The sequence below is a fragment of the Streptomyces sp. NPDC002935 genome, assembly GCF_040611295.1.
Lineage (GTDB): Bacteria > Actinomycetota > Actinomycetes > Streptomycetales > Streptomycetaceae > Streptomyces.
In genome coordinates, this window is the sequence record NZ_JBEXNW010000017.1 from 1 (window position 1) to 193794 (window position 193794).

The following is a 193794-nucleotide window of genomic DNA, read 5'->3' on the forward strand; positions in this document are numbered from 1 at the left end:
GTGGCCGCGCCCGCGGCAGCGGCACCGCCTCCGGCCGCCGCGGCTCCGGCGCCGCCCGCCGAGCCGCCCGCGCCACCGCCGGCCGGAGTTCCGGCGCCCGCGGACGGCGAGCCCTGCGGACCGGGTGCGCCGCCCCCGCCTCCGCCGCCCGCGGCGATGCTGACGGCGCCGGTGGCGATGTTGTTGGTCGCGTTCAGGGCGACCGTGCCGCCTGAGGTGCCGCCCAGCGCCGCGGTCGCCGGAACGATCAGTTTGAGCAGGGCCGGCAGGGCGAACACGGCCATGATCAGCATGCCCAGACCGGCGATGGTCTGGTCGAGGTTCTTGGTGTCCTCGGTCATCGACGTGGCCGAGTAGATGATGAGCGCGGCCGCTGGTTTGTAGAGCAGCCAGGCCGCGAGCCAGCCGACGTGTTTCTTCCACCAGCCCTCGCCCCACCCGGTCATCGAGGAGGCGGCGGCCAGCGGCAGTGTGCCGACGAGCATGATCATGACGCCGATGCGGATGTACATCAGACAGATCTGCACGAAGCTCGACAGCATCACCAGCAGGCCGAAGATGAGGATGAGGCCCGGCTGGTTGAGGGTCAGCACACCGAGCATCGTCGACGCCGTGTTGCCGAGGTCGGACTTCGCGTACACATGCTGTGCGTACAGGTCGGAGGCCCGGGTGAGCGCCTGGACCACCGGCACGGCGACCGCGCCCACGAGGATGACCTTCCACATCCCCATGAACGCCTGCTTCATCGGCTGGCCCTTGCGCTCCAGCGCCATGCGGATCGCCGCGATCAGCAGCGAGGCCACGGCCACATAGGCGACGATCCAGTCGACCTGCTGGTCGATCAGGCCGATGGGTCCGGAGGGGTCCTCCACGTCGACGTTCATCCAGACGCCGTTGAGCGCCTTGAGCACGTCCGCGGTCGCGTCGCCGATGGCCTTGGCGAAGGCCACCACGGCACTGTCGGTGAACTGCGTACCGATCTCGTCGATCACACAGTCGTACACCCGCCAGGAACAAGCCATCTCATGCCTCCCAGGTGACGAAGCCCTTGGTGCCGCTGATCTGCGACATCCCCGAATAGACGGTGCCGTCGGCGTCGGGCGCGAGCTTCCAGTCGCCGTCCAGCCACCGCAGGGTCACCGACGCGGTGCCGTAGGCGTCCTTGCCGGGGACCCGCACCACGAACATCACCGTCGACTTCCCCTTGTCGTACGACAGGACGGTGAAGCCGGCGTAGCCGCCCCCGTCGGGTGTGCCCGAGGTCGGCTTGTCGCCCGCCGCGGCACGGCTCTCGACGAGCGCGTCGCGGCCCGCGCCGGGGACGACCTGACGGTCGACGACCTTGCGCCAGCCCGGGTAGCTGAGGTGGTCGGTGATGGCGTGGGCGGCCATGACGGAGCCCATCGGCGTACGGGCGTAGCAGGACCACACCGGTCCGTCGAACGTGAGCGGGCCCACCGTCCGGGACACCGGGACCAGGCCCGTGCCGTCGGCCTTCCAGGTGAAGTCCTTCGGGGCCCGGGTGGGCTTGGCCTGGTCGCCGTCGTCGGTGCGGCAGCCTGCGGGGCGGGTGTCCGGCCTGCCGCCCCGGTCCGGGCCGGCGGTCGAGGTGGGCTGCCGGCCGGGATCACCCGATGCGTCCGCTGGCTTCCCGTTGCCTCCGCTCATCATCGTGAAGCCGGCGAGCACGAGCAGCACCAGCAGGAACCCGGCCGACAGGATCCAGCCTCGCTGCTGCCAGAACGGCTGCTCCCACTCCCCGCTGCCCCCTTGGGGCCGACCGGAGTTCAGCATGGTTGCGCTCCCTTCGCATCAGGTTCTGACGGGGCGTGGGTCAGGCGAAGACGAAAGTGACGACGGGGCCGGCGGTGGCCACCAGGACACAGCCGCCGAGCACCATGCCGAGCCGGCCCATGTGCTCCGAGCCCTCGCCGCGGCGCATCGAGATCGCCATCATGGCGCCGGTGATGAGCACACCCGCGACGCCCGCCGCGGTGCCGGCCCAGGCGAGGATGCCGAGGACGGTGTCGACCTTCCCGGTCAGCGCGCCCGGCGCGTCGCGGTTGGGGTCGGGGACCTTTCCGTCCGCCAGGTAGATGTACTGGTGGGCCTTGGCTGCTGTCGCCTTGAACATGGCTTCTCCCCGATGTGGCCGACTGCCCGCGGACACGTGCTGGACGTGCGCGGAACCTGCCGGGCTGAGCGGCACTTGCTGTGGTCGAGCGGCACCTGCCCGCTGTGAGCGGTACGTGCTTGCCGTGAGCGGAACGTGCTTGCTGTGAGCGGTACTTGAGGGCGGTGGAGGATCGTGGGACGCCCGGGTTCCCGGTTGCACAGTGAGCTTGGCGACAACTGTGAGTCCGGGCCAAGCGATGTAGTGATCCAGCACCTGTCGGTGACGTGTCCGTGACAGACGGGAAGAGACCGTCATGAAATACGAGGTGGGGGACCCGGAAAAAAACTGAGGCACCCTCAGATGTGAGGGTGCCTCGGAGGATCTTCGATGGACGCCGTGCGTCGGGTGCGGCGTGCGGCGTGCGGCGTGCGGCGTGCGGCGTGCGGCGTGCGGCGTGCGGGGCGCGGGGCGCGGCGTGCGGCGTGCGGGGCGCGCGGGGCCGGTCGGAGCGTGGGTGTGTCAGAGCACGAAACCGACGATCGGCCCCGCCGTGGCGCCGATGACGCAGGCGCCCATGACCATCAGGAACTGGCTCAAGTGCTCATCCCCGTCACCGGACTTGACGGCGAGCGCCATCCGGGAGCCCACGATCATCAGGCCCGCCACGCCGGCAGCGGTGACGAGCCACGCGATGATGCCGAGGACCTTGTCGAGCTCGGCGGCGACGCCCTGCGGCGGGCCTTCGGCCAGCGCGGCGGCGGCGATCACGTGCAGAGCGGTCATGGCGCGGTCCTCCCGGTCAGTCGGGCCAGTGACGCGATGTCGCGCGGCAGCGGGACGGTGAGCTCGCCGGTGCGCCACGCGGGTATCCATGGCACCCGGTAGACGTCTATGACCGAGTTGATCACCTTGACGCGCTGGGTGAGTTGACGCGGCAGCCGGCCGGGCGCGTCCGCGACCAGGACTATGGCGTCGAGATCGAGTCCCGGCGGCGCGTCGCCGCGACGGAAGATGTCCAGGGTGTGCGAGACGGCGTCCAGTCCCGCCGCGTGCGTACGCCCGACGAGCAGGACCGAGCCAGGCTCGCCCTGGTCCGGGCGGGGCCAGTTGCGGCCCGCGTCATGGCCGCCGAAGACCGTGGCGAGCGTGGAGGCGCCGGCTCCGCCGTGGGTGGCGACCCAGGAGAACTGCCGTGCGCTCACGACGAGTTGCCGGTCCTCCTCGTACGGCTGCCGTGGTGGTTCCGGTTCGCCGACCGGTCCGCGAACCCATACCTCGGGCCCGCCCGGCCCGCGCGGTTCGTTCCCGCGCGGCGCCGTTCCGTCGCTCGCGTGCATCGGCAGTCCCTCGTTCCCGCGCACGGCCACCCCTTCGTCTCCTCGCATCGCCACCCCCTCGATCCCCCGCATGGGCGCTCTCTGCCCTCGTCGGTCCACAGATCTTCCCGGCGCCCCTACGAGTTGGGTAACGGGGCGTGAGTTCCTGGGACGAGTCTGTGACGCCGTGGTGACGCGGGAATCGCGTGGGAGCCGAGAGACTCAATTGCATGTACACGACCGGATCTTGAGGCCGAGGGGGGCCGATGTCCAACGGGGGTGGATCCACCATGACCTGGGTGGTCGGCGGCTGTCTCGCCGTGGTGATCATGCCGCTGGTCATGATGGTCGCGGTGAGCGGAGCGCCGAGCGAGGCGGACACCGGGTCGGGCGGGGGCGGCGGGCTGAAGGACGGCGCCGTTCCCCAGCAGTACGTGCCCTGGGTGCTCAAGGCGGGCGCCCTGTGCGATGTCATCAAGCCGGCGGTCATCGCCGCGCAGATCGAGGCCGAGTCGGGCTGGAATCCCAACGCCCGTTCGCCGGTCGGCGCCGAGGGGCTGTCGCAGTTCATGCCCGGAACCTGGCAGACGTGGGGCAGGGACGACGACGGCAACGGCCGGACCTCCCCGTACGACCCCGGGGACGCGATCATGGCCCAGGGCCGTTACGACTGCGCCCTCGCCCAGCAGGTCGAGGGCTACAAGAGGCGCGGCGAGGCGAGCGGCGAGACCCTCGACCTCACGCTCGCGGCGTACAACGCGGGACCCGGCGCGGTGCACCAGTACGGCGGCATGCCCCCGTACACCGAGACACGGGACTACGTCGCCCGCATCAAGTCCCTGATATCCAAGTACGAGTCGGTGGACGATCCCCCGGGCAGGATTCCCGACGGGCAGCAGATGGCCATGCCGCTTCCCGGCACGCCGCGCATCACCTCCCCGTACGGCATGCGCATGCACCCGATCCTGCATGTCAGAAAGCTGCACACCGGCATCGACTTCGCCGCCGCGGCGGGTACGCCGTTCAAGGCGGCCCGGGACGGCACGGTCACCTTCGCCGGCTGGTCCAACGGTTACGGCAACCGTGTGGTCATCTCCCACGGAACCATCGACGGCGACCGGATCTCGACGACGTACAACCACATGAGGGGCCGCCCCAGCGTGAGCGTCGGCCAGCACGTGCGGGTCGGCCAGCGGGTCGGCGAGGTGGGATCGACCGGCCTCTCGACCGGACCGCACGCGCACTTCGAGGTCCAGCAGAACGGCACGTACGTGGACCCGGCACCCTGGCTGGGGCTGAAGTGAGGAGGGAGGCGAGGATGAGGACGACGCGTACGGGCACGGGTACGGGCACGGGTACGGGTACGGGTACGGAGTCGCGAACGGGGATACGAACCCGAATGCGTGCGGGGGACCGTACGGGTGTGCGCAGGAGGACGGTCGCCGCGCTGGCGGTCGTGTCCGTGACCGGGGTACTGGCGTTGACGGGCTGTGGCTTGCGGGACCATCGTGATGCGGTGGGCGTGCCGGGTTCGTCGCCGTCCGCGGTGCCGTCCGTGGCACCGAAGGCACCCCTCCCGTCGGGCAGACCGCTGGGCGCGGACGCACATGTGCCGAACCCGTCGGGCGTCGACGGGACGGACGCGACGGAAGTATCGGAGGCGTGGGCGGAGGTGGTGTACGGCCATGACACGAAGTACGACTACGGTCCGCACGATGCCCTGCTGCGCTCGGCCCGCTGGTTCACCGCGCCCAAGGCCGCGGCCGAGCGGTCGTACCACCCCGCGAGCGGGGCGGGCGACCAGTGGAACACCTGGGCCGGCCACCGGGCGTGGACCACGGTGGCCGTGAGCGCTGACGACGACGCCGACGGCCCCGCCGACACCGCCGTCCTGGCCTATCGCGCCCTCTTCGTGGAGGGCACCGCCCACGGCCGCGACGGCTGGACCGGCACGGGCCCGCGCGCGAGTGTCTACCTCAAGCTCACCCGGTCGGGTGGCGGCCGCCCCTGGCGCGTCGCCGACGTGGAGACGGTGGAGGCGGCGACCCCGCCGTGGCCGTCACCCTCTTCGACCTCATTCTCGTCCTCGTCCGCGACCACCCCTTCGTGAGGGAACCGATGTCTCGACTCAGCCGCGAACAGAAGCGGGAACTCAAGCGGCAGCGCTCGGCGGTCGGTGCCGGGGGGCAGCCGACCACCGGAACGACGCCGATCGAAGTCCACGTACCGGCGTCGGCGGACGGCGCGGTGGGGGCCGCGGGCCAGGGCGCCGCGGCGACCGCAGGTGGTGCCACGGTCGGCGGGATGCCGATCGTGGCCGCACCCGGTGAGACGGTGCAGGGCGCGGTCCTGAACTACCTCCACCGCCTCGCCCTCGCCACCGGCCACCCGGTCCTCGCCACCATCCACGACGAACGCATCGGCTTCGTCGTACCGCTCCAGGTGCACGTCGACGGCTCCAGCCGCTACACGGGCGAGCCGGTACGCGTGGCCCCCCAGGCGTCGCAGCCGCCGCACGAGCAGCGGGCTCAGCGACAAGCGGGGCCCCCGGCGCAGGAGCACCGGCACGCGCCCGCCGAGGGACACTCCCAGCCTCCGGCCCGGAACTTCTCACAGCCCCCGCCTCAGGAGCGCCCGCAGCCTCCGGCCCGGGAGATCCCACAGCCGTCGGCCCAGGAGCGTCCGCCCGCCCCGGCTCAGGAGCGCCCGCACTCCGGGCTTCAGGAGCGTCCGCCCGCCCCGGTTCAGGAGCGCCCGCACTCCGGGCTTCAGGAGCGTCCGCCCGCCCCGGTTCAGGAGCGCCCGCAGCATCCGGTCAGGGATGTCCCGCTGCCTCCGGCCCAGGAGGTTCCGCTGCCGCCGGTCCACGCGCCGCAGCCGTCGGCGCAGCGGCGTCCGGAGCCGCCGGCTCCGCCGCTTCCGCCCGCCCCGGTGTCCGCCGAGCGGTCGGCGGAGGCCCCGGAGACACCGGGTGCTCCGCGCCGGGACAAGGCGACTTACGTCCTGCGGGCGGTACCGGAACCGAATACGTCCGCACCGGCGCCTACACCTACACGGGCACCGGCACCTGCACCTGCACCTGCACTTCCGCCCACGGCGGCGCCGAAGCCCGACCCGCTCGCAGCCCAGGCGCCCGCGCCCGCGCCTGCGCGGAGGCCCGAGCCTGCGGTGACGGCGGAGTTCGTGCCGCAGCCTGCGCCGGTGGCGCCGCCCGAGTTCGCTCCCGCCCCGCAGCCCGCGCCTGCGCGGAGGCCCGAGCCTGCGGTGACGGCCGAGTTCGTGCCGCAGCCGCAGCCGCAGCCCGCGCCGGTGGTGGCCCGGGAGTCCGCGCACGCGACTCCGCACGCGACCGCCCCCGCGGCGATGTCCGAGCCGGTCGTGGCGGCGGACGCCGGCAGGGCGGCCGACACGGGAGCTGCTCCGGCGAGTGGGGCCCTGGCTCCTGTCTCCGGCCAGGAACCGTTGCCCGCGGCCGGGCCCGCTGCGCCCGGCACGCCCACGCCGTCCACCTTCGTGCTGCGAGCGGTACCGGAGCCGAAGCCGTTGCCCGGAAGCGCGTCGACGCATGTGCTGCGGGCGGTGCCGGAGTCGGCGGCCACCGCGGCGCCCGCTCCGGCGGGGGAGTTCGGGCCGGCCCCGCTGGCCGACCCCGCCTCCGAGCCGACGGCCGCCCCCGAGCGGATGTCCGCGCCCGAGCCCAGGGCCGCCGCTCCCGAGCGGAAGCCGGCCCCCGCGATGGAGGCCTTGTCCCTGCTGGCTCCGGAGCCGGAACCTGAGCCGAAGCCCGCTCCCGTGCGCGGCTTCGACGCCGTCGCCGAGGCGGTGCTCGCGCCGAGTACACAGGAGTCGGCCCCGGAGCGGGACGCCGCGGCGGCGTTCCTCGCGGAGCCCGTCGCCCGGATCAACGAGGCCGTGAAGATGGGCCGCATCGAAGCCGCCGCGGGGATGGCGGAGCGCGCCGTCGCGGAGGCGGGCCACTCGCTGGGCCAGGAACACCCCGAGGTGCTGAAGCTGCGCGAACTGACCGCGTACATCGCCTACTTGGCGGGTGACCCCCTCAGGTCGTTCCACCTGTCGCTCGACCTCGCGAGGGTCCGCCGACGCCACCGGGACGCGCGTGCCGCCTACGGCAACGTCCAGAGCGCGGCCGCCGCGTGGCGCGCGGTCCGCGACCCCCTCCAGGGTCTGCACCTCGGGCGCGATCTGATCGGCGTGTGGACCGAGCTCGCGGCCGACGACGGTCCCGCCGCCGACGACCTCGAACAACTCGAATCGGCCCGCACCCGCATGGGCCGCCTCGCCGAACGCGCCGGTGTCATGGCGGACGACCGTCACACCCGCCCGTCCCGCGCCCATGGCGAGTGACGGCACGGCGACCGGGCTGCCGCGGCTCCCGGCGTCAGTGGACGCAGAATTCGTTCCCCTCGGGGTCCGCCATCACCACCCACGCGCCCGCCGGTTCCTTCACCTCCCGGAGCACGCTCGCCCCCAGCTGCGTCAGACGCTCGACCTCGTCCGCACGTCGCCCCTCGCCGGGGTGCAGGTCGAGGTGGAGACGGTTCTTGCCGGTCTTGGGTTCGGGGACGCGCTGGAAGAGCAGGCGCCGCCCGAGGCCGGTGCCGCGTTCCTGGTCGTAGGGGTCGTCGGGATGCCGTACGGCGATGAGATCCCGGAAGGCCGGGCGGCCGTGGAAGTCGACGGTGGCCTCGGCCGGCAGGGCGCCGAGGCTCAGCAACTGCTCGATGAAGGCGCTGTTGTCCTCGACCGCGTAACCGAGCGCGGCGGACCAGAAGTCGGCCTGCGCATGCGGATCGGCGGAGTCGATGACGAGTTTCCAGTGGACGGGCGTGGGTGCGGGCACGGGATTCGGCGTCATGAAGCCACTCATAGTGGTTCCAGGACCGGGCGGGCAACGGAATCGCCGAGGCCGACCCCCGTGTCGTACGAGGGCAGGCCCTGCCGCATCGCCCCGGACGCGCTCTGCCGAGACCTGCTGACGACGGACAACAGGACCGTAGGCCGGAAGCCAACAGGACCGTAGGGCGGACGACTGCCCGAGTCCGCCCGTTACGAGGTCCTGCGCGAACCTTCCGGCCTGGCGGCGGCACCCGCGGCGATCGCGGCGGAACCCGTGCCGTCGGCGGCGGCACCCGCGGCGATGACAGCGGCACCCGTGCTGTCCCCGGCGGCACCCGTGACGGTGGCGGAGATGTCCACCGCATCGGTGGCGGCCTCGGCCCCGGTGGTGCGGGCCGACTCCCTCAGGGCTCGGGCACCCTGCCGTGCGGCGCGCAGCGCGTCGAACGTCAGCAGCGACAGCGCGAGCCACACCAGCGCGAACCCGGCCCACCGCTCGGCCGGCATGGCCTCGTGGAAGTAGAAGATGCCGATGAGGAACTGGAAGACCGGGGCCATGTACTGGAGCAGGCCCAGGGTGGACAGCGGCACGCGGATCGCGGCGGCGCCGAAACAGACCAGGGGGACAGCCGTCACCAGGCCGGTCGCCGCGAGCAGCGCGGCGTGACCCGGCGCCTGCGCACCGAACGTCGCCTCGCCCCGCGACCCCAGCCACAGCAGATAGGCGAGCGCCGGCAGGAACTGGATCGCGGTCTCGGCGGCGAGGGACTCGATGCCGCCGAGGTTGACCTTCTTCTTCACCAGGCCGTACGTGGCGAAGGAGAAGGCGAGGCAGAGGGAGATCCACGGCGGGTGGCCGTAGCCGATCGTCAGGACGAGGACGGCCGCGAAGCCGATGCCCACCGCGGCCCACTGCACGGGCCGCAGCCGTTCCTTGAGGAGCAGCACGCCCATCGCGATGGTGACGAGGGGGTTGATGAAGTAGCCGAGCGAGGCCTCGACGACGTGCTCGGAGTTGACCGCCCAGATGTAGACGCCCCAGTTGACCGTGATGACCGTCGCCGCGATCGTGATCAGAGCCAGCTTGCGCGGCTGCCGCAGCAGTTCGCCCGCCCAGGCCCAGCGCCGCATCACCAGCAGTACGACACCGACGACCACCAGTGACCACGCCATCCGGTGGGCGAGGATCTCGACCGCTCCGGAGGGCTTCAGCAGCGGCCAGAAGAGGGGGACGAGCCCCCACATCCCGTACGCCGCGAAGCCGTTCAGCAGACCTATCTGCTGCTCGCCCCTCGACTTCCCGGCCACCGGCGTCTCCTTCTTCCGCGATCTCGGACGCCTGTCGCGCCCGCCGGCGCTCCGGACGCTCCCGTGCGGTCGGGGAACTTCCGTGCAGCCTGGAAGAAGGTAGCGCCTGCACCCCCGCCTGTCATGCCCGTATCGCCATACGGTCATGACAGGTGAGGCGGGTGGGATCGGCCCCCGGATCTGGCGGGGACGTCAGTCCTTCAGCGCCGCCGCGACGGCCTCGGCGATCGGAGTGGTCGGACGGCCCGCCAGGCGGGACAGGTCCCCGGTGGTGACCGCGAGCTCGCCCTTCTCGATGGAGGTGTCGACGCCCGCGAGGATTCCCGCGAAGACCTCGGGCACTCCGGCGCCGGTCAGAATTCCGGTGAAGGCCTCGACGGAGACGGGGTTGTAGACGATCTCCTTGCCGGTCTGGCGGCTCAGCTCGGCGGCGTACTCGGCGAAGCCCCACGCCTCGTCGCCGCTCAGCTCGTAGGTCTTGTTCTCGTGCCCCTCGCCGGTCAGTACCGCGACGGCGGCGGCCGCGTAGTCGGCGCGCGAGGCGGAGGCGATCCGGCCCTCACCGGCGGCCTGGACGACGGCGTCGTGGGCGAGCACCGGGGCGAGGTTCTCGGTGTAGTTCTCGTGGTACCAGCCGTTGCGCAGCAGCGTGTAGGGCAGTCCGGAGGCGAGCAGGACCTCCTCGGTGGCGCGGTGGTCGTCGGCCAGCGCGGCCGTCAGGCTGCCGGGGGCGCTGGTGTAGGCGAGCAGGGAGACGCCGGCCGCCTTGGCCGCGTCGATGACGACGCGGTGCTGCTCGACGCGGTTCTTGTCGAACTCGTTGCCCGAGATCAGCAGCACCTTGTCACCGGCTGCGAACAGGCCGTCGAAGGTCTCCGGCGTGTTGTAGTCGGCACCCGCGAGCCGTACGCCGCGGGCCGCGAGGCCGGCGGCCTTGGCCTCGTCCCGCACGACGGCGGTGATCTGCTCGGCCGGGACCTTCTCCAGCAGCTGCTCGACCACGAGACGGCCGAGGTGTCCGGTGGCTCCTGTGACGACGATGCTCATGGCGTACATCTCCTTGTGGGGTTCGGATGTCACTCACCCTAGGAGCTGCACTAACTGTTGGAAAGTACCCACCTTGAAGTAAGGTACTGGTATGGCCGTAAGCAACAAGGCAGCGGACGGGTACGACGCCGGCGAGGCGATGTGCCCCTACCGTCTGGTCCTGGAACATGTCACCAGCCGCTGGGGTGTCCTCGTCCTGATCGAGCTCCTGGAGCGTCCGTACCGCTTCAGCGAGCTGCGCCGGGCGATCGGCAGGGTCGGGAGAGGGGTCAGCGAGAAGATGCTCACCCAGACCCTGCAGACCCTGGAGCGCGACGGGCTCGTCCATCGCGACGCCAAGCCGGTCATCCCGCCGCGCGTCGACTACTCGCTCACCGACCTGGGCCGCGAGGCCGCCGAGCAGGTACGGTCGCTGGCGCTGTGGACCAGCGACCGCATGGCCGACGTCGAGCGGGCCCGCAGCGCGTACGACGAGGCCCGGGCACTCAGGGCCCGGGCCTCCTAGGACCTGTAAACCGCCTGCTCACGGACTCAGCCGACGACCGTCCAGGTGTCGCCGCCGGCGAGGAGCGCCGCGAGGTCGCCCTTGCCGTTCTGTTCGATGGCGGCGTCGAGCTGGTCGGCCATCTGCGTGTCGTAGACCGGCCGGTCGACCGAGCGGAACACCCCGATGGGGGTGTTGTGCAGGGTGTCGGGGTCGGCGAGGCGGGACAGCGCGAACGCGGCGGTGGGGGACGCGGTGTGCGCGTCGTGGACGAGGATCTGCGACGCGTTGTCGGGGGTGACGGTGACGACCTTGAGGTCGCCGGTGTGCGGGTCGCGGACCACACCGCGGGCGCCGTCGGTGCCGAAGCGGATGGGCTGTCCGTGCTCCAGGCGGATGACGGCTTCCTCGGCCTGCTGCCTGTCCTTGAGGACCTCGAAGGCGCCGTCGTTGAAGATGTTGCAGTTCTGGTAGATCTCAACCAGCGCGGTGCCGGGGTGGGCGGCGGCCTGTCGCAGCACGTCGGTGAGGTGCTTGCGGTCCGAGTCCACGGTCCGGGCCACGAAGGACGCCTCGGCGCCGATCGCCAGCGACACCGGGTTGAAAGGCGCGTCCAGGGAGCCCATCGGCGTCGACTTGGTGATCTTGCCGACCTCGGACGTCGGGCTGTACTGGCCCTTGGTGAGGCCGTAAATACGGTTGTTGAAGAGCAGGATCTTCAAATTGACGTTGCGGCGCAGGGCGTGGATGAGGTGGTTGCCGCCGATGGACAGGGCGTCCCCGTCGCCGGTGACGACCCATACGGACAGGTCGCGGCGGGAGGAGGCGAGTCCGGTCGCGATGGCCGGGGCGCGGCCGTGGATGGAGTGCATCCCGTAGGTGTTCATGTAGTACGGGAAGCGGGACGAGCAGCCGATGCCGGAGACGAAGACGACGTTCTCCTTCGCCAGGCCGAGTTCGGGCATGAAGCTCTGGACGGCGGCGAGGATCGCGTAGTCACCGCAGCCGGGGCACCAGCGCACTTCCTGATCGGACTTGAAGTCCTTCATGGATTGCCTGGCCTCGGCCTTGGGGACGAGAGAAAGCGCCTCGATCGTGCCCGAGCCTTCCGTTGACGTGTCAGCCATCGATGGCCTCCTTGAGAGCGGTGGCGAGCTGCTCAGCCTTGAACGGCATACCGTTGACCTGGTTGTACGAGTGCGCGTCCACCAGATACTTCGCCCGTACGAGCGTGGCGAGCTGACCGAGGTTCATCTCGGGGATCACCACCTTGTCGTAACGCTTCAACACCGCGCCCAGATTCCGCGGGAAAGGGTTGAGGTGGCGCAGATGGGCCTGCGCGATGTGCTCCCCGGCGGTGCGCAGCCGGCGTACCGCCGCGGTGATGGGTCCGTAGGTCGAACCCCAGCCCAGGACAAGGGTGTCGGCCGCGTTCTCGGTGTCCGCGGTGGGGTCGTCGACGTCGAGGTCGGGCACGTCGATGCCGTCGATCTTGGCCTGGCGGGTGCGGACCATGAAGTCGTGGTTGGCGGGGTCGTAGGAGATGTTGCCGCTGCCGTCCTGCTTCTCGATACCGCCGATGCGGTGCTCCAGGCCGGGTGTTCCGGGAACGGCCCAGGGGCGGGCGAGGGTCCCGGGGTCACGCTTGTAGGGCCAGAAGACCTCGGTGCCGTCGTCCAGGGTGTGGTTGGGCCCCTGGGCGAACTGCACACGCAGGTCCGGGAGTTCGTCGGTCTCCGGGATGCGCCACGGCTCGCTGCCGTTGGCCAGGTAACCGTCGGAGAGCAGCAGTACGGGCGTCCGGTACGCCAGCGCGATCCGGGCCGCCTCCATCGCCGCGTCGAAACAGTCGGCCGGAGTCCTCGGCGCGACCACCGGCACCGGGGCCTCGCCGTTGCGCCCGTACATCGCCTGGAGCAGGTCGGCCTGCTCGGTCTTGGTCGGCAGGCCGGTCGACGGTCCGCCGCGCTGGATGTCGATGACGAGCAGCGGCAGTTCGAGCGAGACGGCGAGCCCGATGGTCTCCGACTTCAGCGCCACGCCGGGACCGGACGTCGTCGTCACGGCGAGGGAGCCGCCGAACGCCGCGCCCAGCGCCGCGCCGATCCCCGCGATCTCGTCCTCGGCCTGGAAGGTCCGCACCCCGAAGTTCTTGTGCTTCGACAGCTCGTGCAGGATGTCGGAGGCCGGGGTGATGGGGTAAGACCCCAGGTAGAGCGGCAGATCGGCCTGCCGGGAGGCGGCGATTAGACCGTACGACAGGGCGAGGTTCCCGGAGATGTTCCGGTAGGTGCCGGTCGGGAAGGCCTTCGAGGCCGGCGCGACCTCGTAGGAGACGGCGAAGTCCTCCGTCGTCTCGCCGAAGTTCCAACCGGCTCGGAACGCGGCGAGGTTGGCGGCCGCGATGGCGGGCTTCTTGGCGAACTTGGTCCGCAGGAACTTCTCGGTGCCCTCGGTCGGCCGGTGGTACATCCACGACAGCAGACCCAGCGCGAACATGTTCTTGGAGCGCTCGGCCTCCTTGCGGGAGAGCTCGAACTCCTTGAGCGCCTCGACGGTCATCGTCGTGAGCGGGACGGGATGGACGTTGTAGCCGTCCAGTGAGCCGTCCTCCAGCGGGTTGGTCGCGTAGCCGACCTTCTGCATCGCCCGTTTGGTGAACTCGTCCGTGTTGACGATGATCTCCGCACCGCGCGGCACATCGGCGATGTTCGCCTTCAGGGCCGCCGGATTCATGGCCACGAGGACGTTGGGCGCGTCGCCGGGGGTGAGGATGTCGTGGTCGGCGAAGTGCAGTTGGAAAGACGAAACGCCCGGCAGGGTGCCTGCGGGCGCGCGGATTTCGGCAGGGAAGTTCGGCAGGGTCGAGAGGTCGTTGCCGAAGGAGGCAGTTTCCGAGGTGAAGCGGTCGCCGGTGAGTTGCATACCGTCACCGGAGTCCCCCGCGAACCGGATGATGACCCGGTCGAGCCGGCGGACGTCCTTCGCCCCCGGCGGTTTGCGCTGTACTCCTACGACGGCTTCGTCGGCCTGTTCCGTTGGGCTGCTGACCTTGCTCGTCACTGAACTGGACCTCCTTTGAGGCGGCTGTCCGGGATGGGCCTTCCCGTAGACCCTTCCTTTTTCAACCCTACGTCGGTAAGGGTCGCCTTCCTTAGGCCATTCGCATAATGGACACTAATTTGAGACGGTCTGACGCCCTGACTTGTCACGATTTTTCCCGCCCCCGGTTCTTTCTTCGAATGACGCTCCTGGCCCACCCTTTGGTTCTGTTCAACAACTGACACAGTGTCAGCCGGTCAGGAGTTCAGGTAGGTGAGGACGGCCAGAACACGCCGGTGATCCCCGTCACTCTGTGACAGGCCCAGCTTCTGGAAGATGTTGCTGACATGCTTCTCGACGGCACCGTCGCTGACCACCAGCTGGCGGGCGATGGCGGAGTTCGTACGGCCCTCGGCCATGAGCCCCAGCACTTCCCGCTCCCGCGGGGTCAGCCCGGCCAGCACGTCCTGCTTGCGGCTGCGGCCGAGCAGCTGCGCCACGACTTCCGGGTCGAGCGCGGTACCCCCCTGGGCCACCCGCACCACCGCGTCCACGAACTCGCGCACCTCGGCGACCCGGTCCTTGAGCAGATAGCCGACGCCGCGACTCGAACCGGCCAGCAGTTCGGTGGCGTAGCGCTCCTCCACGTACTGCGACAGCACGAGCACCCCGAGTCCGGGATGGGCCTTGCGCAGCTGTACGGCCGCCCGCACGCCTTCGTCGGTGTGTGTCGGCGGCATCCTCACGTCCGCGACCACGACGTCCGGCAGCGCGTCCTGCGCCGCGAACTCGGTGATGGTCTTGATCAGCGCCTCGCCGTCCCCGACCCCCGCCACCACGTCGTGCCCTCGGTCGGTCAGCAACCGGGTCAGGCCCTCCCTGAGCAGCACTGAATCCTCGGCGATGACCACTCGCACCCTGTCCTCCACGATTTCTCGGCCCCCCAGAGCCCACCCCGGACCGTCCCCGGTCCGGCCGGGTTCGTCCCCGCTCGTACGACAGACCCCAGCATTCCAGCATTCGGACCGGGATGCGCCCGGGCGACGTGAATACGCGACGTGAATAGGGGTGTGGCTCGGAGGATTGATCTTTCCGTCATGGATGCCCGACCGATCCCGACCGACCTCTGGTGGGCACCCCCGGGCCTCGCGGCGGGGTGGGGCATCGCAACCCGGGTGGGGTACCGCACCCCGGGTGGGGCATCGCACCCCGGGTGGGGTACCGCTGCGGGCCTCCACCCGGTGTACCCCGCACCCCGGTGGGGTACCGCCGTACCGCCATGGACACCCCGGGTGGCGTACCGCTGTACCGCCGCGGGCACCCCTGTGAGGTACCCGTGACGGGCACCCCGGGTCTCGTGGCAGGGGCGGTGCCCCCACCCGGAGTGGGGGCACCGCCCCGGAGCCAGATCTCTCCCCCGGCAGGGCGACTCACCCCCGCCAGGGCAGCTCCGCCGTGACCCGGGTGGGACCGGCCACCGGCGAGTCCACCACCAGGATTCCGTCCACCGCGTCGAGCCGCTCCGCCAGCCCCGCCAGGCCCGACCCCTCGGAGACATCGGCCCCGCCGACCCCGTTGTCGCCGACCTGGATCATCAGCCGGTTCTCCACCCGCCACACATCCACGGTCGCCCGCGTCGCACGGGAGTGCTTGCTGATGTTCTGGAGCAGCTCGGAGACGGTGAAGTAGGCGATCCCCTCGATCGCGGGCGCCGGCCGTGCCGGCAGATCCACCTCCACCTGCACCGGCACCGTGCACCGCGAGGCCACCGCGGACAGCGCGGCGTCGAGCCCGCGGTCGGTCAGCACCGCCGGATGGATACCGCGCGCGAGGTCCCGCAGCTCCTGCAGCGCCGTCTTCACCTCGCCGTGTGCCTCGTCCACCATCCGCGCCGCGGCCTGCGGGTCCTCGGTCAGCTTCTCCTTGGCGAGCCCCAGGTCCATCGCCAGGGCGACGAGCCGGGCCTGTGCCCCGTCGTGCAGATCGCGCTCGATACGGCGCAGGTCGGCGGCGGCCGTGTCGACCACGACCCCCCGGTCGGACTCCAGCTCCACCACGCGCGTGGCCAGCCGCGAGGGGCCGAGCAGCCCGTGCACCATCAGCCGGTCCACAATCGTCAGCGCCCGCACGATCCACGGGGTCGCCAACGTGAAGAGCAGCCCCACCAGCGCGGTCACCGTGATCTCGAACGGATTGTCGAGATAGACGGAGTGCGACCCGTCGCCGTACAGCTGGAGTCCGCCCTGACCGCCGTACATCGGGAAGACCCAGAACCACAGCGGATACGTCAGCAGCGCCCACCCGTACGCCCAGAAGTTCAGCGCCACGACGAAGGAGAACACCGACCACGGGAACTGGACCACCGCGTACAGCAGGTGCCGCCACGACGTGCCGCTCTTGAGCACGGCGCCCATCCACGCCATCGCCCCGTGCTTCTTCATCCGCAGCGGCTCGGGCTCGGCCACCTCGAGACCGAGCAGCCCGCGCGCCCGCGCCCGCTCCAGCGACCCGAAGCCGCGGCAGCCGGCCAGCGCGGCGGCGAGCACCGGAATGCCCAGGAAGGTGATCAGCAGGCCCGCACCGAGCGAGACCATCGTGACGGCGAACGTGAACATGATGATCCCGAGCGGCAGGCCCAGCATCACGTAACCGAACTCACGCCAGCTGCGGGCCTCGATCGGCGCCCGCAGCGGGGCCGGAAGACGGTGACGCCGCTCGCCGGCACCCGCCTCGTCGAATCCGGGCCCGCTCCGGTGCCCGTATCCGTGTCCGTACTCCGTGGCCATCGGTTCGTCCGTTCTCTCGTCTCGTCCTGCGCCCCGCCTCGTCCTGCGCGTCGGCTCCTACCTCAACCCTGCCGTCCGGGACGCCCACCGGACATGGAGCGGATCGGCGTCTTGGACCGGGGGTTTTCCCTACCCCGTGGACATGGGCGGGCCCATTTACTGCGCGGGCTCGTTCTGCCTGTCCCGCCACGGCAGTTCGGCCGTGATGACCGTCGGGCCGCCCACCGGCGACTCGACGACGAACAGCCCGTCCACGGCGCCGAGCCGGTCGGCGAGCCCCGCCATGCCCGTACCGCCGTCGAGACCGGCCCCGCCGTGGCCGTCGTCCGCGACCTGGATGAGCAGCCGCTCGTCCGTCCGCCAGACCTCGACGGACGCGGACCGCGCCCCGCTGTGCTTGCTGACGTTCTGGAGCAGCTCGGAGACGGTGAAGTACGCGATGCCCTCGATGGCGGCGGCCGGCCGCGTCTCCAGTTCGGCGGTCACCTTCACCGGAACCGTGCACCGCGAGGCGATCGCGGACAGGGCGGCGTCCAGACCCCGGTCGGTGAGGACCGCCGGGTGGATACCGCGGGCCAGATCACGCAGCTCCTGAAGGGCGAGCTTCACCTCGCCGTGCGCCTCGTCGACCATCACCGCCGCGGCGTCGGGGTCCTCCAGGAGCTTCTCCTTGGCCAGGCCGAGCCCCATCGCGAGATTGACGAGCCGGGCCTGCGCCCCGTCGTGCAGATCGCGTTCGATGCGGCGCAGATCGGCCGCCGCCGTGTCGACCACGACCCCGCGGTCCGACTCCAGTTCGGCGATGCGCCGCTCCAACTCGTCGGAGGGCGACAGCAGTCCGCGCACCAGCGCCCGGTCCACGTTCGTCAGCCCCCGTGCGATGAACGGAAGCACGGGCCACAGCACGAACAGCGATACGAGCGTCACCGTGAAGGTGACGATGCCCCAGGGCAGCCGTATGAGGTCGTACAGCACCGCCCGCCAGCCCACCGGGTCCTTCAGGCTCGACCACAGCCAGCCGAAGAAGCTGGTCCGGCGCACCGGCAACGGGCTCGGCTCGTCGATCCGCAGCCCCAACAGCTTCCGCGCCCGCGCCCGCTCCGCCTTGCCCAGCTGCCGCGCCCCCCGCAGCCCGGCCGCGAGCAGCGGCAGCCCGACCACCGTCACCGCCAGCCCCGCGCCCGTGGCCAGCATCACCACCACGTACACGAAACCGATGATCGAGGCGGGCAGATTCACCAGGAGATGGGCGATCTCCTTCCAGGTCTGCGCGTCGAGGGCGAGGCGAGCGGCGGGCAGCCGGTCACCGTCGGACGGATCGTCCGGCGGACTGGCGGGCGGGATGCGTTCGGTCATATCCGCTAGCCTGCCCGGCGGCGCGCCGCCGCGCCATGAGGTGGGCCGCCGGGATGCACTGGGGAAAACCCCACCCTCAGGGGTGAGCCGGACGTGACGGCGACCTGGCACAGGACCTGACGGCGACCTGGCACAGGATGTGACGACGAGGTACCGCCGGGACACGTTCACACCGTGAGACGTGAACGAGTCCACGGTGGTCGAGGGATGGTCGAGGCGTGACGGGCTGCTTACGCTCTCTTTAGCAGGCCCTAGACTCCCGTCCGTACAGATCGTCGAACATGGCGCATCACAGAGTGCGCGACGGCGCACGACGGGGCGCGCAACGAGGTCAGGGAGTGAGGGGCTGTCGTGCCGGAACCGACCGTTGTCACGGCGACCGGGGCTGTCGTCGCGGCGGACTACTTCCAGTCCTACTCGGTCGTCGGGCTGCTCGTCGTCGTGGGCGTGCTGTTCGTCGCCGTCGCGTTCGGGGCCGGGCGCCTGCTGCGGCCCGTGGTCCCCACCCCCGAGAAACTCCTGACGTACGAGTGCGGCGTCGACCCGGTCGGCGAGGGCTGGGCCCACACCCAGGTCCGCTACTACGTGTACGCGTTCCTCTACGTCATCTTCGCCGTCGACTCGATCTTCCTCTTCCCCTGGGCCACGGTCTTCGCCGCTCCCGGCTACGGCGCCGCGACGCTCGTCGAGATGTTCATCTTCCTCGGCTTCCTGGCCGTGGGCCTGCTGTACGCATACAAGAAGGGCGTCCTGACATGGACGTGACCCCCTCCGCCCCGGACCAGCCGGTGCTGCTGCCCGAGCCGAAACGGCTCGGCGCGCTCGCCCGGCTCGCCCCCGAGCCCATGAAGGTGGTCCTGAACTGGGGCCGCCGCTACTCGCTCTGGGTCTTCAACTTCGGCCTCGCCTGCTGCGCGATCGAGTTCATCGCCGCGTCGATGGCCCGCCACGACTTCATCCGGCTCGGTGTGATCCCGTTCGCGCCGGGCCCCCGCCAGGCCGACCTGATGGTGGTGTCGGGCACGGTCACGGACAAGATGGCGCCCGCCGTCAAGCGGCTGTACGAGCAGATGCCCGAACCGAAGTACGTCATCTCCTTCGGCGCCTGCTCCAACTGCGGCGGCCCCTACTGGGACTCCTACTCCGTCACCAAGGGCGTCGACCAGATCATCCCCGTCGACGTCTACGTCCCCGGGTGCCCGCCCCGCCCCGAGGCCCTGCTCCAGGGCATCCTCAAGCTCCAGGAGAAGATCGCCCGGGAGTCGCTGGGGGAGCGGTACGGGTCCGACGCGCCGCGCCCGTCGGCCGCCGCACTCCAGAGCGGCCTGGTGAAGCCTCCGGTCCCTTCGGCGACGAGTGTTCCGGGGACGGATGCGACCGCCCCCGGTGAGGAGGACCGATGACCGTCGGCTGGCTCCCCAGCCCCGCCGAGGAGCTCTTCGGCCCCGACGCCACGGCCGAGGAGTCGTACGAGGTCCTGACGGTCGACGTGCCACCGGCGTCCTGGATCTCGGCCCTGGAGACCGCCCGCGACACGCTGGGCTGCACCTACTTCGACTGGCTGAGCGCCGTCGACGAACCCGGCACGGGCTTTTACGTCTCGGCCCACGTCGTGGCCCTGTCCCCGGTACGCCGCCTCCTCGTCCGTACGACCGTCCCGCACGCGACCCCGGTCCTGCCGTCGGCGGTCTCCGTGTACGCGGGCGCCGCCTGGCACGAGCGCGAGACGCACGAGATGTTCGGGGTGACCTTCGAGGGCCACCCCGGCCTCGACCCCCTGCTTCTGCCGGAGGGCTTCGAAGGCCACCCCCTGCGCAAGGACTTCGTCCTGGCCGCCCGCGTCGCCAAGGCCTGGCCCGGCGCGAAGGAACCCGGCGAGTCCGAGCACGGCGGTCCGAAGCGCCGCCAGATGCTGCCGCCCGGCGTCCCCGACCCCAACGAGTGGGGCCCCCTCAAGGGCCAGCTTCCCCCGGCCCCGTCCCGCCCGGCCCGTGGCGCGGCCCGCCCGGCCGGCGACCGCCCGGTGCGCCGGGCCCGCACGGCGGGGGAGGGCTCAGCCAGCCAGGTACCTGCCGCCGCCGCAGGTGCTACTGGCGCGGGTGCGGCTTCCGCGGAGGCGGATGCCGCCTCCGGTGCGGATGCCGCGCGCCCGGCACGCCGAGCCCGCAGCGCCAGCCAGGGTTCCGCGACCCAACGGGCACAGAGCCCCACTCCCACAGACCCGACGGCTCCCACAGACCCGACGGCTGCCACCGACCCGACGGTGGCTCCAGCAGACCCGACGGTGGCTCCCACAGACCCGACGGTGGCTCCCACAGACCCGACGGTGGCTCCGGCGGTTCCTACCGAGCCGACGGTTCCGGCGGCTCCGAGCGCTCAGAGTGGGCCAACGGCGCCGACCGAGCTGACCTCCCCGGCGAGTGCCCAGCAGGCAACCGGTTCCGACGCCACGACGGGGCCTGCGGCAGGGCCCGCGCCGACACCCGAACCCGCCCCAGCGGCAAGGCCTGCCGCGCCGCGCAGTTCTGACGCTCCGTGGCACCACGCCAAGCCCGCGTTCGAGGAGGCGCCGCCAAAGGCGCAGCAGGCGCCGAAGCCCACGCCGACGCCCGTGCCTGAGCCGGAACCCGAGCCGTCGGCGAAGCCGGACGCGGAGGCTGAGCCCGAGCACGTGCCTGAGCCCGAGCACGTGCCTGAGCATGTGCCTGAGCCGGAGTCCGGGCGGGAGCCCGAGCCCCAGCCGGAGGCGACGTCCGAGCCGGAGGCGACACCCGAGCCCCAGCCGGATGCAACGTCCCAGCCGGAGGCAACGCCCGAGCCGGAAGCAACGTCCGAGCCGGAGCCCCATCGCGGGCCGAAGGCGAAGCCCAGCCCCGACTCGACATCCGGCGACTCGACATACGCCGCCACTCCCGAGTCGAAATCCGCACCCACCCCCGACGACCCCTCCGGAGGCACGCAGTGAACGACGCTCTCGACGTCGCCCTACGCCTCCTCGTCGTCTTCGCCGTGTTCCTGACGTTTCCCCTGATCGTCGGCCAGACCGAGCACAAGGTGATGGCCCACATGCAGGGCCGCCTCGGCCCGATGTACGCCGGCGGCTTCCACGGCTGGGCCCAACTCGTCGCGGACGGCGTCAAGTTCGCCCAGAAGGAAGACATCGTCCCCGCGGGCGCGGACCGGCGTATCTTCCAGCTCGCCCCCGCCGTGGCCCTCCTCCCGTACCTCCTGGTCCTCCTCGCCATCCCCATCGGCCCGGGCGAGGGCGCGGTCGGCGAGGTCGTCGACGCGGGCATCTTCTTCGTCCTCGCCGTCATGGGCGTGGGCGTCCTCGGCTCGCTCATGGCGGGCTGGGCATCGGCCAACAAGTTCTCCCTCCTCGGTGGCCTCCGCACCGCCGCCCAGCTCCTGGCGTACGAGCTCCCGATGCTCCTGACCGCCGCCTCGGTGGCGATGGCGGCCGGCACGGTCTCGCTCCCGGGCATCGTGGACGCCTTCGAGTGGTGGTGGCTGCCCTGGCAGATCGTCGGCGCGATCGTGTTCTTCGTCGCCGGCCTCGCCGAACTCCAACGGCCCCCCTTCGACATGCCCGTCGCCGACTCCGAGATCATCTTCGGCGCCTACACCGAGTACACCGGCCTGCGCTTTGCCCTGTTCCTGCTCGCCGAGTACGCCGGAATCGTCGTCCTGTGCGGCCTGACCACCGTCCTCTTCCTGGGCGGCTGGCACGGACCCTGGGGCGCCGACGGCCTCGGCTGGGTCTGGACCCTCCTGAAGGCCGCGATCCTCGCCTTCGTCGTGATCTGGCTCCGCGTCACCTACCCCCGCCTGCGCGAGGACCAGCTCCAGAAACTCTCCTGGACCCTCCTCGTTCCCCTGTCCCTCGCCCAGATCGCCCTCACCGGCATCGTCAAGGTGGTGATCGCGTAACCATGGCTCCCATCCCTGGCTCCGGCCTCGCCAAGGGCCTGGCCGTCACCCTCCGCACGATGACGAAGAAGACCGTCACCGCGCAGTATCCGGACGCCCAGCCCGAACTCCCGCCCCGCACCCGTGGCGTCATCGGCCTCTTCGAGGAGAACTGCACGGTCTGCATGCTGTGCGCCCGCGAGTGCCCGGACTGGTGCATCTACATCGACTCCCACAAGGAGACGGTCCCGCCCGCCGCCCCGGGTGGCCGCGAGCGCAGCCGCAACGTCCTCGACCGCTTCGCCATCGACTTCTCCCTGTGCATGTACTGCGGTATCTGCATCGAGGTCTGTCCTTTCGACGCGCTGTTCTGGTCCCCGGAGTTCGAGTACGCGGAGACCGACATCCACGAACTCACCCACGAACGCGACAAGCTCCGCGAGTGGATGTGGACCGTCCCGGCCCCGCCCGCCCTCGACCCCGGCGCCGAGGAACCGAAGGAAGTCGCCGCCGCCCGCAAGACCGCCGACAAACTCGCCACCGAACAAGCAGCTCAAGCCGAGGCAGCAGAGCAGGCAGCACAGGCCGAAGCAGCTCAGGCAGCACAGGCAGCTCAAGCTGGGCAGGCCGAGCGGGCTGGGCAGGCAGCACAGGCAGCACAGGCCGAGCAAGCTGGGCAAGCTGGGCGGGCAGGGCAGGCGACTCCGGAAGCGCAGGCCGACTCCTCGGCTTCCGCTCCGACCGATCCCCTGGCCACACCCTCCTCCGGTCCGCAGGAGGGACAGTCGTGACCTTCGCAGCAGCTACGGCCACGGCGGCCCACGCGACCACCGTCGCCGCCGGAGACCACGGCTTCCTCTCCCCGACCGGCGTCGAGATCGCCTTCCTCCTCGTCGGCCTGGTCACCTTCGGCGCCGCGATCGTCACCGTCACCACCAAGCAACTGGTGCACGCCGCCCTGTGGCTGGTGGTGGCCCTCGGTGGCCTAGCCGTCGAATACCTGCTGCTGACGGCCGAGTTCATCGCCTGGGTGCAGGTCCTCATCTATGTCGGTTCCGTCGTCGTCCTCCTCCTGTTCGGTCTGATGCTCACCAGGGCCCCGATCGGCCGCTCCCCGGACGCCGACTCCGGCAACCGCTGGGCCGCCCTGACCGTGGCCGTCGCCTCGGCCGGCGCCCTGGTCTGGGTCGTCGTCGACGCCTTCCGTACGACCTGGGTCGATCTGAACGGCGCCGCCGCCGGCTCCACCGAGGTGACCGGAGCGAGCCTCTTCCAGAACTGGGTCCTTCCCTTCGAAGCGCTCTCCGTCCTCCTCCTCGCCGCCCTGGTCGGCGCGATCGTCCTCTCCCGCAAGGCGAAGACGGACGCGGCCGCGACGACCACCCCGCACGTCCCCGGCAGCCGCAGCGGCCGGCAAGGCACGGACGACAAGGAAGGAGCCCGCTGATGCACCTCGCCTATCCCGCCGTGCTCGCCGCCCTCCTCTTCTGCACGGGCCTGTACGGAGTCCTCGCGCGCCGCAACGCGATCCTGGTCCTGATGTCGGTCGAGCTCATGCTCAACGCCGTCAACCTGAACCTCGTCGCCTTCGACGTCTGGCTCTCCAAGGCCGCCCGCGACACGCTGCACTCCGGCCAGGCCTTGACCCTGTTCACCATCGCCATCGCCGCCGCCGAGATCGGCATCGGCCTGGCGATCGTCCTCGCCGTGTACCGCAACCGCGGTACCTCGGACATCGACAAGCTCCGTGACACCGCCGAGGGCCACGGCCCCGACAGCGACGACCCCGACAGCGACGCCCCCGCGGCCGAGAAGGCTGAGGCCACCGCGTGACCACGACCACCCTCGCCGTCCTCGTCCCCCTCCTTCCGTTCCTGGGCGCCGCGGCCGGACTCCTCCTCGGCCGAACGGCCCCGGGCTTCGTCCGCCCGCTCGCCGTACTGCCCACTCTCGCGTCGCTCGTTCTCGCCGTGCTGGTCGCCGTGCGCCAAGGCGGCGGCCAGGCCATCGACTCGCGCACCGAACTCACCCCGACCGGCTCGGTCCCCATCGAACTCGGCCTGCACATCGACGGCTTCGCCGCCCTCGTCGCCGTACTCGTCGGCGTCGTCGCCACCTGTGTGCAGATCTACTCGACGGGCTACCTGCGCGACGACCCGCGCTACCCCTCGTACGCCGCTCTCGTCTCCCTGTTCACCTCCGCGATGCTGCTCGTCGTCTACTCCAGCGACCTGATGGTGCTTCTGGTCGGCTGGGAGGTCATGGGCATCTGCTCGTACTTCCTGGTCGGCCACTACTGGGAGACACCCGAGGCCCGTGCCGCCTCCATCAAGGCCTTCCTGGTCACCAAACTCGGCGACGTCCCCTTCCTCATCGGCCTGTTCGCGCTGGCCACGGACGCCGGCTCCTTCCGGATCACCACGGTCCTCGGCACCGTGGCGAGCGGCGGACTCCACCACCCGACCGTGGTCGCCCTGCTGCTCCTCGCGGGCGTGGCGGGCAAGTCGGCGCTGTTCCCGCTCCACACCTGGCTGCCCGACGCGATGGCAGGCCCCACACCCGTATCCGCGCTGATCCACGCCGCGACGATGGTCGCCGCCGGCATCTACTTCGTCGCCCGGCTCCTCCCCGTCTTCCAGGCCTCCGCGGCCGCGATGGTCGTCCTCGCCGTCATGGCCGGTGTCACGATGGTCGGTTCGGGGCTCGCCGCGCTCGCCCAGGACGACATCAAGCGCGTCCTCGCCTACTCGACGATCGGCCAACTCGGCTACATGGCCGGCGCCCTCGCCGTCGGCGACCGCGGTGCCGCCGTCTTCCACCTCCTCGCTCACGGTGCCTTCAAAGCGCTGCTCTTCCTCGCGGCCGGCGTGATCATCCACGCCTCCGGCACCAACTCGCTGGCCGTCATGTCCCGTATGAAGGACCTGCGCACCCGCGTCCCCGACGCGTACTGGACGATGACCGTGGCCCTGCTCGCGCTCGCCGCGATCCCTCCGTTCAGCGGCTTCTTCTCCAAGGAGGCCGTCCTCGGAGCCGCCGAGCACGTCGCCACCGGCCACACCGAGCAGGCCCCCGGCGCCTCCGGCTGGATCGTCCTGGTGACCGGTCTGATCACCGCCGTCCTCACCGCCGCGTACGCCGCCCGGCTGTGGCTGCTGGCCTTCCGCGGGCACGGAGCCGAAGCACCCGACCACGGCAGGCAGCCGGTCACCATGACGGCGGTGCTCTGGGTGCTCGCCGTCCCGTCGCTCGTCTTCGGCCTGGCGATCGGTCCGCTGCCCGACTGGTTCGACGGCCGTGACCTGACGCCGGTCCTCACCACCTCGGTGCTCGGCACAGGGCTCGCCCTGGTCGGCGTGATCGTCACCTACGGCGCCTGGCGGCACACCACCCCCCTGGCGGCCCGCAGACCGATGGGCGCGGTCGCGGCCCACCCGGGCGCCGATGCCGGACAGGTCGAGGCCGAGGCCATCGCCGCCCACGAACCCGCCTTCGGAGACGTGGCCTACGTCCCCGACCCGGCGGACCCGGGCCGACTGCTGCTCGGACCGCTGCACCGCCACGCGGCCGTCGGCTTCCACCTCGACGCCGTGTACACCGCGCTGTTCGTCCGCCCGGTGCAGGCCGGAGCCTCGCTCGTCCGGTTCCTCGACCGTGAGGTCGTCGACACCTATGTACGCGGCGCGGGCGCCCTACCCCGCTGGCTGGGCACGGCCGTACGGCGTGCCCAGACCGGCAATGTGCAGACCTATGTGAGCGCGCTGCTCGCCGGCACCGTCGTCCTGGTGGTCGCCGCCCTCCTCGTCGCCACGGGAGCGTGAGCACGCGTGATCGATATCAGTGAATCCGTGATGCAGATTCTTCTCGCGTTGATCGTCGTCGGCCCGCTCATCGGGGCCGCCGCGGCCCTTCTGCCGGCTCCTCCCGGGCTGAAGGGGAAGTCGCCCGAGCAGGCGGTGCTGCGGCACGGCGTGATCGTCACCGGCGTGGTGCTCATCGCCGCGATCGTCCTCGCCCTCGGCTTCGACCACGACCATCCGTCGAGGATGCAGGCCAAGACGGACATCAGCTGGATCCCCGCACTCGACGTGCGGATCCACCTCGGCATCGACGGCATTTCCCTCCCCCTTCTGGTCCTGACCGCTCTGCTGACCTTCCTCTGCGCGCTGTACTCCTACTTCAAGATGCCCGCGGGCCCGACCCCGAAGGCATTCGTCGCGCTGCTGCTCGTCCTCGAGTCCGGCACGCTCGCGACCTTCGCCGTCCTCGATCTGCTGCTGTTCTTCCTCGCGTTCGAGATGGTGCTCATCCCGATGTACTTCCTCATCGCCCGGTGGGGCGGTGCCCAGCGTCAGGCCGCGGCCTGGAAGTTCATCCTCTACACCCTGCTCGGTTCGGTCGTCATGCTGCTCGGCCTGCTCCTGATCGGAATCAATGCGGGCACATTCGACATGGTGGCACTCGCCACTGACAACGGCCGGTCGCTGAGCACATCCGTGCAGGTCATCGCCGTTCTGGCGATCGGGCTCGGGCTCGCGGTCAAGACGCCGATGTGGCCGCTGCACAGCTGGCTGCCGGACGCCCACACCGCCGCTCCGACCGTCGGCTCGGTCCTGCTGGCCGGCGTCATGCTGAAGATGGGCACGTACGGGTTCGTCCGGATCCTGCTGCCCATCACCCCGGACGGCTTCCGGACCTTCGCCCCCTACCTGGCCGCCTTCGCCGTGGTCGGGATCATCTACGGTTCCCTGGCCTGCCTGGCCCTCGCCAAGCAGGGTGCGAAGGGCGACCTCAAGCGGCTCATCGCCTACTCCTCCGTCGGCCACATGGGCTTCGTCCTACTCGGCATCTCGACGATGACCCCGACCGGCGTGAACGGCGCGCTGTTCGCCAACATCGCCCACGGCCTCATCACCGGCCTCCTCTTCTTCCTCGTCGGAGCGCTGAAGGACCGCACGGGCACCACCGACCTCGACACCCTCGCCGAGGAGACGGGCGCCGCTCTCTACGGCAAGGCCCCGCGCCTCGGCGGCCTGTTGGCCTTCGCCGCGGTCGCCTCGCTCGGCCTGCCGGGCCTCGCCGGGTTCTGGGGCGAGATGCTGGCGCTGTTCGGCGCGTTCGAGCCCGCCGCAGGCCTCAGCCGTCCCGCCTACCTGACGTTCATGGCCATCGCCGCGCTCGGCACGCTGCTCACCGCCGCGTACATGCTCATCGTGGTACGCCGGGTCTGCATGGGCGCGGCGTCGCAGGAGTCTCCGCAACTCGCCGACGTCCAGAACTACGAGTTCGCCGCCTGGACGCCGCTCGTCGCCCTCACCGTCGCCGCCGGTCTGTGGCCCCGGGCCCTGCTCGGCCTGACCGACCCGGCCGTACAGCAGCTCCTCGCAGGAGGCACCCGATGAGTTCCCTGGTCCAGTCCGTCGACTGGCTCGCCATCGCGCCGCCCACCCTCGCGGCGGTCGTCGGACTCGTCGTCCTCGTCGCCGATCTCTTCATCGGCGACGCGAGGAAGTCCGTACTCGGCTGGATGTCCGTGGCGGGCCTCGCCGCGTCCGCGCTGTTGCTGCTCCCCCTCCTGGACGGCGACCGGGCGACGTTCTGCCTGACAGGCGACGCGAACACCTGCAGCTACGTGGCGGACCCCTTCACCCTGGTCATCCAGCTCCTGGTTCTCGGCGGCGCGCTCCTCGTCGCCCTGCTGTCGGTCACCGCACTGAAGGACGCCGACCGGCAACTCCCCGAAGGGGAGTATTGGTTCCTGCTGCTCTCCTCGGCCGCCGGCGCGGCCCTGCTGCCCGCCTCCCGCGACCTCGCGACCCTCATCGTCGCCCTGGAAGTCGCCTCGCTGCCCGCCTTCGCACTCGTCGGCATCAAGCGCGGCGACAAGAAGTCCTCGGAAGCGGCCCTGAAATTCTTCCTGTCCTCCGTCACCGCGACCGCGGTGAGCCTGATGGGCGTCAGCTTCGTCTACGCGACGACCGGCACCCTCTACCTCACCCAGATCGCGGACCGGATCCAGCACGTCGACGGACAATTCCACACCCTCGCCCAGACCGGCGTCGTTCTCACCCTCGTCGGCTTCGCCTTCAAAACGGCCGCCGTGCCCTTCCACTTCTGGGTGCCCGACACCTACGTAGGGGCGCCCCTGCCGATCGCCGCCTACCTGTCGGTCGTCGGCAAGGCGGTCGGCTTCTCCGGGCTGATCCTCGTCACCGTCATCGCCTTCCCGTCGTACGCGGACGTCTGGGGCCCGGCACTGGCAGCGCTCGCAGCCCTCACCATGACGGTCGGGAACGTCGGCGCCCTGCGGCAGCAGGCCACGCGCGCGTACAGCGCGGTACGGCTGCTCGCCTGGTCCTCCGTCGGACAGGCCGGCTACCTCCTGGTCCCGATCGCGGCAGCCGCCTATTCCAAGGACGCCGAGAAGGCCATCGGCTCCACGGTCGCGTACGCCCTGATGTACGCCGCCGTGAACCTCGGCGCCTTCGCCGTGGCCGCACTCGTGGCCCGCAGACACCCCCTGAACCGGATCAGCGACTACCGGGGCCTGTACGCCGAGAGCCCCCTCTCCGCGCTGATCCTCGGCTTCTTCCTGCTCTGCCTCGCCGGTCTGCCGCCGGGCATCATCGGCCTCTTCGCCAAGGTGACCGTCTTCTCGGCGGCCGTCGACGCGGGGCTCGGCTGGCTGGCCGTCGTCATGGCCGTCAACGTGGTGATCGCGCTCTTCTACTACCTCCAGTGGACGACGCTGCTCTTCCGCGCCCCCGAGGGCGAACCGGGCACGCACCGCGTCCCCGCCCCGCTCACCGCGGCCATCGCCCTGACGGCCGTACTGGGCATCGTCCTGTCCGGGGCACCCCAGCTGATCCTGCGCTTCTCGGAGACCGGCCTCTTCTGAACCGGCGACCGGTTCGCCGCCCGGGCCAACCGGTTTCTCCGCCCCGTCCAAGAGGCACGCGCGCGCGTGGAACGCCGTTCGATTCACCCGGACGGCGCACGCGTCGGGCAGCGCGCACAAGGGAACTAGAGCTCTCCGTCTGGCGTTGACCAGTACGGGAGGGTCCACTGAAGAGTGGAAGCAGAGCATCAGCAAGCAAAGGGTTCCCCTGCCGCACCACTTGGAGGGCGTACCGTGCACCGCCGGCACAACGGGCTCAGGACAGCCGTACTCCTCGGGGGACTGTCCGCACTCATCATCGTCATCGGCAGTTTCTTCGGGCGCACCGGCCTGATCGTCGCGCTGTTCATCGCGATCGGGACGAACGCGTACGCGTACTGGAACAGCGACAAACTGGCTCTACGCGCGATGCGTGCCCGCCCGGTGAGTGAGTTCGAGGCCCCGGCCCTGTACCGCATGGTCCGCGATCTCTCCACCCAGGCCCGCCAGCCCATGCCGCGCCTGTACATCTCACCGACGGAGGCGCCGAACGCGTTCGCGACGGGCCGCAACCCCCGCAACGCGGCCGTGTGCTGCACCGAGGGGATCCTGCGCATCCTGGACGAGCGCGAGTTGCGCGGTGTCATCGGCCACGAGCTCAGTCACGTCTACAACCGCGACATCCTGATCTCGTCCGTGGCCGGCGCCCTCGCCTCCGTGATCATGTTCCTCGTCAATTTCGCCTGGCTGATCCCGATCGGCCGCTCCAACGACGACGACGGTCCCGGCATTCTGGGGATGCTCCTGGTCATGATTCTGGGCCCGCTTGCCGCTTCCGTCATCCAGCTCGCCATCAGCCGCTCCAGGGAGTACGAGGCGGACGCGTCCGGTGCCCAGCTCACCGGCGACCCCCTCGCTCTCGCGAGCGCGCTGCGCAAGCTCGACGCCGGCACGAAGCAGCTGCCGCTGCCCCCCGAGCCGCGCATCGAGACCGCGAGCCACATGATGATCGCGAACCCCTTCCGCCCGGGAAAGGGAATGTCGAAGATGTTCTCTACGCATCCGCCGATGGCGGAGCGCATCGCCCGGCTCGAGCAGATGGCAGGTCGTCAGCTGTGAAGACAATTCTGAACGTCATTTGGCTCATCCTGAGCGGCTTCTGGCTGTTCCTCGGGTACCTGGTCGCAGGCATCATCCTGTGCATCACGATCATCGGCATCCCGTTCGGAATCGCCGCGTTCCGTATCGGCGTCTACGCCCTGTGGCCGTTCGGCTATACGACGGTGGAGCGCCACGACGCGGGCGCGCCGTCCTGCGTGGGCAACGTCCTGTGGCTGGTCCTCGCGGGCTGGTGGCTCGCCCTGGCCCACATCGTCACGGGCATCGCCATGTGCATCACGATCATCGGCATCCCGTTCGGCATCGCCAACTTCAAGCTCATCCCGATCTCGCTGTTCCCGCTGGGACGCGAAATCGTGCCCACGGACCAGCCGTTCGCCTCCCGCTGACCGCTGACCGCTGACCGCTGACCGCTGACCGCTGACCGGTGAACCGGTGACCGGTGGGCGCGGGGCGTCTCGCACGAGGGTTGTCCACAGGCTGCCTGATTGTCAGTGGCGCGCTGCATGATGAACCCATGACCGAAATCGAGCAGTTGCTGGCACGGGTCGCTACGGAGGCTCGCAACACCCGCCCGTGGGGCTGGCCTTCGCTGCCCGAGCCCGTGGGCACGGCTGAGGTCGCCCGCGCCGAGGCGGTACTGGGCTTCCCGCTCCCCGCGCTGCTCGCCTCGCTGTACCTGCGGATCGGGGACGGCGGATTCGGTCCGGAATACGGTCTGTTGCCCCTGCTCGACGGCCCGCCGGCGGGTGAGCCCGCGGTCGTTCCGCAGTACCTCGCCAGCCGCGAGAGCGGCCGCAAGGACCCCGAATGGCCATGGCCCGAGGGTGTCCTGCCGATATCCCACTGGGGCTGCGGAATGTACGCGTGCGTGGACTGCCGAAGCGCCGACGGCACGGTCCTGCTCTACGAGCCGAACGCCGACGAGGCCGACCACGCCTGGTACGTCGACGCACCCGACCTCGCGAGCTGGCTGCGCACCTGGCTCGACGGAACCGGCTGGTACGAGGAGTCCAACGACGGCGCGGACCTCCCTCCCTGGCCCGACTTCCGCATACGCACGACCGTGACGGCTTCCTGACCCGCTAGCGCGAAGCCGCCCACAGCCGTACGCCGTACGCCGCCGCTCCCACCGCCAGGACGGTCGCGCCCACCACCACCGAAACCACCGGCAGGGCGAAGGCCAGCGTCACGCAGCCGAGAAGTCCGAGCGCCGGCATGATCCGCGACGCCGGGGCCGAACTCAGTGTCCAGGCGGAGGCGTTGGCGACCGCGTAGTAGGCCAGCACACCGAAGGAGGAGAAGCCGATCGCGCCGCGCACGTCCACGGTCGCGGCCAGCGCCGCGACCACCACGCCCACGGCCAGTTCCGCCCGGTGCGGGACCTGGAAGCGCGGATGCACGGCGGCCAGGGCGCCCGGCAGATGACGGTCGCGGGCCATGGCCAGCGTGGTCCGCGAGACACCCAGGATCAGGGCGAGAAGAGAGCCGAGCGCGGCCACCGCGGCCCCCACCCGCACCACTGGCACGAGCCATTGCAGCCCGGCTGCCCGTACCGCGTCCACCAGCGGTGCCGGGGCAAGCCCCAGCCCAGTCGATCCGAGCACCGAAAGAACAGCGACCGCGACCGCCGCGTACACCACGAGCGCGATGCCCAGGGCCAACGGGATCGCGCGCGGAATGGTCCGCGCCGGATCCCGTACCTCCTCACCGAGCGTCGCGATCCGCGCGTACCCGGCGAACGCGAAGAACAACAGACCGGCAGCCTGAAGCACCCCGCCCGCGCCGGACGACAGTCCGATGCCCAGCCGACCGGCATCGGAGACGTCCGAGCCGAGACACCCGACCACCACGCAAGCGAGGACCGCCAGGACCACCGCCACGATCGCCCGCGTCAGCCACGCCGACTTCCGCATGCCGCCGTAGTTCACGGCGGTCAGCGCGACCACGGCCGCGACCGCCACCGCGTGCGCCTGCGCCGGCCAGACGTACGCGCCGACGGTGAGCGCCATCGCCGCGCAGGAGGCCGTCTTGCCGACGATGAACGACCAGCCCGCCAGATAGCCCCAGAAGGCGCCGAGCCGCTCCCGCCCGTAGACGTACGTGCCGCCGGAAGCGGGGTACAGGGCGGCGAGCCGTGCAGAGGACATCGCATTGCAGTAGGCGACGACGGCGGCGACCGCGAGTCCGAGAAGCAGTCCGGATCCGGCCGCGCGCGCCGCGGGGCCGAGCGCGGCGAAGATCCCGGCACCGATCATCGAGCCGAGCCCGATGAGCACGGCGTCCCCGACGCCCAGGGTGCGGCGCAGCTCGGCGCTGGACTCAGTCATGGGCCGCACCCTACTGATCACCGCAACCGGAGGGAGCCCCGGCGACGTCCTGTTCATCGACACGGCACCGAACACACGCGTGACCCGCACCGGAGACGGACGGCTCGGGCACGGCCCGGCAGGACCGAGATCACAGGGCCGGGACAGCGTGGACACAGCGCGGAAGGGCAGGTTCAGGACATGGGCATCATCAGCTGGATCATTCTGGGGCTGCTGGCCGGCGCCATCGCCAAGTTCCTGCTCCCCGGGCGCGATCCGGGAGGCTTCATCGGAACGACCGTCATCGGTGTGGCGGGCGCGTTCATCGGCGGCTGGATATCGGCCCGCTGGCTGGACCACCCCATCACCAAGCAGTTCTACGACGGTGCCACTTGGGCCGCCGCCATCGGCGGTGCGCTCGTGCTGCTGGTCGCCTACCGCATCCTGTTCGGCGACTCACGCCGCTAGCGCGGATCCCCGAGGCCGCGGCCGACGGGCGAGCAGGGCGGGCGCGCTGGGGTGCCCACCCTGCTCGTACCGTCGGCCGATCCGAGGGCCGCTGCCCGGTACACGCGGCGACGCGATCCCGGCAACGCCACGCCCCGCCCCGCCAAGAACCGGCCCGCGGCGACCCGGCCGCTGAGCCGGGCCGACGACGTACTGCCGGTGCTGGTCGGCGCTCGTCGTGCCAGGGGTTCTACCGGTAGTTCACGTACTGCAGGGCGAAGTCGAAGTCCTTGCCCTTGAGGAGAGCCTGAACGGCCTGCAGGTCGTCACGGCTCTTCGAGCTGACGCGCAGCTCGTCGCCCTGCACCTGGGCCTTCACGCCCTTGGGGCCCTCGTCGCGAATGATCTTCGCCACCTTCTTCGCGTTGTCCTGGGAGATGCCCTCCTCGATCGTCGCGAAGATCTTGTACTCCTTGCCGGAGAGCTGGGGCTCACCGGCGTCCAGCGACTTCAGCGAGATGCCGCGCTTGATCAGCTTGGTCTCGAACACGTCGAGGATGGCCTTCACCCGCTCCTCGGAGTTCGCCTCCATGAGGATCTTCTCGCCGGACCAGGAGATGGAGGCGCCGACGTTCTTGAAGTCGTAGCGTTGCGAGATCTCCTTGGCGGCCTGGTTGAGGGCGTTGTCGACCTCCTGCCGCTCGACCTTCGAGACGATGTCGAAACTGGAGTCGGCCATGTCCTGTGGCTCCTTGTATCGGGGTGCGTAGGGGCGGCCGTCGAGCCCGGCGTAGGCCTCCGGCCGCATCCGCATAAGCCTAGCCACCCCCCTCCCCCCAAGCGTCGATCAATTGGGTGGCGAAGCATCCCCGAGCATCAGGTATCGTTTACGTCGTTGCCAGGGAGCACCGCCGAAAAGCGGGGCTCAGGGGCAGCAATCTTGGCGGTGTGCCCGAGCGGCCAAAGGGAGCAGACTGTAAATCTGCCGGCTTCGCCTTCCGTGGTTCGAATCCACGCGCCGCCACACGACCGAAAGGGTCTGTGACCAGCAGCAATGCTGATCACAGACCCTTTCGTCGTTCCGGGCTCGCGAGAAGTTGTTTTAGCCGCTTTCTCCCACTGTGTCTCACCCTGACTCGCGTGTTGACCGGCCCGCGTGGGGCAGGCGTGGGGCAGCTTTCCGGCTCCCTACCTGCCGTTTCTCAGCATGGCTTCAATGCGGGCGTTCGCCGTGGCCGCGGCACCGGCGAGGCACTTTGCGTAGACGCGGAAGAGCACGGCCACGCTGTGTCCCGCACGCGCGGCGACCACCTGTGGCTCCACGCCGGAACTGAGCCATATGGAGGCAGTAGCGTGGCGCAGGTCATACGGGCGCTTGGCGGGCTGCGAGGCGTGCTGGGAGGGCGTGAGGGCGCGACGCGCCTGTGCCCGCACTTCGCCGTATCCGGTGTCCTGGATGAGCCCGCCACGCTGCGTACGAAACAGCCGTCCGTCCGGGGCGACGCCGTAAGCGACCGGGTCAGGCGGAACCGGCACCGTTCGCACCGACTTTCGAGGTCGATGCTTGAGCCCTCGTTTGTCGTGCTCCTCACCGCTGTCCGTCCATGCGGAACCCGTCCGAGGACGCGTCTCACGGAGCCGCAGAGCGCCCCAACCGCACCGCGGTAAGTCGCAGTCCTGCATCTGGAGCCCGATTACCTCCGCCGACCGTGCCGCCGCGTAGTACATGCACCCGAAGAACGCCACCAGATGCCGCCCTCGGGCGCTCTGCGCACGTACGGCATCGAGCAGGGCGAGAGCCTGGCGCGGATCTGGCACACAGGCTGGGTCCAATTCTTCGTCCACCTGTTCAGGCGCCTTCCACTGGACCTGAGGCAAGGGATTGTCCGGCAGACGTCCGGCGTCGACCGCGTAGCCCGGGGCGTTGTAGAAGATGGCGCGCTTCCTGTGGATGGTGGACGCGGACGCCGTGGTGCCGTCGAGCTTCTTTGTCAGCGCGTCGAGGGCAGCGCGCACCTTCATGCGATCGGCGAGCGCTGACGTGGGCAGAGATTTACGCTCGAACCAAGTGTCGCCTGCCGCCCTGACCCTTTCTGTCGAACCGGTCATCCTGTGGCCGTCGAGTGCCCGGACGAATTTCCGTGACCGGAACTGAGTCCCGCGATCGGTGTGAAGAATGCAGCCGGCGACGTGTCCACGCCGGGCGACGGCGTTGTTCAACTCCCCGGGCCCGCTGCGGTCTGTTGACCAGGAAGTTCTGCGGCATGCCCGATGGTCCCAAACGGCCCTGACGGCAGGGGTTTGTGCGACCCTCTCCTTGAGAATCAGGTGCCAGAGTTGTCGACGAACCCCACGATATCGAGGTATTCGATTTTGGGCGGGACGCCATAGATCCCCGTCACCTTGTCGACGATCTCCTCCGTGAAGAAGGCACGGGCTTTCTCCTCGTCATCCCACACGTAGAAGTTCCTTGCCTGAACGCCGTCTTCGTCGAGCGTGAAGCCCTTGAAGCGAAGGCCGGCCATGCCTTCGAACGGTCCTCGGAGTTCGTCGGCAATCTTTGCGAGAGTTGAACGATCGAACTTGTCGGTCTGCGTGAAAGTCACGAGCACGCCGATCATCGGGCCTCTTATCGATTGTGTGAGCAACGGTCGATCGAGTGACACTAGCGGCGGATCCTAGTACACGCGGCCGGAAGTTCTGGTCATTAAGCCGCGAATGTCGGCGAACTCGGATAGATCGTCCGGGTGACCGCAGACAGCTCGGTGATGCTGCGGTCGGCGAGCCGCTGGGCGAACATCGACCAGTGGTGGACGGTCTTGAAGATCCGCCGGATGGGGGCACCACGCCGAGCGGAGCGTCTCGCTGAGACCATGACCAACCCGGACGCAAAGCTATGGATGAACATCCTGGCGGCCGCGATCCTCGCCAGCAACTGGAAGGGCCTCCAGACTCCCGCGCCTCGGATCCTGGCGGACTATGGCGCCGGGAGCCGCGAGTCTGGTTTTGCGGCGGACAGGAACTGGTTGAACGGTGGGCTTGTGATTCTTGCTGTGCAAGACATCATCGCGGAGCTGAAGCGTCGTCAACGATTTCCCCGCGCCTGGGGTGTGGAGTCCGCCGTTGGAAAGAGTTGCCGATCTGGTTTCGCGGTCGCTTTCTGGCGTCATCCAGGCGAATCGCAATGAGTCGCGACTCCGGAGTAATTCCAACCCCGCTCAGGAGTCTATGGTCTTCCTCCGTGCCGTTTCGTTCAGACCAGAGGGATCCCAGGTTCCCGAGCCTCTTCTTGCTTCCCGCGTCCAGAAGGATCCAATCTCGCCCATATCGAAATGGTGGAACGGATTCGCTGATATACCCCCATAGGGAGTCGAGAAAATTGCTCACGGTCTGCGTGCTGAAGGTCGTGCACTCGAACATGTCGTCGGGAATTTCAGTGATTGCACTCACGTCGACAGTCAGAGTGCGTTCGGCGAGAACCCTTTTGGCGTTGTCGAGTGTCTCCTCCAATACGTTGGAAGGATCCGAAGGATTGTCCAAGGCTGGAGGCAGCACGGTACGTAGCATGTCATTGACGACCACCTGGATGGTATCGGGATCCGGTGTTGATCGGCGACGCATGCCATCCACATAGGTGCCAATCGACACGTGTTCTGGGAAATCCCCCGGTGCGTAGAGCACCTCGGGTCGTTGCCACAGGATGAGGAAGAACACCGTGGATACCAGTACGGGGAACACGACGGCGAACACTGCAAGCAGCCCTTGGACCCAGCCGCTTGATTGGGCAGCCGCAATACCTACGGTCGTCTCGGAGAGTCCCAGAAAGAGGGCGATGATCCAGAGAGGGTTGAGGACTCTCGGTGGATGGCCTGGTGGAGGTACTTCGGTTCCCATGGTGCCAGCGTGGCACTGAGCGGGTGTCGTTGGGAGCGAAACGGGCTTGCCCGGCGGTGGTGGCTACTAGGTCGTGGGCCAGGTCCCGCCAGGCGAGAGCCGAAACATGTCTGACCAGGCCGTTCCTCCAGCAAATTTGACGCCTTTGGCATCCGCGGGCGGGAGGGACCGGCTGCGGGGCGGTGAGCTGGGCGGTCGGGGCCAGGGGGCATGAACTCGTCAGCTAGGCTGCCGCCTCTTGTCATGGAGTTTTCCTGAAGAGGTGTGAATGAAGACAGGCAGACGAACCGTCGCGGTGGCCACGCTCGTGGGGGCGTTGGGGCTCTCGGTGCTGAATGCGCCGACGGCTCAGGCGGCGGACACCGGTATCACCGTGTCGGACATCGTCATCAACAACGGCAAGCCGATCGTCGTCGGCACGTCGAAGGAGGTGGAGCCGCCCATCACTTTCAACATCGCGCTGCCTTCCGGGTACAGCACCGCCGACCCCTTCCGCTACGACGCGTTCCCCTTCCTCTACCGCGGCAGCATGACGACGGCGGCCGACACCGGAGAGAACTGGATCGGGCCGGGCGGCTACACCTGCTTCGAGGTGGACTCCAAGCACGCTCGCTGCGAGGGCAACCTCTACATCGACCCGCACCCGAGTCAGGACCACGTCGACTCCAACAGCGACGCCACGACCTGGAAGGTCGGCGTCTCGCTGAAGCTGTGGAAGGCCGACGGCGGCCTCAAGACCGGGGAACTCGAGACGCGGTCCACGACCACTCAGCTGAAGCGCGCGGCCAAGGCCACCACCAACGCCTCGCCGGAGCCGGTCACCAAGGGCAAGTCGATCACCGTCACGGGCAAGGTGACCCGGGCGAACTGGAGCACGAAGAACTACGACGCCTACAGCGGCCGTACGGTCAGCCTTCAGTTCCGCGCCAAGGGCGCCGACACCTTCAAGACGGTCAAGAAGGCCACCACCAGCAGCACCGGGGGTCTGAAGGCCACGGTCACCGCCTCGGTCGACGGCTACTACCGCTGGGTGTACTACGGCAACTCGACGACCGGCGTCGCCACCAGCGCGGCCGACTACGTCGACGTGAGCTGACGCCCTCGGTACAGGTTCGGGATCTCGCCGCCCTCGCCCCCTCGTCAGCGTGACCCCTTCAGCGTGACCCCCGTCAGGCCGCGTAGCCCGTGTTCCGCCACGGCGGTCAGCTCGGTGGCGGTCGGTGGGGTGCCTGGGGGCAGCTGGGCGGCAGGCCGGACAAGAACCAGGCCAGGCGGATCACCTCACGCGGCCTGTAGATCTTGGAGCAGGCGGCCGCCGCACAGACCGTGCGGCGGCCGCCTCCTCCGGGGTCACCGGGGTACACGCCCCGAGGCCTCAGCCCTTGACGCGTTCGCTGTCCAGCGTCGACCTGGCGTTCCGCTGTGTCGGGATGACCGGGAGCGCTCGTGCCGCCATACCCGCCCGGTGTTGGTCGGCCGCCGCGCACAGCGCACGGGCAGCCTCGTTGAAGCGGGCGACGGACGGCGGGTCGGAGGGGCCCAGCAGATGCAGCTTGAGTTCGCTGCGGGCCTCGGCGTAGGTGTCCTTCTCGGGGTGGCGTACGGACTCCAGCAGGGCCGGTATGCCGGAGCCGTCCGACGTGAGGACGGCGCCTGCCCGGACGGTGGGGAAGGCGTCGCGGAAGTCCTGCTCGCAGAGGCCGCTGGTGTTGGCGACGGCGTAGGGCTTCTCGCTCGCCAGATAGTCGGAGATGACGCTGGAGACATCGCTGACCAGCAGATCGGCGACGTTGAAGCAGGCATAGACGGTCGGCCGCGCCCCGACGACGATCTGGTGCTCCCACGCGGGGAACGAGGCCCAGTACGCGGCCTCCCAGGCGGCGGTAGCGGCGGCCACCGCCGCGGCACGATCGGGTCCGGAGACCGTCTGCAGCAGCATCCGCTCCACGTCGTCCGCGCTCGCCCGGAACGAGGACGTGGTCAGCCGGTCGAGTTCGGCGGTGCGGTGGGCCAGTTCGGCAGCCGCGGCGGGCGCGGGTCCCTCAGCGGGGTGTTCCGCGGCACGGCGAGGGTTCGCGGCGCGGATCATCTCCTGGATCCGGGCGTCCGCGGCTCCCGCGCGGGGTTCGACCGAGCCGGTCAACGGGTGCGGCTTGTACAGGAGCCGGACCCCCGGATCGGCCAGGAGGGCGCGGACCATGTTCTCGCCGGCCTCGATGATCGAGGTGTTGCCCGGGTTGCCGTCCCAGCCCTCCCAGGTGGGAGCGTAGAGAACCGTGGTGTACGGGCCCGCGGGAGCACCGGCGTACGGCTCGATCGTCTCCAGCTGAGGGCGTCCGATCTCCACGACGTCCCTGTCGTCGATCCCCACGTCCGCCAGGGCGTACCGCTCGCGCGCCGCGGGACCGGCCACCCACACCTCGTCGTACGCCTTCGCGTACGGATTGCAGCTCGACAGCTTGTCGCTCTCGCCGTGGTTGACGAACGCGTGCTTGATGGTGGGGATCCGCAGCACCTGCGAGGTCTTCCCCGAGTTCGACGGGTGGATCAGCATCTTCAGCGTGGAGTGCTCCAGCCTCATCAGGTCGGCGACCCTCGGCAGACACACGATCGGGATGTCGGTGGAGGCGATGTGCTTCACCATGAAGCGTTCACGCAGCACGATCAGCGGACGGCCCTCGATCCGGGCCAGCGGCTCCAGCCACATGTTCGCCTGATAGGCCGAGCTCGTGCCGCCGGAGAAGTACATGCCCACGGTCGGCCGGTACTCGGCGAGCCAGGCCTCGAACCATTCCAGCGCCTGCTCGCTCGTCACCGGCCTGCGTGCCGGCAGCAGCCGCAGCAGCAGCATGCCGAGCGCCACCGCCCCGAAGGCGGCGGACAGGGCGATTCCCGCGGCGGCCCACCGGGCCGAGCCGGTCGCCGCGGTGATCAGCAGACCGGCCGTCGAGGGCAGACCGAGCGTGAGGAGCCGCTGCCCGGCGCGCTGCATCAGCAGCAGCTCCGGGAGAGCGGGGCTCAACCGCAGGGGCGAGGCGTCGATGTTCCGGGTCACCACGGGCAGGGTGCGGGTGCGGCGCACGACGATCGCGAGCGCCTGGCACGCGAAATGCAGGGCGTAGAAGAGCAGCAGACCGCAGACGAGAGCCAGGTACCGCTTCTCGTAGTCCTGGTCCTCGATGCGGATCAGTCCTGCCACCAGCAGAAAGTCCCGGACGACTTGGCGCACGAACACGGTGGCGTGCAGCTTCCCGAGGGCGGTTGCCGTGTTCCGCTGCCACCGGTGCAGTGCGCTGTCCGCCGCCAGCCCGACAGCGGCGGAGGCCACGAGCAGGGGGACGCTGGGGAGGAGAGCACCCACTGCTTGAACGGCGAACGACAGGGCGAGCACCGTGGGGAGGAGGAGACGTATCGCTGCGGTGCGCAACCGAGCGGGCAAGGGCGATGCTGACACTTCGCGGGCTCCAGACAGCTCAAACATCCTCGGGCACGGACTCGTTGCCCGGCGCGATCGGATGGCCGAGGGGCCGGAAGCCCGGTGGGTACGGATGTTCTCTTCAGGAAGGTGGCCGGACTTTACCTGCCGGGTGCCGGGAATCTATAGGGCATGGGGCCGGACGTCACCTACCCCGTCGCATCCTCGGTTCCGGGGGTGCGCCGGAGTGGAGGAACGGACGGGTTTCCAGCCGGTTCGAAGCCGGGTGCGTCGGCCTCGGTGGCGCGTCGGCCCCACCCGCCGGCCCGGGTTGTGGCGTGGCCGGCGGGGCTGAGACCGGAGGCGGGCCGCGCCCCAAGGGCGGCGCGTGCCTGTGCCCTGCGCGGGTCCGGAAACCAGGAGCGAGACGGCGAACGGCAGACGGCGGGCGGGCCGAACGGCCGACGACGTGCGCACCGAACGGCCGACGACGGGCGGGCCGATGGGATCCGGCACCCACGGGGCACACTGATCCCATGTCATCGCGTCGCAGGAACTGCCCCGAGTGCCGTCGGGAGATCGCTGTCGTCGCGGGCCGGTTCGCTCGGCACGATCCGCGCGGCGTGCGGGGGAGCGGGGAACTGATCTCGTGCCCCGGTTCGCGCCGGCAGGCGCATCTCGGGGCGGCCCAGCCCGCGCTGGACGGCTATACCGTCCCGGAATTCCCCGGCCAGCTCCCGTTGTTCTGAACCGGTCCACCAAAAGGGTCGGGTCCTAGTTTCCCGCCACCGACTTCACCGCCACCGAGATCGGTGTCGAGCCGCTGACCGCTTCCAGGGTCAGACCGTTCGTGGCGGGGGTGTCGACCAGTTCCGCGAGGATGGCGGCGACGTCGTCGCGGGGGATCATGCCGCGCCCGGTGGAGGCCTCCAGGCGTACCAGGCCGGTCCCGGCGTCGTCGATCAAGCCTCCGGGACGCAGAATCGTCCAGTCCAGGCCCGTACGACCGCGTACGTACTCGTCGGCCTCGCCCTTGGCGCGCAGATACGCGTCGAAGACGTCGTCGCCCGGGTGGGCAGGGTCCGCGCCCATCGAGGAGACGACCACGTGCCGGCGTACGCCCGCGCGCGCCGCGGCGTCCGCGAACAGGATCGCGGCGCCCTTGTCCACCGTCTCCTTGCGGTCCACCCCGCTGCCCGGACCCGCGCCCGCCGCGAAGACGGCCGCGCCCGCGCCCTGCAGATGCGCGGCGACCTCCTCCACCGACGCCGACTCCAGATCGCACAGGACCGGCTCGGCACCGGCAGCCCGCAGATCGTCGCCCTGTTCGGCGCGGCGGATGATCCCCGCGACCTCGTCCCCGCGCGAGGAGAGCAGCCGCTCCAGCCGCAGCGCGATCTGACCATGACCACCAGCGATGACAATGCGCATGTTTCCGACCGTACGCCCGGATGAGCGCGTTCGCCGCACAACCCTGTGGGCAACTCGTGAGTCACATGGGTGATCACTGTGGACGTACGAGTGTCACCGCGAGAGCGAGTGAACACGCGAACGAAGGAACGCCGTGCGGGCTCGTACGGCGTCATAGAGGAGACCATCATCACCGCCATACGCAAGACCGTCACCGCGGCCGGCTGCACCGCTGTCCTGCTCGCCACGGCGGCCGCCTGCGGCACGGTCCAGAACCTCACAGCCGGGCAGAAGGTGGACCACGCCGTCGACCGGCTCGGCGAACAGAAGTCCCTCGCCTTCCAGTTGGACCTCGACGCCGACGCCGACGCGATCAACGCGCTGGCGGGCGAGGCCGGTCCTGACGAGGCCCTTCCGCCGGAGGCCGCGAAGTTCTTCAGCGGGCTGCGCGTCGATGTCTCCGTCAAGTCCAAGAAGCCGCTGGCGGATTCGGGCGAGAAGGACATCATCGGGACGAGCATGAAGATCACGGGGAGCGACGGGGTCCTGGTCGAGTACCGGGTCGTCGGCGACTTCACGTACTACCGCGCCGACATGAAGGCCGTCGGTGCCGCGATGGGCGTTCCCATGCCGTCGGCCGACGATCTCCCCGCCGGCGAGAAGGAGATGAGGAAGGTCCTCGAAGGCGACTGGGTGAAGGTCGACACCAAGAAGCTGGAGAAGGCCCAGAAGGCCCAGAAGGCCGCCGGAGGCGCCTCGAAGGGGGACGGTGCCGACGACATCGACGCCAAGACCCAGAAGAAGATCCTCGACGCCGTAAGCCGTGTCATCGCCCACGAGGTCACCTTCCGGACCAAGAACGGCGCCGACGGCGTCGAGCACGTCGTCGCCACGGGCAACTTCCGTGACCTGCTCACCGGCGTCTTCGACAAGCTCCGGCCGCTGCAGGACGAGCTGCCGGAGGGTGCGGAACTCCCCTCGGCCAAGGACCTCAAGGACGCTCCGAACAAGAAGGTCGCCGTCGACTTCACGCTGAAGAACGGCGACCTCCGGCAGATCAGGGTCGACCTGTCCGTCCTCGCCGACGGCCCGAAGAAGGCCAAGCTGCCGCTCGTCCTGAAGTTCTCCCGGGCGGGCGACATCAGCGCGCCGTCGGGGGCCACCGAGATGCCCGTGGACAAGGTTCCCGGGGGCGGCGCGCTTGGCGGTGCCTTCCTGGGCGGCGGCGAGTTCTAGGACCGACCCGCATGCGCGCGGCGGGTTCGAATCACCCAGCGCGCGGCGAGTTCTGGATACGCCCTCCACGCGCGCGTGGAGGGCGTACGACGACCTCTCACGCGCGCGGGCCGTCATCTCCTGCCGTGTGAGACCGCCGGACCCGCTTCGCCGGCGCTACGACGGCTCTCCCCGCCCTTGCCGGGGCAGCTCCGGCCCCGAAGCGGCCTCCGAGTTGCAGTACTCCCGCACCGCGTTGGTCCGCGCCACCACGCGCCCGCGGTGCACCACGATCCGGCTGTACGAGAGGGACAGCGCACCCGCGAGCCGGTCCCCGCGTACGGCGAGCAACTCGGCCGGGAATCCGGCCTCCACGCGCACCTCGGGCAACCCGAGGGCGGCTCGGGCGGTACAACTCACCGCGTCGTAGGCGTCCTCGGGGCGCAGCCCGTACCCGGAGGCCAGCAAGTAGGCGGCCTCCAGCGGGTCCCCGCGTCCCACCGGGTTGGACACGTCGCGCAGGGCGCCGCTGCCCGCCGCGACCCGTACGCCGGCCGACCGCAACAGCCGTACGGGAGCCGTGCCACGCCGGTCCGCCGAGCCGCAGCCGCCCTGCGGCAGGCACACCACCGTCACTCCGGCCGCGGCGAGTTGGTCCGCGGCGCGGGAGGCCACCTCGGCGGGCAGCCGGCCGAGCCCCCCGCACGGGCCGAGCGTCACCCCGGGCCGCAGCCCGCCCGCCATCGCCGCGAGGCGGGCGAGCCGGGCGGGATCGGCGGCGTCCGTGTGCAGATCGACCGGACAGCCGTGTTCGGAGGCGATCTCCAGGACCGCCTCCACATACCCCGTCGGATCGGGGTCCGCGTCCGGGCAGCCGCCCACCACGGAAGCGCCCATCTTCAGGGCGTCCCGCAGCATCGCGAGCCCGTCGGCGCCGGCCGCTCCGGTCAGTACCCGCGGCATCGCCACCGTCGCGAGCTCCGCGAGCCCCCGCAACGACCGCCGCACCTGAAGCACGGCCGCGAGCGCGTCCAGCCCCTGGACGTCGCCCACGCGCACATGGGACCGCAACGCCGTGGCGCCGTGGCCGAGTTGCAGCAGCGCGGCCTCGGTGGCCCGGCGCTGGATCTCCTGGTCGTCGTACGCGAGTGGGCCGTCGCCGTCGGCGGTCAGGGCGGTGTCGCTGTGCGCGTGGGCCTCGGCGGGGGCGGGCAGAAGGAGGTAGCCGTCGAGATCCACCTTCGCGGCGAGAGCCCCCGAGGCTCCCGCCGCCAGGCTCCCGGCGGTACCGACCGCCTCGATACGCCCACCGCCCAGCCGTACGTCCACGGATCGGCCGTCGGTGAGCCGCGCCCCGCACAGCAGGAGAGCGGCCGTGTCGGTCTGCCCCGACGGGGAGTGGGGCGGCTGCTGCTGACTGTCGGGCATCGCGCTCCTGGGGCTCGGGGGCGGCTGCGGGAGGGACGACTACGGAGCGTGGGGACACAAGATCACGCAGCGTGAGTCGAGCCTAGGGTGGCGACCCGTCAACGTCGGGGAGGAGCGCAATAGTCGTACCGGTGTGGCCCGTCGGCGGGGCGGGGCCCGGGCGCCGCGGGCCGGGTCGGGGATCAGCCGTTCACCGCCCGGTGCGGGAATCCGCTCTCTCGTCTGCCCGCCCCTCGTCCGCCCGTCCACCCCGGTGCCCGTCCCCGCAGGTGCGCAGGGGTGGCCAGGTGCCCGTCACCCCGTGTGATCCAGGGGGCCGGAGGGGCCGGTGAGGGCTTCTGGGAACGCCCGGGGAAGGGCGTGGGAACAGGCCGGGGCGGGTGCCGCGAAACGGATTTGGGCGATCGGCGGCGGACCGTGTAATGTCTTCATCGCTCGCCCCAATAGCTCAGTCGGTAGAGCGTCTCCATGGTAAGGAGAAGGTCTACGGTTCGATTCCGTATTGGGGCTCTGGTGCGAAAGGTTCCCGTCGCAAGGCGGGACCCGATCGCATCTCAGCGGTGTAGCTCAGTCGGTAGAGCAAGCGGCTCATAATCGCTGTGTCACCGGTTCAAGTCCGGTCACCGCTACTGACAGTAGCCGATTGTGGGGTCGGTCCTTCGATCGGCTACTCTTCTATGCGTTAATGTCCCATCCGTTCGTCAAGGAGCACTCCTGTGGCTGCCACCGACGTCCGCCCCAAGATCACGCTGGCCTGCGTGGAGTGCAAGGAGCGGAACTACATCACCAAGAAGAACCGGCGTAACGACCCGGATCGCCTGGAGATGAAGAAGCACTGCCCGCGTTGCAATGCGCACACCGCGCACCGCGAAACGCGTTAGTTTCAGGCTCGTACACGAGGCCGTCCCCTTCACGGGGGGCGGCCTCGCGTCGTTGTGGACCCGATGTCCGGCGCGCGACCAGGCGTCATACGTGGACCCGGCGTTTAGAGCGAAGATAGGCCGTCCGGCCAAGACGGTCGGTCCAGCTGTGACAACCAGTGCAGCGAAGACAACCAGGAGGTTCCGAGCCATGGCGCTCGACCAGTCCTTCGTGGGGCGGACCTACCCGCCCACCGACCCCTACGAGGTCGGCCGGGAGAAGATCCGTGAGTTCGCGGAAGCCGTGGGGGACGACAACCCCGCGTACACGGACCCCGAAGCCGCCCGGGCGCTCGGGCATCCCGATGTGATCGCCCCGCCGACCTTTGTGTTCGCCATCACGTTCAAGGCCGCGGGCCAGGTCGTCCAGGACCCGCAACTGGGTCTCGACTACAACCGGGTGGTGCACGGTGACCAGAAGTTCGCGTACACCCGCCCGGTGCGCGCGGGTGACCGGCTCACGGTCACCTCGACCATCGAGTCGATCAAGTCCCTCGCGGGCAACGACATCCTGGACATCCGTGGCGAGGTCCACGACGAGGCGGGCGAGCACGTCGTGACGGCGGTCACGAAGCTTGTGGCGCGCGCGGCGGAGGTGGGCTGACATGGCGGCGAAGATTTCCTACGCGGAGGTCGAGGTCGGCACCGAGCTGCCGGCCCGGGCGTTTTCCGTGACGCGTGCCACGCTCGTGCAGTACGCGGGAGCCTCCGGGGACTTCAACCCGATCCACTGGAACGAGAAGTTCGCGGTCGAGGTGGGCCTTCCCGACGTCATCGCGCACGGCATGTTCACCATGGCCGAGGCGATCCGCGTGGTCACCGACTGGGCGGGTGACCCGGGCTCCGTCGTCGAATACGGCGTCCGCTTCACCAAGCCCGTCGTCGTCCCGAACGACGACAAGGGCGCGACCATCGAGGTCAGCGGCAAGGTCGCGGCCAAGCTCGACGACAACACCGTCCGCGTCGACCTCGTGGCGACCTGCGACGGACAGAAGGTCCTGGGCATGTCACGAGCGGTCGTACGGCTCGCCTGAACCCGAGACATCGACGTGCCCGAGGTCACGGAGTAAGGGGCGCCCGCCACTGTGGGCGCCCCTTACGCGTTCCTCCAGAAGCCCCGGACTCTCCCCTTGACGTAGTTAGTGATTGAGTACTAACTTAGTCGCATGGTCAGGATGAGCGCAGAGGAGAGGCGCGAGAGCGTCATTCGCGCGGCGATGAGCGAGTTCGCTCATGGCGGCTACTACGGCACGTCCACCGAGACGATCGCCAAGCGCGTGGGTGTGTCGCAGCCGTATCTCTTCCGGCTCTTCCCGGGCAAGAGGGCGATCTTCCTGGCGGCTGCCGAGTACTGCATGGAGCTCGCCCGGCATACCTTCGAGGAGGCCGCCGAAGGGCTGGAGGGCGAAGAAGCCCTGCATGCCATGGCGAGTGCCTACATCAAGGTCATCGCGGAGCACCCGGAGCGGCTGCTCATGCAGATGCAGACGTACGTCGCGGTGGCGGCCGCCGAGGAGGCCGGCGATCGCGAGCTGGGCGAGGTGGTCCGGGCCGGCTGGATGCGGCTCTGGGACACGGTTCACGTGCCGCTCGGGGCCGACGTGGGCGAGACCACGACCTTCATGGCGTACGGAATGCTCGTCAACTGCCTGGTGGCGATGGGATTCCCGCCCGAGCACCGGGTCTGGGAAGGGCTCTATCCGTCGGCGCGGGTCACGGGCCGGCTGGAGAAGTAGCGGGACGGCGTGGGCGGAGTTCGGCGCCTTTTCATGAGCGCAAAAGTTAGTCATCAATAACTAACCACCGATAGCGATCACATCACCTTCTGGGGGAGCGATGTCTCAGCGGACGGCACGGACAGAAGAGAACGGATCAGCGGCACCCACCCCGACAGGGGTCACGGGATCGCCCGAGGGACCGGCCCCGGCGGCCGAAGAATCGGCTGCGGATTCGGCCACGGCATCACCCGGGCGTCGCGGCGGAGCCGGTTGGGCCCTTGTCATCACCAGCGTCGCCGGATTCATGGCGGCCCTCGACAATCTCGTCGTCACCACCGCCCTGCCCTCCATCCGCAAGGACCTCGGGGGAGGGCTGGACGACCTGGAATGGACCGTGAGCGCCTACACGCTCACCTTCGCCGTCCTGCTGATGTTCGGCGCGGCGCTCGGCGACCGGTTCGGCCGCCGCAGGCTCTTCCTCGTCGGCCTGAGCGTCTTCACCGGTGCCTCCGCCGCCGCGGCCATGGCGCCCGGTATCGACTCGCTGATCGCCGCCCGCGCGATCCAGGGCGTCGGCGCGGCGATCATGATGCCGCTGACCCTGACCCTGCTGACGGCCGCGGTTCCGGCCGCCAAGCGCGGGATGGCGTACGGGATATGGGGCGCCGTCAACGGACTGGCGGTCGCCTCGGGTCCCCTCATCGGCGGCAGCCTCACCGAACACGTCTCCTGGCACTGGATCTTCTGGCTGAACGTTCCGCTGGGCCTCGTCGTGCTCCCGCTCGCCCGGCTGCGTCTGTCCGAGTCGTTCGGCGCCGGCGCCCGGCTCGACTTCCCGGGCACCCTGCTCGCCAGCGGCGGCCTCTTCGGGATCGTCTACAGCCTGGTCCGCGGGCCCGCCGACGGCTGGACCAGCCCGTTCGTCCTGACCGGCCTCCTCGCGGGTGTCGCGCTGCTCACCGGTTTCGTCGTCCACGGCACCCGGGCCAAGAACCCGATGCTCCCGATGCGGCTCTTCCGCTCCCGTGCCTTCGCCGGGATCAACGCGGCCAGCCTGCTGATGTTCCTCGGGATGTTCGGCTCGATCTTCCTGCTCAGCCAGTACATGCAGGGCGTGCTCGGCTACTCGCCCACCGAGGCGGGGCTGCGGATGCTCCCCTGGACCGGCATGCCGATGCTCGTCGCGCCCATCGCCGGCTACCTCTCGGACCGCATCGGCGGGCGGCCCGTCGTCGCCACCGGGCTCTTCCTCCAGGCCGCCGGGCTCGCGTACTACGCCTCCGTGGTCGCCGCCGACGCCTCGTACGCCTCTCAGCTGCCCGCACTGATCATCAGCGGTATCGGGATGTCCCTCTACTTCGCCCCGGCCTCCAACCTGGTCATGTCCAGCGTCCGGCCGCAGGAGCAGGGCATCGCCTCCGGCGCCAACAACGCGCTGCGCGAGGTCGGCGGCGCGCTCGGTATCGCGGTGATGTCCTCGATCTTCTCGGCGCAGGGCGGCTACGCGACCGCGGAGAGCTTCATCGACGGCCTGCGGCCCGCGCTCGTGGTCGGCGCCTCGGTCGTCGCCCTCGCGGGCATCGCGGCCCTGCTCATCCCGTCCGCCCGGCGTGCGGCGCGTACCCGGACCGTCGAGCCCTCGGCGCACGCCCTCGAAAGCGACCTGAGCGAAGCCGATCCGGTCGAAGCCGATCCGGTCGAAGCCGATCCGTTCGAAGGCGACCGGCCCGCGACCGCCTCGCTCGAAACCGCCTCTCGCTGACGCCCGGAGCGAAGCGCCGATCGGCATCGCTTCGACCGAGCCCCCAGGACGGTCGTTTCGATCGAGCCCTGGAAAAGAGAGCGGCCCCGCCCACCGGCGGGGCCGTTCGCCTGTCCGGAACGCACCGGTGGCCGGGCGCCCCCGGCCCTTCTCGTAGTCTTGAGCCCGTGCAGGAACTCCACGATGCCCCCCTCGCCCCGCTGACCACCTTCCGGCTCGGCGGCCCGGCCGCCCGGCTGATCACCGCCACGACCGACGCCGACGTGATCGCCGCCGTGCGCGAGGCCGACGACGCCGGTACGCCGCTGCTGCTCATCGGCGGCGGATCGAACCTGGTCATCGGCGACAAGGGCTTCGCCGGGACCGCCCTGCGTATCGCCACCGAGGGCTTCTCGCTCGACGGTACGAGGCTGGAGCTGGCCGCGGGCGAGGTGTGGACCGACGCGGTCGCCCGCACCGTCGAGGCCGGGCTCGCCGGGATCGAGTGCCTCGCCGGCATCCCCGGCTCCGCGGGCGCGACACCGATTCAGAACGTGGGCGCGTACGGTCAGGAAGTGTCGTCGACGATCACCGAAGTGATCGCCTATGACCGGAAGACGCGGGAAACGGTCACGCTGACGAACGCGGAGTGCGCCTTCTCGTACCGGCACAGCCGTTTCAAGGCCGAGCCCGAGCGCCATGTGGTGCTGCGCGTGCGCTTCGAGCTGGAGGACGCGCAGGGACTGTCGGCGCCGGTCAAGTACGCCGAGACGGCCCGCGCGCTCGGTGTGGAGCCCGGCGACCGGGTGCCCCTCGGCGCCGCCCGCGAGACCGTCCTGAAGCTGCGTGCCGGTAAAGGCATGGTGCTCGACCCCGAGGACCACGACACCTGGTCGGCCGGGTCGTTCTTCACCAACCCGATCCTCACGGACGAGGCGTTCGCGGCGTTCCACGCGCGCGTGAAGGAGCGGCTCGGCGCCGACGCCGTACCGCCGGCGTACGCGGCCGGCGAGGGTCACATCAAGACCTCCGCGGCCTGGCTGATCGACAAGTCGGGCTTCACCAAGGGCTACGGAACCGGGCCCGCCCGCATCTCCACCAAGCACACGCTGGCCCTCACCAACCGGGGCGGGGCCACCACCGAAGACCTCCTCGCGCTGGCTCGCGAAGTCGTCGCCGGTGTCCACGACGCCTTCGGGATCACCCTGGTCAACGAGCCGGTGACGGTGAACGCCGGCCTCTGAGAGGCCCCGAGGGGCTGTGAAGAACTCCCGGCACAGGTAGGGCGCGCCCTAGTAGGCGACGCCCACGCCCTGCTTGACCGTCCCCGGGTCGTCGATCATCGCCAGCATCGCGTGGGCCACGTCGGCGCGCCCGATGAAGCGGCCCTTGGGCGGGAAACCTCCCACAGCCGTGCGATAGGAGCCGGTCACCGGCTTGTTCTGGAGCCGGGGCGGGCGGACGGCGGTCCAGTCCGTGGCACTGGCCGCCAGTTCGTTTTCCGTCTCCCGCAAGTCGGCGTAGATGTCCTTCAGGATGCTGGAGATCAGGCTCCGCATGGCGCGGTCGACGAGGGTGTCGTTCGCGGCGGCGGGGCCGACCGGACTCGCGCTGACCACCAGCAGCCGGCGTACCCGCTCCTCTTCCATGGCGCTCAGCACCGTACGGGTGAGCCGGGCCGCGACCCCGGCGTCCTTGCGGCTGCGGGCGCCGAGGCCGGACAGGACGGCGTCCCGGGCCGCGACGGCGGGGCGCAGCGCCCGCGGGTCGGTGAGATCCGCGCGGAACACCTCCAGACCCGCGCCCGTGACGGTGAGCCGCGCGGGATCCCGCACCACAGCCGTGACCTGGTGACCCGCGCCGAGGGCCTGGCGGACGATCTCCTGGCCGATGCCTCCGGTGGCACCGAGAACGGTGAGTTTCATGACCTGCTCCGCATGGATGGAGATGGGGTGGGTGAGTGTTCACTCACCCGTGCTCCTTCTAGAGTGGGTAAGTACTCACCCACCCGTCAACCCCGAGAGGATGTGCCATGGAATCCTTGGGCCCCATGCAGCAGAAATCCGCCCCGGAGTCCACGCCGTCGAAGCCGGCCAGGGTCCGCATCCTCGACGCGGCGCACGAGCTCATGCTCACCCTCGGCCTCTCCCGCGCCACCACGAAGGAGATCGCCAGGGCGGCCGGCTGCTCCGAGGCTGCGCTCTACAAGTACTTCGCGAGCAAGGAAGAGCTGTTCATCCGCGTTCTTCAGGAGCGGCTGCCCAAGCTGGGGCCCCTTCTGGAGCGGTTGACGGCCGAACCGGGGGAGCACCCCCTGGAGGAGAACCTCACCGAGATCGCCCGCCGGGCCGCCCTCTTCTATGAGCAGAGTTTCCCGATCGCCGCCTCCTTGTACGCGGAGACGCAGCTCAAGCGCCGCCACGACGAGGCCATGCGCGCCATGGGCGCGGGCCCCCACATACCCATCCGGGGGGTCGCCGCGTATCTGCGGGCGGAACAGCGGGCCGGGCGTGTCCAGCCGGACGTCGACACCTACGCGGCCGCGTCCCTCCTCCTCGGCGCCTGTGCGCAGCGCGCCTTCGCCTACGACGCCACCCAGGAGGGCGCGCCCCCGCCCCTGGACACCTTCGCGCCGGCGCTCGCCCGCACTCTGCTCGCCGGGATCGAGCCCAGGAACACGGCGGAGGCGGCGGAGGCGGCGGGGGCCTGAGGCCGGGGCTAGGAGGTCAGCCAGTCGTCGACCCCGGCCAGCAGCTTCGCCCGGATGTTCTCCGGTGCGGCCGAGGCGCGGATGGACTGCCGTGCCAGCTCGGCCAGTTCCGGGTCCGTGAAGGCGTGGTGGCGGCGGGCGATCTCGTACTGGGCGGCGAGCCGGGAACCGAAGAGCAGCGGGTCGTCGGCTCCGAGGGCCATCGGCACACCGGCTTCGAACAGAGTGCGCAGGGGGACGTCGGCGTGCTTCTCGTAGACGCCCAGGGCGACGTTCGAGGCGGGGCAGACCTCGCAGGTCACCCCGCGGTCCGCGAGACGCTTCAGCAGCCGCGGGTCCTCGGCGGCCCGCACCCCGTGGCCGATCCGTGAGGCGTGCAGGTCGTCCAGGCAGTCGCGGACCGAGGCTGGCCCGGTCAGCTCGCCGCCGTGCGGCGCGGACAGCAGCCCGCCCTCGCGCGCGATGGCGAAGGCCCGGTCGAAGTCCCGCGCCATGCCCCGCCGCTCGTCGTTGGAGAGCCCGAAACCGACGATGCCCCGGTCGGCGTAGCGCACGGCGAGCCGGGCCAGTGTGCGGGCGTCCAGCGGGTGCTTCATGCGGTTCGCGGCCACCAGGACGCGCATCCCGAGTCCGGTCTCCCGCACGGCCGAGTCGACCGCGTCCAGGATGATCTCCAGGGCCGGGATCAACCCGCCGAGGCGAGGGGCGTACGACGTCGGGTCGACCTGGATCTCCAGCCACCCGGAGCCGTCCTTCAGATCCTCCTCGGCGGCCTCGCGCACCAGGCGCTGGATGTCCTCGGGGTCTCTCAGGCACGACCGCGCCGCGTCGTACAGGCGCTGGAAGCGGAACCAGCCGCGCTCGTCGGTCGCCCGCAGCTTCGGCGGTTCGGCGCCGGTCAGCGCATCGGGCAGATGGATCCCGTGCTTGTCGGCCAGTTCCAGCAGGGTGGTGTGCCGCATCGACCCGGTGAAGTGCAGGTGCAGATGGGCCTTCGGCAGTTCACTCACATCACGTACGCGCTCCATCCATGGATCCTGCCGTACGCGCATGTCGTGCCGGTAGCGCTTTCGCTGATCGGAGGCTTGCTCGAACGAACGAACGGGGGCCGACCACTCCCGTGAGTGGCCGGCCCCCGTTACGCGCGCGTGGAGCGCGAAGACGTCACCGGTGCCCCGAAGGGCGAGAGAGAACGGAGGAGGTCAGTCCCTCGCCTCGGCCAGCAGCTTCTGGATCCGGCTGACGCCCTCGACGAGGTCCTCGTCACCGAGGGCGTACGACAGGCGCAGATAGCCCGGCGTGCCGAAGGCCTCGCCCGGAACGACCGCGACCTCGGCCTCCTCCAGGATGAGCGCGGCCAGCTCGACCGTGTCCTTGGGGCGCTTGCCGCGGATCTCCTTGCCGAGGAGTCCCTTCACCGAGGGGTACGCGTAGAAGGCGCCCTCGGGCTCGGGGCAGAGCACGCCGTCGATCTCGTTCAGCATGCGCACGATGGTCTTGCGGCGGCGGTCGAAGGCCTCGCGCATCTTCGCCACGGCCGTGAGGTCGCCGGAGACGGCGGCGAGCGCGGCGACCTGGGCCACGTTCGAGACGTTCGACGTGGCGTGCGACTGCAGGTTGGTCGCGGCCTTGACGACGTCCTTCGGGCCGATGAGCCAGCCGACGCGCCAGCCGGTCATCGCGTACGTCTTGGCGACGCCGTTGACGACGATGCACTTGTCGCGCAGCTCGGGCACCACCACGGGCAGGGAGTGGAATTCCGCATCCCCGTAGACCAGGTGCTCGTAGATCTCGTCGGTCAGGACCCACAGGCCCTTCTCGGCGGCCCAGCGGCCGATCTCCTCGATCTGCTCGCGGGAGTAGACCGCGCCCGTCGGGTTGGACGGGGAGACGAAGAGCAGCACCTTGGTGTTCTCGGTGCGGGCGGCCTCCAGCTGCTCGACCGAGACGCGGTAGCCGGTGGTCTCGTCCGCGACGACGTCCACCGGGACACCGCCGGCGAGACGGATGGACTCCGGGTAGGTCGTCCAGTAAGGCGCGGGGACGATGACCTCGTCGCCCGGGTCGAGGATCGCGGCGAAGGCCTCGTAGATGGCCTGCTTGCCGCCGTTGGTGACCAGGACCTGGGCGGCCTCCACCTCGTAGCCGGAGTCGCGCAGGGTCTTCGCGGCGATCGCGGCCTTCAGCTCGGGGAGCCCGCCGGCCGGCGTGTAGCGGTGGTACTTGGGGTTCGAGCAGGCCTCGATGGCGGCCTGGACGATGTAGTCCGGGGTCGGGAAGTCGGGCTCACCGGCGCCGAAACCGATCACCGGACGTCCGGCGGCCTTGAGTGCCTTGGCCTTGGCGTCCACGGCGAGGGTGGCGGACTCGGAGATCGCGCCGACTCGGGCGGAGACCCGGCGCTCGGTGGGAGGGGTTGCAGGGCTCATGGCACCCATCGTTTCAGACCGGAAACGCCCCCGGCACGCGGGTTTCACAGACTGAACACGGCAGAACATCCGTCCGGATCCACGGGCCCCACCAGTCGATCTTCAGCGGAGGAAGCCCGTACGGACACTTTCTGTTCGACGCCCGGCTCAGGAGCACGTACACTCTCACCTCGTTGGCCTTCACCGGCCGCGCCTTACCGGTGCACACCGAGCACCCGGTCGGATGCGGTACGTTGGGGGAAATCAAAGGGTCGTAGCTCAATTGGTAGAGCACTGGTCTCCAAAACCAGCGGTTGGGGGTTCAAGTCCCTCCGGCCCTGCTACACACACCTTTCGCCAGGATGTGTGCGCATGTACATACGTACCGCAATGCACCGCCGTGCGGCTCAACCGGGCGCGGCACGGCCACGACCCGGAATCAGGTGAGGACGAGTGACGGACGCCGTGGGCTCCATCGACATGCCTGATGCCGAGGCGCCGGAGTCCAAAAAGAAGGCCCGCAAGGGTGGTAAGCGTGCCAAGAAGGGCCCGCTGAAGCGCCTCGCCACCTTCTATCGCCAGATCGTCGCGGAACTCCGCAAGGTCGTCTGGCCGACTCGCAATCAGCTGACGACGTACACCACAGTGGTGATTGTGTTTGTCGTCATCATGATCGGCCTGGTGACCGTGATTGACTATGGGCTCAACCACGCCGCCAAGTACGTCTTCGGCTGAGCCGAGAGCGAAGGGCGCCGTCACCGGCGCCCCTTTCGCGTGTTCCACCCCCATGTATCCAGGAAGAAGCAGCCACCGTGTCTGACCCGAACCTGAACGACGCCAGCGAGTCGGTCGAGTCCGTTGACGACGAGCTCGAGATCGTCGAGGGAGCGGACGTCGTGGACGAGTTCGAGGCTGCTGATGCCGCCGCCGGCGAGCCCGCCGAGGACGCGGCCCTGCACGTCGAGGACGAGTCCGGTGAGGACGTCGAAGACGTCGAGGACCAGGCCGTACCCGCCGAGGCACTCGCCGACGAGGCAGAGGCCGAAGAAGCCGAAGTCGAGGCCGAGCCCGTCGACCCCGTCACCGCCCTGCGCGAGGAACTGCGTCTGCTCCCCGGCGAGTGGTACGTCATCCACACGTACGCCGGTTACGAGAACCGCGTGAAGACCAACCTCGAGCAGCGTGCCGTCTCGCTGAACGTCGAGGACTTCATCTTCCAGGCCGAGGTGCCGCAGGAAGAGGTCGCGCAGATCAAGAACGGCGAGCGCAAGACGATCAAGCAGAACAAGCTCCCGGGCTACGTCCTGGTCCGCATGGACCTGACGAACGAGTCCTGGGGCGTCGTCCGCAACACCCCCGGCGTCACCGGCTTCGTGGGCAACGCCTACGACCCGTACCCGCTGACCCTGGACGAGATCGTCAAGATGCTCGCCCCGGAGGCCGAGGAGAAGGCCGCCCGCGAGGCCGCAGAGGCCGAGGGCAAGCCCGCCCCGCAGCGCAAGCTCGAGGTCCAGGTGCTGGACTTCGAGGTCGGCGACTCGGTCACCGTCACCGACGGCCCGTTCGCCACGCTGCAGGCCACCATCAACGAGATCAACGCCGACTCGAAGAAGGTCAAGGGCCTCGTCGAGATCTTCGGCCGCGAGACTCCGGTCGAGCTTTCCTTCGACCAGATCCAGAAGAACTAGCACCTTCTGGACGTACGTCTTCCGAACAGGTCAGACGGGCTCTCGCAGCCGGTCTGACCTGCTCGGTTTTTAGCCGCGCACAGATACCCGTTATCGTTGTGCGGTATGCCTCCATCCGGATCATCACCTCGGTTGAAGGCAGCCGTCCGGGGCGACTCGGACGTAGGAAGGCGAAAACGAAAGAGGACCCGGAATGCCTCCCAAGAAGAAGAAGGTCACGGGGCTTATCAAGCTCCAGATCAACGCCGGTGCGGCGAACCCGGCCCCGCCGGTCGGCCCCGCGCTCGGTCAGCACGGCGTCAACATCATGGAGTTCTGCAAGGCCTACAACGCCGCGACCGAGTCGCAGCGTGGCTGGGTCATCCCGGTGGAGATCACGGTCTACGAAGACCGCTCCTTCACCTTCGTGACCAAGACTCCGCCGGCCGCGAAGATGATCCTCAAGGCCGCGGGTGTCGAGAAGGGCTCCGGCGAGCCGCACAAGACCAAGGTCGCCAAGATCACCCAGGCGCAGGTCCGCGAGATCGCCACGACCAAGATGCCCGACCTCAACGCCAACGACCTGGACGCCGCGTCGAAGATCATCGCCGGCACCGCCCGTTCCATGGGCATCACGGTCGAGGGCTGACACCCACCTTCGTAGGAACCATGCGGCTTCGGCCGCACGTGGCAGGGCCTGCTCGGTCCGTACCACGACTCCTCAGAACACATCAGGAGCAGTAGTGAGCAAGCGCAGCAAGTCTCTCCGCGCTGCGGACGCCAAGATCGACCGGGAGAAGCTCTACGCCCCGCTCGAGGCCGTCCGTCTCGCCAAGGAGACCTCCACGAGCAAGTTCGACGGCACCGTCGAGGTCGCCTTCCGCCTGGGTGTCGACCCGCGCAAGGCCGACCAGATGGTCCGTGGCACCGTGAACCTCCCGCACGGCACCGGTAAGACCGCCCGGGTCCTGGTCTTCGCGACCGGTGACCGTGCCGAGGCCGCACTCGCCGCAGGCGCCGACATCGTCGGCTCCGACGAGCTCATCGACGAGGTGTCGAAGGGCCGTCTGGACTTCGACGCCGTCGTCGCCACCCCGGACCTCATGGGCAAGGTCGGCCGCCTCGGCCGCGTGCTCGGTCCCCGTGGTCTCATGCCGAACCCCAAGACCGGCACCGTGACCCCGGACGTCGCCAAGGCTGTCACCGAGATCAAGGGTGGCAAGATCGAGTTCCGCGTCGACAAGCACTCGAACCTGCACTTCATCATCGGCAAGGTGTCCTTCGACGACGCCAAGCTGGTGGAGAACTACGGTGCGGCCCTCGACGAGATCCTTCGTCTGAAGCCGTCGGCCGCCAAGGGTCGCTACATCAAGAAGGCCGCGATCAGCACCACGATCGGCCCCGGCGTTCCCGTCGACTCGAACCGCACCCGCAACCTCCTCGTCGAGGAGGACCCGGCCGCCGTCTGAGCCTTCCGCTCACCCCGGTGACCGCGTCGCGCACGCGTATCTGAACGGGCCCCGCAACCTTTCGAGGTGCGGGGCCCGTCCCCATTCCCGGAGGCGTTCTCCGGGCGAGTGACCCGGGGCGAATCCGGACACGTGTGTCAGTGGCCTGCGCTAGCGTGCAGTGCACATAATTCGCATAGGGGTGGGACGAATGAAGAGCACCATGGTGCGCCGTGTGACTCTCCCGATCGTGCTGACGGCCGCGCTGGCGGGGGTGACGGCCTGCAACTCCTCGGATTCCTCAGGGAGTTCGGGCAAGGACGACAAGGCCGGGCACAAGGGCACCACGCACGTCAGCCCGTTGGCCGCCCTGCGCTCCGCGGAGAAGTCCACCGACGGCGCTGACTCCGCCAAGGTCGAGTCCACGACCACCATGGGCACGCTGATGTCCATGAAGGCCGACGGCGTCATGGGCTGGGCGGACGGCCTCACCGGCACCATGACCATCACGTACACGGGCGGCACGCTCGCCGACACCATGCGCCAGACGGGCAGCACCTCGATGCAGGCCCGCTATCTGCCCGACGCCTACTACGCGAGGATGAGCGACAAGTTCGCCGGGCAGGCGGGCGGCAAGCACTGGATCCGGTACGGGTACGACGACCTCGCCAAGTTCGGCGGCAGCTCGGGCGCGTATCTCAAGGACCAGATGCAGAACACCACGCCGAACCAGTCGGTGAAGCTCCTGCTGGCCTCCGGTGACGTCGAGAAGGTCGGTGCGGAGACCGTGCGCGGCCGCCAGACCACGCACTACTCCGGCACGGTCGACGTCGCGGACCTGGCGACCAAGTCCTCCAACCTCAGCGCGAGCCAGCTCGCGGACCTCAGGAAGCAGCTCACCGCGGCCGGTGTCAGCACCGAGAAGGTCGACATCTGGGTCGACGGCGACAACCTGCTGGTCAAGAAGGTGGAGAAGGGCGAGCTGACGAGCGGCACGATGACCTCGACGGCGTACTACAGCGACTACGGGACGAAGGTCTCCGCCGAGGAGCCCCCGCCGGGCGACACCGCCGACTTCAAGGACCTGCTGAAGGCGCAGGGGGCGACCGGCGGCATCACCTCCTGAGCCGGCCCCGCCGCTCGGCTCCTGAACCGGCCCGCCGCCCGGCGCCTGAGCCCCGCCCCGCCGCCCCGCTTCCGAGCCCCCGCCGTCCTCCTCCCGAGCTTCGTTTCGGCCCCTCCCGAGTCCCGCGCCGGCCTGCCTCCCGAGTCCCGTCGTCCCCTCCCGAGTCCCGCGAAATTCAGATGATCACTTGGGTCCCTTCGGATACGCTCGCGCCGAATCTGTGAATCGCTCATCCGTTCCTTGGGGGGAATCATGAGACTTTCTGTGCGCAACCCGGTACGGCACCGAGCGGCCGCCGCGGCCCTCGCGGCACTGGTCCTCGGCGGGGGAGCGGTGGGCTGCACGAAGGACGCCAAGGACGCCGCGGGGGAGTCGCCCGCGCTCACGCCCGCCGCGGCCGTGGCGAAGGCGGCGAAGAAGACCGACGACATCACCTCGCTCCGCTACCGGATGACCGGCAAGGTCCCGGGGGAGGGCCGCGTCAGCGGCGAGGCGGCGATGAGCATGAAGCCGCTGGCCATGAGCATGAAGATGACCGCCGAGGACCAGGCCGCCGACGGCCCGGTCGAGATCCGGCTCGTGGGCAAGGCGATGTACATAGGCGGGGGCGCCAAGGCCGCCAAGGAGATGGACGGCAAGAGCTGGATCAAGTTCGACATGTCCGCCCTGGGCGCGGACAAGGAGCTGAACGCGAGCCAGCTGGGAGGCGGACAGGCCGACAAGAACCCGGCCACCGAGTCCACCTTCCTCACCGGCTCCAAGGACGTGAAGAAGGTCGGGACCGAGACCGTCGGCGGCGTGAAGACCACGCACTACAAGGGGTCGATCACCCTCGACGAGTACCGCAAGTCGCTCAAGAGCGAGGACAAGGCCACGCGCGAGAAGCGGGAGAAGGCCCTCGACCAGTACACGAAGATGGGCGTCGACGCGATCACGATGGACATGTGGGTCGACGGCGACGACCACACCAAGCAGTTCCGTATGCGCGGGACCGCCGACAAGGGTCCGCTCGACATGACCATCACCTTCCTCGACTTCAACAAGCCGGTGACGGTGACGGCTCCGCCCGCCAAGGACACCGTCGACCTCGCCGAGATGATGAAGGGCGCCCAGTCGGGCTGACCCCTCCGACCGGATTTGCTTGGCGACGTCCCGTTCACGTACTCTCCTCGAGAAGCCAAAGACCGCTGGTCGTTGCCTCGTGCTCGCAAGAGGGCGTGGTGACCGAAGGATCCGCTGAAACTGCGGACGACCCGCGTAGGTGTTCGTGGATGTGTTCCCGGAGTTCGCACGCCCAGCGTGCGGAGGAATCCGGTTGAGCTACGCCCCGTGCGCTTGCGCCGGGGCGTTTCGTTTTGTCAGTCCCTTCTGAGCGGTCCTCATCACCCGGAAGGAGGCCGACGCTCTATGGCAAGGCCCGACAAGGCTGCCGCGGTAGCCGAGCTCGCGGACCAGTTCCGCAGCTCGAACGCCGCCGTGCTGACCGAGTACCGGGGTCTCACTGTGGCGCAGCTCAAGACGCTGCGTCGTTCGCTCGGTGAAGACGCCCAGTACGCCGTGGTGAAGAACACGCTGACCAAGATTGCGGCCAACGAGGCCGGGATCTCTACGCTCGACGACCTGTTCAACGGTCCGACGGCGGTCGCCTTCATCACCGGTGACCCGGTGGTGTCGGCGAAGGGTCTTCGTGACTTTGCCAAGGACAACCCGAACCTCGTCATCAAGGGCGGTGTCCTTGACGGTAAGGCGCTGTCCGCCGACGAGATCAAGAAGCTTGCGGACCTTGAGTCCCGCGAGGTTCTGCTCGCCAAGCTGGCGGGTGCCTTCAAGGGCAAGCAGACGCAGACTGCTCGTCTCTTCCAGGCGCTCCCCTCGAAGTTCGTCCGCACCGCGGAGGCGCTTCGTGTCAAGCAGGCCGAGCAGGGCGGTGCCGAGTAATTCGGCTCGCGCATTGACCGCCGCCTGAGGCGACGGTCGTAGCGGGCCGAAAGTACGCCCGCCTCACCAGTACATCCCGGCACCTGCCGAATTAGTGGAAGGACGCCATCATGGCGAAGCTGTCCCAGGAAGAGCTGCTCGCGCAGTTCGAGAACCTCACCCTCATCGAGCTCTCCGAGTTCGTGAAGGCCTTCGAGGAGAAGTTCGACGTCACTGCCGCCGCCGCGGTCGCCGCTGCCCCGGTCGGCCCCGTCGCCGTCGAGGCCGCTGAGGAGCAGGACGAGTTCGACGTCATCCTCACGGGTGCCGGCGAGAAGAAGATCCAGGTCATCAAGGTCGTGCGTGAGCTCACCTCGCTGGGCCTGAAGGAGGCCAAGGACCTCGTCGACGGCGCTCCGAAGCCCGTCCTCGAGAAGGTCGCCAAGGAGGCCGCCGAGAAGGCTGCCGAGTCCCTCAAGGGCGCCGGCGCCTCCGTCGAGGTCAAGTAACTCGACGAGTCCCCCGAGGACTCCTGTGAAGCTGTGACAGCCGCTCAAGAAGCGCTGTAACGCTGACGCACCGAAGAGCGATCACCCAACTGGGTGGTCGCTCTTCGGCGTTCCAGGGGGTCCCCGAAGCGGCAGCCTTGCGCTGCAGGTCGCGACGAGTATGGTGATCTTCGTAGTGCCTCCGGCCACCCTGTGACAGGCAGAGAGACGGGTTGCAAGACGGGCCGCACGTGACGATCGCGGCACTCGCTCGGGCATGGGGGGCCTTGACGAACCGCACGCAGCGCGCAATTCTCAGGACGCGTCGTCACAACGATCCGTATCCGAGGCATGGATCGCTGACGAAGAGGGCAGTATCGATGTGCATTGAGGGCGTGGCTTGCCGCAGGTGTTGAGAACAACGAGGGTCTCAAGAAACCGGGACTGGACATCAGTGGGCCTAGTGGCTACACTGACCCTTTGCGCTGCCTGTTAGCTGCCTCCTGCCCGTCACCAGGGGCATCCCCGTGTTTGAGCAACGACAGTTGGACTATCCCTGACCTGGCCTTATCCGGCCGGATCGGAAACGGCCCGACGCTTTGTCCGACATGGGACCGGTACGCGCGTAGTGAGTCCGAGCCCTCGGAAGGACCCCCTCTTGGCCGCCTCGCGCACTGCCTCGACCGCGAATACGAACAACGGCGCCAGCACCGCCCCGCTGCGCATCTCCTTTGCAAAGATCAAGGAGCCCCTCGAGGTTCCGAACCTTCTTGCGCTGCAAACCGAGAGCTTCGACTGGCTGCTCGGCAACGACGCGTGGAAGGCTCGTGTCGAGGCGGCTCTGGACAGCGGACAGGACGTCCCCACCAAGTCCGGTCTGGAGGAGATCTTCGAGGAGATCTCCCCGATCGAGGACTTCAGTGGGTCGATGTCCCTGACGTTCCGCGACCACCGCTTCGAGCCCCCGAAGAACTCCATCGACGAGTGCAAGGACCGCGACTTCACGTACGCGGCCCCGCTCTTCGTCACCGCCGAGTTCACCAACAACGAGACCGGCGAGATCAAGTCCCAGACGGTCTTCATGGGCGACTTCCCGCTCATGACCAACAAGGGCACCTTCGTCATCAACGGCACCGAGCGTGTCGTCGTGTCGCAGCTGGTCCGCTCGCCGGGTGTCTACTTCGACTCCTCCATCGACAAGACGTCCGACAAGGACATCTTCTCGGCCAAGGTCATCCCGTCCCGGGGCGCCTGGCTGGAGATGGAGATCGACAAGCGCGACATGGTCGGTGTCCGCATCGACCGCAAGCGCAAGCAGTCCGTCACCGTTCTCCTGAAGGCTCTCGGCTGGACCACCGAGCAGATCCTCGAGGAGTTCGGCGAGTACGAGTCCATGCGCGCCACCCTGGAGAAGGACCACACCCAGGGCCAGGACGACGCGCTCCTGGACATCTACCGCAAGCTGCGTCCGGGCGAGCCGCCGACCCGTGAGGCCGCGCAGACGCTTCTGGAGAACCTCTACTTCAACTCGAAGCGCTACGACCTCGCGAAGGTCGGCCGCTACAAGGTGAACAAGAAGCTGGGCGGCGAAGCCCCGCTGGACGCCGGGGTCCTGACCGTCGAGGACATCCTCTCGTCGATCAAGTACCTGGTGAAGCTGCACGCCGGTGAGACCGAGACCGTTGGCAACAACGGCACCTCGATCGTCGTCGAGACCGACGACATCGACCACTTCGGCAACCGTCGTCTGCGCAACGTCGGCGAGCTCATCCAGAACCAGGTCCGCACGGGTCTGGCTCGTATGGAGCGCGTCGTCCGCGAGCGCATGACGACTCAGGACGTCGAGGCGATCACGCCGCAGACCCTGATCAACATCCGGCCGGTCGTCGCCTCCATCAAGGAGTTCTTCGGCACCAGCCAGCTGTCGCAGTTCATGGACCAGAACAACCCGCTGTCGGGTCTCACCCACAAGCGCCGTCTGTCGGCGCTTGGCCCGGGTGGTCTCTCCCGTGAGCGGGCCGGCTTCGAGGTCCGTGACGTGCACCCGTCGCACTACGGCCGCATGTGCCCGATCGAGACCCCTGAAGGCCCGAACATCGGCCTGATCGGCTCGCTCGCCTCCTACGGCCGGGTCAACGCGTTCGGTTTCGTCGAGACCCCGTACCGCAGGGTCACGGGCGGCTTCGTCACCGACGAGGTCGACTACCTGACGGCCGACGAAGAGGACCGATTCGTCATCGCGCAGGCCAACGCGCCGCTGACGGAGGAGTTCCGCTTCGAGGAGTCCCGCGTCCTGGTCCGCCGTCGTGGCGGAGAGGTCGACTACGTCCCCGGTGACGACGTCGACTACATGGACGTCTCCCCGCGCCAGATGGTGTCGGTCGCGACCGCGATGATCCCGTTCCTGGAGCACGACGACGCCAACCGTGCCCTCATGGGCGCGAACATGATGCGTCAGGCCGTTCCGCTCATCAAGTCCGAGGCGCCGCTGGTCGGCACCGGCATGGAGTACCGCTGTGCGGTCGACGCCGGTGACGTCCTGAAGTCGGAGAAGGACGGTGTGGTCCAGGAGGTCTCCGCGGACTACATCACCACCGCCAACGACGACGGCACGTACACCACGTACCGCCTGCACAAGTTCTCCCGGTCGAACCAGGGCACCTCCGTCAACCAGAAGGTTGTCGTGGACGAGGGCGCCCGCGTGATCGAAGGCCAGGTCCTGGCCGACGGTCCCGCGACCGAGGACGGCGAGATGGCGCTCGGCAAGAACCTGCTCGTGGCGTTCATGCCGTGGGAGGGTCACAACTACGAGGACGCGATCATCCTGTCGCAGCGCCTCGTGCAGGACGACGTCCTCTCCTCGATCCACATCGAGGAGCACGAGGTCGACGCCCGTGACACCAAGCTCGGCCCGGAGGAGATCACCCGGGACATCCCGAACGTCTCCGAGGAGGTCCTCGCCGACCTCGACGAGCGCGGCATCATCCGTATCGGTGCCGAGGTCGTCGCCGGCGACATCCTCGTCGGCAAGGTCACGCCCAAGGGCGAGACCGAGCTGACGCCGGAGGAGCGCCTGCTGCGCGCGATCTTCGGTGAGAAGGCGCGTGAGGTCCGTGACACCTCGCTGAAGGTCCCGCACGGCGAGATCGGCAAGGTCATCGGCGTCCGTGTCTTCGACCGTGAAGAGGGCGACGAGCTGCCGCCGGGCGTGAACCAGCTGGTTCGTGTCTACGTGGCGCAGAAGCGCAAGATCACGGACGGTGACAAGCTCGCCGGCCGTCACGGCAACAAGGGTGTCATCTCGAAGATCCTGCCGATCGAGGACATGCCGTTCCTGGAGGACGGCACCCCGGTCGACATCATCCTCAACCCGCTCGGTGTCCCGTCCCGAATGAACCCGGGACAGGTCCTGGAGATCCACCTCGGCTGGCTCGCCAGCCGCGGCTGGGACGTCTCCGGTCTCGCGGACGACTGGGCCCAGCGCCTGCAGGCCATCGGGGCCGACAAGGTCGCCCCGGGCACCAACGTCGCCACCCCCGTCTTCGACGGTGCGCGTGAGGACGAGCTCGCGGGTCTCTTCGAGCACACCCTGCCCAACCGCGACGGTGACCGTCTGGTCCTCCCGTCCGGCAAGGCGAGGCTGTTCGACGGCCGCTCCGGTGAGCCGTTCCCGGACCCGGTTTCGATCGGGTACATGTACATCCTCAAGCTCCACCACCTGGTCGACGACAAGCTCCACGCCCGCTCGACCGGTCCGTACTCGATGATCACCCAGCAGCCGCTGGGTGGTAAGGCTCAGTTCGGTGGCCAGCGCTTCGGTGAGATGGAGGTGTGGGCGCTGGAGGCGTACGGCGCCGCTTACGCCCTCCAGGAGCTGCTGACCATCAAGTCCGACGACGTCACCGGCCGCGTGAAGGTCTACGAGGCCATCGTCAAGGGCGAGAACATCCCCGAGCCCGGCATCCCCGAGTCCTTCAAGGTGCTCATCAAGGAGATGCAGTCTCTCTGCCTCAACGTGGAGGTGCTGTCCAGCGACGGTATGTCCATCGAAATGCGTGACACCGACGAGGACGTCTTCCGCGCGGCGGAGGAGCTCGGCATCGACCTGTCCCGGCGCGAGCCGAGCAGCGTCGAAGAGGTCTGACGGGAGTTCGGCGGGCCCTTGGCCACCTGTGGAAAAGGTGACCAAGGCCCGCCGGCCCCAGGACCCCCGTATCAGACCCCTAAGACTTACAACCCTGAGAGGGATTGACGCATAGTGCTCGACGTCAACTTCTTCGATGAGCTCCGGATCGGTCTGGCCACCGCTGACGACATCCGTCAGTGGAGCCACGGCGAGGTCAAGAAGCCCGAGACCATCAACTACCGCACGCTCAAGCCCGAAAAGGACGGACTCTTCTGCGAGAAGATCTTCGGTCCGACCCGGGACTGGGAGTGCTACTGCGGTAAGTACAAGCGAGTCCGCTTCAAGGGCATCATCTGTGAGCGCTGCGGCGTCGAGGTCACTCGCGCCAAGGTGCGTCGCGAGCGGATGGGTCACATCGAGCTGGCCGCTCCCGTCACCCACATCTGGTACTTCAAGGGCGTTCCGTCGCGGCTGGGCTACCTGCTCGACCTCGCCCCGAAGGACCTCGAGAAGGTCATCTACTTCGCCGCGTACATGATCACGTACGTCGACGAGGAGCGCCGCACCCGCGACCTGCCCTCGCTGGAGGCCCACGTCTCCGTCGAGCGCCAGCAGGTCGAGAACCGTCGCGACGCCGACCTCGAAGCCCGCGCCAAGAAGCTCGAGACCGACCTGGCCGAGCTCGAGGCCGAGGGTGCCAAGGCCGACGTGCGCCGCAAGGTGCGCGAGGGTGCCGAGCGTGAGATGAAGCAGCTGCGCGACCGCGCGCAGCGCGAGATCGACCGTCTCGACGAGGTGTGGACCCGCTTCAAGAACCTCAAGGTCCAGGACCTGGAGGGCGACGAGCTCCTCTACCGCGAGCTGCGTGACCGCTTCGGCACGTACTTCGACGGATCGATGGGTGCCGCGGCGCTGCAGAAGCGCCTGGAGTCCTTCGACCTGGACGAGGAGGCCGAGCGCCTCCGCGAGATCATCCGCACCGGCAAGGGCCAGAAGAAGACCCGTGCGCTCAAGCGCCTCAAGGTCGTCTCCGCGTTCCTGCAGACCAGCAACAGCCCCAAGGGCATGGTGCTCGACTGCGTGCCGGTCATCCCGCCGGACCTTCGCCCGATGGTGCAGCTGGACGGTGGCCGCTTCGCGACCTCCGACCTGAACGACCTGTACCGCCGTGTGATCAACCGCAACAACCGTCTGAAGCGCCTTCTCGACCTCGGTGCCCCCGAGATCATCGTGAACAACGAGAAGCGCATGCTCCAGGAGGCCGTCGACGCGCTCTTCGACAACGGCCGTCGTGGTCGCCCGGTCACGGGCCCCGGCAACCGTCCGCTGAAGTCGCTGTCCGACATGCTCAAGGGCAAGCAGGGTCGATTCCGTCAGAACCTGCTCGGCAAGCGTGTGGACTACTCCGCGCGTTCCGTGATCGTCGTCGGTCCGCAGCTGAAGCTGCACCAGTGTGGTCTGCCCAAGGCCATGGCGCTGGAGCTCTTCAAGCCGTTCGTGATGAAGCGCCTGGTCGACCTGAACCACGCGCAGAACATCAAGAGCGCCAAGCGGATGGTCGAGCGCGGCCGCACGGTCGTGTACGACGTCCTGGAAGAGGTCATCGCTGAGCACCCGGTTCTGCTGAACCGTGCGCCCACGCTGCACCGCCTCGGCATCCAGGCCTTCGAGCCGCAGCTGGTCGAGGGCAAGGCCATCCAGATCCACCCGCTCGTCTGCACCGCGTTCAACGCGGACTTCGACGGTGACCAGATGGCCGTCCACCTGCCGCTCTCCGCGGAGGCGCAGGCCGAGGCCCGCATCCTGATGCTGTCCTCGAACAACATCCTCAAGCCGGCCGACGGCCGCCCGGTCACGATGCCGACCCAGGACATGGTCCTCGGTCTGTTCTTCCTGACCACCGACGGCGACCTGCGGAACGTGAAGGGCGAGGACCGCTCCTTCGCTTCCGTGGCCGAGGCGATCATGGCGTTCGACGCCGGCGAGCTCTCGCTGCAGTCGCGCGTGGACATCCGCTTCCCGGTGGGCACCATCCCGCCGCGCGGCTGGACCCCGCCGGTGCGGGAAGAGGGCGACCCGGAGTGGCAGCAGGGTGACACCTTCCGCCTGCGGACGACCCTGGGCCGCGCGCTCTTCAACGAGCTGCTGCCCGAGGACTACCCGTTCGTCGACTACGAGGTCGGCAAGAAGCAGCTCTCCGAGATCGTCAACGACCTCGCCGAGCGCTACCCCAAGGTCATCGTGGCGGCGACGCTCGACAACCTGAAGGCGGCCGGCTTCTTCTGGGCGACCCGTTCCGGCGTCACCGTGGCCATCTCCGACATCGTCGTTCCGGATGCGAAGCGCGCGATCGTCAAGGGCTACGAGGACCTGGACGAGAAGGTCCAGAAGCAGTACGAGCGCGGTCTGATCACCAAGGAAGAGCGCACGCAGGAGCTCATCGCGATCTGGACCAAGGCGACCAACGAGGTTGCCGAGGCGATGAACGCGAACTTCCCGAAGACCAACCCGGTTTCGATGATGGTGAACTCGGGCGCACGAGGCAACATGATGCAGATGCGTCAGATCGCCGGTATGCGTGGTCTGGTGTCGAACGCCAAGAACGAGACGATCCCGCGCCCCATCAAGGCCTCCTTCCGTGAAGGCCTGTCGGTGCTCGAGTACTTCATCTCGACCCACGGTGCCCGTAAGGGTCTGGCGGACACCGCCCTGCGTACCGCCGACTCGGGTTACCTCACCCGTCGTCTGGTCGACGTCTCCCAGGACGTCATCATCCGCGAGGAGGACTGCGGCACCGACCGTGGCCTCAAGCTGCACATCGCGGAGCGCGGCGCGGACGGCATCCTGCGCAAGGCGGAGAACGTCGAGACCAGCGTGTACGCACGTGCGCTGGCCGAGGACATCACCGTCGACGGCAAGGTGCTGGCCCCGGCCAACACCGACCTCGGCGACGTCCTCATCGACGAGCTCGTCAAGCACGGCATCGAGGAGGTCAAGACCCGCTCGGTCCTGACCTGTGAGTCCGCCGTCGGCACCTGCGCCATGTGCTACGGCCGCTCGCTGGCCACCGGCAAGCTGGTCGACATCGGTGAGGCGGTCGGCATCATCGCCGCCCAGTCCATCGGTGAGCCCGGTACCCAGCTGACGATGCGTACCTTCCACACCGGTGGTGTGGCCGGTGACGACATCACCCAGGGTCTGCCCCGTGTCGTCGAGCTCTTCGAGGCTCGTACGCCGAAGGGTGTCGCCCCGATCTCCGAGGCCTCCGGCCGCGTGCGGATCGAGGAGACCGAGAAGACCAAGAAGCTCGTGGTCACCCCGGACGACGGCAGCGACGAGACGGCGTTCCCGATCTCGAAGCGTGCCCGGCTCCTGGTGTCCGAGGGCGAGCACGTCGAGGTGGGCCAGAAGCTCACCGTGGGTGCCACCAACCCGCACGACGTGCTGCGCATCCTGGGTCAGCGTGCCGTCCAGGTCCACCTGGTCGGCGAGGTCCAGAAGGTCTACAACTCGCAGGGTGTGTCGATCCACGACAAGCACATCGAGATCATCATCCGGCAGATGCTGCGCCGTGTGACGATCATCGAGTCGGGCGACGCGGAGCTGCTGCCCGGCGAGCTGGTCGAGCGTTCGAAGTTCGAGACCGAGAACCGTCGTGTGGTCCAGGAAGGCGGCCACCCGGCCTCCGGCCGTCCGCAGCTGATGGGTATCACCAAGGCCTCGCTGGCGACCGAGTCGTGGCTGTCGGCGGCGTCCTTCCAGGAGACGACCAGGGTTCTGACGGACGCGGCGATCAACGCCAAGTCCGACTCCCTGATCGGCCTCAAGGAGAACGTCATCATCGGTAAGCTCATCCCGGCCGGTACGGGTCTGTCCCGCTACCGCAACATCCGGGTCGAGCCGACCGAGGAAGCCAAGGCCGCGATGTACTCGGCCGTCGGCTACGACGACATCGACTACTCGCCGTTCGGCACGGGCTCCGGCCAGGCCGTCCCGCTGGAGGACTACGACTACGGTCCGTACAACCAGTAAGCGGTAGGCAGTAGGTAGCAAGCAGTTCGAAGGGCGGTCACCCCCGACGGGGGTGACCGCCCTTCGGCGTTCCCCGGTCCGCCGGGGACCCGTTCTAGCGCGGGAGCTGGAGATACGGCTCCAGGGCGCGCAGCCGGGTGTAGTTGTCGGGGTGGGTGGACAGCAGCTTGGCGAGGCCGCCCGGCTCCTGGAGCTTCTTGCCCTGGGTGACGGCGGCCGCCTTCGCGGCGTCCTCCTCGGCCTGGAAGTGATGCAGGACCTGGGCCATCTCGGGCGCGAAGCCGAGGGCCGCGGCCTGCTGGTCGGCGCGGAGTTCGCCGAGGCGGCCCGCGTAGGCGAGCAGATAGGGCGCGACGACGAGCGGGATCGTGATGTACCAGGCGATGAGGAACCCGGCGATCACGAACATCCCCATGAAGAGGATCAGGAGCCCGGTCGCGGCCGCCGAGAAGACCCCCGCGACGGCGAGCGCGATGCGGGCCATCCCACGGGTGAACGCCCAGGCGAGTCGGCCGGGCAGGGAGTACCAGTAGCCGAGGAGTCCGGCCCAGGCGTGTCCCCCGGTGTGGTGGCCGAGCTCATGGGCGAGTACGGCGGCGAGGTTGCTGCTGGGAATCCGGTTGAGTGAGTAGGTCGTGACGCCGACGACATGGCCGGCGGCCGCGACCGCGTTCAGGTCCTCGCTGTTCTCCACCATCAGCTCGTAGGTGTTCGCCTCGATGCCCGCCCGGGCCGTGACCTCGCGCCAGATCGGCTCCAGCCGGGCCCGTTCCTCGGCCAGCGGCATCCGCAGTTTGAGCACGTGCCGGGCGAAGCGCAGCTCGGTGGGCCGGTGGAAGACGAGCGCACCGGAGGCCAGCCAGGCCACCACTACCAGCCAGCCCACGGCCGTACCGAGCAGCCCGAGTGCGAGGGACGACACCACGGCGAGGCTCACCAGGAACCCCGGGATCTGTGTCGCGAGCTGCCCGATGGCGGTGGCGTCGGCACCCCGTTGATGGCTCGCCAGATGAACGCGTGAGCCCTGGTGGCGGTAGTCGAGGTCGTCGGGCGCGGTGGCCGGCCGCGGGACGAAGGGCGCGGGCTGCGGCGACTGCTGACCCGGGTACCGCGCGTCCGGACCCGGGTACTGCGGCTGCTGCTGACCCGGGTACTGCGGAGGAGGGGTCGCCGTCTGCTGCTGGGCCGTCTGCTGGTGGGCGGCGGACGGAGTGGCGGATCCCGGGTACTGGGGTGCTGGGCCGCCTCCGGCTCCGGGGTACTGGGGTGCGGCGCCTCCGGCTCCGGGGTACTGCGGCGGATGGCCTCCGGCACCCGGGTACTGAGGTGCGGGGCCTCCGGCGCCCGGGTACTGCGGGGGGTGGCCTCCCGGGCCCGGGTACTGCGGTCCCGGCCCGCCGGTCCCGGGGCTTGCGGGGTACTGGGGTGGAGGAGCGGAGGACGCCGGGTACTGGGGTGGCGGGGAGGCGGCTCCCGGGTAAGGGGGCGGCTGAGTGGCGGCTCCCGGGTACGAGGGCTGCGAGGAGGCGGCGTCCGGGTAGGGGGGCGGCGGAGTGGCCGCTCCCGGGTACGGGGGCTCGGGGGACGCGGGGGCCGGGCCTGGGGGCTGGGACATGAGGGCTCCTTCGATATGGCTGTGCGGAGACTTCAGCCGATGAGCAGCGCGGTCGGCAGCAGGGCGGTGCCGGCGCAGAACGCGATCAGGCCGGTACGGATCCACTGGTGCTTGCGGGCGGCGATACGGCTGGTCTCGATGAGCGCCGCCGTGAGTCCGGCGGCGGGGTCGCGATCGGTGTCGGCCAGCGCGGCGGCCAGTCGGCCCTCGCGTACGGCCTGCTGGATGTCGCCGAAGTAGCACAGCGGCCGGCCCGGGGCCCAGGTGCCGCTGTAGCGGGGGAGCACGGCGAGCAGCAGCGCGAACAGGGACAGCCCCAGCGCCGCCGCCCCGGCCCACCACAGGCCCGTCCCGGCCCAGGACAGCTCACCCGGCGTCCAGCCGCGTCCCGCAAGGAGCGCGCTGAACACGCCCGCCGTCATTCCGAGCGCCGCCACCAGCACGGAGGCCTTGCTGTCGGCCCGGGCGATCTCGCCGCGCAGCTCGGTCAGGAGCCGATCCGCGGTGCGGCCACCGGCCCCTGAAGGGGGCGGGGAGGGGTCCGGGAGCGCGGCGGAAGGCGCCGGGGCGCCGGATGTCGGTGCGGTCGCGGGCGTGGTCACGGGCGTGGGTGGCGGTGCTGTGTCGGGCGTGGTCACGCGGGCTCGCCCTCCGGAGCGTCCGTCGGCGTCGCGGCGGGTGCCGGGAACGGCGTGGCGGGCGGCACGGCGGCCCGGGCGCCCTCGGGGCTGCCAGGCACCGGAGGCACGGCGGGAGCCGGTCCAGCGGCGGCGTAGGGCGTCGTGGAGGGCTGTCCGTAGGGGGCGGCGCTGTCGGGCTGCCCCGGTGCCGCGGAGGCACCGGCGTCCGGACCTCCGGTGTACGGCGGCTGAGCGCCCGCGTACGGGGACTGCCCGGCGTACAGGGTCCGGTCGTCGGCGTACGGCGCCTGCCCGCCCGCGTACGGTGCCTGTCCCGCGTACGGCGGCTGAGCGCCCGCGTACGGCGGCTGAGCGCCCGCGTACGGCGGCTGAGCGCCTGCGTACGGGGGCTGTCCGGCGGACGGAGGCGGCCCACCCGCGTACGGCGGCTGACTCCCCGCGTACGGAGGCTGCCCTGTGTACGGAGGCTGCCCTGTGTACGGGGGCTGCCCGCCGTACGGTGTCTGACCGGCGTACGGAGGCTGTGGTGACTGGCCGGGGTAGGGCGACTGGCCCGGGTACGGCGGCTGGGGCGGCGTCTGCGGCTGCCCGGGCGCCGCCCCGGCCGGGAGTGCCCCCTGCCCGCCCTGGGGCGCCGGAGGCGTCTGCTGCTGGATCAGCTCGTCGACGGCGCGCAGGGTCGAACGGGCCGACTCCGCCTTCTGGAAGTCCTCCAGGGTGTCCCCGGCGATGACCTGGAGCTGCCCTCTGATGGCGGAGAGCTGGTCCTTCTGGATGGACCCGATGACCATCTTGGTGTCCTCGGGGTGCTGGGAGAGGTGCAGGGCCCAGGCGGCGACGCCCCCGTGCTGCAGGTGGTACTGGTAGAAGTTGATCTTCTCGGTGATCAGATGGTGGTCCTGCTGCTGGCGCAGCACCTCCAGCTCGTGCTGCTGCCGGGCGAGCCGGAGCCGGAACTCGTGCTCGGGGTCGAGCATGTCGGACTCGTAGCGCAGGCTCCGCTGCCGACGCCGGTGCGCGATCGCCTCGTCGTCCAGCCGCAGCCGTACGACACAGGTCACGGCGAGTCCGATGCCCGCCGCGAAACCGCCCGTCTCCACGGCCTGCTGGACCGCGCGCTCGGCGGCCGGACTGTCCTCGATGGAGAAGGCGCGGCTCACCGGCCGCGCGAGCTGGTGCAGTTCACGGGTGAGCCGCGTCGGCACATCGCGCTCGCCGCTCGCCACGTACGCGATCGGGTCCGCGACCCGCCAGGTCAGATCGGCCGTGGCGCCGAAGGAGAACGCGTCGTCGTCGCTCGGCACCTCCAGGGCGAGCTGTACGGGGTGGCTGCCCATGTCCACCTCGTAGACGGAGGTGTAGCGGCGGGTGGCCGCGTCCGCGCGGCTCGGCCGGTGCGGCGGCATGTAGACGTCGTACGAGCCCTTCGCGGTGACGAAGACCAGCGCGTGGTCGATCGCGTTGACCGCGCGGCGGACGGTGTAGTCGAAGCGCGCGATCGGCCGCACGGTGAGCACCGGGTCGATGAGCGTGGTGTGCCGGTGGGCGTCCTGCTGCCACTCCGGCTGACGGCGGAACTCCGCCATGGTTCAACTCCTCGATGGATCTGGGGTGGAGGGGATCAGGAGGCCGAGCAGGCGGTCGGCCACCGGTGGGCGCGGGCCGCCGTCCGGGGCGCGCAGGTTGAGCAGTTCGTGGCGGAGGCGTTTGCGGTCGTCCGCCGTGACGAGCAGCGCGGGCAGCAGCAGCTCCAGGGCCTGGGCGACGTCCGCCCGGCGCTCGGCCAGATGCACCCAGGTGTGCAGGGCCAAGAGGGCGCCCCGGGTGTGCCCGCGGTCGCCGAGCGCGGTCCGCCAGAGGGTGGCCAGGTCCCGGGCCGAGTCCTCCTCGTACATCCCGGTGTCGGCGTACCACTCGACGAGCGCGCCCTCCTCGGCGTTGTCGCAGGCCCGCACGAACGCGGCCAGCGCGAGCGCGCGGACCGAGGCCGTGTCGTGGTGGAGCAGGCGCACCAGCTCGGAGAGCATCTCGCCGCGCCGGGCGCCCACCGACAGGAGCAGGGCCGTCGAGTCGATCAGGTTGTTCGCCTCGGTCTCGCCGCTGCCCCCGGCGCGGGCGCGGGCGGCGAGCGCGCTCAGTGCCGGGCCCGCGAGGTCCGGGCGCAGCGGGGTGAGCAGGCCGAAGGCGCGGATCGCCGTCCAGCGGCGGGCCCAGTGGGTGTCCGTGCACCACTGGGTGAGCAGGCGCAGCACGACGGGCGCGTCGAGGAGCTGGGCGAGCGTGAGCGTGTTCGCGGCGGTGACGCGGGGGCCGAAGGCCTTCGACACGGCCCAGCCGTCGATCAGCAGCGCCACGGCCGAGGGCAGGTCGGCGCGGGCCAGCAGGGCGGCGGCCGCGGCGGCCCGGGTCCGGACGACCGGACGGCTGTCGCGGGCCAGCTCCTTCAGCCAGGAGACCAGCGCGGGCCGCGCCGACGGATGGCCCGTCCACACCTCGCCGAGCAGGAGACGCGGGGTGTTCTCCTTCTTGAAGTACGCGGTGAACTGCGGCACCGAGCCCCACTCGGTGGCCTCGTCCCGTACTTCGCCCTCGGCGCGCGCCCGTTCCAGCCGGGTCTCGGCGGCGAGCCCGAACACCGGGATCTCCGGCGGCTGTTCGGGATGCTGGAGGCGCTGGAAGTGCACGTACAGCTGGTCGGCGTGTTCGGCGGCGAGCACGTACGGCGCCTGGTCGAAGACGGCGAGCGAGATGAGGAACGCCTTGTCGCGCAGGGTGGCCTCGGGGTCGCTGAGCCACTCCCGGCACTGCTGCTCGACCGCCGCGTGCCCGAAGTCGGCGAGGCGGGCCGCCGCTTCCGCGCCGCCGTCGAAACGGGCGACCTCCACGGCGAACCGGGCGACCTCGGAGGGGCGGTGGGCGCCCCGCGAGAGGAAGTCGCGCACGGGGCCGAGGGCGAGCAGGCCGGTGCTGTCTCCCGGCTCCTTCCGCAGGTCGGCCAGGTGGGCGCGCAGCACGTCGGCGGCCTCCGGCGGCTCCCAGGCGGAGGGGGTGACCCCCAGCAGGAACGGGGAGTTCTCGACGGTCACCACCAGATACCCGTCGGTCTTCCTGAGCCGGTCGCGGGCGGCGTACAGGTGGGTGTCCCGCAGCGGGCGGTTGCGGCTCAGCGGGAGATCGCGCAGGACGTGGCCGCCGGGCGCGGAGAGCTGGGCGCCCAGGTTCGCCGGACCGGTCTCGGCGGACAGGGCGTGCACGGCGGGAACGCCCAGGTGGTGCAGGAGCATCAGCGCGGCGGCGTAGCGGCCGGTGGAGTGGGCGCCGGCGAGGACGAGGACGCGCTCGTCGCGCAGCCGGGCCAGGGCGGCGGCGAAGGAGGGGCCCTGGACGAAGACTCCGGCGAGCGCGTCGAGTCGCTGCCGGGGGATCTCCCCGGAGGCGTACGCGGCGCCGGCCGCCGTCCCGTGGTGGTGGATCTCCGTCTTGCCGCCCATGAACACGTCACGGGCCGAGCCGCCCGCCGACACCCCGTGCTGGGCCCCGCCGACCAGGCTGCCGCCGAAGGACGCGGCCTCGCTGAAGATGAATCCCGGGGTGTGCGCGACGAGCTCGCGCTGCGCGGCCCTGGCCTCCTGGGTCCGTTCCTCGGGCTCACCGAAATCGGTGCGCGCCTCGGGTGCGGGGCGTGGGTCCCTCAGGCCTCTCGGTCCCTGCGGATCCGCTGGTGGTACGTCGTCGGGGGTGTCCGGCGTCACGGGCGGAGCCGCCGTCACGCCGACTCACCGCCGCTTCCGCCCAGGTGGACGTCACCGGTGACCTGGCCGCCGGACACGCCGTGCTGGTCACCCGCGACGAGGCTGCCGCCGAAGCTGGGGGTGCCGCCGGTGAAGTTGAAGACGACGTTCCCGGGAGCGGCGGCGGGCTGCGCGGGCTGCTCGGTCGGCTCGGGTGGGGCGGTCGGCTCGGGTCGGGCGGGCCGGTCCGGGCCCGGGGTCTCCGCCGCCGCACCCGCGTCCGTTCCCCTCACCGTTCCCGCTCCCGCTCCCGCTCCCGTTCCCGCCTCCGGCGCCGGGCTCTCCCCCGAGCCGCCCGGCGCCGGGGCTCCCCCTCTCTCACTGTGGTCGTCCGCCCCGTACGGGACCGGGCCGTGCAGCCATGCCCCCAGGGGTCCGTTCTTGCTGTCCACCGTCACCGGGTGGAAGTCGTCCGCCGGGATGCCCGGGTGGCTGTGCCGCACGATCCCCGCGTGCACGCTCTCCGAGACGCACAGCGCGAAGTCGTTCGGCCGTTCCCGCAGGGCCGCGCGCAGCAGCCGGGCGTCGAGGAGGCGGCAGGCGTGGTTGAGGTCGGAGCCGACCCAGCCGTCGTACGCGTCGACGGCGACGTATCCGGTGGCGACGACACCGCGCAGCCGGATCTGGGCCGAGCTGGACGCCATCCGGTTGACGGCGCGGAGCTGGGCGGGCACCTCGGTGAGCAGGGCGCGCAGCAACGCGGTGACCGGGGCGTTGGCGTCGATCAGCTCCATCACCGAGTCGCCGCGGTCCGCCCGCTGGCGCAGGCGCTCGTCGATGCCGGCGCTCTCCAGCGCGCGGTCCGTGATGTCGTACAGCATCCGGCGCAAGTAGGCCTGCTCGACGTCGTCCCGGTCGCTGTACTTCTCGATGTCGAGCAGGAGGATCGTCCGGCTCACGGGGTCGGTCATGGTCGCCTTTCGGTGGGTGCCTCGCCTGGCAAGCAGGGTGGCGTCACCGGTGGGCCGGGTGTGAGGGCGGATGTCCCACTCGAAGTGTGACCGTGTGCACAGAAGCGATCCGGAGCCACGGGGGGCTCAGCCGCCCGGGGGGTCCCGCACGCCCCCAGGGCCGCGACCTGCCGTGGCGGCCCCCGGCGCGGGTTCTGTGTGTGGGCGCCCTCCCGGGGCGGCTACGTAGTCGGCGATCCGTGCGGTGCCCGGTGCCCGGGGCGGTCCTCGGGGCCGCGATCCGTGCGGTGCCCGGTGCCCGGGGCGGTCCCCGGGGCGCGTTCCGTGCGGTGCTCGCCCTCCCGGGAGAGGTCCCGGCGGAGGGTGCGCATTTCTCGCGGGGCTCGCTCAGCCTCGGGCGATCCGCCGCAGTACGTCCATGCGCAGGATCACCATCGTCCGCCTGCCCGTCAGCACCGCGTCCCGCTCCCGGAGTTCCTTCAGGAGGCGCTGGACCATCTCCCTGGACGCCCCCACCGAGCCCGCCAGCTCCTGCTTGCTCAGCGGGACGGAGAGTTCGATGCCCTCGTCCGTGCGGCGGCCGTTCGTGCGGGCCAGGTCGAGGAGGAGCGCGGCGAACCGCTCGCGGACGCTCATGGAGGCGTACTCCAGGCGGCGGCGGTCGGCGGCCCGGGTGCGGTCCGAGGTGAGGCCGAGGAGAGCGAAGGAGACGGCGGGGGAGCGGGCGAGGAAGTCCGTGAAGTGTTCGCGTACGACCGCGACCGTGCGGACCGGTTCCAGGGCCGTCACCGTCGCGGAGCGCGGCCGGCCGGTCAGCGCCGCGGACTCGCCCACGATGTCGCCGGGCCCCCGCAGCGCGAGCAGCGCCTCGTAGCCGTTGGCGGCGGACGCCGTCACCTTCGTCCAGCCGTGCGTCACGATCAGCACGTGCGACGAGGGCTCGCTCTGGCGCAGGAGCACCATCCGGGGCGTGAAGGACAGCTCGCGCCCGAGGGACAGCAGCGCGGAGCGGTCCTCGGTCTCCAGACGTGCCAGGAACGGCACCCGGTCGTCCAGGCTCTCGTCCCCCGGTAAGGGCGCAGCCATCATGAGTCCATCCCCCGTCCCCCGATCGGCACCGTGGCCGACGCACAGTGACCGATGCACAGCAACCGGTCAACGTACTCACCCAGTGTGTGCCGTGGGCACGGAATCCGGGACATTCACCGGTGAGAAGCTGCGCGAGGCGTGAACAGCCCCGAGAATGGATCGGGAGAAGTCCGGCGTGTCGGGCACCACGGCATTTGTTTTGACCGAAGTCCGTGAGGTAGGTACGCTCTTACCTTGTGCCTGGGGTGTGCCCTGGCTCTCGTGCGTGCCTTCAGACCGCAAGGAGAGCCGTAAGCGGCCACCGCAATCTGCGCCCTTTTCGCCTTGCGGCGAGAGTCTGCAGTATTCGACACACCCGACCGCGTGGGTCGGTGGCGTTCCAGGTTAGCTCCACCATTCGGCACACAGAAACCGGAGAAGTAGTGCCTACGATCCAGCAGCTGGTCCGGAAGGGCCGGCAGGACAAGGTCGAGAAGAACAAGACGCCCGCACTCGAGGGTTCGCCCCAGCGTCGTGGCGTCTGCACGCGTGTGTTCACGACCACCCCGAAGAAGCCGAACTCGGCCCTGCGTAAGGTCGCGCGTGTGCGTCTGACCAGCGGGATCGAGGTCACGGCTTACATTCCGGGTGAGGGACACAACCTGCAGGAGCACTCCATCGTGCTCGTGCGCGGCGGCCGTGTGAAGGACCTGCCGGGTGTTCGCTACAAGATCATCCGCGGCTCGCTCGACACCCAGGGTGTCAAGAACCGCAAGCAGGCCCGCAGCCGCTACGGCGCCAAGAAGGAGAAGTAGAAAATGCCTCGTAAGGGCCCCGCCCCGAAGCGCCCGGTCATCATCGACCCGGTCTACGGTTCCCCTCTGGTGACCTCCCTCATCAACAAGGTGCTGCTCAACGGCAAGCGCTCCACCGCCGAGCGCATTGTCTACGGCGCCATGGAGGGTCTGCGTGAGAAGACGGGCAACGACCCGATCATCACGCTGAAGCGCGCGCTGGAGAACATCAAGCCCACGCTCGAAGTCAAGTCCCGCCGTGTCGGTGGTGCGACGTACCAGGTTCCGATCGAGGTCAAGCCCGGTCGCGCCAACACGCTCGCGCTGCGCTGGCTCGTCGGTTACTCCCGCGCCCGTCGCGAGAAGACCATGACCGAGCGTCTGCTCAACGAGCTTCTCGACGCCTCCAACGGCCTTGGTGCCGCTGTGAAGAAGCGTGAGGACACCCACAAGATGGCCGAGTCCAACAAGGCCTTCGCGCACTACCGCTGGTAGTCGTAACCCACATCGAGACCGAGAGAAGACTGAAGCCTTATGGCTACCACTTCACTTGACCTGGCCAGGGTCCGCAACATCGGGATCATGGCTCACATCGACGCGGGCAAGACGACCACCACCGAGCGGATCCTCTTCTACACCGGCGTCAGCTACAAGATCGGTGAAGTCCACGACGGCGCCGCCACCATGGACTGGATGGAGCAGGAGCAGGAGCGTGGCATCACGATCACCTCTGCTGCCACCACCTGTCACTGGCCGCTTGAGGACAACGACTACACGATCAACATCATCGACACCCCGGGGCACGTCGACTTCACGGTCGAGGTGGAGCGTTCGCTCCGCGTCCTCGACGGTGCCGTCACGGTGTTCGACGGTGTCGCCGGTGTCGAGCCGCAGTCCGAGACGGTGTGGCGTCAGGCCGACCGTTACGGCGTGCCGCGCATCTGCTTCGTGAACAAGCTTGACCGCACCGGCGCCGAGTTCCACCGCTGCGTGGACATGATCAGGGACCGCCTTGGCGCCGTTCCGATCATCATGCAGCTGCCGATCGGCGCCGAGATGGACTTCAAGGGCGTTGTGGACCTGGTCCGCATGAAGGCGCTCGTGTGGTCCGCCGAGGCGGCGAAGGGCGAGATGTACGACGTCGTCGACATCCCCGCCACGCACGCCGAGGCTGCCGAGGAGTACCGCGGCAAGCTGGTCGAGACCGTCGCGGAGCACGACGACGAGATCATGGAGCTGTTCCTGGAGGGCCAGGAGCCCACCGAGGAGCAGCTGTACGCCGCGATCCGTCGCGTCACCATCGCGTCCGGCAAGTCCACCGACGTCACGGTCACCCCCGTGTTCTGCGGTACCGCGTTCAAGAACAAGGGCGTCCAGCCCCTGCTCGACGCGGTCGTGCGCTACCTTCCGACCCCGCTTGACGTCGAGGCCATCGAGGGCCACGACGTGAAGGACCCCGAGGTCGTCGTCAAGCGCAAGCCGTCCGTCGACGAGCCGCTGTCCGCGCTCGCGTTCAAGATCATGAGCGACCCGCACCTGGGCAAGCTCACCTTCGTCCGGGTCTACTCGGGCCGCCTGGAGACTGGCACTGCCGTGCTGAACTCCGTCAAGGGCAAGAAGGAGCGCATCGGCAAGATCTACCGCATGCACGCGAACAAGCGTGAGGAGATCGAAGCGGTGGGCGCCGGCGACATCGTCGCCGTCATGGGCCTGAAGCAGACCACCACCGGTGAGACGCTGTGCGACGACAAGAACCCGGTCATCCTGGAGTCCATGGACTTCCCGGCGCCGGTCATCCAGGTCGCCATCGAGCCCAAGTCCAAGGGTGACCAGGAGAAGCTGGGTGTCGCCATCCAGCGTCTCGCGGAGGAGGACCCCTCCTTCCACGTCCACTCGGACGAGGAGACGGGCCAGACCATCCTCGGCGGTATGGGCGAGCTGCACCTCGAGGTGCTGGTCGACCGTATGAAGCGCGAGTTCCGGGTCGAGGCCAACGTCGGCAAGCCGCAGGTCGCGTACCGTGAGACGATCCGCAAGGCCGTCGAGCGTCACGACTACACCCACAAGAAGCAGACCGGTGGTACCGGTCAGTTCGCCAAGGTGCAGATCGCGATCGAGCCCATCACCGAGACCGACGGTCCGGCGTACGAGTTCGTGAACAAGGTCACCGGTGGCCGTATCCCGCGGGAGTACATCCCGTCGGTGGACGCCGGTGCGCAGGAAGCCATGCAGTTCGGCATCCTGGCGGGCTACGAGATGACGGGCGTCCGCGTCACTCTTCTCGACGGTGGCTACCACGAGGTCGACTCCTCCGAGCTCGCGTTCAAGATCGCCGGTTCGCAGGCCTTCAAGGAGGCCGCGCGCAAGGCTTCCCCCGTGCTCCTCGAGCCGATGATGGCCGTCGAGGTCACCACGCCCGAGGACTACATGGGCGAGGTCATCGGCGACATCAACTCCCGCCGTGGTCAGATTCAGGCCATGGAGGAGCGGATGGGCGCCCGGATCGTCAAGGGTCTGGTGCCGCTCTCGGAGATGTTCGGCTACGTCGGAGACCTCCGCAGCAAGACCTCGGGTCGCGCAAGCTACTCGATGCAGTTCGACTCCTACGCCGAGGTTCCCAGGAACGTCGCCGAGGAGATCATCGCGAAGGCCAAGGGCGAGTAACACACCCCGTTTGCACGCTTTAGGCTTGACACCGACCGCCGGGGCTCACCCGGAAGGGAAAACCCCGGCGGGCGGCATCCCAGCAAAGATCACCTGGCGCCGATGAGTAAGGCGTACCAGAACCACTCCGCAGGAGGACCCCAGTGGCGAAGGCAAAGTTCGAGCGGACTAAGCCGCACGTCAACATCGGCACCATCGGTCACATCGACCACGGTAAGACGACCCTCACGGCCGCCATTACCAAGGTGCTGCACGACGCGTTTCCGGACCTGAACGAGGCTTCGGCCTTCGACCAGATCGACAAGGCTCCCGAGGAGCGCCAGCGCGGTATCACGATCTCGATCGCGCACGTCGAGTACCAGACGGAGGGCCGTCACTACGCCCACGTCGACTGCCCCGGTCACGCGGACTACATCAAGAACATGATCACGGGTGCGGCGCAGATGGACGGCGCCATCCTCGTCGTCGCCGCGACCGACGGCCCGATGCCGCAGACCAAGGAGCACGTGCTCCTGGCCCGCCAGGTCGGCGTTCCGTACATCGTCGTCGCCCTGAACAAGGCCGACATGGTGGACGACGAGGAGATCCTGGAGCTCGTCGAGCTCGAGGTCCGTGAGCTCCTCTCCGAGTACGAGTTCCCGGGCGACGACCTGCCGGTCGTCAAGGTCTCGGCGCTCAAGGCGCTCGAGGGCGACAAGGAGTGGGGCCAGACCGTTCTGGACCTCATGGCCGCCGTCGACGAGGCGATCCCGACCCCCGAGCGTGACGTCGACAAGCCGTTCCTCATGCCCGTCGAGGACGTCTTCACGATCACCGGTCGCGGTACGGTCGTCACCGGCCGTATCGAGCGTGGTGTCCTGAAGGTCAACGAGACCGTTGACATCATCGGCATCAAGCAGGACAAGACCACGACCACGGTCACCGGCATCGAGATGTTCCGCAAGCTGCTCGACGAGGGCCAGGCCGGTGAGAACGTCGGTCTGCTCCTCCGTGGCATCAAGCGCGAGGACGTCGAGCGCGGCCAGGTCATCATCAAGCCGGGCTCGGTCACCCCGCACACCGAGTTCGAGGCGCAGGCCTACATCCTGTCCAAGGACGAGGGTGGCCGCCACACGCCGTTCTTCAACAACTACCGTCCGCAGTTCTACTTCCGTACGACTGACGTGACCGGTGTTGTGACCCTCCCCGAGGGCACGGAGATGGTCATGCCGGGCGACAACACCGAGATGACTGTCTCGCTGATCCAGCCCGTCGCCATGGAAGAGGGCCTGAAGTTCGCCATCCGTGAGGGTGGCCGGACCGTGGGCGCCGGCCAGGTCACCAAGATCAACAAGTAATTGTTGACCGTATGACCTGGTAGCTCCTTCCAGAGCTCCAGAGAGGGCCCGTACGACTTCGGTCGTACGGGCCCTTTCGTCGTTCCTTCAGGTGGCGCCGGTCCTGCGCCCTCGCCGCTGATGGTCCTCGTCACCCGGGACGGCCGGGAAGAGACGACCTGCCTACGGTTCGAGGGGAAGCGACGTCTGCTCGGCGGCCGGACCGATGTAGGTGTATTCCGTTGATCGTGCGATGCCCATGGAGTCCAGCTGCTGTCGGAAACGGACGCGGAAGTGGACGTTGTCACCAAGGCCGGGGCGCATGCGCAGCAGTTCCCCGGGATCCTCGAAGCGGACGTCGTAGGCGGGTGAGTTCTTGGCCGTGCCCGTCTTGACCTTCACCAGGCCGCTTTCCCGCAGCTCCGTGACACGGCCGGAGATGGTGATCTCCTGGTCGCGGTCCTTGGTCTCCCGAAGCCGCTTCACGTAGCGCCTCCCCCGCTCGGTCAGCCGGGCGCGGCGCATCCGGCCCTCGGCGTCGTACCAGGTCACGCCCAGATCCAGTTCGTACCGGCTCAGTGCCCGGGACACCGCTTCGACCGCGTCGAAGAGCCGTGCCCATTCGCGGATGTCGTGCTCCGACTCCACAGCGTCGAGCAGTGTGGTGAGGGTGCCGAGACCCATAGCCGCGGCTGACGTGGCGGGGGCGCCCAGGGCGTCCGGTTGGCTGGAGTCGGTGGGCGCGGTGACGGGGCGGGCGTGTACGACGGTGCTGCCTGCGGAGATCCCGGTGAGTTCCAGCTGGACCGGAGTGCCTGCGGCAACGGAGATCATGTGCTCCACCGGCTCGAGCAGCGCGTCGCCCCACTGGAAGCGGAGACCACCGCCGTCGGTGTCCGGTCCGGTCAGTCGGAGCTGAAGCTCCTCGTCGAGCCGGGCGTCCGGTGCGTACTCACGTGCCGCGGCCAGCCGGCTCGCGCGGTGTTCCGCCTCGATCTCCTCGTCGTCCCGGTCCTCGGTGCCGAGCATGTCCAGGAGACGTGCGGCGCGTCGGGTTTCGGCAGGGTCGCCTTCCTGGAGCGCGCGCCTGCGCTCGCGCCAGTTGTCGCCCGTCACAGTCGCACCTCCAGGTAACCGCGTGCCGGTGCGGCCCTTTCTTCGGACGGTGAGTGGTCGTTCTGGTCGGGCAGTCTGCAGCGCTGCCACCAGTCGTCCCACACACCCCGTTGCGTGAAGTATGTCCGTTCTTCCGAGGTGAGGCGCTCCGGCTCGAAGATATGCGCAACGGGCTGGTATCCGATGCGAAGCGGCGAGACGCCGAACTTCTCTCTCATCCTGGACCGACTCTGGAAGGCGGTGGTCAGCCACTTCGACCCGGGCTTTCCGCGTAGGGCACGCTCGGCGCGTGTGTCGATCAGGAGCGTGGCATCGATGTTCCCGGGATCGAGCTTGACACTGACGAAACTGCCGCCGAGCCACAGCCTGTGGACGAGCGTAAGACCGTCGAGGGCGGTCGTGTACGCGTTTTCCAGCGTGAGGAAGGGGTCGAGATATTCGTGGAGACCGTCCCACAACCCTGTGCGTGTCGAGGAGTCCTCGAACTCCGGGGCACTGACGAGCATGGCTTCTGCCTCGTCGAATGAGACGGAGTATCGACCCAGCGGAAGGAATCCGTTCGCGGCGAAAGCGGGCAGCACGTGAGGTCCTGTCGGGTGAAGAGGGGTTCAGCCTGTTGAGTGGAGGCGATGGCCATGGAGCTCGCTCCTTGTCTGCCGTTTCCAGGGGGAAGAATCGTCACGCTTATATCGCCTGACCTGCAGGGGAACGGATCGGCAGTCGCGGCAGCGGCCGGGGTCTGGGGAGCGGAAGGCGCGGTCGCAGCCGTCGCAGTTCTGGAGGGGGTGCGGTTGCGAGGGTTGCGACTGCTGTGGGTGTGAGCGCGCGACCGACGGGACGGTGGCGGGCAGCCGCGGTGGCAGCAGTTCGGTGAGGCGGTGGGCCAGGAGGGACGCCGGGTGGTGCAGGCGGTCGCGGGGTAGCCCGCCCGTCAGGGTGAGGCGTACGGCTTCGGGGGCGGCGCCGCGTTCCAGCCAGGCGGCGACGGCCGGGGCGAGACGACGTACGTCGCGCTCCGCGAGCAGCAGGCGCGGGTCCTCGCGGTGCAGGCTCGCGAGGAGGACGGTGGCCGCGCGGTCCCGGTCCGGGGTGTCGGTGTCGGGGGTGGGGAGGGGGCGCTTCGGCGCGGGTGCTGGCGTGGGTGGGGCCGCCTGCGGCGCGGGGCTTACGGGGGTGGAGTTCGGCGCGGGCGCTGGCGCCGGTCCTGGCCTTGAGCTGGGAAGGGGAGCAGGGGTGAGGGGCGGCTCATGCACCGGGCCGGACGCGGAAGGGAGTTCGGGCGCATGGACAGTGCCGGGCGTCGGGACGGGGTTGGCTGCCTGGACCGGCTCAGTAACGGGGCCGTGTGTGGTGAGTCGGCTAGGCGCGGAGGCCTGCACTTCTGGCTCGACGAGCCCGTGCGGCTGGTTGTACGACACCGTGTGCGTGACGATCTGGCCACTCGGCAGCCGCTCCCGCCTGCGGGACAGGTAGCCGTGCGCTTCCAACTCCCGGAGGGCTGCCGCGATCCGCATCTCGCCTTCGGGCAGACGCGCGGCGAGCGACTTGATGTCCACGCGGGCGCCCTCGGGCAGCGACTGGATGTGCAGGGCGAGCCCTCTCGCGCTGAGTGTCAGCTCGCGGTGCTGGGCGAGGTGGTTGCCGACCACCGTGAAACGGGTGGAGTGGCGGACGTTGATGTGAGTGACACCCCGCGGAATACGGGGCTGGGCGCACGAGGGCGCGCTAAGGTTTTGGGAGCCCATCGGGAACCTTCGATTCCTCGTTGGTCAGGCCCTCGATCGGGATGCCAGTCCCGGCCGGGGGCCGTCGCATGTCTGCGGTTGCTGTGGTGACAGCGCGCTGGAGCGAAGCCGTGATGCCGTGGGGGCACTCGTACGCTGTCGCGGCGAGCATATGCCTGCCAACGGGCGCAAAATCCAGCTCAGTTAGCAATCGTCACCCTTGCGAGTGATGCGCTACCTGTGGGTGGACAGGTGGGGTTGGGGGTTTTCTTCTTCCTCCGGCTTTAAAGGCTTTTGATGTCGTGCGGCGCCGAGACGTCGATCACCGGGACGTTGAAAACCGCGATCCGGCGGTGGGGATGGCCAGTTCGGCCCAGACGGTCTTGCGCGGGGCGGGTCCGGGCGTCACGCCCCAGCGGTCGGCGAGGGCCGCCACGAGAAGCAGGCCACGTCCGCGTTCGGCGCCGGCGTCTGTCGCGCGGGCCCGTGGCAGCCGGTCTTCCCGCGTGTCGGTCACCTCGATACGGAGGGTGTCGCCGACGACGTACAGCGTCAGCCGGAAGTCCCGCCCCGGAACGTGAGCAGCACGCTGAAGTTGCGGACGGGCTCGACGAGTTGGTCACCCGGACCGGCGGTTTCTCGATTCATGTCACTCAGCGTGTCGAACCGTGCCTACTGTGAGCTGCGATGACGCCTGTGCGTACAGGGATTGTCCGGTCGCTGTCCTGCTCTGTCCCGGCTGTCCCGAGTGCCGTAGGGAACGGTGGGCGTTGGAGGTGGGTGGGCATGAACAGCGAGAGCGCGGACGAGCCCGGGTGGGACGTCAGTCCCGAGGACGAGATCGCCCCGGTGGTGGAGGCGACCGGCCGCCAGGTCAGGCTCTGGCGGGAGGCCGCCGGGATGCGGGTGGTCGAGTTCGGGCGGGCGATCGGGTACGGGGAGGACCTGGTCCGCAAGGTGGAGCGCGGGGCGCGGATTCCCAAGGCGGACTTCCTGGACCGGGCGGACGAGGTCCTGAACGCCGGCGGCCATCTCAGGGCGTTCAAGGAGGACATGGAGAAGGCCCGCTACCCGAAGAAGGTGCGCGAGCTGAAGATGCTGGAGGAACGGGCGGTCGAGCTGCTGCTGTACAGCAACCACAACATCCATGGGTTGTTGCAGACGGCGGAGTACGCACGAGCGTTGTTCGGTACGTGGAGGCCCACGCTGTCGCAGGATGAGTTGGAGCGAGCGGCGGCCGCACGATTGGCCAGGCAGACCATTTTCGACCGGTCGCCCGCACCGGAGCTCAGCTTCGTCCAGGAAGAGGTGACGCTGCGGCGCCCGGTCGGAGGCACAATGGTGCTGCGCCGTCAGCTCGAACACATGCTGGAGATGGCACAGTTGGCACACGTCGAGCTCCAGGTGATGCCCACTGCTCGCGCTGACCACCCTGGTGCGGCCGGGCGTATCCAGGTGTTGAAGTTCGGGAACGGCACGGCAGTGGGACGTACCGACGACGAGTTCAGCGGGCGCCCGGTCTCCGACCCGAGGCAGCTCCGGATCCTTGAACTGCGGTACGGCATCATCCGGGCCCAAGCTCTCTCACCGGGGGAGTCGCTGGCGTTCATCGAGCAAGCGCTGGGAGAGACATGACCAGGGAGACCTTTTCCGGGGACGCTTCCGACCTGTACTGGTTCAAGAGCAGCTACAGCGACAGCAGTAATCCCAGTGACTGCGTCGAGGTTGCGCTGGGATGGTTCAAGAGCAGCCACAGCAGCAGCAGCGAAGCCGGTGACTGCGTCGAGATAGCCCCCACCCCCACCAAGATCCACCTCCGCGACTCCAAGAACCCCCAGGGCCCGCGCCTCACTTTCGCCCCCACCGCATGGACCACGTTCCTCCCGTACGCCACTCAGGTATGAGCCAGGACAACAGCTCGCGGTGGTCTGCGGAGACGGATCGCGTCCATGCGCCGATCTCGGAAACGGGACTCGGCTATGACGTGTTCGCCCCGCTGTGGGGAATTCTGGAGCTCGGCGCGGTAACGGAATCGGCGGCGAGGGTCCTGCGGGATGTGTCACTCGCCGACTTCGTGGCGGCTCACCGCGACGAGGTCGATCGGCTCCTCGCACTGGTTCGAACCATCGGCGACTTCTCTCCCGAGACGATGGCCATCTTCGAGTGCCAGGGAGGATGGAACGAAGGCCATGAGGTGACAGCCGAGTATTTGACGATGTACTCGGGATGCATCGAGAACTACCCTCCCGAGGTCGATGACCCAGCCGTACTGCGGCGCATGGTTCGCATGGGCGGGGACCTCCAACTGGTCACCTTCATAGACGCTTTGTTGGGAACCGCCACAGTGAGAGGCCCTGGTCCTGACACGGCTGTGCCCCTGGTCGTCGATGCCGTGCGGACGGCGGGATCCTTGCTGGGTGTCCAGAGCGACCGGGCCGCGGCGGACGCCTTCCGGATGTGGCGCGTCAAGTTCCTGCCGGACATCCTGCGCCCCGACTCACCTTCGAGCACTGAGGACAAGGCCCGGCTGAGGGCGTACGCCCATGGCCTGGAGGACGTGATCGATCCGTATGCGTGAGCCGCGTCCGACGTCGAAGTGATGGGCAAGCCACCTGAGTTGGTCATCCGGGCCGACGGCGCCCAGATCCACGCATGTCGTCGTCCTCGGGTAAATTCGCTGATGCGTACGAGAGTTACTGAGGCGAACGTGACGGGGGTTGCGGCGTGGCGGGGAACCGGCCGACGGATTGGCACGTCCTGGACCTGGACAAGGACCCCACTCCCGGGGACCCGGACCGGGTGCGTCATCTGTCCAAGAATCTGCATGACTTCGCGGATGACGTGTCGGATGCGCTTCGTCTGATCAAGGGGATGGCGGACGAGGACGCGGTTCTGCGGTGGGCGGGGAAGTCGGCGAAGGCGTTCCAGGACGAGTTCTCGGGTGTTCCGAAGCAGCTGAAGAAGCTGAAGAAGTCGTACGAGATGGCGGGGGACGCGCTCGCCGATTACTGGCCGAAGCTGGAGCGCGCCCAGGCGTTGGCGGACAAGGCTCTCGCCAAGGGCCGCGAGGCGCAGGCCGATCTGTCGTCCGCCAAGTCCCGTCTGTCGTCGGCTGATTCGTGGGTGACGAAGGCCGGCAAGGAGGCGGACAAGTACAAGGACGATCCGACCGGCAGCAAGGACGCGGAGAAGCCGGACGAGGCGAAGGTGCGGGCCGCGACCCGGGACGCTCAGCATGCGAAGTCGGCGCAGACCTCGGCTCAGTCGGATGTGACGAACGCGAACAGTGCGTTGGACGCGGCGAAGAAGATGGCGGCGGATGCCCGCAGGATGCGGGAGGAGGCGGCGCGGGACGCGAAGTCGAAGATCGATGAGGCTTCGGATGCGGGAATTCGCAATCGGAAGTGGTGGGAGGAGGTCGGGGACTGGTTCTCCGACAACTGGGACACCATCGTCACGGTCTGCAAGGTCGTCGTCGCGGTAGTCGGGATCATTGCGATGATCATCGGGGGGCCGATCCTCGGCGCGATCGTGCTGATCGCCGCCCTGGTCGTCCTCGCCGACACGCTCTACAAATATTCCAAAGGCCAGGCGTCCCTGTGGGACGTGGCCTTCGCGGCGCTGGACTGCATACCCGGCATGAAGGGGCTGACCACGCTCGGTGGGCTGGCGAAGGGGCTCAAGGGCGGTCTGGGGGCCTTGAAGGGGCTCAAAGGTGGCTTGAAGGTCATGGGGCCGGCTGTTCGCGGGCTGGTGAAGAACGCCAGGGGGTCGATCGCCGACGGAGCGAAGGGCGCATTCAACCGGGCCAAGAGCGTGGTGCGCTCCAAGGGAAGCGACCCGATCGACATGGCCACCGGTGCGATGTTCCTACCGCAGACCGACGTGGAACTCCCCGGCGACCTTCCGCTGACCTTCACTCGACGGGTCGCCTCGGACTACCGCTGCGGATGGTGGTTCGGCCCCACCTGGGCCTCCACCATCGACCAGCGTCTGGAAGTCGACGACCTCGGCATTGTCTTCGTCACCGAGGAAGGTCTGCTCCTTGCCTACCCCCACCCGGCCGGTCCGGACACCTCGGCTCTGCCGGAAGCCGGGCCGCGGTGGCCACTGACCCTCCTCCCTGACCGTGGCTACCGCATCGACGATCCGCTCTCCGGTCATGCTCGCTACTTCGCCGTTCCCGCCGACGGCATCGCCCGGCTCAGCCGCATCGCCGACCACAACAACAACACCATCACCGTTGACTACGACGCGGACGGCATCCCCGTGGCCATCCGTCATTCCGGCGGATATCACCTCAAACTCGCTTCCCACGGTGGCCGCGTCACCGCCCTGGCTCTGGCGGGCGCGGCCGACGACGGCTCGGACATCGCCATCAGGCGCTACGGCTACACCGCGGACAATCTCACCGAGGTCATCAACTCCTCAGGCCTTCCGCTGCGGTTCACGTACGACGAACGTCTCCGCATCACGTCATGGACCGACACCAATCACAGCCGTTACGAGTACGAGTACGACGACCACGACCGTTGCGTCGGCGAAGGCGGCGAGGCCGGCCACATCACCGTCACCCTCGACTACGACGGAACCGACTCGGCCTGGCCGGACTGCCGCATCACGACGCTCACCACACCCGAAGGCGCCACCACACGCTTCGTCATCAACGAAAACAGCCAGGTCATCGCCGAAATCGACCCTCTCGGCGCAACAGTTCGGACCGCGTACGACGCGCATCACCACGTTGTGTCCCGTACGAACGAACTGGGCGACACCACACGACTTGCTGTCGATGAGAGGGGTTCCGTCACGGAGGTCGTCCGTCCGGACGGTGCGGCGATGCGCATCGCGTACGACGATCTGAACTGCCCCAGGACCATCCGCATGCCTGACGGCGCGTGCTGGCACAGGGAATACGACGCGTACGGAAATTGCACGTCCATGACCGATCCCGCAGGGGCGACCACGCGGTTCGCCTATAGCGCTGCGGGGCACCTCGTCGGAGTGACGGACGCCCTGGGCAACGTCAGGACCGTGCAGTGCGACCCGGCAGGACTTCCGGTTGCGGCAACCGACCCGCTCGGCGCGACGACCGCCTGGAAGCGTGACGCGTTCGGCCGGATCGTCACCTACACGGATCCGGCGGGCCACACCACTCGGATCACGTGGACAGTCGAAGGCCGGATCGCTGGCCGTACGACCTCAGACGGTGCCGTCGAGACCTGGTCGTACGACGGTGAGGGCAACTGCACCAGCCACACCACACCCGCGGGCGCCACCACGGTCTTCGAGTACACCCACTTCGACCTGCCGTCCGCCCGGACCGGTCCCGACGGGGCGAGGTACGAGTTCGTCCACGACCGGAATCTTCGACTGGCCACCGTCACCAACCCGCAAGGCCTGATGTGGAGGTACGGACACGATGCGGCCGGGCGTCTGATCTCGGAATCCGATTTCGACGGCAGGGAGGTGACGTACGCCTACGACGACGCGGGACGCCTGACCTCCCGAACCGACGCGCTCGGCCACACCATCCACTATGCACGCGACGTTCTCGGCAACGTGGTCAGGAAAGTCAGCGACGACGGTGTCACCGAGTTTGCGTACGACCTGAATCGAAGGTTGATCGACGCGACCGGACCGGATGCGTCGATCGCGATGGAGCTCGACCCGAACGGTCTCGTCATCCGCGAGACCGTCAACGGCCGGAGTACGACCTACCGACGTGACCCGCTGGGGCGTCTGACGCATCGGGCGACTCCCTCCGGGGCCTCAACGGCATGGACGTACGACGCGACAGGGAACCGCACACAACTGGACGCCTCCGGCCGCACCGTGCTCTTCGAGCGCGACTGGTCCGGCAACGAGATCTGTCGCTCCATAGGGCGACGCAACACGCTCACGCATGCCTACGACGGTCTCGGTCGCCGCACCTCACAGTCCCTGCACGTCGACGGTGAGAGTCCTACGCTGCACCGCGCCTACAGCTTCGGCGAGGACGGAAACCTGGTGGGTGTCGATGACCAGTCGTACGGCAGTCGTCGATTCGACCTTGATCTCGCCGCCCGTGTCACCGCTGTTCATGCCCACAACTGGACCGAGCGCTATGCATACGATGCGGCGGGCAACCTCACAGACGCCTCCTGGCCCACCAAATATCTTGGCGAGGACTCCACCGGAGGCCGCGTATACGCCGGTACCAGGGTCAGCGATTCGGGCAACACCCGCTACGAATACGATGCACTGGGCCGTACGGTTCTCCGACGGAAAAAGCGTCTTTCGCGCAAGCCCGATATCTGGCGCTACACATGGGATACCGAAAGTCGGCTGACATCGGTCACGACACCGGACGGATCTCTTTGGCGATATCTGTACGATCCGCTGGGTCGGCGCACCGCCAAGCAGCGCATCGCCGACGACGGGCGAACGGTCGCGGAACGAATCGATTTCACCTGGGACGGAGTCACCCTTTGCGAGCAGACTGCTCGTGAACAGTTCCTGCCTCGTCTGGTGACGGTCACCTGGGACCATGATGGCCTCCATCCGATAACGCAGACAGAACGCATCGTCACGGATGAAGCGTCTCGGGAGGAAATAGATTCCCGCTTCTTCTCCATCGTCACGGACCTGGTCGGAACGCCGACAGAACTCGTCGATGAGGACGGCGAAGTCGTGTGGCGTATGCGGTCCACTCTCTGGGGAAAGACCATATGGAATGCCAACGCAACGGCCTACACGCCGTTGCGCTTCCCGGGTCAGTACTTCGACCCGGAATCCGGTCTCCATTACAACTACTTCCGGCAGTACGACCCCGAGACCGCCCGCTACTTGACGCCGGACCCTCTTGGCCTGGCTCCCGCGCCGAACCCGGTTGCCTACGTTCACAACCCTCACACAGGAGCAGACCCCCTTGGGCTGAGCCCCTACTACAGTGAAATCGCACCGAACGGGCAGCGGGGTCCTGCCTACGCGGAGGTCACTCCACAGACATTGGACGACGCGGCGAACAATTTGATCGGAAGTCCACCGGGCCGGGGTGCCCGGTATGCGACCCCAGGGTTCCAGGGCGGTGCCGCCGGCCATTCGCGGGGCCACTTGATCGGGCAGCAGTTCGGGGGTGATGGACGAGATATGCGGAACATCGTCACGCAAGGAGCCACACAGAACAACGGCCCGATTTCCGATGCCGAAAACCTCATTGCCGACCACGTGAGATCGTCCCGCAACACGGTCATCATGAGTGTGACTCCTGAATATACTCACGGGGGAAATGTTCCCAGCCATGTCCTCATCGAGGCCGTGGACGACTTCGGCTGGTCGTTCAGCCGACGACTTTCCAACATGTAGAAAGGCAATCCGAATGGCCGACTTGAACCATGCGGACGCGGGTGATCTGCTGGGGCTCACATCGCTCTGCCCGCCTCCGGCGGAACCCCGGGAGCCGCTCTGCGATCCGTCGCGGCCGGAGACCCCCATGATTCCCGGGAGCCACCACGACCTGGTTCGCGCTTACGGCACCGGATGCTTCGACGAATTCTTGTGGATCTTCGCGGCGGGCGCAGACAATGTGAACCTCGAGATCGGGGCTGCCACCAGCGCGACGCGGTCGATCCTGAAGGGCAAAGCCGCACCCGATCTCCGCGAAGCCCTTGCCCGACACCGGGCGGCCCCGGAGGAACTCGTCCAGTGGGGCGCAACGGACAACGGGGACTCGTTGCTGTGGATTCCTGACGGAGACCCCGCCGACTGGCCGACAGTTGTCGTCCAAGCCGGGCAGCTCGATTTCACCATCTCGTCGAGAAGCTCGACGGGAGTCGTGCTGGACCTGATGACCGGAGAATTCCATCCCCGCTTCTTCCCTGATGACTTTCCGAGCGGTCACCCCGAATTCTCGCCGAACCCGTATGCGTAGACGACCGTCGCTGGGATATCGGGGAGGCCGGCGGGTGGGGCCGTTCGCGCCGCAGTCCACGTTGTGTACCGAGCGTCGTCCATGACGCCCGAGCCTGACTGGGAGACCGGCAAGGGCCTGCTCGGTCTCGACGACCCCGGCGAGTGGGACGCCGCGTTCGAGCGCGGCGAGCAGCGTCTCGGTACGGCGGTGATCGGCTTGGCCTTCAATTGCACCCTGGCCGAGGCCTCGCCGCGGATCGTCAGGGCGATGCGGTTGCCGGACCTCGCTCAGCGCGGGTTCGCGTTCACGGCGGCCGGTGCCGCGGCGCGGATCAACGGCCGACTGACCCCCGAGCTGTACGCGGCGCTGCGGGCGGAGGGGCCCAAAAGCATTGCCGAGTACGCCATCAAGGACACCCTGACCTTCGTGCCGTTCCGGCAGCTGCCTCCGTGGTTCAAGTGGTGGAAGGTCGTGTCAGGGGTGCGGAACAAGCTGGAGAGCTGGTGGCTGCGGTCCGCGGAATCGGTCGAAGACGCCTGGCGGGCTCTGCGTCGACGGCACTGACACGGGGGGAGTCGGACATGGCACCGGAGTGGAACTGGGAAAGCGGCGAAGGGCTGTTGCGCATCGACGACCCCGCCGATTGGGACGCGGCGTACGAGCGCGGCGAAAGTTGTCTTGGTACGGCGGTGATCGGCCTGGCCTTCAATTGCACCCTGGCCGAGGCCTCGCCGCGGATCGTCAGGGCGATGCGGTTGCCGGACCGTGCTCAGCAGGGGTTCGCGTTCACCGCGGCCGGTGTTGCTGCCCGACTCAACGGCGCGTTGACGCCGGAGCTGTACGCCGCGCTGCGGGCGGAAGGCCCGGGTTGCATGAGCATCGCCGTGAACGCCATCGACGACACCCTCGACTACGTGCCGTTCCGGGATCTGCCGCTGTGGCTCAAGTGGTGGAAGGTCGTGTCGAAGGTGCTGGACAAGCTGGAGACCTGGCGGCTGGAGTCCTCGTACGCGGTCAGTGACGCCTGGAAGGCCCTGCGCCGACGGCGCTGATGGAAGGGGAGAAGGGGATGTTGGTCATCTGTTCCGGGAGTCAGCGGTACACCGACGGACTCCTCATCGCCGGCCAGGGATATGTCGGCCGGGAGAGGGCGGCGGAATGGGCGGCAGCGGTTCCCGAGTCACGCACCCGCATCCTCGATTGGCTGCGGTGCGCCTCCGACTCCGGAGACTGGCGGAGGTTCGAGCGGCTCGCAGGTGCGGCTGTTCATCTGCGTCCCGAGGGGCTTGCCCCGACCCTGGCGGCGGTGCTTGCGTCGGGCGCACAAGGGGTGAACGCAGAGGATCTGGTCGACATGCTCGGCGAACTGCGCGCCCCCGAGGCGGTGGACGCGATCAGCGCTCTCGTTCGGGAGAGGAAGGGCTCCGACGGGCCGTTCTTCCCTCTGTGCGTGAAAGGGGTCCAGTCACTCGGAGAGATCGGTACTCCTGGCGCGCTGGTATTCCTCAGAGGCATCGCCACGAGCGCGCCGGACGAATGGCCTGACCCGCTGAGGTGGCACGCGGCGGAGCAACTGGGAATCGAGGAGGAACTCGGATTCGACGAGGACGAGATGCTGGGGGGCGGGTAGCCGTCGTGGGGAAGCCAGATTCTGGCGCTGCCGGGGGCCGGCGCGTCGCCGGCCCGGACGAACATGTCGCCCCGCTCACCGAGCAGGCATACGCGCGGGAGGTTTTCGCAGCCCTCGGCGGGATCGTGGAGATCGGCTCGGTGGTCGCCACCGGTACCTGGGCCGTCGCGGACGCCTCGGTAGGGGGTCTGGTGCGTGCGCGGCAGGCCGAGGTGGGCCGGTTGCTCGCCGTCGTCCGCACGCTCGGCGGGTTCAGCGACGCGTCCATGGCCATCGCCGACGAACTGGGCTATCTGCGCGACTACCCGGTGACCGCGCCGTCCCTGCTCCTGTGGTCCGGCTGCATCGAGGAGATCTCGCCACGGCTCACGGAACTCGAACGCCCGTCGGCTGTGCGGCGCATGTGCCACATGGGGGCGGATCTCCAACTCGCCCGTTTCCTGCAGGCGTTGGTCACGGCCGCCATCGCCGGGGGGACCGAAGTGGAGCGGGGCGCGGTATGGGTGGCTGAGGCTCTCGCCGCCGCCGTTGCCCTGGCGGACGATGCGGGGAGAAGCAGTACCGCCGCCACCTTCCGGGCCTGGCGGGTCGCCTTCCTCCCGGGCATCCTCCGCCCCGACTCCAGCGCTCCGGACTACGGCAGGGCAGGCTTCCGGGCCTACGCCCACGCCCTGGAGGACCTGCTGGAGCGGGTCGACGGAGGCGCCGGGCCGCGGTGCGGCGACGGGTCGGAGCAAGGCTGAGGCAAGCCGTTCGCGCGGGGCTGCCAGACCGCGCCCGGCAGAAGCAGGGGTGGCGGGCCCGGCTCGGGCACTCCGGGAGGGGTGGCGGGCCCGGGGGAGAGGCTCGGTGGACCGGCGTCGGGAACCAGGTCGTGCCGGGGTTTGACCTTCGTCACCTTAGGGGTACGATCTCCGGCTCGATTGGCCAGCCCCCCGTCCGGTATGGCAGACTAGCGGGGTTGCTCGGTCGAGTGCCGATGCTGCGCGCCTCCCGTCGGGAGGACTGGAAGCGAGTCCCACAGTACTCGTCGCCCCATCTGTCGTAAGGCAGCGCTGGGGCGGACGTACGGGAATCTTCCGGGAAGTGTCAGCGGGGTGCAGACCAGGCACCCGGTGGGTGTTCTCACCCCCGGTCCTGCGGTTGCTTTTGGGCGGAGCCGCGTCCCTCGTAGGGAAATCCATAACGGATATCCCTGTCGGCAGGAGCGCGACACACCCGACCGCGTGGGTCGGAGGACAGGACGCGAACCCCCGGGTTCCGGAGCGTTTCACTAGACAAAGGACTACTGAGTAGCCATGGCGGGACAGAAGATCCGCATCCGGCTCAAGGCCTACGACCACGAGGTCATCGATTCCTCGGCGAAGAAGATCGTCGAAACGGTGACCCGCACTGGTGCGTCGGTCGCAGGCCCGGTGCCGCTGCCCACTGAGAAGAACGTGTACTGCGTCATCAAGTCGCCGCACAAGTACAAGGACTCTCGCGAGCACTTCGAGATGCGCACGCACAAGCGCCTCATCGACATCCTCGACCCCACGCCCAAGACCGTTGACTCCCTGATGCGACTCGACCTCCCGGCCGGTGTCGACATCGAGATCAAGCTCTAGGGATCGGTGATCTGAGAATGGCTAAGCAGATCAAGGGCATCCTCGGCGAGAAGCTCGGCATGACGCAGGTGTGGGACGAGAACAACCGCGTTGTTCCCGTCACCGTCGTCAAGGCCGGCCCGAACGTCGTGACCCAGGTCCGTACGAATGACTCCGACGGCTACGAGTCGGTCCAGATCGCCTTCGGCGAGATTGACCCGCGCAAGGTGAACAAGCCCCTCAAGGGTCACTTCGCCAAGGCCGACGTCACCCCCCGCCGCCACCTCGTCGAGATCCGTACCGCTGACGCCAGCGAGTACACCCTCGGCCAGGAGATCACCGCTGAGGTGTTCGAGGCCGGCATCAAGGTGGACGTGACCGGCAAGAGCAAGGGCAAGGGCTTCGCCGGTGTCATGAAGCGTCACAACTTCAAGGGCCTCGGCGCCGGACACGGTGTCCAGCGCAAGCACCGCTCCCCCGGCTCCATCGGTGGCTGTGCCACCCCGGGCCGTGTGTTCAAGGGCGTCCGCATGGCGGGCCGCATGGGCAACGAGCGGGTCACCACCCAGAACCTGACCGTTCACGCCGTTGACGCGGAGAAGGGCCTGCTCCTCATCAAGGGAGCCATCCCGGGTCCGAACGGCGGCCTCGTCCTGGTCCGTACCGCGGCCAAGGGGGCTTGAGGACATGAGCACCATTGACATTCTGTCGCCCTCCGGCGACACCGCCGGGACCGTTGAGCTCCCGGCCGAGATCTTCGACGTCGAGAAGATCAGCATCCCGCTGCTTCACCAGGTTGTCGTCGCGCAGCTGGCCGCGGCCCGTCAGGGCACGCACAAGGTCAAGCGTCGTGGCGAGGTCCGTGGTGGTGGCCGCAAGCCTTACCGCCAGAAGGGCACCGGCCGCGCCCGTCAGGGTTCGACCCGCGCGCCGCAGTTCGCCGGCGGTGGCGTCGTTCACGGCCCCACCCCGCGTGACTACTCGCAGCGGACCCCGAAGAAGATGAAGGCCGCGGCCCTGCGCCACGCCCTCACCGACCGGGCCCGCAACGCTCGCATCCACGTCATCACCGGCGTGATCGAGGGCGAGACCCCCTCCACCAAGGCCGCGAAGAGCTTCCTCGGCAAGGTCAGCGAGCGCAAGAACGTGCTCCTGGTCATCGAGCGCTCCGACGAGGCCGCGCTGCTCTCCGCGCGCAACCTGCCCCAGGTCCACATCCTGGAGCCGGGCCAGCTGAACACGTACGACGTTCTCGTCTCGGACGACGTGGTCTTCACCCAGGCCGCTTTCGAGTCCTTCGTGTCTGGCCCCCAGGCCGCTGACACCGAAGGGAGCGAAGCCTGATGGCTACGCGTCACCCGAGCATTGCCTCGAAGGCCGCCAAGGCCAAGAAGGTCGCGCGCGTCGCCAAGGCGAAGCGCCACGAGGCCGAAGGCAAGAACACAGTCGAGACCCCGCTGAGCAAGAGCTTCACGGATCCCCGTGACGTCCTCCTCAAGCCGGTCGTCTCGGAGAAGAGCTACGCGCTGCTCGACGAGGGCAAGTACACCTTCGTCGTGGACCCGCGGGCCAACAAGACCCAGATCAAGCAGGCCGTCCAGGCGGTCTTCTCGGTCAAGGTCACCGGGGTCAACACGATCAACCGTCAGGGCAAGCGCAAGCGCACCAAGACGGGCTTCGGCAAGCGTGCTGACAGCAAGCGCGCGATCGTGACCCTCGCTGAGGGCGACCGTATCGACATCTTCGGCCAGGCCTCCTAACGGAGTGCCCTGGTCCGAATATCGGACGAGGACTGAGAAATGGGAATCCGCAAGTACAAGCCGACTACGCCGGGCCGTCGTGGCTCCAGCGTCGCCGACTTCGTCGAGGTCACGCGGTCCACGCCGGAGAAGTCGCTGGTTCGCCCCCTGCACAGCAAGGGCGGCCGTAACAATTCCGGTCGTGTGACCGTTCGCCACCAGGGTGGCGGACACAAGCGCGCCTACCGAGTGATCGACTTCCGTCGTCACGACAAGGACGGCGTGCCGGCGAAGGTCGCGCACATCGAGTACGACCCCAACCGCACCGCGCGCATCGCGCTGCTGCACTACGCGGACGGCGAGAAGCGCTACATCCTCGCCCCGCGCAACCTGTCGCAGGGTGACCGCGTCGAGAACGGTCCTGGGGCCGACATCAAGCCGGGCAACAACCTGGCGCTCCGCAACATCCCGGTCGGTACCACGATCCACGCGATCGAGATCCGTCCCGGTGGCGGCGCCAAGTTCGCCCGCTCCGCCGGTGCCTCGGTGCAGCTGCTCGCGAAGGAGGGCACCATGGCCCACCTCCGCATGCCCTCCGGTGAGATCCGCCTGGTCGACCAGCGCTGCCGCGCCACGGTCGGCGAGGTCGGCAACGCCGAGCAGAGCAACATCAACTGGGGTAAGGCCGGCCGTAAGCGCTGGCTGGGCGTTCGCCCGTCCGTCCGCGGTGTGGCGATGAACCCGGTTGACCACCCGCACGGTGGTGGTGAGGGCAAGACCTCCGGTGGTCGCCACCCGGTCTCCCCGTGGGGTCAGAAGGAGGGTCGTACTCGTTCGCCGAAGAAGGCTTCGAACAAGTACATCGTCCGCCGCCGCAAGACGAACAAGAAGCGCTAGGAGCGGGTTTAGATGCCGCGCAGTCTCAAGAAGGGACCCTTCGTCGACGGACACCTTGTAAAGAAGGTGGACGTACAGAACGAAGCCGGTACCAAGAACGTCATCAAGACCTGGTCCCGTCGCTCGATGATCATCCCGGCCATGCTCGGCCACACGATCGCGGTGCACAACGGCAAGACCCACATCCCGGTGTTTGTCACCGAGTCGATGGTCGGCCACAAGCTCGGCGAGTTCTCGCCGACGCGCACCTTCCGGGGTCACGTCAAGGACGACCGGAAGTCGAAGCGCCGCTAACGCGGGGTGGAATCGACCATGACAGACACTGGAAGGACAACCATGGAAGCCAGGGCCCAGGCGCGGTACATCCGCGTTACGCCCATGAAGGCCCGCCGAGTGGTGGACCTTATCCGTGGCATGGATGCCACGGAGGCTCAGGCGGTCCTGCGTTTCGCCCCGCAGGCCGCGAGCGTGCCGGTTGGCAAGGTGCTTGACAGCGCCATCGCCAACGCCGCGCACAACTACGACCACACCGACGCCGGCAGCCTTGTCATCTCTGAGGCGTACGTCGACGAGGGTCCGACCCTGAAGCGGTTCCGGCCGCGCGCCCAGGGCCGTGCCTACCGGATCCGCAAGCGGACCAGCCACATCACCGTGGTCGTCAGCAGCAAGGAAGGAACCCGGTAATGGGCCAGAAGGTTAACCCGCATGGGTTCCGGCTCGGCATCACCACGGACTTCAAGTCCCGTTGGTACGCCGACAAGCTGTACAAGGACTACGTCAAGGAAGACGTCGCCATCCGTCGGATGATGACGTCCGGCATGGAGCGCGCCGGCATCTCGAAGGTTGAGATCGAGCGCACCCGTGACCGCGTGCGGGTGGACATCCACACCGCGCGTCCGGGCATCGTCATCGGCCGCCGTGGCGCCGAGGCCGACCGCATCCGCGGTGACCTCGAGAAGCTCACGGGCAAGCAGGTCCAGCTGAACATCCTCGAGGTCAAGAGCCCCGAGACCGACGCTCAGCTGGTTGCCCAGGCCGTTGCCGAGCAGCTGTCCTCCCGCGTCTCCTTCCGTCGCGCCATGCGTAAGAGCATGCAGGGCACGATGAAGGCCGGCGCCAAGGGCATCAAGATCCAGTGTGGTGGCCGTCTCGGCGGCGCCGAGATGTCCCGCTCGGAGTTCTACCGCGAGGGCCGTGTGCCCCTGCACACCCTCCGCGCGAACGTCGACTACGGCTTCTTCGAGGCCAAGACGACCTTCGGCCGTATCGGCGTGAAGGTCTGGATCTACAAGGGCGACGTCAAGAACATCGCCGAGGTTCGCGCCGAGAACGCCGCTGCCCGTGCGGGTAACCGCCCGGCCCGTGGTGGTGGCGCGAGCGACCGTCCGGCCCGTGGTGGTGGCCGTGGTGGCGAGCGTGGCGGCCGTGGCCGCAAGCCGCAGCAGCAGTCCGCGCCGGCTGCCGAGGCCCCCAAGGCCGAGGCTCCCGCCGCCGCTGCCGCTCCGGCTGAGAGCACCGGAACGGAGGCCTGACCGACATGCTGATCCCCCGCAGGGTCAAGCACCGCAAGCAGCACCACCCGAAGCGCCGTGGTCAGGCCAAGGGCGGTACGCAGGTTTCGTTCGGCGAGTACGGCATTCAGGCCCTCACGCCGGCGTACGTGACGAACCGCCAGATCGAGGCCGCTCGTATCGCGATGACCCGCCACATCAAGCGTGGCGGCAAGGTCTGGATCAACATCTATCCGGACCGCCCGCTCACGAAGAAGCCCGCCGAGACCCGCATGGGTTCCGGTAAGGGTTCCCCCGAGTGGTGGGTCGCGAACGTGCACCCGGGCCGGGTCATGTTCGAACTGTCCTACCCCAACGAGAAGATCGCCCGTGAGGCCCTCACTCGCGCAGCCCACAAGCTGCCGATGAAGTGCCGGATCGTCAAGCGCGAGGCAGGTGAAGCGTGATGTCGGCCGGTACCAAGGCGTCCGAGCTGCGCGAACTGGGTGACGAGGAGCTTCTCGCGAAGCTCCGCGAAGCCAAGGAAGAGCTGTTCAACCTCCGCTTCCAGGCGGCGACCGGTCAGCTCGAGAACCACGGGCGGCTCAAGGCCGTCCGAAAGGACATCGCGCGGATCTACACCCTGATGCGTGAGCGCGAGCTGGGCATCGAGACGGTGGAGAGCGCCTGATGAGCGAGAGCAACGTGACTGAGCAGAAGACCGACCGCGGTTTCCGCAAGACCCGTGAGGGTCTGGTCGTCAGCGACAAGATGGACAAGACCGTCGTCGTCGCTGTCGAGGACCGCGTGAAGCACGCGCTGTACGGCAAGGTCATCCGCCGTACGAACAAGCTCAAGGCCCACGACGAGCAGAACGCCGCCGGCGTCGGCGACCGCGTCCTCCTGATGGAGACCCGGCCGCTGTCCTCGACGAAGCGCTGGCGCATCGTCGAGATCCTCGAGAAGGCCAAGTAACCATCTGAGGCCCTGGGAGGAATTCCCAGGGGCCCCTCAGGTTCGTTCCGCCAGGCTCGGGGCGGGACCGTCCTTCGACGGTCCCGCCTCGGGAACCGGCAGACAAACAGGAGATAGACGTGATCCAGCAGGAGTCGCGACTGCGTGTCGCCGACAACACTGGTGCGAAGGAAATCCTTTGCATCCGTGTGCTCGGTGGCTCCGGTCGCCGCTACGCGGGCATCGGCGACGTCATCGTCGCCACCGTCAAGGACGCGATCCCCGGCGGCAACGTGAAGAAGGGTGACGTCGTCAAGGCTGTCATCGTTCGCACCGTCAAGGAGCGCCGCCGTCCGGACGGCTCGTACATCCGCTTCGACGAGAACGCCGCCGTCATTCTGAAGAACGACGGCGACCCTCGTGGCACCCGTATCTTCGGCCCGGTCGGCCGGGAGCTGCGCGAGAAGAAGTTCATGAAGATCATCTCGCTCGCGCCGGAGGTGCTGTAAGCATGAAGATCAAGAAGGGCGACCTGGTTCAGGTCATCACCGGTAAGGACAAGGGCAAGCAGGGCAAGGTCATTGCCGCTTACCCGCGCGATGAGCGCGTCCTGGTCGAGGGTGTCAACCGGGTCAAGAAGCACACGAAGGCCGGCCCGACCGCCAAGGGTTCGCAGGCCGGTGGCATCGTCACGACCGAGGCGCCCGTCCACGTCTCCAACGTCCAGCTGGTCGTTGAGAAGGACGGCAACAAGGTCGTCACGCGCGTCGGTTACCGCTTCGACGACGAGGGCAACAAGATCCGCGTTGCCAAGCGGACGGGTGAGGACATCTGATGGCTACCACCACTCCGCGTCTCAAGACGAAGTACCGCGAGGAGATCGCGGGCAAGCTGCAGGAAGAGTTCTCCTACGAGAACGTCATGCAGACCCCGGGCCTCGTGAAGATCGTGGTCAACATGGGTGTCGGCGACGCCGCCCGTGACTCGAAGCTCATGGACGGTGCCGTCCGTGACCTGACCACGATCACCGGTCAGAAGCCGGCCGTCACCAAGGCCCGCAAGTCCATCGCGCAGTTCAAGCTGCGCGAGGGTCAGCCGATCGGTGCCCACGTCACGCTCCGTGGCGACCGCATGTGGGAGTTCCTGGACCGCACCCTGTCGCTCGCGCTTCCGCGTATCCGCGACTTCCGTGGTCTGTCCCCCAAGCAGTTCGACGGCCGTGGCAACTACACCTTCGGTCTCACGGAGCAGGTCATGTTCCACGAGATCGACCAGGACAAGATCGACCGCACCCGGGGTATGGACATCACCGTGGTGACCACGGCGACCAACGACGCTGAGGGCCGCGCGCTCCTTCGTCACCTCGGCTTCCCCTTCAAGGAGGCGTAAGCGAGATGGCGAAGAAGGCTCTGATTGCCAAGGCTGCTCGTAAGCCCAAGTTCGGTGTGCGTGGCTACACGCGCTGCCAGCGCTGCGGTCGTCCGCACTCCGTGTACCGCAAGTTCGGCCTGTGCCGCATCTGCCTTCGTGAGATGGCTCACCGTGGCGAGCTGCCGGGCGTGACCAAGAGCTCCTGGTAGTCCCTGTAATTCAGGGATCCAGGACTCTCGGTAAGTAAAGGGTCCTGTCAGGTGCCCACCTCTCCATGGCTTAGGCTAGGAGGGTTGGGCGCCTGACGCCCAGACGACTTACTACGCCGTAGGTCCCCGCACCGCACCCGTCCCGCCACTGAGTGGGGAGAGGGATGGCGCATACAGGAAACCCCGGCGAGAGAGGCCGAAGGCCAATTCATGACCATGACTGATCCCATCGCAGACATGCTTACCCGTCTGCGTAACGCGAACTCGGCGTACCACGACGATGTCGCGATGCCGCACAGCAAGATCAAGTCGCACATCGCAGAGATCCTCCAGCAGGAGGGCTTCATCACCGGCTGGAAGGTCGAGGACGCCGAGGTCGGCAAGAAGCTCGTCCTCGAGCTGAAGTTCGGCCCGAACCGTGAGCGCTCCATCGCGGGCATCAAGCGGATCTCGAAGCCGGGTCTGCGTGTGTACGCGAAGTCCACCTCCCTGCCCAGGGTGCTCGGTGGCCTCGGCGTGGCGATCATCTCCACGTCACACGGTCTCCTCACCGACAAGCAGGCCGGCAAGAAGGGCGTAGGCGGAGAAGTCCTCGCCTACGTCTGGTAGAAGGGAACGGAGGAAACAGCTATGTCGCGTATTGGCAAGCTCCCCATCACGGTTCCCGCCGGCGTGGACGTCACCATCGACGGCCGTACGGTTGCGGTGAAGGGTCCCAAGGGCACCCTCTCTCACACCATTGCGGCGCCGATCGAGATCGCTAAGGGCGAGGACGGCGTTCTGAACGTCACCCGCCCGAACGACGAGCGTCAGAACAAGGCCCTCCACGGCCTGTCCCGCACGCTGGTGGCGAACATGATCACCGGCGTGACCACGGGTTACGTGAAGAAGCTCGAGATCAGCGGTGTCGGTTACCGCGTCCTGGCGAAGGGCTCCAACCTGGAGTTCTCGCTCGGCTACAGCCACTCGATCACTGTCGAGGCCCCCGAGGGGATCTCCTTCAAGGTCGAGAACCCGACGCGGTTCTCGGTCGAGGGCATCGACAAGCAGAAGGTCGGCGAGGTTGCGGCCAACATCCGCAAGCTGCGCAAGCCCGACCCGTACAAGGCCAAGGGCGTCAAGTACGAAGGCGAAGTCATCCGCCGCAAGGTCGGAAAGGCGGGTAAGTAAGCCATGGCATACGGTGTCAAGATTGCTAAGGGCGACGCTTACAAGCGTGCTGCCATCAAGCGTCGTCACATCCGGATCCGTAAGCACATCTCGGGTACGGCTGAGCGTCCGCGCCTGGTCGTGACGCGCTCCAACCGTCACATCGTGGCCCAGGTCATCGACGACGTTAAGGGTCACACCCTCGCGTCGGCGTCGACCCTGGACACCACGGTCCGTGGTGCCGAGGGCGACAAGTCCGCGCAGGCCAAGTCGGTCGGCGCCCTGGTCGCCGAGCGCGCCAAGGCCGCCGGTGTCGAGGCTGTCGTATTCGACCGTGGTGGTAACCAGTACGCCGGGCGCATCGCCGCCCTGGCGGACGCCGCCCGCGAAGCCGGACTCAAGTTCTGAGTCGCCCGTCGCGCAGTGACTTCATTGACGCTGCGTAGCTAGCGGAAAAAGAGAGAGGTAATCCAATGGCTGGACCCCAGCGCCGCGGAAGCGGTGCCGGTGGCGGCGAGCGGCGGGACCGGAAGGGCCGTGACGGCGGCGCAGCTGCTGCCGAGAAGACCGCGTACGTTGAGCGCGTTGTCGCGATCAACCGCGTCGCCAAGGTTGTGAAGGGTGGTCGTCGCTTCAGCTTCACCGCGCTGGTCGTGGTAGGCGATGGTGACGGCACCGTGGGTGTCGGTTACGGCAAGGCCAAGGAGGTGCCGGCCGCGATCGCCAAGGGTGTTGAAGAGGCCAAGAAGCACTTCTTCAAGGTCCCCCGTATCCAGGGCACCATCCCGCACCCGATCACGGGCGAGAAGGCCGCGGGCGTCGTCCTGCTCAAGCCTGCTTCCCCCGGTACCGGCGTTATCGCCGGTGGCCCGGTGCGTGCAGTGCTCGAGTGCGCCGGCGTTCACGACATCCTGTCGAAGTCGCTCGGCTCGTCCAACGCGATCAACATCGTGCACGCGACCGTGGCGGCCCTCAAGGGCCTGCAGCGTCCCGAGGAGATCGCGGCTCGCCGTGGTCTGCCTCTCGAGGACGTCGCCCCCGCGGCTCTCCTTCGTGCACGTGCCGGGGCGGGTGCGTAATGGCTCGCCTCAAGGTCACGCAGACGAAGTCGTACATCGGCAGCAAGCAGAACCACCGTGACACCCTGCGCTCCCTTGGTCTCAAGGGCATCAACACGCAGGTCGTCAAGGAGGACCGCCCCGAGTTCCGCGGAATGGTTCACACCGTCCGCCACCTCGTGACGGTCGAGGAGGTCGACTGATCATGGCGGAAAACAACCCGCTCAAGATCCACAACCTCCGTCCCGCCCCGGGCGCCAAGACCGCCAAGACCCGTGTCGGTCGTGGTGAGGCGTCGAAGGGTAAGACGGCTGGTCGTGGTACCAAGGGCACGAAGGCCCGCTACCAGGTTCCGGAGCGCTTCGAGGGTGGCCAGATGCCCCTCCACATGCGTCTTCCGAAGCTGAAGGGCTTCCGTAACCCGTTCAAGACCGAGTTCCAGGTCGTGAACCTCGACAAGCTGGGCGCGCTGTACCCGGAGGGTGGCGAGGTCACCGTCGAGGGTCTCGTCGCCAAGGGTGCCGTTCGCAAGAACAGCCTCGTCAAGGTCCTCGGCCAGGGCGAGATCTCCGTGGCGCTGCAGGTGACGGTCGACGCCGTCTCCGGCTCCGCCAAGGAGAAGATCACCGCCGCCGGCGGTACCGTCACCGAGCTCGTCTGATTTCAGCAGGCGTCTCGATGACCTGAGCGATCCCGACCGGGGATGCCCCACAAAAGGGGCATCCCCGGTTGGTCGTTCCTAGGGGGGCAGTGTCGCCGGTAAGGTGGCCTGCACTGTTAATTTTCGTCCGGTGTGCCTCATGGGAACTCCGGACGGGCTTTGACTGTTGGTTAGCTGTCAGTCATCCGTCGAACCTCAAGACCGTCACCTCTGACGCAGTAGCGCGGGGGTCGCAGGAGGCACCGTGCTCACCGCGTTCGCCCGGGCGTTCAGGACGCCCGACCTGCGCAAGAAGCTGCTCTTCACGCTCGGCATCATCGTGGTCTACCGCGTCGGTACCCACGTTCCGATCCCCGGTGTGGACTACAAGAACGTCCAGTCGTGCATGGACATGGCCGACACGAACCGCGGGCTGTTCAGCCTGATCAACATGTTCAGTGGCGGTGCGCTGCTGCAGATCACGGTCTTCGCGCTCGGCATCATGCCGTACATCACGGCGAGCATCATTCTCCAGCTGCTCACCGTGGTGATCCCGCGACTGGAAGCCCTCAAGAAGGAGGGCTCGGCCGGTACGGCGAAGATCACGCAGTACACCCGTTATCTGACGGTCGCGCTCGCCGTCCTGCAGGGCACGGGCCTGGTGGCCACCGCCCGCAGCGGCGCCCTGTTCTCGGGCTGCCCCGTGGCCAACCAGATCGTGCCGGACCAGTCGATCTTCACCACCATCACGATGGTCATCACGATGACCGCCGGTACCTGTGTCGTCATGTGGCTCGGTGAGATCATCACCGACCGCGGCATCGGCAACGGCATGTCGATCCTGATGTTCATCTCGATCGCCGCGACCTTCCCGAGCGCGCTGTGGACGGTCAAGGTCCAGGGCAAGCTGGCCGGTGGCTGGATCGAGTTCGGCACGGTCATCGCGGTGGGTCTGTGCATGGTCGGCCTGGTGGTCTTCGTCGAGCAGGCGCAGCGCCGGATTCCCGTCCAGTACGCGAAGCGCATGATCGGCCGCCGTTCCTACGGTGGCACCTCGACCTACATTCCGTTGAAGGTCAACCAGGCAGGTGTGATCCCTGTCATCTTCGCGTCGTCGCTGCTCTACATTCCGAGCCTCATCGCGCAGTTCTCGAAGAGTGATTCCGGGTGGAAAACGTGGGTCACGCAGAACCTGACCAAGGGTGACCACCCGATTTACATCACGATGTACTTCCTTCTGATCGTTTTCTTCGCGTTCTTCTACGTGGCGATCTCGTTCAACCCCGAGGAAGTAGCCGACAACATGAAGAAGTATGGTGGCTTCATCCCGGGCATCCGGGCTGGCCGGCCGACCGCTGAGTACCTCAGTTACGTACTCAACCGGATCACCTGGCCGGGTTCGCTGTATCTGGGGCTGATCGCTCTCGTGCCGACAGTGGCGTTGGTTGGTTTCGGGGCAAACCAGAACTTCCCGTTCGGTGGTACCAGCATCCTGATCATCGTGGGTGTCGGTCTCGAGACGGTGAAGCAGATCGAGAGTCAGCTTCAGCAGCGCAATTACGAAGGGTTCCTCCGCTGATGCGAATCGTCCTCGTCGGGCCTCCCGGTGCCGGGAAGGGAACGCAGGCCGCGTTCCTCGCCAAGAATCTGGAGATCCCGCACATCTCAACGGGCGACCTGTTCCGTGCCAACATCTCTCGGCAGACGGAGCTCGGCAAGCTGGCGAAGTCCTACATGGACAAGGGCGAACTGGTACCGGACGAGGTCACCATCGCCATGGCCAAGGACCGCATGGAGCAGCCCGACGCGGAGCACGGCTTCCTGCTCGACGGCTTCCCGCGCAACGTCTCGCAGGCCGAGGCGCTCGACGAGATGCTGAGCACCGAGGGCATGAAGCTGGACGCGGTGCTGGACCTTGAGGTCCCCGAGGACGAGGTGGTCCGCCGTATCGCGGGCCGTCGCATCTGCCGCAACGACTCGTCGCACGTCTTCCACGTGTCGTACAAGGCGCCGAAGCGGGAAGGCGTCTGTGACGTCTGCGGCGGCGAGCTCTACCAGCGCGACGACGACTCCGAGGAGACCGTCCGTACGCGGCTGGAGGTCTACCACACGCAGACCGAGCCGATCATCGACTACTACATGGCCCAGGGCCTGGTCGTCACGATCGCGGCGCTCGGCAAGGTGGACGAGGTCACGGCGCGCGCGATGGAGGCACTGTCCCGCGAGGCCGCCTAGGTCTCCGCGGGGTTCGCTCCGTGGTACGTGCGTACCGCGGGCGCGTGAAGCAGTACGTCGCATCGGCCGCGGCACCCGGAAAGGGTGCCGCGGCCGACGTGCGAGGCGAGGGGCCGAGGGCCCCGTGCGCCGCGGGGTCCAGGACCCCGGGCGGGGTGGGCGCAGTCCCCCGTATCGTTGGAGTAGTCCGTCGTTCCGGTCCAGAAAGGCCGCAGCCACCATGGTGCAGATCAAGACCCCCGAGCAGATCGCCAAGATGCGTGAGGCGGGGCTGGTCGTCGCGGCCATCCATGCGGCCACGCGGGAAGCGGCCGTGCCGGGTGCGACGACCCGCGATCTGGACGAGGTCGCGCGCAAGGTGCTCGCGGAGCACGGCGCCAAGTCGAACTTCCTCGGGTACGGCGGTTTCCCCGCGACGATCTGCACCTCGGCCAACGAGGTCGTCGTCCACGGCATCCCGGACGACAAGACCGTCCTGAAGGACGGCGACATCATCTCCATCGACGCCGGCGCGATCGTGGACGGCTGGCACGGAGACGCCGCGTACACCGCGTTCGTGGGCTCCGGCCACGCTCCGGAGCTGATCGAGCTCTCCCGGGTGACCGAGGAGTCGATGTGGGCCGGTATCGCGGCCATGAAGCTGGGCAACCGGCTCGTGGACGTCTCGCGGGCCATCGAGACCTACATCCGCCGCCAGCCGAAGCCGGGCGGCGGCAAGTACGGGATCATCGAGGACTACGGCGGCCACGGCATCGGCACCGAGATGCACATGGACCCGCACCTGCTGAACTACGTCGAGCGGAAGCGGGGGAAGGGGCCGAAGCTGGTCCCCGGCTTCTGCCTGGCGATCGAGCCGATGGTGTCGCTCGGCACACCGCGGACCGAAGTGCTCGAGGACGACTGGACCGTGATCACCACGGACGGGACCTGGTCCTCGCACTGGGAGCACTCCGTGGCGCTGACGGCGGACGGGCCGCTGGTCCTCACGGCACCCGACTGCGGCAGGGCGAAGCTCGCCGAGTACGGGGTCACGGCGGCGCCGGATCCCCTCGCGGGCTGAGGCACCGCCCGCGCGTACGTTCGTAAGATCCTTTAAGATCGATCTTACGTTCGATTTCTCTCTTCACTTTCGCCCGCTCCACCTCTCCGCCGACCGTGCAACCGGTCAGCCCTGCCCCTCGCGCATACCGCGTCGACGGGTGGGGCATCGTCATGAATGGCGGAGGAGGCCGGAGGCGAATTCGTCTTTCCGGGAGCCCTGACGTAGACTGACTCGTCGGCTCTCGTGCACCCGCATGTCTGCATGCGGTTCGCGCGGAGTCGATCAAGGTAGTCGATTCGAAGGGCAAAGCGTGGCCAAGAAGCAAGGTGCCATCGAGATCGAGGGCACTGTCGTCGAGTCTCTCCCGAACGCCATGTTCAAGGTAGAGCTCCAGAACGGCCACCAGGTCCTGGCGCACATCAGCGGCAAGATGCGCATGCACTACATCCGCATCCTCCCTGACGACCGGGTCGTGGTGGAGTTGTCTCCGTACGACCTGACGCGCGGCCGGATCGTCTACCGCTACAAGTAGATCTTGCCTTGCTCCGTGTTCCCGGTTCCGGGTACGCGGGGGGTGGCACTGACCCGGAGAACCTCACCTAATGAAGGTCAAGCCGAGCGTCAAGAAGATCTGCGACAAGTGCAGGGTGATCCGCCGTCACGGTCGGGTCATGGTCATCTGCGAAAACCCGCGCCACAAGCAGCGCCAGGGCTGACGCACGACCGCACCTTCTGCACCCGCAGATACTTCGCGCGACGCAGTAGTACATGTTCATACGCAGGATCCAGGGCTGAGTCTCATCAGTCCTGACACCCCCGGTCGGAGGCCGGGGACCCGGCCCGTACCGAATTCCCGATCCTTCGGATCTGGGGACGACGGCGGGCGGGATCCGGTTCTGCGGAAGACCTCCGAACGACAACTGGAGCCATTGAATGGCACGCGTTTCCGGTGTTGACATCCCGCGCGAAAAGCGTGTGGAGGTCGCCCTCACCTACGTGTTCGGCATCGGCCGGACCCTTTCCCAGCAGACGCTGGCCGAGACTGGCGTGAACCCCAACACGCGCGTTCGTGACCTCTCCGAGGAGGAGCTGGTCAAGATCCGCGAGTACGTGGACGCCAACATCAAGACCGAGGGTGACCTCCGTCGCGAGGTTCAGGCCGACATCCGCCGCAAGGTGGAGATCGGCTGCTACCAGGGTCTGCGTCACCGTCGTGGCCTGCCCGTCCACGGTCAGCGCACCAGCACGAACGCTCGTACCCGCAAGGGCCCGCGTCGCGCCATCGCCGGCAAGAAGAAGCCGGGCAAGAAGTAGTCCTCAGCGGACAACGCTTCACCAGCGGTCTTCGCTGTAGGACCGACCACCTCCCCGTAGGAGAAATAGATGCCCCCCAAGGGTCGTCAGGGCGCTGCCAAGAAGGTGCGCCGCAAGGAAAAGAAGAACGTCGCTCATGGGCACGCTCACATCAAGAGCACGTTCAACAACACCATCGTCTCGATCACGGACCCCGCGGGCAACGTGATCTCCTGGGCCTCCGCCGGCCACGTCGGCTTCAAGGGCTCGCGCAAGTCCACCCCCTTCGCCGCGCAGATGGCCGCCGAGTCGGCCGCCCGCCGCGCGCAGGAGCACGGCATGCGCAAGGTTGACGTCTTCGTGAAGGGCCCGGGCTCCGGTCGCGAGACCGCGATCCGCTCCCTCCAGGCCACTGGCCTCGAGGTCGGCTCCATCCAGGACGTCACCCCCACCCCGCACAACGGTTGCCGTCCGCCGAAGCGCCGCCGCGTCTGACGCACGGCCGCTCGGTCGTCGTCCTCGACGGCCACGTGTCGGTTCGAGGTTTCCGGGCGGTACGGCTCCGTAAAAGGGCCGTATCGCCCGTACCCTTGCTATACCCGGCCTCTCGCGAGGCGCGGTTCCGTCGGGCGTCAAATAGCGGGCGTCCACGAAAAAAAGGATTGATCCACACATGCTGATCGCTCAGCGCCCCTCGTTGACCGAAGAGGTCGTCGACGAATTCCGCTCCCGGTTCGTGATCGAGCCGCTGGAGCCGGGCTTCGGCTACACCCTCGGCAACTCCCTGCGCCGCACCCTCCTCTCGTCGATCCCCGGCGCTGCTGTCACCAGCATCCGCATCGACGGTGTCCTGCACGAGTTCACCACCGTGCCGGGCGTCAAGGAGGACGTCACCGACCTGATCCTCAACATCAAGCAGCTGGTCGTCTCCTCGGAGCACGACGAGCCGGTCGTGATGTACCTGCGCAAGCAGGGCCCGGGTCTGGTCACCGCCGCCGACATCGCGCCCCCGGCCGGTGTCGAGGTCCACAACCCCGACCTCGTCCTCGCCACGCTCAACGGCAAGGGCAAGCTGGAGATGGAGCTGACCGTCGAGCGCGGTCGCGGCTACGTCTCCGCCGTTCAGAACAAGCAGGTCGGTCAGGAGATCGGGCGCATCCCGGTCGACTCGATCTACTCGCCGGTGCTGAAGGTCACGTACAAGGTCGAGGCGACCCGTGTCGAGCAGCGCACCGACTTCGACAAGCTGATCGTCGACGTCGAGACCAAGCAGGCCATGCGTCCCCGTGACGCCATGGCGTCGGCCGGTAAGACCCTGGTCGAGCTGTTCGGTCTGGCCCGCGAGCTCAACATCGACGCCGAGGGCATCGACATGGGCCCGTCCCCCACGGACGCCGCCCTTGCCGCCGATCTCGCGCTGCCGATCGAGGAGCTGGAGCTCACGGTCCGCTCGTACAACTGCCTCAAGCGTGAGGGCATCCACTCCGTGGGTGAGCTCGTCGCCCGCTCCGAGGCCGACCTCCTGGACATCCGCAACTTCGGTGCGAAGTCCATCGACGAGGTCAAGGCGAAGCTGGCCGGCATGGGCCTGGCCCTCAAGGACAGCCCGCCCGGATTCGACCCGACCGCCGCCGCCGACGCCTTCGGCGCCGACGACGACGCGGACGCGGGTTTCGTGGAGACCGAGCAGTACTGAGCCAGTACTGGGACGGCTTCCGTCCTCCGGGGTCCTTCGGGACCCCGGATCTTCGACGGGCAATCGCCCGCTCGGACACTGTCCCCGGTACCTGATACGGCCGGGGCAGACACCTAGGAGAAACCATGCCGAAGCCCGCCAAGGGTGCCCGTCTGGGCGGCAGCGCCGCGCACGAGAAGCTGCTCCTCGCGAACCTCGCGAAGTCGCTCTTCGAGCACGGCCGCATCACCACCACCGAGGCCAAGGCCCGTCGCCTGCGTCCCTACGCGGAGCGTCTGGTCACCAAGGCGAAGAAGGGTGACCTTCACAACCGCCGTCAGGTGCTCTCGGTGATCACGGACAAGAGCATCGTGCACACGCTCTTCACCGAGATCGGCCCGCGCTACGAGAACCGCCCGGGTGGCTACACCCGTATCACCAAGATCGGTAACCGCCGTGGCGACAACGCGCCCATGGCTGTCATCGAGCTGGTGGAGGCCCTGACCGTGGCCCAGCAGGCCACCGGTGAGGCCGAGGCTGCCACCAAGCGTGCCGTCAAGGAGACCGAGGCCCCGGCCAAGGTCGAGGACACCAAGGTCGAGGACGCCGCTGAGGCTCCCGCCGAGGAGTCGAAGGACGCCTGAGGCACTGCCTTGCTGTGAGCGGGTCCGTCCCTTCGGGGGCGGGCCCGCTTTCGCGTTGCCGGGCAGAAGCCCGGTGCTGAGAGGATCTAGGTGTGAGTGACGAAGCGGAGCCCGGGTTCGTACGGGTGCGGTTGGCTCTGTCGTACGACGGGAGCGAGTTCTCCGGGTGGGCCAAGCAGGCCGGGGGGCGCAGGACCGTGCAGGGCGAGATCGAGGACGCGCTGCGGACGGTGACGCGGACGAAGGACACCACGTACGAGCTGACCGTCGCCGGGCGGACCGACGCCGGGGTGCACGCGCGCGGCCAGGTGGCCCATGTCGACCTGCCCGAGGAGTTGTGGGCCGAGCACCGCGAGAAGCTGCTGAAGCGGCTGGCCGGGAGGCTGCCGAAGGACGTACGGGTGTGGACCCTCACCGAGGCGCCGGCCGGCTTCAACGCGCGGTTCTCGGCGATCTGGCGGCGCTACGCCTACCGCGTCACCGACGAACCCGGCGGCGTCGACCCGCTGCTGCGCAGTCATGTCCTGTGGCACGACTGGCCGTTGGACGTCGACGCGATGAACGAGGCGGCCGGGCGGCTGCTGGGGGAGCACGACTTCGCGGCCTACTGCAAGAAGCGCGAGGGCGCGACGACCATCCGTACGCTCCAGCAACTGAGCCTGGTACGCGGGGAGGACGGCGTCATCACCGCCACCGTGCGGGCCGACGCCTTCTGCCACAACATGGTGCGGTCGCTGATCGGGGCTCTGCTGTTCGTGGGGGACGGGCACCGTGGGCCCGACTGGCCGGGGAAGGTGCTCGCCGCCGGCGTACGGGACTCGGCCGTTCATGTCGTACGGCCGCACGGGCTGACGCTCGAAGAAGTCGGTTACCCGGCCGACGAGTTGCTGGCCGCACGGAACAAAGAGGCGCGGAACAGGCGGACGTTGCCGGGTGCGCCGGGCTGCGACACCTGCTAGCACCCGGGGCGGCGGCCGGTGGTCCCGGACGCCGCCCGGGGCCGCTACTGGTTGGCCGCGGCCGACGCCTGGGCCTCGCCCCGGCGGCGGATCTGCCGGAAGGCGAACTCGGCGAGGTCGTCGCCGGTCGTGAACACCTGGGTGTCCTTCGTCGTCACGTCCTTGCCGTTGGTGAAACCGGCGATGGTGAAGTAGGCGTAACGGCCGTAGGAGTTGGTGGTCGAACGGCAGACGGCCGAGTCGCAGAACGACTTGATGCCGTTGCCGGGGAGTGAGGCGATGATGCTCTTCTTGTCCGCGTCGCCCTTGGCCTTGAGCGCCTTGGCCTCCGTGTCGAAGACCGCGACGCCGACCGTCACCGCCACACCGTCCTTGATGTAGGTGACCCGCAGGAAGCGCGTGCAGCCGTCCTTGGTGAGGACCGGCGGGAGCGTGCCCTTCGCGGCCGAGGCGCAGTTCTTCGTCTCGGACGTCGGACCCTTGCGGTAGACGCGGTTGCCCATGGTGAGCTGCGTACCGGGGAAGAGGATGTCCGGGCTCAGCGGTGCCGTGTCCTTCTGCGCGCTGGATATGAACTCCTTCGGATCCAGCGGCGGTGGAGCCGAGGTCGGCTCGAAGGACGGTGCCGGCGCCGTGCTGGAGCTCGGGATGTCCGAGGCGGCGGGGAGATTGGACGGCTGGTTCGACGCCTGGTTGTTCCCGTTCGCGTTGACGACGGCCATGGCGACGGCCGCGCCGACCGCGACGGTGGCCAACGCCCCGCCCACGATGAACAACACCTTGCGGCGCTTGTTGCGCGTTTCGGAAGCCTCTGCCAGCGCAGCCCAGTCGGGATTCCCGCCGGATCGCTGATTGCCCCACTGAGGCGGTTGCTGAGACCCTGGCTTCCAGGGATCCCACGGGGGCTGCCCCTGCCCACCCTGCCCATAACTCATGCGCCGCATCTTAGACGTGCGTTGGGGGGTGCCGGTCCGCTCCACCGGTCACTTGAGCCCCTAGCGTGATCTGAATGCGTGCGGGCAAAAGTGACATCTCCGGGTGGTTGGTACGTCGGGCCTCCTGGCACGCGTGGACGGTGTCGGTCGTGGTGCTGTCCGCGCACGTCGTGGGCGTCGCCCGCGGCACCTCGGTGGGGGTGGTCCGGCGTGGTCATCGGCGCGTCCCTCGCCCTCAAGCCGCTGCTTGCGCCGGTGGCGCTGCTCTTCGTCTTCGCCCGCCGATGGCGGGGGCCGGCCGCGGTGGTCCTGGTGCCGGCCGTGGCGTCCGGCGGGGCGGCGCTGCTGATGCCCGATCCTGCGGGATTCGTCACACGGACGCTGCCGTTCCTGCTGCGCGGCCACGATGAATTCGTACGTCTTTACGAGGCTTCTCCGGTGGCCGTGCTGCCGCGGCTCGGGGTGCCGTCGTGGGTGGCGGTCCCGCTCTCCGGCGCGGCGGCCGGTGCCGGGGTCCTGGGCGCGTACCACCGCTGGTCGCGCGGTGTTCCCGGGCCGCTGCGGCTTGTTGGGACCGCGGTGCTGCTGATGCTCTCGGCGTTCCTGGTGTCCCGGCCGTCGTACGACCACTGTCTGCCGGCCGTGGTGCCGCTGCTGCTCGCGGGGCTGCCGTACCCCGGCTCGGTGGCCCGGAGGCCGTGGTTCTGGATGGCGCTGGTGTCGCAGACGCCGGGTGTCGACTGGCCCGGGCTGGAACCGGTGACCCGGCGTTCCTTCCGTGACTGCTTTACCCTGTGTGTATTGACTGCATCGGTGGCGCTTCGGCGCCCCCGGCATCTGCCGCTCGGCGGCCCCGACCACTTCGTCGCTCCGCGACAGGGACGACGGGTCACGGGGGTGTGAGCACTCGCGTTTTGACCCTTCCGGGCCACCGCGGGTAAGCTTGCAGTTCGTTATGTGTATTGGCTTGCTCATTCTCACGTGAGGGGCCCTTACACCGGTCCACCGGGGCTGATGACCAGCGACCAGCACGCGGTATGCGTCACCGCAGTGCGGTCAGGGCTGTCGTGATCGTCCGTGGTGGCCATGTCAGGACCCACTCACTGAAGAAGCGAAGGCTACGACCGTGCGTACGTACAGCCCCAAGCCCGGCGACATCACTCGCCAGTGGTACGTCATCGACGCCCAGGATGTCGTCCTGGGCCGTCTGGCGACCACTGCTGCGAACATTCTGCGCGGCAAGCACAAGCCGATCTACGCGCCCCACGTCGACGCTGGTGACTTCGTCATCATCATCAACGCCGACAAGGTGCACCTCTCCGGCAACAAGAAGACCCAGAAGCTGGCGTACCGCCACTCCGGTTACCCGGGTGGTCTGCGCTCCGTCCGTTACGACGAGCTGCTGGCGAAGAACCCCGAGAAGGCCGTCGAGAAGGCCATCAAGGGCATGGTTCCCAAGAACACCCTGGGCCGTCAGGTGCTCTCGAAGCTGAAGGTCTACGCGGGCGAGAACCACCCGCACGCTGCGCAGCAGCCGGTCCCGTTCGAGATCACCCAGGTCGCGCAGTAGTTCCGGCCACCCCCTAAGACGAAAAAGAATCTGAGGAGAATCGTGGCCGAGACCACCGTTGAGCAGCCGGTCGAAGAGACTGAGACCGAGCTTGTCGACATCGAGAGCTACACCAGCGAGTCCGAGGTCCCCGTCGAGGGCGAGTACACCTCGGAGTCCCTCGCCGGCCGCTTCGGCGACCCGCAGCCGGCCGCCGGCCTGGGCCGTCGCAAGAACGCCATCGCCCGCGTCCGGATCGTCCCGGGCACCGGCAAGTGGAAGATCAACGGTCGCACCCTTGAGGACTACTTCCCCAACAAGGTGCACCAGCAGGAAGTCAACGAGCCCTTCAAGGTGCTCGAGCTCGACAACCGCTACGACGTCATCGCCCGTATCTCGGGTGGCGGCGTCTCGGGTCAGGCCGGTGCCCTGCGCCTCGGCGTGGCCCGTGCGCTGAACGAGGCCGACGTGGACAACAACCGCGGCGCCCTCAAGAAGGCCGGCTTCCTCAAGCGCGACGACCGTGCGGTCGAGCGCAAGAAGGCCGGTCTCAAGAAGGCCCGTAAGGCCCCGCAGTACAGCAAGCGTTAATCTTCGCTGCTTGCTTCTGCGCGTATGTACGCGTAGCTCCGAACGCCCCGGCGGCACGCCACAGTGCCGCCGGGGCGTTCGTTTATCACAGTGGTTGGGCGTATAACGGCACAAGGTGCTCAAAGGCTCATGTGATCGGATGGCCTCCGTATTCTGCGGGGGACTTCCGTACTCTGAAGCTTTCTCAGGAGGACAAGTGGGACGACTCTTCGGCACGGACGGCGTGCGCGGTGTCGCCAACGCGGATCTGACGGCCGAGCTCGCGCTCGGGCTCTCCGTGGCAGCGGCACACGTACTCGCCGAGGCGGGCACGTTCGCAGGCCACCGGCCCGTGGCCGTGGTCGGGCGGGATCCGCGCGCGTCCGGGGAGTTCCTGGAGGCCGCCGTGGTCGCCGGCCTCGCCAGCGCCGGCGTGGACGTCCTGCGCGTCGGTGTGCTGCCCACCCCGGCGGTGGCCCACCTCACCGGGGTACTGGGCGCCGACCTCGGTGTGATGCTCTCCGCCAGCCACAACGCCATGCCGGACAACGGCATCAAGTTCTTCGCCCGCGGCGGGCACAAGCTCGCCGACGAGCTGGAGGACCGGATCGAGGGCGTCTACGAGGAGCACCGCACCGGCGCTCCCTGGGACCGTCCGACCGGCTCCGGCGTCGGCCGGGTCAACTCCTACGACCAGGGCTTCGACCAGTACGTCGCCCACCTCATCGGTGTCCTCCCGAACCGCCTCGACGGTCTGAAGGTCGTCCTCGACGAGGCGCACGGCGCGGCCGCCCGTGTCTCGCCCGAGGCCTTCACGCGGGCCGGTGCCGAGATCGTCACGATCGGCGCGGAGCCCGACGGGCTCAACATCAACGACGGTTGCGGCTCCACCCACCTGGAGCTCCTCAAGGCCGCCGTCGTCGAGCACGGCGCCGACCTCGGCATCGCGCACGACGGCGACGCCGACCGCTGCCTCGCCGTGGACCACACGGGCGACGAGATCGACGGCGACCAGATCCTGGCCGTCCTCGCGCTGGCGATGCGGGAGCGTTCCGCACTGCGCTCCGACACCGTTGTCGCGACGGTCATGTCCAACCTGGGCTTCAAGCTCGCCATGGAGCGCGAGGGCCTCGCCTTCGTCCAGACGGGGGTCGGCGACCGCTACGTCCTGGAAGAGATGAAGCGGCACGGCTACGCCCTCGGCGGCGAGCAGTCCGGGCACGTCATCATCCTCGACCACGCCACCACCGGCGACGGCACGCTGACCGGCCTGCTGCTCGCCGCCCGGGTCGCGCAGACCGGCCGTACGCTCCGGGACCTCGCCTCGGTCATGGAGCGGCTGCCGCAGGTCCTCATCAACGTGCCCGACGTCGACAGGTCGCGGGTGAACACCTCCGCCGAACTGGCCGGCGCCGTGGCCGACGCCGAGCGTGAACTCGGAACCACCGGACGGGTGTTGCTGCGCCCCTCCGGCACCGAGCCGCTCGTCCGCGTCATGGTCGAGGCCGCCGACATCGACCACGCCCGCTCGGTGGCCGCCCGGCTGGCCGACGCCGTGAAGTCGGCGCTCGGATAGTCCCTCCGCCTGCATCCGTGAGGCCCGGCACCCCAGGGGTGCCGGGCCTCACGGCTGTCCGCGGCGGTGTCTTCGCCGGGCGGCCCGTTACCGGGCGAGGTCCGGCCGGACGACCTGGCGCCTGCGCTGCATCGCCCAGAACCACTTCTGGGCGAGCAGGGTGAGCGTGCCGGCGACCACGATGCCGAGCAGGTTGAACAGCAGCTGCTTGGTGGATCCCCAGGTCTGGGCGTAGTCCGTGTAGCTGAGGGCCACGGCGGCGTTCGCGGCGGCCGGGACCGTGGTCACCGAGATCGCGACGCCGATCAGGGCGCCCGACTTGGCGGACGTGAGGGACAGCACCCCGGCGATGCCGGCGAGGAACGCCACCACGAACGACATCCAGTCCGGCTTCCAGATGAAGGCCGTGTTCGGCCGGGGCGCCTCCACCATGGACTTCTCGAACAGTCCGAAGACGTCCATCAGCCAGCTGAAGCCCGCGGTGATGACCATCGCCGCGGCGAAACCGGCCAGCAGTGCCCACAGCGACCGCCACACGAGATACGGGGCGCGCTGCACCAGCGCGGTGCAGATGCCCGCCAGCGGTCCGAACTCCGGGCCCACGGCCATCGCGCCGACGATCAGGATCGCGTTGTCGAGCATCACACCGCAGGCCGCCAGCATCGTGGCCACGGTGAGGAACGCGAGATAGGTGACGTTGAGCGTCGACTCCTCGTGCGTCGCGTCCCGCAGCTGCTCCCACAGCACCGCGTCCGCGCCCTCGCCCGGTGCCTCCTCCTCCGCCTTGTCGGCCCGCTTCGACAGCGAGAGCTCGATGGTCTCGACGGCGATCGATCCGGTCCGGTCGAGCCCCGACTCCCGGAGCGCGCCGATGAGTTCGTCGCCCGCCTCGCGCGCGACGTCGCACATCACGACATCGCCGACCGGGTTGCGGGCGGCACCCGGGAGCACGACGAGGTGCGTGGTGCCGACCGTCTTCTCGATGAGACGTACCACGTCGTCGGTCCGGTCGGCGGGAGTGATCAGGCGCAGGTGCAGCATGGCCGCAGACTAGTCGTATGTACGGGACGGCCGTACGGGACTACAGCTTGCGCAGGCTCAGGCGTTGCACCTTGTGGTCCGGGCCCTTGCGCACGACGAGGGTCGCCCGGCCACGGGTGGGGGCCACGTTCTCCAGCAGATTGGGCTTGTTGATGGTGCGCCAGGTCGTACGGGCGTAGTCGAGGGCCTCCTCCTCCGAGACCTGGGTGTACTTGCGGAAGTACGAGTCGGTCTTCTGGAAGGCGGTCGCGCGGAGCTTGCGGAACCGGTTCAGATACCAGCGCTCGATGTCCTCGGGGCGGGCGTCGACGTACACACTGAAGTCGAAGTAGTCCGCGAGGCCGACCCGCGTGCGGCCGTCCTTGCCGGGCAGGGCCGGCTGCAGCACGTTCAGGCCCTCGACGATGAGGATGTCGGGGCGGCGGACCGTGAGCCGGTCGCCGGGCACGATGTCGTAGATCAGGTGCGAGTAGACGGGGGCGGTCACCTCGTCCTTGCCCGCCTTGATGTCGGCGACGAATCGGGTCAGGGCCCGGCGGTCGTACGACTCGGGGAACCCCTTGCGGGACATCAGCCCGCGCGTTTCGAGTTCCTTGGTGGGGAGCAGGAAGCCGTCCGTGGTGACCAGCTCGACGCGGGGGTGCTCGGGCCAGCGGGAGAGCAGCGCCTGGAGCAGCCGGGCGACCGTGGACTTGCCGACGGCCACGGAACCGGCGACGCCTATGACGAACGGCGTGCCGGACTGCGAGCCCTTCTCGCCGAGGAAGGTGTTCAGAGCGCCTCGGAGCCCGTCGGTGGCACCGACGTACAGATTCAGCAGCCGGGAGAGCGGCAGGTAGATGTCCCGCACCTCGTCGAGGTCGATGACATCGCCCAGGCCGCGCAGCTTCTCCAGCTCCTCGGCGTTCAGCGTGAGCGGCGTCTTTTCACGCAGCGCGCTCCACTCGGCACGAGTGAGATCGACGTAGGGAGTCGCCTCCGGCTTGGACCGGTGGGCGCTCCGCGGCAACGGGGAGACCGGAGAGATCACAGTCCATTGTTACGGGAGTATGGACGGGATGGAGGGTGGGGTCCGTCACGCCGGGTGACGCCGGACGGAGCCGAGGAGCCCCGCGGCCGCCGTTAAGGGCGCCAGAATTTCCGATATCGGGCACGCTAAGCCTGATTCGGACGGGCGGGGGACCGTACGCTGCCGCCATGTGCGGAATCGTGGGTTATGTGGGGTCGCAGTCGGCGCTCGACGTCGTGATGGCCGGACTGAAGAGACTCGAGTACCGGGGATACGACTCGGCGGGTGTCGCCGTCCTGGCGGACGGGGGACTCGCCGTCGCGAAGAGGGCCGGGAAACTGGTCAACCTGGAGAAGGAGCTGGGCAGCCGGCCGCTGCCGGCCGGAACGACGGCGATCGGGCACACCCGCTGGGCCACCCACGGGGGACCCACGGACGCCAACGCCCATCCGCACCTCGACAACGCGGGCCGGGTCGCCGTCGTCCACAACGGCATCATCGAGAACTTCGCCCTGCTCCGCGCCGAGCTGGCCGACCGGGGCCACGACCTGGCCTCCGAGACGGACACCGAGGTGGTCGCCCATCTGCTCGCCGAGGAGTTCTCCTCGTGCGCGGACCTTGCGGAGGCGATGCGGCTGGTGTGCCGGCGTCTGGAGGGCGCGTTCACGCTGGTCGCGGTGGACGCCGATGATCCGGACGTGGTCGTGGGGGCGCGCCGGAACTCGCCGTTGGTGGTCGGCGTCGGCGAGGGCGAGGCCTTTCTCGCCTCGGACGTGGCGGCGTTCATCGCCCACACCCGGTCGGCGATCGAGCTGGGGCAGGACCAGGTGGTCGAACTGCGCCGCGACGGCGTGACCGTCACCGGCTTCGACGGCAGCCCCGCCGAGGTCCGCTCGTACCACGTCGACTGGGACGCTTCGGCGGCCGAGAAGGGCGGCTACGACTACTTCATGCTCAAGGAGATCGCCGAGCAGCCCAAGGCGGTCGCCGACACCCTGCTGGGCCGGATCGACGCGGCCGGCTCGCTGACGCTCGACGAGGTGCGCATCCCGGTCCAGGTGCTGCGGGAGGTGGACAAGGTCGTCATCGTCGCCTGCGGGACCGCCTTCCACGCCGGGATGATCGCCAAGTACGCCATCGAGCACTGGACGCGCATCCCGTGCGAGGTGGAGCTGGCCAGCGAGTTCCGTTACCGGGACCCGATCCTGGACCGCCGTACGCTCGTCATCGCGATCTCGCAGTCCGGCGAGACCATGGACACGCTGATGGCGCTGCGGCACGCCCGCGACCAGGACGCCAAGGTGCTGGCGATCTGCAACACCAACGGCTCGACGATCCCGCGCGAGTCCGACGCCGTGCTGTACACGCACGCAGGACCCGAGGTCGCCGTCGCCTCCACCAAGGCCTTCCTGACCCAGCTGGTGGCCTGCTACCTGGTGGCGCTGTACCTGGGCCAGGTGCGCGGGACCAAGTGGGGCGACGAGATCCAGGCCGTGATCCGCGAGCTGTCCCGCATCTCCCGCGAGGTCGAGCGGGTCCTGGAGACCATGGAGCCGGTACGGGAACTCGCGCGCTCCCTCGCCGACAAGGACACGGTGCTGTTCCTCGGGCGGCACGTGGGCTATCCGGTCGCGCTCGAAGGCGCGCTGAAGCTCAAGGAGCTGGCGTACATGCACGCCGAGGGCTTCGCGGCGGGCGAGCTCAAGCACGGCCCGATCGCGCTCATCGAGGACGATCTGCCGGTCGTCGTCGTGGCCCCCTCGCCGCGAGGGCGCTCGGTCCTGCACGACAAGATCGTCTCCAACATCCAGGAGATCCGGGCCCGGGGCGCCCGCACGATCGTCATCGCGGAGGAGGGCGACGAGGCGGTCGTCCCCTACGCCGACCACCTCATCCGCATCCCGGCCACACCGACGCTGTTGCAGCCGCTGGTGGCGACGGTGCCGTTGCAGGTCTTCGCCTGCGAACTGGCCACGGCCCGGGGCAACGAGGTGGACCAGCCGCGCAACCTGGCGAAGTCGGTGACGGTGGAGTGAGCGGGGCCGCGGGGTGAGTCCGTGGCACGGCCCCGCCCTCTAGGGTGCGGGCATGAGCATCATCGGGGTCGGTATCGACGTGGCCGAGATCGACCGGTTCCGGGCGTCGCTGGAGCGGACGCCCGGGCTGGCCGAACGCCTTTTCGTGGAGCGTGAGTTGCTGCTGCCCAGCGGCGAGCGGCGGGGTATCGCCTCGCTCGCGGCCCGGTTCGCGGCGAAGGAGGCGCTCGCCAAGGCGCTGGGCGCCCCTGCGGGGCTGCACTGGACGGACGCCGAGGTCTTCGTCGAGGACAGCGGTCAGCCGCGGCTGCGCGTGAAGGGCACGGTGGCGGCCCGGGCGGCCGAACTCGGCGTGCGTTCCTGGCATGTGTCGCTCAGTCATGACGCCGGGGTGGCTTCGGCGGTGGTGGTGGCGGAGGGGTAGTCGGGGCGGCGGTTCGGCGGTCCGGGACGGTCGGTCGTGGCCGGGGCGTGCGGCGGTCCGGGAGGGTCGGTGGTGGCCGGGGCGGTACGGCGGTTCCGGGGAAGCCCGTTGTGGGCGGGGCGGGTACGGCGGCCGGAAGGGCCCGCGCCCCAGCGGGGTGGTTCGGTGGTCCGGGTGAGCCCGCTCCGGCCGGGGCGGGCGCGGTGGGCGCCGGGAGTGCCTGCGTCGCCGGGGGCGGGCGCGGTGGGTCGGGAGGGCTCGCTCCGGACGGGGCGCACGGTGTGCGCCGGTGCGGGAGACTCGGCAGCATGCGTACTGCGTACAGCGTGGAGACCGTAAGGGCCGCCGAACGGGAGCTGATGGCACGGCTTCCCGAGGGGGCGTTGATGCAACGGGCGGCCGCCGGGCTCGCCGCCGCCTGCGCGGACCTGCTGGGCCGGGTGTACGGCCGCCGGGTGGTGCTGATGGTGGGCAGCGGCGACAACGGGGGCGACGCCCTGTACGCCGGGGCGCGGCTCGCCCGGCGCGGCGCCGGCGTCACCGCGGTGCTGCTCGCCCCCGAACGGACCCACGCCGGAGGACTGGCGGCGCTGCTGGCCGCGGGCGGCACCTCGGCAGCGCCCGCCGCCGCCGAACCCCTCGTGCGGCGGGCCGACCTCGTCGTCGACGGCATCGTCGGGATCGGCGGCAAGGGCGGCCTGCGGCCGGACGCCGCGCGGCTCGCCGAGCTCGCGCACGCGTCCCGTGCCGCCGTCGTCGCCGTCGATCTGCCGAGCGGTGTCGAGGCGGACACCGGAGAGGTGCTCGGCGCCGCCGTCCGCGCCGATCTGACGGTCACCTTCGGCACCCACAAGCCGGGGCTGCTCATCGAACCGGCGCGCGGGTACGCCGGGTCCGTACGCCTCGTCGACATCGGGCTCGACCTGCCGGACCCGGCCGATCTGGAGGCTCTCCAGCACGCCGACGTGGCGGCCCGGCTGCCCCTGCCGGGGGCGGAGAGCGACAAGTACCGGCGCGGTGTCGTCGGGATCGCCGCGGGGTCCGCCCGCTACCCCGGAGCCGCGGTGCTAGCCGTGTCCGGGGCGCTGCGCGGCGGGGCCGGGGCCGTGCGGTACGTCGGGCCCGCGGCGGACGCCGTCATCGCACGCTTTCCCGAGACGCTGGTGTCCGACACGGGGCCGTCGAAGGCGGGCCGGGTGCAGGCCTGGGTGGTGGGCCCCGGCGCCGGGGACGACGCCTCGGCGGTCGCGGAGGTGCTGGACGCGGATGTGCCGGTGCTGGTGGACGCGGACGGGCTGCGGCTCGCCGAGCGGGGGACCGTACGGGCCCGCAGCGCGCCGACGCTGATGACCCCGCACGCCGGGGAGGCGGCCGCGCTGCTCGGGGTCGCGCGGGAGGCGGTGGAGGCGGCCCGGCTCGCTTCCGTGCGGGAGCTCGCGGGGCTGTACGGGGCGACCGTGCTGCTCAAGGGGGCGACGACCCTGGTCGCCGATCCCGCGGGCGGGGCGGTACGGGTGAACGCGACGGGGACGGCGTGGCTGGCCACCGCGGGGAGCGGGGACGTGCTGTCGGGGCTGGCGGGGTCGCTGCTGGCGGCGGGGCTGAGCGCGCTCGACGCGGGGAGCGTCGCCGCGTATCTGCACGGGCTCGCGGGGCGCTTCGCGGCGGACGGAGCGCCCGCCGGTGCGCACGACGTGGCCGCCGCGATCCCGGAGGCGTGGCGGGACGTACGCGACTGACCGCCGGGCGGCCCCGTTCCCGCACGTGCCTCCTGACCGGGCGAGCCCGGGAGCCGCTGCGCGCGGGCACCGGCTTCGGGCTGAAGAGCCTGAGGGGCCTGAGGGCCCTAAGGGACTAAGGGGCCGGGAGGCCGGAGGGACCACAGGGCCGGGGAGGGTGGCCGGACGGGTCTGAAAGGTGTCGTCCGCACGCGCCGGACGGGCCGGACCTCGGCCCCCCCGGACGCGTTGCCCAGATCGGGCGACCCTTTCCGCGCGGCTCACCCGGGGGCTTCGCGTCGTTGCGTATGGCTGATCTCATGATGAGCAGACGAAGCGTGTGCCGGGGGATCGCGGTGCTGCTGGCGGTGGTGGCGGCCGTGCCCGCGGGGACGGTGGCGGCCGTGTCCGCGCCGCCGGTACCCGCCTCCGGTTCCGTCGGCGCGTCGGCGCCCGCCGCGGTGAGAGGTTCCCGTCCGCCCTGGCAGGACGGGAACCCCGGCCCGGTGCGGCCACCGGCCGTGGACACGCCAACCGCCGGGGAGGACGCGCGGGATCCGCGGGACGCGCCCGCGGACGAGCCGGTCGATCACGTGCCGTTCGGCGACGCGGGCGCCCGTCCGGCGGTGGCGTGCGGCGGGCGGACGGGCCGGTACCAGCGGCGGGTCGAGCGGTGGCTGAAGCGGAGGGTGGACGGGAAGCAGTCGGCGGCCGACTGCCGGGCCATCCGCGCCTTCCAGATCAAGCAGGGCATCGAGCCGGCCAGTGGATTCGCCGGACCGCTGACCTGGGCCCGTATGCGGCTGCTCTCCGCCCGGAGCGCCCCGGACGCCTCTCCCGCCTGTCCGGCCCGCTCCTACCGGGTCGCCTGCGTCGATCTCACCCGTCGGCTCACCTGGGTGCAGCAGGGCGGCAAGGTCCTGTACGGGCCGGTGCCGATGCGCAGCGGCGGGGCCGGGCACCGCACCAGAACCGGCTGGTTCACGATCTACCTGAGGCACCGGAACCACTGGTCGACCCTGTACAACACCCCCATGCCGTACGCCCAGTTCTTCAGCGGCGGGCAGGCCTTCCACGCCATCCACGGCAGCATCCGCACGGTCGGCGGTTCGATGGGCTGCGTCAATCTGCGGCTCACCGACGCCCGCGGCCTCTGGAAGGTGCTCAGGACCGGTGACCGCGTCTACGTCTGGGGCCGAAGGTCCGGCGGCTAGTGCCGGAGCACCGGCCCGTGGCACCGGCCCCCGGCCGTCCCGGGGCCGTCCCCGGCCCGTCCCGGGGACCGGCGCCGGAAGGCTGTCCCGCCGCTCTGAGAGACTGGGGCGCGATGACAGAGACACCACACCCGCGGACGGCACCCCTGCGCGCCCGCGCCGAGATCGATCTGGCCGCCCTGCGAGCCAACGTGCGGACCCTGCGTGCCCACGCGCCGACCGCGGCCCTGATGGCCGTGGTCAAGTCCGACGCGTACGGCCACGGCGCGGTCCCGTGTGCCCGCGCGGCGCGCGAGGCGGGCGCCACCTGGCTCGGCACGGCCACCCCGGAGGAGGCGCTCGCCCTGCGGGCGGCCGGCCTGCCGGGGCGCATCATGTGCTGGCTCTGGACCCCGGGCGGCCCCTGGGCGGAGGCCATCGAGGCCGATGTCGACGTGTCGGTCAGCGGGATGTGGGCGCTGCGGGAGGTCGTGGTGGCCGCCGAGGCCGTCGGCGCGCCCGCCCGGGTGCAGCTCAAGGCCGACACCGGCCTCGGGCGCGGCGGCTGCCAGCCCGCCGACTGGCCGGAGCTCGTCACCGGGGCCCTGGCCGCCGAGGCGCGCGGGCTGATCACCGTCACCGGGCTCTGGTCGCACTTCGCCTGCGCCGACGAGCCGGGGCACCCCTCGATCCAGGCCCAGCTCGCGCTCTTCCGCGAGATGGTCGCGTACGCCGAGGAGCAGGGCGCGCGCCCCGAGGTGCGGCACATCGCCAACTCGCCCGCGACGCTGACCCTCCCCGAGAGCCACTTCGACCTCGTACGCACCGGGATCGCGGTCTACGGGATCTCGCCGAGCCCGGAGCTCGGCACCCCGGCCGACTTCGGACTGCGCCCGGTGATGACGCTGAGCGCGTCGATCGCGCTGGTGAAGCACGTTCCGGCCGGCCACGGCGTGAGCTACGGCCATCACTACATCACCCCCGGCGAGACCACGCTCGGCCTCGTCCCCGTCGGCTACGCGGACGGCATCCCGCGGCACGCCTCCGGCACCGGCCCCGTCCTGGTCGGCGGCAAATGGCGTACGGTCGCGGGCCGGGTCGCCATGGACCAGTTCGTCGTCGACCTCGGCGGTGACGAGCCGGAGCCCGGCGCCCCGGCGGTCCTGTTCGGGCCCGGCGACGGCGGTGAGCCGACGGCCGAGGACTGGGCGCGCGCGGCGGGCACGATCGCGTATGAAATCGTCACGCGCATCGGAACCCGTGTTCCACGCGTCTACGTGAATGTGAAAGAGGAACAAGACGGGTAACACCCCTTAGTCGAACAGGCGCGCGGGGCCCGGCGAGCGGAGAGCGGCGGGCGGCACACGGCGGACGGGAGCCGGACCGAAGCGCGCACGGCCGACAGCGCACAGCCGCAGAACACAGCCGACAGAACACAGCCGAGAGCCGGCAGCCGGAGCGAAGAGGAGCGGGACGTGAGCGAGAGCAGCGCGGAGGCCGTCGTGAGCACGGCCTCGGCGGCCGCCGCCTCCGCCGGGAACTGGCGCAAGGCCGGAGTCGCCGGCGCCGCGATAGGCGTGGTCGCGGCGGGCGCCGCGGCCGGAGTCGCGATCGAGCGGCTCACGGTCGGCCGCGGCATGCGCATGAAGGCGCGCCTCGCCCTCGACTCCACCGGCCCGTACGGCACGCTGCGCGGCACGCCCGGCAAGGCGTACGCCGACGACGGCACCGAGCTGTACTACGAGGTCGACGAGGCCGAGCCGGAGGCCTCGCTCGCCCCGCGCCGGCGCAGGCTCTTCGGCCGAAAGGCCCCCGCCCCCGTCACCGTCGTCTTCAGCCACGGCTACTGCCTCAACCAGGACTCCTGGCACTTCCAGCGCGCCGCGCTGCGCGGTGTCGTGCGCACTGTGCACTGGGACCAGCGCAGCCACGGGCGGTCCGGGCGGGGCGTGGCCCAGCTGGAGGACCGGACGCCGCTCACCATCGACCAGCTCGGCCGCGACCTGCTGGCCGTCATAGAGGCGGCGGTGCCCGAGGGCCCGATCGTGCTCGTCGGGCACTCCATGGGCGGCATGACCGTGATGGCTCTCGCCGACCAGTTCCCCGAGCTCATCCGCGACCGGGTCGTCGCCGTCGCCCTGGTCGGTACGTCGTCGGGGCGACTCGGCGAGGTCAACTTCGGGCTGCCCGTCGCGGGCGTCAACGCCGTGCGGCGCGTGCTCCCCGGTGTGCTGAAGGCGCTCGGGCAGCAGGCCGCCCTGGTGGAGCGGGGACGGCGGGCCACGGCCGACCTGTTCGCCGGGGTCATCAAGCGGTACTCGTTCGCGAGCCGGGACGTCGACCCGGCCATCGAGCGGTTCGCCGAGCGGATGATCGAGGGCACGCCGATCGACGTGGTCGCCGAGTTCTACCCGGCGTTCACCGAGCACGACAAGACGGCCGCGCTCGCCCGTTTCACCGAGATGCCCGTCCTCGTCCTCGCCGGGGTCAAGGACCTGGTGACGCCGAGCGAGCACAGCGAGGCCATCGCCGACCTGCTGCCGGACGCGGAACTGGTGCTCGTCCCCGACGCGGGACACCTGGTCATGCTGGAGCACCCCGAGGTCGTCATAGACCGCCTCGCCGACCTCCTGATGCGCGCGGGAGCCGTGCCGGCAGGGGCTACCGTTGGCGGCTATGGAAGCACCAGCAGCAGCGCACAACCCGGCTGAGCCCGCCCAGGACGGCGTCGGCGTGCAGATCACCGTCAACTCTCCCGAACAGATGCAGGAGTTGGGCCGCAGGCTGGCCAAACTGCTGCGCGCGGGCGACCTCGTGATGCTGAACGGGGAGCTGGGCGCGGGCAAGACCACGCTGACCCGCGGACTCGGTGAGGGTCTCGGCGTCCGCGGCGCGGTCACCTCGCCGACCTTCGTCATCGCCCGCGTGCACCCCTCGCTGGGTGACGGACCGCCGCTCGTGCACGTGGACGCGTACCGCCTCGGCGGCGGGCTGGACGAGATGGAGGACCTCGACCTTGACGTCTCGCTCTCCGACTCCGTGATCGTCGTGGAGTGGGGCGAGGGCAAGGTCGAGGAGCTGACCGAGGACCGGCTGCACGTCGTCATCCACCGGGCCGTCGGGGACACCACGGACGAGGTGCGGCACGTGACGGTCACGGGACTCGGGACGCGCTGGGCCGCGGCGGATCTGACCGTGCTCGCGGCCTGAGCGCATCCCGAGCGCATCCCGAGTGCGGCCCGGGCGCTTCTGAGCGCGGTCTGAGCGGGGCCTGAACTCGGCTTGAGCGCGGATTTCGTGGCGCGGGCCCCTTTTCGCTCGTACATTCGGCCAACGTTCCGACAGGACGTCGGCAAGATATTGCGTTCGGCGTCCCGGCCGTGGTCACATGGACATCACTTCGTAGTTAGGTCTACCTAACCGCGCTTGCCCCCGAAGCCCGAGGAGGCGTCCATGGCGGCTTCAGAGCCGGCCGCAGTGCCGGCTTCAGAACGTGACGTGCCGGCGGCGCCGCGCGCGACGGCCGGGGTGTCGATGCGGGATCTGCTGGCGGCGTGCGCCGCGGCGGAGGCGGTGTCCAGGCCGCCCCGTGCGCCCCTGAGTGAGCCGCGCGTCACCGAGCACCCCCGCAAGGCCGCCTGACGCCGCTGCGGCGGGGGAGGATCATGGTCCCGCGAGGCCGCCCGACGGGATCGCACCCGTGCGGGGATCCTGGTCCCGGGATGTCGCGCGGGGCCGCGCGAGGGCGGCGTGGCCGGGCGTGGATCGTGGCCGTGCGGGCCGTCCCGCGAGGCCGCGCCGCGTCGGCGCGGCCAGCCGTCGTTACTTGACCACGACGACCTTCGCGCCCACGGTCGCGAACGCCCACATCGCGTCGCCGTCGGCACGCGACGCGCGGATGCCGCCGAGCTTCTTCTCGGGATCCGGGGCATCGGTGGAGCCGTCCACCGCGGCGCTGAAACCGATCACGACACCCTTGACCAGCGTGAACCGTACGACGTGCTCGATCTGCGTCCCGTCGGACCCGGTGACCGAGCCCGCCCGCGTCGTGACGGCGTAGGTGCCGGCGGCCGGGTCGACCGTGCCCGGGGTGACCTTGAAGGTGCGCCGCACCTTGTTGCCCGCGCCGACCAGCCACACCCGGTCGTCGGCGGTCGAGTAGACGACCCGCACACCGGTGCCGGACAGGGCCGGCAGCGCGTTCGGGTTCTTCTTGCCCTGGGGTGCCTTGGGGACGGACGACTTGGCCGACACGCTCGCGCTCGGCTTGCCCAGGGTGTCCGGAACGTTCGCGGACGCCTGGAAGGCGAGGAAGCCGACTGCGGCGATCGCCGCCACGGTGAGCCCGGCCACGAATCCCGAGCTGCTCCTAGCCACGTTGTACGCCACCTCTCGACCTTCGTACGTCCTTGCTGTGACGGTAGCAGCCGAGGGACGGGAGTCCCGGGCGGCCTTGCGTCAGGCTCCGGCGCCGTAGGCTGTTTGCGTGCTCTTGCTCGCTCTGGATACCGCCACCCCCGCCGTGACCGTCGCCCTGCACGACGGCACGTCCGTCATCGCCTCGTCGAGCCAGGTGGACGCGCGCCGGCACGGGGAGCTGCTGCTGCCGGCCGTCGACCGGGTGCTCACCGAGGCAGGCCTCAAGCTGGACGCCGTCACCGGCATCGTCGTGGGCGTCGGCCCCGGCCCCTACACGGGGCTGCGCGTCGGCCTCATGACAGCCGACACCTTCGGGCTCGCGCTCGGCGTGCCCGTGCACGGCCTGTGCACCCTCGACGGGCTCGCGTACGCGGCCGACATCGAGGGTCCCTTCGTCGTGGCCACGGACGCCCGGCGCAAGGAGGTCTACTGGGCGCGGTACGCCGACCCCCGCACCCGGGTGTCGGAGCCCGCCGTGGACCGCCCGGCCGAGATCGCCGAATCGGTCGCCGGACTGCCCGCCGTCGGCGCGGGCGCGCTCCTGTACCCCGACACCTTCCCCGACGCCCGCGCGCCCGAGTACGTATCGGCCGCCGCGCTCGCCTCCCTGGCCGCGGAGAAGCTGGCCGCGGGCGAGGAACCGGAGCCGCCCCGGCCGCTGTACCTGCGCCGCCCGGACGCCCAGGTGCCCAAGAACTACAAGGTGGTCACCCCCAAGTGACCGCCGTGCTGCGCGAGATGCGCTGGTGGGACATCGATCCCGTCCTGGAGCTGGAGAAGGAGCTCTTCCCCGTCGACGCCTGGTCCCGGGGCATGTTCTGGTCCGAGCTGGCCCACTCCCGCGGACCCCAGGCGACCCGGCGCTATCTGGTCGCCTGCGACGGCGACCGGCTCGTCGGATACGCCGGGCTCGCCGCCTCGGGAGACCTGGGCGACGTGCAGACCATCGCGGTGCGGCGGGACCAGTGGGGCACCGGCCTCGGCTCCCGGCTGCTCACCGAGCTGCTGCGGGCCGCGAGCGCCTTCGACTGCGCCGAGGTGATGCTCGAATGCCGCGTGGACAACGTCCGCGCGCAGAAGCTGTACGAGCGCTTCGGCTTCGAGCCCATCGGCTTCAGACGCGGCTACTACCAGCCGGGGAACGTGGACGCCCTCGTGATGCGCCTGCACGACCCCTCCGCCTCCGTACAAGGAACAGAGACCCATGGCTGACGAACCTCTCGTCCTCGGCATCGAGACCTCCTGCGACGAGACCGGTGTCGGCATCGTCCGCGGTACCACCCTGCTCGCGGACGCGATCGCGTCGAGCGTCGACGAGCACGCGCGCTTCGGCGGAGTCGTGCCGGAGGTCGCCTCCCGGGCGCACCTGGAGGCGATGGTGCCGACCATCGAGCGGGCGCTGAAGGAGGCGGGGGTGTCGGCCAGGGACCTGGACGGCATCGCCGTCACCGCCGGACCCGGGCTCGCCGGGGCGCTGCTCGTCGGGGTCTCGGCCGCGAAGGCGTACGCGTACGCGCTCGGCAAGCCGCTGTACGGCGTCAACCACCTCGCCTCCCACATCTGTGTGGACCAGCTGGAGCACGGCGCGCTGCCGGAGCCGACGATGGCCCTGCTGGTGTCCGGCGGCCACTCGTCGCTGCTGCTGTCCACCGACATCACCTCCGACGTCCGGCCGATGGGCGCGACCATCGACGACGCGGCAGGCGAGGCCTTCGACAAGATCGCGCGCGTGCTGAACCTCGGCTTCCCCGGCGGCCCGGTCATCGACCGGTACGCGAAGGAGGGCGACCCGAAGGCCATCGCGTTCCCGCGCGGACTCACCGGACCGCGCGATCCGGCCTACGACTTCTCCTTCTCCGGTCTGAAGACCTCCGTGGCCCGCTGGATCGAGGCCAAGCGGGCGGCGGGGGAGGACGTGCCGGTGCGTGACGTGGCCGCGTCCTTCCAGGAGGCCGTGGTGGACGTGCTCACCCGCAAGGCCGTCCGGGCCTGCAAGGACCAGGGTGTCGACCACCTCATGATCGGCGGTGGCGTGGCCGCCAACTCGCGGCTGCGCGTGCTCGCGCAGGAGCGCTGCGAGGCGGCCGGGATCCGGCTCAGGGTGCCGCGCCCCAAGCTGTGCACGGACAACGGCGCGATGGTCGCCGCGCTGGGCGCCGAGATGGTCGCCCGGAACCGGGCCGCCTCCGACTGGGACCTGTCCGCGGACTCGTCGCTGCCGGTGACGGACCCGCACGTGCCGGGGCGCGGGCATGCGCACACGCATGATCACGTGCACGAGGTAGCGAAGGAGAACCTGTACTCGTGAGCGTCGCGCTGATGTGGGAGGCCCGGGCCGTCGCCGGCCGGGGCGAGGAACTGCTCGCCTGGGTGCGGGGGCAGGAGATCCCCGGAGAGCCGGTGCGGCGGGAGATCCTGCGGGCACCCCAGGACCGGGTCCTCGTCATCACCTGGTGGGACGCGGCCTACGACGCCGAGTTGCCCGAACTGCCGGAGCCCGACGGGGAGTTGGTGACCCGGGCGGTGCACAGGTGGCGCTTCGAGTCGGTGGGCTGACGGCGGCCTGAGCCGAGCCGCCCCGCCGCTCCGCCCCCGGCCTCGGGCCGCTCCGCTTCCGGCCTCCGGTCACTCCGCCCCCGGCCGGGCTTCCCGTCGACCTGGGTTTTCCGGAAGACTCCTGCAAAGTTTCGTACGGGTGTGTGGAACCGTAGGGGAGTCTTGGACACGTCGACGGAGGTGGGCGCAGTGGCCCGGGAGAGCATCAAGAACAAGGTGACGATCACGGAGATCGCCCGGGAGGCCGGGGTCTCGGTGCCCACCGTGTCGCGTGTCGTCAACGGCCGCTCCGACGTGTCGCCGGAGACACGGGCCCGGGTCGAGGACCTGCTGCGCCACCACGGCTACCGGCGCAAGGCGTCCGCGCCCGGCGACCGGGCCGCCCTCATCGACCTGGTCTTCAACGACCTCGACAGCCCCTGGGCCGTGGAGATCATCCGCGGGGTCGAGGAGGTCGCGCACGCGGCGGGTGTCGGCACCGTGGTCTCCGCGATCCACGGCGCCTCCGGGTCCGCCCGGCAGTGGATGACCAACCTGCGGGCCCGCGCCTCGGACGGCGTGATCCTGGTGACCTCGGTCCTCGAACCCCGGCTGCACGAGGAGTTGCGGCGGCTCGGGGTGCCGCTCGTGGTGGTCGACCCGGCCGGCTCCCCGTCGCTGGAGGTGCCGACCGTCGGCGCCACCAACTGGGCGGGCGGGATGGCCGCGACGGAGCATCTGCTGGGCCTCGGCCATCGCCGGATCGGTTTCATCGCCGGACCGCCGCGGCTGATGTGCTCGCGGGCGCGGCTGGACGGGTACCGGGCGGCGCTGGAGGGCGCCGGTGTCGGTGTCGACGACGGTCTGATCGTGCCGGGGGACTTCTACCACGCGGCCGGCTTCGAGGGCTGCAACGCACTGCTCGACCTGGCCGAGCCGCCCACCGCGCTGTTCGCCGCGAGCGACCAGATGGCGCTGGGGGCGATCGAGGCGCTGCGGCGGCGGGGGCTGCGGGTGCCGGAGGACATGAGCGTCGTGGGGTTCGACGACCTGCCCGAGGTGCGCTGGTCGGCCCCGCCGCTGACCACCGTGCGCCAGCCGCTCGCCGACATGGGCAAGCTGGCGACCCGTACGGTCCTGCGGCTGGCCCTGGGGGAGGAGCCGGCGTCCCCCCGCGTCGAACTCGCCACCGAACTGGTGGTCCGAGCGAGCACGGCGACGCGGTCCGTCTGACCCGGCCGGTCCGACACAGGCGGTCCGCCTGAGCACGGCCATGCCTGAGCACAGCCACGCGGGGCATCCGTCGCGGGCCGTCCCCCGCCTGAGCGCGGCCGTACGGCCCGTCCGGCGCCTGCGGGCCCTCAACTCCGATATTTGTCAGGAGCGTTGACATACCTGTCCTACGCCCGTAACTTCCGTGCGCACTCGACCGATAATTTTCGGCACTCTTCCGGAAGGTGTGCGATGCGAGCGTTGGGCAACACCTCTCTTTCCCGCCGTGGGTTTCTGGCGGCCTCCGCCGCGACCGGACTGGGGGCGGCCGCCCTGAGCGCGTGCGGCTCGTCCGACAGCGGGAACAGCTCGGGCAAGACCACGATCGAGTGGTGGAACATCACCACCACACAGCCGGCGAAGAAGATCTGGGCCCAGCGCGCCAAGGACTTCGAGGCCGCGCACCCCGACGTGAAGATCAAGATCGTCACGCTGGAGAACGAGGCGTACAAGGCGAAGATGACAGCGCTGACCACCTCGGGAAAGCTGCCGGACATCTTCCACACCTGGGGCGGCGGAGTCCTCCGGCAGCAGATCGACGCGGGCCTCGTCGAGGACCTGACCGGCAAGGTCTCCTCCTGGACGAAGGACTACCTCCCGGCGGCGCTGGCGGCCTACCGGTTCGACGAGAAGACGTACGCCGTCCCGTTCGACATCGGCATGGTCGGCTTCTGGTACAACAAGGCGCTCTTCAAGAAGGCCAAGATCGACACCCCGCCCACCACCTGGTCCGGCTATCTCGACGCGGTCAAGGCGCTGAAGAGCGCCGGTGTCACGCCCATCGCCCTGGCCGGCAAGGAGAAGTGGCCCGGCATGTACTACTGGGCGTACCTCTCGATGCGCGTCGCCGGGCTCGACGCGATGCAGAAGGCCGCCACCGACGCCGACTTCACCGGCGACGGCTTCGTCAAGGCCGGTCAGCACCTCAAGGACCTCGTCGCCCTCGAACCCTTCCAGAACGGCTTCCTCGGCGCCGCCTACTCCACGCCGAACGGCGAGGCGGCCACCATGGGCAACGGCAAGGCGGCCATGGAACTGATGGGCCAGTGGGCGCCCGTCGTCGAGAACGACTCCGGCAAGGGCATAGGCAAAGACCTCGGCTTCTTCTCCTTCCCCGCCGTCGAGGGCGGAAAGGGCGCGCTCACCGAGGTGTTCGGCGGAGGCGGCGGACACGCGGTGCGCAAGGGGGCACCGGACGCGGCGGTGGAGTTCCTGAAGTTCTTCGCCGAGCGGGAGTTCGCCGCCAAGCTCGTCAAGGAGACCGGCCTGGTGCCCGTGTCCAAGGACGTGCGCTCCGCGCTGACCGACCCCAACCTCAGCGCCGTCTCGGACGCCCTCGCCTCGTCCACCGGCTTCCAGCTCTATCTCGACCAGGCGTACGCGCCCGCCGTCGGCCAGGAGATCAACGACAGCGTCGCCGGACTCATCGCCGGCTCCAAGTCCCCCGAGCAGGTAACGCGTTCGGTGACCCAGACCGCCAAGAGCGAGAAGAGCTAGCGGCCCCCCGATGACGCACTCGACGACCTCGACGTACCCACCGGTCATCGGCAAGCCCTCCGGGCCGGTGACCGGGTCCCCCGGTCCCACGGCGACGCCGCCCGCCCGGCGCCGGGTACGCGCCTGGCTGGGAGCGTTCGTCTTCACCGTCCCGGCGCTCGCGCTCTTCGGGCTGCTCGTCCTCGTCCCGATGGGCTACGCCTTCTACGTCAGCTTCTTCAACTGGGGCGGTTTCGGGGCGCCTTCGGACTCCGTGGGGTTCGCCAACTACACCCGGCTGCTCGACGACCCGGTGTTCCTCGGCGACCTGTGGCGCGGCTTCCTGCTCATCGTCTTCTCGATCGTGCTGCAACTGCCGTTCGCGCTCGCCATGGCCGTCCTGCTCAACCAGCGGCTGCGCGGCCGGGCCGTCTACCGGATGCTGTTCTTCGCGCCGTACGTCCTCTCCGAGGTCATCACCGGCGTGCTGTTCGGCATGATCTTCGCGCCGGACGACGGTCTCGCCGACAAACTGCTCGGCTCGATCGGTCTCGACGGCGTGGGCGGGCTCTGGTTCGCGGGCCAGAACACCGTGCTGCCGACCCTCTTCCTGGTCATGACCTGGAAGTACTTCGGCTTCCACATGATGCTGTACCTGGCCGGCCTCCAGGGCATTCCGGCCGAGCTGCACGAGGCGGCGCGCATCGACGGCGCCGGCGCCTGGCAGCGCTTCCGGCACATCACCCTGCCGCTGCTCGCACCGACCCTGCGGATCAGCGTGTTCCTGTCCGTGATCGGCGCCATCCAGCTCTTCGACCTGGTGTGGGTGATCTCCGCCGGGGGACCCGACCATCACTCCGAAACCATGGTCATCAGCATGTTCCAGTACGGCTTCAAGCGCTACCAGATGGGCTACGCCAGCGCCATCAGCGTGGCGATGTTCCTGATCAGCCTCGTCTTCGCCCTCGCCTACCAGCGCTTCGTGCTGCGCCGCGACACCGAAGGAGCCATCACCAGCATGCGAGCCAACCGATGAGCGCGCCGAAGGATGTCGTACGCCGCCGACGGCTGCGCAGCATCCCCGTGTACGTCGTCCTGTGGCTGGTCGCCGCCGTCATGGTGACGCCGCTGCTGTTCGCCCTCGTCTCCGGCTTCAAGACGACCGACCAGCTCTCCAGCAACGCCTTCGGCCTGCCGCACCCGTGGGTGACCTCGAACTACACGTCGCTGCTCGGCTCCGGCCCGTTCTGGCGGGCGGTCGGCAGCAGCACGCTGATCGCGGTGGCGACCGCCGTCCTGACCGTGGGTGTGTCGGCGCTGGCCGCCTACGCGCTGGCTCGGTTCGCCTTCCGGGGGCGGGAGGTGCTGTTCACCGTCTTCACCATGGGGCTGATGTTCCCGTTCGCCGTGGCGATCCTGCCGCTGTTCATCCTGCTGCGCACCGTCGGGCTGCTCGACAACCCCTGGGGCGTGATCCTGCCCCAGGCGGCGTTCGGACTGCCGCTGACGATCGTCATCCTGCGCGGCTTCTTCCGGGAGATCCCGGGAGAGCTGGAGGAGGCGGCGACCCTCGACGGCTGCTCCGCCTTCGGCTTCTTCTGGCGCATCCTGCTGCCGCTGGCCCGCCCCGCGCTCGGCACGGTCTCGGTGCTGGCCATCGTCGGGAGCTGGAACAACTTCCTGCTGCCCCTGCTCGTCTTCAGCGAACCCACCTGGTGGACGGTCCCCGTCGGAATCCAGCAGTTCCAGGGCCAGTACGCCTCCGACGTGGCCCGCATCTTCGCCTACCTGGTGCTCGCCATGGCACCCGCCCTGGCCTTCTACGCGGTCGCCGAACGACAGCTGATCGGCGGCATCACGCTCGGCGCGACGAAGGGCTGAGACAGCGCACGGGTCCGGTCGCGGTCCTCGCGGATTCCCGGACACCCCGGGTCCCCCGGACCACCCGGACACCCACGCCGCCCCCGTCGCCCGGGATGCCCACGCCGCCCATGACGCCCGGGACGCCCCGGATTCCCTTACGGATGCGAGGAGTTACATGACCCACCTCTGGCAGGACCCCGCTCTGCCCGCAGGCGTCCGCGCCGCCGACCTGCTCGCCCGGATGACCCCGAGCGAGAGGACGGCCCAGCTCTACAGCGTCTGGCCCGGCTCGAACGAGACGCCGGGCGGCGACATGGCCCCCCTACAGCACGCCCTGTCCGAGGACCTCGACCTGGCCGCCCTGCTGCCCGACGGGCTCGGCCAGCTGACCCGCCCCTTCGGTACGAGGCCGGTCGAGCCCGCAGAGGGCGCCGCCCGCCTCGCCTCCCTCCAGGAACGCATCCGTTCCGCCAACCGCTTCGGGCTGCCCGCCCTCGCCCACGAGGAGTGCCTGACCGGTTTCACGGCCTGGCGGGCCACCGTCTTCCCCACCCCGCTGGCCTGGGGCGCGACCTTCGATCCGGCCCTGGTGAAGGAGATGGCGTCGGCGATCGGCGCCTCGATGCGCTCGGTCGGCATCCACCAGGGCCTGGCCCCCGTCCTCGACGTCGTACGCGATCCCCGCTGGGGCCGTACGGAGGAGTCGATCGGCGAGGACCCCTACCTCGTGGCGACCGTCGGCACCGCCTACGTCCAGGGCCTTCAGTCCGCGGGCGTGGTCGCCACGCTCAAGCACTTCGCCGGGTACTCGGCCTCGCGCGGCGCCCGCAACCACGCGCCCGTCTCCATCGGCCCCCGCGAACTCGCCGATGTGATCCTGCCGCCCTTCGAGATGGCCGTACGGGAGGGCGGCGCCCGCTCGGTGATGGCCGCCTACAACGACCTCGACGGACTGCCCGCCCACGCCCACCACCAACTCCTCACCCAACTCCTCCGAGAGGAATGGGGATTCGCCGGAACGGTCGTCGCCGACTACTTCGGGGTGTCCTTCCTGGAGTCCGCGCACGGGCTCACCGACTCCCCGGCGGGTGCGGCCGCGCTCGCGCTCGCCGCCGGCGTCGACGTCGAACTCCCCGCGGTGCGCTGCTACGGGGCCGGGCCGCTCGACGAGGAGACCGTGGACCGGGCCGCGCTGCGCGTGCTGACACAGAAGTGCGAACTGGGACTGCTGGACCCCGACTGGGCCCCGCCCGCCGCCGACGGTCCGGTGGATCTCGACCCGCCTCACATGCGCGCACTGGCACGGCAGTTGGCCGAGGAGTCGGTCGTACTGCTGGCCAACGACGGGGGGCTGCCGTTCGGGCCCGAGACACGGCGGATCGCGGTGCTCGGACCGCTCGCCGACGACCCGGCGGGCCTGCTCGGCTGCTACACGTTCCCCCGCCATGTCCTGCTGGACCACCCCGAGGTGCCGATGGGCGTGGCCGTGCCGACGCTGCTCGAAGCGCTGCGCGCGGAACTGCCCGGCGTGGAGTTCACGGACGACGCGGTGGGGGCCGACGTGTGCGTGATCGCGGTCGGCGACCGGTCCGGGCTGTTCGGGCGGGGCACCTCCGGCGAGGGCTGTGACGCTGCGGACCTCGAACTTCCCGATGGTCAGGGCGAGTTGGTGGACAAGGCGCTGGCCTCCGGGACACCGGTCGTGCTGGTGCTGCTCTCCGGACGCCCCTACGCGCTCGGCCGCTGGGCGGACCGGTGCGCGGCGGTGGTGCAGACGTTCTTCGCCGGTCAGGAGGGCGCGCCCGCGGTCGCCGGGGTCCTCTCCGGGCGGGTCAACCCCTCGGGGCGGCTCCCGGTGAGCGTGCCGCGCGACCCGGCGGGCCAGCCGTGGACGTACCTCGCCCCGCCGCTCGGCCGGCGCGGTGAGGCGAGCACCCTCGACCCGACCCCGCTGTACCCCTTCGGGCACGGCACCTCGTACACCTCGTACGCCTGGCTGCCGCCGGTGGCCGACGACCGCGTGTTCGCGACGGACGGCGAGACGACGCTGCGGCTGACCGTGCGCAACACGGGGGAGCGGGCCGGTACGGAGGTCGTGCAGCTCTATCTCCACGACCCCGTCGGCAAGGTGGCCCGGCCCGTGGCCCGGCTCGTCGGCTTCGCGCGCGTCCCGCTGGAGGCGGGCGCGTCGGCCGAGGTCCACTTCACGGTCCCGGCCGATCTCGCCGCGTACACCGGACCCGACGGGCAGCGGATCGTCGAACCCGGCGAACTGGAACTGCGGTTGGGGGTGTCCAGCGCCGACGACGACGTCCGGTACGCGGTACCGGTGACGCTGACCGGACCCGAGCGGGCGGTGGGTCCCGGACGGCGGATGCGGTGCGAGGTCCGGGTGAAGTGAGGAGCGAATCTTTCGGGCCACACGGAGCGGCTACGAGGAGGTGTTTGGCGCCAATGAGGGGTTCGACGTTCCGGTGGGCGAAGCTACGATCCGGCCCATGACTCCCGCGAACGCGTCGAATCCGCCACCGGCCGGCAGGGACAACGGGTCGAAACCGCCGAGCGCGCGGTCGACACAGACCGCGACGCTCGCCGAGATCGCCCGCGAGGCCGGAGTGTCGGCTCCGACTGTTTCGAAGGTGCTCAACGGCCGCGCCGATGTCGCCCCCGCGACCCGCACTCGCGTCGAGGAGCTGCTGCGCGACTACGGATACCGGCGGCGCAGGGCCGAGGCGACCCGGTCGCCCCTCATCGACCTGGTCTTCCACGAGCTGGAGAGCGCCTGGGCGATGGAGGTCATCCGGGGGGTCGAGAACGTCGCCCGGGACGAGGGGCTGAGCGTCGTGCTGTCCGAGAGCGCCGGCCGGCTGACCCCCGGCCGCACCTGGGCCGACCAGGTCGCGGCGCGCCGCCCGTACGGCGTGATCCTCGTCCTTTCCGGGCTCGACGAGTCCGGGCGGGCGCTGCTGACCAGCAGATCCGTCCCGTTCGTCGTGATGGATCCGGCGGGCGACCCGGGCGACGACGTGCCGTCCATCGGCGCCACCAACTGGCACGGCGGGCTCGCGGCCACGCGCCATCTGATCGAGCTCGGCCACACCCGGATCGGCGCGATCACCGGGCCCTCGCGGATGATGTGCAGCCGCGCCCGGGTCGACGGCTATCGCGCGGCGCTGGAGACGGCGGGGCTGCCCGTCGACCCCGCCCTGATCCGCCCCGGCACCTTCCATCACGACAGCGGCTACCGGGCCGGGCTCGAACTCCTGCGGGTGCCCGACCGGCCCACGGCCGTCTTCGCCGGCAACGACCTCCAGGCGCTCGGCCTGTACGAGGCGGCCCGTGAGCTCGGCCTGCGCGTTCCCGAGGACCTGAGCGTGGTCGGCTTCGACGATCTGCCGGTGGCGCGCTGGGTGGGTCCGCCGCTCACGACCGTACGGCAGCCGCTCACCGAGATGGCCGAGGCGGCGGCGAAGCTGGTGCTCGAACTGGGCCGCCAGGAAAGGCCGTCGGCCGGAACGAGGATGGAGCTGGCGACGAGCCTCGTGGTGCGCAGCAGCACGGCGGCGCCTCCGGCGTGAGCGGCAAGCGGCACGCGGTAAGGGGTAAGGGGCAAGCGGTGTGTTGTGCGCGCTGAGCCGTGGGGCGGGCGTGTCCGCGTGGTCCGGAGTCGGCTGTGCGGCCAAGGCGCCCGGATTGGCTCGAAGTTGGCGCAGGGACAGTGTTGACGGGTGAGGTATCCCCCTCCACACTCCTCCGAAGTCAATCGGTTGTACGACCGAAACTTTCGGAGGCACCCGCCATGAGAACCTTCCGAACCCCCGGAACCACTTCCTTACGGCGCCGCGTCGCCGCCCTGTTCACCGGCGCCGTGACCGTGGGCGCCCTGCTCGCGGCCGGTACGACGGCGCACGCCGCGGACACCCCGCTGCGCGATCTCGCGGCCGCCAAGGGCAAGGCCATCGGCACCGCCGTCACCGGCTCCAAGCTGACGGGAACGTACGGCGACATCGCCGGAGCCCAGTTCAACTCGCTGACACCGGGCAACGCCATGAAATGGGGCACCGTCGAGCCCACCCGGGGCAGCTTCAACTGGGCCGAGGCCGACCAGATCGTCGCCTTCGCGCAGGCCCACAACCAGCAGGTACGCGGTCACACCCTGGTCTGGCACAGTCAGAACCCGAGCTGGCTGACGAACGGCACCTGGACGACCGCCGAGCTGAGCGGCCTGCTCCAGAACCACATCACCACCGAAGTCACCCGCTACAAGGGCAAGCTGGCCGCCTGGGACGTGGTCAACGAGCCCTTCAACGAGGACGGCACCTACCGCTCGACCCTCTGGTACAACGGCCTCGGCGCGGACTACATCGCCCAGGCGCTGACCTGGGCGCACGCCGCCGACCCGAGCGCCAAGCTCTACATCAACGACTACAACGTCGAGGGCGTCAACGCGAAGAGCACCGCCCTCTACAACCTGGTCAAGTCCCTCAAGGAGCGCGGCGTCCCGATCGACGGCGTCGGTCTCCAGGCCCATCTCATCCTCGGCCAGGTACCCGGCACCCTCCAGCAGAACATCCAGCGCTTCGCCGACCTCGGCGTCGATGTCGCGATCACGGAGCTGGACATCCGGATGCAACTCCCGTCCGACAGCACCAAGCTGGCGCAGCAGGCGGCCGACTACAAGGCGGTGTTCGACGCCTGTGTCGCCGTGACCCGCTGCTACGGCGTGACCGTCTGGGGCTTCACCGATTCCGACTCCTGGATCCCGGACGTCTTCCCGGGCTACGGCGCGGCGACACCGTACGACGAGAGCTACGCGCCCAAACCGGCGTACTCCGCGATCGCGGCCTCGCTCGGCGGAACCACGACACCGCCGCCCACGGGCGCCTGCACGGCGACCTACAGCGTCCAGAGCCAGTGGAACACGGGCTTCACGGGGCAGGTGCGCATCGCGTGTTCCGGGGCCGCGCTGGCGTCGTGGAAGGTGAGCTGGACGTACGGCGCGGGCCAGCGGATCACCCAGGCCTGGAACGCGACCTGCACCCAGACCGGCACGGCGGTGAGCTGCGCCAACGCCTCCTACAACGGGACCGTCCCGGACGGCGGCTCGGTGACGTTCGGGTTCAACGCCTCCTGGAGCGGAAGCAATCCGGTGCCCACGGTGACGCTGGGCTGAGTCCCAGGCTGAGTCCGGGCTGAGCGCTGGGCTGAGTTCAGGCTGAGAAGCGTGAGATTCTCCCAAGAAAATCGTTTCGAGCCTCTTTCCCTAACAGTCCCCTAATAATTCGGACTTACGTTCCTCCTCGTGACGGGACACAAGGACATCGGGGACGGGGTCGGGGTCGAGGTCGGGCCGGTGGGCCGGCGGTCGCGGGTGCTGATGGCCGTCGGCCTCACCCTGGCGGGACTGCTGGTGCTGGGCATCGGCACGGCGGGCTGGGCCTACTGGCATCTGAACCAGAACATCAAGAGCGTCGACATCAACAGCGCGCTCGGCGACGACCGCCCGGCGAAGGCTGTGTCGACGCCCTCGTCCCCGGCGTCCGCCTCGGCGTCCGCCTCCCCGCTTCCCAGCGGCGCCCTCAACATCCTGGTCCTCGGGTCCGACTCGCGCAGCGGCAAGGCGAACGCGAAGCTCGGCGGCGGTGACAGCTCCGGCGCCCGTTCCGACACGGCGATGGTCGTGCACATCGACGAGGGGCGCACCCGCGCGACCGTGGTGAGCATCCCGCGGGACACCCTGGTGACCCGGCCGGCCTGCCCCACCTCCTCCGGGGGGACGACGGCGGTGGCGTACAACGCGATGTTCAACAGCGCCTACTCGGTCGGCGGCCCGGTCTGCGCGGTGAAGACGGTGGAGTCGCTGACCGATGTCCGCATGGACCACTACATCGAGATCGACTTCTCCGGCTTCGCGGCCCTGGTGGACGCGCTCGGCGGTGTCACCGTCACCACGGACGAGGACATCGACGACGACAAGAGCCATCTGCACCTCACCGCCGGCGAGCACCACCTCGACGGCACGAAGGCGCTGGCACTCGCCCGCACCCGGCACGGCATAGGCGACGGCAGCGACCTGGGCCGCATAGGCCTCCAACAGAAGCTCGTAAAAGCCCTGTTGGCGCAGATCTCGTCGGCCGGCCTGCTCACCGACCCGGCCAAGCTCTACAACGTCGCGAACGCGGTGACCGGCAGCCTGACGACGGACACCGGTCTGGACTCGCTCGGCGAGCTGACGAAACTCGGCCAGAGCCTGAAGTCCCTCCCCTCCGACGAGGTCACGACGATCACCATGCCGGTGGTGACGGCTCCCTCGGACCCCAACCGCGTGATCCCGAACGAGCCGGAGGCGAGCGATCTGTGGGCTTCGCTGAAGTGACGCCACTGCTCAAGTGACACCGCGGTGTCGGCTCGCGGGACTTGAGCTTCGGGAGCCGGGATTCGAGCCTCTTTTATATGGATTGGGTGGGAGGTCCAACCCACCCACCCTCCCTTGCCGACGGCCGAAGTGCCGTCCGGGCCAGGGGATATGACTTTTCGTGATCGGGTCGCGGCGGAGCGTGGCAGACGTGTAGCGTGCGCCGGGAAAACTTCGACCCCCGTGGGTGTTGGCGCACCGCGCGGGGGTCTGACCACGTTGATCGAAAGCGAGTCGATCCATGGCTGTCACTCAGCCTAGTGCTGCCGCGCGCCCGTCCGCCCATCCCCTCGCCAATCCGGGGTACGGAAAACGGTCGGCGCCCGACCAAACCCCACGGACGGGTCGCGACTTCGCACATCTGCCCACACGCGAGGCATCGATCGCGACGTACATCGACCGGCTCGCCGACGAGTCGGACCTCTCGATCAAGACCCTCGCCAAGCACCTCCCGTACGGCCAGTGCGCCCTCTCCACCGCCCTCAACAACCTTTCCGCTGCAGGCCATTTGCGCAGGGTGCGCCGCCCCGTCACCGTCGACGGCTGCCCCCGCTGGGTCTGGCACACCTTCTTCTCGCGCACCGCGCACGACGACACCTGGTGGGACTCCTTCCTCGCCGGGGAGACGCCTGTGACCGAGCGGCCCGTGGCAGCGGCGGCGCGATCGACCGCCTACGGCGTGCTGGCCCGGCTCGGCCGGATCGACGCCCGGCTGACGCTCTCGGCGGGGGAGTGCGCGGCGCTGGAGGGGGAGGCCGCCGAGTGGTTCGCGCGGGGCGCGGGTGAGGCGCAGCTCGTCCAGGTGCTGACGGCGGGGCTCCCGGACCGTGTGGCGCACGCGTACGCCTTCGTACGGGCCCGCCTTCTCGCCAAGCTGCCCCCGCGGCCCGAGCCGCAGCCACCGGCGCCCCGCTACGAACTGGTCTGCACGGCGTGCGGGGAGCCGGGCGGGGACGGTCACGCGCTGCGGGGCGGGTTGTGCGGGGGGTGCTGGGGCGGCCGGCCCGCCCTCGCGGCCCATGAGGTGCGCGCCCATGCCGGACGACTGCGCGCCGCGTTGCGTGCAGGGGCACCTACGAACACGGGGATGGAGAAAGGAGCAGGCACATGACGACCTTGCAGCACGGTCCGCCGGCGACCGGGGCAGGATGGAGGGGAGGAGGCGACGCCATGACCCGCAGCCCCAGCACAGCCGACCGGCCCCAGATGCTCGTCGAGGAGTTCGAAGAACTCGCCTGCAACGCGCCCGAGCTTGTGCGGTTGGAGTTCATCAACGGAAAGGTCGTGGTCAAGCCCGTGCCGGACGGCAATCACGGCGAGATCGTCGCCTGGCTCCTCAAGCGGTGCATGCAGCACCGGCCTGAGCTGTTCCTCTATCCGGAGCAAGGGCTGAAGGTCGAGGCCTACCGCAAGGGGCGGGCCAAGCCGGACGGGGTCTTGGCGCCCGAGGAGTACTTCGCCGGACAGGGTGAGTGGTCCGAGCCCGCGGGTGTCCTGATGGTCGTCGAGGTCACCTCGCACGACCGGGACGCCGACCGGCGTGACCGGATCGAGAAGCCCGACGGATACGCGGCCGCCGGCATCCCCGTCTACCTCCTCGTCGACCGGGACACGGACAGCGTGACCGTGCACTGCGATCCCGAGGGAGGCGTCTACCGCTCTCTCACCACCCGGGCGTTCGGAGCGGTGATCGAGCTGCCTGATCCGGTCGGGTTCACGCTGGACACACAGAAGCTCAAGGACTTCGCCGACTGACGCGATCGACCCGTCTGACCCCGCCCGGGGAAAGAAAACAAAGAAATCCGGGGACGGTGTCGAAACCGGTGTCTCCCGTTCGACGCACGGGTGAGAGGCAGGGAGAAGCCCCGCCTCCGAGGCACCACAGACACGAGGAGTCACCATGCCCCGCTACCTGTCGCTGGTCCAGATCGACGAGCGCACCGCGCCCGCCGAGGGCCCCAGCCCCGAACTGATGCAGCGGATGGGCGAGCTCATCGAGGAGATCACCAAGGCGGGCGTCATGCTCGAGACCGCGGGTCTGACGCCCTCCGCACAGGGCAAGCGCGTCCACTGGACGGGTGGAAACCTGTCCGTCACCGACGGGCCCTTCACCGAGTCCAAGGAGGTCGTCGGCGGCTACGCGATCATGCAGTGCAAGGACATGGCCGAGGCCGTGGAGTGGACCAAGCGGTTCCTGAAGGTGCACGAGGAGCACTGGACGGTGACCTGCGAGGTGCGGGAGATCGCCGAGGGCTGAGCGGTCTCCTTGGCCTGACGCCGCCGTGGGTGTCTGATGGTGGGTTGTGGAACAGCAGCCCACCCCAGCCCCCGCCGGCGGTGTCGACACGGCCGTCGAGACCATCTTCCGCATCGAGTCCCCCCGCATCATCGCGGGTGTCGCCCGGATCGTCCGCGACGTCGGCATCGCCGAGGAACTCGCCCAGGACGCCCTGGTCGCGGCGCTGGAGCAGTGGCCGCGGGACGGCGTGCCGGACAACCCGGGCGCCTGGCTCATGGCCACGGCCAAGCACCGGGCGATCGACCTCGTACGCCGCCGGGAGCGCTACGCGCGCAAGCTGGAGGAGGTCGGGCGGGACCTCTCGCTGTCGGCGCCGCACCATCTCGACGAACCCGCCGATCCGGACGACATCGACGACGACCTGCTCCGCCTGGTCTTCACCGCCTGCCACCCCGTCCTGTCCGCCGAGGCCCGCATCGCGCTCACCCTGCGGCTCCTCGGCGGTCTGACGACGTCCGAGATCGCCCGCGCCTTCCTCGTCCCGGAGGCGACGATCGCCCAGCGGATCGTGCGCGCCAAGCGGACGCTGGCGACGAAGGGGGTCGCCTTCGAGGTCCCGTACGGCCCCGAACGCGAAGCCCGGCTCGGGTCCGTCCTGGAGGTCATCTACCTCGTCTTCAACGAGGGGTACGCGGCCACGGCGGGCGACGACCTGCTGCGTCCGGCGCTGTGCGAGGACGCGCTCCGGCTGGCCCGGGTGCTCGCCGAGCTGATGCCCAAGGAGCCCGAGGTGCACGGCCTCGCCGCCCTGCTGGAACTCCAGGAGTCCCGGGCGGCCGCGCGCACCGGACCCGCCGGCGAACCCGTCCTCCTCAAGGACCAGCAGCGCCGTCGCTGGAACCGCATGCTGATCCGCCGGGGCTTCACCGCGCTCGGCCGCGCCAACGCCGTCGCCACCGGCAGCCCGGGGCCGTACGCCCTCCAGGCCGCCATCGCCGCCTGCCATGCGCAGGCCTACACGTACGAGGACACGGACTGGCGGCAGATCGCCACCCTGTACGGCCTGCTGGCGGCCCGCACGCCCTCCCCGGTCGTCGAGCTGAACCGTGCGGTGGCCGTGTCCATGGCCGACGGACCCGGCCCCGCCCTGGAGATCGTGGACGCCCTCGCCGACGAACCCGCCCTGCGCGACTACCACTTGCTGCCCAGCGTGCGCGGCGACCTGCTCGCGCGGCTGGGACGTACGCAGGAGGCGCGGGCGCAGTTCGAGCGGGCCGCCGCGCTGGCCCGCAACGAGCGGGAGCGGGAGCTGCTGGCGGCCCGGGCCCGTGAGCTGCGGGGTTCGTGAGATTCCCGTTCGGCAACTCCGTTCCCAACGTGATCGGCAAGGGCTTACAGTGGCGCCGCTGCCGTACGCGGGAATGACACTCTCCGTTCACCCGTAGGCCCCCGCGAGGCGTGGTCCGGCAGCCATCGCACCTACCCTGGGGGGGTACACCCTTGAAAATCTCCGCGCGCCACAGACTCGTGGCGTTCACCGCGGCGACGGCCCTGGCCGCCGGCACCGCGATAGCCCTGGCACCGGGCGCGTCGGCCGATGTCGCCGGGTGGCCGGCGGCCGACGGCAGGATCGCCCTGGCCAACAACGGCATCACGTCGACCGACGCCACGGGCGGCGACGTGAAGCGCATCACCAGCGGCACGGAGAACCAGTCGCCCGCCTGGTCGCCCGACGGCAGCCGCCTGGTCTTCGAGGACGTCGGCTCGCTGAACACCGTCAGTGCCACCGGCACCACCAAGACGCAGGTCTACGAGGGCATCGAAAGCGGTGCCTCGGCGTCGCACCCGACGTACTGGACCTACGGCCGCAAGATCGTCTACTCCGCGGCCAAGAAGCTCTACTCCATTCCGGCCGGCGGCGGCACCCCGGTGCGGCTGCTGCCCAGTGGCGGCTGCGACACCCTGCCGAGTGGCGACGCGACCGGTAAGTTCCTGGCCTTCCAGCGCAACGGCACCGGGTGCACCACGACCACGCCGTCGGTCGTGCTCTACGACGCCACCACCCAGACGCAGACCACACTGGCCCCGGGCGGCCGCTCGCCCGCTCTCTCGCCCGACGGCACGAAGGTCGCGTTCGTCCGCACCGTCGACGGCCACCGCCAGCTGTTCTCGATCAACACCGACGGCACCGGGGAGCGCCGCCTGACCGATGACGCCGGCGACTACGACACCCCCTCCTGGGCGCCCGCGAGCAACCGGCTCGTCGTGCACTTCGAACGGCCTGTCAGCGCCGGCACCCAGGAAGGCACCGTCGTCATGACGATCACCGCGGACGCGGTGACGGAGGGTGAGCCCTTCGCCTTCGGCGGCGTTTCGCCCGCGTGGCAGCCGCTGCGCAAGAACACTGTCTTCCGGGTCTGGGGCGCCGACTCCAACGGCAGCAACATCGCCGGGTCCCGCTGGACCTGGAACACGGTCGGCAAGAGCGAGCCGGGCCTGATGAACGCCTCGTCCGCCGTGCTGGTCTCCCAGGACAGCCCGTCGTACGCGCTGACGGCCGCCGCCCTCGCGGGCAAGAAGCACGGCCCGGTCCTGCTGACGCCGGAGACCTCGGTCTCCTCGTCCGTGCAGGCGGAGCTGAAGCGGGTCCTCAAGCCCGGCGCCACGGTCTACCTGGTCGGCGGTACGTCGATCCTCAGCGGCTCCGTCGCCTCGAAGATCACCTCGCTCGGCTTCACCCCGAAGCGGCTGGCGGGCACCTCGCGCTACTCGACCTCGGTCGCCGTCGCGAAGTCCGTCACCAGCGCCCCCGACTACGTGTTCCTCGCGACCGGTACCGACTACCACTCGGCGCTCGCCGCGGCGTCCGCCGCGGGCTCCCTCGGGACCACCGGCAAGGCCGTCGTCGTCCTGAACGACGGGAACACGCTGACCTCCTCGGTCAAGTCGTACCTGAACACGCTCGACCCGGACGACACCTACATGATCCCGGTCGGCGCCTCGGCGAAGTACGCGCTGACCCACACGAGCTTCTCCAACTGGCCCTCCACGTACACCTATTACCCGGTGGTGGCGACCGGCCACGACGGCACAGCCGCCGCGCTGGCCACTATGTGGTGGGGCGCGCCGGGCACCGTGGCACTCGCGTACACCGACAGCTGGCGCGGCGGCACCACGGCGGGTGCCGCGATGAACGTGTTCGGCCCGCTGCTGTGGACGGACGTCACCACCCTCTCCTCCGCGACCAAGTCCTACCTGGTCAAGGGCGCCGCGAACATCAACGGTGCGGCGGTCTTCGGAGGCACCGGCTCGGTGTCGACGACGGCGCTGAACTCCGCGGGCGCGGCGATCAGCGCGAGCAGCAGCCAGTGGAAGTACGCGCCGTACTACAACGGCGTGGAGCCGATGGCGAGCTCGTACTCCTCGGCCGGGTCGGCCGAGAGTGCTCCGGCGGCGCGTCCCGGCGTGGCGCCGCGGCCCCTCGCGGAGCCGGACCTCGGTCCGCTCAGCACCCGCCACCAGCAGTAGGCGGCTTCGCGGGTGCCCCCACCAGCATGGTCGGGGCACCCGCCACCCGCGTCAGGAACACCGTGGCCGACCGGGGGCCCTGCGGCTTCACCTTCCGGCGCAGTTCCTCGGGCTCGACGGCCGATCCGCGCTTCTTCACGGTCAGGACGCCGACCTCCCGCTCCCGGAGCAGCGCCTTCAACTTCTTCACGTTGAAGTGGAGTTGATCGGTGATCTCGTACGCGGAGGCGTACGGCGTCGGGCGCAGTTCGTCGGCCGTGACGTAGGCGATCGTCTCGTCGACCAGTCCGCCGTCCAGGTCCTCGGCCACCTCGGCGACGAGGTGGGCGCGGATGACGGCGCCGTCCGGCTCGTACAGATAGCGCCCGACCGTCCGTACGGCCGGATCCGGCAGCCCGCGTCCGCGCAGTTCGCGCGGGCCCGGCAGCAGGGTGGCGCGCACCAGGCCGGGCTCCGTGCCGAACCACAGCACCGCCTCCTTCACGTCCCCGCCGTCCGAGATCCACTCGGCCTCCGCCTCGGCGGGGATCGCCTCGTGCGGGATGCCGGGGGCGATCTTCAGCGCGGCGACCGGAGATTTCACGGCGGCCCCGACCGCCCACGAGAGCGGCGGCGAGTACGCCTCCGGGTCGAAGATCCGGCCCCGGCCGCCCCGGCGCGCCGGGTCCACGAAGACCGCGTCGTACGAAGAGGTGTCCACCTCGGTGACGTCGGTCTCGCGCACCTCGATCAGGTCCGCGAGTCCCAGCGCGTCGGCGTTCGCCCGGGCGGCGGCGGCCGTCAGCGGATCACGGTCGACGGCGAGGACGCGGATTCCGGCGCGGGCCAGCGCGATCGCGTCGCCGCCGATGCCGCAGCAGAGATCGGCGACGGAACGGACTCCCAGCGCGCGCAGCCGCTCGGCGCGGTGGACCGCCACGCTCGTCCGGGTGGACTGCTCGACCCCGTTCGGGGTGAAGAACATCCGTCCGGCGTCCTCGGCCCCGAACTTCGCCGCCGCCCGCTGCCGCAGCCGTGCCTGTCCGAGGGCCGCCGAGACGAGTTCGGCGGGGTGCTCGCGGCGCAGCCGGGTGGCGACGGCCAGTTCCTGTGCCGGTTCGGTGGCGCGGACCTCGTCGAGCAGGGCGCGGCCCTCGTCGGTGAGGAGGGAGGCGAAGGAGACGTCGTTCACCCGGCCATTGTGGGCCAGTCGGTGGACGGTGTGCTTCCAGCGGCGGTGTCGGGGCCCTCGTAAGGGCGGTGACCTGGGAGGATCCGGCTCCATGCGACCCGTACGACAAAATGATAAAAACGGCACAAACGGGGCCGGTGCGTGCTGGGGAGTCGGCGTCCTCGCCCTCGCCCTCCTCGTCTCCGGCTGTGCCGAGACCGGCTCGGGGTCGGGCTCCGGCTCAGGCTCCGGTTCCGGCGCGGGCTCCGGCGCCGGTGCCGCCGAGCCGGCCCACGGCCGGCGGGCCGAGCTCCGGGCGGCCCCCGCCCGCGCCCTCGACGCGTACGCCACCCGGCTCCGCGTGGCGCAGGCCCGGCGCGTCGCCGCCGCCAGGCGCTGGGGGCTGGCCGAGGTGCCGCTGACACCCCCGGCACCGCCCGCCAGGAAGCCGGTCATCGAGGCCCGCAAGGGGTTCGAGGTCGACGACCAGGAGGAGCTGGGGCTGCCGCCGGTCTTCACGACCGTCCCCACCAAGGACAAGGTCGTCTTCCTCACCATCGACGACGGCGAGGAGAAGGACCCCGCGTTCCTGCGGATGATGAGCGACCTGAAGATCCCGTACACCGCCTTCCTCAGCGACTACCTGGTCAAGGACGACTACGGGTACTTCCGGAAGATGCGCGACCGCGGCATCACGCTCAACAACCACACGCTGCACCATCCCTATCTGCCCGCCCTGTCCTACGCGCGGCAGAAGCGCGAGATCTGCGGCATGCAGGACGTGATGAAGAAGCAGTTCGGCAAGCGCCCGACCGTCTTCCGCCCGCCGTACGGCAACTACAACCAGGACACCCTGCGCGCCGCCAAGCACTGCGGCGTCAAGTACGCGCCCATCTGGGACGAGGAAGTCTTCGTCGACCACTGGGAGTACCGCGAGAGCGACCAGGACCTGCACCCCGGCGACATCGTCCTCACCCACTTCCGGGGCCGGAAGGACTGGAAGGGCACCATGCCCGACATGGTCCGCCGCTTCCTGAGGACCGTCACGGACAAGGGGTACGCGGTCGCGCGGCTGGAGGACTACCTGTGAGGCCGCGGACGCCCGTCGCCTGGCTGCTCGCGGCGGTGCTGCTGACCGGCTGCGCGCAGTCCGTCGACCCCATCGAGCGACTGGGCAAGAAGGCGGCCCAAAGGGTGCACCCGCAGGAGTCGGCGTACCGCCGCTGGGGGCTGGCCACCCCGCTCGCCGCGGCGCCGAAAGCGCCCGCCCGGACCACCGCGCGCACCGCGGGCCCGGGACTGCCCCCCGTCGTGGACCATGTGCGCACCCACGACAAGGTGGTCTTCCTGACGTACGACGACGGCGCCGAGCGCGATCCGCGGTTCGTCGACATGGTCCGCGAACTGCGGCTGCCGGTCAGCATGTTCCTCACGGACAGTGTCGTCGGGCCGGGGTACGGGCACTTCGCCCGGCTGCGCGCGGTCGGCGCGAGCGTCCAGAACCACACCCTCGACCACGCCTCCCTGCGCGGCCTGCCCTACGCCGGCCAGCGCGCCGAGATCTGCGGACAGCAGGACAAGCTCAGACAGCGTTTCGGCATCCGGCCCCGGCTGCTGCGGCCCCCCTACGGCAGGTACGACAGCACCACCCTGCGCGCCGCCGCCGACTGCGGGGTCGCCGCGATCGTCCTCGGCCGGGCGGCCGACGCGCACCGGCTCCGGCCGGGCGACATCCTCTCCGGCTTCGGCGAACCCAATCTCACGGACGCCACGCTCCGGTTGCTCCGGCGCATCCAGGCGGAGGGCTTCACCCCGGCCCGGCTGGAGAACTACCTCTGAGGTGCCGCCGTTCGGCGCGGTCCGGCACCGTTCGGCCCGCGCCACGCCGACGCCTTTGGCACTCCGCTTGACCGAGTGCTAATCGCAGTCATAGTCTCAGGTCTGGCACTCCCCCCTGGAGAGTGCCAATAGCGACAGGGCAGATCCGGCACCCGCGACGACGGATCCACCTGGTCGCCACCTCAGACAGTTAACCCCGTGAGATCTCCGAAGGGGGAGGTCGGATCGTGACGACCACCAGCTCCAAGGTTGCCATCAAGCCGCTCGAGGACCGCATTGTGGTCCAGCCGCTCGACGCCGAGCAGACCACGGCCTCTGGCCTGGTCATCCCGGACACCGCCAAGGAGAAGCCCCAGGAGGGCGTCGTCCTTGCCGTGGGTCCGGGTCGCTTCGAGGACGGTAACCGTCTTCCGCTCGACGTCACCGTCGGCGACGTCGTGCTCTACAGCAAGTACGGCGGCACCGAGGTGAAGTACAACGGCGAGGAGTACCTCGTCCTCTCGGCTCGCGACGTGCTCGCGATCATCGAGAAGTAATTCACCCGGTAAGGGCGTTCGGGGACTTCCCCCGGACAACCCCGCACCAAGCATTGCAGTGAACTGCGCCCCTGGCCCCCGCTACCTTTGATGAACCGGGCGCTGGGGGCGCCGTTCGTTTCTCCCAAGTTTTCCGAGAGGGCTGAACCGCTCCCATGGCGAAGATCCTGAAGTTCGACGAGGACGCCCGTCGCGCCCTCGAGCGCGGCGTCAACAAGCTTGCCGACACGGTGAAGGTGACGATCGGCCCCAAGGGCCGCAACGTCGTCATCGACAAGAAGTTCGGCGCCCCCACCATCACCAACGACGGCGTGACCATCGCCCGTGAGGTCGAGCTCGACGACCCGTTCGAGAACCTCGGCGCGCAGCTGGTGAAGGAGGTGGCGACCAAGACCAACGACATCGCGGGTGACGGTACGACCACCGCCACCGTGCTCGCCCAGGCGCTCGTCCGCGAGGGCCTGAGGAACGTCGCCGCCGGCGCGTCGCCCGCCCTCCTGAAGAAGGGCATCGACGCCGCGGTCAAGGCCGTCTCCGAGGAGCTCCTCGCGACGGCCCGCCCGATCGACGACAAGTCCGACATCGCCGCCGTGGCCGGGCTCTCCGCCCAGGACAGCCAGGTCGGCGAGCTCATCGCCGAGGCGATGGACAAGGTCGGCAAGGACGGTGTCATCACCGTCGAGGAGTCCAACACCTTCGGTCTGGAGCTGGACTTCACCGAGGGCATGGCCTTCGACAAGGGCTACCTGTCCCCGTACATGGTGTCCGACCAGGAGCGTATGGAGGCCGTCCTCGACGACCCGTACATCCTCATCCACCAGGGCAAGATCAGCTCCATCCAGGACCTGCTGCCGCTGCTGGAGAAGGTCATCCAGTCGAACGCCTCCAAGCCGCTGCTGATCATCGCCGAGGACGTCGAGGGCGAGGCCCTGTCGACCCTGGTCGTGAACAAGATCCGCGGCACGTTCAACGCCGTCGCCGTGAAGGCCCCCGGCTTCGGTGACCGCCGCAAGGCCATGCTCGGCGACATCGCCACCCTCACCGGTGGTCAGGTCATCGCCGAGGAGGTCGGCCTCAAGCTCGACCAGGTCGGCCTGGACGTGCTGGGCAGCGCCCGCCGCGTGACCGTCACCAAGGACGACACCACCATCGTCGACGGTGGCGGCAGCTCCGACGAGGTCGTCGGCCGCGTCAACCAGATCAAGGCCGAGATCGAGAACACCGACTCCGACTGGGACCGCGAGAAGCTCCAGGAGCGCCTCGCGAAGCTGGCCGGCGGCGTGTGCGTGATCAAGGTCGGCGCCGCCACCGAGGTGGAGCTCAAGGAGAAGAAGCACCGTCTCGAGGACGCCATCTCCGCGACCCGCGCCGCGGTCGAGGAGGGCATCGTCTCCGGCGGTGGCTCCGCGCTCGTCCACGCCGTGAAGATCCTCGAGGGCAACCTCGGCAAGACCGGCGACGAGGCCACGGGTGTCGCGGTCGTCCGCAAGGCCGCCGTCGAGCCGCTGCGCTGGATCGCCGAGAACTCCGGCCTGGAGGGTTACGTCATCACCGCCAAGGTCGCCGAGCTCGACAAGGGCCAGGGCTTCAACGCCGCCACCGGTGAGTACGGCGACCTGGTCAAGGCCGGCGTCATCGACCCGGTCAAGGTCACCCGCTCCGCCCTTGAGAACGCCGCCTCCATCGCCTCCCTGCTCCTCACGACCGAGACCCTGGTCGTCGAGAAGCCGGCCGAGGACGAGGGCGACGCCGGCCACGGCGGTCACGGGCACTCCCACTGACGTCCGACGTCATGAGTGCGGACACGCCCACCGAGGCGTGACGACGTGAAGAGGTCCCCGTTCCCGACAGGAACGGGGACCTCCCGCGTTTCCGTGAGGCTGTTCCCCGGTGCTGTCCCTCCGGCGCGCCGAGCGGTCAGCCCTCCAGCGCGTCCAGCGCGCCGAGCCCGGCCATCAGACCCAGCCGGTCGTACTGCCACCAGCCCTCGACGATCTTTCCGTCCTCCCCGCACCGGAAGATGGTCGTGCCGGTCATGGAGGCCTGCTTCCCGGACGCCGGGATCCCCATGAAGTCGCCCGTGTGCATGCCGTTCCAGGTCCACCGCGTGCAGACGCGGTCGCCCTCCGTGATCTGGTCGTCGACGGTGAACTTGAAGTCGAAGCCGCCGCGCCACATCTCGATCTCGCGCCGTACCGCGTCGAGCCCGATGGTGTCCTGTTCGTTGGCGGGATCGTGGTCGTGATAGCTCTCCGCCATCAGTCCGTTGAGCGGCTCCAGCTCACCCGGGCCCGCCAGCATGTCGAAGTAACTGCGGATGTTCGCCGCGTAGAGCTGCTCGTCGCGCACGATGTCCAGGTCCGTGAACGTCGGCATCCCGTCGCAGAGCGCCACCATCTCCTTGAAGATCGTGTCGGTCTCGGGAAGTTTCGAGTTCCGCATCGCCTCTTCGTACGACGGGAACTCCACGATCTCCACGAAGTGGCTCGCGTCCGCTCGGTCCTTGCCGATGACGTTGTGCGTCGCGGTCCGTTTCCCCTTGGTCTGCTCGACCCATGTGTCCATCAGCCGGTTCATCTCGTCGAACCGACTGGTTCTACAGTCAATCAGCTGTACGAATGTCATCGCGCCGCCTCCGGCCCCCTGGTCCGGTTGATCCACCCTCAATCCTCCCACCGGAGGGGCGACACCACCCACCGCACGATCCGCGCGCGCCCGCCGCACGACCCGCAGGACCGCGCGACCCGCGTGATCGCCCTTACTGGGGGCCGTACTTCCGCCCGGTCTTCGACGTGATGCCGCCGAGCAGCGCCCTGGGCGTCACCTTCACCACGCCCATCAGCATCTTGTAGCGCGCGTCCGGGATCGACAGGGTTCTGCCGCGCGCCAGATCGGCGAGCGCGGCCGCGACCAGCTTGTCGGCGTCGAGCCACATCCAGTTCGGGATGTTGTCCGTGCCCATACCGGCCCGCTCGTGGAACTCGGTGCGCACAAAACCGGGAGCCAGCGCCATCAGCCGTACGCCGCTGCCCGCGAGATCCTTCGCCGCGCCCTGCGTGAACTGCACGACCCACGCCTTCGACGCCCCGTACGTGCCCCGCGGCACGAACGCCGCCACCGACGCGACGTTGACGACGCCGCCCCGGCCGCGCTCCCGCATGGCCTCGGTCGCCGCCGACGTCAGCCGGAGCACGGCCTCGCAGTGCACCTTGAGCATCTTCAGCTCGTCCGCCATCGATACGTCCAGATAGCGGCCCTTGTTGCCGAACCCGGCGTTGTTGACCAACAGGTCGACGGGGTTCCTGCGGTCGGAGAGGCGGGCGGCCACCGCTTCGATGCCCTCGTCCGTCGCCAGGTCCGCCGTGAGCACCTCCGCCTCGATGCCGTGCCGGTCGTGCAGCTCGGTCGCCTGCTCCCGCAGCCGCTTCGTGTCCCGCGCCACCAGCACGAGGTTGTGCCCGTCCGCCGCCAGCCGCCGCGCGAAGGCGGCACCGATTCCCGCGGTCGATCCCGTAATCAGAGCCGTTGTCATGGCGCAAGGTTAGTGACCGGCCCAGCCGCCCGGCGCCCGGTGTCGCCCAACGCCCGACCGCACTCCACGACTTCTCCGCACCCGTCCCGGCCGAGGCCGGGACGGCCCCTACCCGCCGTACTTCGCCACGTACTCCCGCGCCGTCGCCCGCACCTCCGGGTGCAGTGCGTCGCCCGCCGCCAACAGCCTTGGCAGCAGCTCCCGTTCGGTCGTCGAGGCGCGGAACGCGACGGCCACGGTGACATCGTGGCCGGGCCGGTGCACGATCTCGATCGGGTCCCCGGAGCTGATCTCGCCGGGCTCGATCACCCGCAGATAGGCGCCGGGCGCGCCCCGCCGCGTGAATCGCTTCACCCAGCCCTTCTCGCCGAGATGCCCCTGGAAGGTGCGGCAGGGGATGCGCCCGGAGGTCACCTCCAGGACAAGCTCGGAACCGATCCGCCAGCGCTCGCCGATCAGCGCGCCGGACACATCGAGACCCTGCGTCGTGAGGTTCTCGCCGAACACGCCGTTCGGCAGCGACCGGCCGAGCTCGCGCTCCCAGTCGTCGAGGTCCTGGCGCGCGACCGCGTACACGGCCTGGTCGTCACCGCCGTGATGACGCAGGTGGCAGATCGCGTCCCCGGCGAGCCCGCTCCCGCCGACGCCCTTGGGCCCCGGCGCCGTCACACGTACCGGCCCGTCGACCGGTCGCTTGTCGATGCCGGTCACGCCCTCCGGCTGGTCCGTGTACTCGACGGCCCGCGCCCGGCCCATATTGAGCGACAGAAGCTTCATGCCACCAAGCTAGGCGATACGACCCAAAGCGGCGACGCGATATTCGCCGCCGCATCCAAGACTCGCTTATGCTCGACGGGTGATCGAGGCTCGTCATCTCCGTGTCCTGCGCGCTGTCGCCACCACCGGATCCTTCTCGGCGGCGGGCCGCGAGCTGGGCTGCACCCAGCCCGCTGTCAGCCAGCAGATGAAGGCCCTGGAGGCGTCCGTGGGCACCCCCCTGCTCATCCGGACGGGACGCGAGATGCGCCTCACCCAGGCAGGTGAGGCCCTGGTCAAGCACGCGGCGAGCATCCTGGCCGGCCTCACGGCCGCCGAGGAGGAGGTCGCCGCGATCGCCGGTCTGCGCGCGGGCCGCGTCCGTCTGGTCTCCTTCCCCAGCGGCAGCTCCACCCTCGTTCCCACCGCTCTCGCCGCGCTGCGCGCCGCTCACCCCGGCACCCGTGTCTCCCTGGAGGAGGCCGAACCGCCCGAGTCCGTCGAGAAGCTCCGCGACGGCGACTGCGACATCGCGCTCGCGTTCCGCTACGAGGGCGCGCCGGGTGTCGAGGAGTGGGACGACCTCGTCGTGCGGCCCCTGCTGATGGACCGTCTTGTCGGTCTGGTGCCCGAGGGGCACCGGCTCGCGCGGGCGGAGTCCGTCGCGATCGGCGAGTTCGCCGGTGAGCCGTGGATCGCGGGCTGCCCGCGCTGCCGCGGCCAGCTCGTCGAGGTCTGCCGCGCTGCCGGCTTCGAGCCCCGCATCGACTTCGCCACCGACGACTATCCCGCCGTGGTCGGGCTGGTGGGCGCGGGACTCGGCGTCGCCGTCCTGCCGGAGCTCGCGATCGAGTCCGTACGTCCGAAGGGGGCGCGCACCGTGACGGTGGAGCCCGCGGTGCGCCGCGAGATCGTCGCCCTCACCCTCCCCGACCTCGCCGAGGTGCCCGCGGTGGCCGCGACGCTGGACCGGCTGGCCACGGCGGCGGCCCGCTAGCGGAGCTCCCCGCAGGGAGCTGTGCGGTCGGCGGACAGGGGGCTGAAGAGGACGTACAGCTCCCGTCGCGCCGAGAAGCGGGAACACGCCTGTGTGCCCGACGCGTAGGTGCCCGACGTGTACGTGCCCGACGTACGTCTCCGCCGTGCGCCTGCCTCCGGTGCGCGTGTCCGCCGTGTACGCGTATCCGGTGCGAGCGTCCGCCATGCACGGGGCCTCCGCCGCACCTGCCTCCGGTGCACGCGTCCGCCGCGTACGCGCGTCAACGCAGAAACGTTCCTTCAGTTGTTCGAAGCGGGACTGCTTCCGGTGGCCGATGCCGAGACCAGTCGGTTGCGTGCCCGTCCCATGAGCTCTTCGCGCTCGTCCTCGGTCAGTCCGCCCCACACGCCGTACGGTTCGCGCACCGCCAGCGCGTGTGCCGCGCACTCGGCGCGCACCGGACATCTCATGCAGACCTCTTTGGCCGAGTTCTCACGAGCGCTCCGTGCCGCACCACGCTCGCCCTCCGGGTGGAAGAAGAGCGAGCTGTCGACCCCGCGGCAGGCCGCGAGGAGCTGCCAGTCCCAGAGGTCCGCGTTCGGACCGGGAAGGCGGGAGAAATCTGCCATTGCGTGTCCCCTTGTTGCCGTTCTGGGCTGCTCTGTGCCCACCGACCGTACATCTACGATCTAAGGAGATGAAAATATGACTCATTGCGAATCTAGCCTCAGACACCAGCAAATGGGAAGAAAACAGGCTAAATGGGGCATGGGTTGTGATGAAACGTTGAGGGTCGGCGCGCATGTCTGCACCGTGTCCGCCCCCTCACGTACAGTGCCGATGACGGCCGACTGCCCCGTAACTCTTTCGAGTGACCATCGTTGAGATGGCTGAGGCGGTTGAAGGAACAAGCGCTCGGGCAGGCGGTCATATCCGTCGGCGAGTATCGACCGCACAGGTGACGATTCGTAACAGCCTGGAGGCTCAAGGTGACGCGCATCAGCTGCGGAGGACGGCCATGACATCCGTCCTCGTCTGCGACGACTCCCCGCTTGCCCGAGAGGCGCTCCGCCGTGCGGTCGCGACCGTGCCCGGTGTGGAGCGTGTGACGACGGCGGCCAACGGCGAGGAAGTCCTCCGCCGCTGGGGTGCCGACCGTTCGGATTTGATTCTGATGGACGTACGCATGCCCGGATTGGGCGGCGTGGAGACGGTCAGGCGGCTGCTGTCCGCCGACCCCGGTGCGCGCATCATCATGCTCACCGTCGCCGAGGACCTGGACGGTGTGGCACTCGCCGTCGCCGCCGGCGCCCGCGGCTATCTGCACAAGGACGCCTCACGGGCGGAGCTGCGCGCCACCGTGACCCAGGCGCTCGCCGACCCCACGTGGCGACTCGCGCCGCGCAGACTGCGTTCGGCGGAGATGGGCGCAGCGCCCACGCTCACCGCTCGTGAGATCCAAGTGCTCGAGGGCATGAGTCACGGCCGCTCGAACGCGGAGATCGGCCGTGAGCTGTTCCTCTCGGAGGACACGGTCAAGACCCACGCCCGGCGACTGTTCAAGAAGCTCGGCGCCTCGGACCGGGCGCACGCGGTCGCGCTCGGATTCCGGTGGGGCCTGGTCCGCTAGGTGAGCCGCCTCGAGGGTATGACGGAAGTAGTCCCTGCCCGCCGGACGGCGGGCAGGGCCGGGCCCTCGGAGAGAGCCTCTTCGGTGTCCGATCCCCGTTTCCCGGCGGATGCCGCATCCTTGAGGTGTGGAGTTCCTTGGGGACAAGTCGGTCGAGCGGAAGGGGAGGGCGCAGGAAATGAGTTCCGGCGCACCTGCTCATAACGCTTCGGTGCACAACTATGGACGCGGTGCCACGGACAGGACGACGCCAAGGCACCATGGACCGATGCGTGAAGACGAGACGACGGGGATCGGTGCGCTCGTCCATCGCGCGGTCGACGGCGACGAGCAGGCCACACACGACCTGCTCGCCCACGTACATCCGCTCGCGCTGCGTTACTGCCGTGCCCGTCTGTCCCGGCTTCCGGGGGACGCGCGGCACTTCGTGGAGGACCTGGCGCAGGAGGTCTGCGTCGCGGTGCTCCTCGCGCTGCCGCGCTACAAGGACACCGGGCGCCCCTTCGAGGCGTTCGTGTTCGCGATCGCGGCGCACAAGGTCGCCGACCTCCAGCGCGCCGCGATGCGCCATCCGGGGTCCACGGCCGTTCCCTCCGACGAGATGCCGGAGCGGCCCGACGACTCGCTCGGCCCGGAAGAGCGCGCGCTGCTCAGCAGCGACGCCGAATGGGCCAAGAAACTCCTGGCCAACCTCCCCGAGAACCAGCGCGAGCTGCTCCTTCTGCGCATCGCGGTGGGCCTCACGGCCGAGGAGACGGGCCAGATGTTGGGAATGTCACCGGGCGCCGTCCGGGTGGCTCAGCACCGGGCGCTGAGCCGGCTGAGGGCGCTCGCCGAGCAGTAGGAATTCCGATCGGTCGCGGTGACGCGAGGAGACGGCGTGGTCCCGCCGTGCGGGTCGGATTCCGGCCGGATCGGAGTGTTCGGGTGGCGTCGGCCGACCCTCGGCCGGGCGGCTCGGTCCTCCGCGCCGCGACGGCGCATCCTCTCGCCTCCATTTCCCTGCGCAAATTCCAGGCAGGCAAATTGCAGGCAAAAGGTGGCAGACCCCGGCGCCGCCGTACCGGCTCGGCCGGCCCCGACGGCGGGTTCCCTCCACCACCGCGGCGCGGAGCCGTCCGGCGAAGACATGCCTGGGCGCGGCGGTCCGGCGGCGCCCCGGCGCCCTCTCCGGGTACGGGTCTGAACGGTGGCGACATCCATCCCGTACGAACATACGAAGCCGAAGCCCACCCGCAACCGTGGAATGAGAGCGCCATGCTTCCCGTTAGCATGGACATCCGCACCGATCAAGGCCATTTGGGGAAGGTGTCATGACTGCCAACGTCGACGGAGTGCCCGCCAAGTTCGCGACACTCGGGCTGACCTACGACGACGTGCTGCTGCTGCCGGGCTCGTCGGACATGGCGCCCGACCAGATCGACACCGCCTCGCACATCTCGAAGAACGTCCGGGTCAACATCCCGCTGCTGTCCGCCGCCATGGACAAGGTCACCGAGTCGCGTATGGCGATCGCCATGGCCCGCCAGGGTGGCGTCGGTGTTCTGCACCGCAACCTGTCCATCGAGGACCAGGCCAACCAGGTCGACCTCGTGAAGCGCTCCGAGTCCGGCATGGTGACCGACCCGATCACCGTTCACCCGGACGCCACGCTCGGCGAGGCCGACGCGATCTGCGCCAAGTTCCGCATCTCCGGTGTGCCGGTCACCGACGGCGGCGGCAAGCTGCTCGGCATCGTCACCAACCGTGACATGGCCTTCGAGACCGACCGCTCGCGCCAGGTGCGCGAGGTCATGACGCCGATGCCGCTGGTCACCGGCAAGGTCGGCATCTCGGGCAACGACGCGATGCAGCTGCTGCGCCGCCACAAGATCGAGAAGCTTCCGCTGGTCGACGACGCGGGCGTCCTCAAGGGCCTGATCACGGTCAAGGACTTCGTCAAGGCCGAGAAGTACCCGAACGCCGCCAAGGACGCCGAGGGGCGTCTGCTGGTCGGCGCGGCCGTCGGTGTCGCGGGCGACGCCTTCGAACGCGCCCAAGCGCTGATCGAGGCGGGCGTCGACTTCATCGTCGTCGACACCGCGCACGGCCACTCCCGGCTGGTCGGCGACATGGTCGCCAAGATCAAGTCGAACTCCTCCGGCGTGGACGTCATCGGCGGCAACATCGCCACCCGTGACGGCGCGCAGGCGCTCATCGACGCGGGAGTCGACGGGATCAAGGTCGGTGTCGGCCCCGGTTCCATCTGCACCACCCGCGTCGTCGCCGGCATCGGCGTACCGCAGGTGACGGCCATCTACGAAGCGTCCCTCGCCGCCAAGGCGGCCGGCGTCCCGGTCATCGGCGACGGTGGCCTCCAGTACTCCGGTGACATCGCGAAGGCCCTGGTCGCGGGCGCCGACACGGTGATGCTCGGCTCGCTGCTCGCGGGCTGCGAGGAGTCCCCGGGTGAGCTGATGTTCATCAACGGCAAGCAGTTCAAGTCGTACCGCGGCATGGGCTCCCTGGGTGCCATGCAGTCCCGTGGCGAGCAGCGCTCCTTCTCCAAGGACCGCTACTTCCAGGAGGGCGTCGCCTCCGACGAGAAGCTCGTCCCCGAGGGCATCGAGGGCCAGGTGCCCTACCGCGGCCCGCTCTCCGCGGTCGTCCACCAGCTGGTCGGCGGTCTGCGCCAGTCGATGTTCTACGTCGGCGGCCGTACGGTGCCCGAGCTCCAGGACCGCGGCCGGTTCGTCCGGATCACCTCGGCGGGCCTCAAGGAGAGCCACCCGCACGACATCCAGATGACGGTCGAGGCGCCGAACTACAGCCGCAACAAGTAGTCACCCGAATACGTGATCGGGCTCCGCGCGCGCGTGGAGCCCGACGGCAAGGGCGGTCCCGGAGCCTCCGGGGCCGCCCTTGCCGTGGGCGTCGGGGATACTGGGAGGCGCAGAAGCGAAGACGGAAAGGCCACAACGTGACTGAGATCGAGATCGGGCGCGGCAAGCGCGGCCGCCGGGCGTACGCCTTCGACGACATCGCCGTCGTCCCGAGCCGCCGTACGCGAGACCCGAAGGAGGTCTCGATCGCCTGGCAGATCGACGCCTACCGCTTCGAGCTGCCCTTCCTGGCCGCCCCGATGGACTCGGTCGTCTCCCCGGCCACCGCGATCCGTATCGGTGAGCTGGGCGGCCTGGGCGTCCTGAACCTGGAAGGCCTCTGGACGCGGTACGACGACCCGCAGCCGCTGCTGGACGAGATCGCCGGGCTGGACGTGGAGACCGCGACCCGCCGCCTCCAGGAGATCTACGCGGCTCCCATCAAGGAGGAGCTGATCGGGCAGCGCATCAAGGAGGTGCGCGACTCCGGAGTCGTCACCGCCGCCGCCCTGTCCCCGCAGCGCACGGCGCAGTTCTCCAAGGCCGTCGTCGACGCGGGCGTGGACATCTTCGTCATCCGCGGTACGACGGTGTCGGCCGAGCACGTCTCCGGTGCCGCCGAACCGCTGAACCTGAAGCAGTTCATCTACGAGCTCGACGTCCCGGTGATCGTCGGCGGCTGTGCCACGTACACCGCGGCCCTGCACCTGATGCGCACCGGCGCGGCCGGTGTCCTCGTCGGTTTCGGCGGCGGCGCCGCGCACACCACGCGCAACGTGCTGGGCATCCAGGTCCCGATGGCCACTGCCGTCGCCGATGTCGCCGCGGCCCGCCGTGACTACATGGACGAGTCCGGCGGCCGGTACGTGCACGTCATCGCCGACGGTGGTGTCGGCTGGTCCGGCGACCTTCCCAAGGCGATCGCCTGCGGCGCCGACTCCGTGATGATGGGCTCCCCGCTCGCGCGCGCCACCGACGCGCCCGGGCGTGGCCACCACTGGGGCATGGAGGCGGTGAACGAGGAGCTGCCGCGCGGCAAGAAGGTCGACCTCGGCACCGTCGGCACCATCGAGGAGATCCTCACCGGCCCGTCGCACATCCCGGACGGCTCGATGAACATCTTCGGCGCTCTCCGCCGCGCCATGGCCACCACCGGCTACAGCGAGCTCAAGGAGTTCCAGCGCGTCGAGGTGACGGTCGCGGACTCACAGCACAAGCGCTAGTCCGAACGCCGGTACGTTCTCGTACCGGTCTGCACGTCCGTACAGGTGAAGGGCCCGTCCACCGAGTGGTGGACGGGCCCTTACGTGCGAGGTCGTTCCGTCAGCCGCCCGTCACGGGCATCCTCAGAGCCCGGCCTTGCGGGTGCCCTGGAAGGCCACGTACGCCGCGATCGCGAAGAAGACGAAGGTCAGCGGGTCGGCGTTGGCCTTCCACGCCTCCTGGACCACGTCGAAGTGGTCGAAGAAGACCTCGCTGAAGCCGACGCCGAGTTCCTTGGCGCCGATCATCGCCTCGCCGATCAGCTGGCCGAGGTAGACCGAGGCGACGGACACGATCACGCTGACCACCGGCAGGGTCTGGCTGCGGCCGCCGACGCGGCCCGCGGCGATGCCGACGAGGAAGCCGACACCGACGGCGGCGTAGCCGATCTCGTGCTTGGTGAGGCCGATGATCAGGCCGTACAGGACGGCGGAGACCACGCCGGCGCCGAGGGCGGCTACGAGGCCGAGCGCGAAGTTGTCGCGCGACGGGGCGGCCGGGGCGACGGGCGCGACCGGGAAGCTCGGCTGGGGCGCGCCCTGCGGGACACCCTGCTGCGGGACGGGCGGCTGGTCGGCGGGCTCGCCCGCGTACGGGTTGCTGTCGACCGGTGGACCGGACGGCGGCGTCGACTGACTCATGTGGTTCCCCCCAGGGATGCGGGCGCACCCTTGGAGTGCGCGTGGGACTGCGGCGCACAACTGAGGGCACCCGGGACGCGGGCGCACGTGTGTGCGAGAGCTGCCGCAGGTTAGCAGGGGGGAGTGACAATAAGTGAAGGGATTTCATCGGATCAGAGCCGCTGCGCCGCCCCGGTCGGGGTCGCCCCCCTTGTGTCCAGGAGGAGCTGGGCCTTCACGGACAGCCCCTGCAGGTCGTACGTGCGGTGCTGCTGGAGAAGGATCGTCAGGTCGGCGTCGGCCGCGGCCTCGTAGAGGGAGTCCGCGCGCGGCACGGGCCGCCCGAGGACGCTCCAGGCCGGGACGTGCGGGTCGTGATAGCTGACGGACGCGCCGAGTTCCATCAGGCGTACGGCGATCTCGTGGGCGGGGGCGCCCTGTTGATCGGCGATGTCCGCCTTGTAGGTGACGCCGAGGAGGAGCACGCGCGCGGCACGGGCGGACTTCCCGTGCTCGTTGAGCAGCGCGGCGGCGCGCTGGATGACGTACTGCGGCATGTGGCTGTTGACCTGCTGGGCAAGTTCGACCATCCGCAGGGTGCGGGGGCCGCCGAGGTCCTGGGCGATCCCGTGCCCGCCGACTCCCGGGCCGGGCCGGAACGCCTGGAAGCCGAACGGCTTGGTCTCCGCGCAGCGGATGACGTCCCACAGGTCCACGCCCAGGTCGTTGCAGAGCACGGCCATCTCGTTGACGAGCGCGATGTTGACGTGCCGGAAATTGGTCTCCAGGACCTGCACGGTCTCCGCCTCGCGGGGGCCACGCGCGCGTACGACCTTGTCGGTGAGCCTTCCGTAGAAGGCGGCGGCCGACTCGGTGCACGCGGGGGTGAGGCCGCCGATGACCTTCGGTGTGTTGGCGGGGGTGAAGTCGCGGTTGCCGGGATCGACCCGGCTGGGCGAATAGGCGAGGTGGAAATCGCGCCCCGCGCGCAGTCCGGACCCCGTTTCGAGGAGCGGGCGCAGAAATTCCTCCGTGGTGCCGGGGTGCACGGGCGATTCCATGATCACTGTGGTGTGCGGGCGCAGTCGTGCGGCCAGGGTGCGGGCCGCCCCTTCCACCTGGCTGAGGTCCAGGGTGCCGTCGGCGCCCCGCGGGGTCGGCGCGCAGATGACGGCGGTGCGTACGCGGCCGAGCTCGGCCGGGTTGGTGGCCGGCCGGAAGCCCCCCGAGAGCATCCGGCGCAGTTCTGCGGGGGTGAGGGAGCCGCCCTCCGGCCCAGTTTTGTAGCCGAGGGTGGAGATGCCGACGGCGACGGCGGCCTGGGCCAGGGGCAGGCCGAGATGACCGAGTCCGATGACGGCGAGGTCTGCGGGCATGGAGTGGGCCGTCCTTCCCAGTAACCGATGCGGGACAGGTGCGCAAGCCCTGTGGACAGGATGGGCGAGAGCAATGTCAGACTAGGAGTAAATATGACCGATTTGCGGGATTGTCCGATCAAGATTCCTTACGCGTCGCCGAGAGTTGTCCACAGGCTGCGGACGGACGGTGGCCGATGAGGGGCAAGGCGGTCAGACTTTGGGCAGGGGGGATGTGAGCCGGGCGTCGCCGGACAGGTGCGGCCAGCGCGACAACAGCGGGAGGCAGCGGTGAGGACAGCGACACTGGGGCCGGCGGAGCGCGCCGAGTCACTTGCGGGAATGGCCGAGCGTGAGCTGGACGTGCTGGTCGTGGGCGCGGGCGTGGTCGGCGCGGGCACCGCGCTGGACGCCGTGACACGCGGCCTGTCCACCGGACTGGTCGAAGCGCGTGACTGGGCGTCGGGCACGTCGAGCCGGTCCAGCAAGCTGATCCACGGCGGCCTGCGGTATCTCGAGATGCTCGACTTCGCGCTCGTCCGCGAGGCACTGAAGGAGCGCGGCCTGCTGCTCGAACGGCTGGCACCGCATCTGGTGAAACCCGTCCCGTTCCTCTACCCCCTCCAGCACAAGGGCTGGGAGCGGCTGTACGCGGGCTCCGGCGTCGCGCTGTACGACGCCATGTCGATGGCCCGCGGCCACGGACGCGGACTGCCCACCCACCGCCACCTGACCCGCCGCCACGCCCTGCGCGTCGCACCGGCCTTGAAGAAGGACGCGCTGATCGGCGCCCTGCAGTACTACGACGCGCAGATGGACGACGCCCGCTATGTGGCGACGCTGGTGCGCACGGCCGCGGCGTACGGCGCGAAGGTCGCCAACCGCGCGCGGGTCACCGGTTTCCTGCGCGAGGGCGAGCGGGTGGTCGGCGCCAAGGTGCGCGACGTCGAGGGCGGCGGCGAGTACGAGGTCCGCGCCAAGCAGGTCGTCAACGCCACGGGCGTGTGGACCGACGACACCCAGGCGCTGGTCGGGGAGCGGGGCCAGTTCCATGTGCGGGCGTCCAAGGGCATCCATCTGGTCGTACCGAAGGACCGGATCAACTCCACCACGGGCCTGATCCTGCGCACCGAGAAGTCCGTGCTGTTCGTGATCCCGTGGGGCCGCCACTGGATCATCGGCACCACCGACACCGACTGGGACCTCGACAAGGCCCACCCGGCGGCCTCCAGCGCGGACATCGACTACCTGCTGGAGCACGTGAACTCGGTGCTTTCGGTGCCGCTCTCCCGCGACGACGTCGAGGGGGTGTACGCGGGCCTGCGGCCACTGCTGGCCGGAGAGTCGGACGCCACCAGCAAGCTGTCGCGCGAGCACACCGTGGCCCACCCGGTGCCCGGACTCGTGGTCGTGGCCGGCGGCAAGTACACGACCTACCGGGTGATGGCCAAGGACGCGGTGGACGAGGCGGTGCACGGCCTCGACCAGCGGGTCGCCGAATGCGTCACCGAGGAGACCCCGCTGGTCGGTGCCGAGGGCTATCACGCGCTGTGGAACGCGCGAGCGCGGATCGCGGCGCGCACCGGACTCCATGTGGTGCGGGTGGAGCACCTGTTGAACCGGTACGGGTCGCTCGCGGAGGAACTCCTCGACCTCATCGTGGAGGACCCGTCGCTCGGCGAGCCCCTGCCGGCCGCCGAGGACTACCTCCGGGCCGAGATCGTCTACGCCGCCTCGCACGAGGGCGCCCGCCACCTGGACGACGTCCTGACCCGGCGCACCCGCATCTCCATCGAGACCTTCGACCGGGGCACCCGCAGCGCCCGCGAGGCCGCGGAGCTGATGGCGCCGGTCCTCGGCTGGGACAAGGACCAGATCGAGCGCGAGGTGGAGCACTACGAGAAGCGGGTCGAGGCCGAGCGGGAGTCCCAGCGCCAGCCGGATGATCTGACGGCGGACGCGGCACGGCTGGGGGCGCCCGACATCGTGTCGTTCTGACCGCCGGTTCCCGCTCATCTCACTCGAACGGGTGCGGTGAGCTGGGATCTCTGCTCGCGGCCCGGCCGTTCTACTGGGTGCGGGGACAGAACTCGGCGGCGAGCACGGCCGGTTCGAGCGTCGGGTCCGTGACCCCGTCCGTGTTCACGCGGAAGGTGAGGACACGACGACCGTCGAGGGTGGCCGCGCTGCGCACGTAGCTGCCGGAGATACGGCCGTTGTGCCCCCACACCGTGGTCCCGCACGGCAGCTTCACCGGGAACAGACCCATGCCGTACGAGCCATGCGCGGCACGGGTGTCGAGCATCTCGCGCAGCCAGTGCGAGGGCAGCAGCTCGCCGCCGAGCAGGGCCGCGTAGAAGCGGTTCAGGTCGGCCAGCGTGCTCACCAGCTCACCCGCCGCGCCGGCCACGCGCGGGTCGAGCTCGGTGACGTCGGAGCCGTCGGCGGCGTACGCGCGGCCGTGCGGTGCGGGAAGCGACGCGCGGGCACCCGGGAACGAGGTGCCGGTCAGACGGAGGGGAGTGATGACGCGGCGCTCGGTCTCGGTGGCGTACGAGTGGCCGGTGACCTCCTCGACGACCATGCCGAGCAGCACGTAGTCGGTGTTCGAGTAGGCGTAGCGGCCACGTTCGGCCGGGGGATGGGTGAGCGCGATGCGTACGGCCTGAAGCGGGGTCAGGGGGACGGTGCCCCGGGTCGCCGAGGTGAAGTCGTGGAGGCCGCTGGTGTGGCGGAGCAGGTCGCGCAGGGTGATGCGGCGGCCGTCGTTGCCCGCGCCGCGCACCAGGCCGGGCAGGTGGTCGTCGACGGAGTCGGACAGGGACAGCCGTTGTTCGGCGGCGAGTTGCAGGACGACCGTCGCGATGAACGTCTTGGTGATGCTGCCGGCCCGGAAGTGATCGGAACGGGCTATCTCGTTTCCGGTGCTCGCGAAGCGTGGACCCGACTCCTCGTCGGCCAGCAGGGCGGCGGCCGGGGCGCCGCCACGGGTCACGAGAAGGGCGAGCGCGGTGTCCGAGGCCGGGGTGACGGGGCCCTGGGAGGCGACCAGGGTCCGCCCCAGCAGGCCGGTTTGGGCCATGCCGAGGAGCGCCAGGGACATGGGTATGGCCAGGAGTGTCCGAGGTGTCCGGGGCTGTGGCATCGGCGGGTCCTTCCCTGTCGCGGCCCATCATGGGGCACGTCTCTGTGCCGCGGGTCGAGCAGGGGGGCGGGTGGGGCGGAGGGGTGGGAACACGGTCGCCGGGTGGTCGGCGTGCGCGGAGTGTGCCTGGCGGTGAACTGTCGGTGGGGGCCGGGCGTCTCACTGGCTGAGCTGTTGCGGTTCCAGGGGGCCCCTGGGCGTTGGGCACTTGTCGGGTGAGGGACAATGAAGGCTCTGTCAGGGCGGGTTGCTTGAGGGGACGCATGTCGGAGGCGGAGCGGGCGGGAGCATCCCGTCAGGACAAGAGCGAACGTCTCCTCGCCGGGCGGTACCGGCTGGGGGATGTTCTCGGCCGCGGCGGCATGGGCACGGTGTGGCGCGCGCAGGACGAGACCCTGGGCCGCACAGTCGCCGTGAAGGAGCTGCGGTTCCCGTCGGCCATCGACGAGGACGAGAAGCGCCGGCTCATCACGCGCACGCTGCGGGAGGCCAAGGCGATCGCGCGGATCCGCAACAACGGCGCGGTGACGGTCTTCGACGTGGTCGACGAGGACAACCGGCCATGGATCGTGATGGAGCTCGTCGAGGGCAAGTCGCTCGCCGAGGCCATCCGCGAGGACGGCCTGCTCACGCCGAAGCGCGCCGCCGAGGTGGGCCTGGCCATCCTCGACGTGCTGCGCTCGGCGCACCGTGAGGGCATCCTGCACCGTGACGTGAAACCGTCGAACGTGCTGATGTCCGACGACGGCCGGGTCGTGCTCACCGACTTCGGCATCGCGCAGGTGGAGGGCGACCCGTCCATCACCTCGACCGGCATGCTCGTCGGCGCGCCCTCCTACATCTCGCCGGAGCGGGCGCGCGGCCACAAGCCCGGTCCCGCGGCCGACCTGTGGTCGCTGGGCGGTCTGCTGTACGCGTCGGTGGAAGGCGTGCCGCCGTACGACAAGGGCTCCGCGATCGCGACGCTCACCGCCGTGATGACCGAGCCGGTGGAGCAGCCGAAGAACGCGGGTCCCCTGGAGAACGTGATCTACGGCCTGCTCGCCAAGGATCCCGAGCAGCGGCTCGACGAAGCGGGCGCGCGGGCGATGCTCAACGAGGTACTGCGCGCGCCCGAGCCCGAGCAATCCGTACCGGAGCCGGTGGACGCGACGAAGGTCGTGGCCATGCCGCCGCTGCCGGAGGGCTCGGGGCGGCGCGGTGCGGGCGGCTCCCGCGCAAAGAAGGGCGAGGAGCCGGCGGAGCGGCTGCGCGGGGCGCTGCGTTCGGTGCGCAAGGCCGCGACGGCGGCCGGGGCCGCCACGGCGGCGGCCACCTCGGCGGCGACGGCGCGTGCGAAGACGGCCGGCGACTCGGACTCCTCCCGGGCGGCGGGAGCCGCCGGGACGGACACCCCGCACACGGGTGCCGGGTCCGGTGGGGCCCCCGGCACGGTCGGCGGCACCTCCGTGTCGTCCGGCTCGGCGGGTTCGTCCGCACCGTCCGCGCCGCCTGCGCCCGGGAAGCCGGGTGGTCGTGACAGTACGTCGGTGAACTCCAGTTCGGCCGAGGGTGCCGGAGCTGCGGGTGCCGCCGGTTCGCGGAGCGGGGCGGGGTCCGGGTGGCCGGTGGCCCCCGAGCGGCCGCAGCGGCCGGCGCCGAAGGCGTCGCTGACGGATGTCGTGCCGCGCCGCACGCTGGTGATCATCGCGGTGGCCGTGGCGCTGGCCGTGCTCGGCACCGTCCTGGCCCTCACTCTCGGTGGCGGGGACGACAGCGGCGCCAAGGACAGCAAGAGCGGCGGCGGCAAGGCGGCCGCCTCCAGCGGGGCGACGTCCGGAAGCGGGAACGGCGACGACACCAAGAAGGACGACGACGGCGCCCACACCGACAACGGCGACAAGTCGGGCTCCGGTTCCGGATCTGGCGAGGACGGGACCGCGGACGCCTCTTCGGGCGCGAGCGCGTCGGCCGGTTCGAGCGGTGACGGCAAGAAGTCGGGCTCCGGTTCGGGTTCCACGGCCGTGAAGACGTACAAGAGTGGCCAGGGCTTCTCGATCGGGCTGCCGAAGGGGTGGAAGTACCAGTCCCAGGACATCGCGGGAGCCAGGTTCACCGGTCCCGACGGGCAGAAACTCCTCATCGGCTGGACGACGACGCCCAAGGACGACCCGGTCGCGGACTGGAAGAACCAGGAGCGGTACATGGTCCGCTCCCAGTACGTGAAGCTGCGCATAGAACAGGTGGAGTACCGCGGCTGGAACACGGCCGACTGGGAGTTCACCTATGTGGACGGGGGCACGAAGTTCCGTTCGATCGACCGCGGTTTCGTTGTGAACTCGCATCAGGGGTACGCGCTGATGTACACGGCGAAGTCGTCCGCGTGGGACAGCGCTCTGCGCAAGAACACGTGGAAGACGCTGACCGAGACGTTCCAGCCGAAGTCGTGACGTACCGCTCGCCGAGGTGACGTTCTGCCACGGACGGGTGCCCGAGATCTCGCATCACCGCTCTGCGGGTTGCCTCGGGCACGTATCGTGAGTGGTTGCGGACCGTACGAAGCCACAACGGAACGCAAGGCGAACGGAATTGACCAACCGGTCGGCTGGGGGAGGCATCGTGGACGACTATGCGGGACGGGTACTCGCCGACCGCTACCGCCTGCCTCTGCCACCGGCCGACGAGTACGAACTCGCCGAGAGCCGGGCCTTCGACACCTACAGCGGACAGGAAGTCCTCGTACGGCAGGTGCCGTTGCCGGAGGTCGTCGAGGCCGAGGTGCTCGACGCGGACGGGTTGCCCGACGGGTTCGTGGCCCGGGACGGCGGGGTGCGGAGGGCGTCCGCGCGGACCACGCGTCGGCCCACCGAACCGGCCGTGCGACGTGCGATCGAGGCCGCGCAGGCCGCCGCGCAGATCCCCGACCATCCCCGGCTCGACCAGGTCTTCGACGTGTTCGCCGAGGGCGGGTCGCTGTGGATCGTCAGCGAGTTGGTGCCCGCGAGGCCGCTGGCCGCCCTGCTCGCCGAGAAGCCGCTCAGCCCCTACCGCGCCGCCGAGGTCGCCTCCGACGTCCTGACCGCGCTGCGGGTCCTGCACGCGCACGGATGGGTGCACCGGAACATCACCGCGCGTACGGTGCTCGTCTGCGACGACGGCCGCGTCCTGCTGACCGGACTCGCGGCCGGGGCCGCCGAGGAGGCGCTGTGCGGGTACGACCCGGTGCCCGCGCGGGAGGACGACTTCACGCATGAGCCCGGCTCCGGCCCCGGCGGCGCCGAGGGCGACGTCGCGCGGCCCGGCTCAGGCCGGGCTGCCGGACAGCCGGGCAGCGGTGCTTCGGCCGGGGCGGGCGCAGGTGCTCCTCGGGGTGCCGGCGCCGGTGGGCCGAGCGGCACGGGCGGGCGGGGTCCCGCCGGTGGCATCGGGTTCGGCGGCGGTCCCGCGCGCGGTGTCGCCGTGGCGGCCACGTCCGGTGCCGATGCCGAAGCGGCCCGTCGGGCGGCGATCGAGGCCCGGGCGGAGCAGGGAACACCGGTTCCGGGGACGCCCACGGCGGGTGCGGCGGGCCGAGGCCCCCGTGCTCTCGAGGCGGGCGGCCCGGCAGGTCAGGGCGGTCCGGCTGGACACGCCGGGCCGCCCGGCGGACCGGACGCCGACGGGGCGGCGGAGGCCGCCGAGGGCGACATCCGGGCCGCGCGCGCCGGAGCCATCGCCGCGTACCGCGCCGGAGCACGCGCCGCCGCCCGCGTCCAGGGGGAACAGCGGGGCGACCCGCTCGCCCTTCCGGCACCCCGCCCCGCGACACCGGGCGAGCAGAACGGACAGGCGGGCCAGGGCAGCCCGTACGGCACCTCCGCGCACTCCCCGCAGACCCAGGCCTACGGCCCGCCGCAGCTGCCCGGCCAGGGCGGGCAGCAGCGCCCCCACACCGCGCCTCCGGGCCAGATAGCCGACCCGTACGGAGTCGGCGGCACCAGCTGGCACGGGGCTCAGCCCCGCCCTGCCGGACCCGTCGGCGGGGACCGCGGCCAGGGGCGCCCCACACTCCCCCCGGGAGCGGGCGGCAGGCATGCCACGGGGACCACGGGGGCCACGGGTTACGACAATCCCGCGCTCGGGCCCGGACAGCAGCCCTTCGGCACAGGACACGGCGGCCGTCCCGGCGTCCCGGCCCCCGGAGGGACTCCCGGAAGTGACCGGGTTCCGGACCAGGACCACAACAGGCTCACCGGCGGCTTCCAGGCGTCCGGTCACACCCAAGCCCCGGGACTTCCGGGCGGTTTCACGCAATCCGGCCTCGCCCGCGTGCCCGGCGCCTCCCCGGCCCCCGATCACACCCGGATTCCCGGCACCCCGCAGAGCCCCGCCTCCGCTCCGCACAACCCCGAGGGCCGCAGCGGCGGTTGGGGTGCCCCGGCCGTCGGGACATCGCCACGGCGAGGCCCGGCCACCGCGCTCGCGGCGGAGCGGGCGCGGCAGGCGAGGATGGCCGTGGTCGGGCCGGTGACCGAGCGCTGGGCGCCGGAGCAGGCCGGACCGGTGCACGAGAACTGGCAGTTGGCCGCCCCGATCGGTCCGGCGACCGACCTGTGGGCCCTGGGCGCGCTGCTCTTCCGCGCCGTACAGGGGCACGCGCCGTACCCGGAGGAGAACACCGCCGAGCTGGTGCAGCTGGTGTGCGCCGAGCCGCCCGCCTTCGCCGAGGAGTGCGGGCCGCTGCGGCCCGTCGTCGAGTCGCTGCTGCGCCAGGACCCCACCGAGCGGCTCGACTTCGAGGAGCTGCGCGGCTGGCTGCGGTCCCTGGTGCGGTCCGCGCCGGAGCCCGAGGCCGGGACGCATGTCGTGCCCGTGCCGCCCGCCGACCCGAGCCGGCTGCCGATCGTACGGCGCCGGGGCGAGCTCGTCCGCAGGCGTCGCGCCGGGCTGCCCGCGACCAGCCCGCACGCCCGGCACAAGCGTGCCAAGCGGGAGAGCTCGGCCCGGCCCCGCCGACTGGGCCGCAATCTGCTCCTGCTGGTCCTGCTCCTGCTGGCCGCGGCGGTCACGTACGCCATGGTCTTCATGCCCAAGGCGGACCGGAGCGGCACGGGTGACGAGCGCACCGGCGCCGCCGGACAGGCCGGTCCCGCCCCCGACACCAGCGGCGACGCGAAGGCGAGCAGCGAGCCCCGGCCCGACCAGACCTCGCCGGACCCCGGCAAGAGCCCCTCGGGGAAGTCCAGTTCGACCTCCTCGCACACCACCACCGATCCCGATGTCGCCCAGGGGTTCACGCTCCGCAAGGACCCCGAGGGATTCCGGGTCGCCGTGGCGAGCGGCTGGGACCGTTCGCCGAAGAACGGGAGCGGCCAGATCGTCTACTCCCAGGGGGACTTCGAGCTCATCGTCGTCCCCGGGCGGGACGGCACGGCCACGTACGGCAGTGACCCGATGACCTACCAGCGGGAGAACGAGAAGGAGTTGCAGCCCTTCCGGGACTCGACGTGGGCCACCTCCAGTGGGATGCGGCGCATCGACGTCGGGGGCCGCGTGATGGCCGAGGGCCAGTTCACCTGGCAGGACTCCGCGGGGCGTTCGCTCTATGTGCGCAACCTCGCGATCCTCGTCGGCGGGCACTACCACGTGGTGCAGGTACGCGGTCCGGAGGCCGAACGCGACGAGGTCACCCGGCTGTACGAGCAGGCTTCGGCGACCTATCAGGTCACCGGCTGAGCAAGGCCCGTGACCCGCCGGTGCCGGTCGGGCAAGCCTCCCGCGCACCGGAGGCAACCGTTTCAGCAGGCGAGGGCACCTGAACACCGAACGGTTCCCTCCCGTACAGGGAAGGGAGAACCGTCACAGTGCGGTCTCCGTACGACCCCGCTTGTTCCCTGGGTGGGGACCGCTCTTTAGTCTGACCCTGTCAAGACCATTGCGGGGAAACGTGAATCAGATGCAGGGCCTGCTCCTCGCGGGCCGCTACCGGCTTGTCGATTCGATCGGCAGCGGTGGCATGGGCCGGGTTTGGCGCGCCCACGATGAGGTGCTGCACCGCGCGGTCGCGGTCAAGGAGCTGACCGCCGCGCTGTACGTCTCCGAGAGCGACGTCGCCCGGCTGCTCGCCCGCACCCACGCCGAGGCGCGGGCCGCGGCCCGGATCAACCACTCGGCCGTCGTCACCATCCACGACGTCCTGGAGCACGACAACCGGCCGTGGATCGTCATGGAGCTGGTCGAGGGCAACTCGCTGGCCGACGAGGTCAAGGAGCAGGGACGCCTCGAACCGGCCGAGGCGGCACGGATCGGCCTGTGGGTCCTGCGCGCGCTGCGCGCCGCACACGCCGCCGGAGTGCTGCACCGGGACGTGAAGCCCGGCAACGTCCTTCTCGGAGGGGACGGCCGTGTCCTGCTCACCGACTTCGGCATCGCCCAGATAGAGGGCGACACCACGATCACCCGCACCGGAGAGGTTGTCGGCTCGGTCGACTACCTCGCCCCCGAGCGGGTACGCGGCCACGACCCGGGCCCGGCCTCCGACCTGTGGGCGCTCGGCGCGACGCTGTACACGGCGGTCGAGGGCAGGTCGCCGTTCCGCCGCACCTCGCCCATCGGCACCATGCAGGCCGTCGTCGAGGAGGAACCCGCCGAACCGGTCAACGCGGGTGCGCTGGGGCCCGTCCTCGCCGCGCTGCTGCGCAAGGATCCGGCCGAGCGGCCCAGCGCGGCGCAGGCCGAGCAGATGCTTGCCGAGGCGGCGGCGGGACGACTGTCGAGTGAGGCGCAGTCGTATGCGCCGACGGGGCAGGCGCGGTACGGCACCACGGAGACGGGGACCGGCACCGGTACCCGCGAGCAGACGGCAGCCGCCACGCCGTATCCGCCCCAGACGATCGTGCCCGCGCCGCAGAAGCGGCACCGCCTGCGTACGTTCGCCCTGGTCGTCGCCCTTGCGGCGATCGTCGGCGGGGGTGTCGCGGTCGCGCTGCAGCAGTTCGGCACAGGCAGCCCCGGCGACTCCGCCTCTGCATCGTCGACTCCGAGTGCCAGCGCCACGCCGAGCGACGAGGGCAGTCAGCGGGCGGTTCCCGCCGGTTGGCAGCGGCGCAACGACCCGGTGGGATTCAGCATCTCCCTGCCCAAGGGGTGGAAGCGGTCCGTCTCCATCGACCAGGACGGCCTCCGGCAGGTCGACTACTCGCCGGACAAGGGCAAGCACCTCGTGCGGGTCGCCGTCGACACCGCGCCGGACTTCAGCTCCTCGTACGAGCACATGAGCAACCTGGAGCAGGGGGTCTCACGGCGGCTGCTGGACTACAAGCAGCAGAGCCTCAAGAAGGAGCTCTTCCGCGACCTGCCGGGTGTCCGCTGGGAGTACACGTGGAACGCCCTGGCCAAGGATGCGCCGCACTACTTCCCGGGGCCCTACCGTGCGATCGACGTCGGGTACATGAAGAGTGACGGCACCGAGTACGCCATCTACGAGGCCTCGCCGGCCGCCGACTGGGCCACCACCAAAAAGCAGTTCGACCGGATCCTGCGGGGCTTCCAAGAGGGTTGATCCGAGGGGAACACCCCGGTGACTCTGCTTCCCGCCGTCCGAACGCCAGCAGGTGTGGGCGTTGCTGGAGACGGCCGCGCATCCGCCTGCTCCGGCCGGCGGGGCAGGCGGCCGGGGGCTCAGGCGTAGTCCGTGCAAGAACGGACTATCGTATTCCCTTCGATGACCGCCACCTGCGCGCCGATGTAGTCGAGGTCATCGCCGGAGGGCGCCGCGTAAGTGGTGAAGGAGTTAGTCGACCCGTTTCCGTCGTATTCGGAATGCCAGGCCCACTCCGTTACCCATCCAGTGCCTCCGTCTATGGAAACGAGTCGAATGGCCACATGGTGACCATCGGCAGCGGTGTCCTTCACCCAACCGCTGATGTTCACGTGGTTGGCTGTCCAGTTGGTGAACGCGAGACTCCCCGAGGCGCCGGTCACCGAGCATGCGGCTCCGCCACTCGCCGCGCTGGCATTGGTCACTGTGGCTGTGGCGAATATTGCCACCGCCGCGACGCTCGTGACGGAAAGGCGCTTCAATGTGTTTCCCATAAGGAAAAGCGTAAGGCTTCCATGATTCACATGGCAGCGTGATTCCGGCCGCCCGTTTTGCCCTGCATAGTGTATATCGCTTGGCGATTTTCCATGCCTTGTGTCTTTTTCGAAACAGGCTGTGGCCGAAAATGATCGCCCCTGGCTGCCCGGCCCGCTCTGGTCACGCACGCCGACGAACTGGCCGAACTCACCGGCTCCCAGGAGCCGTCGCGCGCCACCGGGCCGCTCGTGTGCCTGAGTTCCCCGGAGCGTGCCACCGGGCTGTCCTGGGGCGGCGGTCTACTTGGCCGGTCGCCGCCACGGAAGGCGTCCGTCCGGTGCGGCATGATGGGGCCCATGGGGACCGAGGGGGAGAACGTCCGTGTGATCGCGGGGCGTTACCGGCTGGAGGCCAGGATCGGCCGGGGCGGCATGGGGGTCGTCTGGCGTGCCACCGACCAACTGCTCGGCCGCCTGGTCGCGGTGAAGGAACTGGCCCTCGACGACTCGCTCTCGGCGGAGGAGGCCCGGCTCCAGCGCGACCGGACCCTGCGCGAGGCCCGTGCCGTGGCGCAACTGCACCACCCGCACATCATCGTCGTCCACGACGTCGTCGTGGACGACGAACGCCCCTACATCGTCATGGAGTTGATCGTCGGCGGCTCGCTCGCCGAACGCATCTCCGCGGACGGACCGGTCGACGCCCGCGAGGCCGCCCGTATCGGCATCGACCTGCTCGGAGCGCTGCGCCGCGCGCACGACGCGGGGGTCCTGCACCGTGACCTCAAGCCCGCCAACGTCCTCGTCGAAGCGGGCACCGACCGTATCGTGCTCACCGACTTCGGGATCGCCCAGGTCGCGGGCGCGACGACGCTCACGGAGAGCGGGGCGTTCGTCGGCTCGCCCGAGTACACCGCGCCCGAGCGGATGTCCGGGGCGCGGACCGGTCCCGAGTCCGACCTGTGGTCCCTCGGCGCGCTGCTGTGCACCGTGCTGAGCGGCGCGTCGCCCTTCCGCCGCGACTCGCTCGGCGGCATCCTGCACGCGGTCGTCGTCGACGAGATCCGTCCGCCGGCCCAGGCGGCACCGCTTCTGCCCGTCGTACGAGGGCTGCTGGAGCGCGATCCGGAGCGGCGGCTCGACGCGGCGGAGGCGGAGCGGATGCTGCGCGCCTTCCGGGACACCGGCCGCACGCCCCGGCTGTCGGTCCCGTACACGCCCACGCGGCGGGACCTCCCCCTGCACAGACCCGCGCCCGCGCCGTCGCCGTCCGGTTCCGGCACGGCGGCGGACCGCCCGCCCAAGCAGTCCACGCGGAGCCTCCTCGTCGCCGCCGCGCTGGTCGCCGCGATGACCGGCGCCGGGGTGTCGGCGGCCGCGCTGCTGATGAACGACGGTGGAGGCGGGGACGGCAGACCGCCCTCGTCGAGCACGCCGGGCACGTCACGGACACCGGGTACGCCGTCCTCCGCATCCGGCACGTTCTCGGCCCCGCCCGCGAGCGCCGCCCCCACCGTCACGGTGACCCGGCGGCAGTCGCCGGCCGCCTCCGCCCGCACAGCACCCTCGGGATACCGCACCGCGTCGGACCCGTACGGCTTCTCGCTCGCGGTGCCCGACGGCTTCACGCGCGATCCGCAGGGGGAGCGGGTCTTCTACATGTCACCGGGGCAGACCTTCCGCCTCGGCATCAAGGTGGCCGAACCCGAGACCGGCGGCCCGCTCGCGGTGATGCGCAGGGCGGACGCCGAGGGGGCCGCCAACAACCCCGGCTACCGCGACGGCACGGTCGCGCGGACCACGCACGACGGACACCCCGCCGCTCTCTGGGAGTTCACCTGGAACGGCTTCAGCAAGGCGGAGGGCGCACGGCACACCTACGACCTGTGCTGGGAGCAGGGCGGCCGGATGTACGACGTGTGGGTCTCGGCGCCGGTCGGGCGGGTGACGGAGGCGAAGGAGTACTTCGACGTGGCCGTGGACACCTTCGTACCCTCGTAGTGGATCCCTTCGTACCCTCGTAAAGGGGAGATAAGGGATGGCGTGCGTCACGGGTCTGTGACCGGTCGGCGACGGGACTGGATGGCGAAGGGCCCGCCGCGATAGAGATGGACCCATGAGCGACAACGGGGGAGTCCCTCACGGGGGAGACGAGCCGACGAGTTTCGGTCTGCAACCGCCGAGACCTGTGGTGCCCGGCCTGCGGTCGGCGGCCCCGGCCGCTGTCCCGTACCCGGGCAATCCGTATGCCACGCCCACCCGGATCGTCCCGGACCAGCCACAGGCTCCCGCGCCCGAACCCCCGCTGGAACCGGGGGCGGGGCGGCTGATCGCCGGGCGCTATCGCCTGCTCGCCAAACTCGGGCACGGCGGCATGGGCACGGTGTGGCGGGCCAAGGACGAGACCGTGGACCGCGAGGTCGCCGTCAAGGAGCCACGCGTTCCGGATCATCTTCCCGAGCGCGAACGTGCCAACGCGTACGAGCGGATGCGGCGCGAGGCGCGCGCGGCGGCGCGGCTCGACCACCCCGCCGTGGTGAACGTCCACGACGTCGCGGTCGTGGACGGGCAGCCCTGGATCGTCATGGAGCTGGTGCGGGGCCGCTCGCTCGGCGACGCCCTTCAGGAGGGCATGCTCGGCGTCCGCGAGGCCGCGCGCATCGGCCTGGAGATCCTCGGCGCCCTGGAGGCCGCGCACGCGGCGGGCGTTCTGCACCGCGACGTCAAGCCCGACAACGTGCTCCTCGGCCGTCACGACCGGGTCGTGCTCACCGACTTCGGCATCGCCCGGATCGAGGGCGAGACCAGCCTGACGGACACCGGCGGCTTCGTCGGCTCGCCCGAATACATCGCCCCGGAAAGGGTGGTGGGCCAGAGCGCCGGTCCCGCCTCCGACCTCTGGTCGCTCGGCGTGGTGCTCTACACCGCGACCGAAGGCGTCTCCCCGTTCCGTCGCAGCAACACGCCCGCCACGCTGCAGTCGGTTCTCAACTCCACGCCGACCGCGCCCGCTTCGACGAGCGGCCCGCTCGCGGAGGTGATCAACGGCCTGCTCGCCAAGGAGCCGTCCCACCGCCCCGGAGCGGCCGAGGTCCGGCGCCTCCTGGCGGAAGCCGCACAGCCGCCGGCCCCGGCGCCCACGCAGATCGTGCGGATCGAGGGCCCGGACGGCCCCGGAGGGTCCGGCGCCACGGGCATCCGGGTCGGCCGCAAGGCCCTGATCGGCCTCGGGGCGGCGGTCGTCGCGGCCGCGGTGGCGGTGTACCTGGTGATCGCGGACCCGTTCGCCGGTCCGCTGCCGGACGGCTGGCAGAAGAGACACGTGCCGGACGTCGCCGCGACGCTCGCGGTGCCCGACGGCTACGAGAAGGGGACCCCGGACCGTACGTCGGACAAGGGTCACTGGGTCACGTACACCGACCGGAGCGGGAGCATCTCGATCGGTCTGAGCCTCGCCAAGAAGTCCGAGGACACCAGCAAGGAGATCAAGGACTCCGCGCGGGCCGAGATGTACGCGGACGACGGCGGGTTCAAGGCGAGCGGCTCGTACCCCCTGGCCATGCCCGAGGGTCCGAAGACGATCCCGGACGCCAAGGCGACGTATCAGGGCAGGGAGTCCGCCGAGAACACGGTGCGGTACAGGACCACCGACAGCCAGAACCCCCGTCCCCGCGAACTCCGGCTCTTCTACTACAAGTCGAAGGCGGGCGACATGTACAAGCTCACGATCAGCTATCCGGGCGACGGCGACTTCACGGCGCGGGGCCGTGAAGTCGCCGAGGCGGCGATCGCGAACCTGGACATCGACAAGCCGTGACCGACCGGGACGGTGCCGTGTCGGCGGAGGCGGTCCCGCTCCCGGTGACCGGACTGTGACCGGAAAATCGAGCCCCCGGTGATCGCGGGATCGACAACGCCCTGATCAGCGTATTTGCTGCCAGTGATCACTGGCGGTGTGTGAGCACTCCGTGAAAGGCCATTACCGACGGGTACCCAAAGGGAGCGAGCAGGCATACCCTGCGGCTCATGACGGACTCGCAGGCCGCGGAGCAGGCCACGGAAAAGACCGGCACCGACGAGACGGCCGGTACCGACGCAACGGTCGGCGCGGCCGCCGTGACCGGCGCGGACCTGACGTCCACCGCCGACGCGACCACCGATGCCGACGCCACCAGCGAGGCCGAGGCATCGGCATCGGCAGTGGCAGTGGCAGTGGCACAGACAGTGGCCGGTCCGGATGACACCGACGGTTCCGACGCCACCGCGGGCGCGGACGCCACCGCGGTTCCCGATGCCGTCGGTACCAACCCCCTCGCCCCCGCCCCGGCCGGCGCCCGCACCGCCGCCGATGTCGTCACTCCCGAGCTCGTCGCGCAGCTCACCAAGGGCGTGGCCGGGTCCGGGCGGACCGCCAACCACACGCCGTTCACCGGCGAGAAGCTGGCCGACCTGCCCGAGTCCACCCCTCAGGACGTCGAGAAGGCCTTCGAGCGGGCCCGTGCCGCCCAGATCGCCTGGGGCGCCACCCCCGTACGGCAGCGCGCCGCCGTCCTGCTCCGTTTCCACGACCTCGTGCTCGCCCGCCAGGCCGAGGTGCTGGACCTCATCCAGCTGGAGACCGGCAAGGCCCGTCTGCACGCTCACGAAGAGGTCCAGGCCGTCGCGGTCGCCGCGCGGCACTACGGACGCAAGGCACCCTCGTACCTGCGTCCCAAGCGTCACGCCGGCGCGGTCCCGACCCTCACCAAGGTCACCGAACTGCGTCACCCGCGCGGTGTCGTCGGACAGATCGCGCCCTGGAACTACCCGCTGGAGCTGTCGGTCGGCGACGCGCTGCCCGCCTTCGTCGCGGGCAACGCGGTCGTCATGAAGCCCGACACCGAGACCTGCCTCACCGCCCTGTGGGCGCGTGACCTGCTCATCGAGGCCGGGCTGCCCGCCGAGGTCTTCCAGGTCGTCCTCGGGGACGGGCCGGTCGTCGGACCCGAGGTCGTCAAGCACGCCGACTACGTGTCCTTCACGGGGTCGACGCGCACCGGCCGCGAGGTCGCCCAGGGCGCGGCCGCCCGGCTCGTCGGCGTCTCCCTCGAACTCGGCGGCAAGAACGCCATGGTGGTCCTCGAGGACGCCGACCTCGACAAGGCCGCCGCGGGCGCCGTCCGCGCCTGCTTCTCCTCCGCCGGTCAACTCTGCATCTCCATCGAGCGGTTGTACGTCCACGAGTCGATCGCCGACGCCTTCGCGGAGCGGTTCGCCGCCCGGACGAAGGCCATGCGACTCGGCACGTCCCTGGCGTACGGGGCCGACATGGGGTCGCTGGTCGGGGAGCGGCAGCTGGAGACCGTGACACGGCACGTCGAGGAGGCCGTGGCGAAGGGCGCCAAGGTCCTCGCGGGCGGAGTCGCGCGCCCCGACATCGGTCCCTACTTCTACGAGCCCACCATCCTCGACGGAGTGGAGGCCCCGATGGCCGTCTGCGCCGAGGAGACCTTCGGACCGGTCGTCTCCCTCTACCGGTTCACCACCGAGGACGAGGTCGTCGAACTCGCCAACTCCACGGCGTACGGGCTCAATTCGTCCGTCTGGACGAAGGACGGCCGACGTGGCCGCGCGGTCGCGGCCCGGCTGCGGACCGGCACGGTCAACGTCAACGAGGGCTACGCGCCCGCGTACGGCAGCGTCCAGTCGCCCATGGGCGGCATGAAGGACTCCGGCCTCGGCCGCCGGCACGGCTCCGAGGGCATCCTCAAGTACACCGAGGCACAGACCGTCGCCCACCAGAGGCTGCTGCCGATGGCGCCGTCCCTCGGCATGGACGACGAGAAGTACGCGGCGTTCATGAGCCGGAGCCTCAAGGTCATGAAGGCGTTCCGGCTGCGCTAGCCCGCGGCCCTTCGCACACCCCGACAACGATCGACGGTTCTCAACCGGTTCTCGACGAGGAGAGCGGCACGTGTCACAGGAGAGCTCTGTCCAGGAACAGCCGGACGAGGGAACGTACGACTACGACGTGATCGTCGTCGGATCCGGTTTCGGCGGGTCCGTCACCGCCCTGCGGCTGACGGAGAAGGGATACCGCGTAGGTGTCCTCGAAGCGGGCCGGCGCTTCACCCGCGACACGCTTCCCAAGAACTCCTGGGACATCAAGAACTACCTCTGGGCCCCGCGGCTCGGCATGTACGGCATCCAGCGCATCCATCTGCTGGGCAATGTGATGGTGCTCGCGGGGGCGGGTGTCGGCGGCGGTTCGCTCAACTACGCCAACACCCTCTACGTACCGCCGAAGCCCTTCTTCGAGGACCCGCAGTGGAAGGACATCACCGACTGGGAAGGGGAGTTGAAGCCGTACTACGACCAGGCCCGGCGCATGCTGGGTGTGCGGCTCAACCCGACCATGACCCCGTCGGACGTGCACCTCAAGGCCGCCGCGGAGCGGATGGGGGTCGGCGACACCTTCCACATGGCGCCCGTGGGCGTCTTCTTCGGCGACGGACAGGACGCCGACGGGGCGGCCAGGGCCGAGCCCGGCGCGGAGATCGCCGACCCGTACTTCGGGGGTGTCGGCCCCGCCCGCAAGGCCTGCACCGAGTGCGGCGAGTGCATGACGGGCTGCCGCCACGGCGCCAAGAACACCCTCAACGAGAACTACCTCCACCTCGCCGAGAAGGCGGGCGCCGCCGTCCATCCCATGACGACCGTCGTGTCCGTCACCGACGACTCGCGGGGCGGGTACGCCGTCCAGACCCTCCCGACGGACGAGCGGCGCAAGGGAGCGGGCCGGACTTTCACGGCGCACCGGGTCGTCCTCGCGGCCGGCACCTACGGCACCCAGACCCTGCTGCACCGTATGAAGGCGGGCGGCCAGCTGCCGTACCTGTCGAACAAGCTGGGCGAGCTGACCCGCACCAACTCCGAGGCGCTGGTCGGCGCGCAGACCGACAACCGCCGCTACCGGAAGGCGCACGGCACGCCCAAGGCCGACTTCACCCAGGGTGTCGCGATCACGTCCTCGATCCACCCGGACGAGAACACCCACATCGAACCCGTCCGCTACGGCAAGGGCTCCAACGCGATGGGCGGCATGTCCATCCTCCAAGTCCCTTACGCGGAGGGCTCGTCGAGGGTGGCCGGATGGCTGGTCAACGCGGCCAGGCACCCGCTGCTGGTGCTCCGCTCGCTCTCCAACCGGCGCTGGTCCGAACGCACCATCATCGGGCTGGTCATGCAGTCCCTCGACAACTCCCTGACGACCTACCTGAAGCCGAAGGGCGCGGGCAAGGGGCTGTTGACGGCACGTCAGGGGCACGGAGCTCCCAACCCCAAGCAGATCAAGGCCGCTTCGCAGGCCGCCTCCGCCATCGCCGAGGAGATCAACGGCTTCGCGGGCAGCAACGTCGGCGAGCTGATGGGCACCCCGCTCACGGCCCACTTCCTCGGCGGCTGCCCGATCGGCGCCGGTGCGGACGAGGGCGTCATCGACCCCTACCACCGCCTCTACGGCCACCCGGGCATCTCCGTCGTCGACGGCGCCGCCGTCTCGGCGAACCTCGGCGTCAACCCGTCGCTCACCATCACCGCGCAGGCCGAGCGGGCCATGTCGTTCTGGCCCAACAAGGGCGAGGCGGATCCGCGTCCGGCGCCGGGAGCCGCGTACGAGCGTCTCAAGGCGGTCGAGCCGCGCCGGCCCGCCGTCCCCGCGGACGCCTTCGCCGCACTGAGGCTGCCGTTCCTCGGCATGCCGACGATGCCACCGAAGCCGTAGCCCCGGGCGGCCCTGGACGGAACCCGGGCCCGGACGTGAAGAAGGACCTGCACCCCCCTCCGAGCGCAGGTCCTTCTTTTCTTGCGAGGCTGATGCCCGCGTCAGTCGTGCAGGCGCGTGTTACGCGGTCGCGCCAGCGGACTTGCGGCGACGGACGACGACCAGCGCACCGGCACCGGCGACGACGGCGATACCGCCGGCGAGGCCGATCATCGGCAGGGCGGAGCTGGAGCCCGTCTCGGCGAGGCTGCCGTCGACCTCCGGCGTGTTGCTCTTGTCGGCCGGCTTGTCCGAGACCGGAACCTTGCCGCCTTCCTGCGGCTTGGTGCCGCCGGTGTCCGTGCCGGCCGCGACGATCTGGAACTTGTACGCGACCTCGCCGAAGCCGGTGCACTCCGCGTCGGCGTCACCGTAGATGCTGGCGCCGAGGGAGAAGCCGGCGCCGACCGGGGCGCTGGACTTCACGTTGATGCGGAGCGGGATGTCGACCTCGTAGTCGGGCTTGAGCTCGTCGGTGTAGCCGACGAAACCGACCGCGTACCCCTCGGAGTCGACGTCCTCCCAGACCTTGTCGGCCGGGTTGTACGCCTGGAGCTGGACCTTCTTGCTCTGGAAGAGGTCCTCGCCCGCCTTGTCGGAGGACGCGCCGGCGAAGAAGCCGAGGTCGCTCAGGGTGGAGTCGGAGTTGTTCAGTACGTCCAGGGAGAACTTGTGCCAGCCGCTGCCCGCCGCGATCTTGCCGGGCAGGCCGCTGATGGACACCTGGACCTTGGAGTCCTCGCACTCGGAGGGCTCGGGGTCCGGGGACTCCGACTCCTCGGGCTCGGAGGTGCTCGGCGCCGGGGACGACGCCGGAGCGGAGTCGCTGGGCGCCGGAGCGGAGGCGCTCGTGGACGCGGAAGCGGAAGCGGAGGCCGACGCTGTGTCGGACGGCTCGGGGGTGGTCTCGGACGGGCTCGGCGACGCCGACTCGACCGGGGACTCGGACACGCTGGCGCTCGGGGAGGGGCTATCGTCCGCGAACGCGGCCGGCGCGACCGACAGCAACGCGAGCGGGGCTATGACAGCCGTCGCGGCCGCGGTGGCCATGGCACGGCGAAGCTTCATGAAGACCTCGGAAGTCCGGTGCGCCACGAACTCGCGGCGCGCATATGGCATGTATGGGTGAGGCCTCCGCGTGTGGGGCGCGGGTGTGGCCGTTGGTTCTGCAGGTGTGACCGGCGAACGCTGAGAATGGTTGTCCTCCAACTCATGGAATCTTTATGTGGGCTGAGTCACATTCAGGTCCGCCTTGTGTACATCCTTTCGAACCGCTTAGAAATGTTCTTCGTGTCTGACATACAGCCCGAGGAAACCGGGGAGCCCGCGGTCCCCGACGACGTGTGGGAACGCTTCGCGCGCGACAGCGAACGCGACATCCGCAGTTCCGCCCCCAAGGAGCCGTCCGCGCGGGCGCGCATGGTCACTGAGCGGCTGCGTCAGCAGGACGCGCGGGAGGCGGAGCGGGCCTCCCGTCGGGGCAGGAAGGACGCGCGGCGGGCTGCCCAGCCCGAGGGCTGGCGGACGGGTCCCGCGTGGCGCGAGAGGGACGGGCGCGCCGCCCGGCGCCGCCGGCTGTGGGCGATCGTCGGAGTCCCGCTCGCCGTCGCCGCGGCGGTCGTCGCGATGAAGCCGTCCCTGCTGCCCGGCGATCCGTTCGGCACCTCGGCCAGGGGCTCCTCGGACGCCACCCAGCTGCCCGCCGAGACCGCGGCCCCGACCGTGCCGCCCTCCGCCGCGGACTCCGGATCGCCCACCAGGGAACGGCCGTTCGCGGGATCGCCCGCCGAGCGCTGGGCCGACGGCGCGGCCGGCATCGTCGTCCCGAAAGCCGCCCCGGTCGGCTCCCTCACGAAGGAGCAGGTGGCCACCGCGCTCCGGCAGACGAAGAACCTGCTCGTCGGGGCGAACCTCGACCCGGCGACCCTGCGCGGCGAGCGTCCCGAGGCGGCGATCGGCGTCCTCGACCCCAAGCAGCCGCGGATGGTCGACGACGTGAACCGCCTGCTGCGCGCGCCGGACAAGAAGCACGATCCGCTGACGCTCTTCAGCCGGTTCGACCCCGACGAGGCACGCCTGGTCGGCGACGTGGTCAAGACCCGCGGCCGGATCACCTTCAAGGCGGGCGAGGACGCGTCCGTCGCCATCCACGCCGACTACACCTTCGTCTATCCGGTGTCCCCGGCCGGGAGCGAGTCGACCGAGGTGACCCGCACCATCGTGCGCCGCGTCCTCGACGTCTCGTTCTCCGATCCGAGGAAGTTCCGGGTCACCCCAGGTAAATTGACGGTCCGTCAGTACACCGAGAACATCGGCAACTCCGCCTGCGACGTCTACGACGGCTTCCTGCACCCGCAGTTCGTGTCGACCACCCCCACCGGCGCGCCGCCGACGGGCCCGACCACCGACCCGTACGACCGCAGTCGCGACCTCCAGGAATCCGCCTCGGTCGGCTGCGGCACGGTGTCCCGCACCTGACCGCGTGCGTGCCCCGGCACGGCGAAGGGCCCCGCTGGACGGATGTCCGCGGGGCCCTTCTTCCGTCAGCACCGACGTCAGGGCAGCGCCGGTGCCTGGGAGCGGCGCCGGGGGTGCGCCGCTGGTCACAGGGGTGGCCGCCGGGTCGTGCGCCGCGGTGCGCGAGGAGCGCGCGCGGGGTGCCGAACCTGGGCGGCCGCGCCGCGGCGGTGTGGCTCCGCGGCGACGGATTCAGTTGTCCGGTGAAGGTCGACGGGGGCGTCCGGAACGGGACTGGGGGCCGTCCCGCGGGCCGGCCGCACCATGTGGGCCGTGCGGTGTGCGCTGTTCTCGCATCGTGTTTCGATGGGCGACGGCCTCCGCAACCGCCGCGACACCGCTGAACAGTTTCCGTCGGACGGCCCCGGGCGTCCCCGGAGCCGACCGTTCTCTTGAGTGACCGGGCTGCTGTCCCCTGCCGTCCGGTCACACCACCTGGAGCGAGGTCCCACGACGCACGGCACGATCCGTGCGTCTCATCGCTCCAGCGGAGCCACGCGTGGTTCTTTCGGGCCCGCCCCTGGCTGACACGGACATCAGGAGAAACGAAGTCCGCGGCGACCCGGTCACGCGCCGTACGGGTGAGACGGAATGCGTACGTGCGTACGCCGGGTACGGGGCCCTGCGGCCCGGACGCCCCGCTCCCTCGCCGTACCCGGGCCACGGGTTTCAGACACGGCCGCGGCACAGTTCGAGGAGGGTCATGGCCAGCGAGGTGCCCGGCTTGCCGAGCGCCTCCCGGTAGTGGCCGAGGATCTCCATCTCGCGGGAGAGGTTGACCCGCCGGCCGCCGGAGGTGATCCGGGCCTCCTGGATCACGGCCGAGACGGCCATCCGTTCCTGGACGAGACCGATGATCCGGTCGTCGAGGGCGTCGATGCGCTCACGGGCGCCGGTGATCACATCAGCGGCCTCGTCGGTGCGGGCGCCGGTCTTGTCGAGTACGTCGGTCATGGCGGGGCTCCTCGGTGGAAGGGGTGCCCCGGAGCGGCATGGCCCGGAAACGGCAGACGCCCCGGGCCTTGTCGGCCCGGGGCGCCTGGGAAGTCGCTTGTCAGTTGCTCAAGCAGCACGACCATGGCAGCCGGTGGGCCGGTTGCCATAGGTAAACAGGAAGGTCGTGTGCGTGAGCATGACGGCAGTATGCACCCCCGCGGAGGCGCCGGCCAAGCAGGTTCGGATGGTGAGACCCGGGCCGGGAACCCCGGCGGCGCCACCCCCACCGCGGCCCCCGGTAGAATCGGCCGTACACACCCTTTTGCTCACCGCCGGAAGGCAGACCGTGCCAGAAGCGTCCCCCGCCGCCCCCGACACCGTCCTGGTCGTCGATTTCGGTGCGCAGTACGCCCAGCTCATCGCCCGTCGCGTCCGTGAGGCCCGGGTATACAGCGAGATCGTGCCGAGCACCATGCCGGTCCAGGAGATGCTCGCCAAGAACCCGGCCGCGATCATCCTCTCCGGCGGCCCCTCGTCGGTGTACGCGGAGGGCGCCCCGCGCCTGGACCGCGAGCTCTTCGAGGCGGGCGTCCCCGTCTTCGGCATGTGCTACGGCTTCCAGCTGATGGCGACCACCCTCGGCGGCACCGTCGACAACACCGGCGCCCGCGAGTACGGCCGTACGCCGCTGCACGTCTCGAAGTCGGGCTCCACCCTCTTCGAGGGCACCCCCGACGAGCAGCCGGTGTGGATGTCGCACGGCGACGCCTGCTCCGCCGCTCCCGAGGGCTTCACCGTCACGGCCTCCACGGACGTCGTCCCGGTCGCCGCCTTCGAGAACGACGAGAAGAAGCTCTACGGCGTCCAGTACCACCCCGAGGTCATGCACTCCACGCACGGCCAGCAGGTCCTGGAGCACTTCCTGTACCGCGGCGCGGGTCTCACCCCGTCCTGGACCACCGGCAACGTCATCGACGAGCAGGTCGCCCTGATCCGCGAGCAGGTCGGCACCAAGCGCGCGATCTGCGGTCTGTCCGGCGGAGTGGACTCGGCGGTCGCCGCGGCCCTCGTGCAGAAGGCCATCGGCTCCCAGCTGACCTGCGTGTACGTCGACCACGGGCTGATGCGCCAGGGTGAGACCGAGCAGGTCGAGAAGGACTTCGTCGCCGCGACCGGCGTGCAGCTGAAGGTCGTGGACGCGGAGGAGCGCTTCCTCACCGCGCTCAAGGGCGTCTCGGACCCCGAGGAGAAGCGGAAGATCATCGGGCGCGAGTTCATCCGCGTCTTCGAGCAGGCCCAGGCGGAGATCATCGCCGAGGCCGCCGAGGGCGAGGACGTCGCGTTCCTGGTCCAGGGCACGCTCTACCCGGACGTCGTCGAGTCCGGCGGCGGCACCGGCACCGCCAACATCAAGTCCCACCACAACGTGGGCGGCCTCCCCGAGGACCTGGAGTTCCAGCTCGTCGAGCCGCTGCGCAAGCTGTTCAAGGACGAGGTCCGGATGGTCGGCCAGGAGCTCGGCCTGCCGGACGAGATCGTCCAGCGCCAGCCGTTCCCCGGCCCCGGACTCGGCATCCGGATCGTCGGCGAGGTCACCAAGGAGCGTCTGGACCTGCTCCGTCACGCCGACGCCATCGCCCGCGAGGAGCTCACCGCCGCCGGTCTCGACCGGGACATCTGGCAGTGCCCGGTGGTCCTGCTCGCGGACGTGCGCAGCGTGGGCGTCCAGGGCGACGGCCGGACGTACGGCCACCCGATCGTGCTCCGTCCGGTGTCCAGCGAGGACGCCATGACGGCCGACTGGTCGCGGCTGCCGTACGACGTCCTGGCGAAGATCTCGACCCGGATCACCAACGAGGTCGCGGACGTCAACCGCGTCGTGCTCGACGTGACGAGCAAGCCCCCGGGCACCATCGAGTGGGAGTAGTCCCCCCGGGGTCACTCTCCCTGGGGGAGTGACCCTCCCCCTCAGGTCCGCTTGAGCGTGCGCACCGGCGCGCCGGGCTTCCAGACCTGGACGACCAGATACGTGTCGTCCTCGACGTAGGTCCGCGTGACCTCCGCCAGTTCGGTGCGGAAGAGGTGGAACGGCTGCGGCGGTTCCACCTCTTTCACGTACGCCGCCTTCGCGGGGGCGTCGTCGCCCACCTCGACCGCCCGCCCGCTGATCCGTACGTCGCCGCCGCCCATGTCGGTACCGGCACCCGGGTTCGCCTGGAGCGCGAAGCGCGGGTCGCGGCGCAGGTCGAGGACCTTGAGGGAGTCCGGCATCATGCCGAGCCACAGCTCGCCGTCCAGGAAGCGCACCTCGATACCGGACGTGCGGGGCGAGCCGTCCTTGCGGAGGGTCGCGAGAATGTGGTGGGTGAAGGCGCCGAAGCGCTGCTCGACGGTCTCGGCGAGGACCGGTTCGGCCAGGGAGAGAGCTGCCCAGTTCATGACCCGAGTCTTACGCGTATACCCGACATCTCCTGTCGGGTTTTATCGGTGTCCCTCTTTGTTCCTCTTTTTTCTCTCACGGAACACCCCTGTTCTCCTGCGCTGACCCCGGGTAACTTCCGCTCCGTACCGAACACGCCAGTGCTGGAGGACCTATGCACGGGCCCACCCCGCCCCTGCCCCGCCCCACCGACCAGCTGCGGTTCGCCATGCCGCCGATGCACGAATCGATGGACGACGAACGGCGGCACCGCAAGGAGCGGCTGGCCGGCGCGCTGCGGCTGTTCGGACGGCTCGGCTTCGAGGACGGCGTCTCCGGGCACATCACGGCGCGCGACCCGGAGTACAGCGACTGCTTCTGGGTCAACCCGTTCGGCATGCCGTTCAAGCACGTCACCGTGGGCGACCTGGTCATGGCCAACCAGGACGGGCAGGTGATCCAGGGCCGCTACCACGTGAACCAGGCGGCGTTCACCGTGCACTCCCAGGTCCACGCCGCCCGCCCCGACGTCGTCGCCGTCGCCCACTGCCACTCCGTGCACGGCCGCGCCCTCGCCGCCCTCGGTGACCTGCTCGACCCGATCACCCAGGAGAGCTGTGCCTTCTACGAGGACCACGCTCTGTACGACGCCTATACCGGGGTCGCCGTCGACGCGGAGGAGGGCCGCCGGATCGCGTCCGCGCTGGGCAGCCGCAAGGCGCTGGTGCTGCGCAACCACGGACTGCTCACCGTCGGGGACTCGGTCGACGCGGCGGCCTGGTGGTTCCTGTCCATGGAGCGGTCGAGCCAGGTCCAGCTCACCGCGAAGGCCGCGGGCCGGCCGCTCCTCATCGACCACAAGCAGGCGGTCGCCACCCGCGAACAGCTCGGCGGCGACCTGGTGGCGTGGATCAACTACCAGCCGTTGTGGCAGGACATCAGCCGCAGCGAACCTGATCTCCTCAGCTAGGGGCTGTCCGGTCGGTCACGGTGGAGGATGCCAACAGCGCCTGGTCGGTGCAGATGTGCGTGCCACACCCCGCGTCTCCGCCGTGAACGACCGGACAGGTCCCAGGGGCTGCCGTTCGGATCGGGTCTGTCGCGGTGCGGACGGCGCTCTGTTCGGCGAGGGTGGCCGATTCCTGCGACGTCACTAGAAGCCCCGCAGAACTGCCGCCTTCGTCATCGCGAACTCCTCGTCCGTCAGGACACCGTCGCTGTGCAGCTCACCCAACTCCCGCAGACGGCGCAGCAGTACGTCGTGATGGTCGGACCGCGGCGGTACCACCGGGGACGGTTGAGGACGGTCGACGTACTCGCCGACGCGCGTGGAGGGATGCGGCAGCCGTGCCGTGACCGCGGTGGCGACCAGCGCCGTGAGCAGGTCGCGGCGGGTGCTGCCCCACAGATCGAGGGCGTACGGGTCCTTCTCGGGCGGCAGTTTGGAGAAGACCGCCTCGCGCGTCACGAACCGCAGGAAGCCGTCTTCGTAGCCGGAGTTGGGCAGCCACTCGACCTGTACGAGGTCGCCCAGGGCGATGATGCGCGGACCCGTCGCCCGCTTGACCCGGTCCGAGGTGTCCGCCCAGTCGATGCGCACCTGCGTCCCGTCGAAGGAGACCGTGCCGTCGCTGGAACGGACGGACACCGGGACGGGCGGTCCCGGGAGCAGATACGTCTTCGCCGGTTCCTTGGGGATCTGGTCCAGGAGCAGTGCGCGGCGGATCTCCTCGGCGACGTACTCGGCCACTCCGGAGCGGTCGATGTCGATCGCCAACCGGTAGGGGTCCGCCGTGTCGGGCAGTCGGCCCCCGGTCGCCTGAAGCAGCGGGTCGGCGCCCTCGCGCAGGCGCAGGCGGCCCCGCTTGCGTTCGGGTTCGTACACGATGCCCGACACCGCCTCCAGGGGAACGGAGATCTCCCCGTACGTCTGCCGGAACAGCGGCACGGTGCGGTGCAGTCCCGGCGTGATCCTGACCGCTGCCGTCGAAGGCCCAGGTCCCGTCGCGCTGGATGATCTCGGCCATGGAGAAATTCTCGCAGCCGGGTCAACACGGGGTCCGGCACTTCACCCGCGCTGACCCGACCTGACGCATGCGCGCCGCACTTCGTACGGCACAATTCGCTGTCGTCACGGGGCAGTTGTCAGGCAGGTGTGCGGCAGTCAGGCGTACGGTCGCCAGGCGTACGGACGTCGGGTGCACGTGACGCCTCGGCGGTGGGGCGGTCGGGCGTATCTGATGCCTTGGCTGTGGGACGGTCGGTCGGGCGTGCGTGATGCCTTGGCTGTGGGACGGTCGGTCGGGCGTACGTGAAGCCTCGGCTGTGGGTCGGTCGGTCGGGCGTACGTGATGCCTCGGCTGTACGGAGTTTTCTGGCGCGGGAAGGCGGCAGTGGGCGTGGCGGTGCAGGAGGCGAGACACGGTGCGGGGCACGGTGCCGGGTCGGGTGCCGGGTCGGGCACCGGACCGGGCGGCGGGCGGAGCGGTGGTCCGGGCAGTGGTCCGGGTGGAGGCCCGAGCGGTGGCCTGGGCGGGGGGTCGGGTGTGCACGAGGGTGGCTGCACCTGCGGGGACTGCCCGCACGGGGCGCGTACGGGGCACCGGCGGGCTGTCGCCGCATTCCTCGCCAAACGCGACGAGTTGGCGTCCGGGCAAGGACTGCCCGCCGCCGTCGCGCACTCCGCGTCCGCGTCCCGGCAGTGGGTGTCCGACGAACTCACCCAGTCCGCGGACCTCGTCGCCGAACGCGGCCGCCTCGAAGGCGAGGCATGGCTGGGGCGGCTGTGGCGGTACACCGCGTACACCGTCTGGGGTGCGGCGATCGCCCTCCTTCTCGTGCAGGCGCTCACCGCGATCGGGGCCGGCTGGACGGCGGCGCGCACGGCCGGGCTGCTCGCGGCGGTCGTCCTGGCCGGACTCCTGACCGGGGCGGCGTGGCTGCACCGGACGCGGGGCGGAGCCCTCGCGCCGGTCATCGGCGAGGACAACCGTCTCTCCACCTCCCGTGCGGTCGCCGCCGGTTGGGTGCTGCTCGTGGTCTACGCGGTGCTCGTGCTGGTGGGGCAGCTCGCGGCGGCCTCCGGGCACGGTCGCCGGGACGAACTCATCGCCGGGCTCGAACTCGCCCGGGGCGCCGGTGTCGTGACCGTCGTCGCCGTGTTGTGCGGGGTGGCGGTGCTGGTGCGACGGGTGGTCGGGCTGCGGGTACTGGGGCAGCGGCTGCAGAAGCTACGCGCGGATCGGCCGCGCGCGGCGGACCTGCTGACCGACGACTCCGGGCGGGGGAGCTTCGCCGACATCCAGTACGTCGTGATCAGCGGGGTCGCTCTGGTCTTCGCGGCGGTGCGGCTGGCCCGGCGGCCGTCGCAGTTGCCGGATCTTCCGTGGGGGCTGGCGGTGCTGGTGCTGGTGTCGGCCGCGACCTATCTCGCCGGGAAGTACGCCGAGGGCGGGCGGCCGGTGATCCTCTCCGTGGTCCGTGCCCGAGAGGCGGGCGACCTCGACGCGCCCATTCGCACCGGGGACGACATCGAGATCCGGGGGGCCGGGTTCGTGCCGCCCGGGGCGCAGAGCGCGGACCGCTTGTCGCGGATGGTCGTGCGGATCGGGGCGGTGCATGTGCATGTGCCGTTGGTGCCGGTGTCCGGGGGGTTCAGCAATCCGACGGACGCGGTGCTGACGGTGCCGGTGCCGGTGGATGTCGAGCCGGGGCGCGTGGAGGTGCAGGTGGTCACCGCGGCGGGGGTCGAGACGAATCGGTGCGAGATCGATGTGACCGACTGAGGGCTGCGGGTTCGCTCGCGCCGGCGGTGCGGGTGCCGGTGCGGGTGCGTTGTGGGTCGGGGCCGTGCCGGTACATCCCCGTCCGTCGCCGCTGGAT

At 69.7% G+C, this 193794-nt stretch carries 181 protein-coding genes, 4 tRNA genes and 3 pseudogenes; 136 read left to right on the forward strand and 52 right to left on the reverse strand.

Annotated features, from left to right (window positions below; genetic code table 11):
- The 5 genes from ABZX90_RS23075 to ABZX90_RS23095 form a co-directional block, all read right to left on the reverse strand.
- Positions 1-1022 (reverse strand): hypothetical protein (locus ABZX90_RS23075; RefSeq protein WP_355207554.1); only part of this gene is annotated, 1022 nt, incomplete at its 3' end.
- Between the two features lies 1 nt (position 1023).
- Positions 1024-1794: a hypothetical protein gene (locus ABZX90_RS23080; protein WP_351124639.1), complete on the reverse strand. Its 771-nt coding sequence runs from the start codon at positions 1792-1794 to the stop codon at positions 1024-1026.
- Positions 1795-1834: 40 nt separating this feature from the next.
- A complete protein-coding gene (locus ABZX90_RS23085) occupies positions 1835-2134 on the reverse strand; it encodes a hypothetical protein (protein ID WP_351124642.1) in 300 nt (99 codons plus the stop codon).
- Positions 2135-2635: 501 nt separating this feature from the next.
- Positions 2636-2899: a hypothetical protein gene (locus tag ABZX90_RS23090; protein ID WP_351124645.1), complete on the reverse strand. Its 264-nt coding sequence runs from the start codon at positions 2897-2899 to the stop codon at positions 2636-2638.
- Positions 2896-3453: a DUF6668 family protein gene (locus tag ABZX90_RS23095; protein WP_355207810.1), complete on the reverse strand. Its 558-nt coding sequence runs from the start codon at positions 3451-3453 to the stop codon at positions 2896-2898. The genes ABZX90_RS23090 and ABZX90_RS23095 overlap by 4 nt, the downstream gene beginning before the upstream one ends.
- Before the next feature lie 269 nt (positions 3454-3722).
- On the opposite strand from ABZX90_RS23095, the gene ABZX90_RS23100 reads away from it, so the two are divergent.
- The 3 genes from ABZX90_RS23100 (at position 3723) to ABZX90_RS23110 (ending at position 7797) form a co-directional block, all read left to right on the forward strand.
- A complete protein-coding gene (locus ABZX90_RS23100; protein ID WP_351124648.1) occupies positions 3723-4736 on the forward strand; it encodes a peptidoglycan DD-metalloendopeptidase family protein in 1014 nt (337 codons plus the stop codon).
- Between the two features lie 119 nt (positions 4737-4855).
- Positions 4856-5542, forward strand: a complete 687-nt coding sequence (locus ABZX90_RS23105; protein ID WP_355207559.1) for a hypothetical protein — start codon at positions 4856-4858, stop codon at positions 5540-5542.
- The gene (locus tag ABZX90_RS23110; protein WP_355207562.1) at positions 5485-7797 is read left to right on the forward strand and encodes a hypothetical protein; all 2313 of its coding nucleotides are present in this window, start codon (positions 5485-5487) and stop codon (positions 7795-7797) included. The genes ABZX90_RS23105 and ABZX90_RS23110 overlap by 58 nt, the downstream gene beginning before the upstream one ends.
- Before the next feature lie 34 nt (positions 7798-7831).
- Here the strand turns inward: ABZX90_RS23110 and ABZX90_RS23115 are convergent, their stop codons facing one another.
- The 3 genes from ABZX90_RS23115 to ABZX90_RS23125 all read right to left on the reverse strand — a co-directional run bounded on the left by ABZX90_RS23115 (position 7832) and on the right by ABZX90_RS23125 (position 10644).
- Positions 7832-8308: a VOC family protein gene (locus ABZX90_RS23115; protein ID WP_355207565.1), complete on the reverse strand. Its 477-nt coding sequence runs from the start codon at positions 8306-8308 to the stop codon at positions 7832-7834.
- 191 nt (positions 8309-8499) lie between these two features.
- Positions 8500-9597 (reverse strand): EamA family transporter RarD, encoded by a 1098-nt coding sequence (gene rarD / locus ABZX90_RS23120; protein ID WP_355207568.1) that lies wholly within the window; start codon positions 9595-9597, stop codon positions 8500-8502.
- A 192-nt stretch (positions 9598-9789) separates the two neighbouring features.
- On the reverse strand, positions 9790-10644 hold the full coding sequence (locus tag ABZX90_RS23125) for an SDR family oxidoreductase (protein WP_355207571.1): 855 nt from the start codon (positions 10642-10644) through the stop codon (positions 9790-9792).
- Positions 10645-10735: 91 nt separating this feature from the next.
- Here ABZX90_RS23125 and ABZX90_RS23130 point away from each other — a divergent pair, with 91 nt between their 5' ends.
- Positions 10736-11149 (forward strand): helix-turn-helix domain-containing protein, encoded by a 414-nt coding sequence (locus ABZX90_RS23130; RefSeq protein WP_355207574.1) that lies wholly within the window; start codon positions 10736-10738, stop codon positions 11147-11149.
- A gap of 26 nt (positions 11150-11175) precedes the next feature.
- Here the strand turns inward: ABZX90_RS23130 and ABZX90_RS23135 are convergent, their stop codons facing one another.
- The 5 genes from ABZX90_RS23135 to ABZX90_RS23155 form a co-directional block, all read right to left on the reverse strand.
- Entirely contained in the window at positions 11176-12255 is a 1080-nt protein-coding gene (locus ABZX90_RS23135; RefSeq protein ID WP_351124669.1) for a 2-oxoacid:ferredoxin oxidoreductase subunit beta, read from the reverse strand.
- On the reverse strand, positions 12248-14191 hold the full coding sequence (locus tag ABZX90_RS23140; RefSeq protein ID WP_355207577.1) for a 2-oxoacid:acceptor oxidoreductase subunit alpha: 1944 nt from the start codon (positions 14189-14191) through the stop codon (positions 12248-12250). The genes ABZX90_RS23135 and ABZX90_RS23140 overlap by 8 nt, the downstream gene beginning before the upstream one ends.
- Positions 14192-14427: 236 nt before the next feature.
- Complete coding sequence (locus ABZX90_RS23145) at positions 14428-15087, reverse strand: response regulator transcription factor (RefSeq protein WP_351124758.1); 660 nt, start codon at positions 15085-15087, stop codon at positions 14428-14430.
- Positions 15088-15600: 513 nt separating this feature from the next.
- On the reverse strand, positions 15601-16956 hold the full coding sequence (locus tag ABZX90_RS23150; RefSeq protein WP_355207580.1) for a sensor domain-containing protein: 1356 nt from the start codon (positions 16954-16956) through the stop codon (positions 15601-15603).
- Between the two features lie 156 nt (positions 16957-17112).
- Positions 17113-18312, reverse strand: a complete 1200-nt coding sequence (locus ABZX90_RS23155) for a sensor domain-containing protein (RefSeq protein WP_351124677.1) — start codon at positions 18310-18312, stop codon at positions 17113-17115.
- 351 nt (positions 18313-18663) lie between these two features.
- On the opposite strand from ABZX90_RS23155, the gene ABZX90_RS23160 reads away from it, so the two are divergent.
- The 13 genes from ABZX90_RS23160 (at position 18664) to ABZX90_RS23220 (ending at position 31298) form a co-directional block, all read left to right on the forward strand.
- Positions 18664-19077 carry an NADH-quinone oxidoreductase subunit A gene (locus ABZX90_RS23160; RefSeq protein ID WP_351124680.1) on the forward strand — a complete coding sequence of 138 codons (414 nt, stop codon included), beginning with the start codon at positions 18664-18666 and terminating at the stop codon, positions 19075-19077.
- Positions 19068-19715: an NADH-quinone oxidoreductase subunit B family protein gene (locus ABZX90_RS23165; RefSeq protein ID WP_351124683.1), complete on the forward strand. Its 648-nt coding sequence runs from the start codon at positions 19068-19070 to the stop codon at positions 19713-19715. Before ABZX90_RS23160 ends, ABZX90_RS23165 begins: the two co-directional genes overlap by 10 nt.
- Positions 19712-21277, forward strand: a complete 1566-nt coding sequence (locus ABZX90_RS23170; protein ID WP_355207585.1) for an NADH-quinone oxidoreductase subunit C — start codon at positions 19712-19714, stop codon at positions 21275-21277. Before ABZX90_RS23165 ends, ABZX90_RS23170 begins: the two co-directional genes overlap by 4 nt.
- Positions 21274-22242, forward strand: a complete 969-nt coding sequence (locus tag ABZX90_RS23175) for a complex I subunit 1 family protein (RefSeq protein WP_351124687.1) — start codon at positions 21274-21276, stop codon at positions 22240-22242. Before ABZX90_RS23170 ends, ABZX90_RS23175 begins: the two co-directional genes overlap by 4 nt.
- Positions 22243-22244: 2 nt before the next feature.
- Entirely contained in the window at positions 22245-23012 is a 768-nt protein-coding gene (locus ABZX90_RS23180) for an NADH-quinone oxidoreductase subunit I (RefSeq protein WP_355207588.1), read from the forward strand.
- Positions 23009-23668 (forward strand): NADH-quinone oxidoreductase subunit J, encoded by a 660-nt coding sequence (locus ABZX90_RS23185; protein WP_351124692.1) that lies wholly within the window; start codon positions 23009-23011, stop codon positions 23666-23668. Before ABZX90_RS23180 ends, ABZX90_RS23185 begins: the two co-directional genes overlap by 4 nt.
- On the forward strand, positions 23668-24054 hold the full coding sequence (gene nuoK / locus ABZX90_RS23190; RefSeq protein WP_351124695.1) for an NADH-quinone oxidoreductase subunit NuoK: 387 nt from the start codon (positions 23668-23670) through the stop codon (positions 24052-24054). The genes ABZX90_RS23185 and nuoK overlap by 1 nt, the downstream gene beginning before the upstream one ends.
- Positions 24051-26042 carry an NADH-quinone oxidoreductase subunit L gene (locus ABZX90_RS23195; protein ID WP_355207593.1) on the forward strand — a complete coding sequence of 664 codons (1992 nt, stop codon included), beginning with the start codon at positions 24051-24053 and terminating at the stop codon, positions 26040-26042. Before nuoK ends, ABZX90_RS23195 begins: the two co-directional genes overlap by 4 nt.
- Positions 26043-26048: 6 nt before the next feature.
- Positions 26049-27623 carry an NADH-quinone oxidoreductase subunit M gene (locus tag ABZX90_RS23200; RefSeq protein ID WP_355207596.1) on the forward strand — a complete coding sequence of 525 codons (1575 nt, stop codon included), beginning with the start codon at positions 26049-26051 and terminating at the stop codon, positions 27621-27623.
- Complete coding sequence (locus tag ABZX90_RS23205; protein WP_355207599.1) at positions 27620-29119, forward strand: NADH-quinone oxidoreductase subunit N; 1500 nt, start codon at positions 27620-27622, stop codon at positions 29117-29119. The genes ABZX90_RS23200 and ABZX90_RS23205 overlap by 4 nt, the downstream gene beginning before the upstream one ends.
- A 234-nt stretch (positions 29120-29353) precedes the next feature.
- Positions 29354-30217: a zinc metalloprotease HtpX gene (gene htpX / locus ABZX90_RS23210; RefSeq protein ID WP_351124705.1), complete on the forward strand. Its 864-nt coding sequence runs from the start codon at positions 29354-29356 to the stop codon at positions 30215-30217.
- Positions 30214-30606 (forward strand): YccF domain-containing protein, encoded by a 393-nt coding sequence (locus tag ABZX90_RS23215; RefSeq protein ID WP_351124707.1) that lies wholly within the window; start codon positions 30214-30216, stop codon positions 30604-30606. Before htpX ends, ABZX90_RS23215 begins: the two co-directional genes overlap by 4 nt.
- Before the next feature lie 128 nt (positions 30607-30734).
- Complete coding sequence (locus tag ABZX90_RS23220) at positions 30735-31298, forward strand: SMI1/KNR4 family protein (protein WP_351124709.1); 564 nt, start codon at positions 30735-30737, stop codon at positions 31296-31298.
- 4 nt (positions 31299-31302) lie between these two features.
- On the opposite strand, the gene ABZX90_RS23225 is transcribed toward ABZX90_RS23220, so the two are convergent.
- Positions 31303-32547 (reverse strand): APC family permease, encoded by a 1245-nt coding sequence (locus ABZX90_RS23225; RefSeq protein ID WP_355207604.1) that lies wholly within the window; start codon positions 32545-32547, stop codon positions 31303-31305.
- A 180-nt stretch (positions 32548-32727) separates the two neighbouring features.
- Between ABZX90_RS23225 and ABZX90_RS23230 the strand changes: the two genes are divergently transcribed.
- The gene (locus ABZX90_RS23230) at positions 32728-32994 is read left to right on the forward strand and encodes a GlsB/YeaQ/YmgE family stress response membrane protein (protein ID WP_351124715.1); all 267 of its coding nucleotides are present in this window, start codon (positions 32728-32730) and stop codon (positions 32992-32994) included.
- A 229-nt stretch (positions 32995-33223) separates the two neighbouring features.
- Here the strand turns inward: ABZX90_RS23230 and ABZX90_RS23235 are convergent, their stop codons facing one another.
- The gene (locus ABZX90_RS23235; RefSeq protein WP_351124718.1) at positions 33224-33712 is read right to left on the reverse strand and encodes a YajQ family cyclic di-GMP-binding protein; all 489 of its coding nucleotides are present in this window, start codon (positions 33710-33712) and stop codon (positions 33224-33226) included.
- Between the two features lie 203 nt (positions 33713-33915).
- On the opposite strand from ABZX90_RS23235, the gene ABZX90_RS23240 reads away from it, so the two are divergent.
- A tRNA-Tyr gene (locus ABZX90_RS23240) sits at positions 33916-33997 on the forward strand.
- 164 nt (positions 33998-34161) lie between these two features.
- Here the strand turns inward: ABZX90_RS23240 and ABZX90_RS23245 are convergent.
- From ABZX90_RS23245 to ABZX90_RS23260, 4 genes are all read right to left on the reverse strand, one after another.
- Complete coding sequence (locus tag ABZX90_RS23245) at positions 34162-35082, reverse strand: hypothetical protein (RefSeq protein ID WP_355207608.1); 921 nt, start codon at positions 35080-35082, stop codon at positions 34162-34164.
- 215 nt (positions 35083-35297) lie between these two features.
- Positions 35298-35594 carry a hypothetical protein gene (locus ABZX90_RS23250; protein WP_351124720.1) on the reverse strand — a complete coding sequence of 99 codons (297 nt, stop codon included), beginning with the start codon at positions 35592-35594 and terminating at the stop codon, positions 35298-35300.
- Positions 35595-35680: 86 nt separating this feature from the next.
- Positions 35681-35848, reverse strand: a complete 168-nt coding sequence (locus ABZX90_RS23255; RefSeq protein ID WP_351124723.1) for a hypothetical protein — start codon at positions 35846-35848, stop codon at positions 35681-35683.
- 188 nt (positions 35849-36036) lie between these two features.
- The gene (locus tag ABZX90_RS23260; protein WP_355207613.1) at positions 36037-36867 is read right to left on the reverse strand and encodes a hypothetical protein; all 831 of its coding nucleotides are present in this window, start codon (positions 36865-36867) and stop codon (positions 36037-36039) included.
- A gap of 268 nt (positions 36868-37135) precedes the next feature.
- On the opposite strand from ABZX90_RS23260, the gene ABZX90_RS23265 reads away from it, so the two are divergent.
- Positions 37136-37963, forward strand: a complete 828-nt coding sequence (locus ABZX90_RS23265) for a hypothetical protein (protein ID WP_351124728.1) — start codon at positions 37136-37138, stop codon at positions 37961-37963.
- 279 nt (positions 37964-38242) lie between these two features.
- On the opposite strand, the gene ABZX90_RS23270 is transcribed toward ABZX90_RS23265, so the two are convergent.
- On the reverse strand, positions 38243-40321 hold the full coding sequence (locus tag ABZX90_RS23270) for a hypothetical protein (RefSeq protein ID WP_355207616.1): 2079 nt from the start codon (positions 40319-40321) through the stop codon (positions 38243-38245).
- A gap of 497 nt (positions 40322-40818) precedes the next feature.
- Between ABZX90_RS23270 and ABZX90_RS23275 the strand changes: the two genes are divergently transcribed.
- Positions 40819-41031: a hypothetical protein gene (locus ABZX90_RS23275; protein ID WP_355207619.1), complete on the forward strand. Its 213-nt coding sequence runs from the start codon at positions 40819-40821 to the stop codon at positions 41029-41031.
- A 25-nt stretch (positions 41032-41056) separates the two neighbouring features.
- Here ABZX90_RS23275 and ABZX90_RS23280 read toward each other — a convergent pair whose 3' ends face one another.
- Positions 41057-41713, reverse strand: a complete 657-nt coding sequence (locus tag ABZX90_RS23280; RefSeq protein WP_351126451.1) for an NAD(P)H-binding protein — start codon at positions 41711-41713, stop codon at positions 41057-41059.
- Between the two features lie 108 nt (positions 41714-41821).
- Between ABZX90_RS23280 and ABZX90_RS23285 the strand changes: the two genes are divergently transcribed.
- Positions 41822-42928, forward strand: coding sequence for a hypothetical protein (locus tag ABZX90_RS23285; protein ID WP_355207622.1), 1107 nt, complete (start codon positions 41822-41824; stop codon positions 42926-42928).
- Between the two features lie 156 nt (positions 42929-43084).
- Here ABZX90_RS23285 and ABZX90_RS23290 read toward each other — a convergent pair whose 3' ends face one another.
- Positions 43085-44335: an amidohydrolase family protein gene (locus ABZX90_RS23290; RefSeq protein ID WP_355207625.1), complete on the reverse strand. Its 1251-nt coding sequence runs from the start codon at positions 44333-44335 to the stop codon at positions 43085-43087.
- Between the two features lie 437 nt (positions 44336-44772).
- Here ABZX90_RS23290 and ABZX90_RS23295 point away from each other — a divergent pair.
- From ABZX90_RS23295 to ABZX90_RS23330, 8 genes are all read left to right on the forward strand, one after another.
- Positions 44773-44845: transfer RNA gene (locus ABZX90_RS23295), tRNA-Thr, on the forward strand.
- 46 nt (positions 44846-44891) lie between these two features.
- Positions 44892-44964: transfer RNA gene (locus ABZX90_RS23300), tRNA-Met, on the forward strand.
- A gap of 87 nt (positions 44965-45051) precedes the next feature.
- On the forward strand, positions 45052-45216 hold the full coding sequence (gene rpmG / locus ABZX90_RS23305) for a 50S ribosomal protein L33 (RefSeq protein ID WP_004571794.1): 165 nt from the start codon (positions 45052-45054) through the stop codon (positions 45214-45216).
- Positions 45217-45406: 190 nt separating this feature from the next.
- Entirely contained in the window at positions 45407-45859 is a 453-nt protein-coding gene (locus ABZX90_RS23310) for a MaoC family dehydratase N-terminal domain-containing protein (protein ID WP_355207628.1), read from the forward strand.
- Between the two features lies 1 nt (position 45860).
- Positions 45861-46289: a MaoC family dehydratase gene (locus tag ABZX90_RS23315; protein ID WP_351126460.1), complete on the forward strand. Its 429-nt coding sequence runs from the start codon at positions 45861-45863 to the stop codon at positions 46287-46289.
- A gap of 132 nt (positions 46290-46421) precedes the next feature.
- A complete protein-coding gene (locus ABZX90_RS23320) occupies positions 46422-46991 on the forward strand; it encodes a helix-turn-helix domain-containing protein (protein ID WP_351126462.1) in 570 nt (189 codons plus the stop codon).
- Between the two features lie 265 nt (positions 46992-47256).
- Positions 47257-48735, forward strand: coding sequence for a DHA2 family efflux MFS transporter permease subunit (locus ABZX90_RS23325; protein ID WP_351126648.1), 1479 nt, complete (start codon positions 47257-47259; stop codon positions 48733-48735).
- A 167-nt stretch (positions 48736-48902) separates the two neighbouring features.
- A complete protein-coding gene (locus ABZX90_RS23330) occupies positions 48903-49958 on the forward strand; it encodes a UDP-N-acetylmuramate dehydrogenase (protein WP_355207632.1) in 1056 nt (351 codons plus the stop codon).
- Between the two features lie 48 nt (positions 49959-50006).
- On the opposite strand, the gene ABZX90_RS23335 is transcribed toward ABZX90_RS23330, so the two are convergent.
- Positions 50007-50639: an NAD(P)H-binding protein gene (locus ABZX90_RS23335; RefSeq protein ID WP_351126465.1), complete on the reverse strand. Its 633-nt coding sequence runs from the start codon at positions 50637-50639 to the stop codon at positions 50007-50009.
- A gap of 107 nt (positions 50640-50746) precedes the next feature.
- Between ABZX90_RS23335 and ABZX90_RS23340 the strand changes: the two genes are divergently transcribed.
- Positions 50747-51424, forward strand: a complete 678-nt coding sequence (locus ABZX90_RS23340) for a TetR/AcrR family transcriptional regulator (RefSeq protein WP_355207636.1) — start codon at positions 50747-50749, stop codon at positions 51422-51424.
- Between the two features lie 8 nt (positions 51425-51432).
- On the opposite strand, the gene ABZX90_RS23345 is transcribed toward ABZX90_RS23340, so the two are convergent.
- Positions 51433-52452 (reverse strand): adenosine deaminase, encoded by a 1020-nt coding sequence (locus tag ABZX90_RS23345; RefSeq protein ID WP_351126469.1) that lies wholly within the window; start codon positions 52450-52452, stop codon positions 51433-51435.
- A gap of 174 nt (positions 52453-52626) precedes the next feature.
- Entirely contained in the window at positions 52627-53853 is a 1227-nt protein-coding gene (locus ABZX90_RS23350) for a pyridoxal phosphate-dependent aminotransferase (RefSeq protein ID WP_351126471.1), read from the reverse strand.
- A 247-nt stretch (positions 53854-54100) separates the two neighbouring features.
- Between ABZX90_RS23350 and ABZX90_RS23355 the strand changes: the two genes are divergently transcribed.
- The 11 genes from ABZX90_RS23355 (at position 54101) to ABZX90_RS23405 (ending at position 68636) form a co-directional block, all read left to right on the forward strand.
- Positions 54101-54173: transfer RNA gene (locus ABZX90_RS23355), tRNA-Trp, on the forward strand.
- A gap of 112 nt (positions 54174-54285) precedes the next feature.
- Entirely contained in the window at positions 54286-54567 is a 282-nt protein-coding gene (gene secE / locus ABZX90_RS23360; protein WP_153289137.1) for a preprotein translocase subunit SecE, read from the forward strand.
- 77 nt (positions 54568-54644) lie between these two features.
- A complete protein-coding gene (gene nusG, locus ABZX90_RS23365) occupies positions 54645-55520 on the forward strand; it encodes a transcription termination/antitermination protein NusG (RefSeq protein WP_355207641.1) in 876 nt (291 codons plus the stop codon).
- A gap of 193 nt (positions 55521-55713) precedes the next feature.
- The gene (gene rplK / locus ABZX90_RS23370) at positions 55714-56148 is read left to right on the forward strand and encodes a 50S ribosomal protein L11 (RefSeq protein WP_266761707.1); all 435 of its coding nucleotides are present in this window, start codon (positions 55714-55716) and stop codon (positions 56146-56148) included.
- Between the two features lie 94 nt (positions 56149-56242).
- Positions 56243-56968, forward strand: a complete 726-nt coding sequence (gene rplA, locus ABZX90_RS23375) for a 50S ribosomal protein L1 (RefSeq protein WP_351126476.1) — start codon at positions 56243-56245, stop codon at positions 56966-56968.
- Positions 56969-57158: 190 nt separating this feature from the next.
- Complete coding sequence (locus tag ABZX90_RS23380; RefSeq protein ID WP_351126478.1) at positions 57159-58073, forward strand: hypothetical protein; 915 nt, start codon at positions 57159-57161, stop codon at positions 58071-58073.
- Between the two features lie 252 nt (positions 58074-58325).
- A complete protein-coding gene (locus tag ABZX90_RS23385; RefSeq protein WP_351126480.1) occupies positions 58326-59195 on the forward strand; it encodes a DUF1396 domain-containing protein in 870 nt (289 codons plus the stop codon).
- 285 nt (positions 59196-59480) lie between these two features.
- Positions 59481-60011 (forward strand): 50S ribosomal protein L10, encoded by a 531-nt coding sequence (rplJ, locus tag ABZX90_RS23390; protein WP_153289132.1) that lies wholly within the window; start codon positions 59481-59483, stop codon positions 60009-60011.
- Positions 60012-60121: 110 nt separating this feature from the next.
- On the forward strand, positions 60122-60499 hold the full coding sequence (rplL, locus tag ABZX90_RS23395; protein ID WP_326786080.1) for a 50S ribosomal protein L7/L12: 378 nt from the start codon (positions 60122-60124) through the stop codon (positions 60497-60499).
- A 637-nt stretch (positions 60500-61136) separates the two neighbouring features.
- Positions 61137-64622 carry a DNA-directed RNA polymerase subunit beta gene (gene rpoB / locus ABZX90_RS23400; protein ID WP_351126483.1) on the forward strand — a complete coding sequence of 1162 codons (3486 nt, stop codon included), beginning with the start codon at positions 61137-61139 and terminating at the stop codon, positions 64620-64622.
- 114 nt (positions 64623-64736) lie between these two features.
- A complete protein-coding gene (locus tag ABZX90_RS23405; protein ID WP_351126485.1) occupies positions 64737-68636 on the forward strand; it encodes a DNA-directed RNA polymerase subunit beta' in 3900 nt (1299 codons plus the stop codon).
- A gap of 94 nt (positions 68637-68730) precedes the next feature.
- Here ABZX90_RS23405 and ABZX90_RS23410 read toward each other — a convergent pair whose 3' ends face one another.
- From ABZX90_RS23410 to ABZX90_RS23435, 6 genes are all read right to left on the reverse strand, one after another.
- Complete coding sequence (locus ABZX90_RS23410; RefSeq protein WP_355207647.1) at positions 68731-70251, reverse strand: M48 family metalloprotease; 1521 nt, start codon at positions 70249-70251, stop codon at positions 68731-68733.
- 32 nt (positions 70252-70283) lie between these two features.
- Positions 70284-70742: a Pycsar system effector family protein gene (locus ABZX90_RS23415; protein ID WP_351126650.1), complete on the reverse strand. Its 459-nt coding sequence runs from the start codon at positions 70740-70742 to the stop codon at positions 70284-70286.
- A 143-nt stretch (positions 70743-70885) separates the two neighbouring features.
- A complete protein-coding gene (locus ABZX90_RS23420) occupies positions 70886-72478 on the reverse strand; it encodes a hypothetical protein (RefSeq protein ID WP_355207650.1) in 1593 nt (530 codons plus the stop codon).
- A gap of 3 nt (positions 72479-72481) precedes the next feature.
- A complete protein-coding gene (locus ABZX90_RS23425) occupies positions 72482-74662 on the reverse strand; it encodes a hypothetical protein (RefSeq protein WP_355207653.1) in 2181 nt (726 codons plus the stop codon).
- Positions 74659-75594 (reverse strand): hypothetical protein, encoded by a 936-nt coding sequence (locus ABZX90_RS23430; protein WP_355207655.1) that lies wholly within the window; start codon positions 75592-75594, stop codon positions 74659-74661. Before ABZX90_RS23430 ends, ABZX90_RS23425 begins: the two co-directional genes overlap by 4 nt.
- A 387-nt stretch (positions 75595-75981) precedes the next feature.
- Positions 75982-76680: a Crp/Fnr family transcriptional regulator gene (locus ABZX90_RS23435; protein WP_351126495.1), complete on the reverse strand. Its 699-nt coding sequence runs from the start codon at positions 76678-76680 to the stop codon at positions 75982-75984.
- Positions 76681-77105: 425 nt separating this feature from the next.
- Here ABZX90_RS23435 and rpsL point away from each other — a divergent pair, with 425 nt between their 5' ends.
- From rpsL to tuf, 4 genes are all read left to right on the forward strand, one after another.
- Entirely contained in the window at positions 77106-77477 is a 372-nt protein-coding gene (rpsL, locus tag ABZX90_RS23440) for a 30S ribosomal protein S12 (RefSeq protein WP_003948652.1), read from the forward strand.
- 3 nt (positions 77478-77480) lie between these two features.
- On the forward strand, positions 77481-77951 hold the full coding sequence (rpsG, locus tag ABZX90_RS23445) for a 30S ribosomal protein S7 (protein WP_003992340.1): 471 nt from the start codon (positions 77481-77483) through the stop codon (positions 77949-77951).
- Between the two features lie 39 nt (positions 77952-77990).
- Complete coding sequence (fusA, locus tag ABZX90_RS23450; protein WP_351126497.1) at positions 77991-80120, forward strand: elongation factor G; 2130 nt, start codon at positions 77991-77993, stop codon at positions 80118-80120.
- A 143-nt stretch (positions 80121-80263) separates the two neighbouring features.
- Complete coding sequence (gene tuf / locus ABZX90_RS23455) at positions 80264-81457, forward strand: elongation factor Tu (RefSeq protein ID WP_351126499.1); 1194 nt, start codon at positions 80264-80266, stop codon at positions 81455-81457.
- Between the two features lie 162 nt (positions 81458-81619).
- Here tuf and ABZX90_RS23460 read toward each other — a convergent pair whose 3' ends face one another.
- The 4 genes and pseudogenes from ABZX90_RS23460 to ABZX90_RS23475 form a co-directional block, all read right to left on the reverse strand.
- Positions 81620-82552 carry a hypothetical protein gene (locus ABZX90_RS23460; protein WP_355207660.1) on the reverse strand — a complete coding sequence of 311 codons (933 nt, stop codon included), beginning with the start codon at positions 82550-82552 and terminating at the stop codon, positions 81620-81622.
- Positions 82549-83133, reverse strand: coding sequence for a hypothetical protein (locus ABZX90_RS23465; RefSeq protein ID WP_355207663.1), 585 nt, complete (start codon positions 83131-83133; stop codon positions 82549-82551). The genes ABZX90_RS23460 and ABZX90_RS23465 overlap by 4 nt, the downstream gene beginning before the upstream one ends.
- A 27-nt stretch (positions 83134-83160) precedes the next feature.
- Complete coding sequence (locus ABZX90_RS23470; RefSeq protein WP_355207666.1) at positions 83161-84297, reverse strand: helix-turn-helix domain-containing protein; 1137 nt, start codon at positions 84295-84297, stop codon at positions 83161-83163.
- Between the two features lie 301 nt (positions 84298-84598).
- A pseudogene (locus ABZX90_RS23475) lies at positions 84599-84853 on the reverse strand (ATP-binding protein); the annotation flags it as partial.
- 209 nt (positions 84854-85062) lie between these two features.
- Here ABZX90_RS23475 and ABZX90_RS23480 point away from each other — a divergent pair.
- The 40 genes from ABZX90_RS23480 (at position 85063) to truA (ending at position 112741) form a co-directional block, all read left to right on the forward strand.
- The gene (locus tag ABZX90_RS23480) at positions 85063-85911 is read left to right on the forward strand and encodes a helix-turn-helix transcriptional regulator (RefSeq protein WP_355207669.1); all 849 of its coding nucleotides are present in this window, start codon (positions 85063-85065) and stop codon (positions 85909-85911) included.
- Complete coding sequence (locus tag ABZX90_RS23485; RefSeq protein ID WP_355207672.1) at positions 85908-86180, forward strand: DUF397 domain-containing protein; 273 nt, start codon at positions 85908-85910, stop codon at positions 86178-86180. The genes ABZX90_RS23480 and ABZX90_RS23485 overlap by 4 nt, the downstream gene beginning before the upstream one ends.
- Entirely contained in the window at positions 86177-86854 is a 678-nt protein-coding gene (locus tag ABZX90_RS23490) for a hypothetical protein (protein WP_355207675.1), read from the forward strand. Before ABZX90_RS23485 ends, ABZX90_RS23490 begins: the two co-directional genes overlap by 4 nt.
- Before the next feature lie 146 nt (positions 86855-87000).
- Positions 87001-91623 (forward strand): DUF6531 domain-containing protein, encoded by a 4623-nt coding sequence (locus ABZX90_RS23495; protein WP_355207678.1) that lies wholly within the window; start codon positions 87001-87003, stop codon positions 91621-91623.
- A gap of 13 nt (positions 91624-91636) precedes the next feature.
- Positions 91637-92188, forward strand: a complete 552-nt coding sequence (locus ABZX90_RS23500; RefSeq protein WP_355207681.1) for a hypothetical protein — start codon at positions 91637-91639, stop codon at positions 92186-92188.
- A gap of 81 nt (positions 92189-92269) precedes the next feature.
- Positions 92270-92734 carry a hypothetical protein gene (locus ABZX90_RS23505; RefSeq protein ID WP_351126517.1) on the forward strand — a complete coding sequence of 155 codons (465 nt, stop codon included), beginning with the start codon at positions 92270-92272 and terminating at the stop codon, positions 92732-92734.
- A gap of 17 nt (positions 92735-92751) precedes the next feature.
- Positions 92752-93222 carry a hypothetical protein gene (locus tag ABZX90_RS23510; protein WP_355207684.1) on the forward strand — a complete coding sequence of 157 codons (471 nt, stop codon included), beginning with the start codon at positions 92752-92754 and terminating at the stop codon, positions 93220-93222.
- A complete protein-coding gene (locus ABZX90_RS23515; protein WP_355207687.1) occupies positions 93222-93800 on the forward strand; it encodes a HEAT repeat domain-containing protein in 579 nt (192 codons plus the stop codon). Before ABZX90_RS23510 ends, ABZX90_RS23515 begins: the two co-directional genes overlap by 1 nt.
- 5 nt (positions 93801-93805) lie before the next feature.
- Positions 93806-94543 (forward strand): hypothetical protein, encoded by a 738-nt coding sequence (locus ABZX90_RS23520; RefSeq protein WP_355207690.1) that lies wholly within the window; start codon positions 93806-93808, stop codon positions 94541-94543.
- 555 nt (positions 94544-95098) lie between these two features.
- Positions 95099-95407, forward strand: coding sequence for a 30S ribosomal protein S10 (gene rpsJ, locus ABZX90_RS23525; RefSeq protein ID WP_003948644.1), 309 nt, complete (start codon positions 95099-95101; stop codon positions 95405-95407).
- Between the two features lie 17 nt (positions 95408-95424).
- Entirely contained in the window at positions 95425-96069 is a 645-nt protein-coding gene (rplC, locus tag ABZX90_RS23530) for a 50S ribosomal protein L3 (protein ID WP_261705325.1), read from the forward strand.
- A 4-nt stretch (positions 96070-96073) separates the two neighbouring features.
- Positions 96074-96730, forward strand: coding sequence for a 50S ribosomal protein L4 (gene rplD / locus ABZX90_RS23535; protein WP_037627000.1), 657 nt, complete (start codon positions 96074-96076; stop codon positions 96728-96730).
- Entirely contained in the window at positions 96730-97146 is a 417-nt protein-coding gene (gene rplW, locus ABZX90_RS23540; protein WP_189190335.1) for a 50S ribosomal protein L23, read from the forward strand. Before rplD ends, rplW begins: the two co-directional genes overlap by 1 nt.
- 39 nt (positions 97147-97185) lie before the next feature.
- Positions 97186-98022 carry a 50S ribosomal protein L2 gene (rplB, locus tag ABZX90_RS23545; protein WP_153289116.1) on the forward strand — a complete coding sequence of 279 codons (837 nt, stop codon included), beginning with the start codon at positions 97186-97188 and terminating at the stop codon, positions 98020-98022.
- 12 nt (positions 98023-98034) lie between these two features.
- Positions 98035-98316: a 30S ribosomal protein S19 gene (rpsS, locus tag ABZX90_RS23550; RefSeq protein WP_024755409.1), complete on the forward strand. Its 282-nt coding sequence runs from the start codon at positions 98035-98037 to the stop codon at positions 98314-98316.
- Between the two features lie 42 nt (positions 98317-98358).
- Positions 98359-98706, forward strand: coding sequence for a 50S ribosomal protein L22 (gene rplV / locus ABZX90_RS23555; RefSeq protein WP_006604878.1), 348 nt, complete (start codon positions 98359-98361; stop codon positions 98704-98706).
- Entirely contained in the window at positions 98706-99554 is an 849-nt protein-coding gene (gene rpsC / locus ABZX90_RS23560; RefSeq protein ID WP_326786061.1) for a 30S ribosomal protein S3, read from the forward strand. The genes rplV and rpsC overlap by 1 nt, the downstream gene beginning before the upstream one ends.
- Positions 99555-99559: 5 nt before the next feature.
- Positions 99560-99979: a 50S ribosomal protein L16 gene (rplP, locus tag ABZX90_RS23565; protein WP_099500627.1), complete on the forward strand. Its 420-nt coding sequence runs from the start codon at positions 99560-99562 to the stop codon at positions 99977-99979.
- Positions 99979-100203, forward strand: coding sequence for a 50S ribosomal protein L29 (gene rpmC, locus ABZX90_RS23570; protein WP_003998824.1), 225 nt, complete (start codon positions 99979-99981; stop codon positions 100201-100203). Before rplP ends, rpmC begins: the two co-directional genes overlap by 1 nt.
- Positions 100203-100487, forward strand: a complete 285-nt coding sequence (rpsQ, locus tag ABZX90_RS23575) for a 30S ribosomal protein S17 (RefSeq protein ID WP_266761752.1) — start codon at positions 100203-100205, stop codon at positions 100485-100487. The genes rpmC and rpsQ overlap by 1 nt, the downstream gene beginning before the upstream one ends.
- Positions 100488-100606: 119 nt before the next feature.
- Positions 100607-100975, forward strand: a complete 369-nt coding sequence (gene rplN / locus ABZX90_RS23580; RefSeq protein ID WP_003998823.1) for a 50S ribosomal protein L14 — start codon at positions 100607-100609, stop codon at positions 100973-100975.
- Between the two features lie 2 nt (positions 100976-100977).
- Positions 100978-101301: a 50S ribosomal protein L24 gene (gene rplX / locus ABZX90_RS23585; RefSeq protein WP_007494760.1), complete on the forward strand. Its 324-nt coding sequence runs from the start codon at positions 100978-100980 to the stop codon at positions 101299-101301.
- Complete coding sequence (gene rplE / locus ABZX90_RS23590) at positions 101298-101855, forward strand: 50S ribosomal protein L5 (RefSeq protein ID WP_351126653.1); 558 nt, start codon at positions 101298-101300, stop codon at positions 101853-101855. The genes rplX and rplE overlap by 4 nt, the downstream gene beginning before the upstream one ends.
- A 5-nt stretch (positions 101856-101860) precedes the next feature.
- Positions 101861-102046, forward strand: a complete 186-nt coding sequence (locus ABZX90_RS23595; RefSeq protein ID WP_261705331.1) for a type Z 30S ribosomal protein S14 — start codon at positions 101861-101863, stop codon at positions 102044-102046.
- Between the two features lie 210 nt (positions 102047-102256).
- The gene (rpsH, locus tag ABZX90_RS23600; RefSeq protein WP_261705332.1) at positions 102257-102655 is read left to right on the forward strand and encodes a 30S ribosomal protein S8; all 399 of its coding nucleotides are present in this window, start codon (positions 102257-102259) and stop codon (positions 102653-102655) included.
- A 21-nt stretch (positions 102656-102676) separates the two neighbouring features.
- Positions 102677-103216, forward strand: a complete 540-nt coding sequence (gene rplF, locus ABZX90_RS23605) for a 50S ribosomal protein L6 (RefSeq protein WP_351126528.1) — start codon at positions 102677-102679, stop codon at positions 103214-103216.
- 3 nt (positions 103217-103219) lie between these two features.
- Positions 103220-103603, forward strand: coding sequence for a 50S ribosomal protein L18 (gene rplR / locus ABZX90_RS23610; protein ID WP_168510320.1), 384 nt, complete (start codon positions 103220-103222; stop codon positions 103601-103603).
- A 65-nt stretch (positions 103604-103668) separates the two neighbouring features.
- Positions 103669-104274 carry a 30S ribosomal protein S5 gene (gene rpsE, locus ABZX90_RS23615; protein WP_006376045.1) on the forward strand — a complete coding sequence of 202 codons (606 nt, stop codon included), beginning with the start codon at positions 103669-103671 and terminating at the stop codon, positions 104272-104274.
- The gene (gene rpmD, locus ABZX90_RS23620) at positions 104274-104456 is read left to right on the forward strand and encodes a 50S ribosomal protein L30 (RefSeq protein ID WP_055553514.1); all 183 of its coding nucleotides are present in this window, start codon (positions 104274-104276) and stop codon (positions 104454-104456) included. The genes rpsE and rpmD overlap by 1 nt, the downstream gene beginning before the upstream one ends.
- A 2-nt stretch (positions 104457-104458) precedes the next feature.
- Positions 104459-104914: a 50S ribosomal protein L15 gene (gene rplO / locus ABZX90_RS23625; RefSeq protein ID WP_189190330.1), complete on the forward strand. Its 456-nt coding sequence runs from the start codon at positions 104459-104461 to the stop codon at positions 104912-104914.
- A gap of 244 nt (positions 104915-105158) precedes the next feature.
- Positions 105159-106472 carry a preprotein translocase subunit SecY gene (gene secY, locus ABZX90_RS23630; protein ID WP_351126532.1) on the forward strand — a complete coding sequence of 438 codons (1314 nt, stop codon included), beginning with the start codon at positions 105159-105161 and terminating at the stop codon, positions 106470-106472.
- Positions 106472-107128 carry an adenylate kinase gene (locus ABZX90_RS23635; RefSeq protein WP_351126534.1) on the forward strand — a complete coding sequence of 219 codons (657 nt, stop codon included), beginning with the start codon at positions 106472-106474 and terminating at the stop codon, positions 107126-107128. Before secY ends, ABZX90_RS23635 begins: the two co-directional genes overlap by 1 nt.
- Positions 107129-107348: 220 nt before the next feature.
- Entirely contained in the window at positions 107349-108188 is an 840-nt protein-coding gene (map, locus tag ABZX90_RS23640) for a type I methionyl aminopeptidase (protein WP_351126536.1), read from the forward strand.
- A gap of 292 nt (positions 108189-108480) precedes the next feature.
- Positions 108481-108702: a translation initiation factor IF-1 gene (gene infA / locus ABZX90_RS23645; RefSeq protein WP_003948620.1), complete on the forward strand. Its 222-nt coding sequence runs from the start codon at positions 108481-108483 to the stop codon at positions 108700-108702.
- A gap of 70 nt (positions 108703-108772) precedes the next feature.
- A complete protein-coding gene (gene rpmJ, locus ABZX90_RS23650) occupies positions 108773-108886 on the forward strand; it encodes a 50S ribosomal protein L36 (protein ID WP_003998809.1) in 114 nt (37 codons plus the stop codon).
- A 217-nt stretch (positions 108887-109103) separates the two neighbouring features.
- On the forward strand, positions 109104-109484 hold the full coding sequence (gene rpsM, locus ABZX90_RS23655) for a 30S ribosomal protein S13 (RefSeq protein ID WP_351126538.1): 381 nt from the start codon (positions 109104-109106) through the stop codon (positions 109482-109484).
- Between the two features lie 69 nt (positions 109485-109553).
- Positions 109554-109958 carry a 30S ribosomal protein S11 gene (rpsK, locus tag ABZX90_RS23660; RefSeq protein WP_006376016.1) on the forward strand — a complete coding sequence of 135 codons (405 nt, stop codon included), beginning with the start codon at positions 109554-109556 and terminating at the stop codon, positions 109956-109958.
- 178 nt (positions 109959-110136) lie between these two features.
- Positions 110137-111159, forward strand: coding sequence for a DNA-directed RNA polymerase subunit alpha (locus ABZX90_RS23665; protein ID WP_003966937.1), 1023 nt, complete (start codon positions 110137-110139; stop codon positions 111157-111159).
- A gap of 125 nt (positions 111160-111284) precedes the next feature.
- Complete coding sequence (rplQ, locus tag ABZX90_RS23670) at positions 111285-111782, forward strand: 50S ribosomal protein L17 (RefSeq protein WP_266761767.1); 498 nt, start codon at positions 111285-111287, stop codon at positions 111780-111782.
- Positions 111783-111874: 92 nt separating this feature from the next.
- Positions 111875-112741 carry a tRNA pseudouridine(38-40) synthase TruA gene (truA, locus tag ABZX90_RS23675; protein WP_351126542.1) on the forward strand — a complete coding sequence of 289 codons (867 nt, stop codon included), beginning with the start codon at positions 111875-111877 and terminating at the stop codon, positions 112739-112741.
- Between the two features lie 44 nt (positions 112742-112785).
- Here truA and ABZX90_RS23680 read toward each other — a convergent pair whose 3' ends face one another.
- Positions 112786-113676 (reverse strand): hypothetical protein, encoded by an 891-nt coding sequence (locus ABZX90_RS23680; protein ID WP_351126544.1) that lies wholly within the window; start codon positions 113674-113676, stop codon positions 112786-112788.
- A gap of 192 nt (positions 113677-113868) precedes the next feature.
- Here ABZX90_RS23680 and ABZX90_RS23685 point away from each other — a divergent pair.
- From ABZX90_RS23685 to glmM, 4 genes and pseudogenes are all read left to right on the forward strand, one after another.
- Positions 113869-114495: pseudogene (locus ABZX90_RS23685) on the forward strand (glycosyltransferase 87 family protein); the annotation flags it as partial.
- Positions 114496-114802: 307 nt separating this feature from the next.
- Positions 114803-115246: a 50S ribosomal protein L13 gene (gene rplM, locus ABZX90_RS23690; RefSeq protein ID WP_168529673.1), complete on the forward strand. Its 444-nt coding sequence runs from the start codon at positions 114803-114805 to the stop codon at positions 115244-115246.
- Between the two features lie 42 nt (positions 115247-115288).
- Positions 115289-115816: a 30S ribosomal protein S9 gene (gene rpsI, locus ABZX90_RS23695; protein ID WP_351126548.1), complete on the forward strand. Its 528-nt coding sequence runs from the start codon at positions 115289-115291 to the stop codon at positions 115814-115816.
- 196 nt (positions 115817-116012) lie between these two features.
- On the forward strand, positions 116013-117371 hold the full coding sequence (gene glmM, locus ABZX90_RS23700) for a phosphoglucosamine mutase (RefSeq protein WP_351126550.1): 1359 nt from the start codon (positions 116013-116015) through the stop codon (positions 117369-117371).
- An 87-nt stretch (positions 117372-117458) separates the two neighbouring features.
- Here glmM and ABZX90_RS23705 read toward each other — a convergent pair whose 3' ends face one another.
- Together ABZX90_RS23705 and coaA are read right to left on the reverse strand one after the other, a co-directional pair.
- Complete coding sequence (locus tag ABZX90_RS23705) at positions 117459-118412, reverse strand: DUF389 domain-containing protein (protein WP_351126552.1); 954 nt, start codon at positions 118410-118412, stop codon at positions 117459-117461.
- Positions 118413-118452: 40 nt separating this feature from the next.
- Complete coding sequence (gene coaA / locus ABZX90_RS23710; protein ID WP_355207712.1) at positions 118453-119442, reverse strand: type I pantothenate kinase; 990 nt, start codon at positions 119440-119442, stop codon at positions 118453-118455.
- Positions 119443-119609: 167 nt separating this feature from the next.
- Here coaA and glmS point away from each other — a divergent pair, with 167 nt between their 5' ends.
- From glmS to ABZX90_RS23750, 8 genes are all read left to right on the forward strand, one after another.
- Positions 119610-121457, forward strand: a complete 1848-nt coding sequence (gene glmS, locus ABZX90_RS23715; RefSeq protein ID WP_351126555.1) for a glutamine--fructose-6-phosphate transaminase (isomerizing) — start codon at positions 119610-119612, stop codon at positions 121455-121457.
- A 52-nt stretch (positions 121458-121509) separates the two neighbouring features.
- Positions 121510-121881, forward strand: a complete 372-nt coding sequence (locus ABZX90_RS23720; protein ID WP_351126556.1) for a holo-ACP synthase — start codon at positions 121510-121512, stop codon at positions 121879-121881.
- A 308-nt stretch (positions 121882-122189) separates the two neighbouring features.
- On the forward strand, positions 122190-123620 hold the full coding sequence (locus tag ABZX90_RS23725) for an NAD(P)H-hydrate dehydratase (protein WP_355207716.1): 1431 nt from the start codon (positions 122190-122192) through the stop codon (positions 123618-123620).
- A 299-nt stretch (positions 123621-123919) separates the two neighbouring features.
- Entirely contained in the window at positions 123920-124813 is an 894-nt protein-coding gene (locus ABZX90_RS23730; RefSeq protein WP_355207719.1) for a L,D-transpeptidase, read from the forward strand.
- A 113-nt stretch (positions 124814-124926) separates the two neighbouring features.
- Positions 124927-126099, forward strand: coding sequence for an alanine racemase (gene alr / locus ABZX90_RS23735; protein WP_355207722.1), 1173 nt, complete (start codon positions 124927-124929; stop codon positions 126097-126099).
- 168 nt (positions 126100-126267) lie between these two features.
- Positions 126268-127503 (forward strand): alpha/beta hydrolase, encoded by a 1236-nt coding sequence (locus ABZX90_RS23740; protein WP_351126563.1) that lies wholly within the window; start codon positions 126268-126270, stop codon positions 127501-127503.
- The gene (gene tsaE / locus ABZX90_RS23745; RefSeq protein ID WP_351126565.1) at positions 127469-128002 is read left to right on the forward strand and encodes a tRNA (adenosine(37)-N6)-threonylcarbamoyltransferase complex ATPase subunit type 1 TsaE; all 534 of its coding nucleotides are present in this window, start codon (positions 127469-127471) and stop codon (positions 128000-128002) included. The genes ABZX90_RS23740 and tsaE overlap by 35 nt, the downstream gene beginning before the upstream one ends.
- Positions 128003-128245: 243 nt before the next feature.
- The gene (locus ABZX90_RS23750; RefSeq protein ID WP_351126667.1) at positions 128246-128434 is read left to right on the forward strand and encodes a hypothetical protein; all 189 of its coding nucleotides are present in this window, start codon (positions 128246-128248) and stop codon (positions 128432-128434) included.
- Positions 128435-128614: 180 nt separating this feature from the next.
- On the opposite strand, the gene ABZX90_RS23755 is transcribed toward ABZX90_RS23750, so the two are convergent.
- The gene (locus ABZX90_RS23755) at positions 128615-129169 is read right to left on the reverse strand and encodes a hypothetical protein (protein WP_351126566.1); all 555 of its coding nucleotides are present in this window, start codon (positions 129167-129169) and stop codon (positions 128615-128617) included.
- A 109-nt stretch (positions 129170-129278) separates the two neighbouring features.
- Here ABZX90_RS23755 and tsaB point away from each other — a divergent pair, with 109 nt between their 5' ends.
- The 17 genes from tsaB to ABZX90_RS23840 all read left to right on the forward strand — a co-directional run bounded on the left by tsaB (position 129279) and on the right by ABZX90_RS23840 (position 148539).
- A complete protein-coding gene (gene tsaB, locus ABZX90_RS23760) occupies positions 129279-129932 on the forward strand; it encodes a tRNA (adenosine(37)-N6)-threonylcarbamoyltransferase complex dimerization subunit type 1 TsaB (protein WP_355207727.1) in 654 nt (217 codons plus the stop codon).
- Between the two features lie 17 nt (positions 129933-129949).
- Positions 129950-130423, forward strand: coding sequence for a ribosomal protein S18-alanine N-acetyltransferase (rimI, locus tag ABZX90_RS23765; protein ID WP_351126655.1), 474 nt, complete (start codon positions 129950-129952; stop codon positions 130421-130423).
- Positions 130416-131519, forward strand: a complete 1104-nt coding sequence (gene tsaD, locus ABZX90_RS23770; RefSeq protein ID WP_355207730.1) for a tRNA (adenosine(37)-N6)-threonylcarbamoyltransferase complex transferase subunit TsaD — start codon at positions 130416-130418, stop codon at positions 131517-131519. Before rimI ends, tsaD begins: the two co-directional genes overlap by 8 nt.
- Positions 131516-131767, forward strand: coding sequence for a hypothetical protein (locus tag ABZX90_RS23775; RefSeq protein WP_355207732.1), 252 nt, complete (start codon positions 131516-131518; stop codon positions 131765-131767). The genes tsaD and ABZX90_RS23775 overlap by 4 nt, the downstream gene beginning before the upstream one ends.
- A 189-nt stretch (positions 131768-131956) precedes the next feature.
- Positions 131957-132979, forward strand: coding sequence for a LacI family DNA-binding transcriptional regulator (locus tag ABZX90_RS23780; RefSeq protein WP_351126657.1), 1023 nt, complete (start codon positions 131957-131959; stop codon positions 132977-132979).
- A gap of 240 nt (positions 132980-133219) precedes the next feature.
- Positions 133220-134515: an extracellular solute-binding protein gene (locus ABZX90_RS23785; RefSeq protein WP_355207816.1), complete on the forward strand. Its 1296-nt coding sequence runs from the start codon at positions 133220-133222 to the stop codon at positions 134513-134515.
- Between the two features lie 10 nt (positions 134516-134525).
- Complete coding sequence (locus tag ABZX90_RS23790) at positions 134526-135530, forward strand: sugar ABC transporter permease (protein WP_355207735.1); 1005 nt, start codon at positions 134526-134528, stop codon at positions 135528-135530.
- Positions 135527-136375 (forward strand): carbohydrate ABC transporter permease, encoded by an 849-nt coding sequence (locus tag ABZX90_RS23795; protein ID WP_351126576.1) that lies wholly within the window; start codon positions 135527-135529, stop codon positions 136373-136375. The genes ABZX90_RS23790 and ABZX90_RS23795 overlap by 4 nt, the downstream gene beginning before the upstream one ends.
- 157 nt (positions 136376-136532) lie before the next feature.
- Positions 136533-138758 carry a glycoside hydrolase family 3 N-terminal domain-containing protein gene (locus ABZX90_RS23800; protein WP_355207738.1) on the forward strand — a complete coding sequence of 742 codons (2226 nt, stop codon included), beginning with the start codon at positions 136533-136535 and terminating at the stop codon, positions 138756-138758.
- A 97-nt stretch (positions 138759-138855) separates the two neighbouring features.
- On the forward strand, positions 138856-139935 hold the full coding sequence (locus ABZX90_RS23805) for a LacI family DNA-binding transcriptional regulator (RefSeq protein ID WP_355207741.1): 1080 nt from the start codon (positions 138856-138858) through the stop codon (positions 139933-139935).
- Between the two features lie 221 nt (positions 139936-140156).
- Positions 140157-141530: an endo-1,4-beta-xylanase gene (locus tag ABZX90_RS23810; protein WP_355207744.1), complete on the forward strand. Its 1374-nt coding sequence runs from the start codon at positions 140157-140159 to the stop codon at positions 141528-141530.
- Between the two features lie 204 nt (positions 141531-141734).
- Positions 141735-142733: an LCP family protein gene (locus ABZX90_RS23815; RefSeq protein WP_355207819.1), complete on the forward strand. Its 999-nt coding sequence runs from the start codon at positions 141735-141737 to the stop codon at positions 142731-142733.
- 280 nt (positions 142734-143013) lie between these two features.
- Complete coding sequence (locus ABZX90_RS23820; protein ID WP_355207747.1) at positions 143014-143883, forward strand: hypothetical protein; 870 nt, start codon at positions 143014-143016, stop codon at positions 143881-143883.
- A 59-nt stretch (positions 143884-143942) separates the two neighbouring features.
- A complete protein-coding gene (locus tag ABZX90_RS23825) occupies positions 143943-144527 on the forward strand; it encodes a Uma2 family endonuclease (RefSeq protein WP_355207750.1) in 585 nt (194 codons plus the stop codon).
- Between the two features lie 145 nt (positions 144528-144672).
- Positions 144673-145029 carry a YciI family protein gene (locus ABZX90_RS23830; protein ID WP_351126588.1) on the forward strand — a complete coding sequence of 119 codons (357 nt, stop codon included), beginning with the start codon at positions 144673-144675 and terminating at the stop codon, positions 145027-145029.
- A 46-nt stretch (positions 145030-145075) separates the two neighbouring features.
- Positions 145076-146359, forward strand: a complete 1284-nt coding sequence (locus ABZX90_RS23835) for an RNA polymerase sigma factor (protein ID WP_355207757.1) — start codon at positions 145076-145078, stop codon at positions 146357-146359.
- A gap of 152 nt (positions 146360-146511) precedes the next feature.
- Complete coding sequence (locus ABZX90_RS23840) at positions 146512-148539, forward strand: cell wall-binding repeat-containing protein (protein WP_355207759.1); 2028 nt, start codon at positions 146512-146514, stop codon at positions 148537-148539.
- On the opposite strand, the gene ABZX90_RS23845 is transcribed toward ABZX90_RS23840, so the two are convergent.
- Positions 148517-149710, reverse strand: a complete 1194-nt coding sequence (locus tag ABZX90_RS23845) for a methyltransferase domain-containing protein (protein ID WP_355207762.1) — start codon at positions 149708-149710, stop codon at positions 148517-148519. The two genes, ABZX90_RS23840 and ABZX90_RS23845, sit on opposite strands and share 23 nt — an antisense overlap.
- 91 nt (positions 149711-149801) lie before the next feature.
- On the opposite strand from ABZX90_RS23845, the gene ABZX90_RS23850 reads away from it, so the two are divergent.
- The 4 genes from ABZX90_RS23850 to groL all read left to right on the forward strand — a co-directional run bounded on the left by ABZX90_RS23850 (position 149802) and on the right by groL (position 153845).
- Positions 149802-150779, forward strand: a complete 978-nt coding sequence (locus ABZX90_RS23850; protein ID WP_351126595.1) for a polysaccharide deacetylase family protein — start codon at positions 149802-149804, stop codon at positions 150777-150779.
- Complete coding sequence (locus ABZX90_RS23855; RefSeq protein ID WP_355207765.1) at positions 150776-151528, forward strand: polysaccharide deacetylase family protein; 753 nt, start codon at positions 150776-150778, stop codon at positions 151526-151528. The genes ABZX90_RS23850 and ABZX90_RS23855 overlap by 4 nt, the downstream gene beginning before the upstream one ends.
- 227 nt (positions 151529-151755) lie before the next feature.
- Positions 151756-152064: a co-chaperone GroES gene (gene groES, locus ABZX90_RS23860; RefSeq protein WP_261705370.1), complete on the forward strand. Its 309-nt coding sequence runs from the start codon at positions 151756-151758 to the stop codon at positions 152062-152064.
- A 155-nt stretch (positions 152065-152219) separates the two neighbouring features.
- Positions 152220-153845, forward strand: coding sequence for a chaperonin GroEL (gene groL, locus ABZX90_RS23865; protein ID WP_351126599.1), 1626 nt, complete (start codon positions 152220-152222; stop codon positions 153843-153845).
- A 136-nt stretch (positions 153846-153981) separates the two neighbouring features.
- Here the strand turns inward: groL and ABZX90_RS23870 are convergent, their stop codons facing one another.
- The 3 genes from ABZX90_RS23870 to ABZX90_RS23880 form a co-directional block, all read right to left on the reverse strand.
- Positions 153982-154689, reverse strand: coding sequence for an ester cyclase (locus ABZX90_RS23870; protein ID WP_351126663.1), 708 nt, complete (start codon positions 154687-154689; stop codon positions 153982-153984).
- 133 nt (positions 154690-154822) lie between these two features.
- The gene (locus ABZX90_RS23875) at positions 154823-155596 is read right to left on the reverse strand and encodes an SDR family oxidoreductase (protein WP_351126601.1); all 774 of its coding nucleotides are present in this window, start codon (positions 155594-155596) and stop codon (positions 154823-154825) included.
- A 108-nt stretch (positions 155597-155704) separates the two neighbouring features.
- Entirely contained in the window at positions 155705-156373 is a 669-nt protein-coding gene (locus tag ABZX90_RS23880) for an MOSC domain-containing protein (protein WP_351126603.1), read from the reverse strand.
- Positions 156374-156452: 79 nt separating this feature from the next.
- Between ABZX90_RS23880 and ABZX90_RS23885 the strand changes: the two genes are divergently transcribed.
- Positions 156453-157349, forward strand: coding sequence for a LysR family transcriptional regulator (locus ABZX90_RS23885; protein ID WP_355207770.1), 897 nt, complete (start codon positions 156453-156455; stop codon positions 157347-157349).
- A gap of 281 nt (positions 157350-157630) precedes the next feature.
- Here the strand turns inward: ABZX90_RS23885 and ABZX90_RS23890 are convergent, their stop codons facing one another.
- The gene (locus ABZX90_RS23890) at positions 157631-157960 is read right to left on the reverse strand and encodes a WhiB family transcriptional regulator (RefSeq protein ID WP_266455834.1); all 330 of its coding nucleotides are present in this window, start codon (positions 157958-157960) and stop codon (positions 157631-157633) included.
- Positions 157961-158349: 389 nt separating this feature from the next.
- Between ABZX90_RS23890 and ABZX90_RS23895 the strand changes: the two genes are divergently transcribed.
- The 4 genes from ABZX90_RS23895 (at position 158350) to ABZX90_RS23910 (ending at position 163045) form a co-directional block, all read left to right on the forward strand.
- Entirely contained in the window at positions 158350-158961 is a 612-nt protein-coding gene (locus ABZX90_RS23895) for a response regulator transcription factor (RefSeq protein ID WP_003948568.1), read from the forward strand.
- 268 nt (positions 158962-159229) lie between these two features.
- The gene (locus ABZX90_RS23900) at positions 159230-159805 is read left to right on the forward strand and encodes a sigma-70 family RNA polymerase sigma factor (RefSeq protein WP_328553917.1); all 576 of its coding nucleotides are present in this window, start codon (positions 159230-159232) and stop codon (positions 159803-159805) included.
- Between the two features lie 469 nt (positions 159806-160274).
- Positions 160275-161783: an IMP dehydrogenase gene (gene guaB, locus ABZX90_RS23905; RefSeq protein WP_351126608.1), complete on the forward strand. Its 1509-nt coding sequence runs from the start codon at positions 160275-160277 to the stop codon at positions 161781-161783.
- 137 nt (positions 161784-161920) lie between these two features.
- Positions 161921-163045: a GuaB3 family IMP dehydrogenase-related protein gene (locus ABZX90_RS23910; RefSeq protein WP_351126610.1), complete on the forward strand. Its 1125-nt coding sequence runs from the start codon at positions 161921-161923 to the stop codon at positions 163043-163045.
- Between the two features lie 123 nt (positions 163046-163168).
- Here ABZX90_RS23910 and ABZX90_RS23915 read toward each other — a convergent pair whose 3' ends face one another.
- Together ABZX90_RS23915 and ABZX90_RS23920 are read right to left on the reverse strand one after the other, a co-directional pair.
- Positions 163169-163726 carry a hypothetical protein gene (locus tag ABZX90_RS23915; RefSeq protein ID WP_355207775.1) on the reverse strand — a complete coding sequence of 186 codons (558 nt, stop codon included), beginning with the start codon at positions 163724-163726 and terminating at the stop codon, positions 163169-163171.
- Between the two features lie 152 nt (positions 163727-163878).
- Entirely contained in the window at positions 163879-165081 is a 1203-nt protein-coding gene (locus ABZX90_RS23920; RefSeq protein WP_355207777.1) for a nucleotide sugar dehydrogenase, read from the reverse strand.
- 270 nt (positions 165082-165351) lie between these two features.
- Here ABZX90_RS23920 and ABZX90_RS23925 point away from each other — a divergent pair, with 270 nt between their 5' ends.
- Positions 165352-167058, forward strand: coding sequence for a glycerol-3-phosphate dehydrogenase/oxidase (locus ABZX90_RS23925; RefSeq protein ID WP_351126616.1), 1707 nt, complete (start codon positions 165352-165354; stop codon positions 167056-167058).
- A 70-nt stretch (positions 167059-167128) separates the two neighbouring features.
- Here the strand turns inward: ABZX90_RS23925 and ABZX90_RS23930 are convergent, their stop codons facing one another.
- Positions 167129-168205, reverse strand: a complete 1077-nt coding sequence (locus ABZX90_RS23930; RefSeq protein WP_351126618.1) for a serine hydrolase domain-containing protein — start codon at positions 168203-168205, stop codon at positions 167129-167131.
- Between the two features lie 263 nt (positions 168206-168468).
- On the opposite strand from ABZX90_RS23930, the gene ABZX90_RS23935 reads away from it, so the two are divergent.
- The 3 genes from ABZX90_RS23935 to ABZX90_RS23945 all read left to right on the forward strand — a co-directional run bounded on the left by ABZX90_RS23935 (position 168469) and on the right by ABZX90_RS23945 (position 175724).
- Positions 168469-170634, forward strand: a complete 2166-nt coding sequence (locus tag ABZX90_RS23935; RefSeq protein ID WP_355207780.1) for a serine/threonine-protein kinase — start codon at positions 168469-168471, stop codon at positions 170632-170634.
- A 169-nt stretch (positions 170635-170803) separates the two neighbouring features.
- The gene (locus tag ABZX90_RS23940; RefSeq protein WP_355207783.1) at positions 170804-173899 is read left to right on the forward strand and encodes a protein kinase; all 3096 of its coding nucleotides are present in this window, start codon (positions 170804-170806) and stop codon (positions 173897-173899) included.
- A 220-nt stretch (positions 173900-174119) separates the two neighbouring features.
- A complete protein-coding gene (locus ABZX90_RS23945) occupies positions 174120-175724 on the forward strand; it encodes a serine/threonine-protein kinase (protein ID WP_351126665.1) in 1605 nt (534 codons plus the stop codon).
- A gap of 119 nt (positions 175725-175843) precedes the next feature.
- Here ABZX90_RS23945 and ABZX90_RS23950 read toward each other — a convergent pair whose 3' ends face one another.
- On the reverse strand, positions 175844-176257 hold the full coding sequence (locus ABZX90_RS23950; protein ID WP_355207786.1) for a hypothetical protein: 414 nt from the start codon (positions 176255-176257) through the stop codon (positions 175844-175846).
- 339 nt (positions 176258-176596) lie between these two features.
- Here ABZX90_RS23950 and ABZX90_RS23955 point away from each other — a divergent pair, with 339 nt between their 5' ends.
- From ABZX90_RS23955 to ABZX90_RS23970, 4 genes are all read left to right on the forward strand, one after another.
- Positions 176597-178240, forward strand: a complete 1644-nt coding sequence (locus ABZX90_RS23955; RefSeq protein ID WP_355207789.1) for a protein kinase — start codon at positions 176597-176599, stop codon at positions 178238-178240.
- Between the two features lie 115 nt (positions 178241-178355).
- On the forward strand, positions 178356-180056 hold the full coding sequence (locus ABZX90_RS23960; protein ID WP_355207792.1) for a serine/threonine-protein kinase: 1701 nt from the start codon (positions 178356-178358) through the stop codon (positions 180054-180056).
- A 209-nt stretch (positions 180057-180265) separates the two neighbouring features.
- Positions 180266-182122, forward strand: coding sequence for a succinic semialdehyde dehydrogenase (locus ABZX90_RS23965; RefSeq protein ID WP_355207795.1), 1857 nt, complete (start codon positions 180266-180268; stop codon positions 182120-182122).
- Between the two features lie 70 nt (positions 182123-182192).
- Positions 182193-184001, forward strand: coding sequence for a GMC family oxidoreductase (locus ABZX90_RS23970; protein WP_355207798.1), 1809 nt, complete (start codon positions 182193-182195; stop codon positions 183999-184001).
- Between the two features lie 120 nt (positions 184002-184121).
- Here the strand turns inward: ABZX90_RS23970 and ABZX90_RS23975 are convergent, their stop codons facing one another.
- On the reverse strand, positions 184122-185108 hold the full coding sequence (locus ABZX90_RS23975) for an LAETG motif-containing sortase-dependent surface protein (RefSeq protein WP_351126633.1): 987 nt from the start codon (positions 185106-185108) through the stop codon (positions 184122-184124).
- A 213-nt stretch (positions 185109-185321) separates the two neighbouring features.
- Here ABZX90_RS23975 and ABZX90_RS23980 point away from each other — a divergent pair, with 213 nt between their 5' ends.
- Positions 185322-186518 (forward strand): hypothetical protein, encoded by a 1197-nt coding sequence (locus ABZX90_RS23980; protein WP_351126635.1) that lies wholly within the window; start codon positions 185322-185324, stop codon positions 186516-186518.
- Between the two features lie 708 nt (positions 186519-187226).
- Here the strand turns inward: ABZX90_RS23980 and ABZX90_RS23985 are convergent.
- Positions 187227-187511, reverse strand: a complete 285-nt coding sequence (locus ABZX90_RS23985; protein WP_351126637.1) for a chorismate mutase — start codon at positions 187509-187511, stop codon at positions 187227-187229.
- A 328-nt stretch (positions 187512-187839) separates the two neighbouring features.
- On the opposite strand from ABZX90_RS23985, the gene guaA reads away from it, so the two are divergent.
- Entirely contained in the window at positions 187840-189420 is a 1581-nt protein-coding gene (gene guaA, locus ABZX90_RS23990) for a glutamine-hydrolyzing GMP synthase (protein ID WP_355207802.1), read from the forward strand.
- A gap of 41 nt (positions 189421-189461) precedes the next feature.
- Here the strand turns inward: guaA and ABZX90_RS23995 are convergent, their stop codons facing one another.
- On the reverse strand, positions 189462-189932 hold the full coding sequence (locus ABZX90_RS23995) for a pyridoxamine 5'-phosphate oxidase family protein (RefSeq protein ID WP_351126640.1): 471 nt from the start codon (positions 189930-189932) through the stop codon (positions 189462-189464).
- A 155-nt stretch (positions 189933-190087) separates the two neighbouring features.
- Here ABZX90_RS23995 and ABZX90_RS24000 point away from each other — a divergent pair, with 155 nt between their 5' ends.
- The gene (locus ABZX90_RS24000) at positions 190088-190882 is read left to right on the forward strand and encodes a class II aldolase/adducin family protein (RefSeq protein ID WP_351126642.1); all 795 of its coding nucleotides are present in this window, start codon (positions 190088-190090) and stop codon (positions 190880-190882) included.
- Between the two features lie 183 nt (positions 190883-191065).
- On the opposite strand, the pseudogene ABZX90_RS24005 reads toward ABZX90_RS24000, so the two are convergent.
- Positions 191066-191939: pseudogene (locus tag ABZX90_RS24005) on the reverse strand (DUF4429 domain-containing protein).
- 519 nt (positions 191940-192458) lie between these two features.
- Between ABZX90_RS24005 and ABZX90_RS24010 the strand changes: the two are divergent.
- Complete coding sequence (locus ABZX90_RS24010) at positions 192459-193697, forward strand: hypothetical protein (RefSeq protein WP_355207807.1); 1239 nt, start codon at positions 192459-192461, stop codon at positions 193695-193697.
- Positions 193698-193794 lie beyond the last annotated feature (97 nt).

What these genes read in the sequence shown, in the direction of transcription:
- ABZX90_RS23080 (WP_351124639.1), bottom strand. Translation starts at nt 1,794, where the DNA reads ATGCTGAACTCCGGTCGGCCCCAAGGGGGCAGCGGGGAGTGGGAGCAG.
- ABZX90_RS23085 (WP_351124642.1), bottom strand. Translation starts at nt 2,134, where the DNA reads ATGTTCAAGGCGACAGCAGCCAAGGCCCACCAGTACATCTACCTGGCG.
- ABZX90_RS23090 (WP_351124645.1), bottom strand. Translation starts at nt 2,899, where the DNA reads ATGACCGCTCTGCACGTGATCGCCGCCGCCGCGCTGGCCGAAGGCCCG.
- ABZX90_RS23095 (WP_355207810.1), bottom strand. Translation starts at nt 3,453, where the DNA reads ATGCACGCGAGCGACGGAACGGCGCCGCGCGGGAACGAACCGCGCGGG.
- ABZX90_RS23100 (WP_351124648.1), top strand. Translation starts at nt 3,723, where the DNA reads ATGACCTGGGTGGTCGGCGGCTGTCTCGCCGTGGTGATCATGCCGCTG.
- ABZX90_RS23115 (WP_355207565.1), bottom strand. Translation starts at nt 8,308, where the DNA reads ATGACGCCGAATCCCGTGCCCGCACCCACGCCCGTCCACTGGAAACTC.
- ABZX90_RS23125 (WP_355207571.1), bottom strand. Translation starts at nt 10,644, where the DNA reads ATGAGCATCGTCGTCACAGGAGCCACCGGACACCTCGGCCGTCTCGTG.
- ABZX90_RS23130 (WP_355207574.1), top strand. Translation starts at nt 10,736, where the DNA reads ATGGCCGTAAGCAACAAGGCAGCGGACGGGTACGACGCCGGCGAGGCG.
- ABZX90_RS23135 (WP_351124669.1), bottom strand. Translation starts at nt 12,255, where the DNA reads ATGGCTGACACGTCAACGGAAGGCTCGGGCACGATCGAGGCGCTTTCT.
- ABZX90_RS23150 (WP_355207580.1), bottom strand. Translation starts at nt 16,956, where the DNA reads ATGGCCACGGAGTACGGACACGGATACGGGCACCGGAGCGGGCCCGGA.
- ABZX90_RS23155 (WP_351124677.1), bottom strand. Translation starts at nt 18,312, where the DNA reads ATGACCGAACGCATCCCGCCCGCCAGTCCGCCGGACGATCCGTCCGAC.
- ABZX90_RS23165 (WP_351124683.1), top strand. Translation starts at nt 19,068, where the DNA reads ATGGACGTGACCCCCTCCGCCCCGGACCAGCCGGTGCTGCTGCCCGAG.
- ABZX90_RS23170 (WP_355207585.1), top strand. Translation starts at nt 19,712, where the DNA reads ATGACCGTCGGCTGGCTCCCCAGCCCCGCCGAGGAGCTCTTCGGCCCC.
- ABZX90_RS23180 (WP_355207588.1), top strand. Translation starts at nt 22,245, where the DNA reads ATGGCTCCCATCCCTGGCTCCGGCCTCGCCAAGGGCCTGGCCGTCACC.
- nuoK (WP_351124695.1), top strand. Translation starts at nt 23,668, where the DNA reads ATGCACCTCGCCTATCCCGCCGTGCTCGCCGCCCTCCTCTTCTGCACG.
- ABZX90_RS23205 (WP_355207599.1), top strand. Translation starts at nt 27,620, where the DNA reads ATGAGTTCCCTGGTCCAGTCCGTCGACTGGCTCGCCATCGCGCCGCCC.
- ABZX90_RS23220 (WP_351124709.1), top strand. Translation starts at nt 30,735, where the DNA reads ATGACCGAAATCGAGCAGTTGCTGGCACGGGTCGCTACGGAGGCTCGC.
- ABZX90_RS23225 (WP_355207604.1), bottom strand. Translation starts at nt 32,547, where the DNA reads ATGACTGAGTCCAGCGCCGAGCTGCGCCGCACCCTGGGCGTCGGGGAC.
- ABZX90_RS23230 (WP_351124715.1), top strand. Translation starts at nt 32,728, where the DNA reads ATGGGCATCATCAGCTGGATCATTCTGGGGCTGCTGGCCGGCGCCATC.
- ABZX90_RS23235 (WP_351124718.1), bottom strand. Translation starts at nt 33,712, where the DNA reads ATGGCCGACTCCAGTTTCGACATCGTCTCGAAGGTCGAGCGGCAGGAG.
- ABZX90_RS23245 (WP_355207608.1), bottom strand. Translation starts at nt 35,082, where the DNA reads ATGACCGGTTCGACAGAAAGGGTCAGGGCGGCAGGCGACACTTGGTTC.
- ABZX90_RS23250 (WP_351124720.1), bottom strand. Translation starts at nt 35,594, where the DNA reads ATGATCGGCGTGCTCGTGACTTTCACGCAGACCGACAAGTTCGATCGT.
- ABZX90_RS23255 (WP_351124723.1), bottom strand. Translation starts at nt 35,848, where the DNA reads ATGGTCTCAGCGAGACGCTCCGCTCGGCGTGGTGCCCCCATCCGGCGG.
- ABZX90_RS23260 (WP_355207613.1), bottom strand. Translation starts at nt 36,867, where the DNA reads ATGGGAACCGAAGTACCTCCACCAGGCCATCCACCGAGAGTCCTCAAC.
- ABZX90_RS23265 (WP_351124728.1), top strand. Translation starts at nt 37,136, where the DNA reads ATGAAGACAGGCAGACGAACCGTCGCGGTGGCCACGCTCGTGGGGGCG.
- ABZX90_RS23275 (WP_355207619.1), top strand. Translation starts at nt 40,819, where the DNA reads ATGTCATCGCGTCGCAGGAACTGCCCCGAGTGCCGTCGGGAGATCGCT.
- ABZX90_RS23280 (WP_351126451.1), bottom strand. Translation starts at nt 41,713, where the DNA reads ATGCGCATTGTCATCGCTGGTGGTCATGGTCAGATCGCGCTGCGGCTG.
- ABZX90_RS23290 (WP_355207625.1), bottom strand. Translation starts at nt 44,335, where the DNA reads ATGCCCGACAGTCAGCAGCAGCCGCCCCACTCCCCGTCGGGGCAGACC.
- ABZX90_RS23310 (WP_355207628.1), top strand. Translation starts at nt 45,407, where the DNA reads ATGGCGCTCGACCAGTCCTTCGTGGGGCGGACCTACCCGCCCACCGAC.
- ABZX90_RS23315 (WP_351126460.1), top strand. Translation starts at nt 45,861, where the DNA reads ATGGCGGCGAAGATTTCCTACGCGGAGGTCGAGGTCGGCACCGAGCTG.
- ABZX90_RS23320 (WP_351126462.1), top strand. Translation starts at nt 46,422, where the DNA reads ATGGTCAGGATGAGCGCAGAGGAGAGGCGCGAGAGCGTCATTCGCGCG.
- ABZX90_RS23335 (WP_351126465.1), bottom strand. Translation starts at nt 50,639, where the DNA reads ATGAAACTCACCGTTCTCGGTGCCACCGGAGGCATCGGCCAGGAGATC.
- ABZX90_RS23340 (WP_355207636.1), top strand. Translation starts at nt 50,747, where the DNA reads ATGGAATCCTTGGGCCCCATGCAGCAGAAATCCGCCCCGGAGTCCACG.
- ABZX90_RS23345 (WP_351126469.1), bottom strand. Translation starts at nt 52,452, where the DNA reads ATGGAGCGCGTACGTGATGTGAGTGAACTGCCGAAGGCCCATCTGCAC.
- ABZX90_RS23350 (WP_351126471.1), bottom strand. Translation starts at nt 53,853, where the DNA reads ATGAGCCCTGCAACCCCTCCCACCGAGCGCCGGGTCTCCGCCCGAGTC.
- rplK (WP_266761707.1), top strand. Translation starts at nt 55,714, where the DNA reads ATGCCTCCCAAGAAGAAGAAGGTCACGGGGCTTATCAAGCTCCAGATC.
- ABZX90_RS23380 (WP_351126478.1), top strand. Translation starts at nt 57,159, where the DNA reads ATGAAGAGCACCATGGTGCGCCGTGTGACTCTCCCGATCGTGCTGACG.
- ABZX90_RS23385 (WP_351126480.1), top strand. Translation starts at nt 58,326, where the DNA reads ATGAGACTTTCTGTGCGCAACCCGGTACGGCACCGAGCGGCCGCCGCG.
- rplJ (WP_153289132.1), top strand. Translation starts at nt 59,481, where the DNA reads ATGGCAAGGCCCGACAAGGCTGCCGCGGTAGCCGAGCTCGCGGACCAG.
- rplL (WP_326786080.1), top strand. Translation starts at nt 60,122, where the DNA reads ATGGCGAAGCTGTCCCAGGAAGAGCTGCTCGCGCAGTTCGAGAACCTC.
- ABZX90_RS23410 (WP_355207647.1), bottom strand. Translation starts at nt 70,251, where the DNA reads ATGTCCCAGCCCCCAGGCCCGGCCCCCGCGTCCCCCGAGCCCCCGTAC.
- ABZX90_RS23420 (WP_355207650.1), bottom strand. Translation starts at nt 72,478, where the DNA reads ATGGCGGAGTTCCGCCGTCAGCCGGAGTGGCAGCAGGACGCCCACCGG.
- ABZX90_RS23430 (WP_355207655.1), bottom strand. Translation starts at nt 75,594, where the DNA reads ATGACCGACCCCGTGAGCCGGACGATCCTCCTGCTCGACATCGAGAAG.
- ABZX90_RS23435 (WP_351126495.1), bottom strand. Translation starts at nt 76,680, where the DNA reads ATGGCTGCGCCCTTACCGGGGGACGAGAGCCTGGACGACCGGGTGCCG.
- rpsG (WP_003992340.1), top strand. Translation starts at nt 77,481, where the DNA reads ATGCCTCGTAAGGGCCCCGCCCCGAAGCGCCCGGTCATCATCGACCCG.
- fusA (WP_351126497.1), top strand. Translation starts at nt 77,991, where the DNA reads ATGGCTACCACTTCACTTGACCTGGCCAGGGTCCGCAACATCGGGATC.
- ABZX90_RS23470 (WP_355207666.1), bottom strand. Translation starts at nt 84,297, where the DNA reads ATGGGCTCCCAAAACCTTAGCGCGCCCTCGTGCGCCCAGCCCCGTATT.
- ABZX90_RS23480 (WP_355207669.1), top strand. Translation starts at nt 85,063, where the DNA reads ATGAACAGCGAGAGCGCGGACGAGCCCGGGTGGGACGTCAGTCCCGAG.
- ABZX90_RS23485 (WP_355207672.1), top strand. Translation starts at nt 85,908, where the DNA reads ATGACCAGGGAGACCTTTTCCGGGGACGCTTCCGACCTGTACTGGTTC.
- ABZX90_RS23490 (WP_355207675.1), top strand. Translation starts at nt 86,177, where the DNA reads ATGAGCCAGGACAACAGCTCGCGGTGGTCTGCGGAGACGGATCGCGTC.
- ABZX90_RS23500 (WP_355207681.1), top strand. Translation starts at nt 91,637, where the DNA reads ATGGCCGACTTGAACCATGCGGACGCGGGTGATCTGCTGGGGCTCACA.
- ABZX90_RS23505 (WP_351126517.1), top strand. Translation starts at nt 92,270, where the DNA reads ATGACGCCCGAGCCTGACTGGGAGACCGGCAAGGGCCTGCTCGGTCTC.
- ABZX90_RS23510 (WP_355207684.1), top strand. Translation starts at nt 92,752, where the DNA reads ATGGCACCGGAGTGGAACTGGGAAAGCGGCGAAGGGCTGTTGCGCATC.
- ABZX90_RS23515 (WP_355207687.1), top strand. Translation starts at nt 93,222, where the DNA reads ATGGAAGGGGAGAAGGGGATGTTGGTCATCTGTTCCGGGAGTCAGCGG.
- rpsJ (WP_003948644.1), top strand. Translation starts at nt 95,099, where the DNA reads ATGGCGGGACAGAAGATCCGCATCCGGCTCAAGGCCTACGACCACGAG.
- rplC (WP_261705325.1), top strand. Translation starts at nt 95,425, where the DNA reads ATGGCTAAGCAGATCAAGGGCATCCTCGGCGAGAAGCTCGGCATGACG.
- rplD (WP_037627000.1), top strand. Translation starts at nt 96,074, where the DNA reads ATGAGCACCATTGACATTCTGTCGCCCTCCGGCGACACCGCCGGGACC.
- rplW (WP_189190335.1), top strand. Translation starts at nt 96,730, where the DNA reads ATGGCTACGCGTCACCCGAGCATTGCCTCGAAGGCCGCCAAGGCCAAG.
- rplB (WP_153289116.1), top strand. Translation starts at nt 97,186, where the DNA reads ATGGGAATCCGCAAGTACAAGCCGACTACGCCGGGCCGTCGTGGCTCC.
- rpsS (WP_024755409.1), top strand. Translation starts at nt 98,035, where the DNA reads ATGCCGCGCAGTCTCAAGAAGGGACCCTTCGTCGACGGACACCTTGTA.
- rplV (WP_006604878.1), top strand. Translation starts at nt 98,359, where the DNA reads ATGGAAGCCAGGGCCCAGGCGCGGTACATCCGCGTTACGCCCATGAAG.
- rpsC (WP_326786061.1), top strand. Translation starts at nt 98,706, where the DNA reads ATGGGCCAGAAGGTTAACCCGCATGGGTTCCGGCTCGGCATCACCACG.
- rplP (WP_099500627.1), top strand. Translation starts at nt 99,560, where the DNA reads ATGCTGATCCCCCGCAGGGTCAAGCACCGCAAGCAGCACCACCCGAAG.
- rpmC (WP_003998824.1), top strand. Translation starts at nt 99,979, where the DNA reads ATGTCGGCCGGTACCAAGGCGTCCGAGCTGCGCGAACTGGGTGACGAG.
- rpsQ (WP_266761752.1), top strand. Translation starts at nt 100,203, where the DNA reads ATGAGCGAGAGCAACGTGACTGAGCAGAAGACCGACCGCGGTTTCCGC.
- rplX (WP_007494760.1), top strand. Translation starts at nt 100,978, where the DNA reads ATGAAGATCAAGAAGGGCGACCTGGTTCAGGTCATCACCGGTAAGGAC.
- ABZX90_RS23595 (WP_261705331.1), top strand. Translation starts at nt 101,861, where the DNA reads ATGGCGAAGAAGGCTCTGATTGCCAAGGCTGCTCGTAAGCCCAAGTTC.
- rpsH (WP_261705332.1), top strand. Translation starts at nt 102,257, where the DNA reads ATGACCATGACTGATCCCATCGCAGACATGCTTACCCGTCTGCGTAAC.
- rplF (WP_351126528.1), top strand. Translation starts at nt 102,677, where the DNA reads ATGTCGCGTATTGGCAAGCTCCCCATCACGGTTCCCGCCGGCGTGGAC.
- rplR (WP_168510320.1), top strand. Translation starts at nt 103,220, where the DNA reads ATGGCATACGGTGTCAAGATTGCTAAGGGCGACGCTTACAAGCGTGCT.
- rpsE (WP_006376045.1), top strand. Translation starts at nt 103,669, where the DNA reads ATGGCTGGACCCCAGCGCCGCGGAAGCGGTGCCGGTGGCGGCGAGCGG.
- rpmD (WP_055553514.1), top strand. Translation starts at nt 104,274, where the DNA reads ATGGCTCGCCTCAAGGTCACGCAGACGAAGTCGTACATCGGCAGCAAG.
- rplO (WP_189190330.1), top strand. Translation starts at nt 104,459, where the DNA reads ATGGCGGAAAACAACCCGCTCAAGATCCACAACCTCCGTCCCGCCCCG.
- ABZX90_RS23635 (WP_351126534.1), top strand. Translation starts at nt 106,472, where the DNA reads ATGCGAATCGTCCTCGTCGGGCCTCCCGGTGCCGGGAAGGGAACGCAG.
- map (WP_351126536.1), top strand. Translation starts at nt 107,349, where the DNA reads ATGGTGCAGATCAAGACCCCCGAGCAGATCGCCAAGATGCGTGAGGCG.
- rpmJ (WP_003998809.1), top strand. Translation starts at nt 108,773, where the DNA reads ATGAAGGTCAAGCCGAGCGTCAAGAAGATCTGCGACAAGTGCAGGGTG.
- rpsM (WP_351126538.1), top strand. Translation starts at nt 109,104, where the DNA reads ATGGCACGCGTTTCCGGTGTTGACATCCCGCGCGAAAAGCGTGTGGAG.
- rpsK (WP_006376016.1), top strand. Translation starts at nt 109,554, where the DNA reads ATGCCCCCCAAGGGTCGTCAGGGCGCTGCCAAGAAGGTGCGCCGCAAG.
- ABZX90_RS23665 (WP_003966937.1), top strand. Translation starts at nt 110,137, where the DNA reads ATGCTGATCGCTCAGCGCCCCTCGTTGACCGAAGAGGTCGTCGACGAA.
- rplQ (WP_266761767.1), top strand. Translation starts at nt 111,285, where the DNA reads ATGCCGAAGCCCGCCAAGGGTGCCCGTCTGGGCGGCAGCGCCGCGCAC.
- ABZX90_RS23680 (WP_351126544.1), bottom strand. Translation starts at nt 113,676, where the DNA reads ATGAGTTATGGGCAGGGTGGGCAGGGGCAGCCCCCGTGGGATCCCTGG.
- ABZX90_RS23705 (WP_351126552.1), bottom strand. Translation starts at nt 118,412, where the DNA reads ATGCTGCACCTGCGCCTGATCACTCCCGCCGACCGGACCGACGACGTG.
- glmS (WP_351126555.1), top strand. Translation starts at nt 119,610, where the DNA reads ATGTGCGGAATCGTGGGTTATGTGGGGTCGCAGTCGGCGCTCGACGTC.
- ABZX90_RS23720 (WP_351126556.1), top strand. Translation starts at nt 121,510, where the DNA reads ATGAGCATCATCGGGGTCGGTATCGACGTGGCCGAGATCGACCGGTTC.
- ABZX90_RS23725 (WP_355207716.1), top strand. Translation starts at nt 122,190, where the DNA reads ATGCGTACTGCGTACAGCGTGGAGACCGTAAGGGCCGCCGAACGGGAG.
- ABZX90_RS23730 (WP_355207719.1), top strand. Translation starts at nt 123,920, where the DNA reads ATGATGAGCAGACGAAGCGTGTGCCGGGGGATCGCGGTGCTGCTGGCG.
- alr (WP_355207722.1), top strand. Translation starts at nt 124,927, where the DNA reads ATGACAGAGACACCACACCCGCGGACGGCACCCCTGCGCGCCCGCGCC.
- tsaE (WP_351126565.1), top strand. Translation starts at nt 127,469, where the DNA reads ATGGAAGCACCAGCAGCAGCGCACAACCCGGCTGAGCCCGCCCAGGAC.
- ABZX90_RS23750 (WP_351126667.1), top strand. Translation starts at nt 128,246, where the DNA reads ATGGCGGCTTCAGAGCCGGCCGCAGTGCCGGCTTCAGAACGTGACGTG.
- rimI (WP_351126655.1), top strand. Translation starts at nt 129,950, where the DNA reads ATGCGCTGGTGGGACATCGATCCCGTCCTGGAGCTGGAGAAGGAGCTC.
- tsaD (WP_355207730.1), top strand. Translation starts at nt 130,416, where the DNA reads ATGGCTGACGAACCTCTCGTCCTCGGCATCGAGACCTCCTGCGACGAG.
- ABZX90_RS23790 (WP_355207735.1), top strand. Translation starts at nt 134,526, where the DNA reads ATGACGCACTCGACGACCTCGACGTACCCACCGGTCATCGGCAAGCCC.
- ABZX90_RS23795 (WP_351126576.1), top strand. Translation starts at nt 135,527, where the DNA reads ATGAGCGCGCCGAAGGATGTCGTACGCCGCCGACGGCTGCGCAGCATC.
- ABZX90_RS23800 (WP_355207738.1), top strand. Translation starts at nt 136,533, where the DNA reads ATGACCCACCTCTGGCAGGACCCCGCTCTGCCCGCAGGCGTCCGCGCC.
- ABZX90_RS23805 (WP_355207741.1), top strand. Translation starts at nt 138,856, where the DNA reads ATGACTCCCGCGAACGCGTCGAATCCGCCACCGGCCGGCAGGGACAAC.
- ABZX90_RS23810 (WP_355207744.1), top strand. Translation starts at nt 140,157, where the DNA reads ATGAGAACCTTCCGAACCCCCGGAACCACTTCCTTACGGCGCCGCGTC.
- ABZX90_RS23815 (WP_355207819.1), top strand. Translation starts at nt 141,735, where the DNA reads ATGGCCGTCGGCCTCACCCTGGCGGGACTGCTGGTGCTGGGCATCGGC.
- ABZX90_RS23820 (WP_355207747.1), top strand. Translation starts at nt 143,014, where the DNA reads ATGGCTGTCACTCAGCCTAGTGCTGCCGCGCGCCCGTCCGCCCATCCC.
- ABZX90_RS23825 (WP_355207750.1), top strand. Translation starts at nt 143,943, where the DNA reads ATGACCCGCAGCCCCAGCACAGCCGACCGGCCCCAGATGCTCGTCGAG.
- ABZX90_RS23830 (WP_351126588.1), top strand. Translation starts at nt 144,673, where the DNA reads ATGCCCCGCTACCTGTCGCTGGTCCAGATCGACGAGCGCACCGCGCCC.
- ABZX90_RS23850 (WP_351126595.1), top strand. Translation starts at nt 149,802, where the DNA reads ATGCGACCCGTACGACAAAATGATAAAAACGGCACAAACGGGGCCGGT.
- groL (WP_351126599.1), top strand. Translation starts at nt 152,220, where the DNA reads ATGGCGAAGATCCTGAAGTTCGACGAGGACGCCCGTCGCGCCCTCGAG.
- ABZX90_RS23870 (WP_351126663.1), bottom strand. Translation starts at nt 154,689, where the DNA reads ATGACATTCGTACAGCTGATTGACTGTAGAACCAGTCGGTTCGACGAG.
- ABZX90_RS23875 (WP_351126601.1), bottom strand. Translation starts at nt 155,596, where the DNA reads ATGACAACGGCTCTGATTACGGGATCGACCGCGGGAATCGGTGCCGCC.
- ABZX90_RS23880 (WP_351126603.1), bottom strand. Translation starts at nt 156,373, where the DNA reads ATGAAGCTTCTGTCGCTCAATATGGGCCGGGCGCGGGCCGTCGAGTAC.
- ABZX90_RS23890 (WP_266455834.1), bottom strand. Translation starts at nt 157,960, where the DNA reads ATGGCAGATTTCTCCCGCCTTCCCGGTCCGAACGCGGACCTCTGGGAC.
- ABZX90_RS23895 (WP_003948568.1), top strand. Translation starts at nt 158,350, where the DNA reads ATGACATCCGTCCTCGTCTGCGACGACTCCCCGCTTGCCCGAGAGGCG.
- ABZX90_RS23900 (WP_328553917.1), top strand. Translation starts at nt 159,230, where the DNA reads ATGCGTGAAGACGAGACGACGGGGATCGGTGCGCTCGTCCATCGCGCG.
- guaB (WP_351126608.1), top strand. Translation starts at nt 160,275, where the DNA reads ATGACTGCCAACGTCGACGGAGTGCCCGCCAAGTTCGCGACACTCGGG.
- ABZX90_RS23915 (WP_355207775.1), bottom strand. Translation starts at nt 163,726, where the DNA reads ATGAGTCAGTCGACGCCGCCGTCCGGTCCACCGGTCGACAGCAACCCG.
- ABZX90_RS23920 (WP_355207777.1), bottom strand. Translation starts at nt 165,081, where the DNA reads ATGCCCGCAGACCTCGCCGTCATCGGACTCGGTCATCTCGGCCTGCCC.
- ABZX90_RS23930 (WP_351126618.1), bottom strand. Translation starts at nt 168,205, where the DNA reads ATGCCACAGCCCCGGACACCTCGGACACTCCTGGCCATACCCATGTCC.
- ABZX90_RS23935 (WP_355207780.1), top strand. Translation starts at nt 168,469, where the DNA reads ATGTCGGAGGCGGAGCGGGCGGGAGCATCCCGTCAGGACAAGAGCGAA.
- ABZX90_RS23945 (WP_351126665.1), top strand. Translation starts at nt 174,120, where the DNA reads ATGCAGGGCCTGCTCCTCGCGGGCCGCTACCGGCTTGTCGATTCGATC.
- ABZX90_RS23950 (WP_355207786.1), bottom strand. Translation starts at nt 176,257, where the DNA reads ATGGGAAACACATTGAAGCGCCTTTCCGTCACGAGCGTCGCGGCGGTG.
- ABZX90_RS23955 (WP_355207789.1), top strand. Translation starts at nt 176,597, where the DNA reads ATGGGGACCGAGGGGGAGAACGTCCGTGTGATCGCGGGGCGTTACCGG.
- ABZX90_RS23960 (WP_355207792.1), top strand. Translation starts at nt 178,356, where the DNA reads ATGAGCGACAACGGGGGAGTCCCTCACGGGGGAGACGAGCCGACGAGT.
- ABZX90_RS23965 (WP_355207795.1), top strand. Translation starts at nt 180,266, where the DNA reads ATGACGGACTCGCAGGCCGCGGAGCAGGCCACGGAAAAGACCGGCACC.
- ABZX90_RS23975 (WP_351126633.1), bottom strand. Translation starts at nt 185,108, where the DNA reads ATGAAGCTTCGCCGTGCCATGGCCACCGCGGCCGCGACGGCTGTCATA.
- ABZX90_RS23980 (WP_351126635.1), top strand. Translation starts at nt 185,322, where the DNA reads ATGTTCTTCGTGTCTGACATACAGCCCGAGGAAACCGGGGAGCCCGCG.
- ABZX90_RS23985 (WP_351126637.1), bottom strand. Translation starts at nt 187,511, where the DNA reads ATGACCGACGTACTCGACAAGACCGGCGCCCGCACCGACGAGGCCGCT.
- ABZX90_RS23995 (WP_351126640.1), bottom strand. Translation starts at nt 189,932, where the DNA reads ATGAACTGGGCAGCTCTCTCCCTGGCCGAACCGGTCCTCGCCGAGACC.
- ABZX90_RS24000 (WP_351126642.1), top strand. Translation starts at nt 190,088, where the DNA reads ATGCACGGGCCCACCCCGCCCCTGCCCCGCCCCACCGACCAGCTGCGG.